The sequence below is a fragment of the Roseivirga spongicola genome, assembly GCF_001592965.1.
Lineage (GTDB): Bacteria > Bacteroidota > Bacteroidia > Cytophagales > Cyclobacteriaceae > Roseivirga > Roseivirga spongicola.
In genome coordinates this window covers 403,700-634,385 of the sequence record NZ_LRPC01000001.1, presented here as the reverse complement: position 1 = coordinate 634,385, position 230,686 = coordinate 403,700, and the positions used below count along the sequence as shown (strand labels likewise).

Genomic DNA, 230,686 nt, shown 5'->3' with positions numbered 1-230,686 from the left:
ATTATAAGTTCCTGGCCCAAGCGATCTGGTTCTGAAGGCACGAACACTAGACGGTCCACCAGAAAAGAATTGCCTAGCGAAAGGTAATGTTTCCGAGTTTCCATATGGCAAACCATAACCGCCAAATAGCCTAGCTACTATTCGCTGAGAGCTACTCAATCTATAATTATATACAAAGTTAAAATCGGCTTTAGCATATTGGGCGTATGCTGTACCAAAAAGAGTCTCCTTGCCCTCATCATTAGTTTTGTTGCTGAGCAGATCTAACCCAGAGCCTGCAATATCTACATTGGCCACTAGCAAAATAGGGTTTCGTTTATCTGCAAGAGCGAGCTGATTCCAAACAAAAGTATAAGTAACACCAGCTATCAGCTGTTTTTGAAAGCTGCTTTGGAGAAACCTATTCTGATCTAAGATCTCTTGAAATTCAGGAGAAACATTAGACGTATTCACATAGTCTACACTGATCGGGTTAACCTCGTGATATACTGCCCTGTTTTTTCTCCAGTTATAGCCAAATCGAAGATTCAGCGACCTAAGGCTATAAAGTTCACTTCTGTCGAAAAAGTCGAATCCGACACTCATGTTTGTTTTAGGGACAGAATATAAATACCTATCATTTATATTAAACGGTAATAAAAGTCTTGGAACGATAAGTCCGGCTTTGAAACCAAATTGTGTGCTGCTCAGGCCGGTTGTAGTTCCTCCAGAACCAAGCTGAACCTCGTAGCCCAAATTCCCCGTAAGGTTGAAGGTTTCTCCACCTTTAAATAGGTTCCTGTTACTGTAGACCAAAGCCATAGCTGGGCCAGCAAATCCGTTCGACTTAGTTACCGCCTGAAGCTCTGCTCGCACCGACCTCTTCTTTAGCGGAGACAGAAATATGTTTGCCTTAAGTTTTAACGTATCGCTGGTAGTGTCATTAGGGTTAATGCTTTCGTAGCGGATGTTTACAAAACGATAGGCACCAATGGAAGAAAGTCTGCTGCTGGTAAGTCTGGAGGTGTCAGGATTATAGGTTTGGCCCTTATGCAACAAAATATAAGGCTCCATTCTCTTTGGCTTAAAAAACACTGGGTTCTGAATAAAATTGATGCCGTTTAGAGTGATAGTGTCATTTTCTGTCTTTTCCTGATTCAGAGAGTAGTCGGGAAAAACATTGATTTCTTCTAAAGTGTAAGGTAAAAGTGATTTTCTAGGTACATCATTTTTCAGTCTTAGAAACAGATCGAATTTTCGGTTGTCATACTGGTTAGTATCTGCTTCAAAAATCAGAAAGTCTTCATTAAAGTTATAGTAGCCTCTAGACTTCAGTCGCTTATCAATTCTCTGCCTTTCCGCCTTTAACAGGTCTAGGTTAAACCTTGCTTCTTCAGGTAAAAGAGTCTCGCTTAAGGTTGAATCTATTTCAACGAAGACGCTGCCTTTGGTGCTGTCTAGCTGATATGTTGCTAGCTCGTAGGGCTTTCCTAACTCTGCTTTGAAGTTAACAGAGGCTAAATGCCTTTTAATCTTTGTTTTGGATGAAACGTTGGAGTGGAAGAAGCCATTATTTTCCAAGCGATTGTCTAGTAGCTCTATAATTCTGGCAGAATCCAGATCGGAAAGGTAAACGGGCTCTTCTCCAAACTTCTTATTCAGGTATCTGATGATGAACCCGGGTTTTTCGCGCTGTGCTTTATAATGGTAAAGTAGCCCTAATCTCATGCCTAGAAAAACGGAGTTGGGCTGAGGTTTGAGAACAGCATTTAGTTCACTTGATACCTCACCTAAATCGCCACGCTTTTCTTCTGACTCCATGCTAACACTGGCCGAGCGTAGCAAGTATTTGTCTTCTGGTACAAAGCGCCTAACACTACAAGAACTGATGAACGTAAGGGCAATAAGTAAACCAATGGTAGCTTTTAGTTTCATTTGTTACCTCCCTTTTCTACTTCTTCTTTTACCTGCTTGGCCCAAAGCTCTTTAAACTTATTGAACTCGCGAGTGAATATTATAGCAATGCCCGAAACAGTAAGTTGGCCATCTATTACGCCTTCATATTGGTTTTTACTAAAACCTTTTAGGCGGAGTCTTTTATCTTCAGTCAGCAGATATTCCAAGCTAATGTTTCCAATTATTGGTGTGCTCTGAGAAGCGTTTTGCGTTCCGGCCACATCTACTTCGCTACCTACCTGAACAATTAAGCGCTCATTGAATAGCTGTTTTCTGGCCGTTATTCCTAGCTGAGTTTGAGCTGGCGCTCCGGTACTATCACTTCTGCTGTTTAGGTCGAAGCCAACATCTACGGCACTTCCAAACACCTTGTCTGAATAGGTGTTGAGCTGGCTGCTCAGTACTTTGTTAACGTTGTCCATGGCTAAAGAGGCTGGCCCACCATTACTTCCATCACTTCCTGAACTTGGGAAAAACCGATTGAGCACCAGCAAGGAGAATACCTGTTTGTTCAACTCCTCTTCTTGGTTGTTAAGCTGTTGTACTTGCGAGTAAACCGAACCACTGAGGGCTCCTCGGTCGTCTTCAGGCATATCTAAACTGAAAGAAATCTGCGGACTTAGCAACTGCCCCTCTACATTGATGTATACCTGAAAAGGTAATCTTTCTTGATATGAACTTTCCAATGCGGTGCCTTCGGCAGAAGTTTTAACGGCCATTAATGGACCAGCGGAAGTTTCTACATCGTACATAGCACGAACATCTAAATCTGCATCGTATGGATCGCCACCCCAAGAAATGCTACTACCAGAAACAATCTGAAACTTTCTTTGAACTAGGTTGAAAAGGTTGGCTTCGTAATGTCCTCCACTTACCTCATACTTTCCAGAAAGGCTTGTTCGACCATTTGGCTCTAGCGATAGATTGAAGTCGCCATTGCCTTTTACCAACAAATTATCGCCTGTAGTTTCATCGATAATTATTTTGAACTCAGAGTTTTCTCCAATGGTAAAGTTGGTTTCTACATCGTATCCGGAAAGTGATGCCGCTAAGGCAGAAGATTCGGCTTGGCTAGTACGTGTAAGAATATTGTCTGGGTTCTTTTTATTCACAAACACCACTACGCCATCTCTTTCCTTTAACTCGGCCTGAGATTCTGGAATAATGAAGGTAAGGTTGGAGCCATCAATAATCTTTAGGGTACCACGCACGCGAGGCACTTCCAAATCGCCAGTAATATCTAAATCAGCATCTAGACTTACATCGCCATAAAATAGGTCACTATCTTCTGCAGTAGAGTTGACTACACCAAAATTGTTGGCTACCAGTTTTAGGTCGAAACTAGGGTTAGTCAGACTTTCCGTAAGAATATCACCATCTAGGCTAAAGTCATTACTTTCTCCGTCTGTAATCACAAAGTCGTTCAGGTACAGGCCAGCGTTATTTACTTCTAGCTGTTCATTGGCAATTCTGAAAGTTGAATTCAGCTCATTCACTAAAAACCCTACCTGATTAAAGGCCAGTGTTCCATTGTACTGAGGATCGGTTGTAGTGCCTGAAATTTCTACATTGGCAGATAACATTCCTTCAGACTCTGAAAGCGCATCATTAGAAAGGGCTTCTACGATAGACATATCTAGCTTGGATAGGTCTAAGTCTAAAGACAAATTACCGCCTTCTTCCGCAGCGGTATAGCTTCCCACCAAACCTAGTAGCATGTTTTCTCCCATTATAGTGAGTTTGGCTTCGTACTTATCTGAGCCAGCCGCTGAGGCATCTAAATTCATCTCACCAAGCGGAACATCCAAGGTGGCTAAGTCTGCAATATTTAGGTCTGCCGTTATACCATAGCTTCCGAATGGATTTTCCAAAATGACATCACCATTAAGAATTCCAGCTGCTAGCGGTTTTTCAGAGTTCAATAAGCTAGTAATAGTGGTTAGGTTGAAGTTGCTAAAAATGGCTCCTACATGTTCTCCTTCATGATTTGGTAGAGAAGTACCCAGTGTAATTTTCTGTTGGCCGTTAGATAGTTCAAAGTTTTCTACCCTCAGGTATTCGATAGCATAGCTAATTCGATTTCCATCTAAAATTTGCCACTCTTTACTATCGAAAACCAAGGTGTCGGGAGCAATAGTAAACTGAAGTGTATCTGAATTGATCCGTACTTCGGAGCCTACATTGAGCAGTGTGCTCTGATTCTCCTTTACCGTAAGCCGTGAGTCTACAAAACCATCGTCTATATAACCTTTGAGCATGGTTTCATCTATCTCAATTGAGCCAGCACTTACACCTGCCCAGCTCAGAAGAAAATCTAGTCGGTTGTTTTTGCCATTTAGCTTTAACTGAAGGCTATCTAAAGCACTTCCCTGATATTGGATATATGGAGCCAAAAGCTCGGCTGTAATGGTGTGGTCTTGTTCATTGAAGTTGAGGTCTAAAGAGATGGAATCCATCCGATCTAGCTTTTGTAAAAACACTTCCGAAATAATTGGTGTCTGCCTGATCACCATATCCATATTCAAAACGGTGTTGTTATCGATGGAGTCTGTAGAAACAGTTTCGGGCTGATTTAGGTAGTACTCTAGCTCACGCTGAAATACTGGAATAATCTCATTAAGGCTTCTATTGGCTGTAATTTTAGAGTCTATAGTATTACTCTGAATATATACATTCAGGGTGTCTTGAGCAGATTTAGCTTTCATGCTGAATCCACCAAAATTATAAGCTTCTTGATTGTAAATAGCCACTCCATCATTAAGGCCAGCTTCAATATCAAAGTTAGCCTCATTACCTACGTAGCTTGCTTTGAGCTCAAAAGCTGTACGAATATTGGCTTGCGTAAGGCCCATTCTAAATAAGTCGGCACCTTTAACTGTAAGCTTGGTGTTTACTTTAGGAGACACCGAATCTAGCGCCAACTGTGTGAGCATGGTCATGTCTAAATTCTCATCTTTGAATGCCAGTTTTACATCACCTTCTCCGTTTTCTAATGCTCCAGAAATTTCAAGGTTAGAGAAGTCATAGCCGTTGTAGGTAAGCCTTTCAAAGCTGGTAGAAAGTTTTGCATCTAAATCGGAGAGTTCGGTACCACTTCCTTCTATTTTCATTGCAAAAGAGAGTGTATCGAGTTGATCGTTTTGAAGTAGTGTTCTGAGCTGAAGGTTTTCCGCTGATAAATCAGCTTTGAAGGCCAGAGGTTCAGACTGCGAAAAATCTCCGTTGACTGAGATATTACCTAGCGATGTGTTCAATCGGAGGTCGGCATTGGCAGAATTTAGGCTGGCCGTGGCATTGCCTTGTAACCTTAACTGTTTCGGCAATTCAAGCCCAAGGCTATCTTCTTCAATGAACTGAACTATGTCTTTTCTGGCGGAACGAATATCGATGTTTTGTAGTGAAGCTTTGAGCAAGTCGGTATCCGTTAGGTGCTGAATGCGGCCAACAAAATTAATGTCTGTAGAATCACCCCAAACCAAACTAAACTTGTCAATGCTTAGGTCGCTTACCTTTCCCGCAATAGCTAGTGAACCAATAAGCTCCTTGTTCGAAAGCTTTTGTAGGTACTCGTTTTTGGCCAATGCGGGGCTAAAAGCAGAAAACTCTGTTGGGTCTAACTTCAACCGATTAAGGTATAAGTCTAGATTGGCCAATTCTGGTGAGTTGATGAGCTGGTTGATTGAGGTATAGCCCAGTACAATGTTTCCTGAGAGGCTATTCTTAGGGGTGACGAAAGCTAGATCTTCAAGCAACAGCTCACTTTCATCGACTGATAAATCGAAGGCAAAGCTTTGAAGCATTAGGCCGCTTCGTTCTTTAAAAGCTAGGTTGTTGAGCTCAAAATTAGCTTCGTCTGGTTTTAACGAAATGTCTCCCGCTTTAAATATGAGCCCTTGGAGATCAATCCATTCTGGGTTGAAAACTCCTGACTCCAAATAAGTATTTGCCGTTTGCAGGGTTAGCACATTATTGGCTAATGAGATATTTTTCGCTTCCACATTCCAATCAGGCCATTCAAATGCTGTAGGTTGTGTTGATGTTGCAGTTGCTTGGGCCTCAGATTGGTCTGCTTGCGCAGCTGTTTGTCTATAAACTACCTTCGAGTTATTCAGCGTCAGTTCATCGAGCACAATCTTCTGAGTATTTAAATCGGCTAAAGGAAGCTCTAAGATCAATTCTTCAAGGTCTAGTTCAGCTTCGGTAAAGTCTGCAAGCGATTTATAATTCAGCCTCACATTTTCCAGATTTAACAGCCCAACTGCTAATTGAGGAAGCTGCATTGCTTCGTTACTTTCTTCTGTGGCTTGAGTAACCTGAGCTTTTTTGTTGAGCTCGTAATTTACTCGGGTATTGGAAATTGAAAGTTCATCCACCTCAAAGATGAATTTATCTAGGTCTAGGGTTTCTACCTCAAGTGCTAAACTCCCCAGTTTAAGTTTTGCCAGCATTCCCTGCGGTTCATCTGCATAAATCAGATCGAAATTGTTGAAATAAACATTTCCGATGTTGATTTCAGGAGCTGTAGTAGGTGTAGTGTCTGTGACTGTCGAATTTGCAGGACTGGCAAAAGCATCTATGAGGAACTGATAGTTAAAACTTTCGCTTGCTTCAGGTCTAATTACTCGTGCTTTCAGTCCGTTCCAATCTACTTTTTTAATGTTGATTTCATCTCCCTTAATGAGAGGAAGCAAGCCTACAGCAACCTCTAATGCCTGAGAATAAAGTAAGGTATCTTGATTTTGGTCTTCGAGATAAAGGCCTTTTAGGGATAGATTTCCAGAAAAGGTGAGGTAGAGTTTGTCTATATCTACGTTTGTTCCGGTTTTGTCTTCCACAAAACTCACCGCCTTGTCTACAATAATGCCTTGCCCCCACGGGCTACGAATAAAGAGCACTAAAAGTGCGAAGAACAGGAGTAAACCAATGATTACTCTGATCAGAATTCTTAAGGCGCGGTATTTAATCAGTTTCTTCAAATGGAGTTTCAACTAAAAAGTAACCTTGCGGATGAGACAACCGGCAAAAGTCTTAAAACTATCAAAGTGGTGCTTAGGTTTGAGCAAACGCAGTTTTTCATTCTAACGGCAAATTTCAGAGATAATGTGCGATTTTACTACAGAATAGCATGGGTAGCTTAGAAAAAACAAAAGCCCCGTCAAAACTGACGAGGCTTCTGTACCAGAGGCGGGACTTGAACCCGCACGACCCGAAGGTCACAAGATTTTAAGTCTTGCGTGTCTACCAATTCCACCACTCCGGCTGCAACTACTAGGTAGTTGTAAATTCTTGAATTGGTTTAAAACTAAAAAAGCGTGAAAACACGCTTTTTAGCTTCTGAGCGAGAGACGGGATTCGAACCCGCGACCCCGACCTTGGCAAGGTCGTGCTCTACCAGCTGAGCTACTCTCGCTTATATTTTCAACCCTTTATTTCGCTCTTATTGCGAATGGGAGTGCAAATTTAATGAAGGGGTTTGAATTTGCAACGGCTGATCGAAAAAAAATTACTTTTTTAATTTCCCTTTGATCTCATTCAGCTTCAAAAGTGCTTCTACAGGCGAAATAGTATTAATATCTAGCGACTCTAGAAGCTCTTTTATTTCTTTAAAAGTTGGATCGGCTTCGAAAAGAGTCATCTGATAATTGTTTTTAGGGATAGATTTCATCTTCTCGCTTTCATTGTTCCGAATCTTATCTTTCTCTAAGTGCTGCATTATTTCTGCTGCGCGAATGACCACCTGATTTGGCATTCCGGCCATTTGCGCCACATGAATACCAAAACTATGCTCACTTCCTCCCTTCTTTAGCTTCCGCATAAAAATGACTTTGTCGGCCACTTCCTTAACGGAAACGTTGTAGTTTTTAATTGCAGGAAAATCTTCTTCCAGCTGATTCAACTCATGATAATGCGTAGCAAAAAGGGTTTTAGGCTTGAACTTCTCATGATTGTGTAGGTACTCTACAATAGACCAAGCAATGGAAATACCATCGTAAGTACTGGTTCCACGACCAATCTCGTCCATCAAAACTAGCGACCTGTTCGATAGATTGTTAAGAATGCTGGCGGTTTCAGTCATTTCTACCATAAAGGTAGATTCGCCCTTAGACAGGTTGTCGCTTGCTCCAACCCTGGTGAAAACCTTATCAGTTATGCCCAAATTGGCTTTAGAGGCAGGTACATAGCTTCCCATTTGTGCCATTAGTACAATGAGAGCAGTCTGCCTAAGCAAGGCCGACTTACCGGCCATGTTTGGTCCTGTAATAATGAGTATTTGATGGTTGTGATCGTCTAGCGAAACATCATTAGGTACGTAAGATTCACCAACTGGCAATTGCTGTTCAATAACAGGGTGGCGACCTTCATGAATGTCTACTACCATTTTATCACTCATCTGAGGTCGGCAGTAATTATTTTGCTTAGCCACCAAAGCGAAAGAAATGAGGCAATCTACCATGGCAATGTATCTGGCGTTCTGCTGAATTTTAGATACGTAATCAGTAGAGTATGCCACTAACTCTTGAAAAAGCCTGTACTCAATTACCTTATACTGATCTTCTGCACCAATAATTTTCTCCTCGTATGTTTTGAGCTCTTCGGTAATGTAGCGTTCGGCATTCACTAAGGTTTGCTTGCGAATCCAGTTTTCAGGCACCTTGTCCTTATGCGTGTTGCTTACCTCTAGGTAATAGCCAAATACTTTGTTGTAGGCAATTTTAAGCGAAGTAATACCAGTGTTTTTGATTTCTCTTTGCTGAATCTGGATGAGGTAGTCTTTGCCGCTAAAGGCAATTCCTCTCAATTCATCTAGCTCCTCATCTACTCCTTCTTTTATAATGCCACCTTGGTTAGCGTGCATTGGAGCATCATCCTTAAGCTCAGTGTTAATCCTTTCAACCAGTTTTTCGCAAGTGTCTAATTGATCGGCTAGGTGGGCTAGTGCTTTTACATTGGTGTTGGCTAAATAGGCTTTTACGGGGCCAATGTTCTCTAAAGACCTTCTAAGCTGCAATAGCTCTTTAGGGTTTATTCGGCCAACGGCCACTTTAGAAATTAATCGCTCTAAATCATTTATCTGCTCTAAATGTTCTGCCACCTGGTCTCTTAACTCAGGGTTTTCATAAAAAGCATCTACAACAGATAGTCTGTCTTCAATTCTGTTCAGCTCTTTAAGTGGAAGCACCATCCAACGCTTCATTAGTCTAGAGCCCATTGGTGTAAGCGTATGGTCTAGCACCTCTATGAGCGGAACTCCTCCTTGGTGCTGTGGATGAATTAGCTCAAGGTTTCTGATGGTGAATTTATCTAGCCAAACATATTTATCTTCTTCCAGACGGCTAATTGTAGAAATATGGTCTAGCTCTTTGTGCTCAGTGTCTTCTAAATAATGGAGCACACCACCAGCCGCTACTATAGCCAACTTCATGTCTTCTACTCCAAAACCTTTAAGGGAAGAGGTAGAAAAATGGTTGGTCAACTTTTCATAGGCAAAATCATAGGCATACACCCAGTCGTCTATGTGGTAAGTATTGAAGTTGTCTCTAAAATGCTGTTCGAAAGCATTGCGCTGTGCTTTTGAGAAGATGAATTCTGAAGGGTTCAACCCCTGAATTAATTTGTCTATGTAATTAGGGCTCCCCTCTGCGGCTAAAAACTCCCCAGTAGAAAGGTCTAAAAAGGCTACTCCAACGGTATCTTTGCCAAAGAATAATGAGCAGAGATAGTTATTGCTCTTCTGCTCAAGCACATTATCATTATATGAAAGTCCAGGAGTTACCAATTCGGTTACGCCTCTCTTTACAATGCCTTTTACAGATTTTGGGTCTTCCAGCTGATCGCAAATGGCTACCCGATTGCCAGCCCTGACTAATTTGGGTAAGTAAGAATCTAAAGAATGGTGCGGAAAACCTGCGAGTTCTATATGGCTAGCAGCTCCATTGGCTCTTTTTGTAAGAACAATGTCTAAAACTTTACTCGCCTTAATGGCATCTTCTCCAAAGGTTTCATAGAAATCGCCTACTCTGAAAAGTAAGAGAGCGCCAGGGTACTTTGCCTTAATGGCATTGTACTGTTTCATCAATGGAGTTTCGCTGGGAGATTTAGCTTTTGCCATGAACCGAAAAATGAAAATTAAGTATTAGTCTGATCGTCAAAAATAGGAAAATCCCTTCGCCTTACGAATGATGTGGGCTTCAATTCTTACAACTCCTAAAGCTTGTTCGCCATGGCAGGTAATTGTTTTCAAAATGAAAGAGAAATTCTCTCAATGATAGAAAAATACAACTCTGCTTACTTGTAAAACATTGGTTTTCAGTTTTTTAATTCAATGGCACTAGTTTGGGATAAATAGTGGCACAACAATTTGAAAACTAAATTCCATAACAATGAAAAATTTAAAAACATTAATGGCAGCGCTAGTGGTAACCACTGGTCTGATTTTTACTAGCTGTGATGACAACGATAACGAAATGGACGGACAAGGATCTGTTCGTGTAGAAGCAACCGATGCAGCAGTAGATGCTCAGAATATTTCTGGAGTGTATCTATCTGTTGAAGAAGTACAAGTTATTGCCAATGGCGAAGTAAAAAACACTATTACTTTCGATCAGCCTGAAGAGTTTAACCTAATGGCTTACCAAAATGGTCAAACCAAATTATTAGGTGAAGCTACAGTAGACGCTGGTACTTATGACGAGATTAGATTGATGCTTACTAGTAATGCTCAGGCATGGGTAGAGTTCACTGACAACACCACTCAAGAAATAAAAGTACCTAGTGGTTCATCTTCTGGTTATAAAATCATGGGTGACTTTGAGGTGTTAGCTAACGGAATGTCTGAAGTAGTTCTTGACGTTGACTTGAGAAAAGCTCTTGTGAAGAAAGGTAATGGTGAATTTAACCTTAGACCAACTGCAAGACTTGTATCTAAAGCAGAAGCTGGATCTATTCAGGGTAATGTAGATATGAGTGACTATTCAGATGCAGATAAGGTAGTTGTTTATGCTTACCTAAAAGGAACATATGATGATTCTGAAGCAGGCGAACCAGCTGATGGAAGTTCAAGATTTGAAGGGTCTATCAACAGTGCAGTAGCTACTTCTACAGGTAACTTTACTTTGGCTTTCATGCCAGAAGGTGAGTATGAAATTGTAGTTGCAGAGTATGACGAAGAAACTTTAAGCAACGAAACTAACTTTGAAGCTGCTACAAAAGTACAAGTAGAAATTGGAGGAGAATTGATGTCTGTATTCAATGTAGAGGCAAGAACTACCTTGAATCTTTTGATCGATATCTTCTAATACCAAACATAAATTGAAAGCTCTGTCTTAAATGACAGAGCTTTTTTTAAGATCAAAATAACAATCGTACAGGTTTCACGGTTAATTTTGGTGTAAGTGTCAATTTTTTAAAGTAACCACTACCATCAATTTTAACCTCATGAATATTATTAACAGAAGGACACTCGCTTGGACGATTAATTTGGCTCTGCCCATAACCACTATTATTATCATGATCATGGGGTACAAAGCATACTCCAAACTAGATCAGATGGTAGATGAACTGGGCGAGAGCGCTCAGCCAAACTACAACCTCATTGTGCTCAATGAAGTGTCCTTCTACATAGATGAAATGGAGAAAGATATTGACACTTACAGAACAGACCCAAAGCCAGGACTTCTAAAGTCCTTCAACAATGCCCTAGACGAGAGTCTTTTCCTTATAGATTCTCTAAAGCAGAACATTGAAGATGAAAGAGTAAAGAATCTATATGATTCACTCTCATCATTGGTGAATCAATGGGCTAAAGTGCAAACCCAAATAGGAGCTATTAATTCAGATATTCTAGAGAGCACACTAGACGATCTGGCTGAAAAAATTGAAAGCATTCCTCAAACCATTGAAGAAGATACTATAGAAGAAGAACCTAAAAAGGGCTTTTTTGGAAAGTTGCTGAGCAGAAAGAAAAAGGATACTACGCAAGTGCCAAAAGAATCTAGCCGAATTCGTCAAGAAATACTTGACGAGCTTGTACAAGCTAGAACTGCAAGTGAGAAACAAGACAAAGAAATTAAAAGAAAACTCAGTAGCCTTAACGAGGAGGCCGCAGAGTTACAAGATGAAATAGTTTATTTAATAAATGAGTTACAGCTTATAGAGTTAGATAACGATAACCAGAAAGTTGCTAAGGCCGAGGTAATGGCTAAAGACACTAACCAAGAGATTGTAGTATTCTCCACACTTACAAGCTTGCTCTTGGTAATTACCATAATCACTCAAGTCAATTATTTAGCTAGAAATAAGAAATATCAAAACGCTTTAAGATCGGCTAAAAGGAATGCCGAAGATTTAGCTCATGCTAAAGAAAGATTTTTGGCCAATATGAGTCATGAAATAAGAACTCCTATGAACGCCATAGCTGGTTTCACTAATCAGCTGCTTAAATCAGACATGTCTCCAGAGCAAAAAGATCAACTAGAGGTGGTTAAGAATTCTTCTGACCACTTAATTCATTTACTCAACGACATTCTGGACCTATCTAAGCTTCAGGCCAATAAGGTTACTTTAGAGAAAGAAATCTTTGATGTTAAGTCTACACTTTTTGAGGTGATAAGAATATTTGAAGATAAAGCTTCTGCTAAAGGCATTAAGTTAAAAACCGAGTTTGAGTCTGTGCCTAAGTATGTAAATGGAGATCCGCACAGGCTACGTCAAATGATGACTAATCTTGTCTCTAATGCCATAAAATATACAGATGAAGGCTCTATTACACTGAGTGCATCGATTCACGAAAAATCTGGCAAAGACGTTACGCTCAGACTAGCAGTAAAAGATACGGGTCTAGGAATAGCTAAAGAGAAGCAAAAGAAGATTTTTGAAGAGTTTGAACAGGCTAACTCTTCTGACCAACGACAAGGTACTGGCTTAGGTTTAGCCATTACCAATATGCTGACTAACCTGCACAAAGGAACCATAGAAATGGAAAGTGAAGAAGGTGTGGGTACGGAAATTTCCCTTTACATCCCATATCAAATTGGTAAGCTAGACAAGACGGTAGATAACAATAAGCCTGAGGAGGAAATTAAACTATCGGACTTGAAAATCCTTATTGCAGATGACGAGCCTTTCAACCTAAAGCTTTTAGAAGCAGTTTTCAAACACCATGAAGTAGAGCTTATAAGTGCTAATGATGGTACTCAAGCACTTGAGGCACTAAAGAATGAGAAGTTCGATATTGCAATTCTCGATGTAAAAATGCCGGGCTACAGTGGATTTGAAATTGTAGAGAAAATCAGAAACAATGGTTCCGTCAACAAGAAGAGTCCTATGATGGCACTTACCGCAACTATTTCTAACTATGAAAGAGAGCTGAGTAAGACATCTGGATTCAACCACATAATGAGAAAGCCATTCGATGAGCAAGAATTCTTAGAAGTAATTGAAACATTGACCAATCCAGAAGGAAGAGATAAGTCTATTCTCAACGGCAACAAATCAAAAAAGGTAAATGCTGAAAACCTATATGATTTAAACACTTTGAAATCTATAGGAGACCAAGATTTTGTAAATGAAATGGTGAGTACGTTTAAAACGAGTGCTACAAAAAGCCTTAAGAACTTACGGAAGGCAACCGATTTAGAAATTAGAACTGGCATTAGAGAAGAGGCACATAAAATGCTTCCTCCTGCTAGGCACCTAAGCGCATACGTATTGGTAGAAGCTATAGAGAAGCTTCAATCTATGGCCGAAAAATCTTCTTTTGAAGATATTGACAGGCAAATAAATAAAGTAGAAGAAATCTACTCCTTAATAAAAGATGACCTAGACTCTAAGGTATAATTGACCACTGTAGAACCTTTAATTTTTCACGAACATGACCAGTAATTCTTACACCATATTCGTTGTCGATGATGACGATTGGTATAGAAAACTTTTAGTATATACCCTAGAGCTGAACCCCGATTTCAATGTTAAGGCCTTTGAAGACGGGGCTTCGTTGTTAGAGGGCATTAAGAAAGAAAAGCCTCAGGTGCTTACTTTAGATTATCGCTTGCCTGACACCAATGGCGAAGAATTACTCAAGAAAGTATTGAGTGTTTCGCCTAATACCAAGGTAATTGTAATTAGCGACCAAAGCGAAATTGAAACAGCAGTAAACCTGCTTAAAATTGGTGCTTTCGATTACATTACTAAAACCAAAGACATCAAAGAGCGCCTACACAATGTAATTAGACACATTCGTGAGCGATCTGATCTAGAAGATAGAATTGAGGAGCTTCAGACAGAGGTTCAGGAAAAGTACGACTTTCAAAACTCCATAATAGGACAAAGTGAGCCGTTAAAGCGAGTCTTCCACCTAATCAAGAAAGCCACTACCACCAATATATCCGTTATAATTAACGGAGAAACGGGTACTGGTAAAGAAGTGGTGGCCAAGGCTATTCATTATAACTCCAATAGAAAGGACAATGCTTTTGTGGCCGTAAATATGAGTGCCATACCCAAGGAGTTAGCAGAAAGCGAACTTTTTGGTCATGAGAAAGGAGCCTTTACAGGAGCTGCCAGTCGGCACATTGGTAAGTTTGAACAAGCCAAAGGCGGAACCCTATTCTTAGATGAAATGGGAGAAATGGATAAGACGCTTCAGGCCAAAATACTCCGTGCGCTTCAAGAGAAAGAAATAGTAAGAGTAGGTGGAAAAGAGAACATAAAGATAGATTGTAGAATTGTTGCCGCTACTCACCGAGACCTTTTAAGTGAGGTAAAAGAAGGAAACTTCAGAGAAGACCTTTACTTCCGTCTCTTTGGTCTTACTATTGAGCTTCCGCCACTGAGGGAGCGCGGCAAAGATATTTTACTTCTAGCTAAGCACTTTATAAGCTCATTCTGTAAGGAGAATGGCATGCCTGCGAAAAAACTCAGCTCAGAGGCTAGTAAAAAGCTCATGGGTTACGGCTATCCTGGAAATATTAGAGAGCTAAAATCGGTGGTAGAACTAGCTGTAGTGATGAGCGAAGGCGATACTATCACTGACAATGACATATCCTTTGGTACTAAAGACATTGTGGCCGAATTCTCTGGAGAAGAGATGACTTTGAAGGAATATAACCAGCGCATTGTAAAGCATTATCTTAAAACGTATGACGATGACATTAAGCTGGTAGCCCAAAAGCTAGACATAGGACAATCCACTATATATCGAATGCTCAAGGAGATGTAGAACGGTAAAAAACCTTATCAATCTGAAAAAAAGCCTCTCAAAAAAAGAGGCTTTTTTGGTTTTCAAGAATTTATTCTTCTGAAAACCAGTCATTTACATATTGTTTTCAAACTGGTTTCATTTTGGCATTTAAAGCCAATCAGAATCGAAAACCTTAGAAAATGAAAAAATCAGCAATAACAATACTTGGAATATTCGTCATGGTAGTTGCCCTGATGAGTACAGCAAACAAATTGCAAGCTAGCACCGGAACTCCAGTTAACGATACTACAGGAGTACATGACCCAATGCTTCAGGTGGCCAACAATTATGGCATCAATGCTTTGGGTATAAGAGCCATTGGTACCACAGGTATCACTTACAAGCACTTTAACGCTCGAGGAAACGCCTTCGAGGCCATTCTTGGGTTCGGATACAACTCTTTTAGCATTACTGGTTTGTCAGAAAAATATGCTTCACCATTCGATACAGACATTGTAGACATGTACTACGGGTTTGGTGGTCACGTGGTGTTTCAGTCAGACTCTAACTTAGGAGTAGATAGAAACCGCTTTGACAATGACGATGATGAGTTTGGTGTGGGTGTAGACTTCATTCTTGGATTAGAAATGATGATTCCTGATACGCCTCTGGCTTTAAGCTTAGATATAAAACCATTCTTCGAAGTAGCAACAACAGGTAACGCATACTTTGGTATAGACCCTGGCTTCGGAGTAAAAGTATTCTTTTAGAAAAGACACTCTATAAATCATAAATCATGAAAAAGAGAACTTTAAACCGAATAAAACTGCCGGTAGCGCTGATGCTTGGAGCAACAGTTGTGCTAAGCAGTTGTAATCAGAAAGACGAACAGAAGATTGCAGAACAATCTGATGAAATAGAAAGAATTGAGCAGGCACTTGCCGAAAGAGATTCTACCTATAACAAATTAATTGCCATGCTCAACCAAGCAGAAAGCCAAGTGGCCGAAATTGCTGAGAGAGAGAACTTAGCAATCAATGCAACTAGCGAAGGTAACAAGAGCGAAGACCAGTTAGTTACTGAGCTTAAACTAATCGATGAACTAGTAAAGGAGTCTAACCTTTCTATTCAAAGATTGAAAGCCGAAGTGAAAGAGAGCAATATTGAAATCAGTGCGTTTAAAACACGCATAGATCAGCTTTCTGCTGCTTTAGATGAGCAGAGAAAAACCATTACTTCTCTGAAGGCAGAGTTAGCCGATAAAAATCAGGAACTACAAGTTTTTGCAGTAAAGTACGATTCAATCAAAATTGAAACTGTAAGTCAAAAACAACTTATTACAGAGAAAGAACAGGAAATTGACTTACTCACTGATTACAACAATAACCTTAACAAGGTGCACTATGCTGTTGGCAGCTACAGAGACCTTAAAGAGCAAGGTTTGGTAGATAAAGAAGGTGGTTTCTTGTGGATTGGTAGAACCATTGATTTAAAAGCTTCCGCTCAGGCAGAGAACTTTATAGAAACCGATATTAGAGAGTTTTCTGAGCTAAAAATTGAGGCAGACAGATTTGAGTTGGTTACCGAACACCCTGCAGAATCTTATACCGTAATTCAAGATGAGCTAGACCCTGAGGTAAAATACATCAAGGTGCTAGACGCGAAAAAATTCTGGGAACTTTCAAATTATCTCGTGGTCACTACCAAGGGATAATCCTAAACATAAATCGGTGTGGTCCGCCTTCGGGCGAGCCATACCACCAATCAATAACTAAACCTTATAATCATGAAGAAGAGAATAATTCTATTAGTGTTGCCAATGCTTATGCTAGCCGTTGGTACAGCTCAAGCACAAGGAGGACTCATCATTGGTGCTAACATGTCTAACCTCTACATTGATAATGTAGACGATGAAAATTCGAAAATTGGAATTAACGTAGGGCTCTATAACCGATGGGGTGCCGAAGAAGGAATTGGCTTAAGAACTGAGCTTCTTTACAGCCAAAAAGGTGCTGCAGCTCAATACAATAACTTTTTACAAGGCAGCGGTAAATACAGATTCAACCTTAATTACTTGAAAGTACCTGCCATGCTTTCTTTAAAAGCAGGTCCGTTAGATATTCACGCTGGTCCATACATTGGCATCTTGTTAGGCGCTAACGTTAAAGATGTAGACAGCGATGGTAACATCAACCAGATTTCAGAACTAGATAGAGACGACTTCAATACAATAGATTATGGTGCTGCAGTAGGCCTAGGGTTAGGCTTTTCAGGAGGGCACATTTCACTAAGATATAACTATGGTATGCGAGAGATTGGTAAAGACGGATCCTTTGCCGGTCAGGCTACCGAAGACGCCAAAAACTCAGCGCTAACCTTGAGTTTAGGTTTAGGTTTGAACTAGACGAAAAGTGGCCTCAACGCCACTTTTTTTATGCTTTTTCTTCAAAATCGGACAATAATAACTAAGTATTTCGTTATAAAGGTGTCGAAGGTCGAACCACAATCACCAACCAACCAATAACCAGAGTTTCATCACTTTTTCCGCAAGGGAATAGAGTCGAATTTTTTAACAACCCATAAACGTAAGTAAGATGAAACAATCAATGAAAGTAGGCATGGTATTGCTAGTTGCATTAACCGTTGCCATGTGGTTCGGAATATCTTCCGTATCCAAGAAGAAAGAAGTGCTCACAAGCCAGTACAATGAACTGGAAACGCAAATGTTTGAGAAAGAATCGGCATTTGAAGACATGCTGACACTCTACGATAAAGTAGAAGGCCAGATAAGCGATATCCTTGAAAAAGAAAACCTCATTCAACACCAAGGCAACGACCGAATTGACCGAAGAAACAATGAGAAAATTTTTAAGGAGATCAGTATGATAGATGATTTAATTTTTCGCAGTAAGCAAGATTTGAGGCAGTTGGAAGATGAAGCGAAAAGTGCCAATCTGAAGCTTGGCGTATTCGAAAAGAGAATCAATGGCCTACAGGCCGAATTGAATGAGAGAGCAACAGTTATCACTACGCTGAAAGCAGAGTTAAGTAAGAAAGACGAAACGCTAGCCTTGATGATTAGCCAGCAAGACTCGTTAAATCAGACCATTAATGCACAACTGACAGATTTGGAAGAAAAGGCCTTAAAGGTTCAGCAGCTTACCGCTCAAAACAGCGAGTTGAACAAGAGCTTTCTGGCAATCGGAACTTTTGAAGACTTGCAGTCTAAAGGAGTAGTAGCTAAAGAAGGTGGCTTTCTCGGAATCTTCGGCAAAAGGGTGGCTTTACAAGAAGAAGCAGATGAGAAATCATTTATGACGGTAGATCGCAGAAATGTTCAGAAGCTAAGAATTGAAGCCGCTTCATTAAGCTTAGTGAGCAGCCATCCACTGGGATCTTATCAGATTTTACCTGGTGATAGTGAAGCAGAACAAGTACTAGAGATTACAGATCCAGAATCTTTCTGGAAGGTATCTAAATACTTAGTAATCTCTAAAAAGATATGAGTTGTTGATTGGTGTTGAGGAGTCCCGAAGCCTTTTCGGGACGGAAGCCCGGCTGGAGAGTCGGGCTTCTTTTTTTACCTATTTCTAAGCCTAGTAACCTTGCAAATTTGGAATTGTATTCCGAATTTGCAAGGATGGTTTTGAGATCTGAACTTCAGAATGTAAAGGAACTGCTCTCCATTTTCCCCGCAGTAGCCATTCTTGGTCCTCGGCAAGTAGGGAAGACTACTTTGGCTTTTGAAATAACAAAGGAATATGATTCCATCTATTTGGATCTAGAATCACCCAGAGACATCGCCAAGCTTTCGGAACCAGAAGACTACCTTTCCAGACATTCCGATAAACTGGTTATACTAGATGAAATTCATCGAATTCCTGGCTTATTCAGTATTCTGAGAGGTCTAATCGATGAGAATCGTAGGAAAGGGAATAAATCTGGATCTTATCTTTTACTTGGGTCTGCTTCATTAGATCTCTTGAAACAAAGCGGAGAGAGCTTAGCTGGAAGAATTGGATATACCAATTTAAATCCTCTAAGTTTTACTGAGATAAAAGCTACTGACTTGGAAAAACTCTGGTTGAGAGGAGGATTCCCTGATAGCTTTTTAGCCAGTAGCGATAGCGTTAGTTTCAAATGGAGAGAAAACTTTATCAGAACTTACATTGAAAGGGATATTCCCCTTCTTGGAGCAAGAATTTCTTCTGAAACGCTTAGGCGATTTTGGACAATGCTGGCTCACGAGCAAAGCGGAATTGTGAATGCATCGAAACTTGCTCGGTCCTTAGGAGTTGACTCAAAAACGATAGCCAATTATATAGACCTGCTTGTAGAGCTATTACTTGTTCGAAGGTTGCCTCCTTGGCATAAAAATGAAGGTAAAAGGCTCGTTAAAAGCGCTAAAGTGTACATCAGGGACTCGGGGCTTATGCATACATTATTGCAAATCAAAAACATGGAGATGCTTCTCAGTAATCCCATTCTTGGCGCAAGTTGGGAAGGATTTGTGATTGAGAATTTAATCGAATCATTACCCGATAATGCCAGGTATTATTTCTATAGAGCTGCAGGCGGTGCGGAAATAGATTTTGTAATTGAATTCAATCCAAGCAAAGTCTGGGCAATAGAAGTAAAAAGGAGTTTGACTCCTAAAGTTGAAAAGGGCTTTTACTCTGGTGCCGAAGATGTAAAAGCAGAGCGGAAACTCATTATATACCCTGGAAACGACAATTATAAAATTACTAACGATATAGAAGTAGTGTCTTTAGGACATGCTTGTAATATTCTTAAGACCAACTAAAATGCGAAAAATTAGTAACGAAGAGCTTAACCGTCCAGACCTTGAAACCTTCAAGGAGCAAGAGAAAAACCCAATCATTCTGGTACTAGATAATTTAAGAAGCATGCACAATGTGGGCTCAGCCTTTCGCACAGCAGATGCGTTTGCAGTAGAAGCAGTTTACCTCTGCGGAATTACTGCCCAGCCTCCGCATCGCGAAATTCATAAAACAGCCCTAGGTGCCACAGATTCAGTTGAATGGAAATACTTTGAGAGCACTGCTAAGGCCTGTTCAGCATTGAAGGAAGCAGGCTATAAAATTGCGGCAGTAGAACAAGCAGATAAAAGCACCTCCTTAGAGACTTTTCAACCTAAAGCCGATGAAAAACTAGCTCTAGTATTCGGTAATGAAGTTTTTGGGGTTGAAGAAAATGTAGTGCAATCAGCCGATTTGTGCCTGGAAATCCCACAATTTGGCACCAAACATTCCATCAACGTAAGCGTTAGTATGGGTGTAGTTTTATGGGATATTTTAAGCAAGTTGAAATTTGATTCAAAAGCTTAGATTGATCGTCACTCCAGAATTTTATTCCCATTTTTAAGAAGGAATAATAAGGTCAGAAAACTCTCTAACAATAATTTAGAAAATGAAAGACATCAACAATAAAGGCAGGGTTAACAGGTTTAAGTATTTGCTCTATTTCTATGGAGTATTTGTAGTGTTTATGTTCGTCTACAAATTCATTATTGCTCCTGATTTACCTAACCTGATTCTGCTTGCTGCATTTGCTCCGCTTTTTGGGTTTATGTCTTCTTTTGTGAATTGGCCTTTATATGTTCATGCTGCCGAAGCCGATGGCGGTATGGTGATTAATACCCAAAAGCTTTTCTCTAAGAAGCAGAAATCACTGCTTATTACTAAATACAACTTCGACAGCTACTTCGAAACAGACCATCTGCATATTGGTCTCAACGTACTCGATGAAAACGATAAGCTGAAAAAGCACAAAATCAAAGTTAGCTGGATGCGCTTAAAAGACCTTCGCGCTTTAGAAGACAAGCTGAAGGAGATTAATCCGTATGCCCCGATGAAGTAGTAGGCTTATTTGGTAGTGGGTATTGCGAAGTAACACCGAGCTTCATTGATAAGTCATTTCGAAGGAGGTAAGACTGAGAAATCTTCTACATAGATAAGATTTCTCCCTATAGTCGAAATGACTTACTAAAGCCTCTTCTCCCCACAAGCATTGTCTCAATACTCAATACCTAGATCACAATTCTATTATTACTCTCCAAAAAGCTCCATCCATGCAGCATTAACTGCTCTGGTTTGCCCACCTTTCCACTGTGGTGCACCAGGGATTTCTGTAGCCTCTGCCAACTGTTCTTTAGTTTTACCAGCTGCCTGACCTTTCTTCACAAACTCCATCACCTTACCTAAGTAATTTTGGAAAGCTAGAAGGTCTTCTCTGTTGCCTTTTACTTCATATCCGTCTCCCGCATGGCCAAAGACAAAGAGCGTATTTGTATCGAAAGTATTGTAAGCTTTTTCTAGCACCACTTGCCAGTTGGTAATATTCGCTCCAGCAGATTTATCTATATAAGGTACTCTTCTGTTGAAGAGCAGATCGCCAGTATGCACAATGTTAGCATTCTCAAAATGCACGAAAGAATCACCATCTGTATGCCCAGGTCCAAAGTAATGAAGCGCTACTCGTTCACCACCAACCTTTTCCTTGATCATTCCATTGCTATAGGTGGTATCTGGTAAAAGCTGATTATCCAAAGAACCTTGCCCTTCAGCAGAACGCTTCTGATTTTTCAGCGAATTTTCATGAGCCATCACCTTATTCACCAAGCCTTTAAAAGCGATATTTCCAGCAGTATGGTCTCCATGGTGATGTGTATTAACCAGTAGGTCAATTTTTCTGTCCGACTTTTTCTGAATTTCTTCAATGAGATGATTGGCCTGAGCAGGAAACTGCGAGTCTACCACCACAATACCCTCTTTGGTAATCATGTAGGCTATGGTTCCACCGCGTTCAGTGAATATGCCCACATTGTTGCGAAGCATCTCCATTTGGTAGTCATTCTGAAAAAGTAGCTTTAAAAGAGGGTTCGAAATACTCAATCCGGCAGAGACTACCATTGAGTTCTGAATAAATTGACGTCTGTTTAGCATAAGGCTGGGCTTTCTTGAATTTAATTCTATATAAACATAGAACTAAACCACTTATGTAATTGAAAGTTTAGATTTCTCGCATTAAGGCGGTTTTTGGTATTTTCAACGCCTAAATCTCAATCAATGAAGAAAGTAATAGTACTATTTCTACTGACATTTTCACTTTATGTGCAAGGTCAGCAATGGCCGACCGAATTGCTGACACATCCGGAAAAAACAGGATTCCGAGAAACTTCCACTTATAAACAAGTAATGGGGGTGGTAAATGCAGCAATTAAAGATAGTCCATACGCACATTTAACCTCAATGGGGCAGTCAAAAGAGGGTAAAGAAATTCCAGTGGTGGTAATGGCGAATCCTAAGGTTACGAGCCCAGAGGAAGCTAAGGCTTCTGGGAAGCCAGTTATTTATGTGCAAGGCAATATTCACTCAGGAGAAGTAGAAGGCAAAGAGTCTTTACAGATACTTTTGAGAGAGATTTTGAAAGGGGATAAGACAAACCTATTAGATAATCAGATTCTATTGTTTGTACCAATTTACAACACTGATAGTAATGATAGACTGGAGCAAGGTAGAAGACCTTCTCAGGAAGATAGCCCAATAAAAGTTGGAATGAGACCCAATAGCCAAGGTTGGGATTTGAACAGAGATGGTATTAAGGCTGAAGCCCTAGAAACTAAAGCTCTTTTTCAAAACGTAATTGTGCCTTGGGACCCAACTCTTTTCGTAGACCTTCACACAACAAACGGTGTATGGCATGGCTATTCACTAACTTGGGCTCCTAGCTACCACACTGCAGGAGAGAAAGCACCATTCGATTATACTTGGGATAAGATTTTACCTACAGTTACTGACAATGTACTAGAAGAAGATGGCATTCACCTAGGGCCTTATGGCTACTTCTATGAAAGAAGAGAAGGTTGGCCAATTAAGTCTATTTATACTTACAATCACCACCCGAGGTACTTAGTAAACCAATTCGGTTTAAGAAACAGAATGGCGATTTTAAGTGAGGCTTTCGCCCATGAGAGATTGTATCAACGCATGGCAAGTACTTATGCCTTCGTTCGCGAAATCTTAGAATACACCAATGAAAATGGTCAAGAAATGATGGCTGTAAACCAAAAAGCCGAAGCAGACGCTATTAATTTGGTAAAAGAGCAAGCCGGAAAAATTCAGAAAGGAGTAAGGTTTGAAATGGTGCCAATGCCAGACCCTATTGAAAAGTATAGAGCCTATAACTATCTAAAAACAGTAAATGAGAACGGACAAGAAAGATATTTAAGGTCGAGAGAAATAGTGGAGTTAGAAAATGTGACTAACTACAGTGCTTTTAACCCTACTGTTAAGGCCACTTTGCCTAGAGGCTATGTTATTCCTCAAGAAATGGCTCATATTGCTGAACACCTTCAACTGCTAGGTGCAAAAGTGGACACTCTATCTAAAAACGCTAGAGCTAATGGAGAAGTTTTTACCGCAACCAAGTTAGAAAAGGGGCAGCGACCGTTTGAAGGGCATAATATGGCCACTATAGATGGAGAATTCTCTTCAGCATCTAACAAAAGATTTAAAAAGGGCGACTTCTATATAGATTTAGCTCAACCTTTAGCCAACCTGATTTTCTACATGTTAGAGCCACAGTCAGATGATGGTTTAGTTACCTGGAATTTCTTCGATACTTATTTTGAGGAGAATAAGATTGATGAAAAGCCAGTTGAATACCCAATTTTCAAATATTTTGAACTCAACTAACAATGAAGAACTCTAAATGGAAAATTTGGCTTGGCCTGGTTCTAATAACCGCCAATGCCTGCGCACAGAAAACTGATCTAGAAAAAACCGAAGCTACGGTAGACCAGCAGACAATTAAAGATCACATTTATTACTTGGCTTCAGACGACTTAAAAGGTAGAAATACTGGCTCTGAAGAAATACAGGTTGCAGCTAATTACTTAGCTAATCAATTAGAGTCTTATGGTGCTCAGAAAGTACCGGGCTTAGAGGGTTACTTTCAGCCGGTACCACTGAGAATAAAGACACCAGCTTCGGCTGGGAGCTTAGAATACAGCGGAAAATCATTCGATCTAAATGAAGACTTTATTGTATTGGATGGTAGCTCTGGAGACTTTGAGGGCGAAATAGTTTACCTCAACTACGCTTCAGAGGCAGACTTTGAAAATGCCGAAGTACAGGGTAAAATCATTTTTGCCAAAGCAGGCGATGGAGAAACCACCGACAGAAGATCCATCTTAGATCTAAGCCGTGAGAAAAATGAGCGAGCAAGAGCAAAAGGGGCTGCTGGATTAGTAGAGTTTTACAGCTCTCCTAGCATTCCATGGGGGCAGTTGGCTAGAAGCTTTAACAGAGCAAATATTAGCATAGACTCTTTTGAAGATAAAGGAGAGTTGATTCCACACCTTTGGTTGAAAGATATGGATAATGCCAATCAGCGTTTTATGATGACACGAAGTATCAAAAGGGCTAGTATCAACATTGAAGGCATGGTAAATGAAATCTCTAAAGACAAGAACGTGGTGGCTATGGTAGAGGGCACCGACCCTGAGTTGAAAGACGAGTTCATTATGTTCTCTGCCCACTACGACCATATTGGAGTTGGAGCACCAAATGCTGAAGGAGACTCTATCTATAACGGAACTAGAGACAATGCCATTGGAACAGTTACTGTACTTTCTGCCGCTGAAAATATTGCAAAATACCCAATGAGAAGGAGTGCTTTGTTTGTAATGTTTACCGCTGAGGAAAAAGGACTATTAGGCAGTAGATATTTGGCTGAAAACCCAGTGATTCCGAATAACGAAATTGTTTTCTGCTGGAACAGTGACAATGGTGGTTACAACGACACTACTATTTCTACCATTATAGGTTTAGAAAGAACTACCGCTTCTCAATACATTAAAGATGCTAATGTGGCTTTCGGGCTTACGGCTATTGATGATCCGGCCGGAGAGCAAGGTCTTTTTGATAGATCGGACAATGTGAGTTTTGCCAGAAAAGGTATTCCTGCGCCAACTTATAGTCTGGGTTTCCGTGCGTTCGATGCCGAAATTATGAAGTACTACCACCAGCAATCGGACAACCCAAACACAGTTGACTATGAGTATCTGGAAAAATTCTTCAAGAGTTATGTCTATGCTTCTCGAATGATTGGTAATGCCGATGAAACTCCTTTCTGGGTAGAAGGCGATAAGTACTATGAAACAGGAGTTGAGCTCTACAGAAAAGACAACTAATGTTGAATCGTGAATTTTAAATGGAGGCTGTCTAAAAAGCTTACTGTCATTCCCGACTCCGTCCCGATATATCGGGAGGGAATCTCCCTAAACTGGCATCATAGGCCGGAAGAGATTCCCAGTCAAGCTGGGAATGACGAAAATAGGAGCTTTTTTGATGTGCAATATTTTTTGATTCGTCCGACCACTTGGAGTGGTCGGACGAATACACACTACTTTATGCCCTGAGAAATAATAGTGATCAACCAGAGCTTTTAGTAGAATGTGTTACTGAATTCCAAAGCTGTAATCAGACGTGTATTTCGGTTAAAGTAAATCTGAAACGTACTGCTTACTGGAGAGAAATGAAATAGCATTCGATGTTGGTTATCCATATCTCTCAACTCAGGAGCTTTTAAGAGGTCAGGTAGAGAATCAATTGATTGTCCTACCTTTATCTTCTGTTCTTTTAATTTAAGTGTGTAGACAGGAGAGTTGAATAATATTTTCGTGTATTCGTAATGTCCCTTTTCAAAATCTGTGCTATGTCGATATGTCAATTCAAGACCCTTGAAGTGAACTTCAAACCCATAGCCGTGATCAGCACTAAATGGCTCTCTTTTTAGAAAGGTAGGCTTACCCAGAAACTCAAGGTTGTTCATCAAGGAGTCAGTCTGATACAATGATTTGAAACTGTCTATTCCAACAATAGAAAAGTCTGTGATAGCCTTCCAACCTAAGTCCATACTCTCAGTTTTCTGAGCGAAAGATTTAGAAGAAATGAAGAAAGTCAGTATGATCAGAAGGTTGTTTAAGGTTTTCATTGTGTTTATTGTTCAATATGAATAACTCTTAATTCTCCTTCCTCTTTTCAAGCTTCTCCTTTAAGAATTTATATCTGTACCAACCGAAAGCTACTCCTGCAGGAATGGCGATGATTAAGTTGATGATGTTTTTCTCTGGTTCCATCGGTTTGGTATCATCAAATAATGGAATGCCAATGTAGATGATCAGCCAGATGACGATCATGAAAATGATTCCCTTAATTGCCCAGTTGTATTTAGCCATTATTTACTATTTCATGTATTAATCTCAGTCCGTCTAAAGTCAAGTGTCTTTTAACTTCATCGAATCTTTTGTGTAGCGGATGCAGCACAGAAGAAAGTCCTCCAGTGGCAACCACTTTGGTTTTCTTGCCTAGTTCAGCATGAATTTTATCCAACATACCTTCTACCATACTTACATAGCCCCAAAGCACACCTGATTGAATAGCGTGAATGGTGTCTGCACCCAGAACTGATTCTGGCAGTTCCAAAGGCACTTCTGGTAATTGTGCAGTATTTCCAACCAAAGCCTTAATAGCAGTGCGCAGACCTGGCGCAATATTCACACCTTGAATCAATCCATCTTCACCAACAATGGTAAAAGTTAGTGCGGTACCAAAGTCTACAATGATAATATCTTCCTTGTATAGAGAATATCCTGCCACTGCATTGGAAACTAAATCTGTTCCAATTTGATACGGCCTCTTGGTGCGAACTGGCAACTTATCATAGATTTTCGGCCCTATAAACAAGGGTTCCTTATTTATCAGTGGTCTGGAAAAGTCAGACAGAATATCGTTGAGTTGAGGAACCACAGAAGAAATCACTATGCCATCCACATCTTCGAGCTTCAAGTTGGCTTCTAAGAAGTTCAACCTTAGGAACATCTCATACTCAACCTTGTCTTTAACAGGCAAAGTATTGAACCTCCACTCATGAATCCATTCTCCATCTTTGTACACCCCAAAGACAATGTTAGTATTTCCGGCATCTATGGCTAAAAGCATATGGCGAGTTTAATGCATAAAGTTCAAAGTTTAATAGAGCACACCATAAACTTTGAACAATGAATCTGGAACATAAAACTAGTTTAAGAACTTAGGCGGATGCTGCTCATCGAAATCTGTGGCCTCCTGATAAGTTCTAGCTACGCTTAAAATGGTGGCTTCATCGAATAAGTTTCCGATAAATGAAATACTGGTTGGACTTCCCTGATTATTGTAGCCATTCTTTAACACCACACACGGATGGCCAGTCAGGTTAGTAGTGAGCAACTGCGAGCCACCAAAGCTCGGAGTAACAATCACATCATATTCTTTCATCAGAGCATTGACCTTCTCAACAAGTTCATAGCGTGCTCTATTGGCATTAATGTAGTCTACTGCAGAGGTAAATCTGGCCGCTCGGAACAGGTTAGGCCAAGCTCCTGCATTTTGTCTAACGAGCAAAGTATCTTGATCGGAGCGAGTAAGCGCATCAAAAGCCGCAGAAGCTTCTGCAGTTAAAATGGCCTGCATAGCTCCAAAAGGCATATCTGAAACCCACTCTACAGGCTCCAGTGTAGCACCTAGGCTTTTCAGTACTTCTAAAGAAATAGAGTCATTGATTTTTTGCGAACCTCTTCCGCCATCGAAATAGTCTTTCAAATAACCGATTTTCAACTTCGACAAATCGGCTTTTCCCGTATAGTTGAAAGGGTGGTTTTGAACCGTCAAGTCTTTGTTGTCTTCACCTCTAATGGCATCGAGCACCAAGGCACAGTCTAGCGCAGAGCGTGTCATTGGGCCAATTTTATCCATTGTCCAGCTTAAAGCCATTGCACCTGCTCGGCTTACTCTTCCGAAAGTAGGTCTAAGTCCTGTCACTCCATTTCTGGTGGAAGGAGAAACAATGGACCCTAACGTTTCAGTACCCAAAGCAAAAGGCACTAAACCTGCTGCGGTGGAAGACCCTGAACCAGCACTCGATCCGCTTGAACCCTGCTCCAAGTTCCAAGGGTTTTTGGTGGTTCCGCCATACCAAACATCACCCATAGCCAATGCTCCTAAAGTAAGTTTTGCAACCAAAACCGCTCCGGCCTCATCTAACTTCTTCACCACAGTAGCCAATTCATTACCCCTGTTTTGGTCTTTATAAGGACCAGCTCCCCAGGTGGTTTTGTAATCTGGCACGGAAAATAAATCTTTCGCTCCATAAGGAATGCCGTGTAATGGCCCTAAGTAGGTTCCATTCTTCAATAGGTCATCGGCCTTTCTAGCTTGAGCCATTGCTCGCTCTTCAGTAATAGTGATTACAGACTCAAGCTCACTACCATACTGCTTCAATCTTTCAATGAAAAACTGAGTCAATTCTACCGAAGTGATTTTCCTTTCCCTAATTAAAACGGATAGTTCAGCAACCGTATAGAAGGCCAAATCATTTCTGTTGGCTGGCATTTCTACTTTAGTTGGAAGCTCCCACTGCTGCGACTTCTGACTCTCAGCAATGGGCTTTCCAGTATGCTGAGGCCTGAAAGTAAATGCTGGAGGAATGCTATTATCGATTTCGTAATTATGAAGCTCTTTCATTCCCGAAAGGGTCTGATTAACATTTCGGAGAAGCATATCTACCTCATTCTGGTCGAAGTTTAGATCAAGTATTTTCTGAGCCGCTTGCACATCTTCAGCAACAACTTGACTGTCTTGTACTAGTTTCGCGCCAGCAAGAAAACCAACACCCATTACAACTAGGGTAAAAAAGGCCTTGGAGTTAGATAGAAAAGCCAGTCTATTCTTCATCTTGGTTAAGGTTATAGTTTATTTTGTAGTTGTTAAGTTCTTTCAACAATAAGAATTCACATAAGTTATATAATCGATGGAGACACCGCAAAGTTTATTTCCTCAATGGATGAGAGGATTCCTTCTGGCCGCAACAGCCTACAATATATTATGGGGCGTTTTCATTGGCTGGTTTCCAGAAACCTTTTTTCAATGGGTTGCCGAAACAGAAGCTCAAGCACCAAGCCTAATTATATGGCAGGGAAGAGGCGTGTTACTCATGGCTGCTATCTACTTAATGTGTGCTATTCACCCAGGTAAGCTTTGGTTTCTGATTCTCTTTGGTGCTTTTACTAAAGTGGCTGGCGCTGCTTGGTTTTACTTTTCTATTCTGGAGACAAACGTTGGTAAGCGTGGTATTTTCCATCTTTTAATGAACGACCTCATTTGGGTTCCCATGCTATTATGGATTGCCTACAGGGGGTACAAGTATAAAAAACTGAAAGGATGAAAGAACATTATACGAGACTGTTTGAATATAATTTATGGGCGAATAAGGAGTTTTCGGAAGCTGTACGTGTGAACCCATTCGAGAATCAGCAAATACTGAAACTCATTTCCCATATAGCTAATGCACAGGTTATTTGGCTCAGCAGATTAAAGAAGGAAGAACCTTCTGTAGGTGTTTGGGACGAACACGAAGTTCATGAAGCACTAGATATGCTAGAAAGCTCTAGCCAAGACTGGTTGGATTATATTTATTCTGAAGAATTGGAAGAAAACGTGAGCTATAAAAACTCTAAGGGAGAAGAGTTTGAAAACATGGTTTCTGACATTCTCACTCACGTAGTGAACCACGGAACGCATACTCGAGGCCAAATTGCTTACTTACTCAGGGAAGAGGATATTGACCCGCCAGCCTCAGATTTTATCTTTTTTGTTAGATGAAGTTCAAAAATATTGCTTCTGCTGGTCACAATTTTTGTCATAGCTTTTTAAGCCTGATGAACTATAATAGCGATCAGGACACACACATTATTGATACAGTTATGAAAGTCAGAGGCAAGGGATATGTTATTGAAATAGATTTCCTCAGCGGTGAAGTTCAACCAGACGTTCTTAACTCAATTGCATTCCAAAGAAATCTAGGCTTCTATCTAAAATCCTTACCTGAGAGCTTTGAAAGTCAACATATCAATCTTGAAATGCTTAGTGAGTTCAAGTTGATTTGGCCTTTGAATGAGAAGCTCCCATTATATCATATTCAAGATTCTAGGGGTAAAGAGTATTCTGGATCAGTAAAAACTCACGGTAATTAAATTTAAAAGAATATAAACTTCTTCCTCTTGTAGAGCGGGGTTCTTTTAGTTCTCACCAGTGCTGAACCTGTTTTAGAGCTGCCAAAGCAGTATGGCTTTCTGGCGTTAGCTTTAAGCTGGTTCAAGTTAATGCTAAAGAAGAACCCAAGAGATTCTTTCTCGGACGCGAACAGAGTGCCTAAAGTATGAGTGCCCAAGGTCAAAGGGCCGTATCTGGCAGCTAACCCTACCTCCGTGTCTCCTTCAAAATTATAGAAAAAAGGCAAGTAAAGTCCGTAAAGACCAGTTTCGTACCGTGGTGCAATGGTGACACTGTTGGCGTAGCTAACTCGGTAGTCTGCGGGTAAAGCCCAGCTTAAATCTGCAACTGTGGCAACATTTAGAAACAGGTTATTGCCAAAGTTGTAGTCGTAATTTAACCTTAGAGCTGTGGGTAAGCTTACACTATATTCGCCCTGCACATCAGTCAATTGCAGGAAAGTATTTAAGGAATCTCTAAACTCTCTGAAGCTATTAATGCTGTTTAGCATAGATTCAAAGTTTAATGAATTGGCACTCGGATCTAAGCCCGATGCCATAAAAGCTGCACTGCCATGTTCAAAGTTAAACTTACCAATATCTGTTATAGAGGCACTCACCCTAAACTCATAGGTAATGTCTTTGTTGAGACTTGTTTGCGCTGAAGTTTTTGGATCTGGTCGGTAAGCCACTCTTTCGTAGAGTACTCCAATGTCAGCTCCTCCAAAGATTAACCCCGTGCCTTTTGGAGGAACTCTCATCTGCTCATTTCCATCAAATTGCTCGTAATCATTGAGGTTAGATGAATATCCAGCCGAAAAATCAAACCTATCTAAATTCAAGAGGCCATTTCCATCAATGGAGTAATCAGCATCGGCCAAATCTAGCCACAGGTGTGCTGTTGGGTTAGCAGCCTTTATTGTGAGCCCCATTTTCCAACGGTTATAACCATCGTCTTTCAATATGCCGCCATAGGTGAATGCTACTTCTTGCCAAGCCATTGATGACAACTTCATAGACTCATTGAAGTAAGATTGGTTTAAAAACTGAGGTGCATTGAATCGGTTGAGTTGATAAATAAAGTTAGGGGTAATGTCAGTGCCATTCGCTAACGTTCTAAAGTTGTATTGAATGCCAATACCTCGGTTTCTAGAAAGTGAAAGCAGAGCAGAAAGCCCTCCTAAAGATGCATTTGCTATAGCAAACCTGTCTTGAAAACCCTCTTGACGAATAAAGCCGCTTCCGCCCTCGTCATTCTTGGCTATTACGGCTATGTCATTAGTCAAATAGAAATTTCCGTTTACTAAACTGAAGTCGAATTTATAGGGTGAATTAGCAACACTTGCAGGCTGACTTCTGACTCCAATTACACCCGAGAAATCGGAATTTATAAAGCCATTGAACCGCTGGGCCTCTACTTTAAAGATGCCAAAAACAAGTAGAAAAATGAGTGCTAAAAGTCTTAAGTTCCTGATTATCATCTGCTTTTAGTGCTTTTTACATAAGAATTTTTGACTTTTTTTTCACTCATCTAAGATTGGGCATTTTGAGTCAAGTTCATTCAAATTAAACTGAACTCAAACACGGAAACGAAATAATGTTCTGATAATTAGAAATTCTCGAAATAATAACATTTGTACCTACTTATATTAATTGCTTCGAAAAACGTTTTATTGTATGTGAAAAACGTCATTAATTGTTCGAAATGCAATTTTCTGTATATTTGTAACACTTTCACATACACCAATAACTTAACACACCTCATCTTAAAACTTAATTCCTAGGCCACTTTACCAAACAACCTGTATCGAACTAGCAGCTACGTTTATGCGTGCGCTACATAGTATTTTCCTACGCCCTGCCTTCAGGGTGACATAGGTATTTTACCGTTGTTTTAAGTAAAATACCCAATGTGCAGAATCCGTTTATCTCTCTAACGAACTAAAGGAGTTCAACGGAATTTGAGGCTGTGAAATTAATGTCAAAACAGCCACTTGAACATCGCCCTGATGAACAAAAAACAGGGTTAACGATGTACAAGAAATTGCTTAGTAGTGCCTTCCTAACATTCCTCTTCAGCTTTCTGCTGATAGTAACCAATATCCTTTTTGCTAACGATAATCTAGACAGGCTACTTACTAAAAATGATGCCGCTGAAGATATTGAGCTTTATTTCGAGATTATAGATCAGCAACATGGCAACCCTTACCAGTTTATCTCTAGGTCTGAGTTCAGAGAGCTAATCGATCAGACTATTACAGAACTTCCAAATGTTATTACTTTTAAAGACTTCGATATTCTTCTTTCTAAGCTCAATAACAAAATCAGATGTGGCCATACCGTAGTTTCTTTAGACACTGAAACACTAAAGGCTGCCAACGATCAAGCTCAATTCTTTCCCTATCCTATCAGAATTATAGACGACTCCTATTTCATCGATTTTGAGGACGGGAACCTTCCATTGGGTGCAGAATTAATCAGCATTAATGGAAACCCCGTTCAATCTATGACCGAAGAGTTGAGTGAGCTAACAGTTACAGACGGCTTTAGTGCTACTAAACCAATTAGAGATATAGAGAGCCGCTTCGGGTACTATTACTTCTTGAAATATGGTGCCTCAAGAGTATTTGAGGTAGCCTTTAAAACACCTTCTGGCGAGAATTTAACCCAAACAATTGAAGGCATTGAAGGCAATAAAATGTTAGCCAATAACTACTATCGACCTGTTTACAAGTTAAACGAAAGATATTATCACTTTACGCACTTAGACGCTATAGACTCGCTGCAGACTTTAGTTTTAACACTCAATACGTTTCAGGCCAATCCCGACTGGTTTTTTAAGCAGTTAGCTTCAAGATACAATGAGGAGTCTAACGAGTTTGACTTCGAGAACCTGATTATAGATTTAAGATTGAATGAGGGAGGAGATCGTAGAATCTTAAATTTCCTCTATGAATTTATGGGAGGCGGTCAGTTAATAGACCCTTCCAAAACCTTTGTAAGAACACAAGACATTGAATTAGCAGATTACCTAGTGGCTATAAACGGAGCAAACAGCTCTACTGATGTTGTTGAAAATGCGGGTAGCTATCTAAAGGAGCATTTTAATTTGGCCGAAGCAAATGGCTATGCTGGAACAACTCAAAACTGGCACGATCAATTCGATCTTGGTATTCATTGGGAGGGAAAAGCCTTTAATGGCAATATTTATGTTTTGACTTCAGGAAAGACCTTCTCGGCTGCTGCAGACTTAGCCAGAATATTGAGCAGCATGGACAATGTTACTTTGGTTGGTGAAGAGACAGGTGGTGGACACAATGGAAGAACAGCCAACATGCTTCTGAATTACAGCCTTCCGAATACACAAACAATGCTTCAGGTTCCTGTTATTTATGAAGAGTTTATTAATGTGTCTAATAACTCTGAAGGTCGCGGTACTTTTCCAGATCATTTGGTAACTCAGTCTTATTCAGACTTATTGAATAAGAAAGATTCAGCATTCGAATTCACACTTCAGCTTATTTCCCAAAGCCCTTCATTCGGTAGCCACTAATTAGCATAGAAACCTTTTTCTGACTTTCCATGAAAGATTTACCTTTATGGAATGAGTAAACCCGAGAAAACCCTCTTTCTGCTAGACGCAATGGCGCTTATCTATAGAGCACATTTCGCCTTCAGTAAAAACCCAAGAATCAATTCAAAAGGCCTCAATACTGGAGCGCCTTTCGGTTTCACCAATAGTTTATATGAAATTATTGATAAGAGGAAGCCTACTCATATTGGTGTAGCTTTCGATACCAGCGCACCTACCTTCAGGCATGAAGAATACAGCGAATATAAAGCCAATCGAGAGGAAACTCCAGAAGATATAAAAATTGGCACTCCCATAGTTAAAGACATTGTCCGTGCTTTCAACATTCCTGTATTGGAATTAGACGGATACGAAGCTGATGATGTAATCGGTACTTTAGCCAAAAAGGCTGCTAGGGCAGGATTCGAGGTGTTTATGATGACTCCCGATAAAGATTATGGCCAACTAGTAGAAGAACATGTTTATCTCTACAAACCCGCTTTTATGGGTAATGGGGTAGACATTATGGGGGTTCAGCAAGTGCTAGATAAGTGGGACATTGAAAGAATCGATCAGGTAGTTGATATGCTCGGCTTGCAAGGAGATTCGGTAGATAACATTCCGGGTATTCCAGGAGTAGGGCCAAAAACTGCTTCTAAACTTCTGAAAGAGTATGGCTCTGTGGAAGCCATCATTGAAAATGCTGCGAGTATTAAAGGGAAGCTAGGCGAAAAGATTGCTGCCAATGCAGATCAAGGTTTACTCTCCAAGAAATTGGCAAAAATCAATACTGAAGTTCCTGTAACATTCGATGAAAAGGAACTGGAGTATTCTGGGCCGAACATAGAAAAGCTGACAACCGTTTTTGAAGACCTAGAATTTAGAACCACCCTCAAGAGAATTTTGGGTGAAAGTAGTCCTAGCGCTAGTGCGAGTCCTAGACCAAAGAAGGCTGCGTCAGATCAAATGGCACTTTTTGGTGACGCTCCAGCACTTATGGAGAAAGATGACACTCCAATGCCTGAGGAGAAGCTCAATGCTTCTAACACCAAACATAACTATCATCTTATTGACACTCCTGAGCTGAGGAAGCGATTGGTCAAGTACCTTTCAGCCCAAAAGGAGTTTTGCTTCGATACAGAAACAGATAGCCTTGAACCCATTGAAGCCAATATGGTTGGTTTGGCATTTAGCTACGTTGCTGGTGAAGCTTATTATGTACCAACACCTGAAAACAGAGAAGAAACTCAAGAAATTTTAGAAGAGTTTAGAGGGGTTTTTGAAAACCCTGAGATTGGAAAGATTGCGCAAAATGCCAAGTACGATGTTCAGGTACTCAAAAACTATGGTATTGATGTGAAGGGGCCAATCTTCGATACCATGATTGCCCATTACCTGATAGATCCAGACACAAGACATAACATGGATGTGCTTGCTGAGAACTATCTCAATTATACGCCTATCTCAATTACGGACTTGATTGGTAAAAAAGGAGCCAAGCAAGGCAATATGAAAGATGTTCCTGTACATAAAGTGGTTGAATATGCAGCCGAAGATGCCGACATCACCCTTCAATTGAAGAACATTTTTGCCTCTCAGATCAATGAAGGTCGAATTCAGAAGCTGTTCGATGAAGTTGAAATGCCATTAATGCACGTACTGGCAGATATAGAATACAATGGGGTAAAGATTGATACTGACACGCTCTCCAACATGTCTAAGGAGCTGGAAGAAGCTAGTGCTATAGCCGAAAAAGAGATTTACGAGCTGGCTGGAGAAGAGTTCAACGTAGCCTCGCCAAAACAACTTGGAGTCATTCTCTTCGACAAACTAAAGCTTGTAGACAAACCAAAGAAGACTAAAACCGGGCAATACGCTACTGGAGAAGATATTCTTTCCAAACTAGCCGTTGAACACGACATTGCTAAGCGCATACTGGAGTTCAGAGAATATCAGAAGTTGAAGTCTACTTACGTAGACGCTTTGCCGAATATGATCAGCCCAGCCGATGGGTTGGTTCACACAGATTACCGTCAGGCCGTGGCAGCCACCGGTAGACTCAGCTCGAACAATCCAAACCTGCAGAACATCCCAATTAGAACAGAGAAGGGAAGAGAAATTAGAAAAGCCTTTATTCCACGTTCTGAAGAATATACTCTAATGGCAGCTGACTACTCGCAAATTGAGTTGAGAATTGTGGCTGCTTTCGCGAAAGATGAAAGCATGATTGAAGCCTTCAAATCAGGCCGTGATATTCACTCTATCACAGCCAGTAAGGTTTTTGGTGTACCTATCGAGGAGGTAGATAGAGACATGAGGCGAAAAGCCAAGGAAGTAAACTTCGGTTTGATATATGGTATCTCGGCCTTCGGTTTATCTCAAAACATCGGTATTTCCCGGACGGAAGCGCAGCAAATCATTACCGCATATTTCAATGAGTTTCCGGGAGTAAAACAGTATATGGATGCTCAGGTAAATAATGCTCGAGAGCATACTTATGTGGAAACCATTTTGGGCAGAAGAAGATACCTGAGAGATATTCACTCTAAGAACATGACCGTTCGTGGCCATGCAGAGCGCAACGCCATCAACGCTCCAATTCAAGGTAGTGCTGCAGACATGATCAAAATAGCCATGATCAATATTCATTCATGGATGAAGGAAGAGAAGCTCAAGTCTAAAATGATTATGCAGGTACATGATGAATTGGTCTTCGATGTTCACAATTCAGAGTTAGAATTGATGAAGTCTAAAGTGCCTGAATTGATGTCTAATGCCATAGACTTAGATGTACCATTAGAGGTAGAAGTTGGAGTTGGCGAAAACTGGTTAATAGCGCATTAGATATGGCTTTTAAGGTAACACAATCTGATATTCAGGCTGCTCATGAAAAAATACAGCCGTTTATTCATAGAACTCCTGTTCTAACTTGCCAAAGCATCAATGAAATGGTAGGTGCCGAACTATTTTTCAAATGTGAAAACTTTCAGAAAATTGGTGCCTTTAAAGCACGAGGTGGAATAAATGCAGTGCTTTCACTTCCCGAAGAAGCTAGATCGAAAGGAGTTGTTACACATAGTTCTGGCAATCATGCTCAAGCCATTGCTTTGGCAGCCAAAATGGCTGGTGTTCCTGCTTATATCGTAATGCCAAAAACCGCCCCTGAAGTTAAGAAAAAGGCTGTTGCAGGGTATGGTGCTCAAATAACCCTATGTGAACCTACTCAGCAATCTAGAGAAGAAAACTCTGCGAGAATTCAAGAAGAAACTGGAGCCACTTTTATCTCTCCTTATAATGATTATGCCGTAATAACTGGTCAGGCTACTTGTGCGAAAGAACTGATTGAAGACCAACCTGACCTAGATATAATTATAGCTCCAGTTGGTGGCGGTGGACTTTTAGCTGGCAGTGCACTTTCTGCCCTTTACTATAATCCTGAAATGACTGTTTATGCAGGCGAACCTGAAGGAGCCAAAGACACCTACCTTTCTATGGAGGCTGGAACTATCACCAAAGTAGAAAAACCATCGAGTATAGCTGACGGCCTTTTGGCTAGCATGGGCGATAAAAACTTCGAAATTATTAAAGAGCTGGTGAAAGATATTTTTCTTGTATCCGATGAAGAAATCGTAGCAGCCATGCGCATTATTTGGGAACGAATGAAGATTATCATTGAACCTTCATGTGCCGTACCATTCGCTGCTATTTTGAAGAATAAGGATGTTTTCGCTGGTAAAAAAGTAGGGGTGATTTTGACAGGGGGAAATGTGGATTTGGCGAAGCTGCCTTTCTAACGCCTTCCAACTCCCCCTAAATAAGGGGGGGAGCTAGACTCGTCAAGAGATAAGTCTCTTCCTTATTGGTTCAAAGTAATGTGAATTTTTACTCTAAGTATCAAGCCAGTTTTACTGACTCCTCCCCTTACCAAGGGGAGGTGCCCTTTAGGGCGGAGGGGTTAAAGTACCTCAGCCAAATACTTAGCCGTATGGTTTTCGTCTTTTAGCACCACCATATCCTCAGGCGTTCCGGCATAGCAGACCTTACCTCCAGCATCACCACCTTCTGGACCTAAATCGATAATCCAATCAGCACATTTGATGACTTCGGTGTTATGCTCAATGATGAGTACAGAATTACCTTGTTCGATCAGCGCGTTGATGGAGTACATCAGCTTGCTGATATCATGGAAATGAAGCCCCGTGGTTGGCTCATCGAATATAAAGAGGATATGATCTTTGTTGCTACTTTTACCTTTACCTAAGAAGTAAGCCAGTTTCACTCTCTGAGCTTCACCACCACTAAGTGAATTAGAAGACTGCCCAAGTCTGATGTACCCGAGTCCAACCTCTTGCAGTGGCGCCAACTTATTGATGATGGACTTTTCTCCTTCGAAAAATTCCATAGCATCATCTATTGTCATGTCTAGTACATCAGCAATGTTCTTGTCGTTGTACTTCACTTCTAGGATCTCTTGCTTAAAGCGCTGGCCTTTACAGCTTTCGCATGTCAGATGAATATCTGCCATAAACTGCATTTCAATCTTCACGACACCTTCTCCCTGGCAGGTTTCGCATCGACCACCATCCACGTTAAAGGAGAAGAAAGCTGGCTTATAGTTTCTTTGCTTAGCTAATGGCTGATCCGTGAAAAGTGCTCTTATGGCATCATAAGCCTTTACATAAGTTACTGGATTGGACCTTGAAGATTTTCCGATCGGGTTCTGATCTACAAACTCAATCTGACTTACCTTTTTAAGGCTGCCTTCAAGGGCTTCCATCTTACCCGTTTGCTCACCAACTGTACCGAGCATTTTCCCCAAAGCCGGGTAAAGAATTCGCTTAATCAAAGTGGATTTTCCAGAACCACTTACCCCAGTAACCACAGATAGAACTCCTAAAGGGATTTCAGCATCAATATTTTTCAGGTTGTTCTCTCTGGCTCCTTTGATAATCAGTTTGTCATTCCACTTTCTTCTTTGCTTCGGAACTTCCATTCTGTCAGTTCCATTCAGAAAGCGAGCAGTATGCGTATTTCCTTGCCCAATCAGATCAGGTAATGTTCCCTGAAAAACCAATTCACCACCATTAGACCCTGCATCAGGACCAATATCAATAATTTCATCAGCGGCTTGCATCACTTTTTCTTCATGCTCAACCACAACTACCGTATTTCCTAAATCACGAAGTGATTTCAATACAGAAATCAATCGGTCGGTATCTCTCGGGTGAAGACCGATACTTGGTTCATCCAATATGTACATAGAACCAACCAAGGCACTTCCTAAAGACGTAGCCAACTTAATTCTCTGATATTCTCCTCCTGAAAGCGTATTGGTTAGTCTATTCAAAGTCAGGTAGCTCAAGCCAACTCGTTGCAGATAATCAATTCTATTTTTGATCTCTTTCAACAATCTTCCTGCTACTTTCTCCTCATGTGTTGTCAGCTCCAATTGCTCAAAGAAATCGGTAAGCCTTCCAATTGGCATCAACACCAAGTCTGTGATAGATTTCTTTTCAATCTTTACATAAGAGGCATCTTTTCGCAGCCTTGTACCCTTGCATTCAGGACAATCCGTTCTTCCTCGGTAACGAGAAAGCATTACTCTGTACTGAATCTTGTGAGTTTTCGACTCTAAGTATTCGAAGAACTTATTGAGACCTTTGAAGTACTTATTGCCTGTCCAAAGTACTTCTTGCTCTTCGTGGGTCAAGTCTGCATAAGCTCTATGAATTGGAAAGTCGAACTCAATACCATGCTTTAGTAATGGAGCCAGCCACTTTCTCATGGTTTCGCTTCTCCAAGGAGCAATGACTCCATCGTAAACTGAAAGTGATTTATCGGGAATCACCAAGTCAGGATCAATTCCTAAAATCTTGCCGAACCCTTCACACCTTTTACAAGCTCCGTAAGGATTATTGAAAGTAAACAGGTTTACGCTTGGCTCTTCAAAGAGCATTCCGTCTGCTTCGAATCTATCTGAGAAGCTAGTTCTACCTTCTCCTGGAATATCTATGATGCAATCGCCCTGGCCTTCGAACAAAGCGGTTTGAACCGAGTCGCTGAAGCGGAATTGAGTGTCTTCATCATGTTGAACAACTCCTCTGTCGATTAGGATTTCAATATCCTCTTCCTTTAGCTCATTTGGCTTTTCAAGCAACTCTTCAATAAAGTGTGGTTGGCCAGCATAAATGACTCTGGTATAGCCCTTCTGGAGAAGCACGTTTAATTCGTCTTCTAAGCTTCTGTCTTCTTTTGTGATCAAAGGGCAAAGAATCATAAGCTTAGTGCCTTCTTCTTTCGAAAGAATAAATTCTACTATGCTAGTGACACTATCACGCTGAACTTCCTTTCCACTGATTGGTGAATAGGTTTTGCCTATTCGGGCGAAAAGCAACTTTAGGTAATCATAAATTTCCGTTGTGGTTCCAACAGTAGATCGTGGGTTCCTTGTACTTACTTTTTGCTCAATGGCTATAGCCGGGGAAACGCCTTTAATATAGTCTACCTCAGGCTTTTCCATTCTACCCAGGAACTGACGGGCGTAACTGCTCAGACTTTCCACATACATTCGTTGACCTTCGGCAAATAATGTATCGAATGCCAATGATGATTTCCCCGAACCAGAAAGACCTGTAACTACCACGAGTTTGTTTCGGGGAATAGCCACACTTAGGTTTTTCAGGTTGTTAACTCGCGCCCCTTTAATGATGATAAACTCCTTAGGGTCAAGCTGATCGATAGGGGTATGTTCTAAAGCAGTTGTTTTTGACATGAGATTGCAAAGATAACAGAGCTGATTGCTAAATGTTCTAGTTCAATTAAGTCTTTTAAACAGAATTATTGAGGGCTTTTTGGCATAATCATTGCACTTTATTTGGAGTCGTTAAATGGATTAATCCAGAAAATAAAACGAAAGAAATAGTTAGCAAATTTGCTTTGTTTTCAACTTTTGATACATTTGAGATTATTCTAAAACAAAAGTTTGTCTTACCCTAACCAGCACAATATGATATAAACCTCTACGTTAACCTAACATTAAATAACATGAGGAAATATACTGTAAGCGATAGTCAGTTGATATCGCAGTATAAAAATGGTAACGAAGAGGCGTTCGCTACGCTGGTCAATCGTCATAAAAAGAAAATCTATACCACCATTTATATGATCGTAAAAGATCAGTATTTGGCAGAAGACTTAATGCAAGAGGTCTTTGTTAAAGTGGTAAAAACCGTGAAAAGCGGGAGATATAATGAAGAGGGTAAATTCCTTCCTTGGGCAAGCCGAATAGCGCACAACTTAGCCATAGACAATTTTAGAAAGGCAAAACGTTATCCGACCATAGTTATGGAAGACGGAAGTAGCGTTTTCAACACTTTGGAGTTTTCGGAAGACTCTATTGAGTCTAGACAAATAAAACAAGATACTCATGCTTTGCTTCGAGATTTGATTAAAGAATTGCCAGATGCACAGCGAGAGGTTCTTATGATGAGACACTATATGCAAATGAGCTTTCAGGAGATTGCCGACAACACAGGGGTCAGCATTAACACCGCCTTAGGCCGTATGCGATATGCGCTCATCAACCTTAGAAAGAAGATGGACAAAAAGAACATTGCCTATGATCAAAACCTTTACCCAAGATGATTTAGTACGTTACATTTACGAAGAAACCTCGGAAGAGGAAAATGCTGAAATTGCCAGCGCTATGTTGTTCGATGAAGAATTGGAGCAAAACTATGATGACTTGAAAGAAGTGATTTCTGGTCTTGAAGCCTCCATGAAAGAACCATCGGCTAAAACGATAGATGCCATACTCAGTTATTCCAAATCATATCACCTGCATTCCGTTGAATAACTTATTTTCGCGGTATGACTAGGAAAGAAAGGTACGATGCATTTGTAACCTACTTTAAAGAAAATCAGCCAGAGGCTGAAACAGAATTGAATTACAGCAACCCGTTTGAATTACTGGTTGCTGTTGTTTTATCTGCCCAATGCACCGATGTTCGAATCAATAAGGTTACTCCCAAACTGTTCGAAGACTTCCCCACTCCTGAGCATTTGGCTGCTTCGAATTTTGACGAATTATTCCCTTACATCAAGTCGGTTTCTTATCCCAACAATAAAACCAAACACCTTTTAGGCTTGGGAAGAATGTTGGTTGAAGATTTCAACTCTGAAATCCCTGAAACCATAGAAGAGCTACAAAAGCTACCTGGTGTCGGACGAAAAACAGCTAATGTCATTACCTCGGTTATTTGGAATCAACCCTCCATGGCCGTTGATACCCATGTCTATCGTGTTTCTAAGCGCCTAGGACTTGTCAACCAGAATGCTTCAACACCTCTAGCGGTTGAAAAACAATTGGTAAAACACTTGGACGAGGAAGTCATTCCAAAAGCACATCACTGGCTAATTCTACATGGCCGTTATGTTTGCCTTGCCAGAAAGCCTAAGTGTGAAGAATGCAAGCTCATTCACTTCTGCCGATACTTTGAGAAGCAAGAGAAAATCCTTCGCTAGTAATTTTTCGTAAGTTAGAACAGTATTTAGTGCTTCTGATCAAGCCTTTGGCGGACGAGGTTATTTTGACCCCTGCCCGAAAGGGTGAAGAATTTAGATTGAGTATCCCCTTAGGGAATTAAAGGGTTAAATAAGCTGGCTTGATCGAGAGCAAAATGAATTAGCATTTAGTGGCACAACACATTCTCTATATTCACCAATATTTCAAAACTCCTCAGGAAGGCGGAGCTATTCGCTCCTATTACCTTGCCAAAGGGCTGGTTGAAAAAGGGTTTGAAGTGGAAATGCTGACTACGCACAACGAATCGATCTACACGAAAGCTGAGATTGATGGTATTAAGGTCCACTATTTACCAGTAAGGTATTCTAATGAAATGGGCTTTTTCAAACGAATTTGGTCATTTTTCAAGTTCGTTCGCCTAGCAAAAAAGTATGCTAAGAACATTGCTAGTATTGATAAAGCCTACATCACTAGTACCCCATTAACTGTTGGTCTAATTGGGTTATGGTTAAAAAAGAAAAGACATATCCCATACATTTTTGAGGTCAGGGATTTATGGCCAACCGCACCTATAGAACTAGGTGCAATCAAAAGTGCTCCTCTTAAAAAGTATCTATATGCTCTCGAAAAGAAGATTTATCTGGGAGCAGATAAAATAGTAGCTCTTTCTCCAGGAATGCGAGATTGGATTAAAAAAGTGACTCCAGAAAAGGAGGTGTACATGATACCCAATATGGCCGATTGTCAGTTCTTTAAAAAGGAATTAAAGGACCCAAAGCTGACGGAGTTTTATAATGCTCAAAAGCCATTTGTAATTACTTACTTGGGTAGCATTGGCATTACAAATCATTTAGAATATTTGCTAGACTTAGCATCAGAATGCAAAAAGAGAAACCTGAACATTGATTTTAAAGTGGTTGGTCAAGGCTCTCAGTTAAGTAAAATTAAGCTCGAAGCCTATTTAAGAAAGCTTTCTAATGTTCAGTTTATTGGGCATCAGAATAAGGAAGGGGTTCGCAGGTTATTGAATGTTACCGATGCAACCTACGTTTCATTTGCGAAAATTCCGGTCTTAGCTACCAATAGCCCGAATAAGATGTTTGATAGCATGGCTTCTGGTAAACTGACAATTGTTAACTCCAATGGATGGACCAAAGACTTGGTGGAGCAATACAAATGCGGGTTCTATGCAGACCCTGAAAATCCACAAGAATTCATTGAGAAGCTGAAACCATTTTTGACTCAGAAGGACTTGTTGGAAAGTTATAAGAACAACTCAAGACAGATTGCTGAAAAGCTATATTCAAAAAGGCTACAAGTTGAGAAGCTTTCTAAACTTCTCAACAACGAGAACAAACTGAAGACTAACGAGAACGAGGTCTATATTTTGACTGCGTAAGAATCTTCTGCGCATCGGTTTCATCCATCAGGTCTACAAAATCTGTTTCGGTTTCTTCCTGATACGCTTTCACTATTTGCCAGCCAAGCCATTGACCAATTCTTCCGGGAGCCCTTCTGTCTATTTCTAGCACATTTGGCCTTTCATCTATGTAGCGAGTAATGTGAACTGGCTGCTCACTGTATAGTAGCTTTTCTTCCAGAAAGTGATTCCAAATTACCGCTTCACTAACCGTTGCATTTGCTAGATCTTGACTAGAATAACCGACAATTAAACTATCTGCAGTACATGGCAACATTTGCTTTGCGAAGGCGAAGGCCTTTCCGTAGTAAATCATTTCGTCCAAAACGGACCTTTGTCCTTCTGCGGTTTCGTTATACGGCAGTGACATGAATTGCATTATCTGTGGCACAAGGTGATCTGGCGTCAGTCTTTTAAGAATGTAATCATAAACGTTAGGTCTATAGCTAGCTTCTTCGCCCAAGTAATAATCTAGCCCAATTACAATTAGCGAATCAGACATGTAAACATCCTTTCCAAAAGCTGAGTAGACCGTCTGAACCTTTGGAGCTTCAAACTCAGGGTAAGTACTCTTTAGTCTAGCAAAGGCCTGATCTAATTCATAAGCTACTTCCTGAGCGCTAATAAGTCTTAAGGTTTCTTGGTAAAGGGTGTCAACATAAGGGTTCTGTAGCAGCCTATAGTTTTCGTCCATCAACCCTTCCTCTGTCTGAAAGTTGAAGACGAACTTAAAGTATTCGTACTCCTTCGGATTGGCCAAGAGGTAAGTATCTATAGCTTGAATTGTACTTAGGTCTTCTATAGCGGAATTTGCTAGAAGATTGTACACATCTTTAAGGTTCTTATCTCTATTAGCATTAAGATACTCGAAAGTAAGGTATTCTCGAATTTCCCTGTTCTGATCTAGCAATTCTTGAAAAGTCTCAAAGCTTCTAGCTTTAAAGATTGACTTTATCTTTGGCACTTGTGTAAACTTGAGTACTTCGTTTAAAAAGGCCTCTTTAGGTACTAACTCTCCAAAACCAAAGAAGTAATCACGGACAATAGGATTTGAGTCAAAAAATGCTTTCAGGTCTTCTTTTGAATCAATTTGATGTATGGTATGAGTCAGGTCTTCAAATTCCAGCTCTACATCAACCTTCGATAGATCTACCTCATTATTGCAGTCATCGCCAGAGCAGGCCACAAAAAAGACTACGATTAGTAAAAAAGACCAGCGTTTCAACATCCTCACTTTTTAAAAGACAAAACTATTCATTTATTTTATCCCACATGAAAAAACACGTTTTCTCTGCTCTTATTGCCCTATTTTTTGTGAGTACGGCAAAAGCTCAAATTGATGACTATAGGATAGGAATTACCTTAGGGCCAACTGTCTCTTACAACCGAATTCCTTCGAGTGGTGAAGATACCTCAGTAGACAAAGATGGATCTGCGGTTAAGTTTATGCTCGGTGCCTTTATAGATGTTCCTTTTCGAGAAAACTACTATTTCCATTCAGGAATTAATTATGCCACAAGGGTTACTAAATTAACTATTACAGACCCTCGGTTTAATGGTGGTCAACCTGAAAACGAGCGATACGACCATGAATATCTGCAAGTTCCATTACTCGTGAAGCTCTATACCAACGAGGTTCTCTTGGACACTAGGGTGTTCTTCAATTTTGGAATTGTACCTGAAATAAGGCTAACAACCAATCAGGAAAATGATCGGATAATGTCTATCAGTAAGTTTCAGAGTATTGATGTTGCTGGGAACTTCGGTGGCGGAGTGGAAAGAGCTATTGGAGTTAATACCAACCTTTTTGCTGCTCTTAATTTCAACATAGGATTTTTAAATCAGGTTAGCCAGCAAACCTCTGGTTATGATGAGTTCAAGGTGAAGAACAATATGTTCGCTCTTGAATTTGGGATCAAGTTCTAATAAACCACTATGGGATGAAAGCACCATAGTTTTAGAAGCAACTGAAGGTGGCTTGGAATGGCTGACTTAGAAAATGTGCGTCCCGAAAATTTTCGGGATTAGATTTACTATTGATGTCAATCAAAATTCGCACATCGTAAACTTCAGAAAGCTAAAGCGAAACGCACCAAAGCACGTAGTTTTAACTCCTTTTGTGACCAATAAAAAACCCCAACTCATTGCTGAATTGGGGCTTTCTTATTCCTTTGGTTCGCTACTAAGCTTTAAGCTCAATCTCTTCACCCATTTTGTTATAGAAAACATATTGGTTTAAACCGAGAGAGCTATCTTTCTCCAGTTTCACCCAAGTATGGAATCTTCTATACCATTGCCATCTTCTTGAAAACACCCCTTTGGTAAAGTAGGCATGTAAAAATGGATGCAATGTTACGGTTACATTCTTCTCATTCTGAGTAGTAAGAATATATTCTAGGTTCTTTTCGACTTGATCAGAAACTAAAATAGTTGCACTTACCTTTCCTGTTCCCTGACATGTAGGGCAAACTTCACGCGTAGTAATGTTCAACTCAGGCCTTACTCTCTGACGAGTAATTTGCATTAAGCCAAACTTACTTAGTGGAAGAATGGTATTCTTCGCACGATCAGTCTCCATAAAAGACCTCATTTCAGCATAAAGCTTCTTCTTATTGTCGGGCCTTCTCATATCAATGAAGTCGATGACAATAATTCCGCCCATATCTCGAAGTCTTAACTGGCGCGCAATCTCTTTAGCAGCCTCAAGGTTTACAGCTAAAGCTGTAGACTCTTGGTCTTCTCCTGCGTTAGATTTGTTACCACTGTTCACGTCAATTACGTGAAGCGCTTCAGTATGCTCAATAATCAGATAGCCACCACGAGGTAAGCTAACAGACTTTCCGAATAGAGATTTAAGCTGCTTTTCAATACCGAAGGCTTCGAAAATCTTAGCCTTTCCATTGTAGAGCTTAACAATCTTTTCTTTATCAGGAGCAATCTTTCTGATATACTCCTTAATCTCATCGTGTATTTCCTTATCGTCAGTAACTAAGCTATCGAAAGACTCATTCAGGATATCTCTGAGGAGCGAAGAAGCTCTGCTCATTTCTCCAATTACCTTTTCTCTTGGCTTTACAGAATGAAGTTTTTTCATTCCCTCTTTCCAAGTTTCTTCGAGGTTTCTTAAGTCTTTGTCTAGTTCGGTTACATTTTTTCCCTTGGCTACGGTGCGAATTATGCAGCCAAAGTTTTCTGGTTTAATAGATGAGATTAAACGCAACAAGCGTTTTCTTTCCTCACCATCAGTAATCTTTTTTGAGATGTTAATGGAATTGGAAAACGGCACTAAAACCATATAGCGCCCAGCTAACGACAACTCACAGGTCAGTCGTGGCCCTTTTGTAGAAATGGGTTCTTTGACAATTTGAACCAGAATCTGCTGCCCTTTTGTGAGCACCTGATTCATTTTACCAAGCTTATTAATATCAGGTTCATTTTTAAAATTGGCCAATGAGCCTGATGTATGCTTGTTCGAGAGCGCCTTTTTGGTGTACTTATTTAAAGACCTTATCTGCGGACCTAAGTCTAGGTAATGCAGAAAGGCGTCTTTCTCGTAGCCTATATCAATGAACGCGGCATTTAGACCGGGAACAATTTTTTTAACCGTTCCCAGATAAATGTCACCTACTTTAAACTTGTTCTCATCATTATCATGATGGAACTCCGTTAAATTTTTTTCCTTTAGAAGGGCTATACGACTACCATTTTGAGTTGAATTAATAATCAATTCATTACTCAACGTAGTAGAGGTTTAGATTTATAATAGAACAAAAAACGGGCTATAAAGCCCTAGAAGATTACTTCTTCTTGTGTCTGTTCTTTCTTAGCCTCTTCTTTCTCTTGTGAGTAGAAATCTTATGTCTTTTTCTTTTTTTACCGCAAGGCATAATCTTAATGTTTTAATGTTTTTAATTAATTCTTTCCAGATACTCATCGGCAGCGGTCAGAACCTGCTCATTGGCATCTAATGTTTTTACTTTCTCGAACTGCGACTTGGCCTTCACCATTTGTCCGGCTTCGAAGTAACACACGCCCAAGAAGAAGTTTCCTTCTATATGGTTTGGATAATATTCAACAAGAGACTGGAAACGCTCAATTCCATTTTCAAACTGACCGGTTTGAATGGACATTCTTCCCATGCTCATTAAAGCTTTCATGTTTTTAGGGTCTTCTTTAATAATATCCCTTAACATCATGATACCTTGCATTGGTGCCGGACCTGCTACATAGGTCATTGCAATGTTATGCTTTGCATCCAAATTGCTAGGTTGTGCTTCGAGCACTTTCTCGTAAGCTTCTCTTGCTTTACTACCCAGTAAACTAATTTTCTGCTCATCTAAGGCAAATGTAAAAGCCTCAAAATAAACATCACCAGCCTTTTGCCAGTGTTCAATTTTATTAAACCTTTCTGCGAACTGGCCGGCATAATATGCGGCACTGTCGTACTGGTTGATCTCCATGAACACCCTCATTAATGAATCAAGAGATTCATTTTCGGGCTGCATATTGCCATTCACGAATAATTGACTCTTCCAGTAGTCAATTTTAGGTTGAATTTCTTCAGGCACCTCAGAGCTATGATCTACTACCCCTCCCGGAACACTTTCATCCACAAACTCTGCAGCTTGCTCATTGTCATTATCCACAACTACCCGTGGCAGACTAAAAAGGCCTATCACAGCAGCGATGGCAACAACAAGGAGAATGACCTGATTTCTATTCATAAAGCCCAGGGGCTTTTATTAACTATTTGCAGCTTTAACTTTAGAGCTGGTTTTCACCTGCTCAACAAAAACCTTTGACGGTTTAAAACTTGGCACAAAGTGCTCATCGATAACAATAGCCGTGTTTTTAGAAATATTACGAGCAATCTTTTTTGCCCTCTTCTTATTCACAAAGCTTCCAAACCCTCTTACATAAATGTTCTCACCCTCAGCCATCGAATCCTTAACCACAGCAAAAAGAGTCTCAACAGTTGTAGTAACATCAGATCTATCGATACCTGTTTTGTCCGCGATCTGATTGATAACATCTGCTTTAGTCACTGTTTTCTTCTTTTAATTGATAAAACTTTACAAAAAACTTATTCTCAGTTATTTTGGCCTGCAAAATTAAGGGATCGGGTCTAATTATAAAACCTATTCCCAAAAAATTCTACCTGTGCCCGCCCAAAACGAAAGCTAAAGACTTGGATAGAGAAATATTTGTAAATCAATTAATTAGGTGGTACAGCCACCAAAAGCGTGATTTACCATGGAGAAGAACAAACAACCCGTATAAAATTTGGCTATCTGAGATTATTCTTCAACAAACTCGGGTAAACCAAGGAATGCCCTACTACCTAAATTTTGTTGATAAATATCCGACAGTAAATGATTTAGCTGCAGCTCAGGAGCAAGAAGTTTTGCGTTTATGGCAAGGATTAGGGTATTACTCGCGTGCCAGAAACCTTCATAGCTGTGCAAAAATGGTTGTTGGAGAGTATGATGGCCAATTTCCAAACAAATTTGAGGAGCTTTTAAAGCTAAAAGGAATTGGTAGGTATACTGCGGCTGCTATTGCTTCTATGGCGTTCAATCAAGTTAATGCTGTAGTAGACGGTAATGTATATAGAGTACTTTCTAGGGTTTTTGGGCTTTATGATGATATAGCCGAGACAAAATCTGCTAAGGTATTTGAAAAGTTGGCCAATGAACTCATTCCTAAAGATCAGCCAGGAGAGTTTAATCAAGCAATTATGGATTTTGGGGCTATTCAATGCACACCTAAAAGTCCTGCTTGTGCTATCTGCCCTCTTAGCGATAGCTGTTATGCTTTTAATAAAGGAGAGACTGAACAGTTGCCTGTAAAGACAAAGAAGGTAAAAGTGAAGAAGCTATTCTTTAACTACATCATCTTTGAATACAACGGTGAGCTGTTGTTGCATGAGCGTATTGGCAATGGTATCTGGAAAGGATTGTATCAGTTTCATTTAGAAGAGACATTAAAAAGAAGCTCAGAAGAATCTGTATTGAATAGTCTAAACTCTCCAGATCGCTTTACACTAATTGATGTTTCTGAAGAGGTAAAGCATGTATTAACACATAGACAGATTTTTGCCCGATTTTTTAGGCTTCGGGTTAATGAATTGAATACCTTTGCCAATATTCAGAAAGAATTGAATTTGAAGGCATATAGTCTCGAACAGATTCATGAGTTGCCAAAACCCATTCTCATTGAGAACTATTTGAAAAAAGCTTTCTATTAGTTAATTTCATTCAATTCAGTCTTAAAATATTCAATATCATGGCAGGTGTAAATAAGGTGATTCTCGTTGGAAACTTGGGCAAAGACCCAGAGGTTAGACATTTAGATAATGGTAGAGCAGTAGCTAACTTCCCTATTGCGACAAGCGAAACCTATAAAAACAAACAAGGCGAAAGAGTTACTAATACCGAATGGCACAACATTGTGTTGTGGACACCACTTGCTGAAATTGCCGAGAAGTTTTTGAAAAAGGGCGGCCAGGTGTATATTGAAGGAAAGTTAACTACACGTTCATGGGACGATCAGGATGGCAACAAGCGCTACACTACAGAAGTTGTGGGGCGTGAGTTGACCTTACTAGGAAGCCGACCTGAAGGTGGAAACTCTAGCGATGGTGGAAACAATATGAGCGAAAGCCCCGTATCTAGCATACCTGAAGATGATACGGACGATCTACCATTCTAATGTGGGACTAAACAAAAGATTTTGGAAATAACACCAGACGAACCTGAGCCGAGTTTGGCGCTACTTTTACAACTCACAGAGTTGAGCACTCCATATCTGGTTTTCAATGTGCTTGCTTTTGTATTGCTTATTATTTCTTCGGCCCTTATTTCAGGCTCAGAGGTAGCATTCTTTTCTTTAGATAGCAATCAGCTTAGCGAGTTAGAAAAAGAACAATCTGTAACAAGTAATTCAGTACTAAAGCTATTGAGCAGAAGGCGCTATTTATTAGCCACTATTCTTATACTCAATAATTTAGTAAACATCGCCATTGTTACCATTTCCACTTTTTTCACCTGGGCCATTGTGGGTACTAAAACTACTGAAGGTATTGTAGTTGTGGCTCTTTCGGCCGTTGTTACTTTCGTTATTCTGTTTTTCGGAGAAGTAGTTCCTAAGAACTTCGCCAACCAGCACAATGAGAAGTTCGCCCGATTCACCTCAAGAGCATTGGTATTTCTAGAAAAAATATTCCGCCCAGCTTCTTGGACACTCATCACAGTTACTAACATTATAGAGAGAAACGTAGAAAAAAAGGGAGTTGACCTGACAGTAGATGAGCTGAACCAAGCTTTGGAAATTACTACTGGCGATGACACCACAGAAGAAGAGAAGGGTATATTAAAGGGTATTGTAAACTTTAGTACGTTATCTGTTCGCCAGGTAATGAAATCTAGGCTAGATATTACAGCTGTAGATATTGAACTGGACTTTCATGAGTTAATGGATAGAATTAATAAAAGTGGTTTTTCCAGAATTCCGGTTTACAAAGAAACCATAGACAAAATTGAGGGAGTACTCTATATTAAGGATCTCATTGCTCACGTAGACAAGGATGATACCTTTGCTTGGCAAACGTTGCTTAGACCTGGCTTCTTTATTCCTGAAAATAAAAAGGTAGATTCTCTGCTCAAAGACTTTCAAGAACAACGCGTTCACATGGCGATTGTGGTAGACGAGTACGGTGGGACATCTGGATTAATTACCCTAGAGGACATCATTGAGGAAATTGTAGGTGAAATTAATGATGAGTATGACGATGAAGACATTGCCTTCAATAAACTAGATAACTCTACTTACATATTTGAAGGCAAAACCAGCCTAAACGACTTCTGCAAAATTATTGGTGTAGAGCCTGCTGAGTTCGACAGCGTAAAAGGCGAAAGCGAATCGCTTGGAGGTTTATTGCTCGAAATTGGCGGAAAGTTACCAAGAGCTGGAGAGAAAATAGAATTCGGTAGATTTTTGTTTACCATTGTGGCTGTAGACTTAAGGCGCATTAAACGCGTTAGGGTATTGATAAGACCACAAACTTCGTGAGGAAAACATTCAACTTAATTTTTGCTAGTACCATTATTCTTGGCGCCATATTAAGCTGCGAAGAAGTGTATTTGCCCAAGCCTAAAGGATTCAATCGCATTGACCTACCCGAACCGAGATACCAAATTCTGCCCGATACTTTCCCCTACAAATTTCAGTATTCAGACCACTCTGTATTAACAAGAGACGACTCTAAGAATGCTGAACGCTTTTGGGTAAACCTTACATACCCACAGTTCGATGCTATTGTACAAATCACTTACAAAAGCTTGGTCGACCCTAGAAACCAACCGCAGGTATTATTGAACGAAGCTTTTGAGCTCGCCATGAAGCACAATGTAAAAGCGTATGGTATTGAAGAAAGTCTGATTAAAATACCGAATGGACAAGTAGCCAGCGTTACCGAGCTAGAAGGTGAGGTACCTACTCAATTTCAGTTCTTTACTTCAGATAGCACCCATCATTTCTTTAGAGGTGCCCTTTATTTTAACACCGCTACCAAAAATGACTCACTCGCGCCTGTGATTGAGTACATCAAAACAGACATGATACACCTGTTGAACAGCTTTGAGTGGAAATACTGACCCCATCTAAATCTTCCCCTTGCGAAGGGGAAGACTTTGCAGCGTTCTAGAGTAAACCAATTCACCTCTCAAATACATTCTCAATAGGAAACTTACCCCGGTGAGCGATAAAGCCAAGTCCCCTTTAGGGGATTTAGGGGTATTTCTTATCCCGAGGGTAATCGAGGGATAAACCAAACTTAGATACTAGGTCTTGTACAGCATGGAAACAAAAAGCATGCATACCAGAATCGTTTAAAACACTAAAAATAAATCTCACAACCCTTAAAGCCACGGATTAATCCGTGGACTAAAAGCTTAAAAAATCCGATGATATAGAATTGGTATCAGCATTCTATATTAATTTCATCCGATGCCTGCGTTCTTCGATACAAGCATAGAGTTTCTTAAAGGAGTTGGTCCGCAAAAAGCTGCCCTTATCGGTAAGGAAATGGGGCTATTCACCTATGGGGACCTGATCCAGCATTATCCATTCCGGTATGAAGACCGTACCCAATTCCACACCATAGAAAGTGTTCATGCCGATATGCCTTTTGTGCAGATCAAAGGAAGAATCACCAAAATGGAAACAGTTGGCGAAGGCAGAAAGAAAAGGCTAGTCGCTCGTTTTGAAGATGATACCCAAGCCATGGAGCTCGTTTGGTTCAAGGGTATTCAGTGGGTGGTCAAGAAGTTGAAACTAGGAGTAGATTATGTAGCTTTCGGCAAACCAGCAGTATTCGGAAGGAAAGTAAATATTGCTCATCCAGAAATTGAGATATTAACCACCCAAAACAATAAAGCCGGATTTCTTCAGCCAGTGTATCACACTTCTGAGAAAATGAAGGCCAAGTTTATAGACTCGAAGGCCATTTCTAAGATGATTCGTCAGGTAATTGTGCAGGCCGAGGGGCACATATATGAAACGCTGCCTGAAAATCTACTTCAGCAATTCAGCCTTATTGAGAAGAAATACGCGCTCTGGCATATTCACTTTCCATCCAACCAAGAACTTTTGCAAAAGGCACAGTTCAGGTTGAAGTTTGAAGAGTTCTTCTTCATTCAGCTTAAGCTGCTGAAAATGAAGGTGACTCGAATCGATAAATTCAAGGGTCAAGTATTCAATGATTCGTCTTTACTCACGGAGTTCTATAATCAGCACCTTCCTTTCGACCTTACAAATGCACAGAAGCGAGTAATCCGAGAGATTTATCAGGATATGAAGTCTGGCAAGCAGATGAATCGCTTGCTGCAAGGTGATGTAGGTTCTGGTAAAACCATTGTGGCTTTTATCTGTATGTTGCTGGTGGTAAGTTCGGGAGCACAAGCTTCCATGATGGCTCCCACGGAAATTCTGGCCGATCAGCATTATGAAGGATTGAAGGAGTATGCCGATTTACTCGGTATTAAAATCGCTAAGCTGACGGGCTCCTCTAAAACTGCCGAAAGAAGAGTAATTCACGAGGCGCTAGAAGATGGCTCATTGCAGATTCTAGTGGGAACGCACGCTTTGATAGAAGACAAAGTGCAGTTCAAGAATTTGGGTCTGGCCATTATTGATGAGCAACATCGATTTGGGGTGGCTCAAAGGGCCAAGCTTTGGAAGAAAAATGCCACGCAGTTCCCACATATTCTGGTGATGACCGCCACACCAATTCCCCGCACTTTGGCCATGACGGTTTATGGCGACTTGGATGTATCTATCATTGATGAGTTGCCAGCAGGGCGAAAACCAATTCAAACCATTCATGAGTATGACGGAAAGAGACTTTCTGTTTTTGGCTTTATGAAGAAAGAAATTGCCAAGGGTCGGCAAATTTATGTGGTGTATCCGCTGATTGAAGAGTCGGAAAAGCTTGAGCTAAAAGATCTGATGGATGGTTACGAAAGTATAGCCAGAGCCTTCCCTGACAACCACATCAGCATTGTGCATGGTAAAATGAAGCCGCAAGACAAGGATTTTGAAATGCAGCGCTTTGTGAAGCATGAAACGCAGATTATGGTGGCTACCACGGTGATTGAAGTGGGTGTAAACGTGCCGAATGCTTCGGTAATGGTCATTGAAAATGCGGAGCGTTTCGGATTGGCACAGTTGCACCAGTTGCGCGGCCGAGTTGGCCGTGGAGCAGATCAATCGTATTGTGTGCTGATGACTGACTATAAGCTGAGCAAGGAAGCCCGCATTAGAATTGACACTATGGTAAAGACTAACAACGGTTTTGAAATTGCCGATGTTGACCTCAGACTACGAGGTCCGGGTGACATCACTGGAACGCAACAAAGCGGAGTTCTAGACCTACTCATTGCTGACATCTCTAAAGACACCAAACTACTTCAAGCTGCGCGAAATGCCGCCAGCGACATTCTAGAGGCCGATCCAGAACTAAGCGCTGACCAGAACCGTAACATTTTGAGACATATCAACTCACTGAAAAAAACTGCGGTGAATTGGGGGAGGATTTCTTAATGTTCAATTAAGAGTGGTCAATTAAGAATTACGAGATCTGCTCGTAATTCTTAATTCGTAATTGATTATTGACCTTTACCACCTCCACAAGTAGCTCGCTTTGAAGAAGAATCCTTGAGCAGTGTTGAGGTATTGGTCATTCGGCACATAATCGGTGCCATTCCAGCGAACTTTCTCGTAAACTGAGCCCCAACCAAGATGTACTACAGTGCCCGGAATATAGGTGAAGCTCACCAGGAAGTTCGGACTAAAAACCTTGCTTAGGCTATTGTATTGAGCAATTCCACGGAAAAACAGATACTTGTTCATTTGATACACTAAGCGTCCTCGAGCAATGTGGATGTCATAGTATTTGGCATCAGTAGCTTCGCTGTATAGTGAGGCAAACCGGTGAGTGAAATCCATGCTGAATTTATCCGAAGCCTGAATATTCAAAGTTGCACTAATTCGCTTTCCGTAACCTTGCTCTGCCGCTGGGTAGTAGATTCCATTATCCCAATCATAATTAAGCCTAAAAAAAGTTCTTTTTGTTATTTGGCTCGATGCATTTAAACTGATACTACCATCTTTAAATTCCTGGCCTAAGTAGATTTCGGAAGACCTATCGACACTAACCGCCAACCTTGTTTGCCTTGGCAAAGTAGCCGCTAACTGAACGAAAATTACATGTTCATTCAAGCCACTGGGTTTATCTTTAGTAAGAGAAGTGTATAATGTAGGGTCTATTCGCTTAATTAGACCATCTCCCTTAGGGAAAAACTTGGGGTTTAAACTCAGTGTAGCCCTGCTGATCCCCGTTCTGGTGACATAGCCAACTTCAGATTGAAAGTCTTGTCCAATATCTAAAATACTAAATGAGCCATTGAAGCTGCGAGTATTTTTAGATAACCCAAGGTACATTGAACCTGCATTACTAAGGTGGCCTCCATTCAATGCAGCATTGTTCTCCGAGTACAAATAATGACCTGAGACCTGATAAGCCTCTTTAAATCTGTACTGACCATCGAGTCCAAATACGTTATTACTTCCTCCATTTTGTCTTCTAGTAGTGCCGAGCAAACCAACATAACTATCTTGAGTCAGAGATCTCATATAGCGCATCACGGCAACGTCTGCCGTGTTATCAGAAAGCTCTGGAATAGCAGAGTCAATTCGGTCGTCTCTATCTAAGGCATAAATCGTTGAAATAATATTCTTATCTCCGACTTTACCAGTGAGCTTGGTGGCAAATTTAGGGGTAACTATAGACCTAGAGTTGACAGCCATTTGTATAGGTTGAAAACCTCCGGTTCCAGCAAAGTTGAAGTTCTCATTACCTTCCAAAAAGAAGGGTCTTCTCTCTGGGTAGTTGACAGGGAAACGTTGGTTTACTTCCACCTGCTGAGCATCAGACTCCACTTGGCTAAAATCTGGGTTTATGGTAGCATCGAAAACCAAATCGGAAGTAATACCAATCTTGGTTGTGAGGCTAGGTTCAAAATTCGATTCTCTCACAAATTCTCCATCAACATGAGTTTTATTGACGCCATAGGTTACAGCAGGGAGAATTTCTACCAGTTTTGACTTTTTGACTCCATCATATTGCAGAGGCATCATCTGAGTTAGAAAAGCAAATCCTTTATCTGGGTCTAAAGGAGGGAAAGTACCTTGAGTAGAAAAGCGACTGATTCTTCTTTCGAAAATCACTCCCATTTCTACCTGACCGTCATTAGACTTGTACCGAATACTTTTGAAGGGAATCTTGACCTCTACTACGTAACCATCATCAACTATTTGTGCGGCACTGTAGAAAATAAGGTCAAGCCCAATATCCTCATTACCTGCGGCAAATCGAGTGTCCATCTGAATCCCACTTGGATTAACGTAAATGCCATAAAGTGACTGGCCGCTATTGAAAGAGTCTAGGTTAATGCAAATCCAGTCGTCTGCTCCAATTCTGTCGCGGGCGGCTATGGAAGTCTTGATTTCTGTAGGATCGTCAAAACATTTGAAAGCGAAGTACAAATTATCCTCATCATGAGCCATATAGGCTATGGTCTTATAAGGCATGTCTTTAGCGAAGTCTGGAACAAAAGTCTTGTAGCCGGTTACTTGAGGACTGTTTTTCCAAACCTCGTCATCTAAAACCCCATCAATTTGGGGAGGTACTTCGGTCTTGTTAGAAACCACAGGGTTTTGTGCTTTCGATATAGACAAAACCAGACAAAAAGATAGTGCCAGTAAAAGTTTGAGATTCACCCTACTAAAAATTAAAGCTTAAAAAATTTTGCTACTAAAATAGGTAACCACTTTCATAATTATCATTTCAAAAATAAAAACGTTCAATGAGTGAGAAGAATGGATGGCCATAAGGTCAAAAGTTTATGATTTCTTAGTTTGCCCCGAAGTTTTTGAGCAGGAAGCTCCCTACGGAAGAGTCAGTAAATCTGGCTTTTTTTGAGAGTTAAAGAGCTTACCCTCACCTCTATTAATAAAGCAGACTGATTAGAGAACTAACTCTCCCTTTAGTTTGGAAGAAATATACGCCCCTGAGCTTCGGGGTGGAGGGGTTATCTGTATTGTGGAGGAGCTATTCCTTTCATTCTTAAATAAGTTACAATTTGCCCTCTATGGTGTGAGTTGTGATCTAAATAAGAAACCACACCTGCTGTTAAGCCATCATTAGACTCTTGTTCTAGTATGAACTTATTGATTTCATCGAACTTGGCATTTGCCCACTCTATTAGCTCCTTCTTAGACTTAGAGTTTTCATCGCCAGGAGCCCACTGAGCATTGCCACCATTGCTTAAGGCCCTGTGGAAATAGTCTATACTATAAACAATGTGATAGGCCTGAGCCGCAAAAGTTCTTTGGTCATCATTCGGTTTAAATGAATAGTCATCTTCTGGCATGGCCTCCAACACCGCAACCGTGTAAGCCTTAGAAGCATCTAGTCTCTGTTTTAGCCAATCGTAGCCACCTTCGTTTGCATTGGCAGTAGAAGCAATAAAAATCAGCGCTAAAAATGCGCTCATTAGTTTGTTTGAGTTTTTCATATTGTTGAGTTTTTGGGTACAAACTTAATATACGTAACAGCTTACCTATTTTGTTTCCCTAGCCTGAATCTGACCATTATTAATATGAAAGTACCTATGCTCCTGATCAATCTTCTCAAAAATTGAAATAGAGCGTTCTGGTCGGGCGTCTGTTACGAAAATTTGTCCAAAAGCATCTGAGGCCACCATTTGCATCAGTTTTTCAATGCGCTGATCATCTAGCTTATCGAAAATATCATCGAGTAGAAGGATTGGTTTTACACCTAACTGATTTTTTAGAAAGTCGAAGTTGGCTAGCTTCAGAGCTATGAGATAAGACTTTTGTTGGCCTTGCGACCCAAACTTTTTTACGGGCACATCATCCATAATGAATACGAATTCATCTTTGTGAATTCCCTTGTTGGTTCGTTTCAGTATTAAGTCCTTTTTTAAAGAACTTTGCATTTTGCCTTCAATTCCTTCAGCAAAGTCCGACTCATATTCAATTCCGATCAACTCTTTTTCACTACTTAGTTTGGAGTAATGCTCCATTAAAAGTGGCTTGAATGACTCTATGAAGCTACTTCTTACTTCATGAACTTTTGTTCCTAGCTCAACCAACTTTTCGGTAAAGGGCTCTAGTAAATCTGAATCAAACCGGTCTTGTTCTGCAAACTGTTTCAGTAAACTATTCCGCTGTTTCAGCACATGATTATATGCAATGAGGTTGTTGAGGTAACCCTGATCTACCTGAGAAATAATAGCATCGAAAAACTTTCTCCTGTCTTCACTTGCGCCTCTTATTACGTCTGTATCGTTAGGAGCAATCAACACAGTGGGAAATTTGCCAATATGCTCGCTTACCTTTTTGTAAGGTTTGTCATCTAGTTTTATTTGTTTCTTCTTTCCTTTCTGGTAAGCGCCTAGCACCACTCTTTTCTTTTCTTCCACTTTGAATTCACCCTTAATGGAAAAGAAGTCTTCATTGTGAAAAATGCATTGCATGTCTAGAGCCTGATCGGCACTCTTGGTAAAAGCGAGGTAAAAGATGGCATCGAGCAGGTTGGTTTTGCCGCTACCATTTTCACCCAGAAAACAATTCACCTGAGGTGAAAAGCTCACTTGGGCTTGTTTGTAATTCTTGTATTGTATTAGTCTGACTGATTCGAGATGCATTTTCTACCGTAAAGCGGAAGTTAATTTCAAAGTTGAACGTTTTTGTCTTATTTTCGCAGTCCCATTTAAACAATTGAAAATTAAAGGTTTTTACCTTTTAAAGAATAGTACATGGCAGCAGCAAAAGGAAGCACAAAAGCTAAGGCTAAGAAAGAATCTAAGTTTTCAAAAGAAACCTATATGTTCTGGTACGAGAACATGCTTTTGCAAAGAAGGTTTGAGGAGAAGGCTGGTCAGCTTTATGGTCAACAGAAAATCAGAGGTTTCTGTCACTTATATATTGGTCAGGAAGCTTGTTCAAGTGGTTCTGTTACCGCTTTGAAAGAAGGTGATAAATGGATAACCGCTTATAGAGACCACGGTCAACCATTGGCGTTGGGTTCTGATCCTAAGGCTGTAATGGCTGAATTAATGGCCAAAGCCACTGGTATCTCTAAGGGTAAAGGTGGCTCAATGCACATGTTCGACAGAGAGAAGGGTTTCTTTGGAGGTCATGGAATTGTTGGTGGCCAGGTGCCATTAGGTGCTGGAATTGCCTTCGCTGAGAAGTATAACAAAACCGACAACCTGTGTATCTGTATGATGGGAGACGGTGCTGTTCGTCAAGGTGCCTTCCACGAAGCACTTAACATGGCTATGTTGTGGAAACTACCAGTAATCTTTGTTATTGAGAACAATGGTTACGCCATGGGTACTTCAGTTCAGAGAACTTCAAACGTAACGGAGCTGCATACCTTAGGTGAGTCTTACGATATGCCTTCTGCTCCTGTAGATGCCATGAATCCTGAAAACGTTCACGTTGCAGTAGAAGAGGCAGCAGACAGAGCAAGAAGAGGTGATGGCCCTACTTTGTTGGAGTTCAGAACTTACAGATATAAAGGACACTCAATGTCCGATCCTGCAAAGTATAGAACTAAAGAAGAGCTTCAAGACTATAAAGATAGAGACCCTATTGAATACGTGAAGTCTAAGATTTTAGAAAATAAGTGGGCTACTGAAGAGGAATTGAAAGCTACAGATAAGAAAATTAAGGACGAAGTAATGGAGTGCGTGAAGTTCGCAGAAGAGTCTCCTTACCCTGATGCTTCTGAAGCTTACAAAGACGTTTATGTTCAGGAAGACTATCCATTTATCACTGAATAGGTTTTAACCCTTTGTTTTACAACAATTTCTTTATATTTGCGACCTAATTTTTGAGAGAGATGGCGGAGAATAATTCTTCAGAAGAAAGAAACAGCAAAGACAGCAGCGCGATTGAAAAGTTCAAGAACGAAGTTGGACCAATCGGTTTTATTGGTGCAATTGTAGGCCTTATTGTGCTTGTTGTTGCTAGTGGACTGTTCTTTTTAGACTACAGAAAAGACCAAAGAAACATAGATGCTCAGAACGAGATTTTTCAGGCTCAGTATTATTATGAGAATGATAGTCTTGAATTTGCATTGATGGGCGATGGTAGAAACCTTGGTTTTATTGACATTATCGATATTTATGGCGGAACTGAAGTAGCTAACTTAGCTAGCTTCTATGCTGGTGCTTCTTACTTAAAGCAAAGACAGTATGAGCAAGCCATTGATTACCTAGAAGATTTCTCAACTTCAGAAATTTTGGTTCAGGGTAGAGCTTACAGCCTTATTGGCGATGCATATTTGGAGCTAGGTAACTTCTCTGATGCTGCAGATAATTACGAGAAGGCTGCCAATACTGTAGATGATCAATATTTCTCTCCTGGTTACTTATTGAAAGCATCTTTGGCTTACGAGAAAGGTTCTGACCTTTCTTCAGCTATTGAATCATTAGATAAGATAATCAACGATTACGCTAAATCTACTCAGGTGAACGAGGCGCGAAAACAAAAAGCAAGATTAGAAGTCCTTGCCGGACGTTAATTTTATAAACAACATTAACGAAGAAGGTAAGGCGATAGTCTTACCTTTTTTTATACACAAAATATTATGGCCAGTAGCAACAAAAACTTAAGCGAGTACAGCGATAAGAATATTACACCCATCAGCGAAAGAAAATTTGCTGTTGTAGTTTCTGAGTGGAACGAAGAGGTAACAGAAGCATTATATCATGGTGCATATAGTACCTTAATTCAGCATGGTGCACAGAAAGAAAACATTATTAGAAAGAGTGTGCCAGGCAGTTTTGAATTGACTTTAGGAGCTCAATGGATGGCAGCACAAGACGATATTGATGCAGTAATCTGCATTGGATGTGTAGTACAAGGCGAAACCAAGCACTTCGATTTTATCTGCGATGCAGTTGCGCACGGCATCACCAATGTTGGTCTAAAATTCAATAAGCCGGTAATCTTTGGTGTACTTACCCCAAACACCCAAAAGCAAGCGCTCGATCGCGCTGGAGGAAAGCATGGCAACAAAGGTGATGAAGCAGCCATTACAGCCATTAAAATGTTAGGGTTCTAATTCCGTAAACAATGCAGGTATACAAATTCGGAGGAACTTCTGTAGGCAGGCCTGAGCGCATGCACTCCGTTGCCGATCTCATTACAAGAGACGATCAATCTAAAATAGTGGTACTCTCAGCCCTCTCTGGTACCACCAATAGCCTAGTGAGCATTGGTGAGTCTTTAGCGGCCGACAAAAAGGAAGAAGCACTTGAAAAGATAAATGCACTCCGATCTCATTACAATGATTTTATAGATAGCCTCTTTTCTACACAAGAGAAGAAAAATGAAGCTACAGAGGTAATCACCGAGCATTTTGAGTTTCTAAAAATCACACTCAAAATATCCTTTAATGAGGCCCTCAGTAGAGATATTTTGGCTCAAGGAGAGCTAATGTCTACCAAGCTATTCACTCTGCTCCTTCAAGAAAGAAGTATTCCTGCTCAATTGCTTCCTGCGCTTGAGTTTATGAAGACCAATGAAGACCATGAGCCAGACTTAGACTTTATTAGCGCAAAGCTTTCTGCTATTCTTGAGAAGAACAGAAACCAAGGTTTGTTCATTACCCAAGGATACATCTGTAAGAACCATAAGGGTGAAATTGACAACTTGCAAAGAGGTGGTAGCGATTACACGGCTTCTTTGATTGGGGCTGCCATTAAGGCTACCGATGTGCAAATTTGGACCGACATAGACGGTATGCACAATAACGACCCTCGTGTGGTAGATAAGACATATCCGATTGCAGAGCTTTCATTCGATGAGGCTGCCGAGCTCGCTTATTTTGGTGCAAAAATCTTACATCCGGCCTCTATTTGGCCCGCCCAGAAGTATGGTATCCCAGTAAAACTGCTGAATACTATGCAGCCAGAAGCTAAAGGAACGGTAATAAGTAAGGGTACCATTTCGGCAGACGTTAAAGCCATAGCCGCGAAAGATGGAATCACTGCCATCAAGATAAAATCTACCAGAATGCTTCTAGCCTATGGTTTCTTGAGAAAAATATTCGAAATCTTTGAGAAGTATAAAACGCCAATCGATATGATTACCACTTCTGAGGTGGCTGTTTCTGTAACTATCGATGAAGATGAGCACTTGGACAAAATTGTGAAAGAGCTGAGTCAATTCGGGCAGGTAGAAATTGATAAAGCTCAGACTATCATTTGTGTAGTGGGTAACTTTGTGGCAGAACAGAAGGGTATTGTAACCAAAATTTTCGATGCGCTTGAAGAAACTCCAATTCGCATGATTTCATACGGAGGTAGTAGACATAACATTTCGCTTTTAACAGATAGCTCCAATAAGGAGAATGCACTTAAAAAGCTAAATGAGCATATGTTTGGGCTTTAAATGCGTGAAAATAAGGCTGTCTCTGAAGCCATTATCTGTGTCATTCCCAGCTCGAATAACTTCATTTCCGATTTATCGGAAGAGTCTGGAATGACTGTCGGCTTTTGAGACAGCCTTATTGTATTGAGCTTATTTTCTACAGTTTTATCTGGCCAAGGCCGCGGCTTGGTTATTTACTTCAGCCGGAATGGTCTTCTCAATAGCAGTTCTCATGCTAGAGTCGTAAATTAGGAATAACCAATCTGAGTATTTCGGATCGTTGATGGCCATCAAGAATTTCTCTCCTTTAGCATTGATTAGATTTTGGCTTTTATTGTAAGTAACGTTTTCCTTCCCAAAGTTACTTTGAAGTACTGGTACCAAAAGCGGTGCGTAGCCTCTCAACTCATCAGTATTGAGTGGTAAGTCAAGCTCAAATCTATACTTAATTAGCGCGTACTTAGTGTCTTTAATAGTTTTTAGTCCTTGCTTATTAAGTACCTCTGTATTCTTGAATTTCAGTTCAATACCCGATTGCTCCAGCATTTCAAATATTTGGAACATATCCTTTTTTGAGGTATGCTCAAAGATTGGAGGATACATGAAATCCAACACTTTGGTGTAATCCTTTTTTTCCATCAGTTTTAAAAACTGATCAACTTTGGCGTCTATGGCTGCATTGTCTTTTGAGCTTAGACTTTGTGCATTGGCCGATAGTGTAATCAACGCCAGGGTAGCTATTAATAGAACTTGTTTCATTTTGTCTCTTTTAGTTTGTAATAATCTGAAGTGGGCAGAATTAGTTTTTATTAATAAACTCTGAAATTTCAGTCAAAATTGGGGTAGGAACTAACATGGCGTTTAGAGCCGGATTGTTTACATCGAACTCTATAGCCGACCATTGATCGTCATAAGCCTGATCTTTGATGGCCAAAAGCCTTTTGTTCCCTTTAACTATTAAGGAAGAGGTTTCTTCCACATAGTCTATAGATTCTACCCCTGCAGTATTTAATAACGATAACTTGAGTATATCTATTGACTCTTTCGTTTTCATTTCTTCCTTAGTGATCTTCATCACCATCTCAGAGTAATAATTCACTAAAGCATATTTTACCGAATCATTTTTTGCCACCAGTATGGGCTCCTGATTAGTAATAGAGTCGTAGGATACCTCAAACCCCATTCCGCTCAAGCCATTTAACAGGCTGAGCATTTGTTGTTTCGTTACTAAATCGAAAACCTTCGGGTAGGTCATGTCTACAATCCCTTCAAAATTCATGCTTTCTGTATGCTTCATGAATTGAGCTATGGTGCTATTGAGGTCAGCCTTGTCTGTAGGAGATAATTGCTGTGCCCGTAAGCTAAATGAGCCAACAGCAAGTAAAGCGACAAGTATTACTTTTTTAGTCATTCTTAGGTCCTTTATCCTTTGACGATGTAGTCTTTATTTTTGTGAACATTTGAAAGTTCTGAGTGGCAATCCAGAAGCCTCTTCCTTGTTTATATACATCTTTATAGTTTTGCCACTTTTTGTCGTAAAAGTAAACTCCGCAACCCAATTGAAGTGCATCTTGCGAATACATTGTTTTTCTATGTGGCGGAGAGTCTATCCAACTTTGCACAATGCTATCTGCTAGTTCAATATACGTGCCGAATTGTCTTCCGCCTGTGGCATGAATGTTTTCACCTATGTTCGGATTAGATATTCCAGCTAGTTTAGCCCGTTGAGAGGGGGTTTTTCTTTTTTTATCTTTTGGGTTATTATGGTCGAAGAAGTTGTCTTTGGCCATGGCTATAGAATGATTGTATGCCATAGTTTCTAAGCCAGAATGGTATTCTAAGGCTGTTAAGCCTTGCTCTAAGCGCGCTTCGTTGGTAACAAAGAACAGCGCAGCACTAAGCAGAGGGTAGTCAATTTTGTCGGTGTCTAACTGTTTTTTGAAAAGCTTGAAATCCCGAAAATTCTGATCGTTCAATTCTGAATAGTAATCATCTTTCCACTTTCTTTGGGCATAAACATTAGGTGCCGATGACAAGGCGAATAAAACTGTAACTAAGAATAAAATGACGGTTTTCATAGGCTTAGAAAGATAGTCAATACCAATTAGCACTCTTGGTAAAAGAAAAAATAAAATGAAAAATTTTAAATTTGAATACCGACACCCAACTACTCATGAAAAATAGAACACTGCTCAGAAATTCTGCGCTGATCTTTCTCCTCATTTTGATTTCTGGCTGTGGAGGGCATATGTCTCGTGCTAAGAAAGTAGACTTGGTAGTTCAGACAGCCAGATCATACACTGGTACACCCTATAAATATGGAGGCACTACACGAGTAGGAATGGACTGTTCAGCACTGCTTTTTCATTCCTTTCAAAGTGTAAGACTTACACTGCCTAGAACTTCAGCTGAGCAAGCTAAGAAAGGGAAGCGAGTTAATATCAAAGATCTTAAAGTCGGTGATATGGTGTTTTTTGCAACAGGCAAAAAGAAAAGGCAGATTAATCATGCAGGTATTGTAACGGCCATTAGAGGTAGAAATGATGTCCGATTTATCCATGCCTCCACCTCACTTGGAGTAACAGAAAGCAACCTCTACTCCAGCTATTATAAAGAAAGATTTAGAAGAGCACGTAGGGTGTTTTGATTTAATTAAAGACAAGTCTATATTTGCGCACCTTTTGGGGGTTTAGCTCTCCCGATAATTATCGAGAGGCTAGAGCAAAAAGGGGGTTTAGCTCAGCTGGCTAGAGCGCTACACTGGCAGTGTAGAGGTCACCGGTTCGAATCCGGTATCCTCCACAGAAATTAAGCCTTGCTTCTCGCAAGGCTTTTTCATTTCTTCTAATTACAACTCTTTCAAAATACACTTCAACAGTATTCGTTATCTTCACGACATGCAAAAAAGGGTTTTGCTTTTTGGTTTAATTGTTTTGCTCACCTCCTGTGGCGGGGTAGATCAGATTTTTGCTCCAGTTGAAAAGGAGAAAGATCCGACCAAGCCGGATATTACGTTAGAAGATGAAAAACCTCAAGAAGCCGATACCATTCCCGATGCTGAGGAAAGAGTAAAACGCAATGTCTTTTATGGAGAGAAGACTAAAAAGGCCTTTACTTCTTTCTCTGAAAGAGATACAGAAGATTTCCGTTTGTTCTACGTATTGCCAGAACCGGTAGCGGCAGCACCTTACGTAAGAAAAGTGTTTTATCACGATGCTAAGAATAACACCATTCGTTCTGCCGAAGGGAAAGGACAGATGCTAGATAGAGTTTTGCATGGGCCTTACGAGCGCATAGTTAACGATGTAGTTATTGAAAAAGGAGACTTCTATTACGGAACCAAACACGGTACTTGGCTGTATCAGCGAATGGATTCTACCCTATACGAGAAGGAGCATTATACCAAGGGTTGGTTCACAGATTCACAGATTACTTATTATGATGAAGACCAGAAAACCAAAATGAAGGAAGTGATTCCTTTTCAGTATGGAAAGAAGGAAGGAACCTACTACAGATTTTATGAAAGTGGCAATGTTGCAGTAACTGGAGAATACGTATTCGATAAAAAAGTAGGCGTTTGGATTGAATACCACGATGTACCAGGAGTAGTGGTTCAAAAGCGTTGGTTGCAGTACCCTAAAGTTTTTTACGATTGGGACTTTGAACCTTACATAGTTAGAGAGTGGAATAAAAACTCTCAAACCATTTATAATTCCTCCAAAACAGGTCAGTAGAAGGCATCTTTCAGGTGTTCTATTTGCATAGTGGTTTGTTTTACAATAATAGCCACAATATCAAACCGAATATCTCCTTTCCAGCCCTGTTCCTCCACATAGTAGTTAGCCGCTCTTATTATGGCTTCTTGCTGATTTTTAGAAACGAAATCTTCTGGAAAGCCAAAACTGTTAGAGCTTCTTGTTTTTACTTCTACAAAAATCATAAGCCCTTCACCTTGCATAATCAGGTCTATCTCTGATTTGCCGTGTCGGTAATTCCTTGCTAGAATTTTATAGCCTCTTTGCCTCATCTCTATTTCGGCCATGGCTTCTCCTCTTTTGCCAAACGTTTGCATGGATATGAATGTGGTTGATCTTAATTTAGGGAATAATTTGAAGTAAATTCAAAGCCTACAAAGAACTCACGATGCTACAGAACATTAACCCTACTGAAACTCAAGCCTGGAAAAAATTATCGGAGCATGCCGAAAAAATGAAGCAGGTTCATATGAAAGATCTTTTTCAGTCAGATGACAAAAGGTTTGAAAAGTACTCTCTTCGTTTTAACGACACGCTGGTAGATTACTCTAAAAACATTATTACTGAAGAAACCATAGAGCTACTGTTTAAGCTAGCAACAGAATGTGGTGTTAAAGAGGCCGTAAAGGCAATGTTTTCGGGAGAAAAGATAAACCAAACCGAAGACAGGTCTGTCCTCCATATTGCTCTTCGAAATATGGGTATTGAACCTATAATGGTTGATGGTGAAGATGTTATGCCCGATGTAAAGGCAGCGTTGGCTAAGATGAAAACCTTTGCCGACAAAGTAACAGCGGGTAATTGGAAGGGCTATTCTGGCAAATCCATAAAGTACATTGTAAACATTGGGATTGGAGGTTCAGACCTTGGACCTGTAATGGTTACTGAGGCCTTGAAGTCTTATGCTACATTCGGCATCAAACCATACTTTGTTTCTAATGTAGATGGCACGCACCTTTCTGAAGTGTTGAAAGAGGTGAATGCAGAGGAAACTCTTTTCATGATTGCTTCTAAGACTTTCACTACTCAAGAAACCATGACCAACGCGCATTCAGCGAAAGATTGGTTCTTGGCTAATGGAGGAACTGAGGCTGACGTAGCGAAACACTTTGTAGCACTTTCTACCAATGCTGAAGCTGTTGCTGCCTTTGGTATTGATACAGCCAATATGTTTGAGTTTTGGGATTGGGTAGGAGGCAGATACTCCCTTTGGTCTTCAATAGGGCTGTCCATTGCATGTACTATAGGTTACAACAACTTTGAGGAGCTGCTTACAGGTGCCTATGAAATGGATCAGCATTTTTTAAATACTCCGCTAGAAGAGAATATTCCTGTAACTCTGGCTTTAATCGGCTTGTGGTACGGAAATTTCTTCGGCAGTGAGTCTGAGGCTATTTTACCATACGACCAATACATGCACCGCTTTGCTGCCTATTTTCAGCAAGGGAACATGGAGAGTAATGGAAAGTATGTAGATAGAAATGGAAACACAGTTCAATATCAGACAGGACCAATTGTTTGGGGCGAACCTGGAACTAACGGACAACATGCCTTTTACCAATTGATTCATCAGGGTACTAAGCTAATTCCATGCGACTTTTTGGCGCCAGCAATCAGCCAGAATCCATTAGGAGACCACCATCCGAAATTGCTTTCGAACTTCTTTGCACAAACCGAGGCTTTAATGAACGGAAAAACCAAAGAAGAAGTAGAGGCTGAGCTTAAAGCTCAAGGTAAAAGTGATGAAGAAATTGCTGAACTAGCACCTTTCAAGGTATTTGAAGGTAATAAGCCAACAAACAGCATTCTTTTCAAAAAACTGACACCAAAAGTGTTGGGTAGTCTTGTGGCTATGTACGAACACAAGATTTTTACGCAAGGCGTTATTTGGAACATCTTTAGTTTCGATCAATGGGGAGTAGAATTGGGTAAAGTATTGGCCAAAAAGATTCTTCCAGAGCTAGAGAGTCAAGAAGATGTATCTTCTCACGATGCATCGACTAACGGATTGATCAACACTTATAAGGCAATGAGAAAAGGATGAGCAAAAGATACTTATACCCACTAAAATTCGATACCATATTTAAGGAGAAAATCTGGGGAGGCACTAAGATAAACGATGTGCTTGGTAAAGATTTTTCACCCCTTAAAAACTGTGGCGAAACTTGGGAGATCTCAGGTGTGCCAGGTAACCTTTCCAAAGTTTCAGAGGGGGTACTAAAAGGAAGTACGTTGCCTGAGCTTATTGAAGAGTTTAAGGAAGACTTGATTGGGAAGAAGGTATATGAGGCTTTCGGAAATGAATTTCCTCTTTTGGTAAAGTTTATCGATGCCGCTCAAGACTTATCCATTCAGGTGCATCCCGATGATAAATTGGCCAGAGAAAGACATAACTCTCTTGGTAAATCTGAAATGTGGTATGTCTTTCAGGCCGATGAAGGCGCCAAATTGATCAGTGGTTTCAATAGAGAAACCAGTAGAGAGGAGTATTTACAGTATTTGAATAGCGGAAAGCTGACCGAATTACTGAACGAGGAGGAAGTACAAGCTGGCGATTGCTTCTATCTGCCTGCTGGTAGAGTACACACTATAGGGAAGGGGCTTTTGTTGGCAGAAATTCAGCAGTCTTCAGATGTTACCTACCGTATATATGATTTCGATAGAACAGATGATGAAGGAAATAAAAGAGAGCTTCATACAGAACAAGCTCTAGATGCTTTAGATTATCATGCCTATTCGGAATACAAAACCAACTATAAAAGAGGGCTAAATGAGGTGGTGCCTTTGGTTAAATCACAGTACTTTCAAACCAATCTTTTAGAGTTTACAACAGGTATAATCCGTGAGCATTTCGATCAAGATTCCTTTATTATTTATACTTGCTTAGAAGGTTCGGCTAATCTCGCCTCAGAGGGACAAACTACAAAAATTTGCATGGGAGAAGCAGTTTTGTTGCCACGAAAATTCAAATCGGTTCATATAAAAGCCAATTCGGGCTTCAAAATGTTGGAAACATTCATGCCATAATCTATTTTTGGAACATGGCTGGTAAGAAGAATATGAAAAAGTTCTCGGCCACGTTCCTTAATATGAAAGACAATAGCGTGGTCAAGACAGAGTTTCTTGCGCGTAATCAAACCTCGGCTCAGCGTAAGGCCAACAGACAAGTAACGAAATATGTTCGTGTATTATCTGTGGAACTTATTGGAGACGTACCGAGGGAGGCCTAATTTAGCGTGCATGTGGCCGATTAAGCGTAAGTATGAGTATTCTTCAGAATAAGAGAGTTGAGGTAATTTATCTTGGAGAGGATGATTACCAAAAAGTGTGGGATTATCAAGAGTCGATCTTTAAAAAGACTGTTGATCGAAAAATTGATAATCGTAAATCAGTTGAGTCATCGGTGGTGCCCACCGATAACTATCTCATATTCTGTGAGCATCCTCATGTTTATACTCTAGGGAAGAGTGGTTCAATAGACAATCTGCTTCTGGATGAAGAAGGATTGCGGGAGAATTTTGCCCAATTTTATAAGATCAATAGAGGCGGTGATATCACTTATCACGGTCCAGGGCAAATTGTTGCCTATCCAATCTTAGATCTTGAGAATTTTTTCACAGATATACATAAGTATTTACGCTTTCTAGAAGAGGCTGTAATCTCTACTATGGCCGATTTCGGGCTGAAGGCAGGGCGTATTGATGGTCTAACGGGAGTATGGATAGACTTTGAAGAAGGTGCCGAAGACCCTAGAAAGATTTGCGCTATGGGAGTGAAGTCTAGCCGATGGGTGACTATGCATGGTTTGGCCTTAAACGTTAACACAGATTTATCGTATTTTGGACATATTGTTCCTTGTGGTATAGATGATAAAGCGGTTACTTCTATGCAGAAAGAGCTTGGTCATGAGGTAAATATGGACGAAGTAAGGGCTAGGCTAACACATCATCTGGCTACTATCTTTGAGATGGAGTTGATATAATGAAACCCAAAAAGCTATCGATTGTCATTTTTCCAATCACCTTAGTGTTGATTGGCTTTTTGGTGTTTGGTAGGCCTCAGAAACAATCCAGTATCAATATTTCTAATCATGCCAAGCACAGAGGTGTTTGTTGGGTGGCAAGTCATTATAAGCCAGATTCACTGGCCTTTCAACAGTTGGTTAATAATAATGTGAATTGGATTTCTCAGACTCCATTTGGATGGCAGAAAGAGCATAATTCACCATTAATTGGTAATCAGATTGGTAGAGATGATGGTTGGTATGGAGAAAGCGATAGAGGCCTGAGAGAAACTACTCGAATAGCTAGGTTGTACGGTATCAAAACCATACTTAAGCCTCACATCTGGCTCAGAGATAGCCAAGGCAAATGGAGAGGAGAAATAGCGATGGAGACTGAGGCCGACTGGAAAACTTGGTTTGCCAATTATGAAGAATTTATACTTCACTATGCCAAGTTAGCCGAAGAAGAGTCTATTGAAATGCTCTGCATAGGCACAGAACTTTACAGAACTTGCGTGGAGCGAGAGGCAGATTGGCGCAGTCTGATTGAGAAGATTCGTTCTGTCTACTCTGGAGAACTTACCTATGCAGCCAACTTTGCCGATGAGTATGAAGAGGTAGCATTCTGGGATGAGCTAGACTATATCGGAGTTCAAGGTTATTTCCCTGTGGTGCAAATAGAAGAGCCTTCAGTAGAAGACGTAAAAAAAGGTTGGAGTGAACACTTAAAGCAGTTGGGTAACTTTTCAGCCAAATATGATAAGCCTATTCTGTTTACAGAGATCGGATATAAAAGCACCAAGGATGCTGGTATTGAGCCTTGGCAATGGCCTCAACGCATGAGCAAGAGCGATAGAGAAAAGATTTTCAGCGAGAAGGCTCAGGCCAATCTCTATGAAGGAATGTTTCAAGCATTGGCAGATGAACCTTTTATTGCTGGATTTCATTTTTGGAAATGGTTTCCGCCAATTCCTGAGTCGGCAGAAAGGCGAAGAAGAAATTATACTGATGATGGGGCTTTCAATATTGATTTTACCCCTCAGAATAAATTGGCCGAAGGCGTTATGCGAGAGTGGTTTGAGAAAATGGCCAAACAATAATTTACTATGAGAAAAGACATTGAAATGCCTGAAGTAACAGGCGTGAAAGTTTGTGTGGGAAAGTCAATTAATAAGCTGGGGGAAAGCGAATGGCATGTTTATCTCATCAACGAAAACCTGATTGAGCTAACCAACGTGATGATTGTTTCTAAGGGCTATGAAGGTAAGTCTAAAGAGGCACGAAAGACTTCTACGCTAAGGCATATGATTGAGAAGGTGGATGAGCAATCTGTGGCTAAGGTGGAAAGTATTAGCCCAGAGGTTTTTGGTTTCTACAATGAGTTTTGGGTGAGTTATTACATTTTGAACGAACTCTTCGATAAGAAATTTGTGGTAGAACCATTCAATGAATTCGAGCTAGAAGAAATAGTAGAGCTAGAAATAAAAGGAAAGTACGCTTCTTAATCTGAACTGGTAAGTATTTCGCCTTCTACGAAGCTTAGGCTTCCTTTCTCGAAGCCATTATATCATTTCGCCAGGCTGTGGCTTCTATTTAATTCAAAAACATCAACTATGTTTACCGGCTACGGTTCGGAGCTCGGTAGGAGCAAAATGTCATAATATCCAGTTTGTTCCAACGCTTCTAAGCTCCAGAGGAGAGGTATGTAATGATACACGGTGCCTAGTTCATCCAAGTGGCACCTCTAGCATTTACGGCTAATTCCCACTAAATTATCCATGCTATGAACAAAGACACACTCAAGAATATCCTTTTCTTGGACATTGAAACTGTAGCTGAAACCAAAACTTTTAAAGAGCTATCCGAACGAAAACAAGAGCTTTGGAAAAAGAAATCTGCCTTCTTTCGCGAAGCAGAAGAAAAGTCGGCTGAAGAGCTTTACGAACGTGCCGGAATCTATGCGGAGTTCGGTAAGGTGGTTACCATTGCTGTAGGATACTTCTCGGATTTAGATCCTGAGCTAAAACTTAGAATTACTGCTTTCTCTGGTCATGATGAAAGGCAATTGCTTCAAGAATTTGCAGAATTGTTAAACAGTAAGCATTTCAGCTCTAAAGAAACTAGGCTATGTGCGCACAACGGTAAAGAGTTCGATTTTCCATATATCGCTAGGCGCATGTTGGTCAACGGCATTGAACTGCCAAAAGCGTTACAGCTTTCAGGTAAAAAGCCTTGGGAGATTCCGCACTTAGATACGCTTGAGTTGTGGAAGTTTGGAGACTATAAACATTATACTTCTTTAGACCTATTGGCTTCTATTTTTGGCATTGAGAGTAGCAAAGATGATATAGATGGCAGTCAGGTTAACGGCATCTATTACGAACAAAACGATCTCGATAGAGTTGTAAAATATTGCAAGAAGGATGTTTCGGTTTTGGTTCAGGTATTCCTTAGCCTAAGCCAATTGCCGAAGCTAAAAGCTGAAAATATCACCTTGCTTTAAAGGCTATTCAGCCAGAAATCCTTTTATTATACCTAATTTTAAAGCATTCCATCAAAAACCATTTATGGGTCGAAAGAGAAAAGGTACGCCTCCAGAAAATACATCAGTCACTAAAAGAGCTGCAAAGCAAATTGAGCCACTTATTGTGGAGTTTCTAAATCAAACTCCAGGCCGTGGATATCAGGTTAAGCAAATCTTGAAAGGCTTAGGTGTCAGAGATGCCAAGTCTAAAGGCGTTGTTTCTGAGGTTATCTTTGGCTTAGAAGCTAGAGGAGTAGTAAAGAAGCTTAGAAACGGTTCTTTTACTATTGAAGGAGAGCAGAAAACCATTACCGGAGTAGTAGACAGTGTGAATGCACGCTTTGCCTACGTAGTGCCTGATGGAGATACCGAACAAGACGATATATGGGTGTCTAAAGAAGACCTGCTAGGTGCCATGGACGATGACAAGGTAAAGGTTGTCTTGAAGCCTAAGAAGCATGGAAAGAGTCCTGAAGGAAAGGTAGTAGAAGTATTGACTCGTTACAGAGATGAGTTTGTTGGGCGAATAGAAATGAATACCCGTTATGCTTTCGTAGTTCCCGATTTCAAAAAGATGTTTCACGACATCTACGTGAAGTATGAAGATTTAAACGGAGCCAAGCATAACGATAAAGTGATTGTGAAAATCACGGAGTGGCCCGAAAGAGATAAAAAGCCAGAGGGTGTCGTACAGCGAGTGCTGGGCAAAGCTGGCGAGCATAATGCAGAAATTCACTCCATTATTGCTGAATTCGGCCTGCCATTGGAGTTTCCTGACAAGGTGAATGAAGATGCCGAGGCTATTCCAGCAAAAATCACTGCAAAGGAAATTAAGAAAAGGAAAGACTTCCGTGAGATTACCACCTTCACCATCGACCCGGATGATGCGAAAGACTTCGATGATGCCCTTTCTCTAAGGACCTTAGAAAATGGTAATGTTGAGGTGGGTGTACATATTGCTGATGTTACACATTATGTAGAGCCTAAATCGGCATTAGAAGAGGAGGCTGTAGATAGAGCAACTTCGGTCTATTTGGTAGATAGAACCATTCCTATGTTACCAGAGAGGCTTTCCAATGGCTTGTGTTCTCTTAGACCTCAGGAGGAAAAACTTACCTTCAGTGCGGTTTTTGAATTGGATGCTGAAGCAAAGATCAAGAACGAGTGGTTCGGCCGAACAATCATTTACTCAGACAGACGCTTTACTTATGAAGAAGCGCAAGAAAGAATAGATTCAGGCGAAGGAGATTTCAGTGAAGAGATTAGCCAGCTGAATGGCCTAGCCAGATTGCTAAGAAAGAAGCGCTTTCAGCAAGGGGCTGTGAACTTCGAAACTGTTGAGGTTAAATTTAAGCTCGATGAAAACGGTACGCCATTGGGTGTTGTGCCGAAAGTAAGAAAAGAGGCGCATATGCTCATTGAGGAGTTTATGCTGCTCGCTAATAAGAAGGTTGCTGAATTTATCTACAGCAAACATAAAGGGGCGAATCCGCTAACATTCGTTTATAGAACCCACGATTCTCCAGACCCAGAAAAGCTAGATACATTCGCCAAGTTTGCCAACCGCTTTGGTCATAATATGGACTTCGAAAAAGGCGGAGTTTCCAAAAATCTCAATGTCTTGATGGACAAAATTACCGGAAGGCCCGAGCAGAACGTCTTGGAACAACTAGCTATCCGCAGCATGGCGAAGGCCAAGTATACCACTGCAGAAAAGGGCCACTTTGGTTTGGCATTTCCTCATTATACGCACTTCACCTCTCCTATTCGTAGGTATCCAGATATGATGGTGCACAGGCTGCTTCAGCATTATTTAGATGGTGGAAAATCTGCCGATAAGGAAGAGTATGAAGAGCTCTGCTTGCACTCTTCTGAAAGAGAAAAGCGAGCAGCAGATGCTGAAAGGGCTTCCATCAAGTATAAGCAGGTAGAATACATGTCTTTGGTTGAGAAGAAAGATTTCCCTGGTATTGTAAGTGGTGTTACAGAATGGGGTGTTTTTGTAGAAATTTCAGAAACCAAATGTGAGGGAATGGTTCGCATTTCCGATATGACGGACGATTATTACGAGTTCGATGAACAAAATTACCGCATCTTAGGTAAAAGAAACAAGCGAATGATAAGCCTTGGTGATAAAGTAACTGTTCGAGTTAAAGCAACAGATGTTGACCGAAGGACTATCGACCTAATTTTTGTTGAAGATGACAAATGACTTGAAGGCTCTCATTGGCCTGATCAATAACCGACTTACTGAACATTCTTACGGAGAACAACCTAATGAGCTTTATGAGCCCATCAGGTATATTATGTCTTTGGGTGGAAAAAGACTGAGACCTGTTTTAGTGCTTTTAGCTTACAAGCTGTTTAAAGACGATCACGAGACAATTTTGGATCAGGCACTGGCGGTAGAGGTGTTTCACAACTTCACCCTCATGCATGACGACATCATGGATGATGCGCCACTTCGCAGGGGTAAGCAAACGGTACATGAAAAGTGGGATAGCAGTACAGCAATTCTCTCTGGAGATGTAATGTTGGTAAGGGCTTATGATTTGTTGCTTGATGCTCCTGGAGACTTAAGGGTCATTATTAAAGCCTTCAATGAGTGTGCGGCTGGAGTTTGTGAAGGTCAGCAATTCGATATGAATTTCGAGACCATGTCATCAGTCACTGAAGAAGACTACATCAATATGATCAGGTTGAAGACCGCTGTACTGTTGGGTTTCAGTCTTCAGTTTGGAGCCATGTTGGCAGGAGCTAGCGAAGCCTCTACCAAAGCGCTTTATAAGTTCGGAGTAGATATTGGCATTGGCTTTCAGCTAAAAGACGATTTGCTAGACGTATATGCAGATCAGGAGAAGTTTGGTAAGCAGGTTGGGGGAGACATCATTTCCAACAAAAAGACTTTCCTTTTACTTAAAGCGCTAGAGTTAGCCAATAAAGAGCAAAAGACTCAACTTACTCAGTGGATTGATAAAAAGGAGTTCGATTCTGCAGAAAAGGTTGAAGCAGTGACAGCCATTTACGATCAGATCGGAATTAAAGAACTGACATTAGGCAAAATGAACGAGTACTTCAATAAAGGTTTTGAGTCGTTAGATAAAATTGAAGTAGCCGAAGAGAGAAAAACAGGCCTTAAGTCATTTGCTCAATATCTGATTGAAAGGGATAAATAATGGAGTTCACTTACGGACTAATGATTGTGATTGGGTTGGTGACCTATGTGGCTTGGAAGCAGCCCGAGCTTCACGCAAAACTTATGCTCAATCCATATCAGACGGTTCAGCAGAAGCAGTACTGGAGATTATTGACCTCTGGTTTTGTGCACAATAACCCCATGCACCTGTTTCTAAACCTCTTTACGCTTTTCTTTTTTGGAGCTGCCATAGAACGCATTTTCAATGTCTATTTCCCTCAGGTGGGAGCTCTGCTTTTTATTCTACTCTTTGTTACGGCTGTTATAGTGGCCAATGTGCCCACTTTAATCAAGCATAGAAATAATCCTCATTACAACTCTTTAGGTGCTTCAGGTGGGGTTTCTGCGTTAGTATTGTCCTTTGTGCTTTTCGATCCACTAAGAGACCTCTGCCTCTACGCCATCATCTGCCTGCCTGGCTATATTCTCGGAGCCATCTTTATCGTCTACTCCATCATTATGGGCAAGCGAGGCCGAGACAACATCAATCACGATGCCCACCTTTGGGGGGCTATTTACGGAGTTGTCTTCGTATTACTTTTGAGGCCTTCGACTATTCAGACCTTCATAGATTCGGTTTTTTAGCGCAGTTACATTGATCAATGATTGCCGTAGGCAATGTGTCAGAGTGTTTTTGTCTACCGATTTTCTATACTATTACAGAAGTTGGGTGCTGTGAATAATCTCTTTTAAGTGTTTTAAAGAACTTCGGCTTAAAATCTATAATCAAACAAAAAACGGTAATTACCAGTACTCTGTCTAACTTAAGGGGGGGGGGGCTGCTAATGAGCGAAGTGAGTTTGGAGATTCAGGAGATGAATTAGTGGGAGTAGACCCATGCCCAAATCCGACAGATATTGGAAACAATAATAATAGCGGTTCTTCTGGGGGAGGTGGTAATAATAACTCTAATCAAAACAATTCAGATAATAGCAATGATAATAACACCTGTGATGTCTATGTATTAGAAACCGATTGGTATGCTTGTGTTTCAGTAGGTAATGAAGTGCCGGATTGTCATTATAGCTACACAGAATATGAGTTGGTTTATGAAAACTGTGGGCCTGACGACAGTCTCTCGGCAAATTTAGAGAATGATGATGCATGTTCAGATGATGATGACAATGTTCCGATTATTGAGCCCGAGGACTTTGGATACAAAGTTTGCAACAAGCATATAGCTTTTGATGAAATACCTGGAGATGGAAGTGAAACCAGTTTGACTGGAGAAGTAAGAAGGGTACAGGTACCTGCTGTTCACACGGAAACTGGCGAACATGTGGAGGCTTTTTTGGGGGGCTTGGTGCATTACATATGGAAGTAGTGCCGACTTAGTTAATAATGAATATCAAGCATCAGATATATTCAAGGAGGCTTGGCAAATGTCCACTTTAGAAATAGAATTATGGTTAAATGAATTTAAGGAAAACCCGGGAAAAGTAGCTTTCTCAAATCAATTTCTAGATATTTTTAGAGAGAATATACAGTTGCTATCTAGTACGAGTGGTGATGGTTATGTTTTTATTGCCTCGAGCACAACCTCCTGTCGAAATACTCGATCCACGTGGTTGGTATATTGTAAATAATTTTCGCAAGCCTCAGAGATGAATTTATTTAAGAAAAAGTATCATAGTCTCAGAAATGAAATTGAAAGTCTATTCTATATCAAAGCACTAGAAAGCAGCTCAGAAATTGACATCCAAACGCTTGAAAGCAAGGGCAGAACAAGAAATGACTTATTGGATAGGAATTACAATCGTAAAATATGGTCTAGTTTTTTTGAAGAGTTGAAAGATCGTTATCCTGGTTTAAAAATTAGAGATATCACTCATGGTCAACAGCCTGGCTTTAGCTTAGATGTGATCATTGAATCTCAGTTTTTGAATCACATTGGAACCTCCTTGAACATCTACCTCTATGTAAGTGCTTTGTTGCCCTACTACGCTCTATTAGCCAGTGATGGCATCAAAATAGACAGAAGTCTAAGCCCCTTTCCTTCAGAAAGAGCTAAAAGCAGTGGGTTCAAATCATACAATATCTACTGTTCTCCCAATGAGCTTTTCGAACCTCATTACAGCATAATAAGGAAGATTGTTCTAGACCATTTTTTAGATTTTAAACAAATTCCGATGGAGATACTTTTTGAAAAATTTCCTGGGCTAAGAACGGACGAGCAGGATGTTGATAAAAACATTTATGAAGCTCTATTTGCAGGGGAGATTGATAATTTTTTCTATTTAAAGGGAGACAAATCCTTTCCTAAAGAGGATTGGTATTAAAGACTTTCTTAGTACTGCTTTTTCCTATTCTATCTTTCAAGGAAAGAATGAACTAACACTGATTTATTCAGATTACACTTTTGATCAAATCAAGATAAGAGAAGAGGTGTTTTATTCCTCTCTTGGCGCCTACTTATAGTGAGTGTTGTTCTTTTTAGCGCTTTTGGTCTGGTCGTTATTTAGCGAAAGTATACTAAGCAAAAAACCCTGACACTTTTCAGTATCAGGGTTTTTAAATATCTATAAGCTCTTAATTAAGCCTCAGCTTTGCCTTCGCCTTCAAAAGGAAGAACAGAAACGTAAGATCTGTCTTTTCTACCTTTTTTGAATTCAACAACACCATCAGTTAATGCAAACAAGGTGTGGTCTTTTCCCATACCTACGTTATTACCAGGGTGATGCTGAGTTCCTCTTTGTCTTACAATGATGTTACCTGCAATTGCAGCCTGACCACCATAAATTTTAACGCCAAGTCGTTTACTTTCCGACTCTCTACCGTTTTTCGAACTACCGACTCCTTTTTTATGTGCCATGGTATTTTCTTATTTAGAGATTTTTTCGATCAATACTTTAGTGAACTGCTGACGGTGACCGTTTTTCACTTTGTAACCTTTTCTTCTTTTCTTCTTGAAGACGATTACTTTATCACCTTTTACATGTCCGATAATTTTACCGGAAACCTTTGCGCCCTTAATTGCTGGGGCACCAACTTCAACTTTACCTTCGTTGTCAAGTAATAATACTTTCTCGAACTCTACGGAAGCGCCTTCTTCGCCCTCCATCAATGGAGCGTAAACGAATTGGTCTTGCGTTACTTTGAACTGCTTTCCTGCTATGTCTACAATTGCGTACATTATGAATGATTTTTCAAAAATGGACTGCAAAGGTAACGGAATAATCGCGAATAACAAACCAAATGCGCGCGATAAATCCAAGCAATTTTCCAATATTAAATTTTCAATTTTTTTCGCCTTTCCATACGTCAAAAATAGAGATAAGTGATTGTGTAATGTTGTGTATGTAAACTACAATGTTTCAGTTGTTTAAACGAACACATGAAACGCCATTCATGCATTAAATCACTTCTGTTTTCGCGTTGATTTTTCAGCCCCTTTTTGTAATATTTGTTTCAGGTTACGACCCCAATAAACAACCTATTCCCTAGTTAGACTCCTACTCTCAAGAGTATCAAGGAATTAACTGAGGACCCTGAAAATTAAATAGGAAAATGCTTTTTGCCTTCGGGTAAATGGCACTTGTTTTTTGAAGAATGTTAATTCTTCAGCGTGGCCTTTTATTATCAACCCCAAATTGAACAAGTAACATGAGCGAACAAACTACTGCAGTAGAGGAACCATTATTGAAGGAGAACAAAGACCGCTTTGTACTGTTTCCGATAAAGCATGACGATATTTGGCAGTTCTATAAGAAAGCAGAAGCTAGCTTTTGGACCGCTGAAGAAATAGATCTTCATCAAGACCTTACCGATTGGAATGGCAAGCTTAATGATGATGAGCGTTACTTCATCAAACACGTGTTAGCGTTTTTTGCTGCATCCGATGGGATTGTAAATGAAAACCTGGCCGAAAACTTCGTTAATGAAGTGCAATACACAGAAGCAAAGTTCTTCTATGGTTTTCAGATTATGATGGAGAACATCCATTCAGAAACTTACTCTTTATTAATAGATACATACATTAAAGATCCGGTAGAGGCAGATCAGCTTTTCCATGCCATCGAAACATTCGATGCCATTAAGAAGAAAGCAGATTGGGCTTTGAAGTGGATCGAATCTCCTTCTTTCGCTGAAAGGCTAATTGCATTTGCTGCGGTAGAAGGTATCTTCTTCTCAGGAAGTTTTTGTTCCATATTTTGGCTTAAGAAGAGAGGCCTAATGCCGGGACTTACTTTCTCAAACGAGTTAATCTCTAGAGATGAAGGCTTGCACTGTGACTTTGCTGTTCACTTGCACAACAACCACCTAATTAACCAGGTGCCAGAAGAAAGAATTAGAGAAATCATTATTGATGCTTTAGATATTGAAAGAGAGTTTATCACAGAGTCGTTACCAGTTAGGCTAATTGGAATGAATTCTGATCTAATGGCTCAGTACCTTGAGTTTGTTACAGACAGACTTTTGGTTGAACTAGGCTGTGCTAAAGAGTATAACTCAACTAACCCATTCGACTTTATGGAAATGATTTCCTTACAAGGAAAAACTAATTTCTTTGAGAAGAGAGTGGGAGAATATCAGAAAGCTGGAGTTATGAAAGATAAAGATGACACAGGTAACTCACGAACCTTGTCATTTGATGATGACTTCTAAATGATGGCTCAATAAATTAACCCCCAAACCCCAAACCCCATAAATATGTTAGTAGTAAAAAGAGATGGCAGACGAGAGTCCGTCAAATTCGACAAAATCACCGCAAGGGTAGAAAAGCTATCCTATGGATTGGATTCTAACTTTGTTGAACCAATCGATGTAGCCAAAAAGGTAATTGAAGGCCTTTATGATGGCGTAAGCACGCAAGACTTAGATAACCTTGCTGCTGAAATTGCTGCTACTATGACAGTGAAGCACCCTGACTATGCTAAGCTGGCTGCTAGAATTGCAATTTCTAACCTTCACAAAACAACAAGTAAGTCTTTTTCAAACACCATGAAGAGACTTTACACATACGTAGACCCAAAGACTGGTCAAAATGCTCCATTAGTTTCTAAGGAAACTTACGGCATTATTAAAGCGAATGCCGCTTTACTAGATTCTACTATTATTTATGATAGAGACTTTAGCTACGATTACTTCGGGTTTAAAACTTTAGAGCGCTCTTACCTTATGAAGCTAGACGGTAAGATCGTTGAGCGTCCTCAGCATATGCTTATGAGGGTTTCTGTGGGTATCCACGGAGAAGACATGGAAAAGGCAATTGAAACTTATCACTTACTTTCGGAGAAGTGGTTTACTCATGCTACTCCAACGCTCTTTAATGCAGGTACGCCTAAGCCTCAGCTTTCATCTTGCTTCTTACTCACAATGAAAGATGATAGTATTGATGGTATTTATGATACTTTAAAGCAGTGTGCTAAGATTTCACAATCTGCAGGAGGTATTGGTCTTTCTATTCACAATGTAAGAGCTAAAGGTTCATACATTAAAGGAACAGGTGGAGTTTCTAACGGTATTGTACCAATGTTGAGAAATTTCGATATGACTGCCCGTTATGTAGACCAAGGTGGAGGAAAGCGTAAAGGCTCTTTCGCTATGTACCTTGAGCCATGGCATGCCGATATCTTCGACTTCCTTGATCTGAAAAAGAACCATGGTAAAGAAGAGTTGAGAGCTAGAGATTTGTTCTACGCCCTTTGGATCTCTGATTTATTTATGAAAAGAGTAGAGGCTAACGAAGAGTGGACGCTATTCTGTCCGAATGAGTGCCCAGGTTTGGCCGATGCTTACGGAGATGACTTCGAGAAGCTTTATGAAAAGTATGAGAAAGAAGGTAAAGGTCGTCAAACTGTAAAGGCGCAAGACCTTTGGTTTGAAATTCTTGAAGCACAAATTGAGACGGGTACGCCATACATGTTGTTCAAAGATGCGGCTAACAAAAAGTCCAATCAGAAAAACTTGGGTACCATTAAGTCTTCAAACCTTTGTACCGAAATTATTGAATACACGGCTCCTGATGAAGTAGCGGTTTGTAACCTTGCTTCTATTGCTCTGCCAATGTATGTCAATGAAGAAACTAAGGAGTACGACTTCCAAAAACTATATGATGTTACGTATGTAGCCACCAAAAACCTGAATAAGGTAATTGATGTAAACTACTACCCTGTAGAAGAAGCCAAGAACTCTAACATGCGCCATAGACCAATTGGTTTAGGTGTACAAGGTTTGGCCGATGCATTCTTGATGATGGGCTTTCCATTTGAGTCTGAGCAAGCACGTAAGCTAAACAGAGACATCTTTGAAACCATCTACTTCGCAGCAATGACAGCTTCTAAAGACATTGCCAAAGTAGAAGGTACTTATGAGACCTTTAAGGGTTCTCCAGTATCTAAAGGAATCTTCCAATACGATATGTGGGGAGTAACTCCAGATTCTGGTCTTTGGGATTGGGACAGCCTAAAGAAAGAGGTGAAGAAACACGGTGTGAGAAACTCATTGCTAGTAGCACCAATGCCAACCGCTTCTACTTCTCAAATTTTAGGTAACAACGAGTGTTTTGAGCCTTATACTTCGAACATCTATACCAGAAGAACCCTTTCTGGTGAGTTTGTGGTAGTGAACAAACACTTAATGAAAGACTTGATTGAGCTTGGTTTATGGAGTGCCGACATGAAGAATAAACTGATTGCGGCTAAGGGCTCTGTTCAGAACATCAAGGAAATTCCTGATAACATCAAGGAGCTTTATAAAACAGTTTGGGAGATTTCTCAGAAAGCAATTATTGATATGTCGGCCGATAGAGGTGCATACATCTGTCAGTCGCAAAGCTTGAACATACATATCCAAGATCCGAACTTCGGTAAAATGACTTCTATGCATTTCTATGCCTGGAAGAAAGGTCTGAAGACTGGTATGTATTACTTAAGATCTAGAGCAGCAACGGATGCAATTCAGTTCACTGTAGATAAAGCAGCAGCAGCTGCACCTACTGCAGCAGAAATGGAGCAAAAGGCAGCCGATATGGCCTGCTCGCTAGATAACCCGGATGCTTGTGAGGCATGCGGTAGTTAGTAAGTATGGGGTTGATTACTACTAACCTAGAACCCTGACTATCCAAGTCAGGGTTTTTTTTATGCCTATTCGTCAGACTACTCCAAGTGGTCAGACGAATTATTCAAACTTGATCAATTCTCTTGGGGCTTTCCATGGGAAAAGGTGTGCACCTTCTTTGATAGCTTCTCCCAAAGTAAATTGAATTTTATTATTAGCAGTTTTTGTCAAAGTTGCTTTGTAAACGGCTAAATCAAATTTTGAAATGAATATCAACTTCAAAGAATTTTCAGAATTATTATATTCCTTAAACTCTATGTTGTTTTCATCTTCGAAAGGCACATCAATTTGTTTTCCAGCATCAGCAGCTATGGAATAGGTGGCATCAATGGAGTTATTGGAAATACTATTAATTTCAATAATAAAGCTATAATTATCTGTTTCATATTTCCACTTTCCTAAAAATTCATTTACTGATTGCTGTTCAAAAGCATAAACATTTATAATAAAAATGAGTGTTATCAAGCAGCTAAGAATTGTAGTTAATCTTTTCATTATATACAATTTGCATTAAAGCTATTTTCAACTATTTTATCTATAAACTTATTAATTCTGTTTAAGAAGCCATTTTTATATTTTTCATAACCCCTAACTGGTCTTATCGTCTCGCTAGGGCCTATAATAAAAATGAAATCTATCAATCCTTTTTCATCTTCATAGTCACGAGCACTACTAAATACCCATTCTCTGGCATTATACACCACACCCCGCTTCAACAGGGTTGTTGTGAACATAATCCAACCGCTGTTGTGTAATTTCAATAGTTGAGAGTTCAATGGGGTGGTTGTGCTGCTGCCAAAACTGGAAGTCTTTATTGTTCGATTTGCTCTGCCCTGCAGTTTTGAATAGATCAATCATCCACTTTCTGCTCTCATAAGGGCTATTTTCAATAAACTTTCTAATGTGACGGGATGTGAAGGACTTTAGATCACGAATAATTTCTTCCAACTTTGGTTCTCTATCCCTTCCTAAAATAAGATGAATGTGACTCGGCATTATGCACCACGCCCCTACTAAGAGCCCTTTTTCTCGTTGACAGTATTTGATTGAATCGATAAATATGTTTTTGTATTCCTGCCGAATAAAAACATCTATCCAACCTACAACTGTGAAGGTGACAAAATAGAACTCTTCCTGATTTCTGATCGCGTATTTTCTTCCCATTAATGTGTGTTTGGAATCAAAATAATCAATTTGAGGTAGAAAGAAGTCTCAGCGAGTCCTCCTTTCTCTCACTATGAGTCTTAGCGAGACGCTAAGACTAGGCGAGGGTCTTTCGGTTCCATTCGTTAGGCCGCCTTTCATAACCTGATAAATTACCTCTTCATCATCCACGGTCATTTCTCCTTTCCATTTACCAGTGGTAAACAATTTTGCACTCTAATCGATTATGTATTGCAACTTAGTTGCAAATGTACTATTGTTGCAAAATAACAATCATTGACTAATAATTTTAAAATGAGAAACATGATCAAACAAAGCGCGAAGGGAATCTTGGGTATGTTCTTAATGCTTTCTGTTTTTACTGCTTGTGATTCTGACGATCCAGAACCAGTAAATGAGGAAGAGCTAATTACAACTGTTGAATTAACATTTACCAACGATAACGATGCTTCTGATGTAGTATCAGCAAGCTTCACAGATTTAGATGGTGAAGGTGGTAACGACCCAATCATCGATAACATTTCTTTAATGGCTAACGCCACTTATACTTTGACAGTGAGATTCTTGAATGAGGAGGAAACTCCTGCTGAAGATATCACCGAAGAGGTTGAAGAAGAAGATGAAGATCACCAAGTATTTTATGTTGCTACAGGAGCTGAGTTTACATATGCTTATGGCGATCAAGATTCAAACCAGAATCCATTAGGCCTTACTGGTACAGTAACAACCGGAGCAGCAAGCAATGGAACTTTACAAGTAATTCTTATTCATGAGCCTAATAAAACTGCCGCTGGTGTTCGCGATGGCGATCCAACCAACGCTGGAATTGAATCGGATATAGACGTGACGTTTAACTTATCTATACAGTAGTTTTTGGTTAGTTACTGACAAAGAGTTTAACCGTCATTTATAGTAGCCAGTAGTCCTTATTTGTACATGACCAATCAAGAAATTGAAGCAGTATTAAAGAAGTACAAATGCAGGGCTACTGCTATTAGAATTAAGGCATTAAGCCTTCTCGTTAATCATGGGAAGGCTTTTTCTATTTCTGAAATAGAAGAACATTTACGCGAAGCCGATAGGGTTACTATTTACAGAACATTCAATTCTTTTGTTGAGCTTGGCTTGGTGTCTAAGGTGTTCAATAATAAAGGCGTTACGTGCTTTTTCTACAACGGAAGTGAACACAAAGAAAAGTGTGTACATCCGCATTTGCACTGCACTTCTTGCAACAGAATAGTTTGTTTGCCGGAGTATCCTGAAAGCTATTTGAAGACACTAGATCAGTACAAGGCCGATCATATTCCTGTATTGATGGAGGGTGTTTGTGAAAACTGTCTCTAGTTTTTTATTTGCCCAATTTGTGTTTGCAACGTTGTTGCAAATAATAAAAGAACTACCTAAAATTGCACATGGTTAAAGCTGTTAAAGATTCTGTGGTACTAGATAACTGGGGCATTGGTGTTTCCATTCTTTGCTCCATTCATTGTGCTTTAATGCCCATATTAATTGTTACTTCTGCCATTGTTGGTTGGCAGGCAGAAACATTAGAAGAGATTGAGCTTCCCCTCTTTATTGTTGCTGCAATCATTGGTTCTGTATCCATTCTCAACGTTTATTTTCAGAAAAGAAGAACCAAGCCGGTTTACTTTTTACTGGCAGGCCTAGCACTAATTTTAGTAGGAGGCTTTGTTGAGTCTGAGTGGCTCGAACCGGCCTTTAGGGTGCTAGGCTCCCTATTTATAGTGGCTGCACATGTTGTGAACAAACGAACGCTAAAAAACGCTTGACATGAGATCCATACTAGTAGTCTCTCTGTTTGTTCTTAGTAGCCTGTTGGTAGATCAAGAGCCCAAAGGCTGGGAGCTTTTCGAAAAAGTAAAGTTCAGCCCTAAGTATTTTGAAGAGGCCGAAGCATATTTTGATGTGCCTACCTTCAACGAAGAATTAAAGGCCCTTGAAAAAACGGAAGTAACACTTACAGGCCATTACATTCCTTTAGAACTCGACTCCATTTTCATGCTTTCGGCTTTGCCTTTTAGTTCGTGTTTTTTCTGTGGTGGAGCGGGGCCAGAAACTGTTGCCGAAATACAAATGGAGAAAATTCCTGCCCTAGCTCCAGATCAGATTGTAAAGGTAAAAGGTAGGCTCAGGTTGAACGATTCAGATATCAACCACATGAATTTCATTTTAGAAGACTCAAAAATCATCAAGTAATGAGAGTAAAATCATTATTAACCCTTTGCATAGCATTAGTCATTTGCGCCTGTAGTGGAACAAGTAAAGAAGATCAGGCCCTGTATGACAAGGCCTACGAGAAGCAAAAAGAGATTATAGCTATTCTGGGCGAAATAGAGAGTGAGCTAGAAACATCCACTTTAGCGGAAAAAGATAGTATAGAAGAAGTGGTTGAAGAGTTAGAAGAAAGCCTCTTCGAAATTCCAGGTCACCACTTGGAATTACCTGGCCACGAAGGCCACGACCACAGCCATGGCAGAGTAGAGCTAAGCGCCCAAGCCATTTACGATGCTCATGCCGATATGCTCGAGCAGATAAAAGAAATTCAAAATACCCTTAAGAATTAATGACCAAATTACCGGTAACCGTACTTTCTGGCTTCTTAGGAGCTGGTAAAACCACTTTACTTAACCATGTGCTTCACAATAAAGAAGGGATGCGTGTGGCTGTTATTGTCAACGACATGAGTGAAGTAAACATAGATGCAGAATTGGTAAAGCAAGGCAATATGCTAAGCAGAACCGATGAAAAGCTTGTTGAAATGAGCAATGGTTGTATTTGCTGTACACTCAGGGAAGACCTGATTGAAGAAGTAGCCAAATTAGCGCTTGAGAATAAGTATGACTACCTGCTGATTGAAAGTACAGGTATTTCAGAGCCACTTCCAGTTGCCCAAACTTTCTGGTTTGAGAGTGATGAGCTGGAAGTAAACCTTTCAGATGTTTGCCAGCTAGATACCATGGTTACGGTGGTAGATGCTTTCAATTTCCTCAGAGATTTCAGCTCGCCAGATACCATTGCCGGTAGAGAGATGAATGATGATGAAGAAGATCAGCGCTCAATAGTCAACCTACTGACTGATCAGGTAGAGTTTGCTGATGTAATTCTAATCAACAAAGCCGACTTGGTGAGTCAAGAAGAATTGAATCTGTTAAAAGGAATAATTACTAAGCTTAACCCTAAAGCAAAGCTGATTAAAACGGAGTTCGGTAAAGTACCTTTGGAGACCATTCTCGGCACTAAGCAGTTCGATTATGAAACTACTTCACAGTCTGCCGGGTGGATTCAAGAGCTCGAAAATGAGCATCACCCAGAAACTGAAGAATATGGAATAAGCTCTTTTGTCTTTCGCGATAAGCGGCCTTTTCACCCTGAGCGTTTTTGGAACTATGTTTCAGTCATGTGGCCAGCCAATATAATTAGAAGTAAAGGTCTTTTTTGGCTTGCTTCTAGACAAGATGAAGCCTTAAGCTGGGGCCAAGCAGGTGGTTCATTAAGAGCAGATTTTGCAGGAGTTTGGTGGTGTTCTATGCCTTTTGAACAAAGAACGCAGTACGAGGCATTTGTGGAGAACAAGGAACATATTGAGTCTGACTGGAGCAAACTGTTTGGCGATAGAAAGAATGAATTGGTGATTATAGGGCAGAACATAGACGCAGAGCAAATCACCGAGGAATTGCGAGAGTGTCTATGCTCAGTAGATGAAATTGATGCTTGGCAAAAGAAGGAGAAATTTGCTGACCCTTGGCCAATCCACATGAATTAGGCCGATGAAAAAACTATATCTACAACTTTGCTTATTGTTTGTGTTGGCCTCTTGCGCTAGCACAAACAATCTGAACATTACTTCCAAAACTAGCCTTTGGAACCTATCTGAACTTTCGGAAACAGAACTGGCTATGGCCAATGAACTTTTGGCTTATGGTCTAGAACATGAGGCGCTTTATACTTTGCTCGATACGCTGAAGCCAATGAGTAGTATGGGGTTTCCTCTGTCTTACCCCATTGCAAAGGCTGGGGAAATGAAAGATGGAGATAAAAACGTTGTAGATCTTCGTTCTGACTCTACCCAAATGGCACTTGCCGAGCTTACTAAGTGGAATAATGTACTTGAAAGTCTATCGAATGAAGAGTTTTCGTTCCACCTAATTCCATATAGGTTTGCTTATCAAGGAAAGAGAAACCTTCAAATTCTTGTCGTCAGAAGAGATAAGTTAGCTGAATTGCTGAAAGATAAAGCGGCATTTTTCGCTCAGTGGGGTTTTACAGCCAATGCCGATCCAGCAACGGTTTTGACAGCTATGGAATTTGAAGAGCGAAATGATAGATACCGCGCTTATGGCTATCTTTTTGGTTACCCAGAGCATGCAGTAAACTTCTTTGTTGAAGCTTCAATTTCTGAGAAAGAAACAGGAGAGTTCGTAACCCGAGACTTCTTCAGTATACCTGTGGCGGTGGGTAAAACGGGCTACTTTACTTATGCCACTCCAAAGGGCTATACACCAATTGAGGTTGATTCTGCCATTTATAGGGCTGCCGTGTCTACTCTAGATCAATACATTTCATTGAAGCCAAAATATTCAGACATCGATGGCGAAGTAGATGCTGTTCGCCTCATTTCTGATTTTTGGAAGAGAAACACTGACCGATAGAATGGCTAACCGGCCACTCCTAAATTCATCAAAAATCATTTCTGCACTATTGTTGCAATTAATAATTAATCCATCATATTTGCATCATTGTTGCAAAATAGAAAGTCATGTTGCATGCCGTTAATTTAACCAAGAAGTATCAGGAAAATCTAGCTTTAGATAACCTGAACTTGGTCATTGAACCAGGAGACATTTACTGTCTATTGGGAGCTAATGGTGCGGGCAAGTCAACTACTATAAATCTATTTCTGAACTTTATAGCCCCAACAAGTGGCAAGGCGGTAATAGATCAGATTGAAGTATCTAAAGATCCGCAAGCCATTAAAAAGCTCATTGCTTATATACCAGAGAATTTGGTGCTGTATAACGAGTTGAGCGGTTTAGAAAATCTAGAATACTTTGTTGGCTTGGCAGGCATGAAGTATCAGCAAGACGAGTTGGTGAGTTTCTTACAAGAGGCGGGTCTTCAATCTGAGGCCTTCAAAAAAAGGGTGAAAACTTACTCAAAAGGTATGAGGCAGAAAATTGGAGTGGCTATGGCCATAGCCAAAAGAGCCAAGGTGCTTTTGCTAGACGAGCCTACTTCTGGGTTAGACCCTAAAGCAAGCAATGAGTTTTCAGAACTGTTGTTGCGTTTGAGCCAACAAAATGTGGCCACCTTAATGGCTACTCACGATTTATTTAGGGCTAAGGAAACAGGTACTGACATCGGAATTATGAAGTCAGGTAAATTGGTTGAGCAACTTTCTACAGAAGAGATCAACCATAGCGATTTGGAAAAACTATACCTCAACCACATGAACAATTGAGATGATGGTTTTCCGAGTAGCTAAAAAAGAAATTTTGGAGATGACCAGATCTGGTCAATTCAAATGGATGTTGGGTATTGTTGTGGCCCTAAGCGTTGTTGCCATTTATATTAGTCATGTTCATTGGCAAGAGAAAAACCTTCAGCGCGAATTGGCACAGGAAGATGCCAGATCACTTTGGTTAGCTCAGGGCGCAACCAACCCGCACAATGCTGCTCACTATGGCACTTATGCGTTTAAACCTCAATTTCCACTTTCTCTGATAGACCCAGGAGTAGAGAAGTTTACCGGGGTGTCTATTTTTCTAGAAGCACACTCTAGAAACGAAGCCGATAATGTGGCAGCTGCAGACCAGACCGGTTTATCGCGTTTTGGCGATTTAACACCAGATTTTATTCTGCTCTTTATTGTTCCACTTATGATCATAGCCTTGGGGCATCAGTCGGTTACAAAGGAAAAAGAGCAAGGCACACTAAGAATTATTAAGACTCAGGGAATAAGCAACCAGCAGTTAATCTTGGGTAAATGGTTGGGCAATTATGCTCCAGTAGCCATTCTCACAACAATTATATTTATTCTGGCTGCCTTATTCATAAGACAAATTGACTGGAAGTTCGTGGCAACAATGTGGCTAGTTTATCTAGCCTATTTTGCCATAGTCAACAGCATTACCCTTGTTATCTCCTCATTCTTAAATAACTCGGGTATTTCATTGGTTATATTATTAGCCATTTGGATTGTTAGTTGTCTGGCGGTTCCAAAGACCGCCAGCAGCTTTACCAATGAAAAACATCCTTATCCTACAAGGCAGGAGTTCGATGCTGCTGTGGCCGAAGATAAGAAGAAAGGTTTAGATGGTCATGACCCTTGGAGTGAAGCTTCTAAAAAATTGGAGCAAGAAACGCTTCAGGCTTATGAGGTGAGCAAATTAGAAGACTTGCCCTTCAACTTCGATGCGTTTAGAATGCAGAAGGGCGAAGAACACGAGACCGCTATTTACTTTAAGCACAACGAAAAGCTGAAAGAGGTACATCAAAAGCAGACTCAGGTATACCGTAGCTTGGCATTTCTTTCACCTTTTTTGCCTACTCGTTTTCTGTCCATGTCTCTAGCTAGTACCGATTACTCCACCCATTGGAATTTTGCAGATGCAGCAGAAAAACACAGAGTGGAAATGCAGAGAGTTTTAAATACCAATTTTGCCGAAAACTCTAAACTAGGTGAATGGAGCTACAAAGCCGATGCTTCTTTGCTTTCAGAAGTGCCAGAGTTCAATTTCGAAGCTCCTGATTTTGGCGAAGTAATGGATGCCAATAAGAGTAATCTCCTCATTCTTACTGCATGGTTACTGGGCTCGTTTGCTCTACTATTTTTTGCTTCAACCCGAGTTTAATATGGTCAGTCAGAATATCCGCCACGAGGTCAGACTTTTAAGCCGAAACTATTGGTTCGTTTCACTTAGTCTTGTTTTAGTCTTACTCTGTTTGTATGCTGGATACAACGGTTTAAGACATTTTGAAAGAAGGCAGGCAGACCAGCAACAAGCCATTGCTGCTCAACAAGAAAAGGAAGACCTAATACAAGAAGTGGCTTTAAACCTGAGCAAAGGAGAGGAACATCCTAGTGCTTTTCGCCTTTCTCCAATGAATGTGGCTATTTATACTGGCCAATTGGCTACTATGCCAGCTACAGAAATTAGTAAATTGGCCATAGGTCAGAGCGATTTATATACTCATCAGATTAAGATTTCTTCTAGTGAAGACTTGGCTACGCTTAGTTTCAATGAGCTGAATAACCCAGTTCAATTGCTATTCGGGAATTTCGACTTGGCTTTTGTGCTCACTTATTTGGTTCCACTAGTAATTATAGCTTTTACCTACAACTTAAGAACTCAAGAATTGGAGTCTGGTAGGCTGAGACTTTTGGCTTCTAACCCCATCAACACAAACTTGTGGTTACTTCAGCGTTTTATTATTCGCTATTGCTCTTTGGCCATAATTCTTACATTCATTCTGACTCTTACAGCAGTAATGGTTGGAATGGCGTTTAGCTTGAGCCTAGTTACTTTCTTTTTGCTGACCTATGCTTACTTAGCCTTTTGGTTTGCTGTTTCTTATCTGGTTAATATTTACGGGTATTCTTCGGCCAAGAATGCTGTTTCCCTGCTCTCCTTATGGATTTTGCTCGTGCTGATTCTTCCAACCGTTATTAATCAGGCTGCCAATACCGTGTACCCAATGCCTTCAAGGGTAACATTGCTTAATGAAATTAGGCAGACCAAGAAGGAATTGAGCCAAGAACAAGATAGGGTGTTGGATGAGTACTTGAGGAATCATCCAGAACTTATTCGTAATGAAGGACAGAATGCTTATGGCTACTGGCAAGGCTATTTTGCTAGCCAAGAGTTAATGGAAGAGGAGCTATCGCCTGTAATCAATAGGTTCGATGAACAACTAACTAAACAGCAGAAGTGGGTAGACTCATGGGGACTGTTAAGTCCGGCAGTTCTGTTTCAAGATGGTGCTACTGAGTTGGCGGGTACATCTTCAAAAAACTACAATGAATTTAAGGCTAATGTGAGGTCTTTCAGTTTGGATTGGCGAGCGCATTTTATGCCTTTTGTATTCGATAATACAATGCTCGAACACAGTGATCTGGAAGCACTACCAAAGTTTGAGTACCGATCGATTTTAGGCACCTCGGGTGTACTAGTTAATATTTCTGTCCTATTGATTTTGTCTGTGTTGATGGCTATTAGAGGCCTTGCTTTGGAAGGGAAGCAAGAGCTTTTATCATTTAGTAGAAGTTAACACCCATCGCAATGTTCATCCTTCAACTCAAACTCAAGGGTTGAATGCTCAATGCCTAATTCGTGAAGTAAGTATTTTGCCCGCTTTTTAATAGCAGCCTGAAGGCGTAGGTCGTAAGACTTATCCAGTACCAAATGAGCAGAGAACACATGGTATTCACCATCCATTGACCAGATATGGCAATCATGAATTTCAATCACTTCTGGGATGGTTCTGAGCTTCTTGTGTACTTTCTCGATATCTATTTCTTTAGGGGTTGCCTGAAGAATGATCTGAAAGCTCTTCTTGATGTTGACGAAGACATTGTATATAATGAAAAGAGCGATTAACACAGAAAGTAGCGGATCTATAAAGTACCAATCGAAGTACATAATGAGTAAACTACCTATAAGTACAGCTACCCAGCCGAGTACATCTTCCAGTAAATGCAGACTAATAACTCTTTCGTTGATAGAACTGCCTTTTCTAAGTCTTAAAACAGCTACACCATTCACTACAACTCCGAAAATGGCAATGTAGAGCATGCCTTTTTCGTCTACCTGACTTGGATTCATAATAGCAGGTGCCGCCTTGCTGATGATGATTACTGAACCTACTAAAAGTACCACAGCATTGATTATGGCTCCGAGTAAAGAGAATCGCTTATAGCCATAAGAAAAGGTGTTGTCTCTCTTCTTTTCTGAGAGGTTCTGAAAGTACCAACTCAAGCCTATGCTAATGCTGTCGCCAAGGTCATGCAGGGCATCAGACATGATAGCCATACTACCAGTTAGGAGCCCACCGATAAACTCAATAACCGTAAAAGAAAGGTTAAGAAAGAATGCAACCTTAAGGTTTTTGGTGCTTTGCCCGTGCCTGTGATGATTATGGTGATGACCCATGTCCAAATGTATTAAGAAAACCTACGCAACACAGTTTCAGATAAGTACCTGAGCTAAAACCGCAGACATCGCGCCAAATACTGATACCCCGAATCTTTGCCAATTGAGCTTGTGATTGGGATCTGTTTCTATAAAAATGGTTGTAGAGATTTGCAGAAAACTACCAGCAACTACTGCAAAAAATATAATCATGTACTTTTCTGGAAGAACATGCCCGTTACTAAGAAACTCACCAGTAAATAGTCCTAAAGGCGAAGCTAGCGCAAAGACTAGAATAAGCATATAAGCTTTGGCTTTACTAGACATTTTATAAAGCAGAAGGGCCATAAGCGCTATTGCCGCTGGAATTTTATGCATTATTATGCCAAGCAATATCTTCGGAGAGCTGCTTTGAGCGTGCTCTGCATCTGTTACATGGTGTGAGTGTAAAGAATCGGTAAGAATGCTTCCTTCTAAAAAAGAGTGAAGGCTTAGGGCTATCAATAGGTAAGTAACTGAGAAGTTGGCATGCTGATGTACGTGTCCGTGTTCTACACCACTGGTGAAATTCTCTATGATTTTCTGTAAGAAAAACCCCAATAGTATATAAAGCCCAAGACTAAACGGATCTTCTTTAGAATAGAAAAGATCTGGAATAAGGTGAATGATGGTCATTGCAAATAGATAAGCACCAGCAAAAACCAAAAAGAGCTGAAGGCGCTTAGTAGAAAAGCCTGAACTCTTAATGATAACAAGAGCCGGCAATGCAACAGCCAGAAAAAGTAAAATAGCTTTAATTAACAATTCTCAAATTTTGCATCTGCAACAGGATTGCAAAGATGAGAATAAAATCCATTTCTGGACTAAATAGTTCAGTTATTCGCCATTTTCTGTTTTTACCGTCTTCCCTTTTAGTCCAGAAGAGAGGTAGGTAGTAGTTTCGCCATTTTCATCTGCGAATATCAAATAGCACTCAAGGGTAGGGTCGGCTTCTATCAGTTCAATGCTTTTTTCTTTACCAAGCACCATACAGGCAGTAGCATAAGCATCGGCTAGCATACAAGAAGGGGCAAGAACTGTAGCGCTAAGTAAAGTCTGCATTTTTGGATAGCCTGTAGAAGGGTCTATTGTGTGAGCTACTTTTCGGCCATCTTCCAAGACTCGGAAATTTCGGTAATTGCCAGAAGTAGCCATTCCTTGGTTTTCCAAATGTAAGGCATCGAACAAGCCACCAATTCGCTTTTCATCAGGAACCTCAATACCAATAGTCCAGAATTCACCATCAATATTTTTGCCTCTAGTTCTTACTTCTCCACCAATTTCAACCATAAAATTTTCCATGCCCTGCTTAGTAAGCCAGTTGGCAATTACATCTATGGCTTGCCCTTTAGCAATGGCAGAAAAGTTCAGTTTCACACCAGGAATATCTAAAGCAGCATATTCAGAATTGTAAGAGATTTTGTCTAGCCCAACAAAGCCAAGCAAAGAGTCTACTTGAGCAGAATCTGGAGCAATTAGTTTACCATCACCAAAGCCCCATGCATCAATTAATTGTCCAATAGTTGGGTCAAAAGCCCCATTTGTTTCCTTATGCACTTTATTGCTGGCTTCTAACACTTCGTGGAAATAAGGTAGCTCAAATTCAACTCGGCCAGCATTATTTAAAGTTGAAATCTCCGATGAAGGAATGTAGGTAGAAAGCGCCTGATTGAAGTCTTTGAGCAGAGAATCGAACTGCATTTTAAAGTTTCGCTGCTTTTTGTCGAGGTATTTAATGTTATAGGCAATTGTGCCCATAGTAGTGCCTTGAATTAAAACCTCTTTGGGTTGATTTTCGCGATAGGTATACACCACAAAAATTGCAATGAGCAATACAATTAAGTAGATCCTTGAGCGCTTATTCCTGTCCATTCCCTTATTTTTGGCAAAGATAATTGAATTGAAAGCCGAGGGTGCTACTTTTCTGTTACATTTCTGTAATGTGCCTAAGGTTGATTATCTTTTGAATGAATTTCTGCTGAATGAGGGAAGATTATCTTGATCCTAATGCAGACGACTATAGCTCGTCTGAAAAAGACATAGAAAAGGCTTTACGCCCACTTTCTTTCGATGATTTTACTGGACAAGATAAAATCATTGAGAACATCAAAATATTTGTGTTGGCTGCCAAGCAAAGGTCGGAGCCTTTAGACCATGTGTTACTGCATGGCCCTCCTGGACTCGGGAAAACTACGCTCTCCAATATTATCGCCAACGAGCTTGGTGCCGAGATTAAAACTACCTCTGGTCCTGTTTTAGATAAGCCTAGCGATCTGGCTGGTCTTCTGACCAACCTTGATGAAGGCGATGTGCTTTTCATCGATGAAATTCACAGGCTTAACCCAATTGTGGAAGAGTACCTCTATTCAGCCATGGAAGATTATAAAATCGACATCATGTTGGATTCTGGGCCGAATGCCAGAACTGTGCAGATCGGGCTGAATCCATTCACTTTGGTTGGTGCAACTACTCGTTCTGGTTTGTTGACTTCTCCTTTGAGGGCTCGTTTCGGAATAAATGCTAGGTTGGAATATTACGACTCAAAGTTACTGACCAGCATTGTGCTTCGCTCTTGCGATATTCTGAATACTCCGGTAGACGAGGAGGCCGCTTATGAAATAGCTAGAAGGAGTAGGGGAACCCCTCGTATTGCCAACAACTTACTCAGAAGAACCCGCGATTTTGCTCAAATAAAGGGAACTGGAAGAATCACGAAAGAGATAAGCGAAATGGCGTTGAACGCGCTAGATGTGGATTCTCATGGTTTGGACGATATGGATAACCGTATTCTTACTACCATTATCGAGAAGTTTAAGGGTGGGCCAGTTGGTATTTCAACCATTGCCACTGCTGTGGGCGAAGAAGCAGAAACCATCGAAGAGGTTTATGAGCCGTTTCTAATTCAAGAAGGATTTCTGAAGAGAACTTCTAGAGGAAGGGAAGCCACTCATTTGGCCTATGATCACCTTAAACTGAAGAAGCCTGGCCAAACAGGTACTTTGTTTGGGTAGGGAATTTTCAAATCAACAAAATGCCTAATTAACCAATCGGTTATTACCTTTGTCTCATGGCCAACTTGTACATCAAGTCACTGCATATCATTTTTATAGTTACCTGGTTTGCAGGGCTTTTTTACATCGTTAGACTCTTTGTTTATCAGACAGAGGCACTGGAAAAACCTGAACCAGAACGCTCTATTCTAAGTAAGCAGTTGGCTCTTATGGCCAAAAAGCTTTGGCTCATTATCGCTTGGCCATCGGCAATTATCACACTGATTCTGGGCACAACTATGATAATCCAATATCCAGATATGCTCAAGCTGCCCTTTATGCACATTAAGCTCAGTTTTGTAGTGTTGCTGTATGTATATCAACTGTATTGCCACAAGATTTATAAGGAATTGCAGCAAGGTGTAGCAAGGCTAAGTTCTATAAGACTCAGAATTTTTAATGAAGTGGCCACCATTATTCTTATCTCGGTGGTGTTTTTAATAGTTCTAAAAAACCAGCTAGACTGGATAAAAGGCACACTTGGTTTTGTGGGTGTAACAGTTGTATTGATGATAGCCGTTCAGGCATACAAAAAAATTAGAGAGAGAAAAGAATGAAAAAGATTACTCTTCAAGTGATTTCAGCATTAGTTGTATTTGCAGCTGTGCTAAACGGATGTGGTAAAGGTTCATCAGGTCAACAATTACCTATTTTAGGCAGAACCGACTACAAAGAGGTTGGTGGAAAGGTAGATACCATATACCATACCATTCCTAGCTTTCAATTTGTAGATCAGGATAGCGCCCTTGTAACAGAGGCTACAGTTGACAATAAAATCTATGTAGCCGATTTCTTCTTCGGAACTTGCCCAACTATTTGCCCTGTAATGAAGCAGCAAATGCTGAGGGTTTATGAAGAGTTTAAAGACAATCCTAACTTTGCTATTCTGTCTCATACCATAGACCCAGACCATGACACCGTAGCTTACCTGAAAGATTTCTCTGAAAGACTCGGGGTGCCAGACAATAAGACTTGGCATTTTCTGACAGGTAATAAAGACGAGATTTATGAAATAGGAAGTGGCTCAGGTTACTTGGTTCCTGTTGGAGAAGATAAAGATGCTCCTGGTGGGTATATTCACAGTGGTGCTTTTATTCTAGTTGATGGCCAAAGAAGAATTCGCGGTATGTACGATGGAACCGATCCTAAGCAAGTGACAGCACTAATGAGTGATATTCCGAAACTATTGAAGGCATATGACGAGTAAAGCTAGAAGCTTGAAGCTGAATTTTATTGGCCTCATGGCTATCCCCTTTTTATCTCTCTTTGTTTCTTGCACTGGAGAAAAGTCTGAGGGGGCAAAAACCCAAGAGCGCTTATCAGATACCGAGATTAAGTACTTCACCAATGGCAAGAAGCTTTATACTCAGTATTGCGCGAATTGCCACGCAGAAAATGGTGAGGGTTTAGGTAGGCTCATTCCTCCTTTAAAGAATTCGGATTACTTGTTGAGTGACATTCCCAGAGCTGCTGGAATTATCCTTAATGGTATGAAGGGGCCAATACAAGTTAATGGGGTTGAGTATAATCAGCCTATGCCAGCTAACCCAAAATTGAATCAGACCGAGGTACTAGAGATTTTAACTTATATCACCAACTCATGGGGAAATGAATTCGGTGGAGTAGACCCTGAGTTGATTAAGAAATAAAACCATTGTTCAATTTGCTATAGGCCTGTTAGCTCTTTATAATTGGCTATGCTTAAGAACACACTCCTATTTATCTTCCTTGCTATTTCAGTTTCAGTCTACGGACAGAGAGTTAGAATTGACAGCACCTTTTATGAGGGGTCTGAGGTTCTTACTGAGTCAAATTCTGGCTATACTTCAGTTGAATTTTGTGAAGTTGATAGAAGAGGTCGAAAGATTGGAAGTTGTAATAGATACAGTCAAAATGGACAGTTACTTGAAGTTTCTTTTTTTGAAAAAGAAATTCAAACAGGCCCCTACTTTCTCTATTCAAACGAAGGCATTCCTGAGTTGGAAGGCAGTTTTTCAAATGGAAAAAAGAATGGTGTTTGGGTCAATTTTGATGATGAAGGTGAGCCCAAGGAGATAACAGTTTATAGCATGGACAACGAGGTAAGTTCTCGAGAGCTAGAGATTATCGATCCGCTTGAAGCAAAAGATTCAGAGGGGAATCCACTAGTAGACTCTCTCCCATCCTTTGAAGGGGGACAGCAGGGTTGGCTAAATCACCTTAAATACACACTTCGTTATCCAAGAGAAGCCAAACGAATGGGGCATCAAGGCGATGTTTTTGTAAAATTTGTCATCACCAGAGAAGGCTATGTTATAGCACCTGAGTTAGTTAGGAGTCCAGCGCGTTCATTAGGGTATGAGGCGATGAGAGTAGTTAGTCTTTCACCAGATTGGATTCCTGCTAAGAGCAGAGGTCAAGAGGTTGATACCTTTCTGGAATTGCGAATTGCATTTGCCTTAAGATAAAATTACTTCAAAGCCTCTTTGGCTTTGGCCATAGAGGTGTTAATTGCTTCTTTTACATCGATTACTCTTTCCATTTCAGCTGCTAGGTACTCCTTTTGAGCTTCCGTACCGTTTTTCATCTCCATGTACTGTTGAGAATTTTTGCTCCAGTCGCGCATCCAGCTCATCATTCCTTCCGAGGCCTCGTCTAATTCTTGCGCAATATTTTGTAGCTCAGAAGCATTTTCAGCGTTCACCTCAGAGGCTTTTTCAATGACTTTCCGCTTTAAGCTCATTAGCTCACCCATCTTCGGCATCACTTCATCATGTATATCAAAGATTTTATTCTTTTCGGCTTCAGCATCAAAACCGCTTCCACAAGAAACGAATAAAGTAAGTACGAATAGGAGTAAAGAGAGCTTCTTCATAACATTGAATTTTGCCACTAAGTTAAGCAGCTCTCTCTTGATTAGAGTTATAAAAGTTACAGAATAAGAGCTTAGTAGCTATCGTCAGATAGGCCCAAGAACTCACCATCTACCAGCTGATACATTAGCTTGTCTGGGTTGTCTGCATTGAGTTTAAGTTTACCTCTAAACTTCAATCTCTTGGTGTTGTACTTATACTTTTCTCCCTCTTTAAGGTGAACTTCCATTACGGTTTCTGGACCTCCTGAACCACAGAAGAAACATTCTGAAATTGGCAATAAGGAAAGAATTAGGTAATCGTAAACAAAAGTATAGTCAGATGGAATAATGTAGCCTTCAACCTCAACCACTTGGTCTCTTAGGTCTTCTATTTTTTCTCCGAATACAGGTACATACAAATCACCGTATTCGTCTTTTTGAATTTCGTATTTAACATCGGCCAATGTTCTCCAAACCTGAATCCCCCTCATTTTCACTCCATCTTTTTCATCAGGATTTTGAGCTTGAACAAAACCAGTGGCCGTTATGAACATCAAAATGATTAATATTTTTTTCATCTTATTCTTTTGCTAATACTTCTGAAATATCTGTCTTGTATGCATTGATTGCAGGAATCAGAGAGGCTATTATTCCTATGCCCACACTAATTAACATCACTGCCAGCTCTTGTTTGACAAAAATTAGGCCTGTTAACCCAATTTCATCAGATTTCTCATAAAGACCAGCTAAGAACTCTGTTAGTCCGTGGCCTATTAAGAAACCCAATAACCCTCCGAGCACGGTTATAATTACTCCCTCTAATACTACGTGAAAGAAGAGTTTTGTTTTAGATGCGCCTAAAGAACGCATAATGGCAAGGTCGTATTTTCTGTCTTTTAGTGCATTATATAGTGAAATGAATATGCTCAAGCCAGCAATGATAATAATGATTACAGCAAATGCTTTCAGCAGGTCTACGCCAATTCCAAGTAAGGAGAACAAACGCTGTGTTTCGAATGCTGGTGAGGCAGCCTGCATGTTGGTGTCCGCATTAATCATTCTAGGTAAAGTCACTGCTCCCATTGGAGAGCGGAACTTTATAAGCATAGAGGTGATTTCGGCATCTTCATCGCCTTCAGGAAATCCCGTTTCATAAGCAGATCCCAGTTGAGGTTCGCTGTGTTCTTCGTGATGCTCTTCATCGTGGTCATGAACAGCCCAGACACTCTCAATATTGGTGAGAATGAGCTTATCAATAACACTATTGTTTTCTTCCAAAATGCCCACAATGCGGTAAGACATTTCTTCATGTTCCATGTCGGCAACGGAAAGACCGTGAGCTCCGAAAAATGTATCTCCAACCTTTAAGCCTAAAGATTGAGCCACATTAGACCCTACAACAGCGTCTAAGTTGTTTTTCCATAACTCACCTTCGTCCACAGCTGCATCAAATAGCTTTACGTAATCGTGGTTTGTTCCCACAATTCGATAGCCCCTGTAGTTATCTCCTAATGCCAATGGTATGGCCGAGGCTATCAGCCTGTTCCTTGTGAGGTCTTTGGCCTCTTGAAGCTTTATGTTGCCTGTAGGGAAGTCTATATGGTAGACATTGGCAAGTATTAATTGAAGTGGGCTTCCTTTGGCTCCAACAACCAAATCTACTCCTTTTTTATTCTTAGCCAGATTATCTTCTAATTGGGAGCTTAGTAAAATGAGCACCAGAATGATGGCAATACCCAAGCCCATCAATAACATGTTGAGCACCATGTTTAGTGGCCTGGCTTTAATATAATTCCAACTTAATGATAGGAGGTTCATGCGGTAGCTAGGTTAAGTTGAAGTTCAAACTGATCTTTCACACGCTGATCATGTGTGGCAATTAATAGAGATGCTTTGTATTGCTCTGCCTGAGATTGGAGTAGCTGAATAACTTTCTGAGCGTTTTTATCATCAAGGCTGGCAGTAGGTTCATCTGCTAAAATTACTCTTGGCCTATTCAATAATGCTCTTGCAATGGTTACCCGTTGTTGCTCACCTTGGCTTAATTCGCGAACGCTTTTTTTGATTTTTTCTCCCAATCCAAGTTCACTCAGTACTTCTTTTACTCTTCCTTTGTCTTGCACCATGCCGGCCAAGTATTGAGCCAGAAGTAGGTTGTCTTGAACGGACAACGCACTGATTAAGTGTGCTTTTTGAAAAACCAAGCCAATGTTTTGCCCTCTATACTTGTCCCTTTGAGAACCAGACAGGCTGTATATATCTGTTTCACCTATAGTTACTTTGCCTTGCTTGGGAGCTAGCAGCCCGCCAAGAATGTGCAATAGTGTGGTTTTTCCACTTCCTGAAGAACCTAACACCATAAGGTGTTGCGACTCTTTTACCTCAAAATGAGGTATTGAAAGAATCTTATGGTCTGAATATCCGAAAGAGAGATTGTCAATGATAATCATAGTACTGCTCTGAGCCACAAATTAAGTGAAGGCTCGTCAAATTCAGAAACCGCCTAACAGATATACGGGAACCTCATCAGTATTTAAGCCGTATTGAAGGGATCGGAGAATTTGAAACACCAATTTTTCACAAATTAATAATACCTTTAAAGCCGACTATTTATACCTAGAATCATGCTCGATTTTCTGAAGAGAAAGAATAAGGAGGAGAAAAAGCCGAAACAGAAAAAAGGTTTCTTTCGAGAACTACTAAACGATATACTTTTTGCGCTTATAGCAGTAACCATAATCCGTGGACTTTTTGTGGAGGCCTTTGCCATACCCACAGGCTCAATGGAAAACTCAATGCTCATTGGAGATCACCTTTTTGTGAGTAAGTTTCATTATGGAGCCAGAACCCCTCAGACCCCCATCCAATTTCCTTTAGCGCACCAAACGTTTTGGGGCATTAAGCTTTTCGGAAAAGAGGTACCGTCTTACACAGATATTGTGCAGCTACCATCTTACAGGCTGCCAGGGCTGAGAAAGCCAAGAAGAGGCGAACCTGTGGTGTTTAATTATCCGCCAGATTATAAGCAGGGTTTTCCAACCGATATGAAAACCTTCTACGTAAAACGTTGCTTGGCTATTCCTGGAGACACTTTTGAAATCAGAAATAAGCAAGTATACATTAATGGTGAAGCGGTTGAAAATCCGCCAAAGAGTTTAACAAGCTATTTTGTAGAGGCAGATAAAGGTGTTCATCAAAGGTATTTGAGAGAAATAGGTATTACTGATTATGAGGATGAGAACCCTTACGATACTTATGCTACTAACGCCATTTCTAGAGAGTACAATGGCAAATTTGGCTTCAAAATACACACCACTCCAGAAAAAGCTCAGGCTTTAGAGCAGTTGCCATTCGTTCAAAATGTTGAAGAAATTGTTTATGAAAGTGGTTCGGAATCCATGTTTGAAGTTTTTCCTCACGATCAGCTTTTCAGTTGGAGTAGAGATTTCTTTGGGCCATTGGTAATGCCTGAAGAAGGAATGACTATCGAACTCACTCCTGAAAATGTAGCGCTTTATGGCGAGGTAATTCAGCAATATGAACACAACGAAGATGTAGTTATTAACGGCTACGAGGTCTCTATTGAAGGAGAAAATATTACTTCTTATACCTTTAAGCAAGGTTATTACTTCATGATTGGAGACAACAGGCATAATTCTCTGGACTCTAGATCTTGGGGCTTTGTGCCATACGATCATATTGTGGGTAAGCCACTATTCATCTTCTGGTCTGTAGATAGAACAGACCCTAATGCTGGCTTCTTCCAGCGCCTTAGGTTCAATAGAATGCTCGATTTAATTAAGTAATGCTCAAAAGAATAATACTTATACTTCTGGTTTTTTCAAGCTCAATGGCATTCTCCCAAAACGGAGAGAATACTTGGAATACCTTATCCAAAGTTGAGATTGAAAAACGATTCGATGAAACCCTAAACTTTGAAGTAGATTATCCCACCTTTAGTGAAGAGGTAAAAAAGTTAAATGGAAAAACCATTGAGTTGAAGGGCTGGATGATTCCCTTAGAAGAACTTCAAGGCGAAACTTACTTTGTTCTGTCTTCCCTCCCTTTTGCTAACTGCTTTTTCTGTGGAGGCGCAGGGCCAGAAACGGTGGCCGAAGTATTTTCTAAAGGGAAGTACAGGTTCACTGAAAAGAGAATTACGGTACGCGGAAAACTAGAAATTAACGCAGAAGACCCAATGAAGCTCATGTACATTCTTCATGACGCAGAAATTGTAGATTAACACATTATCATGAAAAAGACCATCATCCTTAGCCTGCTACTCTTAGTGTCATTTACAGTGTTTAGTCAGGATAAAGATGCTGCTTACATCAGAAAAATTTATGACGAAGCCTTAGAACGAGGCGAGAGCTATGAGATGCTTCGCTACCTCACCAAAAATATTGGTGGTAGACTGAGTGGTTCTCCACAAGCTGCAGCCGCAGTTGAATGGAGCAGGCAGCAAATGCTGTCTTATGGTTTCGATACCGTATACCTACAACCTGTTATGGTTCCTCATTGGGTAAGAGGCGAAGTAGAGATTGGTAGAATTGTCAACTCTAGAAAGCTCGGTTCAAAGGAAATAGCAGTTACATCTCTTGGCAATGCTGTGGGGACTGGTCCAGGTGGAACTGTTGCAGAATTGGTAGAGGTGCAAGACTTTCAGCAGTTGGCAGAGTTAGGCGAAGAGAAAATTAAAGGCAAAATTGTATTCTTCAATCGGCCTATGGATGCTAAGCTGATGGATACTTTTTCTGCCTACAGTGGAGCTTCAAATCAAAGGGGAAGTGGCCCAACCGAAGCCGCTAAGTATGGAGCCATTGGAGTAGTGGTTCGTTCTTTAAGCTCATTTAGAGATGATGTGCTACACACCGGCAGCACTAATTATGGACTGAATGTTCCTAAAATTCCGGCAGTGGCCATTACAGCAAAAGACGCTGACTTCTTGAGCGATTTGTTAAAAGATGACCCAAAGCTTCAATTTTACTTTGAGACACATGCTCAAATGCTAGAAGATGTTCTATCGTATAATGTTGTGGGCGAAATTAAAGGTTCAACACACCCCGATGAAATTATAGCCGTTGGTGGTCATTTAGATTCATGGGACTTGTCTGAAGGTGCTCATGACGATGGCGCGGGCTGTGTACAGTCTATTGAGGTGCTCAGACTTTTTAAAGCCTTAGATTATAAGCCAAAAAGAACGGTTCGTGCAGTTATGTTCATGAATGAAGAAAACGGACTGCGCGGTGGTAGAAAATATGCTGAGCTGGCGGCTAAAAACGGTGAAAACCATATTGCGGCTATGGAATCTGATAGGGGTGGTTTTTTACCTATTGGTTTTGGAATTACCGGTACTCAGGTAGAGCAAGATAAATTATTGAGTTGGGCTCCTTTATTCGAACCATACGGATTGTTTCAATTCAAAAGAGGCGGGGGCGGAGCAGATATTAGCCCACTTAGAACACAAGATGTACCAACTATTGGTTTTATTCCTGATAGCCAACGTTATTTCAAATACCATCATACTCCAATAGATAACTTTGAAGCTGTAAACCAAAGAGAATTGGAGTTAGGAGCAGCATCTATGGCTGCTGTTATTTACCTCATAGATCAACACGGGCTTAGGTAGAAGATACCTGCTTTTCCTTATTTATATGTTCGATTCCCTCAATAGCCAATCTGTGGTAAATCACTACCTTGTATAATAAGGTACTAAATATTACAACATATCAATCGTTATTACGTTATTGCAGTCACTAGGTCAAAAAAAACTCAAACTATGAATACTGTTAAGCAATTCTTTTGGTTCTGCTCAGGAGCCAATATTTCCCTATTAAAACGTTGCCCTACCGAAGCTTCTAAATTCACAGGAATTGGTGCTACGGTTTTCTTTACAGGTATTTTAGCAGCCCTTTCGGGTGGTTATGCCTTCTATACAATTTTCGAAAATGCATGGTGGTCTGCGGCTTTCGGTTTACTCTGGGGTTGCATTATTTTCAACCTAGACCGATTCATTGTTTCAACCATGAAGAAGTCTAGAAAGGGTAAGGGGCAAGAGTTGCTGATGGCTTCTCCACGAATTCTTTTGGCCGTTATGTTAGCCATTGTGATATCTAAACCGCTAGAACTTAAAATCTTTTCGAAAGAGATAGACAGGAAGCTTGTATTGTTAGAAGAGGACATTTATCAAAGAGAGATTGCTTCAATAGACCAACGGTTTATTGATCAAACTCAGCTTTTACAAGGACAGATTGCAGCCTTGAATGCGGACATTGAGGCCAAGCGGACTAAGCGCGATGAATTGGCCACAATAGCTAGGCAAGAGGCCGATGGTACTGGAGGTTCTATGAAACGTAATGCTGGCCCTATTTATCAGATCAAAAAGGCCGATGCTGATCAGGCTCAGGCAGAGTTGAATGCCTCAATGCAGAATAATCAGCCGCAGATTGAAAGGCTCCAGATGGAACTAGCCGACCTCAACAAGCAGAAAGCTACAGAGCTGAGCGCAATCAAAAGAAACCCTTGGGACGGAATGGCTGCTCAGTTAGAAGCTTTACGGCAGATTTCTTTAGAAAATAGAGCAATCTATTTTGCTAATATCTTCATTATCGCCCTGTTCATAATGTTGGAGTGTTCACCAGTAATTGTAAAGATAATGGCGGCTAGAGGGCCATACGATGAACTATTGGAAGTTAGGGAGCACTTCTTTAAGAATCACAACCTTGAGAAAATTGCGCAGATGGATTATGAAACTAGGGAGAGGCTAAAGCCCCTCCTTAGCTAAGTAATTACTTTAATGCTTCAAAAACTGGCTGACCAGTAGCACCATTTGGCAAACGCATATTCATGAGCATGCTAATGGTTGGTGCAATATCTGTGATATGAATTTCTCGAACTGACTGAGTGCCTTCGCTAATACCCCAGCCATAGAAAATCACCGGAATGTGAGTGTCGTAATTCCATGGGTTGCCATGGCCAGTTCCTTTTGAACCTCCGCTCTGCCAAGCCGGATCGAAGATTAACTTCACGTCTCCAGACTCTTTTGGATGATAGCCTTTTTGCATCAAAGACCTCATCTTTTCGCTGTAGCTATTTCTGGCCAAATCGGTTGCGGTAAGTGCTAAATAAACACCAGGGAATTCCATGGCTTTTTGGCTTACAAATAGTTGTAATTCATAAAGATCCTTACCCTGATCAGCAACAACATCATGGTTAAGGAATATGTCTGTTCCACGAGCTTCAATCCACTTAGCCTCTCCGAACTTTTGGTTCAGTTGTTCTTCCACATAAGTGCCAATATCTCTTGTACTAATATTATCTGCTCTAAAGCCTAAGTCTTTCATGCGAACACTATTTTCTGCCACTGCGTGGTCGGCACTAACAAACACGGTGTAGTTTCCTTTGCCAAGCTTTGCATCTAAGGCATCTAGCAAGCGCTTAATTTCTTTGTCTAGCCTCACATAAGTGTCTTGAACCTCTTTAGATTGTGGCCCGAAGTTATGGCCGATGTAGTCAGTGCTAGAGTAGCTTACCGCTAAAAAATCTGTAATTTCATCACCACCCAAATCTTCATTCTTCACAGCTTCTAATGCCAAATCTGTTAAGATGCTGTTTCCAAAAGGAGTGCTTGGTAGCATTCCAAAACCTCCATTTTCATCTTTTAGCTTGGCCAGATCGTAAGGGAAGGTTGGGGTATCTTTCCCCTTAAACCCACCTTCATATTTCGAGTTATCGTCACCGCTTTCTACATATGACTCAATAGGCTTAATGGTGTTCCATGTTTGGCTTAGGTACTTATCTGGATTTTTCTGCTCATTAAAAGTCTTCACCCAATTTGGCAGGTCTTCCATGTAGTAAGTAGAAGTCATGAAGTTACCTGTGCGGCTATCATACCAGTAAGACCCGTCAGATAGGTGGCCGCCCGGCAAGGCAGAACCGCGGTCTTTTATGGACATAGCAATTACTTTTCCACGCTGTTGAGTAGCCATTTTAAGCTCATCGGTAATGGTTGAGCTATACAGGTTGGCTGGTGAAATAAGTCCGCTTCGGTTAAATCCGCCTACCGCTCTTACACTAGTGTCTTCGGCACAATAAACACTTCTCTTTAGCTTTCGGCTATACCAGTTGTTGTTCACAATGCCATGAACAGAAGGCGTAGTGCCGGTGTAGATAGATGCGTGGCCCGGGCCAGTGCTGGTAGAGGCGTAGTTATAGTGCCCGTTTTTGGCCATAAAGCCACCTTCAATTAGCCTTTTGAAGCCACCTTCTTCAAAGTGATTGTAGAATCGCCAAACGTATTCTTGCTTCATTTGGTCTACAACAATACCAACTATCAGTTTTGGTTTCTCTGTTTGGGCTTGCAAGTTGAAAGCTATTGCAAGCGAAAAAATACTAAGTAAAAAACGCGTCATGTTCTAATTCAATTTGCTGGGCAAGCTATTTTAAAATACTCCTCTTGCCTGAAGCTTTGTGTAAAAAGTTTATTACCTTTTTTGTCGTAGTAAATAACTACATAGATATTGGCTTCGGCCACTAGTTTTACAGCAAAATAGATAGGGTCCTTAGGAGTGCCAAGCACTCTAATGTAAGTGTAAGTAGGTTCAATAATCTGGCCCATAGATTCACTATAAATACCTTGTCCTGTCTCTGTGGTAATGAATAAGGTCTTGTCTTCTTCTCCTACTTCAATAATTTCCCAATCGGTAATTCGCTCGTAGAGTATGTCTTCATTTTTGATGTTTTCAAGTAACCACTCGTCTTCAATTCTTACTAAAGCAATGGAATCGTTGAAATAGGCCACCTCGTCAAACTCAAAAGCGGTTAAAGCCTTGTTTTTGGTATTAATAAAGCCTTTGTACTTGTCTTTTACCGCCACCATTACGGTATCAGTGTACGGCTCTATTAGCTTTTCATATACAGGTGGAATATTAATCTGCTTGGCTGGGTTAATAACCCCAAACTTTCCTTTATCTAGGGTGCTTACATAGCCATCTTCGTTGGAGCCAATACCATCATAAACAAAGTTGAGCAAATAGTGGCCTGTGCTATCGGCTAGTGCGGCATTTCTTTTCTGAAGACGTAGCATATTATCTTCAAGAGCCACTACCTCATTGAAGGTGGCCGAAAGAATTTCTCTGCCAAACTCGTTATACACCTTTCTATAGTTTTTGAAATTGCTCAACATGAAATAATCATGGACTGCTGGCTCTCCTGTTTTTACATATGACTGAGGTATTAAGAGCTTGTAGCTCCAGTCTTTTTCCATGGTTAGCTGTTTGCCATTTTTGAACTGTGCCAATAGCTTGTTGCCAACTTGTAGCATTACCATATTTTCGCCAAGAGTGGCTACAGAATCAATTTCTTGCTGAATGGATGACGAACCGAGTTGGTCATATAGCGTCCACTTTTCTTCCTCTTGTAAAGCCAGCCATTGCTGGTTGCTTTTTACTTGGGAGAAGGTTTTGCCGCTTAATTCTGGATATCGATCGTGAAGTACTCTAAACTTACCTTTTTCCTTCAACAGCCAACCATAAGCTTCTTCATAAATCTGATGTTGCCCAAAGGGAATAACCATTCTGAGTTCATCATCTAGTATAGCTTCTTGGCCGTTTCGGCTTACCCAGATTCTACCATTTCCGAGCAATTCTACCTCATCATAAGCAAACTCAATAGGAGGAGTTTGGCCATCTAATGCCGGAAAAAGTACCTCTGGAGACACTAGTGCAATTCCGTCTTCCTTTTCTAGCCAAAGAAAGCGGCCCAATGTGTCTATTAAGGTAAACTCATTCTCTAGATAACGCAGTCCATTAATGCTTTCCAATCCAAAAAATCCATTTTTTGCAGTTCTGATCATCGATTCATTCAGTACTTCAATGGCCTCTTTGCGCTCGTTAATAATCATCTCTCCCGATTTATGGAATAGGCGCTCCCCATCTTCCGCTTCTAAAATGATGAAGCCGAAACCCGCATCTCTGGCATTTGCGAAATTTCCAGAATAAAGTAAGTGCCCGTCTCTACTGATAATAGCGCTTTCTTCGAAATAGCTTCCTACAACAAAGTCTGCAATAGTAGGCTCACAAAGACAGTTTTGAGGCACCGTTGTAAGCTTGGTTTTCAGCATAGAAGTACCGTTGGAGTTAACAAACTCAATGGTGTTGTCCGTAAGTTTGGGTACCCAATAGTCTTTTTCTAACTGTTGAACATTTCTGATAGAATCGTTCCAATTCAGAGAAGGGAAGTATTTCAAAAATTCATCTGTTCCGTATTTCTCTTTAAAAACATGGTAAATTCTTTTATACGCTATTTGCTGAAATTCTTCTGAAGGATACTCCTTTAAGAATGCCTCGTAATCTGCTATTCTGTTAGTGGCGGTCCTTATTTTGAATATTTCAGGAATAATTTCATCTCGGTAAGGAGTACCTGGAAACTCATCTAAAAACGACTGGTAAGAAGCCAGCGTTCCGTCTTCTGTTCGTTCTTCATAAATCAAAAGTTGATACAGTGAATCTGCTTCATTATATTCTTTAGCCGAAGGAAAGGCATCGATAAAGTTTTTGTAGGCTTGCCAAGTATGGTCTGCTTGAGCTGCTTTGAAAGTTAGGCTGTGAATTCCTGCACGAGCCTGAGGAATTTGCTCGGCATCTGAGTGTTTTTCAATGAAAGCTTCATATTCAGCAATAGTATGTACCTGAGCCACCAGGTCGAACTTTAGAGCATCAACCTTATCTTTTTGAACTTCCAGATTGGCCGAGTCAACTTGCACATCCTTTAGGTCTTCTAAATCCTTTGGATCGGAAAGTGATTTAAACTGAGCAATAGCTCTAGTAATGTAGCTGAACGCCTCGTCTACATCGTAGCCATGGTAGAGCGAATCGGTGTGTAAAACCGAATATAAGTAATAAGCAGCTGGATTGAGGGTGTCTTTTTCAATCGACTTATCGAGTGCCTCAACGGTCTTTTCAATATCCCTTTTTTCGTACATTCTGAAGGCTCTCTTAGGCACTTCTATACTGAAAAAGGTGATGAACAGAATCAGTGAACTCGCAAATACTTGTTGGCCTCTGGTTTTCATTTCAATCGGATGACGGCAAAAATAACAAACGCTTTGGCAATCGGCTTGTTTGTAAGGCACTGATCGTAAAGGAATTTTATTGGAAACGCTTTATTTTGCCTTTGTCATGTCAATCAACAAACGAATAGCTGAGGTTATTAAGTCTTTCGGAGATAGTGAAAGTGCTTTTGCCAAGCGTTTAGGGGTAAGTTCTTCCGTTATGTTCAACATAGTAAACCCAAAAGGAAGAATGAGTTATCCGAGTGGCCCAGTGCTTGAAAAACTACTAGCGCTAGAGTTAGATGGCAAACAAATTTCAGCCGAATGGCTTATGAGAGGAAATGGTGAAATGTTTTCAGAAGGAGCTGCCATTGCAACTCCAGAAGAAGCTTTGGAGTTTTTAAAACAGTCGATAGCCGAGTTGAGGAAAAGTCACTAGTGCTAATGAAATTTTGCCCTTCTTTAGTCTGAGATACAACTTGTTATTAAATTCGCATCAAAACTTGAAAGAAATGAAGAAAGTATTTTTAGCAGCCCTAATGGTGATGGCGGTTTGGGCTTGTCAAGCAAAAAAAGAAGAAGCTACTAAAGAAGCATCTGCAGATGTTGTTGGTACTTATGGTGCAGAAATTAGTGAAGAAGGAGCAATTTCTGTTAACGATATGATGGCTCAACTGAATGATTCAGACTCTGTAATGGTGAAAGTAAAAGGAGAAATTACCGCTACTTGTGCCATGAAGGGTTGCTGGATGAATTTGGTGCTGCCTAATGGTGAGGAGATGAGAGTAACTTTTAAAGACTACGCTTTTTTTGTGCCTAAAGAAGGAATGGAAGGTAACGTAGCCCTTATTGAAGGTGTTGTTACTAGAACCCTTACCGATGTTGAAACTTTGAAGCACTATGCAGCAGATGCTGGCAAGCCTGAAGAAGAAATTTTAGCTATTACTGAAGATAAAGAAGAGTTGGCTTTTGAGGCAACTGGAGTAATTATCTACAAAGGAGAGGAAGAAAAAACAGCTTCTCTTTAAATTATAGCAGACACTTAAGACTGTCTTGTAAAGCTTTTTACTAATCGTCACCCTGAACTAGTTTCAGGATCTAAGTTCAAAGAACAGATGCTGATATAATTTCAGGATGACGATGGGGAAGCTTTGCGAGACAGTTTTTTTATGCCTTTACGCAACCTATCACTCGGTTTTTTCATCATTATGCTAGTGCTTGTGTAACGTTTTGCTCGTTAGCAAGTCTTTAAAAAACCAAAAACGTTAAAGGTCATGCAAATTCAAAAACTCTTAAAAACAACAACACTAGCTTTACTTCTTTGCCTCTTTGCAGGTCAACTCCATGCTCAAACTGTGGTTAAAGCCTCAGAAATTATGGAGGCATTAAAGAGGGGCGAAGAAGTAAGCTATACTAATGCTACCATTCAAGGAGTGCTCGATTTCACTTTTATGGAAGAGAAGCTTCCCGATTTACCCACCAAAAGAAGGTGGTGGAGAGATGGTGGAGACAACACCGTAAATGAAGGCATAGAATCGAAGGTCTCTTTTGTTAACTGTACTTTCGAAGATCATGTAATTGCTTATTACCATGATAAGCGAACCGAATACACCTTCACTGCAGATTTTGAGAAAGATGTGAAGTTTGAAAAATGTCAATTCAAACGCGATGCCATGTTTAAGTACTCCAACTTTGAAGGCGATGCGGTTTTCGCAGGTTCAACTTTCGATGAAGAAACAACCTTCAAATATGCTGAATTCGACTATGCCGCAGATTTTTCAAGCACTCGCTTCGATGAAGATGCTATTTTCAAATACACTAAATTCCGCGATGGTGCCAGCTTTAATGCTGCCAAATTCGAAAGGTCTTTGGATATGAAATACACTAAGGTACGTGGTGATTTCGATGTGAAAGATATGGATGTTCGCTGGGACATCATCACCAAATATGCCGAAGTAAATGGAAGAAGCTTTTCTAGATACTTATTAGACAACTAAGTTACCTATAAATAAAACCGAGAGGCCGTTCTAAGTTATTGGAATGGCCTTTCTTGTTTTATGGTTCTCTAGTTATAAAGAATCTCCTATTTGCTGTTTTTCACGAATTGTTTGGCCAGAATATTAAGCCTTGTTCTGTAAGGTACTACGGTTCCAATTCTTTTATAGAGTCTCGGGAAGAAGCCCGGAATAACTACTTGCTTGCCTTGCAGCATTTTGTCTAAGGTGTAACTAGCCACTTGCTTTGGTGTTCTGCTAGAAAGTCGAGCCATTAAACCTAGCTCTTTCTCCCTTTGCATTACATCTGGGTTGGTTGGCACAGAAGCTGGGCAGAGCACGGTAATTTTCACTGAAGAGCCTTCTAACTCCTTATTCAGCGATCTTGAAAATGAAAGAACAAACTTCTTGCTGGCAGAATAAATTCCCTTGAAAGGAATATCATAAAAAGCGGCCATACTGGCTACGTTAATGATGTTGGCTTTTTCTTGAGCCATCATCATAGGAAGAAACAAATGCGTGAGGCCTACCAACGAAACCATATTCAACTGCATTTGTCCTTGATAAAACTCCGCAGGTCTACTGACAAAGGGACCTGAATTGCCTAGGCCAGCATTGTTGATCAGCAGATTTACCGTAAAGCCATTATCATTACACCATTTCAATATTTGCTGTGGAGCACCTTGATCCATCAGGTTAATACCTAACAAGTGAAAAGACTGCTCTGGATATTGACTGCTAAGCTGGTTGGTTACTTCTTCTAACTTTGGCTCGGGCAAGGCTACGAGTAGTACATTGTCCCCACGTTCGGCACATTCTTCGGCAAAGGCTCTACCTATTCCATTGCTGGCTCCGGTAACTAGGGTATATGTGGGTTTACTCATTTGAATAGCCAATTTACAGTTTCTTCAATTCCATTTTTAAGTGGAGTTATTTCGTAGCCCAATTCCTTCTTCGCCTTTTCGCTAGAAACCCTCCATTCGTAGTTGTACTTTCTTACCCAACCTGGAGTAATCATTGGCTGACGGCCAAACTTCTCTGCCATAAACAGTTGAATCTTTCCAAAGGCAAGCATAGCACCAAGAGGCATATTGTACAACTTGTGTTTCTTTCCTCCAATTTCTGCAATGGTATCAAAGAGCTCGTAGTAGGTGGCATCTTCTCCGCCCAGTAAATACCTTTCGCCTGCACGACCATTTTGCATGGCCAGTTTGTGTCCGTTGATTACATCTTCAACATAAACATAGTTTCCTGTGCTCATGCCATCGCCAGGAATAAACTTCCACTTACCTTCAATGTACTGTTTTACCAGTTTGGTGACAGAGTTGCTGACATTCAATGGTCCTGGGCCATAAACCCTAGTTGGGTTTACAATAACCACATGCTGGCCATTCTGAACATACTCTTTAATCTTTAGCTCAGACTCGTACTTTGAGCTTTCATAAGGAGTAAAGAAATCTACCTTTCTCGGGGTATCTTCATTTACCGGGCCATCTACCGCAGGACCAATTACTCCAGCAGTGGAAGTGACCAAGGTTTTCTTTACCCCCCTTTCTTTAGCAATGTCCAGAATGTTGAGTGTCCCATTAATATTAACTCTCTCGAAGGTATCGTCTTTGGCCCAAACGCTGGCAAAAGCCGCCAAGTGATATACTTCATTACAGCCTTCCATACCTTCGTGCAAAGCTTCTTTAGAGAAAAGGTCTCCTTCTACAAATGAGATTCTTTCATGCTGAAGGTCTTTGGCTTTACTTTTCGACCTGATGAGGGCGACTACTTCGTGACCTTCGTTGGCCAAACTTTTGGCTAGTTTCTGGCCAATAAAACCAGTGCCTCCGGTAATGAATATTCTTTTCGACATTAAATGACTTTCATTTCAGGGTGATGCTTCAACGAGAAGAAGAAGTTGGACAAGGCCAATGTTATATGGACGAAGAAAGCGACCCAAATGGTACCCGTAGTAAGGGTAATTAAACACAAAACCACTCCGAGAGGAATGGCTCCAATAGTTTCTTCAAGGTTTTTAGGTACGTGTACCAAGGCATAAATTGCCGCATTTAAAATTATGGCAGGCCATTCACCTAAAAGAGGAACTGTAGCAAAAAGCAGTAGCCCTCTGAACATTAATTCGTACCCGAATAAGTATGATACCCAGGTAAGTGCATTGGTGAATACCATCTTTTTAGTCCATTCTTTCTCCCGAACATTTGGGTAGAAAGCCAGATTCTTCTCCTTTTTTGAGTTGAAGAAATTCATGGGGATGATGATACAAGCTAAACCGCCAATCCACGCTAGACTGGTGGTGTGATTTTTAAAAGCGAAGCCATAATCTTCTAGGCCTTTTCCTGTTATAATCAGCAGTACAATGGCTGGAATAATTCCGATAGTGGTAGCGCCAAGGTAGCGGGTCATCCAAAGGAATTTGGTATTTCCTCTTTCTGAGCCATACTTTGCAGTGTACTTAGCTTTAACTTTGTCGGAGATAGACACGAAGTGATAAACACTGAAACCAATGGTTACTAAAGCAAAAGCTAAAATGGGTTCCAGATAAGTTGAGTTCCAGGCCGGAATATTCATTGAGTCAGTGTGAAGATAGTGCGCAAAAATAAGAACATCTGCTAGAAATAGGCAGCAACCTTCCTAAATTCAACCATGAGAAATTGCTTATTCATACTTTTTAACATGCTGCTGGCTCTAAATGTCAGTGCTCAGGAGATAACAGGGCAAGAGTTGCTGAATAGAGCCATAGCTTTTCATAATCCCTCAGGCAACTGGAATACTGCCAAAATTGACCTGATTATAGATATGGAAACACAAGGCAATTCTGCAAGAAGAAGCCAAATGACTATAGATAATAAGAAGGGTAGTTTCTATCTGAAAATGCTAAGTAGCGGAAGTCTTTATGAGTATTGGGTAGATAAAAATGATTCTACCGAACTCCTCTACAATTTTATGGCTCCTGATTCGCTCCAAGTAGATTCGCTGAATCTTACCAAAGAAAGAGCACTTAGGTGGAGAGATTACTATACTTACCTCTACGGTTTACCTATGAAGTTGAAGGATCCGGGCACTCAGGTTGATCCGACCGTTCAGAGAATGCAGTTTATGAACCAAGAGGTGCTGGCACTAAAGGTGACTTATGATGCTGCGGTAGGCGAAGATATCTGGTATTTCTACTTCAACCCAGAAACCTATGCCATGGTGGGTTACAGATTCTATCACGATGAAGCAGCCAACGATGGAGAATACATTGTGCTAGAAGGCATGGAAATTCAAAATGGCCTGCGTATTCCTAAAAACCGCACCTGGTATACCAATGCCGATAATAGGTTATTGGGAACTGATTATTTGATTGAGATGAAGGTGAACCGCTAATCTCTAGTTCACACTTGCAGTGCGAACTCATCTTTTACAAGTCGAATGACTCTACAAAGCCGCCTTTGTTGGTCTTGTGACCGACAAACTGATGATTGGTTGCTCGTTGGTGACAACATCAACGAGGAACCACTAATCTTACTTCTTCTTTTTCAGGGAGTTGATAAACTGCGCCCAGGCAAATGGGTTAAGCAGTGGGTTGGTTCTTGGACCAGTACTATTTTGCAGGTTTTGGAACTGCTGGTTCATCATATACCGGTAGTTCATGCTTGGTGAGCCTTCAAGTGGCATAGTTCTTACCAATTCCTGAATAATACCTGGTTCATAGCTGTTCAGTACATTCTCTTGTTCTTGACTAAGGTTCATGGCGAGAATTGCTTCTTTAAATAGCTCTTCAGAAGGGAAAGGATTCACCTCAACATCGGCCAGTTGGGTGACTTCTTCTTCCAAAGCAAAAATAACCGTAGCTCTATCTCCAAGAGAATCTGGAACAACTACTTTCTCATTCTTAAAACCTATGGCACTAATGGTAAGGGTGTCGCCAGCTATAAATGCTTTGCTAAACCAACCTTTGAAGTCGGTAGGGATACCACGGCCTCGCTGATCGTATATATGAACTCCTGGAATAGACATTGTGCTATCTGAGTTCATTACTAAACCAGACACTTGAACCACATGAAGTTTTTCCTGCTCCTGGGCTTGTGCCTTGGCCGATAAAATAGCCGCAAACACAATGGTGAGAAGTGAAATTTTAACAAATGTACTTTTTAGGTTCAATCGCATATTGGTGTTACAAACGTAAAGAAAATCAAATAGATATGCCTGTTTGATGAACTGAACGACACAAACTTAACCAACAGTTAAGGAAAATTGATTGGTGTATTCGATTAATTCTCCCCAAATTAACAAGAATTAACCCGTCATGAGACTTAAGAATTTCAGCCTCACATTTGGTAGCCAAATCTTTAAATCGGTCTCTGAAGAGTCTAGAGTGAGAATCTTACACCTGCTCTACAGAAACGGAGAACTCACCATATCTGATCTGGAGCATATTTTAGAATTTACGCAGACTAAAACTTCAAGGCATGTCACTTACCTAAAGAACTCTGGAATTATTAGTGCCAGAAAAGTAGACCAGTGGGTGTTTTATAGCATTCGAGAAGAGGTGGAGGAGATTATTCACCGCATCTTCGAGTTTTTAGTGAAGGACGGAACTTTGCAGAAAGATCAGCAGACCTATGAAATTTTGGCTTCAAATAGAGAGCTAGCGCAAAATAGATTTAACAATCGGGAGTTCTACAAATAATCTTGGCTTACTACAAACATATTTTCTTCGACCTAGATCATACCCTTTGGGACTATGATGCTAATGCATCGGCTGCCCTTTTCGAGCTGTACGATCATTACAAATTTTCAGATTTAGCCATCTTTACTAAAGAAGAGTTGGTACGGACATTCTTTGAAGTTAATTACGAACTCTGGGGTTTATACAATAACCATAGAATCGGAAGGGGAGATATTCGCAAGAGAAGGTTTCCTCAAATCTTTCAGAAGCTAAGGGCTGATATTAAGCACTTGCCAGAAAACTTGGAGTCTGAGTACATAGGTTTAGCACCAACCAAGCCTGCTGTATTCCCTGATGCCTTTGAGGTGTTAGATTATTTGGCCGGAAAGTACAAGCTGCACCTCATCACCAATGGCTTTAATGATATTCAGCAGACTAAGCTTAAGTATTCCAAACTGGAGCCATACTTTGGTCATGTGGTAACCTCTGAATCGTCTAAGGCCAGAAAGCCAAACAAGAGAATTTTCGAAGTAGCTTTTGAGCTTACAGGAGCTTCAGTTTTTGACTCTATCATGATTGGCGATAATATAGATGCCGATATTGCCGGGGCGCAAGGCATAGACATGGATCACGTTTGGTTTAACCCCAAAAGGGAAGTGCCGAAATTCAAAGTTCAGCATGATATTTCGAACCTTCTACAACTCAAATCCATTCTATAAACAGGGATTGGTTTCCGATCCTTAGGCGAACTCTTATCTTTGCCGCAATAGAAATGTTTAACCATTAAAAGTAAACTATGGCAACAGGTTTTTTTAATGTACCGGTAGCGAAAAATGAACCTATTAACAGCTATGCGCCCGGCACAAAAGAAAGAGCCAGTCTTCAGGCAGCCATTGCCGAGGCTCGTTCTAAACAAATTGACGTTCCAATGTACATCAATGGAGAAGAAGTAAGAACCGATAAAAAGGTGCCTATGTCTCCTCCGCATGATCATCAACATATTTTAGGATATTTTTCTGAAGGAGACGCTTCTCACGTTCAAGCTTCAATAGATGCTGCTTTGGCGGCTAAGAAAGATTGGGCTGCTATGAGTTGGGAAAATAGAGCATCTATTTTCTTGAAAGCTGCCGAGCTAATTGCTGGTCCTTACAGAGATAAAATCAATGCTGCTACCATGTTGGGGCAGTCTAAAAATGCTTTTCAGGCAGAAATTGATTCAGCATGTGAAATCGTTGACTTCTTAAGATTCAACGTTCAGTACATGACTGAGATTTACAAGCAGCAGCCAGACTCTGCAGCAGGAATTTGGAACAGAGTTGAGCAGAGACCATTAGAAGGTTTTGTGTTCGCTTTAACTCCTTTCAACTTTACTGCCATTGCAGGAAACTTGCCAACTGCACCAGCCATGATGGGTAACACTGTAGTTTGGAAACCTGCGTACACTCAGATTTATTCTGCCAATGTATTAATGGAAGTATTCAACGAAGCAGGTGTTCCTCCAGGGGTAATCAACCTATTCTACGTTGATGGTCCAACTGCTGGAGACATCATCTTCAAGCACAAAGATTTTGGTGGAATCCACTTTACAGGTAGTACTGCAGTATTCCAACATATTTGGAAGACCATCGGTGAGAATATTTACAACTACAGATCTTACCCAAGAATTGTAGGTGAAACTGGTGGAAAAGATTTCATTATGGTGCATGAGTCGGCTAAAGCTAAGCAAGTAGCTACTGCCATCACCAGAGGTGCTTTCGAATTCCAAGGCCAGAAATGTTCTGCAGCTTCTAGAGCTTACATTCCGTCTAACCTTTGGGAAGATGTGAAGAAGTACGTTCAGGAAGACCTGAAGACTTTCAAAATGGGTGGAACTGAAGACTTCTCTAACTTCATCAACGCGGTAATCGATGAGAAAGCTTTTGACAGAATTGCTAAATACATCGATGAAGCTAAGGCAAGCGATAAAGTAGAAGTAATTGCTGGTGGAAACCACGATAAGTCGAAAGGTTACTTTGTAGAGCCAACTGTGTTGTTGACTACTGATCCGAAGTACACGACTATGTGCGAAGAAATCTTCGGCCCGGTGATCACCATCTATGTATATGAGCCAAATGACTACGAAGCTACATTGAAGTTGGTTGACGAGACTTCTCCATACGCATTGACAGGTGCTATCTTCTCACAAGACAGATATGCATTAGAAGTAGCAGTAAAAGCGCTAGAGCAATCTGCTGGTAACTTCTACATCAATGACAAACCAACAGGAGCAGTTGTAGGTCAGCAGCCGTTTGGTGGAGCAAGAGGTTCTGGAACTAATGATAAAGCTGGTTCAATGATTAACTTATTGAGATGGGTGTCTCCAAGATTGATCAAAGAAACATTCGTTACACCAGAAGATTACAGATATCCTTTCTTAGGAGAAGATTAAGATTGATAAATGAAGCCAGCTTAACCGCTGGCTTTTCTTTTTGTATCTTTCGGTATGCATTTGAGCGAAAATCTTTTTTGGGATGTAGATAAAAGTGACCTGTCCTATGAAAAACATAGTGGGTTCATTATTGCTCGTGTTTTCACAAAAGGAGATTGGAGTGATTTTAAGCAGGTGCTCAATTACTACGGAAGGGATAAGTGCCTCAGCGCACTCAAGAATACACGCTACCTCGATCCAAAAACGCTTTCGTTTTGCTCACATTATTTTGGAATAGACAAATCTGAATTTAGATGCTTCAGAGAAAGACAGTTGAGTCCGGCACCCTGGAATTATTGAATGCTTTAATGCAATTGGAATCACTGTCTGATTTTGCTCTAGGTGGAGGGACTGCCTTAGCTCTTAAGTTTGGGCATAGAGTTTCGATCGATTTGGATTTGTTTTCAGTCAATGAGTTTGATTATGAGTCTACATTAAACTCAATTCGAAATGGGTTAGAAAGTGAAGTTTTAGTTCAGGGAAAAGCAAAAAACACTTTGAACCTGACCATCAATGGAATTAAAGTAGACTGTTTATCTCACAGATATCCTAGTTTAGGTGAAAACTCAACTACTGAAGGTGTTAGGTTTTTGAGTATTGAAGACATCGCTGCAATGAAACTGTCAGCTGTAGCTCAAAGAGGTTCCAAGAAAGATTTTTACGATTTAGCGGAATTATTAAAGCATTACGCTCTTAAAGAATTGACCCAGTTCTATTTTTCAAAATACGGGGAAGAAAATCAGTTTTACTTACTCAAGTCATTGAGTTATTTTGACGATGCTGAAGAAGAGCCGTTACCAAGACCTTTGAATGCTATGACGTGGGACGATGTGAAGTCTCATATTATAGAAGCAATTCAAAAAATGAAATAAGATAAGCATGGAAATAACATCAGCAGAACAGTATTTGCAAGAAGACGCAACTGGTAGTTTGGCCGAATTGACAACGGATCACTCAGCAGCTTGGGGTAAAATGACGCCTCAGCATATGGTGGAGCATTTGATCATTACTTTCAAGATGTCAATAGGTAAAATCAATATTCCGATTATCACTAAAGAAGAAGATTGGCCAAAGACAAAAGCTTATCTGATGAAGGATAGCCCAATGAGAAGGAATGTGCCTTCCCCTGTTGGTAATAATGACCTGCTGCCATTACGTTTTCCTGATTTGGAGTCGGCCAAGGCTAAGTTGTTGCAAGAGCGAGATTCCTTTCTTCAGTTTGTAAAAGAAAAGCCTGACTTTTTGGCTAACCATCCTTTTGGTGGTCCTATGAATGCAGAAGAATGGCTACTTTTCCATCGTAAACACTTCAAACATCACTTTATCCAATTCGGACTTATCCCTGATTATGAACAAAACTGAGCATTACGACTTTCTGGTTAAGCTTTTTCATTCTGCACCTATTAACAAAACCATTTTTGTTGGTTCAGATATGTCATTGTCAGATGGAGAAGCCAAGTATGAGCTAACAGTAAAGGAGGAGTTTTTTCATGGTGGAGAAGCCATGCATGGTGCCATTTACTTTAAGCTCTTAGATGATGCCGCCTACTTTGCCTGTGCCACAGAAGTAGACGACTATTTTCTGGTGACCAAGTCTTATCAGATTGAATTCGTTCGGCCAGTAATGGGAGGAAAACTAACAGCTAAAGGGAAACTACTTAAAGCCGATGAAAATGGTTTCCTGGCTTCTTCTGAAATATTGAATGAAGAAGGAAAGGTGGTAGGAAAAGGTGAAGGAATCTTTGTGAAGAGTAGAAAACCTATGCCTAAGCTGAAAGATTAATTCAGTCTTGTCGGCTAAAAGTTAAACTTCTGATCATCGGCCTTTAATTTCATTAGCAATCGATTAAATTGCGCTGAAACGGAGGAAATATGAGCGGAACACAAGATTTTATCAATCAGAATAAAGATAGATTTCTAGAGGAGCTTTTAGACTTATTGAGGATACCTTCAGTAAGTGCAGATAGCCGACATAAGGCTGATGTAAAAAGGGCAGCTGAGTTTATTCAGACAAAATTGACCGAAGCTGGAGCAGATAGAGCTGAAATCTATGAAACTAAAGGCCATCCAATTGTTTATGGCGAAAAGATAGTGGGTTCAAATGTGCCAACCGTACTGGTGTATGGGCACTATGACGTTCAGCCGCCAGATCCATTAGATTTATGGGATTCTCCTCCCTTCGAACCAGTAATTAAGAAAACAGATATTCACCCAGAAGGGGCCATTTTTGCACGTGGTTCATGTGACGATAAGGGGCAAATGTACATGCATGTAAAGGCTTTTGAGGCTATGATGGCAGGAGGCGAACTAGCATGTAACATTAAATTTATTATTGAAGGAGAAGAAGAGGTGGGCTCAGATAACCTCGAGATTTTCCTAGAGGAGCATAAAGAGATGCTGGCTAATGACATTGTGCTGGTTTCAGATACTGGAATTATTGCCAATGATGTGCCTTCAATAACCGTTGGTTTGAGAGGTCTTAGCTACCTAGAAATTGAAGTAACGGGTCCGAACAGAGATCTTCACTCTGGTCTTTATGGTGGAGCGGTGCCAAACCCAATCAATGTGCTTTCAGAAATGATTGCTTCATTGAAAGATGAGAAAAAACGAATCAATATTCCGGGCTTCTACAACGATGTGCTCGAACTGACAGCAGAAGAAAGAGCCGCTATGGCTAGAGCTCCTTTCAGTTTAGAAGCATATAAAAAATCTATCGGCTTAAGTGATGTAGAAGGTGAAGAAGGCTACTCTACTATGGAACGCGCTTCAATTCGCCCGACATTAGATGTTAACGGAATTTGGGGTGGCTACACTGGCGAAGGTGCCAAAACGGTAATCGCTTCTAAAGCTTACGCGAAAATTTCCATGCGCTTGGTGCCACATCAAGACCCAGATAAAATTACGGAGTTATTCCAAAATCATTTCGAGTCAATTGCGCCACCATCAGTAAAGGTTAAAGTGACTCCTCACCACGGAGCATTACCTGCTGTTACTCCTACTGATTCTCCGGCATATTTGGCAGCTGCCAAAGCTATGAAGGAGACTTTCGGAAAAGAGCCTGTTCCTTTCAGGGGAGGTGGATCTATTCCTATAGTTGCTTTGTTCGAACAAATACTGGACAGCAAAACGGTGTTAATGGGCTTTGGTTTGGATTCGGATGCTATTCACTCGCCCAATGAGCACTATGGTTTGTTCAATTATTACAAGGGAATTGAAACTATTCCTCTGTTCTACAAGTACTTTGCAGAGATGAAGTAATAATCATACAGAATGAAAAGATCAGGAATTTTACTCTTCGCCATTTGGCTGATAACAAGTTTTCAGGTATTTGCTCAGTTCAAAACAACCACAAATTGGTCGTTCGATGCTTCTAAAACAGAAGTTCAGACTGGCGATGAAATAGAGCTCATCTTCAAGGTGAAGATTATTCCTGATTGGTATCTGTACTCCAGCGATATCGATCCTGATGTTGGCCCAATGGTCACCGAAGCTGAATATGAAACAAATGACAGCTTCGAGGTTATTGGAGGGTTAATTCCTGTAGACGCCAAGGAAAAGTATGATGAAATCTGGGGAACTGATGTCACTTATTTTGAAGGAAAGGGAGAGTTCAGGCAGAAGATTAGGGTACTGAAGAAAGACTTGGATATCAGAGGTTCTCTGACTTTCCAGACTTGTACGGATATCGATGGTCAGTGTATTCCTGGAGGTGCAGATTTCGACTTTAACTTTATCAAAGTCACAGGGGGCGAAGACCAAAAGGCACAAAATGATTATAGTGATTTATTAGAGGCTGAAGGAGGAGAATCGCTTTGGGGCTTCTTTCTCGCTGCATTTCTATTTGGCTTAGCTGCATTGCTAACGCCTTGCGTTTTCCCGATGATCCCTATGACGGTGGCTTTCTTCACTAATAGCTCTCAGTCGAAAAAACAGGCTAGGGTAAAAGCAACCACTTATGGGCTCTCCATCATCTTAATCTACATTTTGGTGGGCCTAATCTTCACAAGTTTCTTTGGTGTAGGGTTGGCCAACGATCTGGCTACTGGAGCGATAGCGAATATTATCTTCTTTGCTGTGTTCCTCATTTTTGCCATTTCATTCTTCGGTTATTTCGAGATCAACCTGCCGACAGGCTTTGTGAACAAAATGGATAAGAATGCCAATAAGGGCGGATTCCTTGGAGTGTTCTTTATGGCTTTCACTTTGGTGCTGGTTTCATTCTCATGTACTGGCCCGATTGTCGGAACTGTATTGATTGAGTCTTTTCAAGGGGCGAAAATCAAGCCCTTGGTAGGGATGCTAGGCTTCTCATCGGCCTTTGCTATTCCTTTTACCGTGTTCGCTTTCTTCCCAGGTATGTTAAAGGATTTACCGAAATCTGGAGGCTGGTTAAATTCAGTTAAAGTGGTTCTCGGATTCATAGAATTGGCTTTAGGTTTCAAGTTCTTAAGCGTAGCTGACCAGGCCTACCACTGGGGATTATTAGATAGAGAGATATACATCGCCATCTGGTTTGTACTAGCGCTTGGTTTGGCACTTTATCTCTTCGGTGTAATCAAATTCCCTCATGATTATAAAAAGACAAAGCTTCAACCGCTTAGATTGGGTGTAGCTGTTGCTTCGCTAGCTTTTGCGGTTTATTTGTTCACTGGCTTTACTGGCGCACCACTCAATGGCTTGGCAGGTTACCTTCCGCCAGATAAAAAAGCAGACTTTTCGTTTGCGGTAGCCATGGGCTTAGAAGAAGCTCCTGAAGAATTTCAAGTGGCACCAGTGGGTTATGACGGTGAAGTAAAGCATGCCGATTTCCTTGAGCTGCCTCACAACTTGAGAGGCTTCTTTGATTATGAGCAAGCTATGGATTATGCTCAAGAACAAGGTAAACCCGTGTTTATCGATTTCACGGGGCATGGCTGTGTAAACTGTCGAAAAATGGAGCAGTATGTTTGGTCGGCTCCTGAAGTGCTCAATATTCTCAGAAATGATTATGTGGTTTTAGCGCTTTATGTAGATGATAAAACTGAGCTGCCTGAGTCAGAATGGTACACATCTAGCTTCGATGGTAAAGTGAAGAAAACAGTTGGTAAGCAGAATTTCGATTTTCAAATTACCCAGTTCAACGGGAACGCACAACCCTATTATGTGTTGTTAGATACAAATGAGCAACCTTTGGTGGCACCACTCTCATACGACCCAAGTGTTGAGAATTTTGTTGAGTTTCTTGAAAATGGCAAAGCCGAATTTGAAAGAAGAACGAGTGCCACAGCGTTGTCTAACTAGACAAAAGCCATGGCAGACAAAATAAGCTTGAAAAAGCAACTCCCCGTAGAAGGAATGACCTGCGCAGCTTGCGCAAGCACAGTAGAGAAAACTCTTCAAAAAGCACCTCATGTGGTTTCGGCCAGTGTTAACTACGCTACTCACAAGGTAACTCTAGAAGTAGATGATCAGGCAAACCTGAAAGAGCTGAAGAAACTAGTAAAGAATGCTGGCTATAGCCTGATTCTGGAAGATGAAGTGGCCAAATCGGCAGATGAAAAACTAAAAGATATCAGAAGAAAGCTTGTTGTAGCCTTGCCCTTATCACTGATAGTTATGGTCCTATCCATGTTTGTTGGTGACTTTGCTTACAAGAACTTCATTCTTTTAGCACTTACTCTCCCCGTACTTTTCTATTCTGGTTTGCATTTCTTTTTGGGTGCTTTCAAACTGGCATCAAAGCTCCAAACCAATATGGATACGCTGATCGCTAGTGGTACTGGAGCAGCTTTCACCTATAGTTTGATCAATACCCTGGCCCCAGGCTGGATTGAAAGCTTGGGCCTTCAAGTTCATGTTTATTATGAATCTGCAGCGGTAATTATCGCCTTTATTCTCTTAGGTAAATTCCTCGAAGAGCGAGCAAAGTCAAAATCTTCGGCAGCTATTGAGCAACTCTACAAGCTTCAGGCTAAAAGTGCTATCAGGCTTGAAAACGGCAAAGAAAGAGAGGTTCCTTTAGACGAAGTTGAAATTGGAGATTTACTAATTATCAAAGCTGGAGACCGAGTTCCAGTAGATGGAAGCATAGACAACGGTTCAGGCGTGCTGGATGAAAGCATGCTTACTGGAGAATCAGTTCCTGTAGAAAAACAGAAGGATGATCTGGTGAAGGCTGGTACTTTGCTTAAAAATGGAACGCTTACCATTAAGGCTGAAAACCTGGGTTCTGATACTGCTTTAGGCCAGATCATTCAAATGGTGTCTGATGCTATGGGTTCTAAAGCTCCTGCTCAGAAACTGGCAGATAAGATTTCTTCCATTTTCGTACCTGTGGTTTTGGTTTTGGCTGTCGCCACTTTCATTATCTGGTACAGCCTAGGTAGTGAAAACGCTTTCGCAATGGCCTTCGTGAATACCTTTAGTGTGCTAATTATTGCTTGTCCTTGTGCTCTCGGTTTGGCTACGCCAACAGCTATTATGGTTGGAGTTGGTAAAGCGGCTTCAAAAGGAATACTAATCAAGAATGCTGAAACACTCGAGAAACCAAAGTCTATTAAGGCCTTGCTGTTTGATAAAACTGGTACAATATCTAAAGGTAAGCTAGAGGTAGTTTTGGAAAAGCTCTTTTTTGAAGATGGTGATAGACTTCACCTCTTAAGCATTTTGAATGGAATGGAGTCGCAATCTCACCACCCAATGGCCGATGCTGTGACTCAATATCTGAACGGAAAGTATTCTCTTCTTCCATTTATGATCAATAAGGTCGATACTGTTTCCGGTGTCGGTCTGAAAGCACAAATCGATAATGAGGAATATAGAATTACTGGTTTAAGTGAGCTTGAGAATTTAGATGAGGAGAAGTCTAAGCTTGTCAAGGAGTTAAAAACTGAAGGCAGGTCGGTTGTAGCGTTTTGGAGGAATGAAGAGTTGTTAGCGCTTTATGGCTTGCATGACAATATTAAGCCAGAAACGAAAAGCGCTGTAGAGGCATTGAAGAAAAAGGGTTTACACTTAGAGGTACTCTCTGGAGACCATGAAGCAGCTGTTGCCGCTGTAGCACATGATTCCGGTATTTCAGAATTCAAAGGGGGCTTGCTTCCAGAAGATAAGTTGAAGTACTTAAAAGAGGTGCAGCAAAAATACGGACCGACCGCTTTTGTAGGTGACGGTATAAATGATGCCCCTGCCCTTGCTCTAGCCGATTTAGGAATAGCTATGAGTACAGGAACGGATGTAGCTATTGAAAGTGCAGATGTAACTCTCATGTCGGGAGATATTAGTAAGATCAGTGAATTCTTTAGGCTTTCTAATCTCATCAGCTCCACTATGAAGCAAAATCTGTTTTGGGCCTTTGTTTACAATGTCATTGCCATACCTATTGCTGCTGGAGTGCTTTATCCTGTTAATGGGTTCTTGCTAAACCCTATGATTGCTGGGGCAGCCATGGCCTTTTCTTCTCTAAGTGTGGTACTTAACAGTTTGAGACTCAAGGTGCGGAAGTAAGCCTTCCTTCACTTTTTTCATCTTTTTTCGCAGAAATCCTTTACTTTGTCGTTAAGCTCAAAAATAAGGTTAATGAATAAAAAAATTGCGGGTATCGCGGGGACAGCATTAGTAGCAGTCGCAGTAACATTTTTCATCTTTAAATCACAGAATAATGAGGTAGCAGACCCAGAGTTCTTCGATGAACTTCCGGAAGCTTCGATTGAAGAGCCAGTTGAGCCACAGTTTAAGTTTGGTATTCCATTAGACCTCTATGAGGTAGAAGAAGGAAAGATTAAAAGAAATCAGACTTTCGCAGATATTCTGTTACCATTCAACTTAAGTCATCAAGACATTTATTCTATCGATAGAATATCTAAAGATGTTCATAGCGCTAGAAACTTGGTTGTAGGAAAGCCATACAGCATTTTCTATACTAACGATTCCATTAAAACAGCCTCCTATTTTGTCTATGAGCCTAACAATACGGAGTATGTTATTTACCAGCTATCTGATTCGCTAGCAGTTTACAAAGAGACCAGAGAAATTGAAGTGGTAGAAAAAACTATGGCAGGCTTGATCACGGTTTCGCTAGATCACTCAATTCGAGAGCAAGGTGGCTCTGCAGCTTTAGTCAATGCAGTGGCAGATCTTTACGGCTGGCAAATAGACATGAAAACCCTCTTTAAAGGAGATTGGTTTAAGGTGGTTTACGAAGAAAAACTGGTAGATGGTAAGTCAGTAGGTATTGGTAATATCATTGGTGCTGAATTCAACCACCGTAATAATGATTACAAGGCTTATGCCTTTGATCAAGGTGATGGACTCAATTACTTTGATGAATTGGGTATGAGTAACCAAAAGGCGTTTTTACGTTACCCAGTTGAGTTTTCAAGAATATCTTCTCGATATAATCCGAATAGGTTTCACCCAGTGTTGAAGAGAAGAACTCCTCACTTAGGAACTGATTTTGCTGCAGGAAGAGGAACTCCAATTAAAGCAGCAGGTGACGGAATCATCACTGAAAGAGGTTATACCAAAGGGAATGGAAACTACGTAAAGATTAAGCATAACTCTACTTACACTACTGGTTATTTGCATATGAGTAAGTTCAGCAACCTGAAAAAAGGTCAAAGAGTGAAAAAGGGAGATGTAATAGGCTATGTAGGAAAAACGGGTCTAGCCACAGGCTACCACCTTTGTTTCAGGTTCTGGAAAAGAGGTCAGCAAGTTGATTTCTTGGCAGAAGACCTTCCTTCAGAAACTCACTTAAAAGAAGATCAGATGATTAAGTTTGAAACTGTAGTTCAACTTACAGACAAAAAACTTAATGACATTGTCGCTCCTTGGGCCGAATCTGGCATAACGGCCAGTAACGAGTAGTTTGTTAAAGATTTCTTATACAGAAGCAGGGTTTTGCCCTGCTTTTTTCGTTTATCTTGGTGCTATGAAAAGGGTGCTGCTGCTATCTCTATTGTTTATGCCTTTAATGTCCTTAGGTCAGCAAAAGGTAGGTCTTGTTTTGAGTGGTGGTGGAGCCAAAGGCCTGGCACATATTGGCGTTATCAAAGCGCTTGAAGAGAATGATATTCCCATAGACTACGTGGTTGGCACATCTATGGGGGCGGTTGTTGGAGCATTCTATGCGGCAGGTTATAGCCCAGAAGAACTACAGATGATTGTAGAAGAGCCCTCTTTTCAACACTGGATTGACGGCACCTCTACAGAACGCTACCAATACAATTACACCAAAAGAGAAGATAATGCCTCTTGGTTGTCACTAGACCTTATCATAGATCCAAGAACTGGTGCTCAGCTAAACTCTCCCTTAGCTAATGACCTGATCATTAATTTCGTCTTAAACGAATACCTTACTCAAGCTGCACAGGCTTCTAATTTTGATTTCACAAAAATGATGGTGCCTTATAAGGCTATTGCTGCTGACGTGTTCACCCAGCAAACATTGGCATTAGACTCGGGTTCGATAATGAAAGCGGTAAGGTCATCTATGGCGGTGCCATTTTTTTACAGACCTATTAAAAACAACGATCAATATCTCTTTGATGGGGGGATATATGACAACTTTCCAGTAGACATTATGAAACGGGATTTTAGTCCCGATGTAGTCATAGGCTCCAATGTGGCTACCAAGCTTAGTGAGACATACCCTTTCGATACTGACGACCAAATTATCAATGATGCTTTGCTCTTTATGTTTTTGGATAAAACAAACCCGAATGTTTTGGGTGAAGGCGATGTATACGTAGAGCCAGACATACAGTCTAACTTTAGTGCCGTAGACTTCGACCAGGTTGAGGCGCTGATAGATTCTGGCTATACTGCTGCGCTGAGAAAGATACCTGAGCTTAGAGAAAAGATTCAGGGTAGAAGAAACAAGGCTCAGGTTGAGCTGACCAGAAGAGATTTTCATCAAAAATTCAGTCCGTACTCTTTTTATGATCTCCATCTATTCGGGTTCTCTAGCGATCAGGAAAAATTCGTTAGAAAGCTCATCAATTTTAAAGATGGACGTAAAACTGTAACTCAAATTAGTAGGGCTTACTTTCAGCTTGTATCGGAGCCATACTTTAAGAATGTCTATCCTAATTTTACATATAATGAAGAGGAACAGGCGTATGTTTTAGAACTTTACTTGAAGTCTACAGCTCAAAACGCTCTTACTGTGCAGTTTGGAGGTAATATATCTACAAGAGAAGTATCTACTTTACAACTCGGTGCTGAACTTAACTCTTTCAAGCGAAAGCTCAATACCTACAAAGTAATGCTTTCTACAGGCAGGTTTTATGAAGCTGTCAACCTTTCAACTCGATTCAATATTAACCCAAAAACAAGGTTTTTTATTCAACCTGACTACCAGTATAATCACTGGGACTACTTAAGTACCGAAGACATTTTTGATGAGCAGAGTGATCCACTGATTCTCGATAGAATAGATAGGAGAGTGGGTGGAATAATAGGTATTGGCACTGAAGGTAGAAGTGTGCTGACCTTGGAGAATGGATTGATCAGGAACAGAGATGAGTTTAGTAATACCATCGATCTTTCGTCAGATGATAAGCTAGATGTATTCAAGCTGAGAGGCTTTAGGTCTAAGCTCGCTTTTGAAAGAAATAGTCTGAACAAAAAGCAGTTCCCAACAGTGGGTACGCGTTTCTATACTGGAGTTAAATTCATTGGCAGCTCCATAGACTACACTGCCGGAACAACTTCTGCTGAATACAACACGAATAACCCTATAACACTTTCGAGTAATGAAAACTGGTTTGAGTTTTCCATGAGTTTCGATGAGTACAGCAAAGTAACCGAACGCTATTCTTTTGGTTGGTTGTTCGAGGCAACTTACTCTACCATGTCGCCATTGGATAACTACCGAAGCACACTCATTTACACTCCGTCATTTGAGCCAATGTTCGATTCGGAAACATACTTCTTAGATAATTTCAGAGCTCCTGGCTATGTTGGGGCTGGCATGAAGCACCTTTGGCATTTGGGAGGAAGCTTTGATTTTCGCCTAGAACTTTATGGCTTTTTACCATTCAGAACCTTTAATGAGGGTATAACACAAGAGGCTGAAATAGAGATGGGCTTTCAAACGCCACAGTTCAAAGGTATGGGGGCGCTCATTTACGATACGGTGGTTGGTCCGCTAAGTGCCAGAATTAATTACATTCAAGGAAATAGTGCTCCAATAGGACTGATGTTGTCATTTGGTTATCTTATTTTTAATGAGAAATCACACGAATAGCTATTAATACGCTGTTTGAAGAATGATAATCGCTACTAATCGTTAAAATTGGCTATTTTTAGATCACGTTCAGACGTGTATCTCACCATGAAACACTTACTAAGTATACTATTCATAGTATGCACTTATTTTTCATTAAGTGCTCAAACAACAGTGCAGTGGGCAACACAGGTAGAAGAAGTCTCTTCTGAATTCACGGAGCTGGAAAATTCTTCCAGACAAGCACTACTTAAGCCAAATATTTTACCTGCTGGAGGGAGCAATCCAAATGCTTGGAGGCCTTTTAAGCCTAATACTACTGAGTATATAAAAGTGGGATTTGAATTGCCCATGCCCATAGAGCAGATTGCCATTGGAGAAACCTACAATCCAGGGGCTATTAGTCAGGTGTTTCTTTATGACCCTGAAGGAAACGAATATAAAGTGTACGATCAGCCTGCGGGTCCTGTTCGCGAGCGCTGGAGAATGTTTCGCATATTTTTAGAGAAGACTTCTTACAATGTTTCAGCAGTAAAAGTTGTGCTCGATGGTGCCAAGGTAGATGGATTTAGCGATATAGATTGTATTGGCGTTTCAAACTCAAAAACACCCATCGAGGCTAGAATTAATCTGATGCCGAATATTAACACAAAGCTTCAGGTGTATAGGTTGAACGATCTGGTAAATAGTGATAAGCGTGAGATAAAACCTTTGCTTACCAAAGATGAACAAACACTTTATTTCAGTAGAAGGGGGCACGAAGGCAATGTTGGTGGTCTAGATGATCTGGAAGATATCTGGTATTCTGACTTTGATAAAAAAACTAATGACTGGGGCTTAGCTTACAATATAGGAGAGCCTTTGAATAACCTCGACCCTAACTTTATAAGTGCTTTTCTTCAAGAAGATGAGGAGCTCATCATTCTAGGTAATGAATACCTGAAGGGTGGAATGAATTATGGTTTGTCTAAGAGTAGAAGGTTAGATAAAACTACCTGGACTTACCCACAAAACCTTAAGATTTACAATGACTTAAACGTGCATGAAAACGTTAACTTCTGGCTTACTCCAGATAGTGAGGTGCTGATAATTTCAGAAGAAGGAAGAGGTACAGAAGGGCAAAGAGATCTCTATGTGAGTTTTCAGCAGAAAGATGGCGTATGGACAGAGCCAGTGCACATGGGGCCAGTAATTAACACAGCTGGTGAAGAGGAAGGACCGTTCTTGATGCCAGATAAGAAAACCCTGATTTTTACCTCAAATGGCCACAGTGGGTATGGAAAGAAAGATCTTTTTATGACTCGTAGGCTGGATAATTCTTGGCAAAGTTGGACAGAGCCCGAAAATCTTGGTCCAGTGGTCAATTCTGAGGTAGACGATATGTTCTTGTTCATTCCAAAGAATGGAGGCTTCGGTTACTTCTGTAGAGAGGTTGAAGGGAATGATTTAGACATTCATTCATTCACTCTTCCGTTGGTTTCTCGTCAAATACGCTTGGTGTCTTTATGTGGCAGAATAGTAGATCCTGAAACTCAAGAGCCGTTAGATGCAGAAGTGGTTTTTTCTAGGCTTAGAGATGGTGTTGAGGTAGGACGAGTGAGAACAGATGCAGGAGGAAATTATTGTATTGAACTGCCAGCAGATGAAATTTATAGTTACAGAGCAGAAATACCAGGCTATGTGCCAGTGGGTTCAACCATAGACTTGTTAGATGTTTCTGATCTGAATGTTTATGCGGTTTCGCTTGACAGACTAGATTTGGACAGTGCTAGAGTAGCTTTGGGTGAGCCTATTGAAGTACCCCAAGACGTTGCGAAGGCGGTGGCAATTACTTTGGCCTTACCAGAAATTGAGCGAGATACCTTTGCAGTATTAAACGCGCAAAGAAGAGAGCTGGGTTTACCAGAACTTAGCCAAAATACAATCATTTCTAATGCAGCTACACCAACTGTTTATGCCACTCCACAAATTGTGAAAGCCGCAGCAGGTACATCGTTTATTATCAGAAATGTGTTCTTCGATTTCGATAAAGATTTACTCAAGGAGCAATCATGGATTGAAATGCGTAACCTAGCGAAGTTCATGAATGACTACCCTAACTCCATTGTAGAGTTGGGAGGGCATACCGATAGCTATGGAACAGATGCCTACAATGTAGATTTATCTTTCAGAAGGGTAGAAGCTGTTAGAAAGGGGCTGGCTACCTTGGGAATCGATGAAGAGAGGTTGCGCTTTGTTTGGTATGGAGAAACAATTCCTATTGCTTCAAATAGAACTAGAATGGGGCGCGCTTTAAATAGAAGGGTAGAGTTTAAAATTTTAAAGCTAGACTAGAAGTCTAGCTTTATTTGGTTTGCGATAGCTTTTTCCCCTTAACAGAGGTTACATACTTGTCTAAGTATTCGCTTTTCAATTCCTGTTTTATCAGGTCGTATCTCAATATTTTATTAATAATCAGTTGCATAATTTTTTCATTTCTTTCCGAAGGATATAGCGCGTAGGCTTCTAGTGCTAAATCCATCGCTGTTTTATAATCTTTGTTTAAGTAGAATTTTGCTGCTTCGTTGAAATATTGAAGCCCAGCAAGTTGATTCAGGTCTATGGTTTTGTAGTTGCCTGGCACAATCTTGAAATCTTGGAACCAATCTCCAACTGTGCTCAACTCACTTATTCTACGATAATTAACCCATGGTTGTTCTAGAAGTTTTTCCATTTCGGCAGTAGTTTTCATAAATCCACCAAAAGGAAGGGTAGACTCAAAAACAAAAGAGTCATCATTTACAGATAAATGGAGAAAGACATGGTTTGGCAGTTCAATAATGCGGTATTCATATCCGAAGTAATCTAGCAGAATAGCATACAGGGCTGTTCCAGTTAAACAGCCAAACTTGCCACTGGCCAGAGTTTGATCCATAGTGGCCAGCCTGTCATACTCATGCAGTAGGCTAGTATGAGTTTTGTAGAAAACCGCTTTAAGAAAAGCGTAATCAGATTTCTTTCTGCTCTTAAGTCGTTCTAGCTTATGAATTAGCCTTTCAAACTTTTCAGTAAAGAAGGTGTCTTGCTCTAAATTATGAAGTGCTAAATAAGGTTTTAGATTTTGTATTGCAGAGGTTTGATTAGATGGTATGGATGTACTTTTTAGTTCCTGACCTTTTGTGCTAGTCAGTGTAAACGCAAGTATCCATATAATAATCCATCTCTTCATTTCGCTCCCAATACATGTGAAATAACATGGTGTTGTAAATTTCGGTTAATACAAAGTTAACATTAAATTAATATTAACCAAGAATAGACAATAATACGTTACAAATTAGCTGTGTGTTACGTTATTGTAAATGTTTACGTAATATTATGGTAACATAAAATTACCCTTGCGTTAATTCCCCTTTTTACAGTTATTGCGCCCATTTGATATGAGTACCAAGGGCATAGTAAATTCGGTTAGAAGTTTTAGAAAGTTTCACAAGTGGATGGGTATAGTGCTGGCCATTTTCTTGTTACTCAGTGCCCTAACCGGTGTTTTGCTAGGCTGGAAGAAGAACGTAGATCTACTTCAACCTCCTACTCAATCAGGGGTAGATAAAGCGCTCACTTCTTACAAGCCAGTAGAAGAGTTGGCTCGAGCCTCACTTTTAGCCGTTGATTCATTAGGTCTGACGGCAGATAATTTCGATAGAATAGAGTACAGGCCTACCAAAGGGATTGCTAAAGTTATTTTTGATACTGGAAGCTGGGAGGTTCAGGTAGATGCTACCAGCCTTGAGATACTTTCAGTAGCCAAAAGACATTCTGATTGGATTGAAACAATACATGATGGGTCAATCATTTCTGATGCCTTCAAGCTCGTTTCCATGAACATATTGGGCTTGGGCCTTGTTTTCCTCACTGTAACAGGACTGTGGCTTTGGTACGGGCCAAAGCGAATCAGAAGCTTAAAATCCAAGGGGTAGCTCTTCACTCTACCTGCCTTTTTTCTTGGAGCCCGCCTCTTCATAAATTATTTAATCTTGAAGAATGTAAGCTTTATGGTTGCCGAGTCCTTTATTCTTTAAATTTGAATAGAATTAAACTGAATTATGAAAAAGGTTCTCAAAATTTTTGTTGGCTTCTTATTTGTCATTTTTATAGCCATTCTGCTGATACCAGTATTTTTCAAGGGAAAAATAAAGGAGCTAATTATGAGCGAGTTTGCCAAGAATACTGAGGCTTCACTCTATTTTGACGACTTTAACCTGTCTTTAATTAGGAACTTCCCAAACTTCACGCTCTCCTTAGATAATATGGGGATAATTGGTACAGGGGTATTTGAACAAGATACGTTATTCAAAGTAGGAGAGCTATCGGCTACTGTTAACATGAAGGAGGTGCTTTTTGGGGATGAAATTAGCCTGAAATCGGTTTCGGCTGATGGGGCAGATATCACCATCATTGTGCTGCAAGATGGTACCGCTAACTACGATATTGCCAAGGCTTCTGAAGCTATTGAAGAGCAGGTGGAGGATGAAGAATCGGCCTCGGTAAGCCTTGGGCTAGAGTCTATTTCAATAACGAATAGCGAGTTCGTTTACTTCGACCAAGGGCTGGGTTATTTTATGCAGCTCGGTGGTATGAATGTAAAGGGAGAGGGTGATTTTGCTAATGACATTTTCGACCTTAAAACTACTGGAAGAATTGATGATGTTGAAGTTACTTACCAAGAAGTAGACTACCTCCATAATAAATCTATCGATTTAGATGTGGTGCTTTCCATGGACCTCACCAACTCTAAGTACACCTTTAAAGACAATGTTATTAAGGTCAATGACTTTCCGCTGTCTGCAGATGGTTCTTTTACTATGCTAGAAGATGGTTACGGCATGGATCTTTCTTTCTCTTCTCCAGGTGCCGAGTTCAAGCAATTGCTATCGTTAGTTCCACCAGCGTATTTAGCGTCATTCGATGAGTTGCAGGCCACTGGAAACTTGAGTTTTGCAGGAGCGCTAAATGGCATCTATAATGACGATAACATGCCTGCCTTCAACTTCGGTCTCAATATTAAGGATGGAAACTTCAAGTATCCGGACTTGCCAGATGCTATTAAGAATGTTCAACTCAATGTGGCAATAGATAACAAAACAGGAGTAATTGAAGACACGCGCATAGACCTTCAAAACCTGCACCTTGAAATGGGTTCTAACCCTTTAGATGCCAAGTTGCTTATTGAGAATCTTAGGGATTATAGAATGTCTGCGGCTATAAATGGCCAGCTTAATCTTTCAGAGGTCGGTAATTATTACCCTATGGATGGTTATGCAATGAGAGGCTTGATTAACATAAAGGCTGATGCTATCGGTGTTTATGACAGCGTTAGAAATATTGTGCCAAAAATGGATATTGGGTTGAGTTTAGAAAACGGCTATATAAAAACACCTGATGTTCCGTCTGCTATCGAAAATCTAACACTTGCTTCAGGAGTAATCAATAAGTCTGGCCAAATGGCAGACACTGAAATTAATATAGATAACCTTTCTCTTAACCTCGATGGTCAAGAGTTTGTAGCTCAAATTAAGCTGGTAAACCCCGATAATTTTTCTTGGAACGTAAAGTCAAGTGGTTCTTTAGACTTAGAGAAGCTGATGGCTATGTATCCTATGGAAGGAATGCAGCTCAAAGGCAAGGTGAATACCAACCTGCAAAGCAGTGGTAATATGAAGGATTTAGAGGCCAAGCGCTACAGTAGACTTCCAACATCTGGAGATTTGGTTTTGACGGACTTTAGCTATAAGGGAGATGCTGTTGAGCAAGAAATTACTATATCAAATGCCGAAGCTAGGTTTGATAATAATGCAATTACCCTAGCGAACTATTCAGGAAAGGCCGGTTCTACACCTTACAAAATGAACGGTAAGATAGAAAACTACTTAGGTTTTGCTCTTAACGATGAGGTTTTAACAGGAGCCTTAAGTGTGGAGGCAGATCAACTGAATGTGAATGAGTGGATGACAGATTCCGATGAGCTTGAGGAAACTACCGAATCTGGAGAGCCTCTAGAGGTAGTGCGAATACCGGAGAATGTAGTGTTCAACTTAACCACAAGAGTGAATCAAGTGAAGTATAACAGCCTTACGCTAAATAATATGGCTGGGCGCATAGAGGTTAAAAATGGAGCTGTTGCACTAAATAATGCTGGTTTTGATGCACTAAATGGAAAAGTATCGGCTACTGGTGAATATGATAGTAAGCCTGAAAAACCAACCTTCGATTTCAAGTTCGGAGCCCAAGAAATCTCAATCCCTGCTTCATTCCAATCTATAGATATGGTACAAAAAATGGCTCCAGTCACTCAAAACATGACAGGGCTTTTCTCCACTGACTTTAATATTAAGGGGGCATTGGGTTCTGACATGATGCCTGACTATAGTAGTCTTACTGGTGGAGGGCTTATACAAATTCTACAGGCTAGCTTGGGTCAGTCTAATCTACTCTCTGGTTTAGCCAGTGTTACAAAATTGAGCGATGTGGGGGCAGCCACCCTAGATAAAGTAAAGATGACTGCTGAAATAAAAGATGGGAGACTCTTTGTTAAGCCATTCGACCTGAACTTGGGAGACTACAAAACTACTATTGCTGGGAGTACTGGAATAGACGGTTCTATAGATTATACTTTGGCTATGAATGTGCCTGCTGGCCAAGTGGGAGCTCAACTGAATAGTCTGGTTTCGTCTTTAACAGGGACTAGCAATAAACTTACTGGAGATAACCTCATCTTGAATATTGGTATGGGTGGAGTTTTCTCTGATCCTAAATTCTCTTTGAAGAGCATTGCTTCTGCCGATGGTAGTGGAATTAAGCAAACTGTTCAGGCAAGTGTAGAGGCCAAAGTAGAGGAGAAAAAGGAAGAGGTAAAGCAAGAAGTTCAGGAGAAAGTAGATGTTGCAAAAGATTCGGCCAGACAGGTTATTCAGGCTAAAACAGATACCGCCAAGGCGAAAATAGATAGTCTTCTTCAGTCTAGAAAAGATAGTATTGCTGCTGTTGCTGCTGGCAAATTAGGGGTAGAGAAAGACTCTGTAGATAAAAAATTGGAAGAAGTAAAAGAAAAGGCAAAAGGGGTATTAGAAGGGCTTCTAAAGAAGAAAAAGAAGCAGGCCAAGAAAGAAGATGAAGATGATGGTGGCAGGCCATAAGACGACTTGAGCCTGCCCTTTGTTACAGGTTAAAAGTAGAGTTCATTTAACCTTAACAAAGGAATTCATCTAATTAACAAAATCTTAAATAGCTCTTTATCAATTGCTTTCGGAAAATATGTTATGCTTGCATAATAATGTCGAAAGTAAGTCCACACATAGATTTAGGCACTGGATATGTGCAAATATCTAGGCTCCCTTTTGATCAGGCGATCAAGATAAGGGAGTTTATTCCTCAGTCGAGCATTTTGAGCTTCAATACCTCAGAAGGCTTTATAGCCGATGTATTGGAGTATAGCCAGTACGAATACTGGTTCGATTTCCACCATGAATCTTACGAAGCAGACTTTAGTATTTAGGCTTTCCAACCACTTTTGGCAACGGCCTCAATACTGTCTTCTACTTTTGTTCTGAGGTTTTCTTTGTATTCGGTTAAGTTATTGGCAACTGCTTCATCTGAAGTGCCAACAATTTGAGCCGCAAGAATACCTGCATTTTTTGCTCCGTCTAGTGCTACTGTAGCTACAGGAACACCACCAGGCATTTGTAGAATGGAAAGAACAGAATCCCAACCATCTATAGAGTTGCTAGATTTTACGGGTACGCCAATTACTGGCAGAGTAGTTAAACTAGCCACCATTCCAGGTAAGTGAGCAGCACCACCAGCACCAGCAATAATCACCTTCAAGCCACGGTCTTTGGCCGACTTGGCATAATCGAACATTCTATCTGGTGTTCTGTGGGCAGAAACAATGGTAAGGTCGAATTCAACGCCTAAGTCTTCTAAAACTTGAGCAGCTTCTCTCATTACCCTTAGGTCTGACTGACTACCCATTATAATTCCTACTACTGCCTTACTCATGCTTTTACTTTTAAGGTGGATTTAACGAAATTAACTTTTTCTCTTAGTTCATTCATGTCTTGGTCAGACACGGTTATGTGTCCCATTTTTCGGAACGGTTTGGTGAGTTTCTTACCATATAAGTGCACGTGAACTCCAGATTTGGCAATTACTTCAGACATGCCTTCATATTTGGCGTCTCCAGTAAAACCATCTTCTCCTAAAACATTCACCATAGCCGATGGCCATAGCGTTGTGGTGTCACCCAAAGGCCAATTTAAGATTGCTCGCAAGTGTTGCTCAAACTGAGAGGTAACATTGCCCTCAATAGTTTGGTGGCCACTGTTGTGGGTTCTTGGAGCCACTTCATTCACTAATAATTTGCCCTCTTTGGTAAGGAACATTTCAATGGCTAAAAGGCCTACCATATCGAGCTTTTCGATAACTTCTTTGGCAAGCTTTTGAGCTTGCTCTTCAATGCCTGAATTGATTTCTGCTGGTGAGAAAAGATATTCAACTAAGTTGTGCTCTGGGTGGAAAACCATTTCAACCGTAGGGAAGGTCTTCATTTCTCCTGCCTCATTTCGAGCTACAATTACTGCTAGCTCTTTCTCGAAATCGACCATTTCTTCCACAAAGCCAGGGGCATCGAAAGCTTTGTCCATGGCTTCTTCATTTCTGATTGCCTGCACTCCTCGTCCGTCATAACCTCCGGTTGCCAGCTTATTTACGAATGGAAGGAAGTCTTTCTTAGCTTTCACTTCCTCTGCATTGGCCACCTCGTGAAATGGAGCGGTTGGAATTCCATGCTTTGCATAGAATTGCTTCTGATGCAGTTTATTCTGAATTAGTTCGATTACTTCTGGCTGAGGGAATACCTTCTTGCCTTGTTTTTGGAGTTCTTTTAATGCTTCAGTATTTACATTTTCTATCTCAATAGTAAGTAGCTCTTTATCTGCCCCAAAAGCCATTACAGTATCAAAATCGGTAAGTGAGCCATTGGTGAAACTGGTAGAGATGTTTTTACACGGAGCATTTGGGTCTGGGTCTAGCACATGAACATCGAGATTGAAGTCGATCGCAGACTGAATCATCATTCTGCCTAGCTGACCACCGCCAAGTACACCAATTTTTACATTAGAATCGAACGCCATAGATTTTTCAAAAATGAGCCCAAAAATAAGTAATTCCGTAGAACTGATGGCGCATTATTCAACTTCAATACCCATGAGCTGCATTAGCTTAGTGGCGTTGAAGCTTTTACATAAACCTGGCGTTAGTTTGTAGTTGAAATGAATTTCGTTTCCGGTAATGGTACTGTTGAAACTGTAGTTCTTTACTCCTGCCAATTCATTGGTCATGTTGCCCAGCACAATGTCGTGTGTAGAAACAAAGCCAAAGGCATTGGTTTTGTTGAGCTGTTTAATAAGTGCTGTGGCACCTTTATGCCTGTCATCTGAGTTTGTGCCTTTCAAGACCTCATCGATCATGAATAGTGTTGGTCGTACTTCATCAATCTGACCGATAAGTTGCTTCAGTCTTTTAAGTTCAGCATAGAAGGATGAAACGCTCTCTTCCAAGTCGTCTTGGGTTCGCATACTAGTAAATACTTTCAGCTCTCCCACTTGCATTGATTTGGCGCAGACGGGTGCTCCCATAAGTCCAAGAACGCAGTTGATTCCTACTGTTCTGAGAAAAGTACTTTTCCCGCTCATATTTGAACCAGTGATTAAACAAACTCCGCCCTTACCAGAGAAATCAAAATTGTTACTCACCCTTTTGTTTGAGTTGATAAGCGGGTGTCCGAGTTCTTCTGCGCGGATAGTATGAGGTGTGTCGGCAATTTCTGAATACTGATAATCAGGGTTAGAGAATGCAAAGCCAGCAATGCTCATAAGAGTATCTATGGTTCCTATTACTTCAAACCACTCTTCTAGGTTTGCTTCGTTCTCTTCCTTCCACTTATTAATCTTTAGATACCAAAATATGTCTAAAAGCAAGATCGCATTGAGTAATTGGTAAAGCACATTAGCTCTGTTCTGAAGGTTATCCAAGATGCCCGATAACTCCTGCAGTAACTTAGAGGCCTTTTTGTTTCCGTTACTTAATGGGGATTTCAGTTCTTGAAGTACTGTGCTTTTTACCTCTGCATTTTCTATTAACTCAATTTGTGCTTTTAATGAACGAAGAGACTTATAGCCGTTTTCTGTTTGTCTAGTGATGGCCAAGAGCTTTTGGAAAAGAGTGCTCAATACTCCAATGTTTATGAAAATCAGTAAAATGGGTAAGCCTATTGCCACAACAGAGAAATACGCTAAGACAATGCTTGTTATAGTGGCTACTGAAAGCAATGCCATGAGCACTTTATAAACGGACCGGTTTTTAGTGGATTGCTCTTCTTTTAACCAATTGAAAAGAGTTTTAATACTGTCCTTATTAGGCTTTTCTTCAGCCATTCCCTGTGCCTGAAACTCTTGTCTTAAATCTAACTGAGAAGTGAGCTCTTTAATAGCCTCCTGTCTTTTTAGTATCTCATTTTTAGGAGCGTGATTACTTAGCCAGTTAGCAAGAATTTGTTTTCCGAATACTGATGAAGTTCTATTGATAAGTTGATATAGCGAGTGCTTTCCAAAAATATCTAAGTCCATATGGTAGGGGTGGCTCGGGACAAAGAACTCCATACCATCTTCAAATCCACTTAGATTAAATTGCCCTCTCAGAATTTCATCAGAGTTTATCTGAGAAAGGTTGTTCATAACCTTTAGTCGTCTTTTTATAGATTGGTGTTTTTTCAATAGCACCAAATAGCCAATTAGAAAGACAACAACTGATGACAGAAGCAAGACACTATTCCCAGCATTGGCAGCATAAACAAAGGTGATTGTGAAAACTATAAACAGAATAACTCGTAATGTTGAGAATGTATTAGAGTCAGACTTCAATGACTTGGCAGATTGCTTGAATTCATCGAATCTTTTTTGATAGGTCTCTTGGGCTGTTTCTTTCAAGTTTTCTTTAGTTTAAGCTTTAGCATACGGGTTTACAAAACTAGGGTTAGCCCTTTATTTTCTACCTCTATGCAATTAGTAAAATCTTTATAACTTCAACCCATCGAGAAACAACTAAGTGTGGTAATAGACGAAGTGCAGTTGTTAAAGGCATTTGCCAAAGGCGACAAAAAAGCTTTTGAAAAACTCTTTAAGGAATATTATGATCCTGCTTGTAGGTATGTGATCAGAATTATTAGAGATCAAGATACAACTGAAGAGATTGTTCAGGCTACTTTTGTGAACCTTTGGGAAAAAAGGGAAATGATTCGGTCCGATATCAGCTTCAGGTCCTATTTGTTTAGGGCTGCCTATAATACCGCACTCAACTACATAAAGCATAGAAAAGTAGTGGCTCGGCATGTGGCCAGCAAGCAAGATAGAATTGAAGAGGTAAGAAGAAACTTTGTAAGTCATCAGCCAGATTTCGAGCTTCAGAAGAGAATAAAAAATGCAGTTGAGGAATTGCCACCACAATGTCAGCGAGTGTTTAGGTTAAGCAGAGAAGAAGGGCTGAAGTATCATGAAATTGCTGATGAGCTGGGCATCTCTAAAAAGACCGTAGAAGTACATATGGGTAAGGCTCTGAAGATGCTTAGAGAAAGTTTAGGAGATTATTTAACTATTTTTTTACCTCTTATCTTTTTTTGGTAGGGGTATCTATGCATAAAATTGTCTGAATATTGTAGATCAAGAAATACAATGGAAACGCGAATAGCCAAATATCTGGCTGATGAGATGGGAAAGGCAGAAAGAGCGCAGTTTGAAGCCGAATTGCTTTCTGATGAACAGCTTAGCAATGAGCTGCAAAAATGTGCTGCCTCGTGGGAAGTAAGTTCCGTCTACACAAATGATAGCTTCGATTCAGATGCTGCATGGAATAAAATAGCTCCTGAGCTTACCATAGAACGTCAACTTAAGCCAGAAAAAAACAATTTTTCATTCTTAAAAATTGCTGCAAGCATTGTTATTGTAGCAGCGGCAGGGTTCTTTCTAGCTAAAAATGGTGGGTTTACGATAGGTTCGGATAATGAGCCCCTTCTCGTAGAAACAGCCAATCAAGTTGAAGAAGTTACATTGCCAGATGGTTCTGTAGTTAGACTAAACGCTAACTCTTCTATTAGTTATGACGAGTCCTTTGGAGAATCAAATAGAAACGTGACGCTAATGGGCGGAGCTAATTTTGATGTTCAAAGAAACGAGAACCTACCATTCGTTATATCTACTGTTAATAGCGAAGTAGAGGTGCTTGGTACTAGCTTTGAAGTTAGGGCCTATGAAAATGAATCTGTAGAGGTGAATGTAACCTCTGGTAAGGTTGGCTTTAAATCTACTAAAGCTAAAGGAGAGCCAGCAGTTCTAGAAGCGGGAGAGAAGGCAGTTCTTTCTGCTGATGGTACTCAAATGCAGAAAGGTAAGTTGAAGAACAACAATTTTTCCGCTTGGTGGACAAAGCAGCTTGAATTTGAAAACGTTAGTTTAGCTGATATAGCAAAAGACCTCCAAAAGACTTACTGGGTAGAAATTGAAGTAGCTGAATCTATAGCAAAATGTGAGGCAACTTTGTATGTCAATGACCAAACTATTGACGGAGCCTTAGATATCTTACAAGCGACTTTTCCTGCCATCACTATAACCAAGGATAAAGAAAATCACATAAAATTAGACGGAATTGCATGTAACGATTAAATTGGTGCATGCATCGAACGCTTGTCGTCTCATTTTTCTTCTTCGTTGCCATTAAATTATTTGCTCAGGACACTCAGAATTCTGTCCTTAATAATGAGGTGTCCATTCAGTTCGATGATGTGAGCTTGCCAACGGTTTTACGACAGCTCAACAGAGAAGCGAATCTTAGCTTTTCCTACAATAGTAATATCATTCCCAGAGACACTCGAATAAATGAGTCTTATAACAATGTGTCTATCAAATATCTACTCGATGACTTGCTCTCCAAAGGCAATCTCTACTATAGAGAGGTAAATGGTACCATTGTTATCTTAAAAAGAATATATAGCGAAAGGACAATTACGGGAGTTGTTTTAGATAAGGAGACCCAAGAGCCCTTACCCTTTGCTAATGTGTTTATAGACAATAGTACTTTAGGAGTGCCAACAGATCTAGAGGGAAGGTTCAAAATTGATAATATACCAGATATTGGCTTCAACTTGGTAGTCTCTTATGTTGGATATAAGTCTAAATCTATCTCTTTTAATTATAAGCAGGAGGTGAAGGACAGAAACTTCATCATTGAAATGGAGATAGACCCTATTGCCTTGGAGGGTATTCAAGTTATAGGCAGATCTAGGAAGAAAAATAGTGGTGAAAACAGACGGCTCTACAAGCGGTTTGAGCAGGAATTCTTAGGCCGATCTGAAAATGCCAAAGACTGTGAAATTATCAATCCCGATGTGCTGGATTTTGAGGTTATAGATAGCCTTGATAATTACAAGGTTACTGCTGAAGACATACTTTACATAGAAAATAGGGCATTAGGCTTTAGAATAGGTTATTTATTAGAGGAATTTAAATTTGAGAATGGGACTAAAGTAAATATAGGCTCTGCGCAGTTTAAGGAATTAGAGCCAAAATCTAGAAGGCAATATAGAAGATGGGAGGAGGCTAGAGAGCAAGCTTACAACGGTTCTGTACTTCATTTTTTGAATGCCTTGATTATGGGGAGGTTGGAAGCAGAAGGTTTTAGGGTTAATATTATTCAATACGATTCAGTAACTTCAGAATATACCACACCACTTAATCCGCAACCGCTCGATCAAATACTACAGATTGAGAAAACCGAAAAGGAATACTTATATAGGCTTAAAACAGTAGGTGATATAGAGGTTACCTATAGAGGAGAATTTGAAGATGATGACTATAAGAAACTGTATAGAAGTACCTCTAAAAGCGGTAATTATAAGTATACGGATAAGAAAGCAAGATCCTCTATTTCATTGTCGGACAATCAAAGCCTAACAAGCTATCAGGTTTTCGGTCTGGAGTTGGATGAGCTAGAGCTCTTCCAAAAGTCAATTATCTTTTTTGACAAGAAGGAAACCCCTGTGAGCTTTCCAGGGCAGTTTCTAAGCCCGCGTGACGTTACTTTTGGTGGTTGGTGGAGGTGGGGAGCTTTCTCAGATGTTCTCCCCCTAAATTATAGGCCTACTAACTAAATATATTGTAGGTTACAAAGGCAGCCAAGTATGCTACAGCAGACATGTAAATGGTTTGAAGCAAAGGCCATTTCCAACCCTTGGTTTCTCTATATACTACTGCTAAAGTACTCATACATTGCATGGCAAAAGCATAGAAAACCATAAGCGAAAAACCTAAGGCTGGTGTATACATCTTCTCTCCGGTTCTTGGATCAACTTCCTTGCTGAGCTTTTCTTTGATGGTGAGTTCATCCTCTTCGTCAGCTCCTATACTATAAATGGTAGAAATAGTGCCTACAAATACTTCTCTGGCAGCAAAAGATGTGATAAGTGCTATTCCAATCTTCCAGTCATAGCCTAGAGGCCTTATGGCAGGCTCAATGAATTTACCAAAAACCCCAGCGTAAGAGTGCTCTAGTTCGTAGGCGCTAATGGCATTTTCAATCTCCTCTTCTGTTCCAGATGGCATTTCTGATCTAACAATCTGCTCAGCATTATCAAAGTCTTCACCAGGCCCATAAGAGGCGAGTACCCATAATATAATCGAGATGGCCACAATCACCTTACCTGCTTCAAAAACAAAGGTTGTAGACTTTTCATAGATAGTAAGAAGCACGTTCTTCCACTGTGGTACTTTATAGGTAGGTAATTCCATAATGAAATAGCCTCTCTGCTTAGTTTTGAGGATGAATTTCATTACCCAAGCAGATAAAACCGCGGCAATAATTCCCAATAGATACAAAGCGGTAAGTACTAGTCCTTGTAGGTTCAAAAAGCCCAAAACCTCTTGCTCTGGCACAACTAAGGCAATTAGTAAGGTATAAACGGGCAGTCTTGCCGAGCAACTCATGAAAGGCGTAACAAAAATAGTGATGATTCTATCCTTCCAGCTGTCTATACTTCTAGTGGCCATAATGGCGGGAATGGCGCATGCCATACCAGAAACTAGGGGCACTACACTTTTGCCATTTAAACCAAAGGCTCGCATAACTCTATCCATTAAAAATACAGCGCGAGACATATAGCCAGACTCTTCTAAAAGACTAATGAAACCAAAAAGAAGGGCTATTTGAGGAATAAAAACCACTACACCTGCTAAGCCTGCGATTATTCCATCTGTCAGTAAATCTCTCACAACTCCCTCTGGGAGTGCTTCACTGACAAGAGAAGAGAAGCCAGCCATTATTTCTTCGATAAAGGTCATTGGCCATTCTGACCAAGCGAATATGGCTTGGAAAATGAGTAGGAGAATGGCTGCAAATATGGCATAACCAAAGAATTTATGAGTTATGATTTTATCTGCTTTTTGAGATAGACTTAATTCTTTGACATCGTTGGTTTTAATGTTTCTATCTACTGTCTCTGAAATAAGCGTATAGCGGCCAAGAACCTCTTGCGATTGAGTAGGGACGTCATAAAAACCCGTATCGCTTTTTATTTGCTCTATTTGCTTGCGTTGTTCTTCACTTAAGAAGTTCAACTTTACATTTTGCTGGGCATATTGGTATGCTCTATAGTCTTCAGCTATGTCGAAAGAAGACATTATTTTGTCTATAGTGTCTTCAGCCAAAGACCGAACCGGGTAAAAAGGTTTTTTTGGAACCCTAAGTTCTTGAGTTAAAATGTTCTTTAAGGTTTCTACTCCTAAACCAGAATGCGAGTTTGTTGCTACTATTTTAACCCCTAGGTCTATTGAAAGGGATCTTAAGTCGAACTTGAGTTTTTTGCGCTCCGCTAAATCCATCATGTTCAACACTAGAACACAAGGAATATTTAAGTCCCGAATTTGAGTAAAGAGTAATAAGTTTCTCTTTAGGTTGGTGGCATCGGCTACTACAATTAGTGCGTCTGGGTGTTGCGGATGCTCTTGATTTAGAAGTACCTCTTGAACTATCTGCTCATCGAGCGTTTTTGGATAAATACTGTATGTGCCAGGCAGATCCGTCAGTTCAGCAATTCTTCCGTCAGGAAGCTTGAAAGAACCGGATTTCTTATCTACAGTTACTCCAGGAAAGTTTCCGGTTTTTTGCTTAAGTCCTGTAAGTAAATTGAACAAGGTTGACTTACCAGAATTTGGATTTCCAACCAGTGCTATTTTTAAATCTGCCTTAGATGCCATTAATTCTAGTCTTCGATAAGAATGCTTGAAGCTTCTGATTTTCTCAATGAAAGCTGATAGCCAGCAACTTCAATAGCTATTGGGTCGCCCCAAGGTGCTATAAGTTCTAGCGATATCTCTGTACCTGGTAAGCAGCCCATTTCCATTAATTTCACAGAAAGAACTTCGTCCGTGAAACCCTTAATCACGGCTTTTTCGTGCAGCTTTAAATGGGTGACGTTCTTCAAGACTTATTTAGATTAATTATAAAGAGCGGCAATTTAGCAGACAGGTTGGTCTAAACAAAACCGTTGGAACTAATTATTGGGGCTTAGTATCCAAGGAGAGTGTTTTAAGGGTTGCCATCTTACTTGGCTCAGGTCAACCTCTGGGTCTATGAGCCTTACCATCGGGTCTCTATTGAGGCGTACAAATGCTTCTACTTTTATTTCTACATCCTCAATGCCTTGCTCTTGATATTCGCGCTCTAAATACTGGGCGAACTGCCAGATCATGTCTGGATGGCCAGATAGTGATGATGATTGTTTCGGAGTAAGGAACTCAATTGGTTTTACCGTCCAAGTAGAGTCTGTAGCTAAGTCTCTAATCATATAGTTAGTATAACCCGACTTGTATCTTAGCATCATTCTCCAAGAAAGTCTATGCCCTTCTTCTGTATAAAAAACGTCTCCTTTATAAAGGTGATTTCTAAGTGGAAGATAAATCTGTAACGCAAAATAAAGTCCAAATATGCCTACCAAGACTAGGCAACTAGGGGTAAGGTTTGGAAGGTTCTTCTGCAGCTGAACTATTGGCTTTTTTCTAAAGAAAGTGCGTCTGATTGTTTCTGGTTCGAAGAAGAAAACCATTAGGGCTATCATTAGATATGGGAAAATACCAATGTGAAATACCGCTGAATTAAATAGGTGAAAAAATGCGGCTATGATAAATGCAGCTTTTCGTGTTTTCTTCCAGAGCAGGAAATAGACTATTAGACCGTCAAAGAAAATGCCACCATAAATTACCATCTGTTGAAGCCAATCTTTTTGTAGCAACTCGCCAATGAGCCAATAGTCTGACTTTGCTTTGAAGTTCATTCCAATAAAATCTCCATTGAGCCAGCCAGGGTAAATTTTATGCAATGCGGCAAACGTAAAAACTATCCACATTTGTAAAATGAAGATATTAATGCACCATTTTGGGCAAGTAGTGGAGACTACAGAGTTCCAGCGTTTTGAGTCGTAAGATGCATAGGCGTGTGCAGGTACTATGAGCATAAATACACACAAGAGAATGAGTAGGTAATAGTGATTGTTGTAGTGAGATTTCTGCATCCAATAGACTAGGGTCCAAAGAATGGTGAAGCCCGCCATACCTGCCTTATAATAAAAGCCAAACATCACCATTAGTCCACATAAGGCCATAGCATAGAAGTAAATATACATCCATGGGCCATCCAGTGGTTGTAGCCATTCTAAACCAATTAGGGTGAAGTTGAATGTGGGCTCAATTAGTGCTGTATTTACCCAGCCTGTAAGTGTAGCACCAAAGCTTTCTAGAAAAATGAGTAGCCCGAAACAGATTCTAAAAAGAATAAGTGGTGAGTTATCTACAGGTTGGAATTGAGTTTTTAACCAGTTCAATTCAATTGAATTAATTAATGCAATTTACAGTTATATGTCTATGGCTAAAAGCAAAAAGAAAGCTTTAAAAAAAGAGCAAAATACCAAGAAGCCTCAAGTAGTGAAAAACGATAAAGAAGAGGATGATACTGGTTTTGATTTTGGTGGTTTTCCTAAGGATGTAGATTTGAAAAGAAACATAGGTTGTGGAGGTTGACTATTCAGCATAGAACACTCTTTGTACCCTTCCACTTACATTAGTTAGTATTTCATACGGAATGGTGTTGGCCCATCTTGCAAGTTCCGATACTGTAGGGCTATTTCCAAAAACAGTAACCTCATCTCCCTCTTTTACTGAAAGACCAGTTATGTCAATCATGGTCATGTCCATGCACACATTGCCAATTGTTTTTACTTTCTGCTGGTTGATGGAAACATAGGCATTGCCATTGCCAAACACTCTTAGGTAACCATCGGCATAACCAATGGCCATCACAGCAATAGTCATGTCTTGTACGGCCTTTCCTTTTCTGCCATAACCAATACTCTCTCCCGCTTTTACCTCTCTAGTTTGTGAAATGATGGTCTTCAGTTGTGCCGGTCTCATCAACTGACTCTGAAGCCTTTCATTAACTTCTACTCCATGGAGCCCTATGCCTAGTCTTACCATGTCTAACTGATGTTCAGCAAAACGAGTAATTCCTCCAGAGTTCAGGATATGTAATAAAGGCTGATTAGCTAGTATAGAGGTTATATCAGTAGCTATTTGCTTAAAGCTTTCTATTTGTGTGAGGGAAAACCCTTCGTGTTCAGCTTCGTCAGATGCGGCTAGGTGAGAAAAAATACTTTTCACTTCTAGGTCAGGCATCAGGCTTAATACTTCTTTTAGCTGTTTGATTTGGCCTTCGTTAAAGCCTAGCCGGTTCATCCCAGTATTAATCACAAGGTGCACGGGTAGCGTTCGGCCTAGCGATTTAAAAGCATCGTAATAGTGCTTTAATTGGCTTACTCCATGTACTTCTGGCTCAAGATTATTCCTAGCCATGGCGTAGACATCATCTTCAGATGGATTCATTACCATAATTGGCGTGTCGATGCCATCTTTTCTTAGGGCTACCCCTTCATCAGCATAGGCAACTGCCAGATAATCTATCTTATTGTATTCTAATAGTTTAGCAATTTCGGTGCTTCCTGAGCCGTAAGCCATGGCCTTTATTACAGCCATCACCTTAGTGCTCGACTTTAATAGGGACTTATAAAAATGAAGATTATGTCTTACCGCGTCTAGGTTGACTTCTAGCCGGGTTTTATGAACTTTTTCTGTAAGAAGCAGTGATACTCGCTCAAGAGCGAACTTCCTAGAGCCCTTAATTAATACCAACTGGTTGTTGAGTTGATCTAGTATGTCTGAGTTGATTAACGCCTCGGTCGATTCAAAGAAACGAGATTTAATTGTAAAGCATGAGCTTGCTTCGGATAGTTGGGGGCCAACGCCAATCAGCTGATCTACTCCTTTAGAAATGAGAAGATCGTTGAGTTTGGCAAAGTCTTCGAGAGTCACTTTGGACTGTATAAAGTCTGAAAGTATGAGCGTTTTTTGCTCATGAGACCGCTGTTGCTCCATAAAGTTGAGCGCCTTATTCAGTCCCGCTAAATCATTATTGTAGGTGTCATCAATTACAAAATTGCCCTCAATGCCTCTTTTTAGTTCCAACCTCATATTAACAGGTTTTATCCTATCAATACGTTCTTGAATTGAGTTGTCTTCAATGCCTAAAAATAGGCTACATACAATTACATGGGTCAGGTTTTGAATAGAAGCCTCATCTTCAAAAGAGGTATTGAAGTAATGTGTTTTGTCTCCCCATTTTACTGTCAAGCCGTTACTTGCTTTCTGAGCGAAAATTGAACCATTGCTCTTTCTGGACCACCCAATTTTATCACCATTAAAATGTTTGTCAATTAATGTGCTAACAAGTTGGTCGTCCTTGTCATAAATTAAGGTTTTGGCTCTTTTAAAGAGCTTGAGTTTCTCTTTTACTTTCTGTTCTAGGTTAATGAAGTTCTCCTCATGTGCCGGTCCAATATTGGTGAATATTCCTATATCGGGAGAAAGTATTTCTTGAAGCGGCTCCATTTCATTAGGTTTTGAAATGCCAGCTTCAAAAATGGCTAAGTCATACTTGTTGCTAATTGGCCAAACGGAAAGAGGTACCCCAAGTTGGGAGTTAAAGCTCTTAGGGCTAGCAAGTACAGCATGTGATGTAGTCAGTACAGAGGTGAGCCATTCTTTGACAATAGTTTTACCGTTGCTTCCTGTTATTCCAATTACACGCCCTTCGAATTGGTTTCTCTTATAACTTGCTATTTGTTGCAAGGCCAAAAGGCAAGACTTTACTTTTATAAATGTGCCTCCACTAGCCACAGGTATGTCTTTTTCAACCAAAAAGAACTTCGATCCATTCCTCAGCAATTCAGGAATGTAATCGTGGCCATCTTGAGTAGCACCTTTAAGCGCTACAAATAGTTCATTGGGTAAATGTGTGGCCTGCCGGCTGTCATAACACAGCGTTAATATTTCCGTTTCACTTTTTTGGTGAGCGGAAACTTCGGCATGAGTAACCTTGGCTAGTTGGTCTATATTCAAAGCTATCGATTAAAAGAGTTTAGATCCGTTGGGAACTTTAAAGTCTGGAGAGCAAAGAACCACTTTGCCGTCTTCACTTGGAAATCCGGTAACCAAAACTTCAGACATTACCTTGCCAATTTGCTTTGGTGGAAAGTTGACAACAGCAATTATTTGTTTGCCTACAAGATCCTCCTCCTTATAATAATCTGTTATTTGAGCACTAGTTTTTTTTGTGCCTATTTCAGAACCAAAATCTATCTGCAATGTGTAGGCTTTTTTTCTTGCAGATTCGTTGATTTTGGCCGAAAGAACGGTTCCTACGCGCAATTCTACCTTCTCAAAATCTTTCCATTCAATTAGCTCCATGACGGTTTATCACAAAAAAGGTTTGACATTTATTACGAATTAGTAAACAAAATTATCTACCGAACGTTAAGCCCAATACAAATTTTAATTAAATTAGGCGTTCATTTGGACAGTATGATTCGCAAGGTCACAATTTTTTCTCTTACTATGGTAGCCCTGCTACTTGTTGAGCAAAATGTATTTGCTCAAGAGGAGGGCGGTGTCGATGATAAAACATCAGATGAAATTATTACTCAAAAAGACTCGGCTCTGATTTTTGAAAGTGGCGAGATGGAACAGATTGTTCAGCCAACGGCCACTCCATTTAATATCCCTGTTAAGGAGCCTAAGCGAAACGCTTCTCCAATGCTTGAAAACACTATCAATAGGCCAATTCAAGAGGGAGAAATTAAACCGAAAGAGAATAAGCAAGACTTCTCATTTAACATTATCTACTACCTTCTCTACAAGTTCAAGCAGGTAGACAATTAATTCCTTTTAACCATTCCTGTAAATACTAATGATGCTTTTGCAATAGAGTTGCAAGAGTCATTACCTTTGCCTCATGAATCGGGTGTGGATTGCGGTAATATTTTTAGGCTGTTTCTTTTTTCAAGGAGCTATTGCTCAGCAAGATTGTGACTTTAACCTGAGAGGCCAAGTGTTTTCTACAGAGGATGGCGAGCCAATTCCTTTTGCAACTATCATACTGAATAATGAAGGAGAGAAAGCTACTGTTTCCGATGAAAGAGGAGAGTTTCTTTTCGAAAACCTTTGTGATAAGGAGGCAATTATTTCCATTCGTTTTGTTGGCTTCATTACTTTGACAGATACACTGTTGTTAGATGTAGGTGCAAATGAATTCGAGTTTCAGTTAGAGGTGAATGTCCAAGATTTATCTGAAGTTACTGTAGAGGAAGAGGCCGTAGAAGAAGTTGCCACAATTAGCAGGGTCGAAATCAACACGAAGGCCTTAGAAAAAACAGCGGGGGAGTCCTTAGGTAAAAGTCTGTCAGGTCTTACAGGGGTAAATATGCTTCAGACAGGTCCAACCATTGCTAAACCAGTAATTCATGGGCTGCACAGCAATCGTATTCTTATTCTTAATAACGGCATTAGACAAGAAGGTCAGCAATGGGGGCAAGAGCATGCACCAGAAATAGACCCCTTTGTGGCTAACAACCTAAGGCTTATTAAAGGAGCGGCAGCAGTTAAATATGGCTCCGATGCAATTGGTGGGGTTATACTTGTTAATCCAGCAGAATTGCCAAAAACGCCTGGTATAGCTGGTAAGGCGAGTTGGATTGGAGCGGAGAATAATAGAATGTACGCTGGTTCATTATTGCTAGAAGGTGGTCTTAAAGGCTTAGAAGGTTTTGGGTGGAGAGTTCAGGGTACTTATAAAAGGGCTGGAGATGCTAGAGCATCAGATTATAGGCTAACCAATACTGGAACATTCGAGAACAACTATTCTATAGGCGTTGGTTATCATGAAGATAATTTAGGTGCTGAGTTGTTCTTCAGTAGCTTCGATGCCGAAATAGCCATATTAAGAAGTGCACATATTGGCAACCTAACAGATTTAGAAAGAGCAATTGGCAGTGAGCAGCCTCTGTTCATAGAAGATTTTAGCTACGACATTAATAACCCTTATCAGGCAGTTAACCACAAACTCCTAAAAGCAAATGGCCATATAGAGGTTTCTGACTTGGGTCAGTTTTCAGTGCAATATGGAATGCAAGTGAACTCTAGGCAGGAGTATGACATTAGGAGAGCAGGCAGATCGACTATACCAGCACTTTCGTTGGACCTTTACACTCATACCTTGGACCTAGATTTTGATATGAGGCACAGAGGTAACTGGAAGTGGGATGTTGGAGCTAGTTTCATGTATCAGAATAATGAAAACGACTCCGAAACTGGTATTCGGCCGTTAATTCCTGATTTTGAAAACTGGGTGGCTGGTGCTCATTTAATTGCTAGATTCATTAAGCCGAGTTATGAATTGGAGGCTGGAGCGCGTTATGATTTTAGGCATTATTTAATAAAGAGATTCGATCGGCAGAATAACTTACTCAAACCGGAGTTCGATTTCAATAATCTTACTGGTTCTGTTGGTGCTCTTTTCTTCTTACCAAATGACTTTCAGTTAAGAACCAATATTGGAACTGCTTGGAGAGCACCTCACGTAAATGAGCTGTATAGCGAGGGGCTACATCATGGCTCTGCAGCTATTGAAGAAGGAAATGACCAGTTAAAGAGTGAAAAGTCTGTAAAGTGGATTACAAGCATAGAAAAGTCCGTAGACAGGTATAGTTTGACTTTGTCTGGCTATATCAATTACATAACGGACTACATTTATTTAAGGCCAGAAGATGTGAGCTTGACAATTAGAGGGGCGTTTCCTGTATTTAGGTACCGACAGACTGATGCTCTTCTTTCAGGTTTAGATTTCGACTTAAAGTATAAATTGTCCGAGAGGTTAGAAAGTGAGAGCAAAGTGTCGTTTATCTATGCCCAAGACAGGGTGTCTAAAAGTCCTTTAATTAATATTCCTGCTAATTCAATATCAAGCGGAATTGAATACGATTTGAAGATAAAAGGACTTGAGAATTCATACTTTGGTTTAGATGCAAGTTATACTGATAGGCAAAGGAATGATCCTAGAGTAGTTTCTATAGCTGAAATTCGTGATTCGAATGATCAGGGCTCAGATTTGTTTGAAGGAGACCAGTCAGTTTTTGACATACTGGAGGTGCCAGATGCTTACTTGCTGATAGATGTTTCTGCTGGTTTTGAAAAGCAGATATGGTCCAATACACTTAAGGTTAACCTTTCAGTTAATAACCTATTCAACACAGAATACAGAGATTATCTGAATAGGTTTAGGTACTACGCTGATGAAATGGGTATAAATGTAACCCTGAGGCTAATTTTAGAATTCTAACTACTTAGTTAGAGATTCTATGTCCTTCAGGGTCAGGTTGCCTTCGTAATACGCTCTTCCGAAAATAACTCCCTTAACTCCAAGGTCCGCAAGTTTCTTAATGTCATCCACAGATCTCACACCGCCACTGGCCAAGAAATTAATATGAGGGAAAAGAGCCACTACCTTTTTGTATAGGTCGAAGTTCGGGCCTTCAAGAATTCCGTCTTTCTCAACATCAGAGCATTTTACATACTTGATGCCTCGCATATAGAAGTAATCAATATGTTCTTCTAGGTCGAAGTTAGTAGCATCTTGCCAGCCACGAATGGTTATTTTGCCGTTTTTAGCATCGGCACCAAGTGTGATTTTCTCTCTTCCGTAAGACATTAGCCATGAAGAGAAAAGCTCTCTTTTGTTAATTGCAATAGAAGAGGCTGTAATAGAGGTGGCGCCATGCTCATAGGCTTTGCTTATATCGCCATCCGTTCTGATACCACCACTGAAATCTATCTTTAGATTGGTATAACCAGCTATGCTCTCCAAAATATGATAGTTCACTGGGCTTCCCTTTCGGGCACCGTCCAAGTCTACTATATGGATTTTACGGATGCCATAGTCTTCAAATTGTTTAGCAATGTCTATCGGGCTGTCTTTATATACAGTTTCTCGGGAATAATCACCCTGTTTTAGTCGGGTCAACTTACCGTTGATGATAGAAATTGAAGGTATAATCTGAATCATATGTTGATGAGCACTTTTAAGGCGGCTAAAATTAGTAATTTATTAAGCAGAAAAATGAAGCGCTGCTTTATTAATTTATTAACAGCGTGTTGAATAAAGTACTAAACTTTCGGACACTTTCCAAGCACAATTTATATGCTTATTCAGTAATCTGAGCGTCAGTTATCAACTTAAAGCCTGAGCCATGCAGAGTCATAATTTGAACGGTTGGGTCTGGTTTTAGGTGTTTCCTCAGTTTAGCAATGTACACATCCATACTTCTAGCATTAAAGTACGAGTCGTCTCTCCAAATAATTTTTAGTGCTGTAGACCTGTCTAAAGGTTGATTTACGTGTAAGCAAAGTAACCTTAGTAACTCAGATTCTTTAGAAGTAAGTTTGGTTTGGTCGTTTCCATGTATGAGCAATTGCTTGTCATAATCGAAGTGAAAAGAACCAAAATCGAATTCTTTCTGATCAGATACCTGAGGGTTTTTTTCTGCTGTTCTACGCAGAATAGCCTGAATACGTAATAAAAGCTCTTCCATACTGAAGGGCTTGGTGATGTAATCATCGCCACCAATTTTAAAGCCTTCAATAGTGTCTTCCTTCATCGATTTAGCGGTGAGAAAGATTATTGGAGTAACAGAGTCTGTTCTGCGTATTTCCTTGGCCATGGAAAAGCCATCCTTTTTAGGAAGCATTACATCGAAGAGGCACAGGTCGTACTGTTCTTTTTTAAAGGCCGAAACTCCTTCTTCGCCATCTCTGCAAAGAGTGGTTTCATATCCTTTTAAGGTGAGGTATTCATTCAAAATCTGTCCTAGATTGGGATCATCCTCAACCAATAATAACTTAAAACTAGCCATGAGTAAACGGTAAAAAAACTTTAAATGTACTTCCTTTGCCCAGCTCACTTTTTACAGAAACCGAACCTTGGTGCATGTCTACAATGTTTTTAACATAGGAGAGGCCAAGACCAAAACCTTTAATGTCGTGAACATTTCCTGTAGAAACACGATAGAATTTATCAAATATTTTTTGGGTAGCTTCCTTAGACATACCAATGCCTTTGTCGGTAATTTTGATAATTACTCCGGTAGATATGCTTTCGGTGCGAATATGTATTTCAGGTGCATCTGGAGAGTACTTATTGGCATTATCTAAGAGGTTGTAGATAATATTAGTTAAGTGAACTTTGTCTGCTTCTATTTCTGGATTAGAAGCCAAAAGCTGACTAGAAATTACGCCACCTCGTTGCCCAACCATTATCGTTATATTAACCAAGGCCTTTTGAATGATGTCGTGCACATCGGCCTTTTCAAACTTAAGTATAAAGTCTTTTTTATCTAGACTAGCAATCTGCAATACCTTTTCTACTTGCATACCTAGCCTTTTATTTTCATCTCTTATAACCTGAACATACCTGTCCATAATGATTTTGTTCCCCTTTATGTCATCGTCTTGAAGGGCTTCCGTTGCTAAAGAAACTGTAGCTATAGGGGTTTTAAACTCATGTGTCATGTTATTTATGAAATCATTTTTGATCTCAGAGATTTTCTTCTGCTTTAGAATAACCATAATGGCGTAGGTAAAGCATCCAATAACAATAAACATAAGCACACCAGAAGCAGATAGCGGTAAGAGTGCCTGTTTCATTAGGTAGTTCTTTTCTTGAGGAAAGTCTACGGAAAGAAAATACTCCTTTTCTGTTAAGTCCATAGGGAAAAGGTTAGCCTTAAGGCTGGAGTTTTTCACTCCTTCAGCATCTTCTTTAGTGTTGGCATTGAGTATTTTTAGGTTGTTGTTAGTGGCGTCAATCACTCCGTAATTGTACTCTAGCTCAATACCTTTGCCTTCTAGCTCTTTTCTAAGTAGGGTATCTAAATCTGCTGGATTGATGCGCTCAAAAAGGTTGTTGCTTCCTACCAAATGGTTGAGCCAAGTCTCCTTAAGCATGTCTAACCTTCTATTAAGCTGATCTTCCATGAAGGCTTCGCGATTTACACTGCGATTAGAAGGTCCAAAAGAAGGGACCTGATTTACAAAGGTGGTGAAGTCTACATTAAAGAGTAACTCCCCGGTTTGTTCGTTTACCTGAATTTTGACCATGCTTCTCAATATCTCTCCATCCTGATCGAAACTCTCAGGGTTTTGAGGGCTAAATTGGCCAGGGTTAGAGATTCGCTTCAAGGTGTCGCGAAGTATTTCTAAGTTTCTCTGCGGAGAACGAACACCGCTATTCATGGTCTGCTGAAGAAAGTCACGATCGTTCTGAATGGCTAATTTGTAGGCCACTTCATTCAGTGCATCATTTACCGCTTTATTGAAGCGCTCTCTATTAACGGTATTTACCTCATCTATCCAGTAGAACTGGAATCCGATGAGCCCGAGTAGCGCTACACTTAGCAAACCTATCAACCAACGTATCTTATTCTGCGTCACGCTTTAAAATTACGGCTAATTAAATCGTGTCATCACAAGCTTAACAATTATTAACATCGTTTAACCGGCATTTAACAACGATTTGCAAGTTCTCAGAGTACTTTTGAATGAATAAGGAGGTAAAAAATGAAAAGGTCAGTTTTCTATCAATTTATGAGACTTAGAAGTGCAATGGTTGCATTTCTGATGGTACTAAGTGTGGCCGTTTTGGCTCAAGATGAAAAGATAAGGGAAAGTCAATCTGTGTCTATTTCTACAACCCATGAAGGCAAGGTCAAGCTAAAGGTGGTTCAAAAGAAAGGCAATGATGAAACCACTTTCGAAAAAACTTACGAGTCTCGTGAGGAAATGCAGAACGATCCGGACTTGGAGAAGTATGGCATAGATAAAAATGCATTGGGCTTTTCTTTCGGAGGCAATAAGCCACAGTTCTTTTTCCATAATGGACCAGCCCAAGGTTTTTGGGATGATGAAGATTTCGACATGTCTCCATTCTTAGATATGCAGGAAAGAATGCAGGAAATGATGAGAGGCTTTGGTGGCAACTTTGCTTTTGACTTTGATAATAATTCTTTCATGGATATGGATTCGCTAGTGAAGCGATTCGATTTTAGAAATGACAATGGCAGATTCTTTTTTAATGGTGAAGAGATTATGGATGTAGACTCTTTGCGAGATGCAATGAAAGACCGGTTTCAAGGTTTTCGCTTCAATTTTGATTTCGATGACTGGGGAGATAGAGGGAATTTTGGATCATGGAGTTATGGAGACGAAGACGATAGAGATGATGTGAGGGTAATTACTAGAGCCAAAGTAATGGTTAGATCTGCTAATGAAGATGATAAAAAGGCCGTGGGAACCAATGAGATGGAGAGCCTAGAGTTAAGAGACATTGACTTTTACCCTAACCCAAGTGATGGAAGGTTTGATGTAGAACTTGAAACTAAAAGCGATGCTCCAGTGCAGGTGATCATTGTAGATGATGATGGAAACGAAGTGTTTAATAGAGTGGGTAAGCCAAGTGATGGACAATATGTTTTAAAAGTAGACCTCTCCTCTCAAGGAAAAGGAATTTATATAATGAAGTTAGTTCAAAACGGCAAAGCGCTTACCAAACGCTTGGTAATCGAGTAATAATTAGTTTTAGTTGAGTAATTCGAAGAGGAAGTCGGTCAAACTTCCTCTTTTTGTTTTATTGGCTATATATTTGGCGCTCAATTTGAAACAGATGGAATTGGTTAACGATAAATTCAGCATTCAAGGAGTTGTTTTAGAAGATCTCGCTGCAGAGTACGGAACTCCACTTTACGTTTATGACGCTGCTAAAATAAAGTCGCAGTTCGATAGATTGAATTCGGCATTTAGCACCGTAGATATGAAGGTTAAGTTTGCCTGTAAATCTTTAACCAACCTTTCTATCCTTAAGCTACTCAAAAGTTATGGGTCTGAATTAGACTGTGTATCAATTCAAGAGGTAAGAATGGGGCTCAAAGCAGGTTTTAGCCCAGAGCAGATTCTATATACCCCCAATTGTGTTTCCTTCGCTGAAATTCAAGAAGCCGTGAAAATCGGTGTAATGATCAACTTAGATAATATCTCCATCTTGGAGCAGTTTGGAAATGAATACCATGACTCGGTTCCGGTGTGTATTCGACTGAACCCGCACATTATGGCCGGAGGAAATAAAAAGATTTCTACAGGTCATGCCGATTCGAAGTTTGGTATTTCCATATATCAAATGGCTCACATACTTAAAGTGGTTTCAACTTACAACTTAAATGTTGTTGGGCTTCATATGCATACCGGATCTGACATATTGGATGCGGAGGTGTTTTTAAGGGCTGCAGAAATACTTTTCGATGCTGCTAAGAATTTCACCAACCTAGACTTTATAGATTTTGGAAGTGGCTTTAAAGTGGCTTATAAAGAAGGAGATATTACCACCGATATTGAGGAAGTAGGTCAAAAACTCTCAGCAGCTTTTAATGAGTTTTGCGAGGCTTATGGTAGGAAATTACAAATGTGGTTTGAACCTGGAAAGTTTCTGGTAAGTGAGTCTGGTGTATTTCTTACTAAAACTAATGTGGTGAAAACAACACCGGCAACTGTGTTTGCTGGGGTAGATTCAGGAATGAATCACCTAATAAGACCAATGATGTACGATGCCTACCATGAGATTGTCAATGTTTCAAATACCTCTGGCACGAAACGTGTTTATACGGTGGTTGGCTATATCTGTGAAACCGATACGTTCGGTTTAGACAGAAAGCTTAGTGAAGTAAAGGAAGGTGATATTCTGGCTTTTAAAAATGCTGGAGCATACTCTTTTAGCATGGCTTCTAATTATAACTCTAGGCTAAGACCTGCCGAGGTGCTTATTTATGAAGGAAAGGCGCATCTTATAAGAAAGAGAGAGGAGTTTGAAGACCTTTTGAAAAACCAGGTGGAGCTAGATATTTAGCAATCGATAAACTAATAAAGCCTTAATTAAGTAAATTATCTTAAGTACTTTAGACGATACGAAACGCAAGACTATGAATACTAAGAAACTTACCCTTTTAACTCTTTTTTGTGGCCTATTGCTGGCTTCATTTTCATTTAAATCTGCTGAAGATCAGAGTGATGCTCTGAAAAAAAGCATGGAAGCCGGAAAAAATACTTACAACCAAGTTTGTATGGCCTGTCATATGGATAAAGGTCAGGGTATTCCTAATGTTTTTCCTCCATTAGCTAAGTCAGACTATTTGATGAAAGATGTTACTAGAAACATCAAAAACTTAATTGAAGGGCTTCAGGGAGAGATTACCGTAAATGGAAAGAAATATAATCAGGTGATGCCGGCTTCTGGCCTAGACGACACTGATATTGCCAATGTATTGAATTACGTGATGAATTCTTTCGGGAATAAGGCGGAAAAAATGGTAACTAAAGAGCAGGTGGCTAAAGTAAGAGCTAGCCTCAAATAGTTTCCAAAACAAAATAAAAGCAGAAAAGAGCAGTTACATTTTCAAGTTCCAACATGGATTTAGAACTACTTAAAAGAGTTATGAGAAACCTAACCGCTATTTTCTGCTTGTTCTTACTTTGTGCCAATGGCTGTAAGTCTCCGCAGAGTGACGAGAACCCTCAAGATGATGACCAAGAGATTTCATCACTTTTCTCTGCTCCACAGGCTACTGGCGAACTCCAATTTTCAGATCTAGATGAGGCTTCTGGGCTAGTGAATAGTCGTTCTAATCCTGAATACTTATGGTCTCACAATGATAGTGGAGGTGACCCCGTACTTTACCTGTTCACCCTTCAGGGGGCAGACTCTGGTAGATATGAATTAAGTGGGGCTCAGAATAGGGATTGGGAAGACTTGGCTATCGGAGCTGGCCCTGACGACAACCTTAACTACCTATATGCAGCCGATATTGGAGATAATAACGCTGTAAGAGAGAGCTTAAATATATATAGAGTGCCAGAGCCAGATGTTTCTGAGCAATTTGGTGTTGGAGGAGCTAGAGTAGACTTGCCTGCTACTGCTACGCTCAACGATGTGGAAACCATCAATTATATTTATGAAGATGGTGCAAGAGATGCAGAGTCGATTTTTGTAGATCCTGAAACCAGAGATATTTACATAATCACTAAGAGAGAACCTAGCGTAATACTCTACAAACTGTCTTATCCACAAAGCACTACTGAACAAAACACAGCAGAAAGGGTAATGGTACTGCCATTCACTTTTGTAGTAGCAGCAGATATATCGCCTTCAGGCAATGAGGTGCTAATAAAAAACTACTCCAACGTATATCATTGGGCTAAAAGTGGTAACGAAAGTATTCAAGAGCTTTTGGCTACCCAGCCTAGTCGTCTGAATTACAGGCAAGAGCCCCAAGGAGAGGCTATTGCCTGGGCAACAGATGAATCTGGTTACTTCACTTTAAGTGAATCTAACGGAGATACTCCAGTTATTTACAGCTATTCGAGAAACTGATTAGCTAGCGCTAATTGTATTTAGAGTTGCTGTAAAGGCATTGTAGTAAGACCTTCCTATCGGAATTTTCTTTTGGCCTAGATAAACAAAGTTGGTGTCTATGGCTGTTACCGAATCTACTAATACTACAAATGATTTGTGAACCCTCAAGAATCTATCTTTTGGCAGTCTGTCCGTAATCTCTTTAAGAGATTTTCTAATAGTAAAATCACGGCCATCACTGGCATGAATGGTAATGTGGTTACCATCTGCTTCAATCCACTCAAGATCACTGTATTTCACTTTCTCCAACATGCTCTTCTTCTTAATAAAGATAGAGTCGTTGTTGTAGGTGGTAGGGTTGTTTTCTGGTAGTCTTTCTCCAGAAATTACTGCCTGTCTGTTCTTATTAAATAGCGCTACTTCAATAGCCGCATATACATCATCTTTTGTAAAAGGCTTAACTATAAAGCCTAAAGGCTGAGTTTGCTTAGCTCTATTAACAGTGTCTTTGTCTGAATAAGAGGTGATGTACACAAACGGTACTTTGTACTGCTCTTTAATAATGCCGCCTAGCTCAATTCCATCTTGGTCTCCTTTTATCTTTACGTCTAACAGTATAAGGTCCGGTCTGGAAGCTTTTATGGCTTTAATAGCCTGGTTGGCAGAGTTGGCTATCTCTGTATTTTCATAGCCGAAAATGCCTAACATTTCTTGAAGATTTTCTGCTATGAAAGGCTCATCTTCAACAATTAATATTTTAGGGCTGTTTTGATAGTCGTTGTCCATGGCTAATCTGCTTTGGTCATTTAGGTGAATATGCTAAAAAATGAGGTTAATTGGCGGAAAACTACTAAAATAGTATCTTAAAATTATCCAAAAAACACGCTTCTTACGCTCTCAGGTGATGGAAAACATTTTAAAAGGTGCTACAGACGATTTACTGGATGTCAAAAATAGGACGGTCCAATTACGCTCTGTGGTAGATAATCTTACCGAGGTTGTATGGTCAATTGATTTGACTAGTGAACCTTACGAAATTTTATATCATAATAATCCAATTGCTCGATTTGGTAATCCAGAAGACTTAGACCCTCTTCCTAAAACCATGGAAGAGTGGCAACAGAGAATTCACCCAGACGATAGAGAAAGAGTGCTTGAAGAGGTAGTTAATGCACTGAGTTCGGGCAAAGCTAGTTATGCTTACAAGTCGCTAAGAAAAAAGGATACTTACAGATATTATAGAGATAGAATTAGTGTGCTCTATGAAGACGATAAGCCCATTAGGTTAGATGGCATAACTGAAGATATTGATAACATCAGGCGGTCTCGATTAAATTTGGAGCTAAGCCAACAGAGATTAAAGGCAATAGTAGATGCTCTTCCTGACCCTGTTTTTATTTCCACCAAAGAAGATGGTAAAGTAATTTTTGCCAATGAGGTTCTTTTTAAGGTATATGAAATGTCTCCCGTAGACTTTCTGGGGAAAAAAGTGATTCACTTTTACCAGAATTTTGAAGGTAGAAAGTCATACATAGACAGGCTCCAAACCGATGGGCATATCCAAAGTCACGAGCTGGTTTTAAAGAACAAAAAAGGAGAGTCTTTTTGGGTAAGTGCTTCAAGTATGCCCCTCGACTTTCAGAATCAGGAGTGCTTTATCACCATTCTGCAAGATGTCACGGATAGAAAGAATCTAGAGCGCCAGCTACAAGAAAGTAATGAAAGATATCAGTTAGCTGTAGAAGGTACCAACGATGCCATTTGGGAGTATGACTTCAATACGAAGCGATCCTATCTTTCCCCTCAATTTTGGTAAGGAATGGGTATTCCTCCTGAAGAAAATCCTTTAGACGACTTGCTAATAGCTAAATATTTGCACGATGTAGATAAGAAGGAGTTCATTTCTATTCTTCAGCAGGCTATTGAAAGTAAACGCGATAAAATCACTTTAGAATTTAGATTAGCGGCTGCCAACGACCGTATAATTTGGGCACTTTTTAAAGCCGGAATTATTTACGGAAAAGAAGATAAACCAGTACGGGCTGTAGGTTCTCTCTCTAACATAACTACCCTAAAGGAGGCACAAACAAAGCTTCGGGAAAGTGAAGCTAAGTATAAGCTCATTTCAGAAAATTCGAGTGATTGTATCTGCTTGCACGAGCTGAATGGCCGATTTGTATTTGCCTCTCCTTCTTCAAAAGAAGTATTGGGGTATACGCCAATGGAACTTCAGAAGCTAAGGTTGCGAGAGATTATTGCGCCTGAATACTTGTACAAGGTTTCGGATACCATGCTTAGCGTAATTGAGGGTAAGCTGAAAACTGTAAGCATTACTTTTCAGGCTAAAAATAAAGAGGGCGAATTGGAGTGGTTAGAAACTGTGGGTGGCGCTATTTTGGACGATAATGGAGAAGCCATTTTCTTACAAACTTCTACAAGAAATGTAACGGATAGAGTGGAGGCTCAGCAGAAGCTAAAAGAGAGTGAAGAACGCTACAAGCTTATTACTGAAAACTCCAACGACATTGTTACGCTCATGGATTTAGAAGGTAACTATCTATTTGTTACCCCATCGGTGAAAGAGTCTATGGGCTATGAAGTGGAGGAGATGCTGGGTAGGAATGCCTTAGAGTTTGTACACCCCGAAGATGTTTCTGCTATAGAAAAAGATTTTACGGAGAGTCTGGAGAAAAGAATCAAGGAGAAAACAAGCTACTTCAGGTATAAGCATAAGAATGGCGAGTGGAGATGGATTCAGGCTACTGGTGGCTTAATTTTCGATGAAGAAGACAAGCCGATTTACTGGAGGGCTAATAAAATTGACATTACCGAAAAGAAGATTACTGAAGAGAAGCTTCGTGCCAAGGAAGAACAGTATAAACTGGTGTCCGAAAACTCTGCCGATGTAATTTGCCTTCATAAGCTAGACGGTTCTTATACGTTTGTTTCACCTTCTTGCGAAAGGCTAGAAGGGTATTCTGTAGAAGAAAAGATGGAAATGACGCTGGAGGAGTTCATTCATCCTGATGACAGCAAGCGTGCATTGGAAGTTTTTAGAGACACCATTGCCAATAAGAGCACCAATGTGATGACCCAGTATCGAATTCAAAAGAAGGATGGTGAGTATTTCTGGGCAGGTGTTTCTATGAGCGCTGTTATGAATCAAGAAAATAAAGTACAGTTTGTGCTTACTTCAACTAGAGATATTAGTGAGATTGTTAAGGTTATTGAAAAAGAACGACAGCTTAATAAGCTTAAGTCTAGCTTTATTTCAATGGCATCGCATGAGTTCAGAACACCATTGACCACCATACAATCAAGTAACGAACTTATCAGCATGTATCTGGATAACAGACCAGAAATGCCAGATAATAAGCTTGTTAAGCACGTAACTAGAATCAGAACTGAATTAGATCGCCTAAATTCATTGCTAAAAGACGTATTCACCTTGGGGCGTCTAGATGTAGGAAAAACTCACCTAAAGAAAGAGATAACGTCTTTAACAGGTATAGTAAAGCAGGTAATTCAAGAGTGCCAAGTTCAGTATAAAGACCGATCAGTTGGTTTAACCGTAGAAGGTAAGGAACGCCAGCTACTTTTGGATAGTCAGTTAATTTCTCACGCTATTTCTAACCTAATAAGCAATGCGCTCAAGTACTCAGGAGCTAAGAAAGATCCAGATGTAGTACTCAAGTTTTCTGATAACGGTATTTCTGTTGTGGTAAACGATTACGGAATTGGTATACCAGAGAGGGATCAGCCGAACCTTTTTGAATCTTTTTCCAGAGCCTCTAATGTTGGTGATATAGAAGGCACGGGCTTAGGTTTAGTTATTGTAAAGCAGTTCATAGAAATGCATGGAGGCACCATTACCTTCAGCTCGGAAGTGGGTAAAGGCACCTCTTTTTATGTAGATATTCCTAATGTATAATTAGAAATAGAAGCCTAGCTTGAATAGCGGAAGGAAGTTTTCTTCAGATCGGGCTAATAAAATGTTCACAGCAAACTGCCCAAATGGGGTGAGGTAAACGCCTCCACCATAACCATGGTGCAGTTTGTTGGAGTCTTCTCCATCTACCCAAACTCGGCCAATGTCGTTGAATAGAATAAGGCCAACTCTTGCTGGCAAGAAGTAATTTCTCCACTCAAACAAGTCTACTCTTAGGTCTACTTGATGGTAGAAACTGCTCTCGCCCGCAAATCTATACCTTCTATAACCCCTTAGAGTATTGAAACCATCTAATCTGCTGGCCTGATAAAACTCGTAATCACCGAAAGACTTATTGTATCCTACTCTGGTAGCCATTGATGTACGGCCAAAACCATCGAGCACCCATCTAAAAGTTAAGTCAGTAGTCCATCTTGCACTGTTTTTAGCTAGGTTTCCAATGCCATTGTCATAGATAACATCAGTGTTAAATGTAACTCCCCTTTTTGGGAAAATTTCATCGTCTTTAGTTTCAAAATGAAAGCCTACGTTTCCTCCAACGTAGGTTCTGTGCTCCTCTATGATATTCGGATTCAGACCATTATTAGGGAAGTCAGAAATAAAGCGGTCATTGTTTTCTTCAATTTCAACTCCCCACACACGGCCGCCAATTACAAAATTGGCGCTGGCCCCCACTGGGAAGCTCAGGCTAGGGTTTATCAAGTAAGACTGGTAGCGAGTTCTGTAATAGGTAAGGTCTAAATCTTTATTGTATTCTGTTTCATTTCCTAAGCCAAAGAAGTTGTTTACAAAGTTTGGAGCTTTTACATCCAAGTCTAAAAGTAGATTTGCTCTGCCTAATATGTCTACAAACTCTGCTTCGTAGCTCAGATTGTACGAGCTTGTGGCCACTGCATAATTGGCTAGTACTTTGTGTTTGCTGGCGTAAGGTTCTTTTCTAAAACCATCATTCTTTCTCATAAACCCACCACCAATGAAAATCCCATCATCGGGGTTGTAGTTGAAGCTTACAAGTGGCATAGTTACATCAAAGTCGAACTCTTCCATATCATACTGATTGATGTCCGGATCATCGTCAGATGTCTTGTCTTTGGTTTCTAGGCCAGCTTCAATGGTTGTGCTCTTGGTTTTGTCGTAAACAATAGTGTGTTTCTTAGCGCCTTGCACATTACTAGAGTCTTTTATTAAGTCTTTGTCGCCACCACCAATTATTCTTACAACAATTCCTTCATTTACATCGCCAGAGATAATAAACTCATCTTCCTGATCGAAGCCGTATAGTCTTATTTCTTCAGTGATGGAGGTTTTGAAGGTTCTCTCGTACTTCTTTTCAAGGTTGCCCTTGTCTGAGATTTTGAACATGGTAACCTTAGTATGCTCATCATCTAGTCTTTCTACAACAAAACGTTCACGCTTATCGCTTCCAAGAACGTTCACGGTTTTAGAGAGAAAGCGGAAATAGTCTCGAGCGTAAGTATCTAGATTATCCCTTCTGTTCTTGAGTTTGCGGATAATTTCTTCGCCTGAAAGGTTATAGATTTCTTGTGGCCAAACTTTAAAGGCCGACTCTATTACTTCATCAGTTAAGGCAGCTTTTAGCTCATTCGCTTGTTGCACCCAAGAAACCTCGTCTGGTTCGGTCATAAAGTACCTATCGAACCAACGAATTCTGTAGAAACCATAAGAAGGAGTGTAACTGATTTCGTCATGGAAACCTTTTAGGGCTGGTTGCGCCCATTTAGATGCTGAGAGCTTTTTAAAAGCACCTTCTCCAGCAAAAAAGGCTACGTCTCTGTCTCTAGGTATTGGTCGGTAGAGCTTTTTATCATCTTTTTGGTCAAACTCAACCCATCTCCACTGGTCGTCATGACGATCCCAATCGCCTAACCACATATCGAACAAGCGATTTCTGACAACAAAAGCCTCATCAACCTTTTCATCATTATCGTCTTGAAGCTTTTCATATAGTTCAATGCTAGAATGAACATCGTCTCCAGCGCCAAAAAATGGCTCTGATATATGCTCTTTGTTCGCTCTTTCTTCGAACAGCGCCAAGGTGTTGGCAAAGTCTTTTCTGTAAATACCAAATCGAGGATCGTCTGGAATGTAGTAAATCTCAGGGTTAGCGTGGTAAATTCCAGCAGCATCAGCCAATGGAGGAATTACAGTGGGAGCGTAAGGATGAGAAGATGAAATGCCATCTTGAACAATGCCTTTAATAAATGTTCTACGCAGGTTTGGTGGAAGTGTGAGTGCTGGATTCTTGTCTATAGATCTCAAAACATACTGCTTACCATCTTCGGCTTCTAGCCTTAGTGAAATGGTTTGATGCCCTCCGCCTTTTTTCAAAATTTTGAGTCCGCCTTTTACAGAGCCAATGTCAAAAACTGGATGCTCTACTTCTGCAGCCCATTCTTCTCGGTAATTGGCTCCAAATAAGCTTTTGTGGAGGTTGCTCTTATTGTTGTATTTGAGTGATGCAGGAAATTCAACGGTTTTATCCTTAAACTCGTTAGTGTTGAATTTAGCAATCAGGTCTTCCGGATTTGGGGGGAACGGATTTTCAGACAAAACGGCTGAATAGAGCTCTTTCGCCTGGCCTCCTTCTGGAGTGATAAACGTAAGGGTTACTTTTCCATCATTGTAGTAGTCTAGCCTGCCGTAGCCCATAGTATTTTGTGCAAAAAGAGCATCTCCTTTCTGCTTTACATGGGCATTGTTTTTGGCGCCAGACCCACTGACAACAAAGTGCATGTCTTCTTTTTCTATATGTTCTAGCGCATGCTCATGGCCTGCCGTATGAATTACGTCAGGGTGGGTTTTCATTAATTGAACCATGCCATCTCTGAACTGCTTGTAAACGGGGTGCGTATTGTCTTGAATGTTTCCGAAGATCTTTCTGTACATCGGGTAAATGGAGCCAATAACCGGGAGTGGTATGTACAGGTTCTTGAGCTTTTTTGAAGCCGTAAGTGGGAAAATATGATCTTTCAGCCCAAAAACACCTCCATGAATTCCATATGTGTACATAGGGTGGTGTGAGCTAACTATCACTTTTTTGTGGGCATTTCTCTTTAGAATGTCTTGCAAGAGTGCTCCCACTTCTACCAAAGAAGTTACTCCGCAATTATTCCCTTCTTCTGGCTTTCTGCCTTTGTGCAAAAACCACTGGGTGTCTATTACAACAAGGGTGATTTTCTCGTTAAGATCAATTTCAACAGGCCCAGGACAACCTCTGGTAGGAATCCATACGTCAAGATTGTTCAAAGCATTTTCTACATAATCTTCTTGGTTGCGCAGCCAGTCTACTCCATAGCTTCTTCCCTGAGCCCAGTCGTGGTTGCCAGGTATAAACACTTTTTTGCCGGCAAAGTCTTTAACAGCATTGATTTGGCCATCAATAGCTAATTCAGCTTCTGCCCTTAGCGGATGATCTTCCGGAGGCATTCCCTTAGGGTAAATGTTATCTCCCAAAAAAATGACTGCTGCATTTTCTCCAGCCATATCTAGCTCTTTCTTGAGCAATGTGAGCACAGGGTTTTCGTAAGGTTCACCAGCATCTCCAATCAGATAAACTGAGTAAATAGGTGGATTCGCCTGAAAGGCTATACTGCTAAATGGTAGAATGGTTAGAAGAAAAAAGAGTAGTCTTTTCATATTATGACAATTGCAGGTTCAAACAGCGGTTTTCAATTAATGGTTCTACTGCTTCATTTTAAACCAAAGTAGTGTTCCCCCTTCGCCCTCCATTTCATTACTTATATAGAGGTCTCCTTCGGGGCTAAAAGCTATTCCTTCAGGTTGAGGAAATAAGCTCCTCTTTAGGTCGGTCAGGTTTTTGGGCTTACCGTCTTTTCCAAATACCATAAGTGCTCTTTTGTGTGCCGAAAGAACATATACCTCTTCAGTTAAAGGGTGAACAGCCACTGCAGAAGGGTGAAATTTATAGTCTTTTCCCAGCACTCTTTCCATGTCTTTATGGCTTACAGAAAAATGTGGGAGTTTATCGAAAGTCTTTTCATTGAGGTTGTACCCATAAATGGCCTTGCCAGCAACTTTTACATCGGGGGTGTCTCCATCATCTTTTAGGGCTATTAGCAAATGGTTGGTTTTTGGGTTATACCCAAGGCCTTCTACATTGTTTTTAGAATCGAATGGAGTTTCAATTTTCTCTACAACACCTTCAATGTTTACATTAAAACGATATAGATTACCATTGCTTTTTACAATGTATATGTATTCTCCCACTCGTTCAATGCCCTCATAGTCTCCATCTCCATCAAACCTTACCCTTTGTACAACGGCTCTTTTTTTTAGGTCGAATACATACATTCTCCCTTTTTCATCGTTGTGCATTGCGAGTTGATTGGTATTGAAATAAGTAAGGCCAGAAACTTCTTCCAAATAGTCAGGAAGCGTATAGATTATCTTTGGCGATTCTAGATCGTACGGAGGTCTATCTTGCGCTTGTATATGGAGCGACAAAGAGGTTAAAATAAATAAGATGAATATCTTGGCCGAATGGATCATTTTCATGCTAGGGAACAAAAATAAATTTAATATCATTCCTTATAGGCACTGAGATTCAAGTAATTTGGGTCCCGGGTCCTATATTTAAGATTAGAACAAAGCGCAGTGGCAGATTTACTTGTTTCGAAGGTTCAGGCCTATTGTAAAGAACTTTTTACCGAGAAACTCTCGGAGAGTTTCGTTTATCATAACTATCAACATACCGAAAGGGTTGTGGATGCGGCTCGTATTATTGGACGAGAAAGTGATTTAAACGAAGATGAGTTGGAGCTGATCACCATTGCAGCTTGGTTTCACGATGTTGGTTATACTGAGGGATGTACTAACCATGAAGATACTAGTGTAAGGATTGCCAAAGAGTTTTTGCAAAAGGAAGGTCTAGCCCAAGATAAAATAGAGACCATCTGTAATTGCATCTCGGCCACAAAGATGCCTCAAGCTCCTAAAACGCTAATGGAAGAAATTTTGTGCGATGCGGACATGCACCATTTAGCATGTACTGATTACCATAAAATGTCTGACCGCATGCATCGGGAAATTGAGTTAACCAAAGACAAGCAAATCAGTGATGAGGAGTGGGATGAACTGAACTATAGCTTCTTTAATGACCATGAGTACTTCACTGAGTTCGGCAAGAAATACTTGCAACCCATTAAGGATGATAACCTTAAAAGGATAGGGAAAGGAGAGCCTAAGAAGAAAAACAAAGCCGAGTCTAAAAAGATAAAAAAGCTGGAGAAGCAACTGGCGAAAATGGAAGAGAAGGCCAGGCTGAAGCCAGATAGAGGGGTTGAAACCATGTTCAGAACTACCTCTAAAAACCACTTAGAACTCAGTGCTATGGCCGATAATAAGGCCAATATCATGATTTCAGTGAATACCATTATTCTTTCGGTAGTGGTTTCGGTGCTTATCCGCAAGTTATACGAGTATCCCAACTTAGTTATACCCACCATTGTACTCATTATTGTTTCTTTAACCACTATCGTATTGGCCATTTTGGCTACTCGGCCTAATGTATCATCTGGGGTGTTTACAGATCAAGATGTATTGAGTAAGAAAACGAACCTGCTCTTTTTTGGAAACTTCCATAAGATGAAGCTAGACAGATACGAATGGGGCATGAAAGAAATGATGAAAGATGGCGACTACCTTTACAGTAGCCTTGTAAAAGACATCTATTATTTGGGTGTAGTGCTTGGTAAAAAATACAAATTACTAAGGGCTTGTTACACCTTCTTTATGATAGGTTTTGTCATTTCCATATTAGCTTTTGTATGTGCTATGTTACTGTTTCCACCAGTAGAACAAACAGGTTTCTACACTTTTTAGCTTGATTTTCTGCGAACCTCTGGCTAAATAGGTTCATGTTAAAGAGTTATTTTTTAGTTGCCCTACGCACAATCAGGAAAAATCCTGGCTACGCTGGAGTCAATATTTTCGGTCTTACCTTAGGTATTTCGGCCTTTTTGGTCATACTTCTTGTCATAAGGTTTGAATTAAGTTTCGATAAATTTCATTCAGATTCTGAGAAGATTTTTAGAATCAATAATGAGTTGAGATTAAGTAGTGGAAACTATAAATATCCAACTAGCACTTCTGCCTTAGCTCCTGCCCTTAGCAATCAACTACCAGAAGTTACAGATTATACCCGAATGAGTGGTGGTGGCCAACAGCTGGTAATAGAAGTAGAGACGGAGCTTTACAAAGAGAATAATTCCTTTTTTGTGGATCCTAACTTCCTAGAGTTTTTCAATTTCTCTTTGCTTCAAGGCCAGAAAGAACAGGTGCTGTCTGCTCCCAATACGGTTGTGCTAACAGAAACTGCGGCCGTTAGATATTTCGGAAACACCAATGTAATTGGCAAAACGCTAAAAGTGAAGGGGCAGCAGGATACCAACTATGAGGTTACGGGTCTGTTAGAGAATTTGCCAAAAAACACCCATATCGCCTTCGATCTGCTTTTTTCTAATCAGACATTTCGTAGCCAAAATGCCAATTTCCTTAATTCTTGGGCTAATGATGGCTTCTATAACTACATTAAGTTAACAGATGAACAGCATGCTAATTTGGTGACAGCTAAAATGGTTGAGCTGAAGGCAGCCAATATTGAGGAGGGGCGTTTGCATATGTTTAATCCTGATTTAATAGCCTTAGAAGACATTCATTTAAAATCGAATTTGAGAAACGAAATATCTGTAAATGGCAGCATGGATTTCGTCTACATTTTTACGGCTGTAGGCGTGTTTGTTCTACTTATTGCGGGTATCAACTACATGAATTTGGCTACGGCCAGATCGGCCAAAAGAGCTAAAGAGGTGGGTATGAGGAAAGTGCTTGGAGCCTACAGAAAACAACTGATAAATCAGTTTTTGGGAGAGTCTTTGGTATTGGCATCAATTTCAGCTCTTCTGTCATTAATTATGGTCTACTTGCTCATAGGCCCCTTTTCTAGCTTCATCAATAAGCCTTTGTCCTCGGCAATGCTATTTGAGCCTGAGGTTTTGGGAGCGTTGGCCCTCATAGTAGTTGTTATTGGGTTGGGCTCTGGAGTATATCCTGCTCTCTTTCTCTCGGCTTTTAAACCTGTAGTGGTGTTAAAAGGCAAGCTTGCAGCGGGTATGGGAGGCTCTGGTATTTTTAGAAAAGCGCTGGTTGTTTTCCAGTTTGTAATATCCATTGTGATGATCATCGGAACAGTTATAGTTTATAATCAGCTTAGCTTTCTACAGAATAAACCTTTGGGCTTCGAGCGTGAAAATATTTTGATGGTTTCTAATACCAATCAGGCGATTACTCCAAGAATGGAGGCTTTCAAAAATGAGCTTGAGAAGAACCCTAGTATTGAAGGGGTTACAGCTACTTTTTCTAAACCAGGCGGACTCAGGCCAATTATTTTTGTGAAGTCAGAATCTGTTTCTGAAGAAGTTGATGGATTGAATTTAGCCGGCATAAATATTTATCTGAACTACCTAGATGTCATGAATATAGAGGTACAAGATGGTAGAAATTTTGACCCAACAATTCCAACCGATTCCACAGAAGCAATTATTATTAATAGGAGGGCCGAAGCAGAGCTTAACCTAAAAGGCGAGGCCGTTGGCAAGTTTATAGATGTCCAAGGTTTTGGAGGTGACTGGCAAAGAAAACAGATCATAGGTGTTATCGATGATATCAATTTTGAACCCCTTCAGAGAAGAACTGAATCATGCTTCTATGCCTACTTCTTCCCGAACTTTCAAGAGATCTTCATAAAGGTAAATCCAGAGAGTCAAAGTGAGGTGGTGAGCTACGTTCGAGATAAGTGGACGGAATTTGCTCCATCGCAACCTTTTGAATATTCTTTCTTAGAAGAAGACTTAGCTGCACACTACGATAATGAAAAAGCCTTAAGTCAATTGGTGGTTTTCTTCGCAATACTGGCTGTGGGGATTGCGTGCTTGGGCTTGTTTGGTCTTGCATCATATTCAACAGAACAACGAATAAAAGAGGTAGGCGTGAGGAAAGTGTTAGGCGCCTCTATATGGCAAGTTTTATATCTGCTATCTAAAGATTTTGCTATTCTAATAGCTATTGCCTTTGTTATTGCGGCACCTGTTGCGTTCTACTTGTCTGGTTGGTGGTTGCAAAACTTCGCTTTTTCCATTACTCCATCAGTTTTAACGTTCTTGCTTGCAGGCTTTGTAGCGCTATTCATAGCATTGCTAACAGTGAGTCAGAAAACTTATGCTGCTGCCAAATCTAATCCGGTTAAGGCACTGCGGTCTGAATAACGTGTCAATAGTGAACAAAAGTGATCGAATCTGTACAGTTTTGATTTGCGTAATAACTGCTTAATGCTGAAAATCAATATATTCGCTATTGGCATATAAATTGGTAAAACGAAAAGGTCAAAACTTAAACAAGTCAAATGATTAAACTACGCGACATCGACAAATTTGTCGACTCAAAATACCAGAGAACATTCATTCTAAAAGGAATTGATTTAGACATAGAGCAAGGTGAGTTTGTAACTATTATGGGGCCATCGGGTGCAGGAAAGTCTACTTTAATGAACATTATTGGAATGCTAGACGAACCTTCTCAGGGAGAGTATTACTTCTTTGATGAGCCTATTCATAGAATGAAAGAACGTAAGCGCTCCGATTTACACAAACATCACATTGGCTTTGTTTTTCAGGCCTATCATTTGATCGATGAATTGACAGTTTATGAAAACATTGAGACGCCTTTGCTATACAAAGGCGTAAAGTCGAAAGAGAGAAAAAGTATGGTGGCCGAAATGTTGGATAGGTTCCAAATGGTGGCGAAGAAAGACCTTTTTCCAGAGCAGCTTTCAGGTGGCCAGCAGCAGTTGGTTGGTGTAGCTAGGGCTTTAATAGGTGAGCCAAAACTACTCTTGGCCGATGAGCCTACGGGTAACCTGCACTCAGATCAAGCAGAAGAAATAATGAAGTTGTTCCAGAAATTAAATAGTGAAGGGATGACCATTGTTCAGGTAACCCACTCAAAGGAGAATGCAGCCTACGGAAATAGAACAATTAACATTGTGGATGGTGCTGTAGAAAAAGACGATAGACATTAAGAAAAACAGATAGAAAACACCTTAAAGGCTACTTGTAGAAATGCGAGTAGCCTTTTTATTTACTGGTTTCGTATTTCTCTTTAACCTTCCAGAGTTGCCACCATGGCGTGCCTGGAGAGGCATGGTGTTCGTAGTGGTAGCCAAAGAAATAGCAGCTTAAAAATGCCCAAACATGATTAAGCTTCTGACTATTAGACTTATGAATGTTGTCTTGTTTGTGTTCTCCTCTATGGGGTAGGTAAGTGCCAAAATAGAACAACTGTAAAGTAGAAAGTACCGCTGGCAGCATCCAAAATACAATAAGGTTTTCCGTGGGTAAGAAAAGCTTTAGAATGTTGAAGCTTATGGCCATGAGTAGAATTTGCCAAATATTTAGGTACTGCTTCAAAAAGCTTAGATACCAAGAAAAGAAGTTGCCTCTGTGGTAGTCTGGGTCTTTGTCTGTAGCTACATACCTATGATGTTCATGATGTTTTGGAAACAACCTTCTGTAAAAGTTAAAGCTGAATAATAACGAGGTGAAATGGCCAATAGCATGGTTGAGTTTAAGGCTTTTGGCCACTGTTCCGTGCATTGCGTCATGAGCAGTTATAAATAGCCCAGTATATAAATGGGTCAGCAAAAGAATAAGCAAATAGGTAACTGGCGAGTCAAACTCTAGTTGCCATTGCAAGGCAAAGGCTAAAGTGGCAAACCATAAAATAATTATGGCAAGGGCAACATAAACTCCAGTATTTGACTTGGCTCCGGCCATGCCTAAAATTAACGATTATAGCTTTTGAAGGTGTGATTTAATTTCTTCCATCAACCACATTGGAGTAGAAGTAGCTCCGCAAATACCAACACTTTCGTTTTTCCCGAACCACTCAGATTTTACATCTGCAAGCGATGAGACAAAATGTGTTCTTGGATTCTGATCGGCACATATTCTGTACAGCACTTTACCGTTAGAAGATTTTGTGCCGCTTACAAAAACGACTACATCAAACTTTCTGGCAAAATCTCTTAACTCTTTATCGCGATTCGATACCTGTCGACAAATGGTATCATTGGTTTTTACAGTGATTCCGTTTTCCTCAAGTATTCTATTGATCTCGTAAAATTTGTCTGTGCTTTTGGTGGTTTGAGAATAGAGGGTGAGCTCTCGTGGTAATGTTGGAATATCTAGTTCTGCTATATCTTGAAAGACAACGGCTTCATTATTGGTTTGGCCTAAAAGACCTACTACTTCTGCGTGGCCATGTTTACCGTAAATGTATATCTGCTCTTCTTTATCGAAGCTGTTTTTGATTCTATTCTGAAGCTTTAAAACCACTGGGCAAGATGCATCAATTAACTCTAAGTTGTTTTGAAGTGCCATTTGATATGTGGCAGGTGGCTCGCCATGGGCTCTAATGAGCACTTTAGCATTTGTAAGCAGCTTAAGCTGCTCATGGTTGATGATTTTCAACCCTTTCTTTTCTAGGCGCTTAACCTCCTCATCATTGTGTACTATATCTCCTAGACAATAGAGATTTCCCTCTTCTTCCAGAATGTCTTCAGCCATTTCTATGGCGTATACCACACCAAAGCAGAAGCCAGAATTGTTGTCGATATCTACACTGAGATTAAACATAATAGCATAACCTAGAATGAATATTTATGTTTGAGATTTAGTTTCTGTAGCACTAATTAATCAGTCAAAATCAAATTGTGTGGATTCTGTGCTTAAAGTAAATGCCTACTAAAATGCCAAACTTTCTAGCATCGGGAATTCGAATTCTCTCTTCCTTAATTCTAGAAGGAGGACATTTTTTAATTTTATTAAAGAGCTTCAGGTAATACTTGTAGGCTAAATACACGCCTAACCTTGCTTCTTTCGGAAGCTTCTTAATGCCTATTAATGCATCGTCAAAGTCTTTCTGAATATCGGCTTCAATGGCTTCTTTGGCTGTTAGACTAAAATCGTTAAAGTCTACACCAGGAAAATAAACCCTTCCTCTTTCTTCATAATCACTTTTAATGTCCCTGATGAAGTTTACTTTCTGAAACGCTGCTCCTAACTTTTTGGCAGGAGGTAATAGCTCTTCATACTGGGTATTGTCTCCGTTGCAAAAGACCTTCAAGCACATTAGGCCAACTACTTCTGCCGAACCATATATATATTCTTCATACCCGTCTTGATTATAAACGGTTTCACTGAGGTCTAACCTCATAGAGTGTAAGAAAGACCGAATAAGCTCATGGTCTATCTCGTATTTGTTTACTATAAGTTGAAAAGCATGAAGTACTGGGTTGAGACTCACTTGTTGTGCAATTGCCTTGAACGTATTCTCTTCAAATTCATCCAGTAGCCTTGCTTTGTCTTTATCATGGAAGGTATCTACAATTTCATCTGCATAGCGAACAAAGCCATAAATGGCGTAGATCGGGAAGTGCAGCTTCTTGTGCAGGGTTTTTATACCTAAAGTGAACGAAGTGCTGTACCGTTGAGTGATAAGCTTGCTACATTCCAATGTGGTTTGATCGAACAGATCCATGAGTTAAGATAACTAAATTATGTGTAAGAGGTTTAAGCCAAGTCTTTTACAATTTCATTGGCCACCACAATTCCCGATATTAAACTCGGAGGAACCCCTGGCCCGGGAACAGTTAATTGACCTGTGTAGTACAGGTTTTTTACATGCTTATTTTTAAGGCTAGGCTTCAGAATGGCGGTTTGTTTCAATGTATTGGCCAAGCCATAAGCGTTGCCCTTAAATGAATGGTAATCGCTAACAAAGTCTTTGTGCGCAAAGCTTCTCTTGTATACCACGTGTTCCAAAATGGATTGTCCGCAGTATTCCTCCATTCTTTTTACTATAAGCTTAAAGTAATGATCTCTTATTTCTTCATTGTCTTCTAGTCCTGGTGCTACAGGTATTAGCAAGAATAAATTCTCATGACCTTCAGGGGCTACTGTGTCATCAGTTTTTGAAGTTAGTGATGCGTAGAATAACGGATTATCAGGCCACTTAGGATCGGTATAAATATTATGGGCATGCGGGGTAAAGTCCGTATCAAAAAACAAATTGTGATGGAGTAGGCCGTCCAGTTTTTTATTTAGTCCCACGTAATAAAGTAAAGAAGATGGGGCAAGTACTCGCTTGTCCCAGTATTTCTCTGAGTAGTTTCTATCGGCTTTGCTCAATAATTTATCATCTACATGATGATAATCCGCTCCTGCCACCACAACATCTGCAGAATAGGAGCCTCGCACTGTTTCTACTGAAGAAACCTTGCCGCTTTTGGTTTCTATAGATGTTACTTCATGGTCTGTAAGTATTTCCACGCCTAGCTCTTCGGCCAAAGATGCCATTGCCTCAACAATTTTGAACATGCCACCCTTTGGGTACCAAGTACCTAAAGCCATATCTGCATAGTTCATTAAACTATAAAGCGCAGGGGTATTTTCAGGAAGGGCACCAAGAAACAACACCGGAAACTCCATGAGCTGAATTAGCTTGGGGTGCTTAAAGTATTTTCTTACATGCTTAGCCATAGATTGGAAGATATCCATTCTAACTACATCAATTAGTAGTTTAGGGTCAGCAAATTCTGTGAGGGTCCTGCCTGGCTTATACACCAGTTGGTTAATGCCTACTTCATATTTGTAAGCAGCCTGTTTTAGAAATTCATCCAATTGAACACCAGAGCCCGGCTCAATAGAGTCGAATAGCTTTTTAAGCTCGGCCATTTGGGCTGGAATTGGCATAGCATCTCCATTTTCATAAACTACCTGATATGAAGGGTCTAGCCTGACTAAATCGTAATAATCGGTAACCGATTTTCCGAATTTGTTGAAGAAACTTTCAAAAACATCGGGCATCCAGTACCAACTAGGCCCCATATCAAAAGTAAAGCCCGACTCGCTAAACTGTCGGGCTCTTCCTCCAATGGAGTTATTCTTTTCCAGAATTTTTACCTCAAAACCTTTGTGAGCCAAGTTGATGGCGGCAGAAAGGCCTGAAAAACCGGAACCAATAACTAGTGCTGTTTTCTTATTCATTAAAGCTAAACTAGCACTAGCTTCTGTATGTTCTTAATTTTTCTTTGAGTTGCTTTCTGGCAATGTGAATTCTATTTTTCACTGTACCAATAGGAATTTCAAGTCTATCGGCAATCTCATGATATTTAAAACCTCTGAAATACATCATAAATGGAGTTTTATAAACATCATCTAACGACTCAATTGCCGCTGTAATGTCTTTCATGGCAAAGTTGCCATACGCTCCATTCTCGATGTTTACATCGCTAGAATTGATAAAGTGTAAATTATCTGTAGTATCAATGAAGGTTCCTCTTCTTACCATTCTCTGATAATTGGTAATAAAAGTGTTCTTCATTATAGTATATAACCACGCTTTCAGATTTGTGCCTTCAGAGAATTTCTCTCTGTTTCTATAGGCCTTCATTAATGTCTCCTGAAGTAAATCATTAGCGTCTTCGGTATCCTTTGTCAACTTCAAAGCAAATGGCTTCAGAGATTTAGTCATTTGTGTAATTGTGTAACTGTATTCTAGAGCTGTCATAACTTTTGCTTTTATGTTGAACAAATATCAATAATGATTAAACAAAAGTCAAGAGCTTTTTGTGGAAAGTTTAAATAATAAGGTTAAACAAAAAATGAGATAATGATCAGACTGTTTAAAATATGGAAGAGATAGTTGACAAATGATTCAACAAAATGATTATACGGGTATGTACATGTAACTATATATATACGAGGCAAATTGGCTAATGGATTCAACCAATCGCAAAAAAGTGTCTAGATATAGGTTTTGAGTAGCTCTAAAAGGAGGAAAAGCTGAAAAACGGCACTTCTTACGCCTTAATCTCAGGGGTTGAGCTAATTGATGAATAGGAATGACTGTAGCTCGCGAAGCAGGTACATCGCGAGCTCAATAAATTCAAAAAAAAATTATTTTGAAACCGACTCAGACTGGTGAGCGCTGATGAATTCTAGTATTCTGTTCGGATTGGCTACCTCTATTACATTATCTGGTAGGCCTAAATCTTCTCCAATAATTTGGCTACCACTTACCAAGATTTCTGTATTAGGGAACAGTTCAGAAAGATTGGCCAAGTATTCCTTCGGGTCAAATGCTCTACTGTTATTTGTAAGTATAGTAAAGAGGTAGTCTGGTTGATAGGTGTCGTACACCATTGACAGATCATCGAACGGCATATTCTGACCCAGATAAATTACCTTATTACCTTTTGCTCTTATTAGATAGTTAGCGAAGAGCAAACCAAGTTCGTGAAGTTCGCCTTCGGGAAGGAAGAGCATGTACTTTTTTGCCTTTTCGTCAAAGGTCTCGTATTGTCCATCTATGGCTACAATAACCTTCTGCCTTATCAAATTAGTGATAAAATGCTCCTGTGCAGGATTTACAGCGTCAGTAAGCCACATTATTCCAATCTTTGAAAGGAAAGGATATATAATGTTGAGCATGGTGCGCTCAAAGCCTACTTTTAGGGTGCTAGACGAAATGATTTTCTCAAAACGCTGTTCGTCTAAGTCTATCATTGCCAAAGTGAGACCGTAGATCTGATCTACAAAACTTGTTGTTTTGTCAGATACTTCTACTACAGCTTCCTGCAGCTCTTTCTTAGACATCTCCGCTATTTTGGAGATCTTAAAACCGTTGTCTTTTAATAAAGAAACATTGAGTACGAGCTTCAAATCATCCTGATCGTAATACCGTATGTTGGTATCAGTTCTTTTAGGATTAATCAATCCGTATCTCTGTTCCCAGATTCTTAGGGTGTGAGCTTTAATCCCCGAAAGGTGCTCTAAATCTTTAATTGAATAATTTGCCAAACCTTTACTCCTTTATTCCTTGCTTCTTCCAAAACTCTCTCGGTACAACAAATAGTCCGAACGACACTGAGTTGTTTTTTTGAGTGCTATGATGAGCCTTATGAGCCTCGGTTATGGCTTTTAGGTATTTACTTTTTGGTCTGTTAAACCAACTCAGCCTTTTGTGTATGAGTACATCGTGTAAAATAAAGTAAGACATACCATACAGACTAATACCGCAGCCTATCCAGAACCTGTAATCGAAGGTCTCTGCGCCTAGTAGTATTAATGCTATGGCCGTTCCACCAAAAATTACAGTAAAGAGATCATTTAGCTCAAAGAAACCTTTTGTGTGAGTGTGATGGGTTTTGTGAATGTTCCACAAAATACCATGCATTAGGTATTTGTGAATGGCCCAAGAAAAGACCTCCATCAAAACAAATCCCAAAAACGTCCACAAAATTGCCTCTAACATTTCCTCACAAACAGTACGTTCATTGAATTGTTTTTAACTGCTTCAAATAAAATTCAAAGCCATAAAAAAGCCGATCAATATATATAAAAGTCTAGGTGCCAACGAATTGTTTGACTTCGGCATTAAATAATAAAATAAAGTGTGAAGTATTATGCTGGTAATAAACCAACCTAAGTAGTTGCGCAGAGGAATATGGTTTCCTTCCCAAGTCCAAAAATCGAGCTTAACTGCAACAGGTTCAATTAGAATGTCAATGGCCGTCATTAAAACAGCACCAACTAGTATGGTTGGAACCTTGCTATGGGCAACACTTCTGGCAAATAAGCCAGTGCAATAAATCATAATTACCCAGTTTATACCTATTGCCAGAGGTACATCCCAAAGTTTAAATCCAAGAGTTGGCCCGTAGCTATACTCACCAAAAATAACTCCCGAATGAACCCCGGCTACTTCAACAAAAAAGCCAATGATTATGGTGAGTAGAATAAATAAGAAGTATTGACCAGACTTAATCTTTTCAAAATGAAGAAGAATAGCGGCAGTGGCCACAAGGTTGAATGGGGTGAGCATCTGAAAGAGTTCTCTCGATGCGTCTATACTCATGCCTACTACTCCAGCAACGTGCATGGCTAAGAGCAGATAGAAGGCATTGTTCTCGTTTACGAAGGGTAGGTTGTCAACCTTAGATAGCATATGCTTCAAAACTCAACGACTATTGAAATGTTTAGCACAAAAATAAGCCTTAATTTTGTGCCAAACAGCAGTAGAATGATTCTTTATAACGTAACGGTAGCAATAGACAAAAGAGTTGAAAAAGAGTGGTTAAAGTGGATGAAAGAAACTCACATTCCAGAGGTGCTCGAAACAAATCAGTTCGTAGATCATAAAATTTTCAAGGTATTGAATACAGAAGACCCTGAGTCGTCATCTTATAGCATTCAGTATTTTGCTGAAAGTATGGATAACATAACCATGTACCTTAATGCATTCTCTCAAGAATTGAGATTAAAGGTTAATCAGAAGTTTCCAAACCAGTTTGCAGCCTTTAGAACATTGTTGGAAGAGGCTTAGTAAGATTGAATTTGTTGGGAGGTAAGTGTACAATTTATCCACTCCCCATCTAGATCAGCTCCAAGTTTCTTGTAGAATTCAATGGCGGGTTCATTCCAATCGAGTACTTGCCATCTTACCTGCTTGGAGTTGGTTCGTTTTGCTTCTTTAATTATTGAATCTAAAAGAAGTTGTCCGTAGCCTTTTCCTCTTTCAGAGCCTTTTACTACCAAATCTTCTAGGTAAACGGCTTTTCCTTTCCAGGTGGAGTACCTGAAGTAATAAAGAGCAATGCCAACAATTTCACTTTCGTTTTCAGCCACAAAAAACTCATAGACTGGGTTTTCCCCAAACCCATCTTCTTCCAATTGTGTAAGAGTTATTTCTACTTCATGAGCGGCTTTTTCATAATCGGCTAACTCCTGAATAAGTTCTAGTACTTGTGATAGGTCAGATTTGATCCCTTTTCTGATGTTCATGGCTGGTTTATCTTATTAATTTAAACTCTCCTCTAACTTCTTCTGTAGAAGTGATATTGTTGGCTTCAATAACCCAAGAGGCAAAGTAAGAGTATTTTCCTTCTGGAGCATCACTTCCGTTGAAAGTACCGTCCCAACCTAGGCTGATGTCATTGGTATGGAAAATGACATTTCCCCATCTGTTGTAAATAGTCAGCTGGTATTCTACTGGACATGAGTTTGAAGGACGGAATGTTTCGTTACTTCCATCGCCATTTGGGCTGAAGGCATTTGGAAGAACTATTTTTGGGGTTGCTTCTTCAACAATTTGTGAGCCAGTTGTGGTACAGCCATTGGCATCCGTAACAGTAACACTATAGGTGCCTTGTTTAAAGCCGGTTGCATAAGCTCCAGTTTCTGAATTCATTTCCCAACTGAAAGTATAAGGGCTTGTTCCTCCCGAAATAACAGCTTCCAAAGAGCCATCTGTACCACCTGGGCATGAAACTTTATAGGTATATATTTCTTCTATCACCAATGGGGCAGGTTGGCCAATGGAGAAGCTGTCACTCCAAATACAGCCATTAGCATCTGTTATGGTCACTGAGTGATTGCCTTCGGGTAAATTGCTAACCGAGAAGCTGGTCTCTCTTGAGCTATGGCTCCACTGGTAAGTGTATGGGGTAGTTCCGCCAGTGGCATTCACTTGAATGGTTCCATTGGCATCTCCATGGCATAAGGTGTTATTTTGATCAGAAAATGTAGCTGTTAGTTCAGTAGGTTCTGTTATAGTAAAAGGTATGTTTACAGTACAATTATCTACTGTGACATCGACAGAGTAATCTCCCTGTGGTAGGTTAGAAATACTATTTCCACTGGTAGTGCCAAGCCCTCCAGTTTGCCAAATAAAGCTATTTGTGGTGCCGCTGCCAGAGGTAATAGTTGCCGTTGCAGTTCCGTTACTTCCCTGATAGCAACTTACATGAGTTAAATCCATGTTTACCGCAATTTCATCACGGAGATCAACTATTAATATTGGAGAATCTCCATCGCAAATATCTGTGGCTGTTCTGGTCGACTCAGTAAAATAGAGTTCTCCTGTGCCAGAGCCATTCCAGAGAACAGTTACTTCGTTGGTGCCATCTCCACTTGTAATTGTTCCGTTTGTAATATGCCAGAAATAGTCGGAGCCAGGTGTTCTTGGGGTCGAATAAGTTTGCTCAGAAGCAAGGTCTGAATAACAAACAAATTCAGGGCCTTCTGGTGTAGATGGCTCTAGCTTCTGATTGATTTTAACAGAATATGTTATTTCAGTGGTACAGGCAAAGTCAGACACGACCTCTAAAACTACTGAGGCATTATCATTTGTGTTGCCCCAGTTCACTGTTATTTCGTTTGTTCCCTGTCCAGAAGCTATTGTGCCACCATTTACAGTCCAGTTATATGAGTAGCCATTTAAAAGTGTGGCTGAGTAGGGCAAACCGTTAATGTTGGGGCATACAGAAATTGGTCCAGTAATCTGAATATCTCTTTTCGGATCCAATATGGTTGTTCCAGAAATAGAAGAAAGCACATCTGGATCGCCTGTTTGGCCACCGTATTCAACAATATAGCCTGTAGGTTCAAAGTCTCCCGAGCCGCCAGCATTGGGTAGATCATTCCACCGGCCAGGGGGAGAGGTCCAATCCATCATGTGTGCATAATGCTCGTTACCTCCATTGTTATTAGGCTCTGCGGTATTCCAATTTTCGTATCCAGAAGTCAGAAGTGTGCCTAGGCCTCCATTTGCTTCTCCTTCTGGGCCAGTAACCCAGCGCCAAGTGCCTTCTTGATTTTCATCGCTTGCACCAATCCATGCCGTGCCGCTTACTCTCTCAAGAATAAAGGCATTTTCTTCTTGAGATGTAATGGTGGTTAAATAGCCCTTAAGACCAAAAATCTCTTTTGTTTCTGCCTGAGCTTTGGCTTGGCTCCAAGAAACTCTAGATGCAGCGAAAAACTGGTAGAAATGACCAGTTGAGACCAAGAAGTCTACTCCAGATAGTGTAAAGTTGATAGACTTTTGCCTGGTCATATCACTGCTAGTGAAAGTGACTTCCGATATGATTTGTCGATACTGACTCAGTGTGGCTTGACCATTTAAAGTGAGTATGCCATTTGAGCTATCGAAGTTGCTATTTACTGCAGTGCCATTGTAGGCTAGTAAATCTGTAGAAGCATCATAGTTTTCTATGGTTACCTGAATGCCTTCTAGCTGTTCGTTACTGTCTCCGCTGATTACTACGAATTGGGAGATGGGTAATGGTTGTCCCGCTATATAGCAGTAAGAGGCTTGAGCTTGTACCTCTAGTGTTTGGGCAAAGCTGAAAATATTGGTGCACAGTAAAATACACACCAAAAAATGGAGTCTAGTAAAAGTCAATAGCAGCGCGTTCTATTCTCTTCGTAATAACGAAAGCTCGCAATATAAGTATGTAGAACGCCTGCTACAAGGTGGGTTCTATATTCTGTTAAACCCAGTATACGAATGTAATACCTCTGGAATGTTGATTCCGCTTTCGTCTTGGTTGTTCTCCAAAATTGCAGCGATTATTCTAGGTAAGGCCATGGCGCTACCGTTAAGGGTATGAAGTAAAATGGACTTCTTGTTTTCGTCTTTATACCTAAGCTTTAAGCGGTTTGCTTGGTAGGTTTCAAAGTTAGAAACAGAACTTACTTCTAGCCACTTGCCTTGTGCGGCAGAATATACTTCAAAATCGAAGGTTAGGGCAGAAGTAAAACCTAGGTCTCCACCGCAAAGCCTCAAAATTCGGTATGGCAGATTTAAGCTAGAGAGCAGGTGTTCTACATGAGCACACATCTCTTCAAGTGCCTGATAAGACTCTTCTGGCTTTCTTACTTGCACAATTTCTACCTTATCGAACTGATGAAGTCTGTTGAGACCCCTCACGTGAGCTCCCCAGCTCCCAGCTTCTCTTCTAAAGCAAGGGGTAAAACCAGCATGCTTTACAGGAAGATCCTGCTCATTCAGTATCACATCTCTATAAAGGTTAGTGATTGGAACTTCTGCGGTTGGAATAAGGAATAGGTTCTCTTCTCCAATATGATACATCTGTCCTTCCTTGTCTGGAAGCTGACCAGTGCCATAGCCGCTAGCTTCATTAACTACAATAGGTGGCTGAACTTCAGAGTACCCTGCTTTTACCGCTTCATCTAAGAAATAGTTTACTAAGGCTCTTTGAAGCCTAGCACCTTTTCCTTTATAAACTGGGAATCCTGCCCCTGTGATTTTTATCCCTAAGTCGAAATCTATGATGTCGTGCTTTTTTATGAGATCCCAATGCGCCATAGCGCCATCATTAAGGGTTGGAACTTCGCCCACTTTCTTAATTTCTACATTGTCTTCATCTGTATTTCCTGCAGGTACAGATTCATTAGGAACGTTGGGGATATTGTAAAGCTTTTGGGTCAAATCGTCTTGAATGCCATTTAGCTTTTCGCCTAGCTCTTTATTTAGTTGCTTTAATTCAGAGGTTCTGGCCTTTATTTTTTCAGCCTCATCTTTTTTGCCCTCCTTCATTAAGGCACCAATTTGCTTGGCAATACTGTTTGCTTCGGCCAAGTTGGAGTCTAACTCTTGCTGTGTACTCTTTCTAGATTCGTCCAATTGAATTACCTCATTCAGCAATTCTTCCGCATTAGAAATGTTTCTTTTCTTTAATCCGGTTATGTATCGGTCTTTTTCAGCAATAATGTTGTTTACCTGAAGCATCAGTCATTTAATTTAGGCCGCTAAATTATTTAATTCCGCTGGAATAGAAGCCTTAAATGGCATGGAAAAGAGGGATAAGTAAGAAAAACAAGGTCTAAATTTTGAGAGTTTAAATGTTTGCTCTAATATTGTATATCCTTTGATGATCGGATGCTTTCCAATAGTCATCACTAACTACAATTCATTTAACTGAAATCATTTTTAAAATCGTCCTCCCAGAGGAGATTTTCCCAATAAATTTATTATGTATAACATCGAAGAACTGAAGCTCAGACTTCTTTCAGAATTGAAGGAAATTGCTGAGAATCTTGGTGTAAAAAACTTCAAAAAGCTGAACAAGCAAGATCTCATCTACGCTATCCTCGATCAGCAAGCCATTACACCAGACGAGAAACTACCTAAGAAAGCCGATTCAGAAAAAACTGAAGAAAAAGCTCCTGAAGCCAAGAAAGAAGCTCCTCAAGCAAGAGAGTCGAAAGAAAAGAAAAGAGCTCCAAGAGAGAATAAGTCTGCCAGAAGACCTCGAAGAGAGAATGTTACTGACTCTGCAGAAAGTACAGACGCTTCTTCAAACGAAAACACACCACAAGAAAAACCTGAAAAGTCTAAAGCCCCGAATAAAGAGGCTAAGAAAGAAGACAATAACAATCAGGAAAGCGGTGACAAGCCGGAGAAGCCTGAGAATAATAGAAAAGATAACAGAAGAAATAAAAAGCAGGAGTACAACCAAAACATCAAAGATTTTGATGGCCTAATTGAAAATGAAGGCGTTTTGGAGATGATGCAAGATGGCTACGGCTTCCTTCGCTCATCTGACTATAACTACTTAGCTAGCCCTGACGATATTTATGTTTCTCCATCTCAGATCAAACTTTTTGGTTTAAAGACTGGAGATACTGTAAAAGGTCAGATCAGACCTCCGAAAGAGGGAGAGAAATATTTTGCTCTATTAAGAGTTGAATCGGTAAACGGAAAGACTACCGAAGAAATTAGAGATAGAGTGGCATTCGAATATTTAACGCCACTTTTCCCTGAAGAAAAATTGAAGCTTAGCACAAGACCATCTCAGATGTCTACCAGAATTTTGGACATGTTTGCTCCAATTGGTAAAGGACAAAGAGGTATGATTGTGGCTCAGCCAAAGACTGGTAAAACGGTTCTTTTGAAAGAAATTGCAAATGCAATTGCTGAAAACCACCCTGAGTGTTACCTGATCATTCTTTTGATTGATGAGCGTCCAGAAGAAGTTACCGACATGGCTAGAAGTGTGAAGGCCGAGGTGATTTCATCGACCTTCGATGAGCAAGCTGAGCGTCACGTAAAGGTTTCTAACATTGTGTTAGAAAAAGCCAAGAGAATGGTAGAGTGTGGTCACGATGTGGTGATTCTTCTAGACTCGATCACTCGTTTAGCCAGAGCTTACAATACTGTAGTGCCATCTTCTGGAAAAATTCTTTCTGGTGGTGTAGATGCCAACGCTCTTCACAAACCAAAGCGTTTCTTTGGTGCTGCCCGTAATGTAGAAAATGGCGGATCACTTTCAATCATTGCTACTGCTCTTATAGAAACTGGTTCTAAGATGGACGAAGTAATCTTTGAAGAATTCAAAGGTACGGGTAACATGGAGCTTCAGTTAGACAGAAAGCTTTCGAACAAGCGTGTTTACCCTGCTATCGATGTACCTGCGTCTGGAACAAGAAGAGAAGATTTGCTAATGAGCAAAGAAGAACTTCAGAGAGTGTGGATTCTACGCAAGTTTATGGCAGATATGAACTCTGTAGAGGCTATGGAATTCTTGCTAGACAGAATGAAAGGAACCAGAGACAACAACGAGTTCTTGGTTTCTATGAACGGTTAATACTGACTAACTATATACAAGAGGCCTCTTCAGCAATGAAGAGGCTTTTTTATTTTTTGCCGTTGGCTGCAAAAAGCCTTCGTTATGAGTATATTCATTTTTAAGATTGCTGACTAAATACTAGGCTCCTACTAATGAAAACCAAGGTTCTTGTTGTTGAAAATGAGATTCTGATCGCAGACGATCTTTGCGCTACCTTGGAGGAGCTCAATTACCACGTATTAGAGCCAGCTCTGGATTATTATTCGGCCATTGAGGTACTACAGACCGAGTCAGTAGACATAGTAATACTAGATATTCAGCTAGGTGGGAAAAAGACTGGGATGGACGTAGCTGAGTATATTAGAAAACATCTAAATGTGCCTTTTATTTATCTCTCTTCTCATTCAGACCAAAAAACACTTGAGTTGGTCAAAGATACCATGCCCTATGGTTATTTGGTAAAGCCCTTCAATGCTCCAGATGTACAGACAACATTGGCAATTGCCTTGAGCAACCATTCTCGGTATACCAATAAGCGAGCTAGCTATGAAAAGGAAGAGAAGGTAGACCTTACACCGATGGAAAAAGTTGTGCTTAGGCTGGTGGCCGATAATAAAACTACCAAAGAAATAGCTGAGTGGCTCTCAATTAGTCTGAGTACGGTTAAAAACCATCGACACAATATTTGTGTAAAATTAGATCTGCCTCAAGGTACACACTCTCTATTGAAATGGGCTATTGAAAATAAACACACCTTTTATTAGAATGAAAACACATCGCGCCATTGGCTTTTTTCTCTTTTGTCTTTTACGTTTTGCTTACGTATCTGTGGCTAACGGCCAAGATAGATTAGCTGAGAAAATGGACAGTCTGCAGAGCATAGTAGACCAAACCAAAGCGCAAGATTCTTTAAAGCTGCTCTATGCCGAACAATTAAGTATTGCTCAACAACAAGGCGATTTGAAGAAGGAAGCACTATTGGAGCTTAAGCTTGGAGCAAGTTCAGATTATACCGGGGTAGAAATGGAGCGGCATTATGCCAAGGCCTTGGCTATTTACACTCAGACCAATGATACGCTGGGAATGACAAGGGCAAACTATGAAATTGCCAATGCCAAGCAGCTTCAGAACGATTACGACAGCACTCGAATTTACGCAGAACGATCCGTTGCTTTGGCCGAGCAACAGGCCGATACAGTTGGCATCATCAAAGGCCGATTGTTGCTCTCTTCCATGTATTCGCATTTGGCGCTCTATACACAGTCTCTGCAAGAGCTGAATAAAGGAAGGATGTTGGCCGAAAGAATGGAAGATAATCAGGCTATGGTTCAAGACATTCTGAACAAGGAATCTTTTGCACTTTACTCTTTGGAAGAATACGATAAAAGTGCAGAGAAAATAAGTCAGATAATAGAAATGCTCAAGCCATCGGGCAATGCAAGGCGTCTCAATGTTTGGTCTAATAATCTTGCTAGCGTATACTCTTTGTGTCAGGGCTGCGTCTCGTTCGAAAGAAGGAAATCTATACTAAGAGAAGCCATTGCTTATGCAGAAGAGGCCAACTTTGCTTATGGCAAGGCATACTCATACAAACACATGGCCGATACCTATCGCGATGAGGGCATCTTGGATAGCACGCGTTACTACTTAGATCAAATAGAAAGGCTTTTACCCGAGATTGATAAAAAGGATTTTACGGGTTTGGTGAGTTCTTCTCAAGCAGCATACTGGAGTAAGGCTGGCAATAATAAGAAGGCCATTATTTATTTTGAAAAAGCCTTTAATATTTGGAAGGAGATTGGAAGCAAGAGTGATCAGATGTACGTGGCATCACACCTTCAAAAACACTATAGGGCCGAGCAAGACTTTAGAAATGCTTATAAATACTTAAATGAGTATGTGAACTTAAAGGATAGTTTGTTTAGTCAGGAAAATGTAGAGAAAGTAAAGGAGTTACAATTAAGCTACGAGTTTCAGAAGCAACAGATTGCGGATAGTCTGAAAAACGAAGAACGACTGAACCTTTTAAAAGTAAGTTATGAGTACGAAGCTTCGATAGAAAAGCGTTCGAGAATCATTCTGATTATCTCTATGTTGGCTGTCGCCATTATTGCGGTATTGATTTTTACCAACTACAAAAAACAGAAAAGGCTGGCTGGCTTACTTCAGATAAGAACTAATGAAGTAACAGATGAGCTAAAACAAAAAGAGTTACTGCTTACGGAGATACATCACAGGGTAAAAAACAACTTTCAAATTCTATCTAGCTTACTAGAACTACAGGCCAAAGGAACCACCGACCCTAACACTAAGAGCCTCATTAGCGAGGGTAAAAGCAGGGTAAAGTCTATGGCGCTTATTCATAATCAGCTTTATAATACAGACAGTCTTAAAGTTTCGGTACTAAGCTATTTGCAGAATTTATTTGCAGAGATTCAGAGATCGTTCGAGAATATTTCTTCTGACGCCAAATTTGCTATCGATTCAGATATTGAGATAGATGTAGACACCATGGTGCCTTTGGGGCTTATTGCTAATGAGCTGATAACGAATAGCTTCAAGTATGCTTCTGCCAATGGGCTGCAGCTAACAATCTCTTTGTCTCGAATGGAAGATTCTTTGCTTCTAACCGTCAAAGACAATGGGCCGGGCATACCCGATGGTTTCGATATACAAAGAGCAAAAAGTACTGGGTTGTGGCTGGTGAGCAGGCTGGCACTTCAAATACATGGAAGGTATGAGTATGCTTATGATGCTGGTGCTGTCTTCAAAATTTATTTCAATCAGAGTCAATATATCAACTCATAATAGATTCAGCTGAAATTAGTCCTTAAGGTCTATTTACTGGAAGAGTTTTCACGGGTTACTTTGTTTTTTATCGTGTACTAAACATTTCCTTTGGATAGAAAAACCGTACTCATTGTTGAAAACGAGATAATTGTTGCCGATGATATTTCGAGGCTAGTTAACGATTTGGGGCACGATTGTGTGGTTCCCGTTTTTAGTTATGCTCAGGCCGTTGAGTGTTGTGAGAGACAGCGTTTAGACCTTGTTATTTTAGATATTAAGCTCAATGGAGTAGAGTCGGGAGTAGATTTTGCCACATGGCTCAGAAAAAACAACTGTTCCATACCTATTATTTATCTGTCAGTTTCTGACGATGTTGCCACAAAAAGAACCTGCGAACTTACTGAGGCTCATGCCTATCTAGAAAAGCCATTTGTAGAAAATGAGCTTAAAGAGCTTATCAGCTCGGCATTGCAAATACAAAATGAACCTTAAGGTCTATTTACCACCAAGTATAGCAGGCTTAATTTCACCAAGAAGTTATTTGAATAATCCATGCTGAAAAAGATTCTGATAGTTGAAGATCATATTGGGGTGGCAGAGAACCTTGCTGATCTGATAGATTTTATGGGGTATGAACCATGCGCCATAGCAAGTAACTATGATGATGCCATAGAAAAATTCCTTCACCATGAACCCGACCTTACTATTCTAGATATCAATTTGAAAGGAAGTTTTAATGGGGTAGAGGTAGCGGAGTTTATTAGAAAGGGTTCGTCCAAACCTTTTATTTTCTACTCTGCTTGCCAAGAGGAAGGCCTACTGAAAAAGGCACAAGCTACTGAGCCTTTTGCCATTATCACAAAATTGCAAGGTTTAGATTATTTGGAGGCAACCATAAGTGGTGCAATTGGAGCAGGTTCTCCAACTACAGAGCTTGTCTGAAGGCATTGAAGTAAGAAACAGTTGATGGACTATTTGGTTGAGGTCCTATTTTAATATAGTCCGGAGAAAGGCTACCGTACGGGTGGCCTTTTTCATTTAATGCAGACCTGAGATGCTTGGTTCTGGTTAAACTATGCCTCACTGGAAATGGATCGGCCACTAGTCTTGTACAATGAAATTCATTCCTTAAAACTATTGAGAGGAAAGTAAACTTTGAGCTTATGGTAGTTCAATGAAATCCATTATCCTTATTTTTGAGTTTCAATTTTGCCTATGAACTTAAAACTCTTCTTCAAAGCCGCTGAACAAATCGAAGGCCTTCCGCAGTCTGCTATTGGCAATAGCATTAAGCAGCTGAACGATGAAAGCCTCGATATTTCAAAAACCGATTTGGCATTAGTAGGGGTTACCGACAACAGAGGTACGTCTGTAAATGTTGGTGTTCAGGGAGCGGCAGATGCTTTCCGAAAGAAATTTTATCGCTTAAAAAAGGGGAGTTTAACCTACAGAATTGCCGACTTGGGTAATATTCAGAATGGTGCCGATTATCAAGATACCATGGATAGGCTCAAGGAGGTGTGTGAGCACCTTATGGCTACAAAGGTTACCCCGATAATTATTGGAGGCACGCATGACATAGCCTTGCCTCAATATTTGGCTTATGAATCAAAGAAAGATCTAATATCTGTCTTGAATGTAGATGCCAAATTGGATGTAGAAGATGAAGGCGATGAAAACGAAACATTTCTTTCTAAGCTAATTACACACCGGCCAAACTTTATGTTTAGCTATAATCACCTAGGGCACCAGAGTTATTTAGTGGAGGCAGGTGCACTATCGGCACTAGATAAGCTCTATTTTGAAGCTTTAAGGCTCGGTGAATTAAGAGAGAATTTTCATAATGCAGAGCCAGTAGTGCGTATGGCCAATATGTTGAGTTTTGATATTTCTGCTATTAGAAACGCGGACGCAACTGCTAATGCAAATGCTCAGCCCTTCGGCCTTTCAGGAGAGGAGGCTTGCCAACTTATGTGGTATGCTGGTATGAATGAAAAAATGAGTTCAGTTAGCATCTGTGAGTATAATCCAGACATGGACGATCAGCACTTTTCTACGGCTTCTGTAGTGGCAACAATGGTGTGGTACTTCATTGAGGGTTATTACAATAGAAAAGACACTGGCCAATTTAACTCAGATCAGTATACTAAATACACAGTTAGCTTTGAAGGTACCGATGATACCATGACTTTTTATAAGAGCAGACTTTCCGAAAAGTGGTGGATGCTAGTGAACTATGGAGATAAGATGATGGATAGGGCTTATATACCTTGTTCATATGAAGATTATACCACAGCCACACATGGAGATTTCCCTGAAAGGTGGATAAAAGCACAAGGGAAGCTTATTTAGGCTTGTCTATTACTTTAGTAGATATCTTTTGCCGCTTTCTTTAAGGATCAGCGTTTAGTTGTAAGTGATTGATGTGAAAGTGATTTATTGAGTTAGACTGCCTGTAAAATAAAGCGGCCCCTCCACCATCTATGGAGAGGCCTGGTTTAGATTACTAGTAATCCAAACACCTCAACTAATAACACACTACCAAAGATCAAAGTGAGTTATAAGCCTTCTTTATTATTCAGACTAACCTACTTTGAGCTAAACAGCTTCTCCGACAAAGCTGTTGCTCGCACATTCTATTATGAAGATGCAAAACCCTTAAAGTCCGCGTTTTGAAATGTAAGCGAATGGCTAAAATTTGTAAGCGAATGTCAGTTTGCTGTCGTTTAACTGCAAACAACTTATATTAATAATTGAGGGTGGAATATTTAAAAATGGTCAGTTCTTATGTGCTGATTGTTAAAAAATGGCATTTAAAGTCCATTAAAGAGTGTACCTGCTTTATTGACTGCTGAGTTAAACGAAATAATGTAGCGAAAAGTAGTACTAGCGCTAACAGCGCCTCATCTGACTGTAGAGTTCTTCTTTATAAGTTCTTCCAATAGGAACTTCACAACCATTAATTATTACTAGCTGCTCTTTTTCATGAATACTATCAATACGCTCTCTGTTTACCACGTAAGCTCTGTGAGTCTGTATAAAGTAGTCGGAATTAAGCTCCTTTACCATGCCCTTAACCGTATGTCTAGAGATAAGTTGATGTGTTTTGGTAACTACTTTACAGTAATTGTCTCCTGCGGCCTCTATCTAGAGAATGTCCTTTAAGAGTACTTTCTGAAGTTTGTTTCCAGACTTAATATATACCGACCTTCCGTTGAGTGGTGCTCTGCTGCTTTGGGGGGCGGCTTGCGTTTTCTTAGCTAAAGCAAGTGCTACAGCAGCTTTCAGATTATCTAGTTGAATAGGTTTAATTAAGTATGAAGCTGGAAATGATGCTGCTGCTTGTTCAATTACTTCTGGGTCGGTAAATGAAGTGGTGAAAATTACCGGAGGTCCTTTTTTCTCATAAAGGCACTTCGCTAAACCGATACCATTAATCTTTCCAGGAATGGAAATATCCATGAGAACAACATCAGGAGCTGCCTTTTCAATGGCGTCTAGTGCTTCATTAGCATTATCGCATTCTCCAACCACTTCATATCCAGCATTTTGGACTGAAATCCTTGTGATTTTAGCATGAATTTTCTCATCCTCTACGACAAATACTTTTACATCAGGCATAATCTAAATATATCAAAAAAGTTGTTTGAGCCACTATGATTCTATTTCACATGGCTGTTTTATGCTATTTACAGCAGAAAATGAAAAGGCCCTGATCACCGTGTGTGTTAGGGCCTTCTGCTGGGTCATTAAAATAAATGGTTTCTTAATGCTTTATATAATATAAATAGCTATAAATTTTCTTCACTTATAATTAGTACTCTTTATAGAGATTATACCCTATTCTCTCTGAAAATCTTTTTCCAGATTTAGCGGCTAGGCGGTTAAAACATGTTTTAAAACCTTTCATGTTGATGCTCAGTCTTTTAGCAAAATCAGAGCGATAATGGGTGTGCTTTCTGACCTGTCCTTCCAGTTATCTCTCCCAAAAGAAAGGTGGCTGAATGCCTAGCGATCTAAGGTAAACATAGCCTTGAGCCCTATGGTGAATCTCATTGTCAACAAAATAGAGCAGTGAAGCATAATTAGGGTATTCGTATTGTCCGAATGCAGATTCGACCTTTTGAAATCTTTCTGAGCTAATTTTTGGCCAAACGCTATCTATAGTAACTGTGACTTTATCCCATAATTCGAGTAAACCCTCTTTAGTTTTGGGCATTGTCTTCGTGTGATCGAATTCCTCAATCTTTTCCCATTTTCCAGTAGCTAAGCCTTCAACACCTGGTGCAGCAATGTCTATCAGTTCCATGGCTAGCTCCGCAAACGGGCGCATTCCACCAATAGAGTGATTGAAAAGTTTATCTTCAGGAAAGGCTTCAATTACTCGTCTGGTCAAGTTTCTATGCCCTTGCCAATGAGCAAGCATAGCATCGGTTGAAATGAAAAGTTGGTCAGTTGTGGTTGCAGTTTGTGTTTCCATTGTCTTGAATTAAAAAGTTTCAAATGATTTATAATTCAAAGAAAATGGCCACTAGTGACAGCCCTATGTCAGTAGGTTTTGAAAGAGAGGAAATTAGATTTATCACTACCGCCCCTAACCCCTCCTGAGAGGAGGGAAATTGGAATTTATGCGGCTCATGATTTTTTTGAATATCAAATCTCCCCCTCCCAGGGGGAGTCAGAGAGAGGGCTTTCGATATAGATTTTCTCTAACCTGTGTTGGCTTTCGGCCCTCGGTCGTGTTGTCACCAACGAGTATCAATTAATGCCTGAAAGGATACTTTTTCAAGGAAACCAAACCCGAAGGGTTTTTCTCATATCTGGCAACTACATCATCATTGAACGACTCGGAGAAGTAAGGTTTGGTTCCACTCACTTTAGTTGGAAAAGGACTTCCTTCTAGGAAGAAAAAGACCTCTGTAGTTCCTAGTTTATTATGAGGCTGAAAATTGCCATAAGCTTCTAATTCTGACCAAACCGTGTCATTGACAGTGACAATGTAGACTCGTTTTACCGGCCCAGTGTTGTTCTCGTTTCTGTAGAAGGTAACCTGCTCAAATTGGGTTTCAAGATCATTCACCCCTTTCTGATTGAAGGCGTTCCAAAGCATAACGCCAAGGATAAGCACTGTAATTGCCAATATAATTTGCTTGGGTTTCATGAGGCTTGTTGTTTTAGGAGATTCCCGTTTTCACGGGAATGACGTTCTAAATGAATTCTAAACCAACCCCCTTGACTTTAGTTCCAAATACTTGTTGATCGTATTTACCGTCAGGTCTTGCGGAGGGGTAAGCACCGAATAAATGCCATGCTTTCTGAGCTCCTTTACTATGAGTCGCTTCTCGTGATCGTATTTCTCAGCAATAGTTTTGTAATAGATGTCTTTCACAGACTTTGGTCTGCTTTCCAGTAGGTCTTTCAACTCCGTATTTTCGAAGAACACGACTACTAATACATGGTTCTTTGCCAGATTAGAGAAATAAGGCAATTGCCTTTCCAAAGCAGCCATCGACTCAAAATTGGTAAAGAGAATCAACAAGCTTCTTTGCGTGAGCTTCCTCTTTACGGTAACAAATAACCTTGAGTAGTCCGCTTCTTTGTACAGTGTCTTTTGGTTGTAAAGCGACTCCTGAATCAGCTGCATCTGCTTGTTTCGCTTGCTAGCAGGAAGCACCGTACTCACTTTGTGCTGAAAGGTAATCATCCCGGCACGATCGCCTTTTTTGATGATGATATTGGAAAGTGCCAGTGTAGCGTTGATAGCGTAATCGAGCAAACTGAGCCCTTCAAAAGGCATTTGCATCACCCTACTCTTATCTATCAGACAGTAAACCTGCTGAGACCTTTCATCCTGATAGTTGTTCACCATCAGCTGGTCTCTTCTGGCAGTAGCCTTCCAGTTGATAGTTCTAAAATCATCTCCCGGAACGTATTCCTTAATCTGCTCAAACTCCTGATTATGGCCCAGTCTTCTAATCTTCTTCACTCCCTGAAGCGTCAGCTGATTAGAGATAGCTAACAGTTCATACTTCCTCATTTGAATGTAAGAAGGGTAGACAGGAACCATGGTAGATTCACCAAACTGAAACCTTCTGGAGATTAATCCAAGTGGTGATTTTACAAAGACATTGGTTTTACCGAAGTGATATTCGCCTCGCTTTACTGGTCTGAGTTCGTAGTTAATGGCTTTCGAACCGGCCGCTGGAATTTCAATATCAAAGCTTGCCTTCCGCATTTGGAATTGATCAGGCACCTCATCAATTACCATTAGCTTCGCCTTAAACTGATACATATTCTGAATGAATATGCGCATAGGATTCTGATCACCGTTAGAGAATTTCTCTGGAGCAAACCTGCTGGCGGTTACTCCTTTCTTCACCCTAAAGAGGAGAAGAATATCAATAATCGCCAAGCTTAATAGTAAGTAGAGCAAGGCGCGGGCAAAACTTTCCAAGCCTCCAATAGCATAGCCCAACAGGGCACTGGCTACAATTATACCAATGGCCGCAAAAAGCCTATTGCTGAGATATATTGCCCGAATTACTTTCACTAACGTGGCACTTCTACTTTATCAATGATCTCTTTGATTATTTCATCAGAAGAAATGCCTTCCATTTCGCTTTCTGGCGTAAGAATTACCCTGTGTCGCATTACAGGAACAGCGATAAACTTCACATCTTCAGGAGTTACAAAGTCTCTCCCATTCATGGCGGCAAATGCTTTAGAAGCCGCCAAAATAGACACTGAAGCCCTTGGTGATGCCCCAAGAATTAGCGAAACGTGTTTTCTGGTAGCGGCTACAATCTCTGCGATGTACTTCAACACTTCTTGCTCTACATGCACTTCGCCAACTACTTTCTTGAACTCCGCAATATCACTTGGAGAAAGAACAGGTTGAACAGTCTCTAAATCTACCGCCACTTTTTGCTCATGGTGGTTTATCAGAATGTCCATTTCCTGATCTATTGAAGGATAACCAACCGTGAGCTTAAAGAGGAATCTATCGAGTTGAGCCTCTGGTAATCGGTAAGTTCCTTCTTGCTCAATCGGGTTTTGAGTGGCCACCACAAAGTAGGGTTCAGTCATTTTTCGAGTCTCGCCATCAACTGTAACCTGACGCTCTTCCATCACCTCAAAAAGGGCTGCTTGCGTTTTGGCTGGAGCACGATTTATCTCATCGATGAGGATGATGTTCGAGAAGATTGGCCCAGGTTTGAATTCAAATTCGGTCTTCTTTTGGTTGAAGATTGAAGTACCTAAAACATCTGATGGCATCAGGTCTGGTGTAAACTGAATTCTGGAAAAGTCGGCTTTAATTACTTTGGCTAAAAGTTTAGCCGTGAGCGTTTTGGCCACACCTGGCACACCTTCTAACAGCACATGCCCGTTGGAAAGTATGCTCACCAAAAGCATGTCTACCATCTCTTGTTGGCCGACCAACACTTTGCCTATCTCTGCTCGCATAGCGTCTAGCTTGCCTTGAAGCACAGAAAGGTCTAATCTTGATTCGAACTCTGGTTTATCTTCCATCTGTTCCATAAATATTCTCGAGTTGAGTGTTTAACATTTTCAATTCCTGAACACTGACTTCCGACTGATTTTTGATCTTCTCCATCATGTCGAATAACTTCTTCAGCTGCACCACATCTTTGCCCGATTTAGCACTCAGCTTCTCGAAGAAATCTTTGTCGAATTTTTGAAAGTTCAGGTAGTATTTAGTGCGAATGAACTCCAGAAAATACTGAATCTTCTTTTCTGCAATGTCTTTGTGATTTCCGCTCTTTAGGTAAAGTTTGCCAATGGTCTTTACGAATTCAAGGCTTGTGTTCTTGAGCGGTTCTATTATCGGTATGATTCGCTGTTTTCTCTTGGCTTCAAACACCATAAAAAGGAGTAGCGAAATGATGGTTACACCGTAGGCAAATTTTAGGGCTGGGGTGGTAAGAATTACCCTCAAAGGTGTTTGTGCTTCTATTCTTCCTAATTGATAATATTCGCTCCAAATAGTGGTTCTTTGAGGTAATTCGCTCAATAAAGTTGAGGCATATTGAGCATTGTCTTCAAAAAAGAGGTAGTTATTGGTGAAAGCTAAAGGTGTACTATTGAACACTATTTTGCCGCTACCGAAAGGCACGCTAATAGCCACGGGGTCATCATTTTCATTAACAGCCAAAACCGTATGATCTACACTGTCTAATTCAGAATAGTAGGTGGCCACAGCATCGCGCTTGAAGCGGTAGATATCTCTGTTAATTCTAGCTTCAACTGTATCTTGATTGGCATTGATGACATAATACAGCTCGTCCAGATCGGTGCCGATTTTGAGTGTGTCGAGCAAAGGCCCTCCCATTTTTTCGGCAGAAATAAAGGCTGTCATACCTTGGTTCACCGCATTAAGTAGTATGTACGTATCCTCTTGATCCATCAATAGCTGATCGGCAAAGATGATCAGGTTTTTATCTGCTAAAACCGAGTCTTTAATTTCATAAAGCGTGCGGTTTAGCGACTGTACTTCGCTGCCTCCCATAAACTCTGGCAGCAGGTCTTTCAGTACATAGCCACCATAAGGGTTCTTATCTAAATGAGAATAAGTTCGTGCATAGCTGGTTGGTTCTTTCTGGAAATATTGAATGAGGAACAATACTAGAAAGACAAAGATGATGATGGCGTAATACTTTTTATCTCCTCTCATGCTGCTGCCACCTCCTTTCTACTAGCTATATCAGCAAGAGTTTTGGCTTTGGTGTGCGCTTTCTCATAGATACTTTTTTCTACTTCGAAATCTCCATACCAAGCGTAGTCAAAGTAGTAGCACAAATCTTTGAATGGCTGCTTTAGCTTTTCATCGTTCAGCTGATAAAGGTATTCGTAATTGGTTCGCCCTTGTTCCCAATCAATAATCTGGGCTTCGCTTAAGGCCTTGAGGGTTTTAAGGTATTCTACACGAATAGCTAATCGATAATCTTTGTTGGCTAATGCATCATTCAGCAGCTGATCAAAGTCTAGCTCATGAATATTTTCCTCCATGTATTCGAAGCTCGTTTTTCCCTTATCGGCCGAACCATAAAACACATCTTTTATGTCTATGCTGAATATTTTAATGATGGCCACAAGCAATAGAATAAAAAGCGCTACATAGAGCAAAATTCTACCAATTGGGGTGCCTGTTGCTGCTTGGAAGATTGAGCCAATGAACTTTTGAATGAAATTCATAATCCGCTGAAGAAGCGATGGCGTTTCTTCTTGTCTCTCAACATAGTCGAAATCTCCGCTGTCTTTCAACTCATCAATTCTCGACTTATCGAATTCTCGATTCTCCTGTACAGGCTCTTGCATGCCGATAGAAGAGGCAAAAGTAGGCTGAAAAGATGAACCAATAATCAGCAATAATATGGTAATGAGCTTTTTAATGGTACTCTTCCTCGTCTTCTTCGTTGCTCTCTTCTTCTGCTCCAAAAGCATCAATCTTCTTCATCAATGCCGTGGCATCTTTCTCCTCCGACATGCTAAAGTACTGAACCGTCATACCTACCAGTGGAATACTGTAGGTAAGAAACGAGCCGATGAGCAAAATAGCTCCAAACAGATAATTTAGTAATGACATATAGGCTGGAGTCTCTTCCATCAAATCCATTTCTGCAGTGGAGAAAAAGCTGAAAATCATGCTGCCATAGAATGGTAGGGCGAATATTACAATGACTGCATTGTAAATGAGCAGGAATAAAAGCAACAAACCGATGGAAGACCACCAATTGCCCTTGAGCAGGCGGAAAGCCTGACTGAGTCCGCTCCCAATCCCTTTGCCTTCAAATATTTGTGCAGGTATGGCGGTGAACATAATCACCATATAGAAACCCATAAACAGGTAAATAACAGGGATAATGAGTACCGAAAGCACGGCTGCAAATAGGGCCAGTGGGAAGATCAAAATCATATAGGCCACAAAGAATACTATGCCGTAGAGTAGGGTAGTTCCAAATATGGTCCAATAGATTTTCTTCACCCTATCCCATACTTCAGAAGTGGTGTAATCTGCACTTTGGTATTGTTCGTAGCACCTTACGCAGGCATAAATTGTAGAGACAATCATGGTTCCTGCAAAGGCCATTAAGAACATAAAGCCTATGGCTGAAAAGCCAATCGACATCAATTCTGATACACTAGGCTCGGCACCAGCATTACTGTTAATACCAGCATTGAACGATGAACTCAGAATATTGGAAACTAGGAAAGTTCCTAGCAACACAAATGGGCTAGAGAAAAAGAATAAGCTTTTAAATAGCGGTTTCGCATTTATGCGAATGAACTCAAAGGTGCCTTCTAGTTTCTGGCCGAAGGTCCTGGTTTTTCTAAGCTCGAATATTCTTGCGGTTGGCATTGGCTAGTTTAATTGGGTAAACAACGTAGTAGTAAATAATAAAGAAGGCCGAACCAAAAATGATGGTTCCGCTCAAAATCCAAGGCATGCTGGTGTAGCGAGTGAAAAAGCCTTCTATAAAACCTGCTAGAATAAAGACAGGCATTAGACCCATCACTATTTTGAGGCCTTTAATAGCTCCCTTTTTAAACGAAGCCATTCGGGAATAAGTACCGGGAAATAGGATACTATTGCCCATCACAAAGCCTGCTGCTCCTGCAATGACAATGGCAGAAAGTTCTAAGGTTCCATGAAGCATCACTACTTTAAATGACTCATTCAGAAAACCCTGCTGTGCTAAAAAGGTAAAGAAGCACCCCACCATTACACCGTTTTGCAAAAGCATGAAGCCCGTGCCCAGTGAGAGCAAAAGGCCAGCAGCAAAAGCAAAAAATGAAACGCGAACATTATTAAAAGTGATGGCAAAAAAGGAATCCATTTGGCTGCCTCGGCCATAAACGGCTAAAGCATCTCCCTCTTTTATGTTTTCTAAAGTCATGTTTACATAGCCATCGCCAAGAATAGTACGCACAAAACTGTCATCTGCTTTTTGCGAGACTATACCGATTAGAATGGATACCGCGAAAACAACGAAAGCATAAAGCAATTTTTTTCTGGCTTCGAACATAATCATCGGTACCTCATATTTCCAGAACTCAACAAAGCGCTTGCGGTCTTCCGCCTTGTTCTTGTAAATCTTGCCATGAATTTTGGAGGCTAAGTCATTGAGGTAGATGTAGGTTCTACTTTCTGGGTATTGAGTTCTGGCAAAAGCCAAATCGTCAGTGACCTGAATAAATAGATCAGATAGCTTGTCTGGGTCTGAGCTGTCTGACCTTAGCAGATTCTCAAACTCTTCCCATTTCTTAACATTCCGCTTAACAAAAGCAGATTCTCGCATCTATCTATCTTTTTGTAGTGCAGCCAATATACAAAGCCATTCGAAAAAGATTGAGCTTTTAGATCAGTTCTATATCTGCGGTAAGCAAAATTTCTTGTTATAATTACACTTCCTTAAAAATGGCTCTCAGGCTTCAGAAATAGATTTATGCAAATCAGTATTCAAACCACACAGAATGTCACCATCGAACACGATAAAGCAGGAGTTGGCAACCGTGTGCTGGCTTTTATGATAGACCTAGCCATTCTTATTCTGGCGGGTATGGCAATTGGCTATACCATGGACCAAATAGGATGGTCGGATAAGCAGTGGATTAACATTCTCTTCTACTTTCCAGTGTTCTTTTACGATCTGTACATGGAGATTCTAAACAACGGTCAGTCGGTGGGTAAAATGATCATGAACCTGCGCGTAGTCAGATTAGATGGAACCGCACCAACCATAGGTGGTTTTATTTTACGGTGGATTCTCAAGCCTATTGATGTTATGCTGAGTGGCTCTATTGCCATTATCTCCATTGCTCTTACCCAAAATGGCCAACGATTGGGCGATTTGGCTGCAGGCACTACAGTGGTGAAGCTGAGAAAGACGGAAAAAGTGAATAGGCTTCAATTGGTTGAAAAAATGGAAGAAGATTATGAACCTCAGTTTCCTGAAGTAAAAGCCCTTACCGACAAAGAGGTAAACCTAATTAAAGACTGCCTCCGCATGCAGGCCGACCATACCAACTCCAAACCAGTATTGATGATGTCGGAAAAGGTGAAGCAAAAATTGGATATTGAATCAGACATGAGGCCTACACAATTTCTCTATACCATTTTGAGAGATCATACCTATTACACTACCAGAGAACAATAGCGGTGAAAACATATACCAAATCACAATTGGCCTTAAGAAACGGGCAAGACCGAGATGAGGTCTGGGTGGCCTATCAAGGTAAAATCTACGATGTAACTAAATCCAGGCTCTGGAAAACCGGCAAGCATTACGAGCACTGGGCAGGCCAAGATTTAACTGACGAACTCCCTGACGCACCTCACACCGAGAAGGTATTTGAGAAGTTTGAGGTAATTGGGGGACTGGAGAATCAGTGATCAGTCGATCAGAAATCAGTCAATCAGTTTGACTGATTCCTGTTTTCTGATATCCTGAGTACTATTTACCCCCATTTGCAGCTAGGTCAGCTAGACAATTGGCGTCTAATTCTGGTGGGCTACTCATGCCGAAGAGGTCACTGATTCCGCCAGCGCTCTCTACCGCATAGTACATTAGGCAGTTTTCATTGTCGCAATGCGCTCCATTGGCCTCATCTTGATGATCGGTCTGCATATCTGATCCCAAATTGACTAGCCCGAGAATGTGTCCGAATTCATGAGCCATAACCGTAGAAGTTAACATTTGGGTCGACACTTGCCCTGGACCTCCAGAGAGTTCCTCAATTCTGTTCTGGAACAGCACCATCGAAGTATTTCGGTGGGCAATGCCCAAAACGTTTTCATTCTCACTATAGTTACCATCGGCAAAATAGAAGTAAACGGCTAGGGTAGAGCCATTAGTGAATTGAGTTCTCGAGTTGTCTTCTATTCCACGTAAATCGGAAAGGCTGTAGTTGCCTTGGTCTGGTGCTGTTACTTCAGTTGTAGTAATAGTAATGCCTCCAGGCTTGTTCAGCCTTTGGTTCAAGAAATTTCTCAAGTAGTTTACACTTCCTTGTGGAGGCTCAAAGCCAGCAGCATACTGAATTTCTACCCTCAGAGAATTATAGCTTGAAGAAGAAAGTAAATCATTGGCTGAACTACCTACCGCTCCACGGTTCAAATTGTTATTGCTATTGCTTCCGGGCTCAGGGTCGTCACCGCTACACGTAGTAATCAAAAGAGCTACTATAGAGAAAAGTGCTAGCTGTTGAAGTTTTCTTGAAAAAGTCATGTTCATATAACTCATGGCGGTTTGCAATGTTGCAAAAGACATTTTGAATACAACAGCTTGAAAGATTCGTAATATGTTAATAATTGTATTTGTGGGTGTTTAATTTTAGTTTTATCGTATTTTAATTTAATAAAATGACAAAGGACATACATAAAAATGAATTTGATTTTGGCACTAAGATCAAGCTGGAAATTTTCAGGGAGTATTTAAAAGCTTGGCTTCCAACATTTACAAAAGCAAGAAAAATCTACTGGAGGGATATCTATGTATATGACTTTTTTTCTGGTGAGGGAAAGGATTCAGAGGGGAATTCAGGTAGTCCCTTGATAATTATCGAAGAGCTTCTGTCTCATCATGAAGCAATTGAAAGTAATAAATTGAACTTAACAATTGTCTTGAATGAAAAGGTAAAAAGAAAGTTTAATATCCTTAAAGAAGTTATAGATTCTAACAAGCCAAAGGAAGCACCATATAAAGTAGAGTTACATCAAAGAGCTTTCAAGGAGTTTTTCAATGATCAATATTCTAGAATAAAATCGGATCACTGTCCTAGACTCATCTTTCTTGATCAATACGGTATTAAAGAGATTACCAAAGATATTTTTAGCATGTTGGTTTCTCTAAAAAGAACTGACTTTATATTTTTTATTTCCTCTTCTTTTGTCAGAAGGTTTTATGAACAAGAAGAGTTTAAAAATTACATAACTCTAACAAAGAGCGACTTTGATCAATCAAGGCCCGTTCATAGCCATAGGGTTGTCTTCGAATATTATAAATCTCTACTTGGAAAGGAGTATCATTTAGCACCATTTTCTATAAAGAAAGGGTCTAATATTTATGGGCTAATTTTTGGATCAAATCATTCGTTAGGATTAGAAAAGTTTCTGAATATTGCATGGCGAATAAATCCGCACTCTGGAGATGCGAATTTTAATATAGATGAAGAAGGGTATTTAACTACTGGCCAATGGTCTCTATTCCCAACCGAGAATCTTCCCAAGAAGCTTAATGTTTTTGAGAGAGATTTAAAGGCCAGAATTTTATCTAGAGAACTTTCGAGCGATTCTGATGTATATAAGTACAGTCTGGATCAGGGGTTCTTGCCGAGACATGCTAATGTGGTTCTCAAGGAATTGATAATTAACCAACAGATAGAAGAGATAAGGACTACGAGCTCTAACATACACAGGCTTGAACCACCCCAAAAAATTGTTATTTATGAGTAAGTCGAGCATAGAATGGACAGAAATGACTTGGAATCCTACTACTGGCTGTACGAAGATTTCGGCTGGTTGTAAATTCTGCTATGCAGAAGGCATGGCCAAAAGGTTACAGGCAATGGGTGTAGAAAAATACAAAGATGCTTTTAAGGTTAGGATGCATCCATCAGAGCTCGATACTCCTTACAAATGGAAAAAGCCAAAGGTAGTTTTTGTAAACTCCATGAGTGACCTTTTCCATCCAGATGTGCCTTTAACCTTCATTAAGAAGGTTTTTAAAGTAATGCGCGACAACCCTCAACATGTATTTCAAGTCTTGACTAAAAGGTCTGAAAGACTACTTGAGCTTAGTTCTCAACTAAAATGGACTCATAATATTTGGATGGGAGTTTCTGTTGAGGATGAAAGAGTTATGAAGAGGATAGACGATTTGAGCCAGACAAAGGCAAGAGTCAAATTTCTAAGCTGCGAACCTTTGATTGGCCCATTGCCTAATTTAAGCCTTGAAGGCATTGATTGGGTAATTGTAGGTGGTGAAAGTGGCCACAAACCACGGCCTATGGATGTTAACTGGGTCTTAGATATTCAAGAACAATGTGAAAATGCGCAAGTTGCCTTCTTTTTTAAGCAGTGGGGAGGAAGAAACAAAAAGGCTGCAGGACGAATTTTGAATGGCAGAACTTATGATGAGATGCCAGAGGTGTTTTAACCAAATATCTTTTTCGCCTTTCGGTTAATAAGCACCATACCCACCATGGCGGTTCCAAACGAAGCTAACGCTACTACCCACCAAAAATGCTGGCCTTGGAGTAACCTTGTTCCTGTTTCGGCCCAAAAGGCACAGTATAGCCCTACAACCGACCAATTCATGGAGAAGAAGTGAGCTTTAAACCAACCCTTGCTTTTCTTTAGAATAGGAATCATTCCTCCCATAAGTGCCGCCAAACTGACGAGTGCAAAGCCATGGAACAAAGAAAAGCCTCCAAAATTATATATGGCAAAAGCAGTTCCGTTGAGCCCCAACATGCAGACTACATAAATGTAACCCAGCACTTTATGGGTTTTATCTCCTTTGATCTTGAGCAGTACTATGCCACCAAATATCATGGCTAGTACTGCAAAAACGGTATGAATTAGGCCTATTGTTGAATGAATCATGATTTAGTTTTTTTACTGATGCTAGTATTTAAGAATTGATGTTGAAAATCTCTTGGCCGATGCTTCTCGCGATAGCTATCGGGATCGCTCAGAATGGGAAAATCTACTTTCCATCCCGAGTTTATCGAGAGATCGGCCAATTTCTAAATCCTTAGGCGGCTATTTCACCCTAGTTAGTTTCATCTCCATAAAAGGATACCAAGAATTGCCATCCATGCTATATGCACCTGACTCTATCCATGTATCATTCTCAATTTTGATAGTGTATTGAATTTCACCTTTTTGAACCTTAAAGCCCCAAACAAACTCTCCTTTATCATTAAACTCTCCCTTGGCTAAAGTTGACTGGCCTCTGGCCACTAAAGAATGAAAATCATACTGTTTCTTATCGGCATTATAATAGATCATACCTAAGGCATGGTGCCCTAATGTTTCTCCAGACATACCTTTGCCTTCAACAATAAGTGACATTCCATTAAGGCGCGACTCCACCTTTTCTTCTACCGTGAATGACATTTTGTTTTGAAACTGGTCGTCCATTTGCCAGCCTTCACCTTTCCACTCACCAACCCAAGTAGATAGCTTATTCATTTCGTCTTTAGAGATGTTAGCATATTGAGCTTGAGCTTGTTGGCTAATGAGTAGAGCGGCTGCCAAGATTATACCGAGATATAAATGTTGAGCCATGCTGAGTAATTGATTTGCTTTCATAATTGTATTTTTAAACTGGTTTATTTTATAAACTATAAATAGAAATTTTTTTAAGGCTTCAGGTATTGTTGAATATTCTTCACGTAGCTTTCAAAGGCATCAATACCTTGTTTGGTGATTTTACAGGTAGTTTTGGGCTTCTTGCCCTCAAACTTCTTTTCAACAGAAATATAACCTGCGGTAGAAAGCTTATCTATTTGCACGCTCAAATTGCCAGCGGTTGCTCCCGTCTGTTCCTTGATGTACACAAAGTCTGCACTTTCCACACTAATCAGCAGTGACATTACCGCAAGCCGCAGTTGTGAGTGTAATAATGGATCGAGTGCTTCAAACGGCATTCTTCTTAGCGTTAGATTTCATAATATAGCCCGGAACCAAGTAGCCAAAAGCCACACCAGAGGCCATCAAAAGCATCTGCTTGGTTGGGTCTACTCTAAAAGCTGCCAAAGCTAACAACCAAAAGATAATTGAACCGATTCTTAAGGGCTGAAAATTCATCATGGCACCAGAAACTGATGTGCCAACACCCGCTAAGAGCAGAATAAACGGAATGGTGTTCCAGCCAATTGATTCCCCATTGAAAATGATGGTAAACATGGCAATACCCAAGCTCGCCCAAAGCCATCCGTACAACTTGTCGGTGTAATTACGCACCTGTGCCTGTCTGCTTTTCTTGCTGCCTTTAATCATGGAGAGTACAGCTCCAATAATGGTTAGGCTCCACCCAGCATATGGATATTCGAAAGAAGTATATGCCGCAGTGATGTAGTGAAATAAACTAGCGAACATCACTATCCAGCCCCAAAGCAGAAAGAAATAACTATTGTCTGTATAGCGCTTTCTGGCTTTGCCAATCATCTGTTGTATCAAATCCAGACTTTCTTGAGGAGATAATTCTTTGTCTTCCATGATTCAATTTTATACAAAAATAAAGTAGTTTATAATATAAACCAAATGAAATGAGATAAAGTCCCTCTCTGCTAGTAATCGGTTGGTAGAGAACGACTTTTCAGGTAAGCCGTTACTTCATCTCGTTGACACAATGCGACTTACTATATGCTGTCCTTTTTTTGGGGATGAATGGTTTAAAAGCTTTTAAATTGGGTATAAGTGAACATCATTAGATGATAAACTGAGTACATCAGTTATTTGACATGAATTTTCACAATTACGCCTGATGAATTTTTCAACTTACTCTCGAGTGCATTTACCGTAGCTTCATGAATTTGCAACTGGGGGTTTGATGCAATTCTCTCCTTAACCACCTCTAGTTCGTAACTGACTTGTTCAATATCTTTTGCTGAAAATATGTTCTGACCATCTAGGAGAAAATAGTTAATCGGAAGTTGTAAGACAGTCCTGTCTTGAATCATGGAAGAATAAATGTAGTGTACAGAGTCTTGCTTATTAGCCATGTACAAAAACCTTTTCGATTTATATGAGAAGCTAAAGGTTTCGACAAGCTCATTATTTAAGTAGTTGCCCAAAAAATAGGCTTTATCTGAATTTGCTATATCTCTGCTCGTAATTCCAGGTTCAGCAATTAAATCATCGATTTCAAGCCGAATATCCTGGAAGTCAATAATGCGATGAGTGGAAAGTTCACCATTTTCCACATTGTAGATAGTGTCATTGAATGCCTCAATAAAGTAGTTATCTCCTTTATTGGTATAAAACGGATCCTCTTGTGAGAATGTAAAGCCCTTTATATTCGATTTGATTAACGAACCCTGATAAGTAATGTCATCATTTTTGTAGTTATAGATAGTTACATTAAAGGGCGAATCGTCCATAGGGCTATTCAGCTGATAATTAAGTATATGCTCATCATTTGTAACATAAGTTTTAAAACCCATGTGGTTTTTCCTAACAGTTTTAACAGGGGCAAAATCGTCCAGACTATAGTACTCAACTTTCATTAAGTCGTTAATTACTATGTAGTTATCTATAAATGAGAAGTTTAATATCTCATTGTACTCGTTGGGGCCTGCTCCTAATGAAAATAGTGTTTTTTCGAACTCCCAATTCTTATTGAACTCATGTATCTTTTGAGTTCCCATATCAAGGACATAATAATTGTTCCGATACATTTGAATGTCCGCAATTGATCCCATCAATTCGTTCTTCGGAAGATTTAGTGGGATAAAGATCACGGAATCAAATACCTGTGACTCGCTGATTTTATCTAGAAAATCTTTTTTATCAATTACTATTGTCTTGGAAGATACAACTCCTAGTTCAGTGCTTCTATCAACACTACAACTAACAGATAATACTATTAAGAAAACGATTAGGCTTCGGTGGTTTATTGACATCTTATTAATTGTGGATAGGTAAGTATAACTAAAAAGACCTTCATATTTAAATGTCACTTTTGATTCAATACATTTGTGTCTACACGATTAAATATGAGCCCAATTCTTATTGCCGACAGCGGCTTTACAAAAACCGATTGGAGACTTATTTCCTCCGATGGAAAAATTAAACAAGCGCGTACCCTTGGCATTAACCCCTATTATCAAACTGAAGAAGAAATACTGGAGGTGATTGAAGATCTCTATCGTCAGCTGCCCGAAAGTATAGACCAAATCTATTTCTATGGTACTGGCTGCTCTTCTGGAACCAATCGAGAAAAAATCGCTCGACTGATTGCCAAATATTATCCAGTAGCCAAAATTGATGTAAACCATGACTTGCTGGCCGCAGCTCGTTCGCTGTGCGGAGATGAAGCTGGTATTGCCTGTATCATCGGTACAGGAACTAACTCCTGCTTATATGACGGCACTAAGATCACTCACAATGTACCTTCTCTAGGTTGGGCTATTGCCGATGAAGGTGGAGGGACATACCTAGGTAAAATGCTAGTCACTGATTATTACCGAAAGGATATGCCAGTTCACTTAAGAGAAATTTTTAAAGAGACTTTCGGCCTGACAAAAGACAAATTCCTGACTCACATTTATCAGGAACCTATGCCAGGGCGTTTTTTAGCCAGCTTCGCGAAGTTTATTGGTCAGCATATAAATGAGCCTTATATGCATAAATTGGTAGCCACTGGTTTCGATACTTTCATAACCAAAAATGTGATGAAGTACGAAGGTTATGATAAACTTCCCGTTCACTTTACCGGCTCAGTAGCGTATTACTTCAGCAATGTGTTAAGGCAAGTTGCTCAAGACAAAGGCATTTATGTAAAGCACATTTCAGAGTACCCAATTGCGGGTTTGACTTTGTTTCATAAGTGAGTATTGGGTATTTGGTAGGGAGTATTGAGGCGCTAACCACCCCCTAAATGGTATTGGCTGTTTGGTTTACAGACTCTGTGGCTTCCGTTCAAAACTTCAAGGCGACCACCCCTAGCCCCTCCTGGCCAGGAGGGGAATTAGATCTGTTACTTCATTACGAAAAGTACTTCGGTGTATTCAATTCCAAGGCTGACTACGTTTCATAAGTATGTATTGGCTATTGAAAAGGGAGTATTGAGATACTGACCATCTCTAAATAGTACTGACCGTTATGGTGGTGTATAGAAGCTCAATAGTTTCCGATCAAAACCTCTAGGCTTGCAGATACTTACTCCCCTCCTGGCCAGGAGGGGTATGGGGGTGGTCGCTTTCAAGTCGGTTGAATTCAAAGAATAGGTTCAGATATTCAATGGCAAGTCTTAAGTTTGAACCGCAAAACCCATTAGCCCATGAACGTTACCGAGTCGGAATCAAATCATAATCATCTGGAGCAAATGTCAGTGAAGGAATTGCTGACCAATATTAACCGAGAAGATCAATCTGTGCCGTTAGCGGTTGAGAAGGTAATTCCTCAGATTGAAGCACTTGTGAAAGAGATTGTACCAAGAATGGAAAAGGGCGGAAGACTCTTCTACATTGGAGCGGGTACTAGCGGCCGACTTGGTGTGGTAGACGCATCTGAATGTCCTCCAACTTACGGGGTTGAGCATGGAATGGTAGTAGGGATTATAGCCGGAGGCGATGGCGCCATTCGCAAGGCGGTTGAGTTTGCCGAAGACGATGAAAATCAGGCCTGGAAAGATCTTCAGGAATATATGATCAATCATAAAGATACTGTGATTGGTATAGCTGCTTCTGGAGGGACTCCATACGTAATTGGCGGGGTGAAAAAGGCTAAACAGAATGGCATTCTTACAGGCTGTATTACTTGTAATCCAGACTCTGCTTTGGCTTGGGAGGTTGATTATCCTATCGAACCGATTGTAGGGCCTGAGTTTGTAACAGGAAGCACCAGAATGAAGGCCGGAACGGCACAAAAGCTTGTGCTGAACATGCTTTCAACTGCCGTAATGATTCAACTAGGAAGAGTAGAAGGCAACAGAATGGTTGATATGCAGCTTTCAAACAACAAACTGGTAGACCGTGGCGCCAAGATGGTTATGGAAATGTTGCAAGTTGATTACAAAACTGCGGAACAGTTGCTTAGGAAACATGGTTCAGTTAGGAAAGTGATTGACCATATCAAAAATTCCTAATCAGTTTGCATCAAATAGAACCCTATTATTCTTGGCTTAAATATTACAACGTAGCGAATGACCCAAACTCTCCTTATGATGGTAAGGAGTACAACTACGAATTATATTCCGAAACCATTTATGGCTATTACATAGACCCAGCTTGGGATTTTATGGGTTCGGAAACCTTGTTCATTAAAATCCTGTATGTCGATTACAACAAAGGTTTCATCATCATAGAGTTTATTGGTGAATGGAACGATGCGCTGAATAATGACATCATGCATTTTAAACGCAATATCATCGATCACTTCAACAGTTTTGGGATAGACAAGTACATCTTAATTGGTGAGAATATTCTCAACTTCCATGGCTCAGACGATAGTTACTACGAAGAGTGGTTCGATGATATGGAAGACGGGTGGATTACCGCCATTGGGTTCCGAGATTTCGTTATCGAGGAAATGAAGAACTACGAAATCGATAGCTACATCAACTTTGGAGGCGATTTAGATGTGATTGAATGGAGAACACTCAAACCTTCCGTTCTTTTCGATCGAATCAACTCAATTATCAGTAGAAGAATTGGGTTGGTGTAATTGTAGACACGATTTAACAGTAATTATTCAATCTCTACCATTAATGGGACAAGGTATCGCTTCTGATCCTTGAGGTCGAGGCATAGGGCTCTTGTTCTTTTTACTTCTAGTTTACGAAAAGATCTGCCTCTGAAGCTAAACTCTTCGTTGATGGCTAGCTGAGCCAAGGTAATTCCTCCAGAATCATCATCGAATTTCCTGAGGGCGTTTATTAAAGTAATGTCTGCAGCAGCGCTAGCCTTTGGGTTTTTCATGTGTTTGGCCAAAGCCCTCAGTACTGGCTCTGGAAAAACCTCAGGTCGAAGCATGGGTAACATCAACCTCCTAAATTCATTCTTCCAATGAGGGCCGTGTGGGGCTTGTTTTCGATGTTGCTCATGAACCCTTCTGTGTGCAACTTCATGTATATATGTTATCAGAAATTGAAAAGGGTGGAGGTCTTCATTTACCGTAATGGTGTGCGACTTCGCTCTCGGATCAAATCGGTAGTCGCCTAGTTTAGTAGCTCTCTTTTTGGAGATTTTAAAATGAAACGGAGCTTCTTCAAAGAGTTGAATGCAATAAGCTAAGGCACTCTCTGGCACTTTTCTTGATATTAATCGGACAAAAAACTGCTTCTCCATGTGTCGATTTCTCCTGCTTCCCTTCCTTTTTATCAGTATTTCTGCAAACGCCCAATGGTTCAGTCGCCTTACCCTAGAAACAGATGCCTATGGTATAGGAAATATTGATCGCTCGAAAATAACGCAAATCTATGTAGATGAAACTGGCTTGAACGAAAACCTTGCCTTGTTGCCATATATTCAAAAAATCAGACTCAGGTTGTACGACCTGGGATTCTCTATTTCCAGAACGAAGTCATCGGCCAAATTCATTCTTAAGTTCGATGTGTTTACGAGCGAGCCAATCATAAAGGCAAGAGAGAGTTCTTATACCTTAAGAGGGGAGGAGCAAACCATTGAAAGAAAGAATAGCGAGGGGAAAACAGAAACGATTACAATAAAGGGTGAGGATAGGTCAATCCCGATTATTGAAGAAGATATTTACTTCGAAAAGGTTATGAGGATGAAGCTATATCAGCGGAATAACAATAGGCTAATCTGGCAGGCCGAAAGCGGTATCGAAAATAAAATAGATTCACATGCTAATTACGCACACCTTTTAGTTTACGAACCTCTGAGGTATTTTCTGAAGACAACTCCGACACATCCAGTCAAGAATGCTTATGGAAGAAGGCACAGAAGAATCATTGCGGAAATGTTCTCTGTGCCTAAATACTAAACTTTAAGTGTCTCTATTTTTTTCTGAAGACAAGCTTTATTGGCGTTCCTTCGAAATCGAAGTGCTCTCTGATTTTATTCTCCAAGTAAGCCTCATAAGGAGCCTTAATGTACTGCGGTAAATTACAGAAGAAGGCAATGGTAGGAGATGCTGTTGGCAACTGAGTGATGTACTTAATTTTTACATATTTACCCTTAATTGCTGGTGGCGGATACCTTTCGATCTCTGGTAAAATAGCATCGTTCAGTTGAGAAGTAGTTACCTTGCGATGTCTATTTTCGTGTACTTTCACAGCCAATTCAATGGCTTGGAAAATACGTTTCTTCTCAGTTACAGAAGTAAACATTTTCGGAATCCAAGTGAGCTGACCTAGCTTCTCGTCTATCTCTTCTACAAACTGCTTCATGGTATTGGTTTCCTTTTCAATAAGGTCCCATTTATTCACCATAAGCATAATTCCCTTCTTGTACTTCAGCGCCAAGCTTATGAGGTTCATGTCTTGAGCTTCTAGCCCTCTGGTGGCATCAATCATAATGATGCAGACATCTGAGTCTTGCAGCGATTGTAGTGCCCGCATTACTGAGTAGAACTCAATATCTTCATGCACCTTAGATTTCTTGCGAATTCCTGCGGTATCAGTAAGAATAAAATCCTTTCCGAAAAGCTTATAATGCGTGTTGATGGAGTCTCGGGTAGTACCAGCAACATCGGTAACAATGGTTCTTTCTTTTCCTAAAAGCGCATTGACGAAGGAAGACTTACCAGCATTCGGTCTACCGAGGATGGCAATTCTTGGAATGTCTCCATCAGGATCTTCAATGCCGTCATCTTCAAAATGCTTAACTACTTCGTCTAGAATTTCTCCCGTTCCCGATCCATTAGAAGCAGACATAGGAAATACATCTCCAATGCCTAAGCCATAAAACTCATGAGATTGGTAAGACCATTCAGCGGTATCCGCTTTATTGGCCACTATGTAAACAGGCTTTTTTAGTCCTCTAACTACTTTGGCAAAATCTTTATCTAAGTCAGTAAGCCCATCATGACAGTCGGTCATAAATAGTATAACCGAAGCCTCATTCATGGCTTCTACAACTTGGCTCCTGATAGCGCCTTCAAACACATCGTCCGACCCAGTGACATACCCTCCAGTATCTATTACCGTAAAGTGTTTGCCTGTCCACTGACCGTAGCCGTAATGTCTGTCGCGGGTTACCCCACTTTCATTATCCATGATGGCCTGTCTTTTCTCTACCAAACGGTTAAAGAATGTCGATTTACCCACATTTGGGCGGCCTACTATCGCTATTATATTTGCCATATCTTAATTCAATTAGAAATTAGGAATTACGAATTTTCAATGTCTTCGTAATAGCACCTAAAATCTTTAGTACTTCTTCTGAGTCGTTAAGAAGTTCATCGAGGGTTTGCACATCCATCATTTCTGCTGCTTTCATTACTTTCAACCAGTATTTTGTTTCCCTGGCTTCTTTGTATGAAAGGTTAACCTTAAATTGGAAATCATTGGGAGAATATCCTCCGATAGCCTCTTCAATGTTAGCTCCAATAGATGTTGCACTTCTTAGTAACTGCCCTGTAATTTCAAATTCTTTTTCTTGCTTTCGAAAGGCCCTAACTGCCTTCACAACTTTTACCGCAAGCTCAAAGCTCTTTTCCTGAATGATATTGGTGTGTGCCATATTGATAATTATTAATTCGTAATTTCTAATTACTATACCCAAACCCTTTCAGTTTCAGCTCTTTCTTTCTCCAATCTTGCTCAACTTTTACAAAGGTCTCTAAATGCACCTGTTTTCCGAAGAACTTCTCTAATTCTTCACGTGCTTGAATACCTACTTTCTTAATGGCTTCTCCTCTGTGGCCAATCACAATGCCTTTCTGGCTCTTGCGCTCTACATAAATGTCTGACATAATGCGGATAATCTTCTCGTCTTCCTTAAAAGTATGGGTGACTACCTCGCAGCTGTAAGGAATCTCTTTTTTGTAGTTGAGGAAAATTTTCTCTCGGATGATCTCATTCACGAAGAACCTTTCTGGTTTATCCGTAAGTTCATCTTTTGGGAAATAAGCTTCATGCTCTGGCAGCAGGTCTATAATTTTTGAGAAGAGCTCTTGAATGTTTAGCTTTTCTAATGCCGAAACCATTATTTCAGCATCGAAATCGAACATTTCTTTCCAGTAAGCTATTTTATCTTCAGCCTGAGAGCCTTTGGCCAAGTCTACCTTGTTCATAACAAGGATTGTTGGAATTTTAATGTCTTTTAAAAAGTCTAGCTGTTTTTCACCATCGTACTTTTCATAGAGATCGGTAACGAATAGAAGAACGTCAGCATCTTCGAATGAGCTGTTCACAAAGCTCATCATGGTCTCGTGAAGTTTGTATTCAGGCTTTAAAATTCCGGGGGTATCAGAATAAATTACCTGAAAATTTTCTCCGCTCAAAATTCCCATAATTCTGTGTCGGGTAGTCTGTGCTTTGGAAGTGATGATGCTAAGTCGCTCACCCACAAGGGCATTCATAAGCGTTGACTTTCCGACATTCGGTTTTCCGATAATGCTGATGAATCCGGCTTTATGTGATTTTTCTGACATTCTTAAAATTATGTAGCAAAGGTACTTGTTTAGAATGAAAATGTCACTACATTTGTAGCCCAGTTCGGAAATCGTCTGAACTTGTACACATCGCGGGATGGAGCAGTTGGTAGCTCGTTGGGCTCATAACCCAAAGGTCGCAGGTTCGAGTCCTGCTCCCGCTACTTAATAATCAAGGGGTTACATTAGAAATGTAACCCTTTTTTGTTTGTCACTAAAACATACCTAAAACAAATAGGTGCGTTAAGTACTTAAAATGTACTTTCGCTTTGATTAATAGCCTAGTAGTTGATGGCCGTACGCTTCCAAAATAACGTAACTTCCGCAAGAAAATCAGCTTAATTTGTCCTTGGGCTATATCATCATTTCAAATATTTAAAATGTCGGATCACGTTGAACAAGGAGGGCGAGCGTTTTGTCCTGCCGATCTAGAGTGGGAGTTTTCTGATTTTCCTGTTAAGCTTTCTGAGTTGGAATTTGAAAAGTCGGATTGGGGATATAACTCAGGTGCTTGGATAGAAATATCAAGAACTCAAAATTTCCGATTTAGCGCGAGAATTTTTGGAAATGTACAGGATGTTCAAAAACTCAATGAAGCTGATTTTGTTGGAAGTAGTAATGTCATCAATGGCCAAAGGTTATTCGGAAAGGATGAAGAAGGAAATGGATTTCACCTGAGCCAGTGTTGTCTGACCAACTTCACAATCTCATCAGTAAACTTGCATACTGAGGGTGCTTTTGTCCAAAGTGAATTGGAGATAAAATCTGTTGAGATAGATTTTGTTCGTCCAAGCAAAATCACCAAGGAAAAGAATCAAATCAGGCTTGATTGGTTTATTTGCTCAAGTATTCCAGCCAATTTTTCTGGGCAAACGATTCGCAGTCTACTTCTAGAAAATAAAAAGATACGAATTGGAGTTGACAGCTTTGAGGACACTCCTAGAAATTACATTAATAGCAGTATCTCTAAAGACTTTATCAAATACTCACAGAATGACCTAGAATTTCTCGTTGCCAAAGTACCTCGGGACATATTGAAATCAACCTGGTCAGGGATTTGCTTGGAATTCAGGGGGGACATTGGCAATGTTTCAAGTAACTTGATTATAGGGGTAGAGAATTTAATATCTTTCCTTTTGGGAAACAGAGTTCACTATCTCGGGCACAGTATTCTTGAAGATAATAAACTCTTGAATGCTCGGTTGATTAGTGTCTCAGGGATTACAAGTGAGTGCTCAATTGAATCGATGCCTCCTATACGGTTTAATCTTCAATATGATTGGGGCAACTTCGGGATACTTCTGAATCAGTTACTTCCTGAGTATTTGCTAAAAAGAGATATTCTGGCATTGGATGCTGTATTAGAAAGATATTGGACCTTCTTTGATTTACCGCTTGGAGCTAATTTACCAGTTCTATCAAGTGCCTTAGAAATACTTGCAGAAAAGTATTTAAAAACAATCGATCATGTTAAAACTGAATATATCAATCGGGCTTTGTATCAAGAACTTATTGAGGAAGGCCTCAGTTTGATCGCGGATAAAATTGTGAGTTTTGAAGGCGCTGACATTGTATTGAGTAAAATAAAAAATGCCCACAGGAAAGGGCCTAATGAAAAAATGACACTCTTTTATTCTTTGATTGGTATCACTCTGAAAGGAATGGAGAAGAAAGCATTGCAGCTTCGAAATCAGATGGCTCATGGGATTCCTGATTACTCACTGGATAAAAAAGTCCAAGAACACCTTATCCTCACTAGAGTTTACCAAGTGTTATTCAACAAGACCATTCTACAAATTTTAGGCTACCGAGATTATTATATTGACTATAGTATTCAGAAAAGCCCTGTGAAGAATATGTCAGTAAGTGTAGGAGAGAAATCAGGAGCTAAGATTTAAAGTAACCTTCAAGTTAATTTTGAGAAGGCTATTTTAAACGACTATTTATGCTTGTCAAGATTGTCTTCTTCATTAATTATGGGTGTAATTTCCCCAAACTGATCATCTAATCTTCCAAATAGAGCTACAAAATACCCTGTTAATCCGTTAACACTCCATATGAGAAGAGGTATACAGGCAAGGCCTATGGCACTTACATTGATTACCCCGAAGTCTTTGAAATACTCAATTTCAAAGAATAATTGGCTAAATAAGCCTCTAATCAATCTGAGCACCGAAGCAATCACAATTCCATAAGACAATGTATTAAGAGGTGGGTCAATTAGAGGTCCAAAAACCTTCATAAAAAAATTAAGGTCTTTAGGCTGTTTGTTTTTGGCGAAGTAAAATGAATAGAACAAGCCAATAATCAATGAACAAGCCATGACAATATAATACGTCCCCTCGTAATCCAGCCCATTCTTTATCATATTTAGAAAGTAAGACTGTATATCATTATCCACGATAAGAATAATGGTTGAACCTAAAACCATTAAAAATAAAAGCCCTCGTTTAGTCTGTGAGTTAAGCTTCATCCCTAGATGCTATGGTTAAAAAAATTCACCTTCTTAATTTCTTCCCTGTCTGACGAGCTTCCAATTGCTGCTCCTATGCTCCCACCTATCAAGATACCTGCAGGACCTCCCAATATGCCAATCAAACCACCTACTATACCTCCAGCAACAGAAGAGATAGCTTCAGACTCAGCCTTGACTTCATTAACGGAAAATACTCCTGTAACACCACATTGAGCACAACTCAGATGAAACCTGTCGCTACCCAATAATCTCCTTAACTCACTTCTATTCTCAGCAGATTTATTTAGATATATTTTCTGGCCACAGCTTGCACAAGGTTCAACGTATAATTTCATAGCCCTTTCAAATCACGGTATATACCTTCCAAAACCTGATCTTCATTAACTTCATTTTTCCCCCAGGTAATAATCTGAGAAGGGCTCGAAGATTGAACAACAACAGATGTTTTGTTCCCTAAATCTTTAAAGATTAAAGAAACATCTTCACCCCAGCCAAAAAACGAAGTTTTTGTAGAGGCTATAATCGTACCCCGTTTTTCATCCACTTCTTCAATGGTCATAGACAGCTTATTTAATGCTCTTTTTGCAGAGTGGAATACTCTATTGTAGATGTATTCAAAATCCTTAGATTTCAATTTAATATTGCTTTATTTCTTAAATATATGGGATTGGCAGGAAAAAATGAGACTGATGATCTAGTCTAATTCAATATAAATTAACTAATAATGCCTACATATTGCCTACAGCATTTTTAAAGCTGTTTATTATCAATGAGTTATTTTGAGAATTTGTCCAATCCATCATAGGGGCAACGGAAATATGCTTGTGCTTTGGATTTCCTTCTAAAGTGCAGGAATACTGGAGTTTTTGAGCTTTTTCGTTCTTATCCGTTTTCATACATTTTCACACATTTTAGTACATTTTCTTGACAATTTGCCTACATATTGCCTACAGTAGGCAATGTAATAACCGCTAATTGAGGAAGGAAAATTAGCTAGTGCCGTACTTTAGTGTTTCTCCTCGAAATGGTAAATATTGTTGTCAGGTTAGATGGGTTCAACCAGAAAGTGATGAGCGCAAATCCAAAAACAAGACCTTTAAAAATAAAGCATCCGCAAAAGCATGGGGGAAGCTTCAGGTTGATCTGATTGAAAGGAGCATTTCCCAAGGTCAAGACTTCTCAAACAATCATACATCATTATTACTTCTTAGAGACTTATTGGAAAAATATCTATCTGATGAACACATTGGTATGGGTCGTTCTAAAAGATACTCTTTAGAAGCAATCAAAGAATTTGATATAGCGAACACAAAGCTTTCAAATCTTAAACCAAAGCATATCGTGGATTTTTGTAAGGAAAGAAAATCGGGTGGTGCATCTCCAGCAACTATTGCATGTGACATAAGCCATATAAGAGCGGTTTTGCGATCTGCAAAGGCGCTATATGAGATTGACGTTAGTACCTCATCAATCGTTGAGGCAATGCCAACACTACGAATTCTTGGATTAATTGGGAAGTCAAACATTAGAACAAGAAGGCCGTCAAACAACGAGCTTAAAAAGCTCAGAAAAGGATTAGCCGCAAGGCAGGGTCACACTTATTCAACTATACCCTTCACAGACATTCTGGACTTCTCAATTCTCTCATGTATGAGAATATCTGAGGTGTGTTCGATTGTATGGGAAGATTTGAATGTTGAAGAAAGCTGGGTTTGGGTGCGCAATAGAAAAGACCCCAGGAAGAAAATTGGCAATCACATGAAAGTGCCTCTCTTAGGAGATGCGCTTAAAATCGTACTAAGACAGAAAAGAAATAAAAAGGACAATAGAATCTTCCCATACAATCCCCGTTCTGTAACGGCTGGATTTCAGAGAGTAAGGAATGATCTGAAAATTTCAGACTTACGTTATCATGATTTGAGAAGAGAGGGGGCTTCTAGGCTATTTGAATTAGGCTATTCTGTTGATCAGGTAGCGCAAGTAACCGGCCATAAAGATTTGAACACCTTATGGCGAATTTACACTGACTTAAATCCCGATCGCCTCATTCTGAAATAACTCCAACCCATTCTTTCTTTGCCTCAATTGAGTTTGTCTCAATGAATCTAGCCAAGTCTTGGATGTTTATCATCCAAGGTAACTTTTGTGATGAACCAAGTCTAAAGGCTGGAATGGGTAGGGTTCCAGACTTGGCCTTTTGCTTTGCCGTGTTCTTGCTGCAGCCAAAATATTCTTGGCATATTCTGTCTAGAGGAATTATTGGTGATTCAAACTTCATCAACAACATTAGTTCCAATTTATTCATCTCAAGACCTCCATATTTGTTGTAGGACTATAATCCTAATTGAGGGTAATGTCAATGAAGTGTCCTTTGTTTGTTCTAAATAGGCTTATCCATGGGCTTAAAGGTGAAAGCACCCTTGATTTAACCAACCCTCTGATTGGTACATTGTCTAGTGTCCTGATCAGGCAATAATCATGTTATGGGTGTTTAATTTAATGATTCTATGCTTAGTATGAGTTTTTGAAATACGTACAATATTGGTGTATAATTAGAAATAAACTGAATTCATTTCTAATTAGGGAGAGTTTGAATATTCAACATTTTTAATCGAAAGGCTCGTTTATCGAAAAGTGACCGTCTTTGTCTTTTTGAAGAAGGAAGTTGGCATAGTGTTATTTATGAGAAGAGAATGAATGAGCTGACTCTTGAAGAGTTTAATAAAATACAGGGCCTAGTTACTCGCCTTTCCTTTCCCATCAAAAGGCTAGATAAAAACAGAAATTCTGGCGATCAAATCTATATATTGAAGGTGGCTGGTCGAGACAAACCAAATCATGAAGGAAGAGAAATTTATACTTCTTCCGCTTTTTCACCCATGCCCAAAGCCTTGATGGAACTAATAAACATCATGGGTTAAATGACTTTCTGATCGTTGAAAACAAAAGTACCATAACATCTATGTTTATAAAGGTGGCGTTGCCTTAAACTTTTGGATGCAATTATCCTTCCTTCCTCTGAAGTTTGTCTGACCTTTGCCCGATCCTCTAAATCAAACTGAATATCCAGGTTCAATCTATCCCAGGCTTTCATAACATTTTGGGCTGAGAAAAACATTGTATCTGCAAGTTTCTGCCTGTCCTTGACTAAAAAGTGATGCCCAATATGATTTATCAAGTGGTCCAATATATAGATAAACCGGTGGAGCGGAGACATATGTAGCTGATTTCTAGCACGGCTAACATGCTGAAGATGGAAGATCGCTATAATGCAGGTAGAAACAAGCGAGGCTTTATGGTAAATATTATCAAAGTCAAGATCACACATCTCTACATAGTCTCTATTGACTTCAGTGAAGATGTCTTCGATGAGTAAACTGGAAGCCAGTATATCAGCCTCATATTCCCATATTTTATGCATGGTCAATGGATCCTTTTTCATAGCAAGACTCAACCTTAAATCTTTGAAAATCTTACTTATGCTAAAAGATGTATCCGTGTCTAAGTGATCTGAGGTCAAGTGACAAAGTTCATGATAACCAATAAATGGTAAAGCGAATGACGCTGAGTGAAATGCAATATTTCTTTGTATCTCGTTTTTGGGTAACGTATCATATATTAAGCTTGGGATTTCTAAAGAAAAGCTTCTTTTGCCTGGGAATTTGATTAGAAGGCCTTGTGATTTGATTCGCTCCAAAACATCATTATCGATACCCTCATCTACTCCTGATATCAAATAATCTTGCACAAGGTGATTAAAGTAGTAATGAAGTGCAACGGGATAGCAGGGACTTATTCCAATATCAATTTCTTTGCTTTTTTTACGATGAACAATTTGTGCGTGTAGATCCGTTCTATCCGAATAGAAAGCGTTCACTTTTATTGAAAATGAGGGGTTTTCCTTGCCTATATAAAACAGCTTTTGATTTATGGCTGCCAATTGGTCTTCATAATACTCTTTGACCTCTGCGGGCAGTTCGGCCAAGACAAAGGGACGGTTAGCCATAATTAGTTTTCAATTTCATCCCCATGATAGATGTAAGGAACAATGACAACCCATGTGGCTATCATTAGAGACCCCAGCCATTTTTCCTGAAGACCGGCAATTTCGAAAAGAGAACCAATAGAGTATACCCAAATGCAAAATGAGATCATGGATATCACAATAACTGGCCACTGAGGTTCATTAGAATTTATCTCTTTAGTCCATTGGTATCGTGAAACGGCAACAAGCATTAAGCAGATGATAGCGAAAATTACCCGTGCAGTCATGATTTCTTCTGGAATAACATTCTCTCCGAAGACATAGAGTGCGAGTATATCTGAAGGGATTAATTTTATGAGTCTAGAAAGATAAAAATCAATCTTTTTGTCATCGTTGTTGTCTGAGAAGTGGAGGCCTTTTGGGGCTTTCCTTATTCTTAAAAAACCTTTCATTCTTATAATAAATATAAGGAGTTAACACTCCTGGCCATTGTCTATAATTTGATTTTTTTGAGCATGTTGAATGGTGTATTGAATAATCACATTTTCTCAATCCTGCGTATATCCCGGAAACCAAATAGATAGACATTGAAATAGGCATTGATATAGAATTAAACTTACTCCTATGTCTTATTGGAACAATTAATAGGAGTCATGACATTATTCAGTTCCTTAAAAAATACTTTCTCAAACTTAATAGGTCTTGCTCTGTAAAGATAAGCAAGGTGGGAGGTTTCACTGGAGGTAATCTTGTTGAGCCAAAGGTAGTTAATCTGTCAAAACTTAATGATGGCCAGTATGTTCGAATGACTGAGCTAATCGATGAAATAAAGCAATCCCGTTCTAATGGAGAGTGTATTCAAGGTGATTTTTTTTATGAAATCAGTATAGCTTTTAACTCATCATCCAGATTTTTTACAGTGTATAAAGGGAAGTCCTTTACACCCCATCCCAAATGTATTCTAGAAATTGAGGAAATGGCTGAGCAACAAGATTTAAGGTTTTAGTTTATCCATTCGGTCTTAGGCAGCCACGACCATGGTTGACTCAATGATCTGTTTTTGAAAGCAAGTTCCTGAATACGAGCCAGGTCATTCTTAACCTTTTCAGGTGTAGAATCTTTAAATAGAAATGAATTGATCATACCATTGTAGGCAAAAATATCCTGTATGCTAATTTGCATTTGCTCGTAAAATGTATCGAATAAATCTAAGTCAAAATCCCAACGTTCAGATAGGGTTTGTACTATGCCATTCACTACATTTCTGATTCTTGTCAGAGGGTGGTGGTGGGCAGTATATCGAAAGTCTCTCACGGTATTGGGTCCAAACATATATAGGAACATCGCGTAAATTGCAGAGGTAGATAATGCTGTTAGAAGTTCAAGCATCCGATCTGATTCATGTATTTTTCTAAACGCCAATTGATACCTGTTATCTTCTAGAATTTTAGTGTGAAGCTGTTCAATATATTGAGGGATCAGTCTAGCTGCTATCATATCGGCATCATGTTCCATGGCCTGTCGGTTTTCCGCTTCTCTCAACCTTCTTTTCTTGAAGCTAAATATTTCTAAAAGCTGGTCATCACCAAATTCAGCTTTGGTAAAATCCACGTGCCCAAGTACAATGTGGCCTATTTCATGTAATGCTATGAATGTTCCTGTAAGGTCAGTGAGTACAGATGAAACCAGAGTACGGTTAGAGTCTTTCGTTATAAGGACTTCTTTCTGATTGTAGATATTTCGAACATCATTAATCAGTCGAAAAGGAAATGTCACATTATTAGAAAGCTCTCCAGTTATATAACCACCATACTTATCGTCTGTCACCAAAACATCGAAGAGTGTTCTAGATAATAAAATTGTGGGTGAATGAATCCCAATATTAAAACTGTCTATCTTTGACCTATAGGCCTCTGCCTGAAAATGAGTAGAGTGCAGGTAACCAATAACCAGCTCTTTATTTTTAGAGCCAGGGAAATAAACATCCCTAAATACTTCAAAAATGTGGGTGGCTCTATGAAGTATATAATCATATAGTTTTTTTAAGGATTCATCTTTTAATTGCTTGGTATCGAATGAACGGCTCATGTGTTAAAATTAAAAATTTGACCCAGAAAGAGTTTCACTGCTTCTATTCTTAAATAAGGAACTTTGATCGCCTTAGACGTGATGTCTGTAAGTAAACTGAAGCGGGATTATATTCCTATCAATAGGTGCATTATGAGGTCAATGAACTTTGGATTTTGAGCTTGAACCAAGACCAATCACTAGACAAATTGAGGTTAGCTATTCAATATTTAAACAGCAATATTATCTGACCCCTTGGACAAAAAAATTGCCATGAAGATTTGTTCTCCATGGCAACTTCAGGTGGTGGGAGCCTGAATAAACTCAGGCTGATGTTAGATTAATCTGATGGTTTCTATTGTCAAGAATGGGAAGGGCTATGGTATGTGTCCCTCATTCGCCATAGAGTAATAGCCTTCTTCACTGATGATCAAATGATCAGCCAGAGTGATCTCCAATAGCCGACCGGCTTCATGGAATTTTCTAGTCAGAGAAATATCGGCATGGCTGGGCTTTAGATTTCCCGAAGGGTGGTTGTGGGACAAGATGATAGCTGAACACCGTCTTTTGAGGGCCATTGCAAACACTATTCTGGGATCAATGACCGTTCCAGATAAGCCGCCTTTGGATACGGTTGAAATCGACATGAGCCTAAAGCGTGTGTCGAGAAACATGACTTTGGCTTCCTCAACAAGGGAAATCTGATCATTATCCCAATGGGCTCTCAATATCTTGTAGGCGCTCTCAGCACAATCAATCTTGGGTCGGTCATTGGCTCTTGTTTTGTTTCTGTAAATGAGACTCACCTCTTCAAACATATCAAACGGACCTCCTTTATTCCTCTTCGACATTATAAATCTCCCAGCTTCCTGTCCCTTCGATTTCGGTGAATTCGCTGCCGCATAGCACCTTTGCTTTTTGATAGGCTTCCTCTTCCGAATTGGCTGTGATTTTGACCTGTAGATAGGTGCGCATTTCGGCTTTGGCGATATAGGTTTTCATTCATTTTCCTTTCGTTTGATTTAGAAAAGTGTGAGTTGATGGGCTGGCTCTGTGGACTTGCCCCGAGCTTGTTTGTCAAATTCAGATGTCTTGATTTTCGGGGCTTCAAACCAGAGTTGAGATTGCTCCCTTTCAATGGGTGTAATGCCAAGCCCATCCATGTTGATGTGCCAGCCTCCAAACCACTCCATGCTTAAAGAGTTCATCAAAGCGATTTCCCCCTTTAGGCCATTGAGAAAGAAATTGAGGGTTGCCATTTTTGCGCAGGTGCTTGAACTGTCAGCACCGTAGAAGTAATTCCGATAGTTGATCTTGGCTGCACTCAAAAGCATGCGCCCTGATCCGCAGGCTGGGTCTTGAATCCTTTTGCCTTCGCCTTCAATGCCTGCCTAGTTCATTCTTGCCATCATGTCGCACACAGGCTCAGGCGTGAAATACTGCCCGTTCTGGCCTCTGGTGATCTGCTGCATAAAGAATTCGCCCAGAATGTCGGAATAAGGATTTTCATAGACATTCAATTGTATGAGCCCCAAGGCCTTGCTGAATTCTTCAAGCTCTTCCTTTTTGTAGGGTTTGATCGTTTCAAGGTAGTGTCTTTCATTCACTTCGTCCTTTTCCTGCAACCAGCTTTTGATATTGGTGGAATGGTATGAGCAAATCCCCATGGTCAAAAGGTCGTTGAATACACGGGCTAAATCATGCCTTCTGCCCAATTGGTTCATTTGCTTGGTAAGCTCATTGAAATAATCGGTCATGGCTGGGTTTCTCCCATGACCAATTGATCTAGATAATCAACCGCTTTGGCTGCCTGAGCAGATGCTTTGAAGATGAAGGTTTTGTCATCCTTCAAGGCTTTCAACCAACTCTTGATATAAAGGGCATGATTAGGCGGGTGGTTTTGAGCAATGCCATGATGCGCACATAGGAATGCTGCGCCAAGTTCTGCAACCAGTTCTTCAAACGCATATTTCTCGCGCTCCTTTTGGTTGTGGGCCAAGTCGCGCTCAAGTCTATGCTTTGCTCCTGTCCAATGGGTCAGTTCGTGGAGGAGGGTGGAATAGTAGTTTTCTGTGGCGGTGGATTGTTCGCTATCCAGAAAAAGCCGTGTTTCAGGCATCTGGATATAATCTCCCATAGGGCTGAAATAAGCTTCATCCCCACCATGGCGAATGTCTGCCCCTGTACCTTTGCAAAACTCATCGACCAAAGATATGCGCTCAACATTGTCTGTCTGGATATCTGCTGGAGTCGTTTCCGGCTCAAAATTCTCGACCTGATTGGCATTGAAAACAGTGTAGAGCCTGAGCATCGGGATTTTATGGGTCTCAGTTTCGCCTTTGCTGTTCTCTTCAGTTTTGATCAGGCTTTTGTAGAAAATGATCTGTGTGCCTTTCTCGCCTTTCTTGACATTCGCGCCTTTGTCTTTCCATTGCTTGAAGCTCGCCCAATGGTTCGAGTTGAACTGCTTGGCTTGTTGGTTAAACCAAAGGTTTAGAATGTTGATCCCTTGGTAGCGGTTTTTCGTGGTTGGGTTTACCGGCAGGCCTTTGGCTGCAAGGCTCGCAAATGGTGGCTGGTAATTGTTCAAGTCAACCTGATCGAGCAGGCTTATGATCTGATCTGTGACCTGCTGGTGGATATCTGTTTTGTTCTTTACATAAGACATGAATGCGCTCCATCAAAAAAAGAGGGAAAGCCATTGAAATGACTTTCCCTTTTAGGTTTAGGCAGGTTGGGAATTTGCTTCCAAGGCTTGGCCTTCTTCAGGCACTTGCTCGGTTTTCTCTTTCTTCAAAACCACTTTGTAGGCGAATGTGGTGACTGCTGTATCCTTGTATCCTTCGACTGTGTCGATGGAACGAGAGCTGTCTTCACCTTTGATATAGACCCAATCGCCCTTCTTAAGGTTCTGGGCTATGGCAAAAGCATCTTTAAGATTGCTTGAGACGATGATGTTGAAATAGTTGGCCATGTTCTGGACCTGGCCTTGTGAATCCAGAAATTCCTTGTTTGTGGCAATTCTGAATTTGGCAAATTTTCCATCACCGATCAGCTCGGCATCCTTCACAAGATGGCCTGATTTCATGCTGATATTGGTATCAGCAAAAAGGTTTTCAGTTGGTTGTGTTTCGTTGGTTTCAGTGTTTGACATATTTTATCTCCTTTATGTCGTTGGTAAAAAAATCCCTTTGGAAAAGGGTTATGGGGTCGCCATAACCCCTGCCATGTGGCGAACAGGGGGTGAGCAAGGGACAAGGCCTGGACAAACCGAGGGGGATCACCCGCTTTGCACAAACCCAAAGGGTGCGGAAAAGCGGGGATACGGTTTGAACAGCTCGTATTAGCCTTGCCCGCGCGAGGGGGAACGCCCTAAAGCATTCAATGGATAGTCTTCTTCAAGGAAATTTGACTTTGGGTCTTCTTTGGCTGCTCTACTTTCCTGAATGGATGAGGAGGCTAGAGCTATGAGATCGGCCATGCTGGGTGCTGTGCCGTTTAATAGAATGTCCCGCAATTTGTCGGAATAGATATCGAGTGCTTTGTGCCAGTCGATATAGTGCTCACCAGAGAGATCCTCGATTTTATCAAACACCTGGGCTGCATCGGCACAGATCGTCCAGAGGGTGTTTTTATCAGGCATTTCACCGCTCATTCTCAGCTTGTTTTCGAGCCTTGAGAGTGTGATCGGGTCATGGTGTATAAAACCTGAAATCCGGGCTACCATTTCTCCATAGTACAGTGTATTGTTCATCCTTTGTTCCTTTCTTGAATGTTATGGGATTAAATTCCTATTGCTAGGTCAGGAACAAGTCATTAGTAGACTGCCAAGAGGGAGTCAAGGAGAAAAAGGAATAAATTCCTACTATGGTGTGGGGAGGGCTAGAGCTTGTACAGGAAATTCATGCGACCATGAAGGACACGCACAACATATATGGTGTCTTCTTCTACGCGGTAAACCATCACATGCTCCCCGACATTCCAGGAAAGATAGGGTTCAGGTACGTCTCTGCGCTTATGGCCAGAGTAGGGGTTCTGAATAAGATGCTCGAAAGCACCGTTCAATAACCCCTCATATTTCTTCCATTGGGCTTCACCGAATTCCGAATAGGTATAGGCCTGAATGTCGATCAAATCGTCATAGGCCTCATAGGAGAGTTCCAGATTGAATTTAGCCTTTGACTTCACGCTTCACGGACTTTCCGGATAGGGCAGCTTCCTTGCCCTTTTTTGAGATTTCAGAAATAAGGCCGGGTGAATAGGAAAAAGTGCGGCCATTGGCAATGTCTTCCTCGCCTTTTGCCAAAGCGGCCTGAATGCCCGATAAACGAAGTTTTTCTTCTTCCTTCATCTGGTTCAGGATAGCATGTTCTACAGCGGCTGTGATAGACCTGAATAGCCCGGCATCAACCTGACTTTTTAGATAGCGCTCATAAGGATCGCTCAAATCAATACGTGCCATAAGTAACTCCTTTCTTCTTTCATTATACACAAATAGTGTACTAATAGTACAGTATTACTGTAGTAAAACTACAGATATTCTGTATAGGTTCAAATATTCTGTGCTTGATGCACACAGATTATGTGCCCTTAAAGAAGTCTTCGAGTGTGATTTTATGGACATCCAGGACACGAAGAAGTGTTTTGATTGTAAAGTTGGCTGTGCCTGCCTCCAACTTCCAATATTGTTTGGGTTGCATGTTTACATGATGGATTGCGAAACCGACATAACCGCCCTCAAAGCCGCCTGCTTCTCGCAATTGCTTCAGCCGGTCTCCTATGGCTTTTAATGTGGTTTCTATCGTTTCCTCTTCCTTCATACAATGGGTCAAAAGAGGTTAAAAGCGTCTTTAAAATCAGCGTCTTATAAAACGTAGTTCAGAATTTATATTTATATTGCGTCATATAAGTCGCAATCCATTGTTAAACATAAACGCAAAGCCGTGAAAAAAGTGAAATGTGTCATGTGTTCTGGTACGGGAAGCGTCATCAGCACAAACAGCCCAGGAATGAGGACTTGCACCGACTGCGGTGGCAAGGGCTATAACTACGTTTGAGCCAAGCCTGAAAAATTAGGGGGGCTGTAAAAACAGCCCTCCCGGCTCTCAATTGCACACACGCGAATTCTTAAAATCTTAAATAGTTAGCAGGAACTGATTGTAGTGAGGGTGCAAAAGGTGATATAAATGAAGTGTATTAATAGGATAAAAACCATGAATCCAACCAAAAAGATAGCAGCAGGGATCGCCACATTAGGCCTCATATTCAGCTTGAGCGCCAAGGCGCAGAGCAATGATAACGGCAATGTGATTGCCTTTAACAATGCTGTAAAAACGGAAAAACCTGCAGCTACTCCTGTGATCAAAGCAGGTGGTGCTGGAGATGCCAGTGGATATTCAGGTAAGAATTCTGCCCTTGTGATTTACATTTCAGGTGGGCAAAAAGATGATCGTTACACAGCCGAGCAATACGCCCGTATGCTTCAGGTGATGTTCAAGGACTCAAAGCGCACCGACTATCCAACAGACATTTCTGTTTTCTTTGATGAAGAAGGTGGAGACCGTAGTACTTTTGGTAAAATATATATTAATGGCCGCACCTACGATAAGAATGGCGGAAAATATGAGGATGGGGATGGTATCTTCCACCCGACTCAGATGGTGAAGCTGATCCCTGTCGTCACAAAGCTCTATGCT

The 230,686-nt window shown here is 40.3% G+C and carries 222 protein-coding genes and 4 tRNA genes (2 of these 226 cut by a window edge); 122 read left to right on the top strand and 104 right to left on the bottom strand.

Annotated features, from left to right (window positions below):
* The 5 genes from tamL to mutS all read right to left on the bottom strand — a co-directional run.
* Window positions 1-1,914, bottom strand: partial view of a translocation and assembly module lipoprotein TamL gene (tamL, locus tag AWW68_RS02865; RefSeq protein ID WP_068216376.1) — the 5' portion only. The gene continues 357 nt to the left of window position 1, outside the view; only the first 1,914 of its 2,271 coding nucleotides appear in the window; it begins with the start codon at window positions 1,912-1,914; its stop codon lies beyond the left edge, outside the window.
* Window positions 1,911-6,911 carry a translocation/assembly module TamB domain-containing protein gene (locus AWW68_RS02860; RefSeq protein WP_068216374.1) on the bottom strand — a complete coding sequence of 1,667 codons (5,001 nt, stop codon included), beginning with the start codon at window positions 6,909-6,911 and terminating at the stop codon, window positions 1,911-1,913. Before AWW68_RS02860 ends, tamL begins: the two co-directional genes overlap by 4 nt.
* Before the next feature lie 200 nt (window positions 6,912-7,111).
* Window positions 7,112-7,195 (bottom strand) — tRNA-Leu (locus tag AWW68_RS02855).
* A 77-nt stretch (window positions 7,196-7,272) separates the two neighbouring features.
* Window positions 7,273-7,345: transfer RNA gene (locus AWW68_RS02850), tRNA-Gly, on the bottom strand.
* Between the two features lie 93 nt (window positions 7,346-7,438).
* On the bottom strand, window positions 7,439-10,045 hold the full coding sequence (gene mutS, locus AWW68_RS02845; RefSeq protein ID WP_068216372.1) for a DNA mismatch repair protein MutS: 2,607 nt from the start codon (window positions 10,043-10,045) through the stop codon (window positions 7,439-7,441).
* Window positions 10,046-10,316: 271 nt separating this feature from the next.
* Here mutS and AWW68_RS02840 point away from each other — a divergent pair, with 271 nt between their 5' ends.
* The 10 genes from AWW68_RS02840 (at window position 10,317) to AWW68_RS02795 (ending at window position 20,992) form a co-directional block, all read left to right on the top strand.
* On the top strand, window positions 10,317-11,231 hold the full coding sequence (locus tag AWW68_RS02840) for a DUF4382 domain-containing protein (RefSeq protein WP_068216370.1): 915 nt from the start codon (window positions 10,317-10,319) through the stop codon (window positions 11,229-11,231).
* Between the two features lie 139 nt (window positions 11,232-11,370).
* A complete protein-coding gene (locus AWW68_RS02835; protein ID WP_084375552.1) occupies window positions 11,371-13,770 on the top strand; it encodes a hybrid sensor histidine kinase/response regulator in 2,400 nt (799 codons plus the stop codon).
* A 34-nt stretch (window positions 13,771-13,804) separates the two neighbouring features.
* On the top strand, window positions 13,805-15,151 hold the full coding sequence (locus AWW68_RS02830) for a sigma-54-dependent transcriptional regulator (RefSeq protein WP_068216366.1): 1,347 nt from the start codon (window positions 13,805-13,807) through the stop codon (window positions 15,149-15,151).
* Window positions 15,152-15,312: 161 nt separating this feature from the next.
* Complete coding sequence (locus tag AWW68_RS02825) at window positions 15,313-15,882, top strand: hypothetical protein (protein ID WP_068216364.1); 570 nt, start codon at window positions 15,313-15,315, stop codon at window positions 15,880-15,882.
* Window positions 15,883-15,908: 26 nt separating this feature from the next.
* Entirely contained in the window at window positions 15,909-16,826 is a 918-nt protein-coding gene (locus AWW68_RS02820; RefSeq protein WP_068216361.1) for a Cbp1 family collagen-binding glycoprotein adhesin, read from the top strand.
* Between the two features lie 72 nt (window positions 16,827-16,898).
* On the top strand, window positions 16,899-17,516 hold the full coding sequence (locus AWW68_RS02815) for a porin family protein (protein ID WP_068216359.1): 618 nt from the start codon (window positions 16,899-16,901) through the stop codon (window positions 17,514-17,516).
* A gap of 190 nt (window positions 17,517-17,706) precedes the next feature.
* On the top strand, window positions 17,707-18,618 hold the full coding sequence (locus AWW68_RS02810; protein ID WP_157717501.1) for a Cbp1 family collagen-binding glycoprotein adhesin: 912 nt from the start codon (window positions 17,707-17,709) through the stop codon (window positions 18,616-18,618).
* Between the two features lie 134 nt (window positions 18,619-18,752).
* Entirely contained in the window at window positions 18,753-19,916 is a 1,164-nt protein-coding gene (locus tag AWW68_RS02805; protein WP_068216356.1) for an ATP-binding protein, read from the top strand.
* Between the two features lies 1 nt (window position 19,917).
* A complete protein-coding gene (locus AWW68_RS02800; RefSeq protein WP_068216354.1) occupies window positions 19,918-20,460 on the top strand; it encodes an RNA methyltransferase in 543 nt (180 codons plus the stop codon).
* Window positions 20,461-20,542: 82 nt separating this feature from the next.
* Window positions 20,543-20,992 carry a hypothetical protein gene (locus AWW68_RS02795; RefSeq protein WP_068216352.1) on the top strand — a complete coding sequence of 150 codons (450 nt, stop codon included), beginning with the start codon at window positions 20,543-20,545 and terminating at the stop codon, window positions 20,990-20,992.
* A gap of 188 nt (window positions 20,993-21,180) precedes the next feature.
* Here the strand turns inward: AWW68_RS02795 and AWW68_RS02790 are convergent, their stop codons facing one another.
* Window positions 21,181-22,077: an MBL fold metallo-hydrolase gene (locus AWW68_RS02790; RefSeq protein WP_068216350.1), complete on the bottom strand. Its 897-nt coding sequence runs from the start codon at window positions 22,075-22,077 to the stop codon at window positions 21,181-21,183.
* Between the two features lie 123 nt (window positions 22,078-22,200).
* Here AWW68_RS02790 and AWW68_RS02785 point away from each other — a divergent pair, with 123 nt between their 5' ends.
* Window positions 22,201-23,829: a M14 family metallopeptidase gene (locus tag AWW68_RS02785; RefSeq protein ID WP_068216348.1), complete on the top strand. Its 1,629-nt coding sequence runs from the start codon at window positions 22,201-22,203 to the stop codon at window positions 23,827-23,829.
* A 2-nt stretch (window positions 23,830-23,831) separates the two neighbouring features.
* On the top strand, window positions 23,832-25,328 hold the full coding sequence (locus tag AWW68_RS02780) for a M28 family peptidase (RefSeq protein WP_068216346.1): 1,497 nt from the start codon (window positions 23,832-23,834) through the stop codon (window positions 25,326-25,328).
* A gap of 254 nt (window positions 25,329-25,582) precedes the next feature.
* On the opposite strand, the gene AWW68_RS02775 is transcribed toward AWW68_RS02780, so the two are convergent.
* The 4 genes from AWW68_RS02775 to AWW68_RS02760 all read right to left on the bottom strand — a co-directional run bounded on the left by AWW68_RS02775 (window position 25,583) and on the right by AWW68_RS02760 (window position 28,908).
* Window positions 25,583-26,131: a hypothetical protein gene (locus AWW68_RS02775; protein ID WP_068216344.1), complete on the bottom strand. Its 549-nt coding sequence runs from the start codon at window positions 26,129-26,131 to the stop codon at window positions 25,583-25,585.
* A gap of 28 nt (window positions 26,132-26,159) precedes the next feature.
* Window positions 26,160-26,375, bottom strand: coding sequence for a hypothetical protein (locus AWW68_RS02770; protein WP_068216342.1), 216 nt, complete (start codon window positions 26,373-26,375; stop codon window positions 26,160-26,162).
* Window positions 26,368-27,138 (bottom strand): type III pantothenate kinase, encoded by a 771-nt coding sequence (locus AWW68_RS02765; protein WP_068216340.1) that lies wholly within the window; start codon window positions 27,136-27,138, stop codon window positions 26,368-26,370. The genes AWW68_RS02770 and AWW68_RS02765 overlap by 8 nt, the downstream gene beginning before the upstream one ends.
* A 78-nt stretch (window positions 27,139-27,216) precedes the next feature.
* On the bottom strand, window positions 27,217-28,908 hold the full coding sequence (locus AWW68_RS02760) for an amidase (protein ID WP_068216338.1): 1,692 nt from the start codon (window positions 28,906-28,908) through the stop codon (window positions 27,217-27,219).
* Between the two features lie 76 nt (window positions 28,909-28,984).
* Here AWW68_RS02760 and AWW68_RS02755 point away from each other — a divergent pair, with 76 nt between their 5' ends.
* Genes AWW68_RS02755 through AWW68_RS02745 form a run of 3 tightly spaced genes read left to right on the top strand, consistent with a single transcriptional unit; the run spans window position 28,985 to window position 30,206 of the window.
* On the top strand, window positions 28,985-29,398 hold the full coding sequence (locus tag AWW68_RS02755; RefSeq protein ID WP_068216336.1) for a hypothetical protein: 414 nt from the start codon (window positions 28,985-28,987) through the stop codon (window positions 29,396-29,398).
* Window positions 29,395-29,835 carry a DinB family protein gene (locus tag AWW68_RS02750; protein ID WP_068216334.1) on the top strand — a complete coding sequence of 147 codons (441 nt, stop codon included), beginning with the start codon at window positions 29,395-29,397 and terminating at the stop codon, window positions 29,833-29,835. Before AWW68_RS02755 ends, AWW68_RS02750 begins: the two co-directional genes overlap by 4 nt.
* Complete coding sequence (locus tag AWW68_RS02745) at window positions 29,832-30,206, top strand: hypothetical protein (protein WP_068216332.1); 375 nt, start codon at window positions 29,832-29,834, stop codon at window positions 30,204-30,206. Before AWW68_RS02750 ends, AWW68_RS02745 begins: the two co-directional genes overlap by 4 nt.
* 2 nt (window positions 30,207-30,208) lie before the next feature.
* Here AWW68_RS02745 and AWW68_RS02740 read toward each other — a convergent pair whose 3' ends face one another.
* On the bottom strand, window positions 30,209-31,705 hold the full coding sequence (locus AWW68_RS02740; protein ID WP_068216330.1) for a DUF5723 family protein: 1,497 nt from the start codon (window positions 31,703-31,705) through the stop codon (window positions 30,209-30,211).
* 497 nt (window positions 31,706-32,202) lie between these two features.
* Here AWW68_RS02740 and AWW68_RS02735 point away from each other — a divergent pair, with 497 nt between their 5' ends.
* Genes AWW68_RS02735 through AWW68_RS02725 form a run of 3 tightly spaced genes read left to right on the top strand, consistent with a single transcriptional unit; the run spans window position 32,203 to window position 37,589 of the window.
* On the top strand, window positions 32,203-33,777 hold the full coding sequence (locus AWW68_RS02735; RefSeq protein ID WP_068216328.1) for a S41 family peptidase: 1,575 nt from the start codon (window positions 32,203-32,205) through the stop codon (window positions 33,775-33,777).
* Between the two features lie 51 nt (window positions 33,778-33,828).
* Entirely contained in the window at window positions 33,829-36,639 is a 2,811-nt protein-coding gene (polA, locus tag AWW68_RS02730; RefSeq protein WP_068216325.1) for a DNA polymerase I, read from the top strand.
* A gap of 2 nt (window positions 36,640-36,641) precedes the next feature.
* Window positions 36,642-37,589: a pyridoxal-phosphate dependent enzyme gene (locus tag AWW68_RS02725; RefSeq protein ID WP_068216323.1), complete on the top strand. Its 948-nt coding sequence runs from the start codon at window positions 36,642-36,644 to the stop codon at window positions 37,587-37,589.
* Window positions 37,590-37,750: 161 nt separating this feature from the next.
* Here AWW68_RS02725 and uvrA read toward each other — a convergent pair whose 3' ends face one another.
* On the bottom strand, window positions 37,751-40,567 hold the full coding sequence (gene uvrA / locus AWW68_RS02720; RefSeq protein ID WP_068216320.1) for an excinuclease ABC subunit UvrA: 2,817 nt from the start codon (window positions 40,565-40,567) through the stop codon (window positions 37,751-37,753).
* A 272-nt stretch (window positions 40,568-40,839) separates the two neighbouring features.
* Between uvrA and AWW68_RS02715 the strand changes: the two genes are divergently transcribed.
* From AWW68_RS02715 to AWW68_RS02700, 4 genes are all read left to right on the top strand, one after another.
* Window positions 40,840-41,439 (top strand): RNA polymerase sigma factor, encoded by a 600-nt coding sequence (locus AWW68_RS02715; protein WP_068216318.1) that lies wholly within the window; start codon window positions 40,840-40,842, stop codon window positions 41,437-41,439.
* Entirely contained in the window at window positions 41,414-41,650 is a 237-nt protein-coding gene (locus tag AWW68_RS02710; protein ID WP_068216316.1) for a hypothetical protein, read from the top strand. The genes AWW68_RS02715 and AWW68_RS02710 overlap by 26 nt, the downstream gene beginning before the upstream one ends.
* Before the next feature lie 14 nt (window positions 41,651-41,664).
* Window positions 41,665-42,318, top strand: a complete 654-nt coding sequence (nth, locus tag AWW68_RS02705) for an endonuclease III (protein WP_068216314.1) — start codon at window positions 41,665-41,667, stop codon at window positions 42,316-42,318.
* 170 nt (window positions 42,319-42,488) lie between these two features.
* Entirely contained in the window at window positions 42,489-43,718 is a 1,230-nt protein-coding gene (locus AWW68_RS02700; protein ID WP_068216312.1) for a glycosyltransferase family 4 protein, read from the top strand.
* Here AWW68_RS02700 and AWW68_RS02695 read toward each other — a convergent pair.
* Complete coding sequence (locus AWW68_RS02695; RefSeq protein ID WP_068216310.1) at window positions 43,684-44,967, bottom strand: gliding motility protein GldB-related protein; 1,284 nt, start codon at window positions 44,965-44,967, stop codon at window positions 43,684-43,686. The two genes, AWW68_RS02700 and AWW68_RS02695, sit on opposite strands and share 35 nt — an antisense overlap.
* Window positions 44,968-45,011: 44 nt before the next feature.
* On the opposite strand from AWW68_RS02695, the gene AWW68_RS02690 reads away from it, so the two are divergent.
* Window positions 45,012-45,665: an outer membrane beta-barrel protein gene (locus tag AWW68_RS02690; RefSeq protein ID WP_068216308.1), complete on the top strand. Its 654-nt coding sequence runs from the start codon at window positions 45,012-45,014 to the stop codon at window positions 45,663-45,665.
* Window positions 45,666-45,921: 256 nt separating this feature from the next.
* On the opposite strand, the gene AWW68_RS02685 is transcribed toward AWW68_RS02690, so the two are convergent.
* The 3 genes from AWW68_RS02685 to AWW68_RS02675 form a co-directional block, all read right to left on the bottom strand.
* Window positions 45,922-47,478: an Rne/Rng family ribonuclease gene (locus AWW68_RS02685; protein ID WP_068216307.1), complete on the bottom strand. Its 1,557-nt coding sequence runs from the start codon at window positions 47,476-47,478 to the stop codon at window positions 45,922-45,924.
* A 169-nt stretch (window positions 47,479-47,647) separates the two neighbouring features.
* Window positions 47,648-48,463 (bottom strand): tetratricopeptide repeat protein, encoded by an 816-nt coding sequence (locus AWW68_RS02680; protein ID WP_068216305.1) that lies wholly within the window; start codon window positions 48,461-48,463, stop codon window positions 47,648-47,650.
* A gap of 18 nt (window positions 48,464-48,481) precedes the next feature.
* Window positions 48,482-48,784: an HU family DNA-binding protein gene (locus AWW68_RS02675; RefSeq protein WP_068216303.1), complete on the bottom strand. Its 303-nt coding sequence runs from the start codon at window positions 48,782-48,784 to the stop codon at window positions 48,482-48,484.
* A gap of 143 nt (window positions 48,785-48,927) precedes the next feature.
* On the opposite strand from AWW68_RS02675, the gene mutY reads away from it, so the two are divergent.
* The 5 genes from mutY to recG all read left to right on the top strand — a co-directional run bounded on the left by mutY (window position 48,928) and on the right by recG (window position 54,839).
* A complete protein-coding gene (gene mutY, locus AWW68_RS02670; protein ID WP_068218424.1) occupies window positions 48,928-49,986 on the top strand; it encodes an A/G-specific adenine glycosylase in 1,059 nt (352 codons plus the stop codon).
* A 38-nt stretch (window positions 49,987-50,024) separates the two neighbouring features.
* The gene (locus tag AWW68_RS02665) at window positions 50,025-50,450 is read left to right on the top strand and encodes a single-stranded DNA-binding protein (RefSeq protein ID WP_068216301.1); all 426 of its coding nucleotides are present in this window, start codon (window positions 50,025-50,027) and stop codon (window positions 50,448-50,450) included.
* Between the two features lie 27 nt (window positions 50,451-50,477).
* Complete coding sequence (gldE, locus tag AWW68_RS02660) at window positions 50,478-51,809, top strand: gliding motility-associated protein GldE (protein ID WP_068218418.1); 1,332 nt, start codon at window positions 50,478-50,480, stop codon at window positions 51,807-51,809.
* On the top strand, window positions 51,806-52,393 hold the full coding sequence (gene gldD / locus AWW68_RS02655; protein ID WP_245660197.1) for a gliding motility lipoprotein GldD: 588 nt from the start codon (window positions 51,806-51,808) through the stop codon (window positions 52,391-52,393). The genes gldE and gldD overlap by 4 nt, the downstream gene beginning before the upstream one ends.
* A gap of 352 nt (window positions 52,394-52,745) precedes the next feature.
* Window positions 52,746-54,839 carry an ATP-dependent DNA helicase RecG gene (gene recG, locus AWW68_RS02650; RefSeq protein WP_068216299.1) on the top strand — a complete coding sequence of 698 codons (2,094 nt, stop codon included), beginning with the start codon at window positions 52,746-52,748 and terminating at the stop codon, window positions 54,837-54,839.
* Between the two features lie 75 nt (window positions 54,840-54,914).
* Here the strand turns inward: recG and AWW68_RS02645 are convergent, their stop codons facing one another.
* The 3 genes from AWW68_RS02645 to recF all read right to left on the bottom strand — a co-directional run bounded on the left by AWW68_RS02645 (window position 54,915) and on the right by recF (window position 59,029).
* Complete coding sequence (locus tag AWW68_RS02645) at window positions 54,915-57,035, bottom strand: carbohydrate binding family 9 domain-containing protein (protein WP_068216297.1); 2,121 nt, start codon at window positions 57,033-57,035, stop codon at window positions 54,915-54,917.
* A gap of 353 nt (window positions 57,036-57,388) precedes the next feature.
* Entirely contained in the window at window positions 57,389-57,874 is a 486-nt protein-coding gene (locus AWW68_RS02640) for a DinB family protein (RefSeq protein WP_068216295.1), read from the bottom strand.
* Window positions 57,875-57,919: 45 nt separating this feature from the next.
* Complete coding sequence (gene recF / locus AWW68_RS02635) at window positions 57,920-59,029, bottom strand: DNA replication/repair protein RecF (protein WP_068216293.1); 1,110 nt, start codon at window positions 59,027-59,029, stop codon at window positions 57,920-57,922.
* Window positions 59,030-59,140: 111 nt separating this feature from the next.
* Here recF and pdhA point away from each other — a divergent pair, with 111 nt between their 5' ends.
* The 4 genes from pdhA to AWW68_RS02615 all read left to right on the top strand — a co-directional run bounded on the left by pdhA (window position 59,141) and on the right by AWW68_RS02615 (window position 62,789).
* Window positions 59,141-60,172 carry a pyruvate dehydrogenase (acetyl-transferring) E1 component subunit alpha gene (gene pdhA / locus AWW68_RS02630; RefSeq protein ID WP_068216291.1) on the top strand — a complete coding sequence of 344 codons (1,032 nt, stop codon included), beginning with the start codon at window positions 59,141-59,143 and terminating at the stop codon, window positions 60,170-60,172.
* 59 nt (window positions 60,173-60,231) lie between these two features.
* On the top strand, window positions 60,232-60,915 hold the full coding sequence (locus AWW68_RS02625; RefSeq protein ID WP_068216289.1) for a tetratricopeptide repeat protein: 684 nt from the start codon (window positions 60,232-60,234) through the stop codon (window positions 60,913-60,915).
* A 66-nt stretch (window positions 60,916-60,981) separates the two neighbouring features.
* Window positions 60,982-61,458 (top strand): 6,7-dimethyl-8-ribityllumazine synthase, encoded by a 477-nt coding sequence (gene ribH, locus AWW68_RS02620; protein ID WP_068216287.1) that lies wholly within the window; start codon window positions 60,982-60,984, stop codon window positions 61,456-61,458.
* An 11-nt stretch (window positions 61,459-61,469) separates the two neighbouring features.
* The gene (locus AWW68_RS02615; protein WP_068216284.1) at window positions 61,470-62,789 is read left to right on the top strand and encodes an aspartate kinase; all 1,320 of its coding nucleotides are present in this window, start codon (window positions 61,470-61,472) and stop codon (window positions 62,787-62,789) included.
* 144 nt (window positions 62,790-62,933) lie between these two features.
* On the opposite strand, the gene AWW68_RS02610 is transcribed toward AWW68_RS02615, so the two are convergent.
* From AWW68_RS02610 to AWW68_RS02600, 3 genes are read right to left on the bottom strand one after another with little or no spacing between them, the layout of a single operon-like run.
* Window positions 62,934-63,527 carry a hypothetical protein gene (locus AWW68_RS02610; RefSeq protein WP_068216282.1) on the bottom strand — a complete coding sequence of 198 codons (594 nt, stop codon included), beginning with the start codon at window positions 63,525-63,527 and terminating at the stop codon, window positions 62,934-62,936.
* A gap of 40 nt (window positions 63,528-63,567) precedes the next feature.
* Window positions 63,568-64,179: a hypothetical protein gene (locus AWW68_RS02605; RefSeq protein ID WP_068216279.1), complete on the bottom strand. Its 612-nt coding sequence runs from the start codon at window positions 64,177-64,179 to the stop codon at window positions 63,568-63,570.
* Entirely contained in the window at window positions 64,172-64,846 is a 675-nt protein-coding gene (locus tag AWW68_RS02600) for a CAP domain-containing protein (protein WP_157717498.1), read from the bottom strand. Before AWW68_RS02600 ends, AWW68_RS02605 begins: the two co-directional genes overlap by 8 nt.
* 95 nt (window positions 64,847-64,941) lie before the next feature.
* Here AWW68_RS02600 and AWW68_RS02595 point away from each other — a divergent pair, with 95 nt between their 5' ends.
* The 3 genes from AWW68_RS02595 (at window position 64,942) to AWW68_RS02585 (ending at window position 66,502) form a co-directional block, all read left to right on the top strand.
* Window positions 64,942-65,415 carry a C40 family peptidase gene (locus tag AWW68_RS02595; protein WP_068216275.1) on the top strand — a complete coding sequence of 158 codons (474 nt, stop codon included), beginning with the start codon at window positions 64,942-64,944 and terminating at the stop codon, window positions 65,413-65,415.
* 81 nt (window positions 65,416-65,496) lie between these two features.
* Window positions 65,497-65,570, top strand: a tRNA-Ala gene (locus AWW68_RS02590).
* A 95-nt stretch (window positions 65,571-65,665) separates the two neighbouring features.
* Entirely contained in the window at window positions 65,666-66,502 is an 837-nt protein-coding gene (locus AWW68_RS02585) for a toxin-antitoxin system YwqK family antitoxin (protein WP_068216273.1), read from the top strand.
* On the opposite strand, the gene AWW68_RS02580 is transcribed toward AWW68_RS02585, so the two are convergent.
* Window positions 66,496-66,840: a YraN family protein gene (locus tag AWW68_RS02580; RefSeq protein ID WP_068216271.1), complete on the bottom strand. Its 345-nt coding sequence runs from the start codon at window positions 66,838-66,840 to the stop codon at window positions 66,496-66,498. The genes AWW68_RS02585 and AWW68_RS02580 overlap by 7 nt on opposite strands.
* A 71-nt stretch (window positions 66,841-66,911) precedes the next feature.
* On the opposite strand from AWW68_RS02580, the gene pgi reads away from it, so the two are divergent.
* The 11 genes from pgi (at window position 66,912) to AWW68_RS02520 (ending at window position 78,525) form a co-directional block, all read left to right on the top strand.
* Window positions 66,912-68,567 (top strand): glucose-6-phosphate isomerase, encoded by a 1,656-nt coding sequence (gene pgi / locus AWW68_RS02575; protein WP_068216269.1) that lies wholly within the window; start codon window positions 66,912-66,914, stop codon window positions 68,565-68,567.
* A complete protein-coding gene (locus tag AWW68_RS02570) occupies window positions 68,564-69,550 on the top strand; it encodes a type I phosphomannose isomerase catalytic subunit (protein WP_068216267.1) in 987 nt (328 codons plus the stop codon). Before pgi ends, AWW68_RS02570 begins: the two co-directional genes overlap by 4 nt.
* Before the next feature lie 235 nt (window positions 69,551-69,785).
* On the top strand, window positions 69,786-70,505 hold the full coding sequence (gene lipB, locus AWW68_RS02560) for a lipoyl(octanoyl) transferase LipB (protein ID WP_068216263.1): 720 nt from the start codon (window positions 69,786-69,788) through the stop codon (window positions 70,503-70,505).
* On the top strand, window positions 70,505-71,626 hold the full coding sequence (locus AWW68_RS02555; RefSeq protein ID WP_068216261.1) for a glycoside hydrolase family 113: 1,122 nt from the start codon (window positions 70,505-70,507) through the stop codon (window positions 71,624-71,626). Before lipB ends, AWW68_RS02555 begins: the two co-directional genes overlap by 1 nt.
* Window positions 71,627-71,632: 6 nt before the next feature.
* The gene (locus AWW68_RS02550) at window positions 71,633-72,031 is read left to right on the top strand and encodes a hypothetical protein (protein ID WP_068216259.1); all 399 of its coding nucleotides are present in this window, start codon (window positions 71,633-71,635) and stop codon (window positions 72,029-72,031) included.
* 278 nt (window positions 72,032-72,309) lie between these two features.
* Window positions 72,310-73,029: a 3'-5' exonuclease gene (locus AWW68_RS02545; protein WP_068216257.1), complete on the top strand. Its 720-nt coding sequence runs from the start codon at window positions 72,310-72,312 to the stop codon at window positions 73,027-73,029.
* A gap of 64 nt (window positions 73,030-73,093) precedes the next feature.
* Window positions 73,094-75,262, top strand: a complete 2,169-nt coding sequence (gene rnr / locus AWW68_RS02540) for a ribonuclease R (protein ID WP_068216255.1) — start codon at window positions 73,094-73,096, stop codon at window positions 75,260-75,262.
* Complete coding sequence (locus AWW68_RS02535) at window positions 75,252-76,226, top strand: polyprenyl synthetase family protein (protein ID WP_185101183.1); 975 nt, start codon at window positions 75,252-75,254, stop codon at window positions 76,224-76,226. The genes rnr and AWW68_RS02535 overlap by 11 nt, the downstream gene beginning before the upstream one ends.
* Window positions 76,226-76,831: a rhomboid family intramembrane serine protease gene (locus AWW68_RS02530; RefSeq protein WP_068216251.1), complete on the top strand. Its 606-nt coding sequence runs from the start codon at window positions 76,226-76,228 to the stop codon at window positions 76,829-76,831. Before AWW68_RS02535 ends, AWW68_RS02530 begins: the two co-directional genes overlap by 1 nt.
* A 238-nt stretch (window positions 76,832-77,069) precedes the next feature.
* The gene (locus AWW68_RS02525) at window positions 77,070-77,570 is read left to right on the top strand and encodes a hypothetical protein (protein ID WP_068216249.1); all 501 of its coding nucleotides are present in this window, start codon (window positions 77,070-77,072) and stop codon (window positions 77,568-77,570) included.
* A gap of 280 nt (window positions 77,571-77,850) precedes the next feature.
* Window positions 77,851-78,525 (top strand): hypothetical protein, encoded by a 675-nt coding sequence (locus AWW68_RS02520; protein ID WP_068216247.1) that lies wholly within the window; start codon window positions 77,851-77,853, stop codon window positions 78,523-78,525.
* Between the two features lie 254 nt (window positions 78,526-78,779).
* Here AWW68_RS02520 and rpmA read toward each other — a convergent pair whose 3' ends face one another.
* Window positions 78,780-79,058, bottom strand: a complete 279-nt coding sequence (rpmA, locus tag AWW68_RS02515; protein WP_068216244.1) for a 50S ribosomal protein L27 — start codon at window positions 79,056-79,058, stop codon at window positions 78,780-78,782.
* Window positions 79,059-79,067: 9 nt separating this feature from the next.
* A complete protein-coding gene (rplU, locus tag AWW68_RS02510) occupies window positions 79,068-79,379 on the bottom strand; it encodes a 50S ribosomal protein L21 (protein ID WP_068216242.1) in 312 nt (103 codons plus the stop codon).
* Window positions 79,380-79,849: 470 nt separating this feature from the next.
* Between rplU and AWW68_RS02505 the strand changes: the two genes are divergently transcribed.
* Both AWW68_RS02505 and AWW68_RS02500 read left to right on the top strand, forming a co-directional pair.
* On the top strand, window positions 79,850-80,851 hold the full coding sequence (locus AWW68_RS02505) for a ribonucleotide-diphosphate reductase subunit beta (protein ID WP_068216240.1): 1,002 nt from the start codon (window positions 79,850-79,852) through the stop codon (window positions 80,849-80,851).
* A 45-nt stretch (window positions 80,852-80,896) separates the two neighbouring features.
* On the top strand, window positions 80,897-83,266 hold the full coding sequence (locus tag AWW68_RS02500) for a ribonucleoside-diphosphate reductase subunit alpha (protein WP_068216238.1): 2,370 nt from the start codon (window positions 80,897-80,899) through the stop codon (window positions 83,264-83,266).
* Window positions 83,267-83,365: 99 nt separating this feature from the next.
* Here the strand turns inward: AWW68_RS02500 and AWW68_RS02495 are convergent, their stop codons facing one another.
* Both AWW68_RS02495 and AWW68_RS02490 read right to left on the bottom strand, forming a co-directional pair.
* Window positions 83,366-83,800: a hypothetical protein gene (locus tag AWW68_RS02495; protein ID WP_068216236.1), complete on the bottom strand. Its 435-nt coding sequence runs from the start codon at window positions 83,798-83,800 to the stop codon at window positions 83,366-83,368.
* Window positions 83,801-83,998: 198 nt separating this feature from the next.
* Complete coding sequence (locus tag AWW68_RS02490) at window positions 83,999-84,469, bottom strand: REP-associated tyrosine transposase (protein ID WP_245660196.1); 471 nt, start codon at window positions 84,467-84,469, stop codon at window positions 83,999-84,001.
* A gap of 303 nt (window positions 84,470-84,772) precedes the next feature.
* Here AWW68_RS02490 and AWW68_RS02485 point away from each other — a divergent pair, with 303 nt between their 5' ends.
* The 10 genes from AWW68_RS02485 to AWW68_RS02440 all read left to right on the top strand — a co-directional run bounded on the left by AWW68_RS02485 (window position 84,773) and on the right by AWW68_RS02440 (window position 92,758).
* Window positions 84,773-85,339 carry a hypothetical protein gene (locus tag AWW68_RS02485; RefSeq protein ID WP_068218415.1) on the top strand — a complete coding sequence of 189 codons (567 nt, stop codon included), beginning with the start codon at window positions 84,773-84,775 and terminating at the stop codon, window positions 85,337-85,339.
* A gap of 66 nt (window positions 85,340-85,405) precedes the next feature.
* Window positions 85,406-85,813: a Fur family transcriptional regulator gene (locus tag AWW68_RS02480; RefSeq protein ID WP_068216234.1), complete on the top strand. Its 408-nt coding sequence runs from the start codon at window positions 85,406-85,408 to the stop codon at window positions 85,811-85,813.
* A gap of 68 nt (window positions 85,814-85,881) precedes the next feature.
* Window positions 85,882-86,259 (top strand): MerC domain-containing protein, encoded by a 378-nt coding sequence (locus tag AWW68_RS02475; RefSeq protein WP_068216232.1) that lies wholly within the window; start codon window positions 85,882-85,884, stop codon window positions 86,257-86,259.
* Between the two features lies 1 nt (window position 86,260).
* Window positions 86,261-86,686, top strand: a complete 426-nt coding sequence (locus AWW68_RS02470) for a hypothetical protein (RefSeq protein ID WP_157717497.1) — start codon at window positions 86,261-86,263, stop codon at window positions 86,684-86,686.
* Window positions 86,686-87,054 (top strand): hypothetical protein, encoded by a 369-nt coding sequence (locus AWW68_RS02465; protein ID WP_068216228.1) that lies wholly within the window; start codon window positions 86,686-86,688, stop codon window positions 87,052-87,054. Before AWW68_RS02470 ends, AWW68_RS02465 begins: the two co-directional genes overlap by 1 nt.
* On the top strand, window positions 87,054-88,253 hold the full coding sequence (locus AWW68_RS02460) for a GTP-binding protein (protein WP_068216226.1): 1,200 nt from the start codon (window positions 87,054-87,056) through the stop codon (window positions 88,251-88,253). The genes AWW68_RS02465 and AWW68_RS02460 overlap by 1 nt, the downstream gene beginning before the upstream one ends.
* A 4-nt stretch (window positions 88,254-88,257) precedes the next feature.
* Window positions 88,258-89,139, top strand: a complete 882-nt coding sequence (locus AWW68_RS02455) for a hypothetical protein (protein ID WP_068216224.1) — start codon at window positions 88,258-88,260, stop codon at window positions 89,137-89,139.
* Window positions 89,140-89,246: 107 nt separating this feature from the next.
* Window positions 89,247-89,948 carry an ABC transporter ATP-binding protein gene (locus AWW68_RS02450; RefSeq protein WP_068216222.1) on the top strand — a complete coding sequence of 234 codons (702 nt, stop codon included), beginning with the start codon at window positions 89,247-89,249 and terminating at the stop codon, window positions 89,946-89,948.
* A gap of 1 nt (window position 89,949) precedes the next feature.
* On the top strand, window positions 89,950-91,341 hold the full coding sequence (locus tag AWW68_RS02445; protein WP_221405963.1) for an ABC transporter permease: 1,392 nt from the start codon (window positions 89,950-89,952) through the stop codon (window positions 91,339-91,341).
* Between the two features lies 1 nt (window position 91,342).
* A complete protein-coding gene (locus tag AWW68_RS02440; RefSeq protein WP_157717496.1) occupies window positions 91,343-92,758 on the top strand; it encodes a DUF3526 domain-containing protein in 1,416 nt (471 codons plus the stop codon).
* Here the strand turns inward: AWW68_RS02440 and AWW68_RS02435 are convergent.
* The 3 genes from AWW68_RS02435 to AWW68_RS02425 form a co-directional block, all read right to left on the bottom strand.
* Window positions 92,755-93,639: a cation diffusion facilitator family transporter gene (locus AWW68_RS02435; RefSeq protein ID WP_068216217.1), complete on the bottom strand. Its 885-nt coding sequence runs from the start codon at window positions 93,637-93,639 to the stop codon at window positions 92,755-92,757. The genes AWW68_RS02440 and AWW68_RS02435 overlap by 4 nt on opposite strands.
* Window positions 93,640-93,675: 36 nt before the next feature.
* Window positions 93,676-94,422, bottom strand: coding sequence for a ZIP family metal transporter (locus tag AWW68_RS02430; protein WP_068216215.1), 747 nt, complete (start codon window positions 94,420-94,422; stop codon window positions 93,676-93,678).
* Between the two features lie 72 nt (window positions 94,423-94,494).
* Window positions 94,495-95,529 (bottom strand): FAD:protein FMN transferase, encoded by a 1,035-nt coding sequence (locus AWW68_RS02425; RefSeq protein WP_068216213.1) that lies wholly within the window; start codon window positions 95,527-95,529, stop codon window positions 94,495-94,497.
* Between the two features lie 110 nt (window positions 95,530-95,639).
* Here AWW68_RS02425 and ruvB point away from each other — a divergent pair, with 110 nt between their 5' ends.
* Genes ruvB through AWW68_RS02400 form a run of 5 tightly spaced genes read left to right on the top strand, consistent with a single transcriptional unit; the run spans window position 95,640 to window position 99,154 of the window.
* Entirely contained in the window at window positions 95,640-96,668 is a 1,029-nt protein-coding gene (ruvB, locus tag AWW68_RS02420; protein ID WP_068216211.1) for a Holliday junction branch migration DNA helicase RuvB, read from the top strand.
* A 56-nt stretch (window positions 96,669-96,724) separates the two neighbouring features.
* Window positions 96,725-97,264: a CopD family protein gene (locus tag AWW68_RS02415; protein ID WP_068216209.1), complete on the top strand. Its 540-nt coding sequence runs from the start codon at window positions 96,725-96,727 to the stop codon at window positions 97,262-97,264.
* The gene (locus tag AWW68_RS02410; protein WP_068216207.1) at window positions 97,261-97,914 is read left to right on the top strand and encodes an SCO family protein; all 654 of its coding nucleotides are present in this window, start codon (window positions 97,261-97,263) and stop codon (window positions 97,912-97,914) included. The genes AWW68_RS02415 and AWW68_RS02410 overlap by 4 nt, the downstream gene beginning before the upstream one ends.
* Before the next feature lie 10 nt (window positions 97,915-97,924).
* The gene (locus AWW68_RS02405) at window positions 97,925-98,356 is read left to right on the top strand and encodes a c-type cytochrome (RefSeq protein ID WP_245660195.1); all 432 of its coding nucleotides are present in this window, start codon (window positions 97,925-97,927) and stop codon (window positions 98,354-98,356) included.
* 48 nt (window positions 98,357-98,404) lie between these two features.
* A complete protein-coding gene (locus AWW68_RS02400) occupies window positions 98,405-99,154 on the top strand; it encodes an energy transducer TonB (RefSeq protein WP_068216205.1) in 750 nt (249 codons plus the stop codon).
* 2 nt (window positions 99,155-99,156) lie between these two features.
* On the opposite strand, the gene AWW68_RS02395 is transcribed toward AWW68_RS02400, so the two are convergent.
* From AWW68_RS02395 to AWW68_RS02380, 4 genes are all read right to left on the bottom strand, one after another.
* Window positions 99,157-99,561, bottom strand: a complete 405-nt coding sequence (locus tag AWW68_RS02395; RefSeq protein WP_157717495.1) for a hypothetical protein — start codon at window positions 99,559-99,561, stop codon at window positions 99,157-99,159.
* A 71-nt stretch (window positions 99,562-99,632) separates the two neighbouring features.
* Window positions 99,633-100,118: a hypothetical protein gene (locus AWW68_RS02390; RefSeq protein WP_068216201.1), complete on the bottom strand. Its 486-nt coding sequence runs from the start codon at window positions 100,116-100,118 to the stop codon at window positions 99,633-99,635.
* Between the two features lies 1 nt (window position 100,119).
* Entirely contained in the window at window positions 100,120-101,358 is a 1,239-nt protein-coding gene (locus tag AWW68_RS02385) for an ABC transporter permease (RefSeq protein ID WP_068216199.1), read from the bottom strand.
* Complete coding sequence (locus AWW68_RS02380; RefSeq protein WP_068216197.1) at window positions 101,355-101,990, bottom strand: ABC transporter ATP-binding protein; 636 nt, start codon at window positions 101,988-101,990, stop codon at window positions 101,355-101,357. Before AWW68_RS02380 ends, AWW68_RS02385 begins: the two co-directional genes overlap by 4 nt.
* 174 nt (window positions 101,991-102,164) lie before the next feature.
* Between AWW68_RS02380 and lepB the strand changes: the two genes are divergently transcribed.
* From lepB to AWW68_RS02360, 4 genes are all read left to right on the top strand, one after another.
* Window positions 102,165-103,346, top strand: a complete 1,182-nt coding sequence (gene lepB / locus AWW68_RS02375) for a signal peptidase I (RefSeq protein WP_068216195.1) — start codon at window positions 102,165-102,167, stop codon at window positions 103,344-103,346.
* Window positions 103,346-103,783 (top strand): hypothetical protein, encoded by a 438-nt coding sequence (locus tag AWW68_RS02370; protein WP_068216193.1) that lies wholly within the window; start codon window positions 103,346-103,348, stop codon window positions 103,781-103,783. The genes lepB and AWW68_RS02370 overlap by 1 nt, the downstream gene beginning before the upstream one ends.
* A 9-nt stretch (window positions 103,784-103,792) precedes the next feature.
* On the top strand, window positions 103,793-105,169 hold the full coding sequence (locus AWW68_RS02365; protein WP_185101182.1) for a M28 family peptidase: 1,377 nt from the start codon (window positions 103,793-103,795) through the stop codon (window positions 105,167-105,169).
* Between the two features lie 150 nt (window positions 105,170-105,319).
* Window positions 105,320-106,324, top strand: coding sequence for a DUF4407 domain-containing protein (locus AWW68_RS02360; RefSeq protein ID WP_068216189.1), 1,005 nt, complete (start codon window positions 105,320-105,322; stop codon window positions 106,322-106,324).
* Window positions 106,325-106,328: 4 nt separating this feature from the next.
* Here AWW68_RS02360 and pafA read toward each other — a convergent pair whose 3' ends face one another.
* Window positions 106,329-107,951 carry an alkaline phosphatase PafA gene (gene pafA / locus AWW68_RS02355; protein WP_068216187.1) on the bottom strand — a complete coding sequence of 541 codons (1,623 nt, stop codon included), beginning with the start codon at window positions 107,949-107,951 and terminating at the stop codon, window positions 106,329-106,331.
* Between the two features lie 8 nt (window positions 107,952-107,959).
* Window positions 107,960-110,611: a WG repeat-containing protein gene (locus tag AWW68_RS02350; protein WP_068216185.1), complete on the bottom strand. Its 2,652-nt coding sequence runs from the start codon at window positions 110,609-110,611 to the stop codon at window positions 107,960-107,962.
* Between the two features lie 106 nt (window positions 110,612-110,717).
* On the opposite strand from AWW68_RS02350, the gene AWW68_RS02345 reads away from it, so the two are divergent.
* The 3 genes from AWW68_RS02345 to AWW68_RS02335 all read left to right on the top strand — a co-directional run bounded on the left by AWW68_RS02345 (window position 110,718) and on the right by AWW68_RS02335 (window position 112,587).
* Complete coding sequence (locus AWW68_RS02345) at window positions 110,718-111,029, top strand: hypothetical protein (protein ID WP_068216183.1); 312 nt, start codon at window positions 110,718-110,720, stop codon at window positions 111,027-111,029.
* A gap of 73 nt (window positions 111,030-111,102) precedes the next feature.
* Window positions 111,103-111,618, top strand: coding sequence for a DUF4920 domain-containing protein (locus AWW68_RS02340; protein ID WP_068216181.1), 516 nt, complete (start codon window positions 111,103-111,105; stop codon window positions 111,616-111,618).
* 246 nt (window positions 111,619-111,864) lie between these two features.
* Window positions 111,865-112,587, top strand: a complete 723-nt coding sequence (locus tag AWW68_RS02335; RefSeq protein ID WP_068216179.1) for a pentapeptide repeat-containing protein — start codon at window positions 111,865-111,867, stop codon at window positions 112,585-112,587.
* 86 nt (window positions 112,588-112,673) lie between these two features.
* Here AWW68_RS02335 and AWW68_RS02330 read toward each other — a convergent pair whose 3' ends face one another.
* The 3 genes from AWW68_RS02330 to AWW68_RS02320 are packed head-to-tail and all read right to left on the bottom strand — an operon-like array spanning window position 112,674 to window position 115,161.
* Complete coding sequence (locus AWW68_RS02330; protein WP_068216177.1) at window positions 112,674-113,468, bottom strand: SDR family NAD(P)-dependent oxidoreductase; 795 nt, start codon at window positions 113,466-113,468, stop codon at window positions 112,674-112,676.
* Entirely contained in the window at window positions 113,465-114,445 is a 981-nt protein-coding gene (locus AWW68_RS02325) for an SDR family oxidoreductase (RefSeq protein ID WP_068216175.1), read from the bottom strand. Before AWW68_RS02325 ends, AWW68_RS02330 begins: the two co-directional genes overlap by 4 nt.
* Window positions 114,445-115,161, bottom strand: coding sequence for a CPBP family intramembrane glutamic endopeptidase (locus AWW68_RS02320; RefSeq protein WP_068216174.1), 717 nt, complete (start codon window positions 115,159-115,161; stop codon window positions 114,445-114,447). The genes AWW68_RS02325 and AWW68_RS02320 overlap by 1 nt, the downstream gene beginning before the upstream one ends.
* Before the next feature lie 75 nt (window positions 115,162-115,236).
* Here AWW68_RS02320 and AWW68_RS02315 point away from each other — a divergent pair, with 75 nt between their 5' ends.
* Entirely contained in the window at window positions 115,237-115,959 is a 723-nt protein-coding gene (locus tag AWW68_RS02315; protein ID WP_157717494.1) for a DUF6503 family protein, read from the top strand.
* A 138-nt stretch (window positions 115,960-116,097) separates the two neighbouring features.
* Here the strand turns inward: AWW68_RS02315 and AWW68_RS02310 are convergent, their stop codons facing one another.
* Window positions 116,098-116,742, bottom strand: coding sequence for a peptidase associated/transthyretin-like domain-containing protein (locus tag AWW68_RS02310; RefSeq protein WP_068216171.1), 645 nt, complete (start codon window positions 116,740-116,742; stop codon window positions 116,098-116,100).
* Between the two features lie 139 nt (window positions 116,743-116,881).
* Between AWW68_RS02310 and AWW68_RS02305 the strand changes: the two genes are divergently transcribed.
* The 13 genes from AWW68_RS02305 (at window position 116,882) to AWW68_RS02250 (ending at window position 133,254) form a co-directional block, all read left to right on the top strand.
* Window positions 116,882-117,265 (top strand): metalloregulator ArsR/SmtB family transcription factor, encoded by a 384-nt coding sequence (locus AWW68_RS02305; RefSeq protein ID WP_068216169.1) that lies wholly within the window; start codon window positions 116,882-116,884, stop codon window positions 117,263-117,265.
* 2 nt (window positions 117,266-117,267) lie between these two features.
* Window positions 117,268-117,963: a YjjG family noncanonical pyrimidine nucleotidase gene (locus AWW68_RS02300; RefSeq protein ID WP_068216167.1), complete on the top strand. Its 696-nt coding sequence runs from the start codon at window positions 117,268-117,270 to the stop codon at window positions 117,961-117,963.
* A 77-nt stretch (window positions 117,964-118,040) separates the two neighbouring features.
* A complete protein-coding gene (pruA, locus tag AWW68_RS02295) occupies window positions 118,041-119,672 on the top strand; it encodes an L-glutamate gamma-semialdehyde dehydrogenase (RefSeq protein ID WP_068216165.1) in 1,632 nt (543 codons plus the stop codon).
* A gap of 54 nt (window positions 119,673-119,726) precedes the next feature.
* Window positions 119,727-120,011 carry a DUF6922 domain-containing protein gene (locus AWW68_RS20420; protein ID WP_394364961.1) on the top strand — a complete coding sequence of 95 codons (285 nt, stop codon included), beginning with the start codon at window positions 119,727-119,729 and terminating at the stop codon, window positions 120,009-120,011.
* Window positions 119,966-120,583: a nucleotidyl transferase AbiEii/AbiGii toxin family protein gene (locus AWW68_RS02290; protein ID WP_068216163.1), complete on the top strand. Its 618-nt coding sequence runs from the start codon at window positions 119,966-119,968 to the stop codon at window positions 120,581-120,583. The genes AWW68_RS20420 and AWW68_RS02290 overlap by 46 nt, the downstream gene beginning before the upstream one ends.
* Window positions 120,584-120,590: 7 nt before the next feature.
* Complete coding sequence (locus AWW68_RS02285) at window positions 120,591-121,073, top strand: DinB family protein (protein ID WP_068216161.1); 483 nt, start codon at window positions 120,591-120,593, stop codon at window positions 121,071-121,073.
* A complete protein-coding gene (locus AWW68_RS02280) occupies window positions 121,060-121,494 on the top strand; it encodes a PaaI family thioesterase (protein ID WP_068216159.1) in 435 nt (144 codons plus the stop codon). The genes AWW68_RS02285 and AWW68_RS02280 overlap by 14 nt, the downstream gene beginning before the upstream one ends.
* 89 nt (window positions 121,495-121,583) lie before the next feature.
* A complete protein-coding gene (locus AWW68_RS02275) occupies window positions 121,584-122,969 on the top strand; it encodes a dipeptidase (protein ID WP_068216157.1) in 1,386 nt (461 codons plus the stop codon).
* Window positions 122,970-122,981: 12 nt separating this feature from the next.
* Entirely contained in the window at window positions 122,982-124,991 is a 2,010-nt protein-coding gene (locus AWW68_RS02270) for a protein-disulfide reductase DsbD family protein (protein WP_068216155.1), read from the top strand.
* A 9-nt stretch (window positions 124,992-125,000) separates the two neighbouring features.
* A complete protein-coding gene (locus AWW68_RS02265) occupies window positions 125,001-127,196 on the top strand; it encodes a heavy metal translocating P-type ATPase (protein ID WP_068216153.1) in 2,196 nt (731 codons plus the stop codon).
* 72 nt (window positions 127,197-127,268) lie between these two features.
* Complete coding sequence (locus tag AWW68_RS02260; RefSeq protein WP_068216146.1) at window positions 127,269-128,558, top strand: peptidoglycan DD-metalloendopeptidase family protein; 1,290 nt, start codon at window positions 127,269-127,271, stop codon at window positions 128,556-128,558.
* Between the two features lie 64 nt (window positions 128,559-128,622).
* Complete coding sequence (locus AWW68_RS02255) at window positions 128,623-130,941, top strand: patatin-like phospholipase family protein (protein ID WP_157717493.1); 2,319 nt, start codon at window positions 128,623-128,625, stop codon at window positions 130,939-130,941.
* An 87-nt stretch (window positions 130,942-131,028) separates the two neighbouring features.
* The gene (locus AWW68_RS02250) at window positions 131,029-133,254 is read left to right on the top strand and encodes an OmpA family protein (RefSeq protein ID WP_084375544.1); all 2,226 of its coding nucleotides are present in this window, start codon (window positions 131,029-131,031) and stop codon (window positions 133,252-133,254) included.
* A gap of 10 nt (window positions 133,255-133,264) precedes the next feature.
* On the opposite strand, the gene AWW68_RS02245 is transcribed toward AWW68_RS02250, so the two are convergent.
* Window positions 133,265-134,128 (bottom strand): hypothetical protein, encoded by an 864-nt coding sequence (locus AWW68_RS02245; RefSeq protein ID WP_068216141.1) that lies wholly within the window; start codon window positions 134,126-134,128, stop codon window positions 133,265-133,267.
* Between the two features lie 208 nt (window positions 134,129-134,336).
* On the opposite strand from AWW68_RS02245, the gene AWW68_RS02240 reads away from it, so the two are divergent.
* The 3 genes from AWW68_RS02240 to AWW68_RS02230 all read left to right on the top strand — a co-directional run bounded on the left by AWW68_RS02240 (window position 134,337) and on the right by AWW68_RS02230 (window position 138,448).
* Window positions 134,337-134,873: a PepSY-associated TM helix domain-containing protein gene (locus tag AWW68_RS02240; protein ID WP_068216139.1), complete on the top strand. Its 537-nt coding sequence runs from the start codon at window positions 134,337-134,339 to the stop codon at window positions 134,871-134,873.
* Between the two features lie 126 nt (window positions 134,874-134,999).
* A complete protein-coding gene (locus AWW68_RS02235; RefSeq protein ID WP_068216137.1) occupies window positions 135,000-138,089 on the top strand; it encodes an AsmA family protein in 3,090 nt (1,029 codons plus the stop codon).
* Between the two features lie 137 nt (window positions 138,090-138,226).
* On the top strand, window positions 138,227-138,448 hold the full coding sequence (locus AWW68_RS02230; RefSeq protein ID WP_068216135.1) for a hypothetical protein: 222 nt from the start codon (window positions 138,227-138,229) through the stop codon (window positions 138,446-138,448).
* Here the strand turns inward: AWW68_RS02230 and purE are convergent.
* The 3 genes from purE to AWW68_RS02215 are packed head-to-tail and all read right to left on the bottom strand — an operon-like array spanning window position 138,445 to window position 141,938.
* The gene (gene purE / locus AWW68_RS02225; protein WP_068216134.1) at window positions 138,445-138,951 is read right to left on the bottom strand and encodes a 5-(carboxyamino)imidazole ribonucleotide mutase; all 507 of its coding nucleotides are present in this window, start codon (window positions 138,949-138,951) and stop codon (window positions 138,445-138,447) included. The two genes, AWW68_RS02230 and purE, sit on opposite strands and share 4 nt — an antisense overlap.
* Entirely contained in the window at window positions 138,948-140,084 is a 1,137-nt protein-coding gene (locus tag AWW68_RS02220) for a 5-(carboxyamino)imidazole ribonucleotide synthase (protein ID WP_068216132.1), read from the bottom strand. The genes purE and AWW68_RS02220 overlap by 4 nt, the downstream gene beginning before the upstream one ends.
* 54 nt (window positions 140,085-140,138) lie before the next feature.
* A complete protein-coding gene (locus AWW68_RS02215) occupies window positions 140,139-141,938 on the bottom strand; it encodes a MutS-related protein (RefSeq protein WP_068216129.1) in 1,800 nt (599 codons plus the stop codon).
* A gap of 120 nt (window positions 141,939-142,058) precedes the next feature.
* Here AWW68_RS02215 and AWW68_RS02210 point away from each other — a divergent pair, with 120 nt between their 5' ends.
* The 3 genes from AWW68_RS02210 to AWW68_RS02200 are packed head-to-tail and all read left to right on the top strand — an operon-like array spanning window position 142,059 to window position 145,150.
* The gene (locus AWW68_RS02210; RefSeq protein WP_068216127.1) at window positions 142,059-142,631 is read left to right on the top strand and encodes an RNA polymerase sigma-70 factor; all 573 of its coding nucleotides are present in this window, start codon (window positions 142,059-142,061) and stop codon (window positions 142,629-142,631) included.
* A 48-nt stretch (window positions 142,632-142,679) separates the two neighbouring features.
* A complete protein-coding gene (locus AWW68_RS02205; RefSeq protein WP_068216125.1) occupies window positions 142,680-143,666 on the top strand; it encodes a FecR family protein in 987 nt (328 codons plus the stop codon).
* An 8-nt stretch (window positions 143,667-143,674) separates the two neighbouring features.
* The gene (locus AWW68_RS02200; protein ID WP_068216119.1) at window positions 143,675-145,150 is read left to right on the top strand and encodes a carboxypeptidase-like regulatory domain-containing protein; all 1,476 of its coding nucleotides are present in this window, start codon (window positions 143,675-143,677) and stop codon (window positions 145,148-145,150) included.
* Here the strand turns inward: AWW68_RS02200 and feoB are convergent.
* From feoB to AWW68_RS02185, 3 genes are all read right to left on the bottom strand, one after another.
* Window positions 145,143-147,251, bottom strand: a complete 2,109-nt coding sequence (gene feoB / locus AWW68_RS02195) for a ferrous iron transport protein B (RefSeq protein ID WP_068216117.1) — start codon at window positions 147,249-147,251, stop codon at window positions 145,143-145,145. The genes AWW68_RS02200 and feoB overlap by 8 nt on opposite strands.
* 5 nt (window positions 147,252-147,256) lie before the next feature.
* Window positions 147,257-147,478 (bottom strand): FeoA family protein, encoded by a 222-nt coding sequence (locus AWW68_RS02190; protein WP_068216114.1) that lies wholly within the window; start codon window positions 147,476-147,478, stop codon window positions 147,257-147,259.
* Window positions 147,479-147,547: 69 nt separating this feature from the next.
* Window positions 147,548-148,873 carry an HTTM domain-containing protein gene (locus AWW68_RS02185; RefSeq protein WP_068216112.1) on the bottom strand — a complete coding sequence of 442 codons (1,326 nt, stop codon included), beginning with the start codon at window positions 148,871-148,873 and terminating at the stop codon, window positions 147,548-147,550.
* A 40-nt stretch (window positions 148,874-148,913) separates the two neighbouring features.
* On the opposite strand from AWW68_RS02185, the gene AWW68_RS20215 reads away from it, so the two are divergent.
* Entirely contained in the window at window positions 148,914-149,069 is a 156-nt protein-coding gene (locus tag AWW68_RS20215) for a hypothetical protein (protein ID WP_185101180.1), read from the top strand.
* On the opposite strand, the gene AWW68_RS02180 is transcribed toward AWW68_RS20215, so the two are convergent.
* The gene (locus AWW68_RS02180; RefSeq protein ID WP_068216110.1) at window positions 149,070-151,499 is read right to left on the bottom strand and encodes a bifunctional UDP-N-acetylmuramoyl-tripeptide:D-alanyl-D-alanine ligase/alanine racemase; all 2,430 of its coding nucleotides are present in this window, start codon (window positions 151,497-151,499) and stop codon (window positions 149,070-149,072) included. It lies immediately after the preceding gene.
* Between the two features lie 9 nt (window positions 151,500-151,508).
* A complete protein-coding gene (locus AWW68_RS02175) occupies window positions 151,509-151,847 on the bottom strand; it encodes a tRNA-binding protein (RefSeq protein WP_068216108.1) in 339 nt (112 codons plus the stop codon).
* A gap of 114 nt (window positions 151,848-151,961) precedes the next feature.
* Between AWW68_RS02175 and AWW68_RS02170 the strand changes: the two genes are divergently transcribed.
* Window positions 151,962-152,318, top strand: a complete 357-nt coding sequence (locus AWW68_RS02170) for a hypothetical protein (protein WP_068216106.1) — start codon at window positions 151,962-151,964, stop codon at window positions 152,316-152,318.
* Between the two features lie 73 nt (window positions 152,319-152,391).
* Complete coding sequence (locus AWW68_RS02165) at window positions 152,392-154,773, top strand: TonB-dependent receptor (RefSeq protein ID WP_068216105.1); 2,382 nt, start codon at window positions 152,392-152,394, stop codon at window positions 154,771-154,773.
* Here AWW68_RS02165 and AWW68_RS02160 read toward each other — a convergent pair whose 3' ends face one another.
* The 3 genes from AWW68_RS02160 to AWW68_RS02150 form a co-directional block, all read right to left on the bottom strand.
* Window positions 154,774-155,496, bottom strand: a complete 723-nt coding sequence (locus tag AWW68_RS02160; RefSeq protein ID WP_068216103.1) for a 1-(5-phosphoribosyl)-5-[(5-phosphoribosylamino)methylideneamino]imidazole-4-carboxamide isomerase — start codon at window positions 155,494-155,496, stop codon at window positions 154,774-154,776.
* A 139-nt stretch (window positions 155,497-155,635) separates the two neighbouring features.
* Window positions 155,636-156,343, bottom strand: a complete 708-nt coding sequence (locus tag AWW68_RS02155; protein ID WP_068216101.1) for a response regulator transcription factor — start codon at window positions 156,341-156,343, stop codon at window positions 155,636-155,638.
* Window positions 156,336-157,919 (bottom strand): sensor histidine kinase, encoded by a 1,584-nt coding sequence (locus tag AWW68_RS02150; RefSeq protein WP_157717492.1) that lies wholly within the window; start codon window positions 157,917-157,919, stop codon window positions 156,336-156,338. Before AWW68_RS02150 ends, AWW68_RS02155 begins: the two co-directional genes overlap by 8 nt.
* Window positions 157,920-158,045: 126 nt before the next feature.
* Here AWW68_RS02150 and AWW68_RS02145 point away from each other — a divergent pair, with 126 nt between their 5' ends.
* From AWW68_RS02145 to AWW68_RS02130, 4 genes are all read left to right on the top strand, one after another.
* Window positions 158,046-159,053: a T9SS type A sorting domain-containing protein gene (locus AWW68_RS02145; protein WP_068216098.1), complete on the top strand. Its 1,008-nt coding sequence runs from the start codon at window positions 158,046-158,048 to the stop codon at window positions 159,051-159,053.
* A gap of 94 nt (window positions 159,054-159,147) precedes the next feature.
* Window positions 159,148-160,380, top strand: a complete 1,233-nt coding sequence (lysA, locus tag AWW68_RS02140; protein WP_068216095.1) for a diaminopimelate decarboxylase — start codon at window positions 159,148-159,150, stop codon at window positions 160,378-160,380.
* Between the two features lie 73 nt (window positions 160,381-160,453).
* On the top strand, window positions 160,454-160,885 hold the full coding sequence (locus AWW68_RS02135) for a c-type cytochrome (RefSeq protein WP_084375541.1): 432 nt from the start codon (window positions 160,454-160,456) through the stop codon (window positions 160,883-160,885).
* 53 nt (window positions 160,886-160,938) lie between these two features.
* Window positions 160,939-161,901, top strand: coding sequence for a hypothetical protein (locus AWW68_RS02130; protein WP_089082259.1), 963 nt, complete (start codon window positions 160,939-160,941; stop codon window positions 161,899-161,901).
* Here AWW68_RS02130 and AWW68_RS02125 read toward each other — a convergent pair whose 3' ends face one another.
* Window positions 161,902-162,669 carry a response regulator gene (locus tag AWW68_RS02125; protein ID WP_068216093.1) on the bottom strand — a complete coding sequence of 256 codons (768 nt, stop codon included), beginning with the start codon at window positions 162,667-162,669 and terminating at the stop codon, window positions 161,902-161,904.
* 118 nt (window positions 162,670-162,787) lie between these two features.
* Here AWW68_RS02125 and AWW68_RS02120 point away from each other — a divergent pair, with 118 nt between their 5' ends.
* A complete protein-coding gene (locus AWW68_RS02120; protein ID WP_068216091.1) occupies window positions 162,788-163,699 on the top strand; it encodes a PAS domain-containing protein in 912 nt (303 codons plus the stop codon).
* Between the two features lie 3 nt (window positions 163,700-163,702).
* Window positions 163,703-165,814, top strand: a complete 2,112-nt coding sequence (locus tag AWW68_RS02115) for a PAS domain-containing protein (protein WP_068216089.1) — start codon at window positions 163,703-163,705, stop codon at window positions 165,812-165,814.
* On the opposite strand, the gene AWW68_RS02110 is transcribed toward AWW68_RS02115, so the two are convergent.
* On the bottom strand, window positions 165,815-169,489 hold the full coding sequence (locus AWW68_RS02110) for a metallophosphoesterase (RefSeq protein ID WP_068216087.1): 3,675 nt from the start codon (window positions 169,487-169,489) through the stop codon (window positions 165,815-165,817).
* Window positions 169,490-169,534: 45 nt separating this feature from the next.
* The gene (locus AWW68_RS02105; protein WP_157717491.1) at window positions 169,535-170,317 is read right to left on the bottom strand and encodes an SdiA-regulated domain-containing protein; all 783 of its coding nucleotides are present in this window, start codon (window positions 170,315-170,317) and stop codon (window positions 169,535-169,537) included.
* 150 nt (window positions 170,318-170,467) lie between these two features.
* Here AWW68_RS02105 and AWW68_RS02100 point away from each other — a divergent pair, with 150 nt between their 5' ends.
* The 3 genes from AWW68_RS02100 (at window position 170,468) to AWW68_RS02090 (ending at window position 174,947) form a co-directional block, all read left to right on the top strand.
* Entirely contained in the window at window positions 170,468-171,694 is a 1,227-nt protein-coding gene (locus AWW68_RS02100) for a Pycsar system effector family protein (RefSeq protein ID WP_068216084.1), read from the top strand.
* Between the two features lie 35 nt (window positions 171,695-171,729).
* Complete coding sequence (locus AWW68_RS02095; protein ID WP_068216081.1) at window positions 171,730-174,135, top strand: ABC transporter permease; 2,406 nt, start codon at window positions 171,730-171,732, stop codon at window positions 174,133-174,135.
* Between the two features lie 137 nt (window positions 174,136-174,272).
* Entirely contained in the window at window positions 174,273-174,947 is a 675-nt protein-coding gene (locus AWW68_RS02090; protein ID WP_068216080.1) for an ABC transporter ATP-binding protein, read from the top strand.
* Window positions 174,948-175,002: 55 nt separating this feature from the next.
* Here AWW68_RS02090 and AWW68_RS02085 read toward each other — a convergent pair whose 3' ends face one another.
* From AWW68_RS02085 to AWW68_RS02050, 8 genes are all read right to left on the bottom strand, one after another.
* Window positions 175,003-175,701 carry a fatty acid desaturase gene (locus tag AWW68_RS02085; protein ID WP_068216078.1) on the bottom strand — a complete coding sequence of 233 codons (699 nt, stop codon included), beginning with the start codon at window positions 175,699-175,701 and terminating at the stop codon, window positions 175,003-175,005.
* 15 nt (window positions 175,702-175,716) lie between these two features.
* Complete coding sequence (locus AWW68_RS02080; protein WP_068216076.1) at window positions 175,717-176,562, bottom strand: 4-hydroxy-3-methylbut-2-enyl diphosphate reductase; 846 nt, start codon at window positions 176,560-176,562, stop codon at window positions 175,717-175,719.
* Window positions 176,563-176,632: 70 nt separating this feature from the next.
* Window positions 176,633-177,466, bottom strand: coding sequence for a phytoene/squalene synthase family protein (locus tag AWW68_RS02075; protein WP_068216074.1), 834 nt, complete (start codon window positions 177,464-177,466; stop codon window positions 176,633-176,635).
* A 32-nt stretch (window positions 177,467-177,498) separates the two neighbouring features.
* Complete coding sequence (locus AWW68_RS02070; RefSeq protein ID WP_068216072.1) at window positions 177,499-178,974, bottom strand: phytoene desaturase family protein; 1,476 nt, start codon at window positions 178,972-178,974, stop codon at window positions 177,499-177,501.
* Window positions 178,975-178,990: 16 nt separating this feature from the next.
* Window positions 178,991-179,497, bottom strand: a complete 507-nt coding sequence (locus AWW68_RS02065) for an RNA polymerase sigma factor (protein WP_068216070.1) — start codon at window positions 179,495-179,497, stop codon at window positions 178,991-178,993.
* 389 nt (window positions 179,498-179,886) lie between these two features.
* Window positions 179,887-180,789, bottom strand: a complete 903-nt coding sequence (locus AWW68_RS02060; RefSeq protein WP_068216069.1) for a MerR family transcriptional regulator — start codon at window positions 180,787-180,789, stop codon at window positions 179,887-179,889.
* Between the two features lie 4 nt (window positions 180,790-180,793).
* Window positions 180,794-181,243, bottom strand: a complete 450-nt coding sequence (locus tag AWW68_RS02055) for a sterol desaturase family protein (protein WP_068216067.1) — start codon at window positions 181,241-181,243, stop codon at window positions 180,794-180,796.
* A 42-nt stretch (window positions 181,244-181,285) separates the two neighbouring features.
* A complete protein-coding gene (locus AWW68_RS02050) occupies window positions 181,286-181,936 on the bottom strand; it encodes a carotenoid biosynthesis protein (protein WP_068216065.1) in 651 nt (216 codons plus the stop codon).
* On the opposite strand from AWW68_RS02050, the gene AWW68_RS02045 reads away from it, so the two are divergent.
* A complete protein-coding gene (locus AWW68_RS02045) occupies window positions 181,937-182,314 on the top strand; it encodes a DUF4286 family protein (protein WP_245660194.1) in 378 nt (125 codons plus the stop codon).
* On the opposite strand, the gene AWW68_RS02040 is transcribed toward AWW68_RS02045, so the two are convergent.
* The 3 genes from AWW68_RS02040 to serS all read right to left on the bottom strand — a co-directional run bounded on the left by AWW68_RS02040 (window position 182,311) and on the right by serS (window position 186,523).
* The gene (locus AWW68_RS02040) at window positions 182,311-182,772 is read right to left on the bottom strand and encodes a GNAT family N-acetyltransferase (RefSeq protein ID WP_068216063.1); all 462 of its coding nucleotides are present in this window, start codon (window positions 182,770-182,772) and stop codon (window positions 182,311-182,313) included. The two genes, AWW68_RS02045 and AWW68_RS02040, sit on opposite strands and share 4 nt — an antisense overlap.
* Window positions 182,773-182,779: 7 nt before the next feature.
* Window positions 182,780-185,146, bottom strand: coding sequence for a T9SS type B sorting domain-containing protein (locus tag AWW68_RS02035; protein WP_068216061.1), 2,367 nt, complete (start codon window positions 185,144-185,146; stop codon window positions 182,780-182,782).
* A 105-nt stretch (window positions 185,147-185,251) separates the two neighbouring features.
* Complete coding sequence (gene serS / locus AWW68_RS02030; protein WP_068216058.1) at window positions 185,252-186,523, bottom strand: serine--tRNA ligase; 1,272 nt, start codon at window positions 186,521-186,523, stop codon at window positions 185,252-185,254.
* A 244-nt stretch (window positions 186,524-186,767) separates the two neighbouring features.
* On the opposite strand from serS, the gene rho reads away from it, so the two are divergent.
* The 6 genes from rho to AWW68_RS02000 all read left to right on the top strand — a co-directional run bounded on the left by rho (window position 186,768) and on the right by AWW68_RS02000 (window position 193,505).
* Window positions 186,768-188,381 (top strand): transcription termination factor Rho, encoded by a 1,614-nt coding sequence (gene rho / locus AWW68_RS02025; RefSeq protein ID WP_068216057.1) that lies wholly within the window; start codon window positions 186,768-186,770, stop codon window positions 188,379-188,381.
* Window positions 188,382-188,515: 134 nt separating this feature from the next.
* A complete protein-coding gene (locus AWW68_RS20245) occupies window positions 188,516-189,127 on the top strand; it encodes a response regulator transcription factor (protein ID WP_068216055.1) in 612 nt (203 codons plus the stop codon).
* Window position 189,128: 1 nt separating this feature from the next.
* Window positions 189,129-191,171, top strand: a complete 2,043-nt coding sequence (locus AWW68_RS02015; RefSeq protein WP_068216053.1) for a sensor histidine kinase — start codon at window positions 189,129-189,131, stop codon at window positions 191,169-191,171.
* 90 nt (window positions 191,172-191,261) lie between these two features.
* Window positions 191,262-191,645, top strand: coding sequence for a response regulator (locus AWW68_RS02010; protein ID WP_068216050.1), 384 nt, complete (start codon window positions 191,262-191,264; stop codon window positions 191,643-191,645).
* A gap of 60 nt (window positions 191,646-191,705) precedes the next feature.
* The gene (locus AWW68_RS02005) at window positions 191,706-192,095 is read left to right on the top strand and encodes a response regulator (RefSeq protein WP_068216048.1); all 390 of its coding nucleotides are present in this window, start codon (window positions 191,706-191,708) and stop codon (window positions 192,093-192,095) included.
* Window positions 192,096-192,368: 273 nt separating this feature from the next.
* Window positions 192,369-193,505: a formimidoylglutamase gene (locus AWW68_RS02000; RefSeq protein ID WP_068216046.1), complete on the top strand. Its 1,137-nt coding sequence runs from the start codon at window positions 192,369-192,371 to the stop codon at window positions 193,503-193,505.
* 540 nt (window positions 193,506-194,045) lie between these two features.
* On the opposite strand, the gene AWW68_RS19750 is transcribed toward AWW68_RS02000, so the two are convergent.
* The 10 genes from AWW68_RS19750 to AWW68_RS01955 all read right to left on the bottom strand — a co-directional run bounded on the left by AWW68_RS19750 (window position 194,046) and on the right by AWW68_RS01955 (window position 202,471).
* Window positions 194,046-194,300 carry a LytR/AlgR family response regulator transcription factor gene (locus AWW68_RS19750; RefSeq protein WP_084375539.1) on the bottom strand — a complete coding sequence of 85 codons (255 nt, stop codon included), beginning with the start codon at window positions 194,298-194,300 and terminating at the stop codon, window positions 194,046-194,048.
* Entirely contained in the window at window positions 194,301-194,774 is a 474-nt protein-coding gene (locus AWW68_RS01995; RefSeq protein ID WP_068216043.1) for a response regulator, read from the bottom strand.
* Window positions 194,775-195,129: 355 nt separating this feature from the next.
* Window positions 195,130-195,633, bottom strand: a complete 504-nt coding sequence (locus tag AWW68_RS01990; RefSeq protein ID WP_068216041.1) for a DinB family protein — start codon at window positions 195,631-195,633, stop codon at window positions 195,130-195,132.
* Between the two features lie 282 nt (window positions 195,634-195,915).
* Window positions 195,916-196,314 carry a hypothetical protein gene (locus tag AWW68_RS01985; RefSeq protein WP_068216039.1) on the bottom strand — a complete coding sequence of 133 codons (399 nt, stop codon included), beginning with the start codon at window positions 196,312-196,314 and terminating at the stop codon, window positions 195,916-195,918.
* Between the two features lie 57 nt (window positions 196,315-196,371).
* Window positions 196,372-197,703 (bottom strand): DUF58 domain-containing protein, encoded by a 1,332-nt coding sequence (locus AWW68_RS01980; protein WP_068216037.1) that lies wholly within the window; start codon window positions 197,701-197,703, stop codon window positions 196,372-196,374.
* Complete coding sequence (locus tag AWW68_RS01975; protein WP_068216035.1) at window positions 197,703-198,692, bottom strand: AAA family ATPase; 990 nt, start codon at window positions 198,690-198,692, stop codon at window positions 197,703-197,705. The genes AWW68_RS01980 and AWW68_RS01975 overlap by 1 nt, the downstream gene beginning before the upstream one ends.
* Window positions 198,673-199,845 (bottom strand): DUF4350 domain-containing protein, encoded by a 1,173-nt coding sequence (locus AWW68_RS01970; protein WP_068216033.1) that lies wholly within the window; start codon window positions 199,843-199,845, stop codon window positions 198,673-198,675. Before AWW68_RS01970 ends, AWW68_RS01975 begins: the two co-directional genes overlap by 20 nt.
* A complete protein-coding gene (locus AWW68_RS01965; RefSeq protein WP_157717490.1) occupies window positions 199,842-200,609 on the bottom strand; it encodes a DUF4129 domain-containing protein in 768 nt (255 codons plus the stop codon). Before AWW68_RS01965 ends, AWW68_RS01970 begins: the two co-directional genes overlap by 4 nt.
* The gene (locus tag AWW68_RS01960) at window positions 200,560-201,531 is read right to left on the bottom strand and encodes a hypothetical protein (protein ID WP_068216028.1); all 972 of its coding nucleotides are present in this window, start codon (window positions 201,529-201,531) and stop codon (window positions 200,560-200,562) included. The genes AWW68_RS01965 and AWW68_RS01960 overlap by 50 nt, the downstream gene beginning before the upstream one ends.
* Window positions 201,503-202,471, bottom strand: coding sequence for a stage II sporulation protein M (locus AWW68_RS01955; RefSeq protein ID WP_068216026.1), 969 nt, complete (start codon window positions 202,469-202,471; stop codon window positions 201,503-201,505). The genes AWW68_RS01960 and AWW68_RS01955 overlap by 29 nt, the downstream gene beginning before the upstream one ends.
* A 147-nt stretch (window positions 202,472-202,618) precedes the next feature.
* Between AWW68_RS01955 and AWW68_RS01950 the strand changes: the two genes are divergently transcribed.
* Window positions 202,619-203,329, top strand: a complete 711-nt coding sequence (locus AWW68_RS01950) for an RDD family protein (protein ID WP_068216024.1) — start codon at window positions 202,619-202,621, stop codon at window positions 203,327-203,329.
* A 2-nt stretch (window positions 203,330-203,331) separates the two neighbouring features.
* Window positions 203,332-203,565, top strand: coding sequence for a cytochrome b5 domain-containing protein (locus AWW68_RS01945; RefSeq protein ID WP_068216022.1), 234 nt, complete (start codon window positions 203,332-203,334; stop codon window positions 203,563-203,565).
* Between the two features lie 61 nt (window positions 203,566-203,626).
* Here the strand turns inward: AWW68_RS01945 and AWW68_RS01940 are convergent, their stop codons facing one another.
* Window positions 203,627-204,442, bottom strand: a complete 816-nt coding sequence (locus tag AWW68_RS01940; RefSeq protein WP_221405962.1) for a peptidase — start codon at window positions 204,440-204,442, stop codon at window positions 203,627-203,629.
* Between the two features lie 92 nt (window positions 204,443-204,534).
* On the opposite strand from AWW68_RS01940, the gene tcmP reads away from it, so the two are divergent.
* Window positions 204,535-205,626 (top strand): three-Cys-motif partner protein TcmP, encoded by a 1,092-nt coding sequence (gene tcmP, locus AWW68_RS01935; RefSeq protein ID WP_068216017.1) that lies wholly within the window; start codon window positions 204,535-204,537, stop codon window positions 205,624-205,626.
* Window positions 205,619-206,329 (top strand): DUF5131 family protein, encoded by a 711-nt coding sequence (locus tag AWW68_RS01930; protein WP_068216015.1) that lies wholly within the window; start codon window positions 205,619-205,621, stop codon window positions 206,327-206,329. Before tcmP ends, AWW68_RS01930 begins: the two co-directional genes overlap by 8 nt.
* Here AWW68_RS01930 and AWW68_RS01925 read toward each other — a convergent pair.
* The 5 genes from AWW68_RS01925 to AWW68_RS01905 form a co-directional block, all read right to left on the bottom strand.
* On the bottom strand, window positions 206,326-206,778 hold the full coding sequence (locus tag AWW68_RS01925) for a DUF2306 domain-containing protein (protein ID WP_068216013.1): 453 nt from the start codon (window positions 206,776-206,778) through the stop codon (window positions 206,326-206,328). The two genes, AWW68_RS01930 and AWW68_RS01925, sit on opposite strands and share 4 nt — an antisense overlap.
* A gap of 159 nt (window positions 206,779-206,937) precedes the next feature.
* Window positions 206,938-207,489: a DUF1579 domain-containing protein gene (locus AWW68_RS01920; protein WP_068216011.1), complete on the bottom strand. Its 552-nt coding sequence runs from the start codon at window positions 207,487-207,489 to the stop codon at window positions 206,938-206,940.
* 50 nt (window positions 207,490-207,539) lie between these two features.
* Window positions 207,540-207,827 carry a winged helix-turn-helix domain-containing protein gene (locus tag AWW68_RS01915; protein ID WP_068216009.1) on the bottom strand — a complete coding sequence of 96 codons (288 nt, stop codon included), beginning with the start codon at window positions 207,825-207,827 and terminating at the stop codon, window positions 207,540-207,542.
* Window positions 207,817-208,398 carry a hypothetical protein gene (locus tag AWW68_RS01910; RefSeq protein WP_068216007.1) on the bottom strand — a complete coding sequence of 194 codons (582 nt, stop codon included), beginning with the start codon at window positions 208,396-208,398 and terminating at the stop codon, window positions 207,817-207,819. The genes AWW68_RS01915 and AWW68_RS01910 overlap by 11 nt, the downstream gene beginning before the upstream one ends.
* A gap of 236 nt (window positions 208,399-208,634) precedes the next feature.
* On the bottom strand, window positions 208,635-209,804 hold the full coding sequence (locus AWW68_RS01905) for a 6-bladed beta-propeller (RefSeq protein WP_068216005.1): 1,170 nt from the start codon (window positions 209,802-209,804) through the stop codon (window positions 208,635-208,637).
* Between the two features lie 93 nt (window positions 209,805-209,897).
* Between AWW68_RS01905 and AWW68_RS01900 the strand changes: the two genes are divergently transcribed.
* The 3 genes from AWW68_RS01900 (at window position 209,898) to AWW68_RS01890 (ending at window position 212,568) form a co-directional block, all read left to right on the top strand.
* Entirely contained in the window at window positions 209,898-210,734 is an 837-nt protein-coding gene (locus AWW68_RS01900) for an N-acetylglucosamine kinase (RefSeq protein WP_068216003.1), read from the top strand.
* A 449-nt stretch (window positions 210,735-211,183) separates the two neighbouring features.
* Complete coding sequence (murQ, locus tag AWW68_RS01895) at window positions 211,184-211,990, top strand: N-acetylmuramic acid 6-phosphate etherase (RefSeq protein ID WP_068216001.1); 807 nt, start codon at window positions 211,184-211,186, stop codon at window positions 211,988-211,990.
* Between the two features lie 5 nt (window positions 211,991-211,995).
* On the top strand, window positions 211,996-212,568 hold the full coding sequence (locus tag AWW68_RS01890) for a hypothetical protein (RefSeq protein WP_068215999.1): 573 nt from the start codon (window positions 211,996-211,998) through the stop codon (window positions 212,566-212,568).
* A 23-nt stretch (window positions 212,569-212,591) separates the two neighbouring features.
* On the opposite strand, the gene AWW68_RS01885 is transcribed toward AWW68_RS01890, so the two are convergent.
* Window positions 212,592-213,191 (bottom strand): SprT-like domain-containing protein, encoded by a 600-nt coding sequence (locus tag AWW68_RS01885; RefSeq protein ID WP_068215997.1) that lies wholly within the window; start codon window positions 213,189-213,191, stop codon window positions 212,592-212,594.
* On the opposite strand from AWW68_RS01885, the gene AWW68_RS01880 reads away from it, so the two are divergent.
* Window positions 213,190-213,849: a hypothetical protein gene (locus tag AWW68_RS01880; RefSeq protein WP_068215995.1), complete on the top strand. Its 660-nt coding sequence runs from the start codon at window positions 213,190-213,192 to the stop codon at window positions 213,847-213,849. The two genes, AWW68_RS01885 and AWW68_RS01880, sit on opposite strands and share 2 nt — an antisense overlap.
* 13 nt (window positions 213,850-213,862) lie before the next feature.
* Here AWW68_RS01880 and der read toward each other — a convergent pair whose 3' ends face one another.
* Genes der through era form a run of 3 tightly spaced genes read right to left on the bottom strand, consistent with a single transcriptional unit; the run spans window position 213,863 to window position 216,462 of the window.
* Window positions 213,863-215,170: a ribosome biogenesis GTPase Der gene (gene der / locus AWW68_RS01875; RefSeq protein ID WP_068215994.1), complete on the bottom strand. Its 1,308-nt coding sequence runs from the start codon at window positions 215,168-215,170 to the stop codon at window positions 213,863-213,865.
* Window positions 215,171-215,189: 19 nt separating this feature from the next.
* Window positions 215,190-215,549, bottom strand: coding sequence for a four helix bundle protein (locus AWW68_RS01870; protein WP_068218396.1), 360 nt, complete (start codon window positions 215,547-215,549; stop codon window positions 215,190-215,192).
* 25 nt (window positions 215,550-215,574) lie between these two features.
* Window positions 215,575-216,462: a GTPase Era gene (gene era / locus AWW68_RS01865; RefSeq protein ID WP_068215992.1), complete on the bottom strand. Its 888-nt coding sequence runs from the start codon at window positions 216,460-216,462 to the stop codon at window positions 215,575-215,577.
* Window positions 216,463-216,553: 91 nt separating this feature from the next.
* Here era and AWW68_RS01860 point away from each other — a divergent pair.
* Together AWW68_RS01860 and AWW68_RS01855 are read left to right on the top strand one after the other, a co-directional pair.
* A tRNA-Met gene (locus tag AWW68_RS01860) sits at window positions 216,554-216,626 on the top strand.
* 306 nt (window positions 216,627-216,932) lie between these two features.
* Window positions 216,933-218,360 (top strand): hypothetical protein, encoded by a 1,428-nt coding sequence (locus AWW68_RS01855; RefSeq protein ID WP_157717489.1) that lies wholly within the window; start codon window positions 216,933-216,935, stop codon window positions 218,358-218,360.
* A 41-nt stretch (window positions 218,361-218,401) separates the two neighbouring features.
* Here AWW68_RS01855 and AWW68_RS01850 read toward each other — a convergent pair whose 3' ends face one another.
* The 4 genes from AWW68_RS01850 to AWW68_RS20030 all read right to left on the bottom strand — a co-directional run bounded on the left by AWW68_RS01850 (window position 218,402) and on the right by AWW68_RS20030 (window position 219,834).
* Window positions 218,402-218,935 (bottom strand): hypothetical protein, encoded by a 534-nt coding sequence (locus AWW68_RS01850; RefSeq protein WP_068215989.1) that lies wholly within the window; start codon window positions 218,933-218,935, stop codon window positions 218,402-218,404.
* Between the two features lie 2 nt (window positions 218,936-218,937).
* Window positions 218,938-219,273, bottom strand: coding sequence for a hypothetical protein (locus AWW68_RS01845; RefSeq protein ID WP_068215987.1), 336 nt, complete (start codon window positions 219,271-219,273; stop codon window positions 218,938-218,940).
* Window positions 219,270-219,497 carry a hypothetical protein gene (locus AWW68_RS01840; protein WP_157717488.1) on the bottom strand — a complete coding sequence of 76 codons (228 nt, stop codon included), beginning with the start codon at window positions 219,495-219,497 and terminating at the stop codon, window positions 219,270-219,272. Before AWW68_RS01840 ends, AWW68_RS01845 begins: the two co-directional genes overlap by 4 nt.
* A 169-nt stretch (window positions 219,498-219,666) precedes the next feature.
* Window positions 219,667-219,834 (bottom strand): hypothetical protein, encoded by a 168-nt coding sequence (locus AWW68_RS20030; RefSeq protein ID WP_157717487.1) that lies wholly within the window; start codon window positions 219,832-219,834, stop codon window positions 219,667-219,669.
* Window positions 219,835-219,934: 100 nt separating this feature from the next.
* Here AWW68_RS20030 and AWW68_RS01835 point away from each other — a divergent pair, with 100 nt between their 5' ends.
* Window positions 219,935-220,996 carry a tyrosine-type recombinase/integrase gene (locus AWW68_RS01835; protein WP_068215984.1) on the top strand — a complete coding sequence of 354 codons (1,062 nt, stop codon included), beginning with the start codon at window positions 219,935-219,937 and terminating at the stop codon, window positions 220,994-220,996.
* Here the strand turns inward: AWW68_RS01835 and AWW68_RS01830 are convergent.
* Entirely contained in the window at window positions 220,983-221,243 is a 261-nt protein-coding gene (locus AWW68_RS01830) for a pyocin activator PrtN family protein (RefSeq protein WP_068215982.1), read from the bottom strand. The two genes, AWW68_RS01835 and AWW68_RS01830, sit on opposite strands and share 14 nt — an antisense overlap.
* Before the next feature lie 388 nt (window positions 221,244-221,631).
* Between AWW68_RS01830 and AWW68_RS20240 the strand changes: the two genes are divergently transcribed.
* Window positions 221,632-221,859, top strand: coding sequence for a hypothetical protein (locus AWW68_RS20240; protein ID WP_068215980.1), 228 nt, complete (start codon window positions 221,632-221,634; stop codon window positions 221,857-221,859).
* Here AWW68_RS20240 and AWW68_RS01820 read toward each other — a convergent pair.
* The 13 genes from AWW68_RS01820 to AWW68_RS01760 all read right to left on the bottom strand — a co-directional run bounded on the left by AWW68_RS01820 (window position 221,856) and on the right by AWW68_RS01760 (window position 229,810).
* A complete protein-coding gene (locus AWW68_RS01820) occupies window positions 221,856-222,944 on the bottom strand; it encodes a hypothetical protein (RefSeq protein ID WP_068215970.1) in 1,089 nt (362 codons plus the stop codon). The two genes, AWW68_RS20240 and AWW68_RS01820, sit on opposite strands and share 4 nt — an antisense overlap.
* A gap of 2 nt (window positions 222,945-222,946) precedes the next feature.
* A complete protein-coding gene (locus tag AWW68_RS01815; protein WP_068215968.1) occupies window positions 222,947-223,375 on the bottom strand; it encodes a hypothetical protein in 429 nt (142 codons plus the stop codon).
* A gap of 550 nt (window positions 223,376-223,925) precedes the next feature.
* Window positions 223,926-225,011, bottom strand: coding sequence for a hypothetical protein (locus AWW68_RS01805; protein ID WP_068215965.1), 1,086 nt, complete (start codon window positions 225,009-225,011; stop codon window positions 223,926-223,928).
* A gap of 356 nt (window positions 225,012-225,367) precedes the next feature.
* Complete coding sequence (locus AWW68_RS01800; RefSeq protein ID WP_068215963.1) at window positions 225,368-225,841, bottom strand: JAB domain-containing protein; 474 nt, start codon at window positions 225,839-225,841, stop codon at window positions 225,368-225,370.
* Window positions 225,825-225,992: a hypothetical protein gene (locus AWW68_RS20025; RefSeq protein ID WP_157717486.1), complete on the bottom strand. Its 168-nt coding sequence runs from the start codon at window positions 225,990-225,992 to the stop codon at window positions 225,825-225,827. Before AWW68_RS20025 ends, AWW68_RS01800 begins: the two co-directional genes overlap by 17 nt.
* 20 nt (window positions 225,993-226,012) lie before the next feature.
* Window positions 226,013-226,354, bottom strand: a complete 342-nt coding sequence (locus tag AWW68_RS01795) for an N-6 DNA methylase (protein ID WP_262501395.1) — start codon at window positions 226,352-226,354, stop codon at window positions 226,013-226,015.
* Between the two features lie 27 nt (window positions 226,355-226,381).
* Window positions 226,382-226,747, bottom strand: a complete 366-nt coding sequence (locus tag AWW68_RS01790; RefSeq protein ID WP_068215959.1) for a hypothetical protein — start codon at window positions 226,745-226,747, stop codon at window positions 226,382-226,384.
* A complete protein-coding gene (locus tag AWW68_RS01785; RefSeq protein ID WP_068215954.1) occupies window positions 226,744-227,658 on the bottom strand; it encodes an ArdC family protein in 915 nt (304 codons plus the stop codon). Before AWW68_RS01785 ends, AWW68_RS01790 begins: the two co-directional genes overlap by 4 nt.
* A 57-nt stretch (window positions 227,659-227,715) precedes the next feature.
* Window positions 227,716-228,144 (bottom strand): single-stranded DNA-binding protein, encoded by a 429-nt coding sequence (locus AWW68_RS01780; protein WP_068215952.1) that lies wholly within the window; start codon window positions 228,142-228,144, stop codon window positions 227,716-227,718.
* Window positions 228,145-228,333: 189 nt separating this feature from the next.
* Window positions 228,334-228,744 carry a hypothetical protein gene (locus tag AWW68_RS01775; protein WP_068215950.1) on the bottom strand — a complete coding sequence of 137 codons (411 nt, stop codon included), beginning with the start codon at window positions 228,742-228,744 and terminating at the stop codon, window positions 228,334-228,336.
* A gap of 128 nt (window positions 228,745-228,872) precedes the next feature.
* Window positions 228,873-229,178 (bottom strand): type II toxin-antitoxin system RelE/ParE family toxin, encoded by a 306-nt coding sequence (locus AWW68_RS01770; protein WP_068215948.1) that lies wholly within the window; start codon window positions 229,176-229,178, stop codon window positions 228,873-228,875.
* On the bottom strand, window positions 229,162-229,452 hold the full coding sequence (locus AWW68_RS01765; protein ID WP_068215946.1) for a hypothetical protein: 291 nt from the start codon (window positions 229,450-229,452) through the stop codon (window positions 229,162-229,164). The genes AWW68_RS01770 and AWW68_RS01765 overlap by 17 nt, the downstream gene beginning before the upstream one ends.
* Window positions 229,453-229,570: 118 nt before the next feature.
* Entirely contained in the window at window positions 229,571-229,810 is a 240-nt protein-coding gene (locus AWW68_RS01760) for a helix-turn-helix domain-containing protein (protein WP_068215944.1), read from the bottom strand.
* 393 nt (window positions 229,811-230,203) lie between these two features.
* Here AWW68_RS01760 and AWW68_RS01755 point away from each other — a divergent pair, with 393 nt between their 5' ends.
* A protein-coding gene (locus AWW68_RS01755) for a hypothetical protein (protein WP_068215942.1) crosses the window boundary here: on the top strand, window positions 230,204-230,686 show its 5' portion. Its footprint extends 93 nt past the window's final position; only the first 483 of its 576 coding nucleotides appear in the window; the start codon lies at window positions 230,204-230,206; its stop codon lies off the right edge, out of view.

Coding starts and splice junctions, on each gene's coding strand:
- AWW68_RS02390 (WP_068216201.1), bottom strand. CDS start 100,118: ATGAAAAAAATATTAATCATTTTGATGTTCATAACGGCCACTGGTTTT.
- AWW68_RS02155 (WP_068216101.1), bottom strand. CDS start 156,343: ATGGCTAGTTTTAAGTTATTATTGGTTGAGGATGATCCCAATCTAGGA.
- AWW68_RS02600 (WP_157717498.1), bottom strand. CDS start 64,846: ATGAAAACCGTCATTTTATTCTTAGTTACAGTTTTATTCGCCTTGTCA.
- AWW68_RS02275 (WP_068216157.1), top strand. CDS start 121,584: ATGAGCGGAACACAAGATTTTATCAATCAGAATAAAGATAGATTTCTA.
- AWW68_RS02070 (WP_068216072.1), bottom strand. CDS start 178,974: ATGAATAAGAAAACAGCACTAGTTATTGGTTCCGGTTTTTCAGGCCTT.
- AWW68_RS02465 (WP_068216228.1), top strand. CDS start 86,686: ATGAGAGTAAAATCATTATTAACCCTTTGCATAGCATTAGTCATTTGC.
- AWW68_RS01880 (WP_068215995.1), top strand. CDS start 213,190: ATGTGTCGATTTCTCCTGCTTCCCTTCCTTTTTATCAGTATTTCTGCA.
- AWW68_RS02750 (WP_068216334.1), top strand. CDS start 29,395: ATGAAAGAACATTATACGAGACTGTTTGAATATAATTTATGGGCGAAT.
- AWW68_RS02170 (WP_068216106.1), top strand. CDS start 151,962: ATGATTCGCAAGGTCACAATTTTTTCTCTTACTATGGTAGCCCTGCTA.
- AWW68_RS02425 (WP_068216213.1), bottom strand. CDS start 95,529: ATGGACAGGAATAAGCGCTCAAGGATCTACTTAATTGTATTGCTCATT.
- AWW68_RS02160 (WP_068216103.1), bottom strand. CDS start 155,496: ATGATTCAGATTATACCTTCAATTTCTATCATCAACGGTAAGTTGACC.
- mutS (WP_068216372.1), bottom strand. CDS start 10,045: ATGGCAAAAGCTAAATCTCCCAGCGAAACTCCATTGATGAAACAGTAC.
- AWW68_RS02255 (WP_157717493.1), top strand. CDS start 128,623: ATGAAAAGGGTGCTGCTGCTATCTCTATTGTTTATGCCTTTAATGTCC.
- AWW68_RS02745 (WP_068216332.1), top strand. CDS start 29,832: ATGAAGTTCAAAAATATTGCTTCTGCTGGTCACAATTTTTGTCATAGC.
- AWW68_RS02535 (WP_185101183.1), top strand. CDS start 75,252: ATGACAAATGACTTGAAGGCTCTCATTGGCCTGATCAATAACCGACTT.
- AWW68_RS01985 (WP_068216039.1), bottom strand. CDS start 196,314: ATGAAACCCAAGCAAATTATATTGGCAATTACAGTGCTTATCCTTGGC.
- AWW68_RS02770 (WP_068216342.1), bottom strand. CDS start 26,375: ATGGCTAAATACAACTGGGCAATTAAGGGAATCATTTTCATGATCGTC.
- AWW68_RS02240 (WP_068216139.1), top strand. CDS start 134,337: ATGAGTACCAAGGGCATAGTAAATTCGGTTAGAAGTTTTAGAAAGTTT.
- AWW68_RS02810 (WP_157717501.1), top strand. CDS start 17,707: ATGAAACAATCAATGAAAGTAGGCATGGTATTGCTAGTTGCATTAACC.
- AWW68_RS02370 (WP_068216193.1), top strand. CDS start 103,346: ATGCTCAAAAGAATAATACTTATACTTCTGGTTTTTTCAAGCTCAATG.
- AWW68_RS01955 (WP_068216026.1), bottom strand. CDS start 202,471: ATGCGAGAATCTGCTTTTGTTAAGCGGAATGTTAAGAAATGGGAAGAG.
- AWW68_RS02710 (WP_068216316.1), top strand. CDS start 41,414: ATGATCAAAACCTTTACCCAAGATGATTTAGTACGTTACATTTACGAA.
- AWW68_RS02175 (WP_068216108.1), bottom strand. CDS start 151,847: ATGGAGCTAATTGAATGGAAAGATTTTGAGAAGGTAGAATTGCGCGTA.
- rplU (WP_068216242.1), bottom strand. CDS start 79,379: ATGTACGCAATTGTAGACATAGCAGGAAAGCAGTTCAAAGTAACGCAA.
- murQ (WP_068216001.1), top strand. CDS start 211,184: ATGAACGTTACCGAGTCGGAATCAAATCATAATCATCTGGAGCAAATG.
- AWW68_RS01990 (WP_068216041.1), bottom strand. CDS start 195,633: ATGGAAACACAAACTGCAACCACAACTGACCAACTTTTCATTTCAACC.
- AWW68_RS02765 (WP_068216340.1), bottom strand. CDS start 27,138: ATGCTTTTAGCCATAGATGCCGGAAATACTAACATTGTCTTTGGGGTG.
- AWW68_RS20030 (WP_157717487.1), bottom strand. CDS start 219,834: ATGAAAACGGATAAGAACGAAAAAGCTCAAAAACTCCAGTATTCCTGC.
- AWW68_RS01775 (WP_068215950.1), bottom strand. CDS start 228,744: ATGAACAATACACTGTACTATGGAGAAATGGTAGCCCGGATTTCAGGT.
- AWW68_RS02550 (WP_068216259.1), top strand. CDS start 71,633: ATGAGAAAAGACATTGAAATGCCTGAAGTAACAGGCGTGAAAGTTTGT.
- AWW68_RS02695 (WP_068216310.1), bottom strand. CDS start 44,967: ATGTTGAAACGCTGGTCTTTTTTACTAATCGTAGTCTTTTTTGTGGCC.
- AWW68_RS02835 (WP_084375552.1), top strand. CDS start 11,371: ATGAATATTATTAACAGAAGGACACTCGCTTGGACGATTAATTTGGCT.
- ribH (WP_068216287.1), top strand. CDS start 60,982: ATGGCCAGTAGCAACAAAAACTTAAGCGAGTACAGCGATAAGAATATT.
- AWW68_RS01840 (WP_157717488.1), bottom strand. CDS start 219,497: ATGACCATTGAAGAAGTGGATGAAAAACGGGGTACGATTATAGCCTCT.
- AWW68_RS02680 (WP_068216305.1), bottom strand. CDS start 48,463: ATGAATAGAAATCAGGTCATTCTCCTTGTTGTTGCCATCGCTGCTGTG.
- feoB (WP_068216117.1), bottom strand. CDS start 147,251: ATGGCATCTAAGGCAGATTTAAAAATAGCACTGGTTGGAAATCCAAAT.
- AWW68_RS02395 (WP_157717495.1), bottom strand. CDS start 99,561: ATGAAGAAGCTCTCTTTACTCCTATTCGTACTTACTTTATTCGTTTCT.
- AWW68_RS02760 (WP_068216338.1), bottom strand. CDS start 28,908: ATGAAGAATAGACTGGCTTTTCTATCTAACTCCAAGGCCTTTTTTACC.
- AWW68_RS01830 (WP_068215982.1), bottom strand. CDS start 221,243: ATGAATAAATTGGAACTAATGTTGTTGATGAAGTTTGAATCACCAATA.
- AWW68_RS02805 (WP_068216356.1), top strand. CDS start 18,753: ATGGTTTTGAGATCTGAACTTCAGAATGTAAAGGAACTGCTCTCCATT.
- AWW68_RS02335 (WP_068216179.1), top strand. CDS start 111,865: ATGCAAATTCAAAAACTCTTAAAAACAACAACACTAGCTTTACTTCTT.
- pafA (WP_068216187.1), bottom strand. CDS start 107,951: ATGACGCGTTTTTTACTTAGTATTTTTTCGCTTGCAATAGCTTTCAAC.
- AWW68_RS02340 (WP_068216181.1), top strand. CDS start 111,103: ATGAAGAAAGTATTTTTAGCAGCCCTAATGGTGATGGCGGTTTGGGCT.
- AWW68_RS02725 (WP_068216323.1), top strand. CDS start 36,642: ATGGCTTTTAAGGTAACACAATCTGATATTCAGGCTGCTCATGAAAAA.
- AWW68_RS02000 (WP_068216046.1), top strand. CDS start 192,369: ATGAACTTAAAACTCTTCTTCAAAGCCGCTGAACAAATCGAAGGCCTT.
- AWW68_RS02205 (WP_068216125.1), top strand. CDS start 142,680: ATGGAAACGCGAATAGCCAAATATCTGGCTGATGAGATGGGAAAGGCA.
- rpmA (WP_068216244.1), bottom strand. CDS start 79,058: ATGGCACATAAAAAAGGAGTCGGTAGTTCGAAAAACGGTAGAGAGTCG.
- AWW68_RS02200 (WP_068216119.1), top strand. CDS start 143,675: ATGCATCGAACGCTTGTCGTCTCATTTTTCTTCTTCGTTGCCATTAAA.
- AWW68_RS02625 (WP_068216289.1), top strand. CDS start 60,232: ATGGCGGAGAATAATTCTTCAGAAGAAAGAAACAGCAAAGACAGCAGC.
- AWW68_RS02005 (WP_068216048.1), top strand. CDS start 191,706: ATGCTGAAAAAGATTCTGATAGTTGAAGATCATATTGGGGTGGCAGAG.
- AWW68_RS02410 (WP_068216207.1), top strand. CDS start 97,261: ATGAAAAAGATTACTCTTCAAGTGATTTCAGCATTAGTTGTATTTGCA.
- AWW68_RS02475 (WP_068216232.1), top strand. CDS start 85,882: ATGGTTAAAGCTGTTAAAGATTCTGTGGTACTAGATAACTGGGGCATT.
- purE (WP_068216134.1), bottom strand. CDS start 138,951: ATGAGTAAGGCAGTAGTAGGAATTATAATGGGTAGTCAGTCAGACCTA.
- AWW68_RS02795 (WP_068216352.1), top strand. CDS start 20,543: ATGAAAGACATCAACAATAAAGGCAGGGTTAACAGGTTTAAGTATTTG.
- AWW68_RS02015 (WP_068216053.1), top strand. CDS start 189,129: ATGAAAACACATCGCGCCATTGGCTTTTTTCTCTTTTGTCTTTTACGT.
- AWW68_RS02480 (WP_068216234.1), top strand. CDS start 85,406: ATGACCAATCAAGAAATTGAAGCAGTATTAAAGAAGTACAAATGCAGG.
- AWW68_RS20025 (WP_157717486.1), bottom strand. CDS start 225,992: ATGAAAACCTATATCGCCAAAGCCGAAATGCGCACCTATCTACAGGTC.
- AWW68_RS02095 (WP_068216081.1), top strand. CDS start 171,730: ATGTTAAAGAGTTATTTTTTAGTTGCCCTACGCACAATCAGGAAAAAT.
- AWW68_RS02320 (WP_068216174.1), bottom strand. CDS start 115,161: ATGAATATTCCGGCCTGGAACTCAACTTATCTGGAACCCATTTTAGCT.
- tcmP (WP_068216017.1), top strand. CDS start 204,535: ATGACAAAGGACATACATAAAAATGAATTTGATTTTGGCACTAAGATC.
- AWW68_RS02440 (WP_157717496.1), top strand. CDS start 91,343: ATGGTCAGTCAGAATATCCGCCACGAGGTCAGACTTTTAAGCCGAAAC.
- AWW68_RS02555 (WP_068216261.1), top strand. CDS start 70,505: ATGAAACCCAAAAAGCTATCGATTGTCATTTTTCCAATCACCTTAGTG.
- recG (WP_068216299.1), top strand. CDS start 52,746: ATGCCTGCGTTCTTCGATACAAGCATAGAGTTTCTTAAAGGAGTTGGT.
- AWW68_RS02640 (WP_068216295.1), bottom strand. CDS start 57,874: ATGAAAAACTCAAACAAACTAATGAGCGCATTTTTAGCGCTGATTTTT.
- rho (WP_068216057.1), top strand. CDS start 186,768: ATGTATAACATCGAAGAACTGAAGCTCAGACTTCTTTCAGAATTGAAG.
- AWW68_RS02615 (WP_068216284.1), top strand. CDS start 61,470: ATGCAGGTATACAAATTCGGAGGAACTTCTGTAGGCAGGCCTGAGCGC.
- rnr (WP_068216255.1), top strand. CDS start 73,094: ATGGGTCGAAAGAGAAAAGGTACGCCTCCAGAAAATACATCAGTCACT.
- uvrA (WP_068216320.1), bottom strand. CDS start 40,567: ATGTCAAAAACAACTGCTTTAGAACATACCCCTATCGATCAGCTTGAC.
- AWW68_RS02715 (WP_068216318.1), top strand. CDS start 40,840: ATGAGGAAATATACTGTAAGCGATAGTCAGTTGATATCGCAGTATAAA.
- AWW68_RS01925 (WP_068216013.1), bottom strand. CDS start 206,778: ATGATTCATTCAACAATAGGCCTAATTCATACCGTTTTTGCAGTACTA.
- AWW68_RS02755 (WP_068216336.1), top strand. CDS start 28,985: ATGGAGACACCGCAAAGTTTATTTCCTCAATGGATGAGAGGATTCCTT.
- AWW68_RS01815 (WP_068215968.1), bottom strand. CDS start 223,375: ATGAAAGGTTTTTTAAGAATAAGGAAAGCCCCAAAAGGCCTCCACTTC.
- AWW68_RS02740 (WP_068216330.1), bottom strand. CDS start 31,705: ATGATAATCAGGAACTTAAGACTTTTAGCACTCATTTTTCTACTTGTT.
- AWW68_RS01805 (WP_068215965.1), bottom strand. CDS start 225,011: ATGAGCCGTTCATTCGATACCAAGCAATTAAAAGATGAATCCTTAAAA.
- AWW68_RS02120 (WP_068216091.1), top strand. CDS start 162,788: ATGGAAAACATTTTAAAAGGTGCTACAGACGATTTACTGGATGTCAAA.
- AWW68_RS02260 (WP_068216146.1), top strand. CDS start 127,269: ATGAATAAAAAAATTGCGGGTATCGCGGGGACAGCATTAGTAGCAGTC.
- ruvB (WP_068216211.1), top strand. CDS start 95,640: ATGAGGGAAGATTATCTTGATCCTAATGCAGACGACTATAGCTCGTCT.
- AWW68_RS02775 (WP_068216344.1), bottom strand. CDS start 26,131: ATGAAAACCTTAAACAACCTTCTGATCATACTGACTTTCTTCATTTCT.
- AWW68_RS02485 (WP_068218415.1), top strand. CDS start 84,773: ATGATCAAACAAAGCGCGAAGGGAATCTTGGGTATGTTCTTAATGCTT.
- AWW68_RS02520 (WP_068216247.1), top strand. CDS start 77,851: ATGAATTTATTTAAGAAAAAGTATCATAGTCTCAGAAATGAAATTGAA.
- AWW68_RS01870 (WP_068218396.1), bottom strand. CDS start 215,549: ATGGCACACACCAATATCATTCAGGAAAAGAGCTTTGAGCTTGCGGTA.
- AWW68_RS02490 (WP_245660196.1), bottom strand. CDS start 84,469: ATGGGAAGAAAATACGCGATCAGAAATCAGGAAGAGTTCTATTTTGTC.
- AWW68_RS01970 (WP_068216033.1), bottom strand. CDS start 199,845: ATGAGAGGAGATAAAAAGTATTACGCCATCATCATCTTTGTCTTTCTA.
- AWW68_RS02230 (WP_068216135.1), top strand. CDS start 138,227: ATGTCGAAAGTAAGTCCACACATAGATTTAGGCACTGGATATGTGCAA.
- AWW68_RS02690 (WP_068216308.1), top strand. CDS start 45,012: ATGAAAAAACACGTTTTCTCTGCTCTTATTGCCCTATTTTTTGTGAGT.
- AWW68_RS02115 (WP_068216089.1), top strand. CDS start 163,703: ATGGGTATTCCTCCTGAAGAAAATCCTTTAGACGACTTGCTAATAGCT.
- AWW68_RS02400 (WP_068216205.1), top strand. CDS start 98,405: ATGCTTAAGAACACACTCCTATTTATCTTCCTTGCTATTTCAGTTTCA.
- AWW68_RS02345 (WP_068216183.1), top strand. CDS start 110,718: ATGTCAATCAACAAACGAATAGCTGAGGTTATTAAGTCTTTCGGAGAT.
- AWW68_RS02380 (WP_068216197.1), bottom strand. CDS start 101,990: ATGATTATCATTGACAATCTCTCTTTCGGATATTCAGACCATAAGATT.
- AWW68_RS02245 (WP_068216141.1), bottom strand. CDS start 134,128: ATGAAGAGATGGATTATTATATGGATACTTGCGTTTACACTGACTAGC.
- AWW68_RS02665 (WP_068216301.1), top strand. CDS start 50,025: ATGGCAGGTGTAAATAAGGTGATTCTCGTTGGAAACTTGGGCAAAGAC.
- AWW68_RS02220 (WP_068216132.1), bottom strand. CDS start 140,084: ATGGCGTTCGATTCTAATGTAAAAATTGGTGTACTTGGCGGTGGTCAG.
- AWW68_RS02165 (WP_068216105.1), top strand. CDS start 152,392: ATGAATCGGGTGTGGATTGCGGTAATATTTTTAGGCTGTTTCTTTTTT.
- AWW68_RS01905 (WP_068216005.1), bottom strand. CDS start 209,804: ATGTCAATAAACCACCGAAGCCTAATCGTTTTCTTAATAGTATTATCT.
- AWW68_RS02080 (WP_068216076.1), bottom strand. CDS start 176,562: ATGTTTAATCTCAGTGTAGATATCGACAACAATTCTGGCTTCTGCTTT.
- AWW68_RS02045 (WP_245660194.1), top strand. CDS start 181,937: ATGCTTCAAAACTCAACGACTATTGAAATGTTTAGCACAAAAATAAGC.
- AWW68_RS01950 (WP_068216024.1), top strand. CDS start 202,619: ATGCAAATCAGTATTCAAACCACACAGAATGTCACCATCGAACACGAT.
- pdhA (WP_068216291.1), top strand. CDS start 59,141: ATGGCAGCAGCAAAAGGAAGCACAAAAGCTAAGGCTAAGAAAGAATCT.
- AWW68_RS02280 (WP_068216159.1), top strand. CDS start 121,060: ATGAACAAAACTGAGCATTACGACTTTCTGGTTAAGCTTTTTCATTCT.
- AWW68_RS01780 (WP_068215952.1), bottom strand. CDS start 228,144: ATGTCAAACACTGAAACCAACGAAACACAACCAACTGAAAACCTTTTT.
- AWW68_RS02130 (WP_089082259.1), top strand. CDS start 160,939: ATGGATTTAGAACTACTTAAAAGAGTTATGAGAAACCTAACCGCTATT.
- AWW68_RS02815 (WP_068216359.1), top strand. CDS start 16,899: ATGAAGAAGAGAATAATTCTATTAGTGTTGCCAATGCTTATGCTAGCC.
- AWW68_RS01910 (WP_068216007.1), bottom strand. CDS start 208,398: ATGGAAGACAAAGAATTATCTCCTCAAGAAAGTCTGGATTTGATACAA.
- AWW68_RS02460 (WP_068216226.1), top strand. CDS start 87,054: ATGACCAAATTACCGGTAACCGTACTTTCTGGCTTCTTAGGAGCTGGT.
- AWW68_RS02585 (WP_068216273.1), top strand. CDS start 65,666: ATGCAAAAAAGGGTTTTGCTTTTTGGTTTAATTGTTTTGCTCACCTCC.
- AWW68_RS01900 (WP_068216003.1), top strand. CDS start 209,898: ATGAGCCCAATTCTTATTGCCGACAGCGGCTTTACAAAAACCGATTGG.
- AWW68_RS02595 (WP_068216275.1), top strand. CDS start 64,942: ATGAAAAATAGAACACTGCTCAGAAATTCTGCGCTGATCTTTCTCCTC.
- AWW68_RS02270 (WP_068216155.1), top strand. CDS start 122,982: ATGAAAAGATCAGGAATTTTACTCTTCGCCATTTGGCTGATAACAAGT.
- AWW68_RS02055 (WP_068216067.1), bottom strand. CDS start 181,243: ATGTTAGAGGCAATTTTGTGGACGTTTTTGGGATTTGTTTTGATGGAG.
- AWW68_RS01915 (WP_068216009.1), bottom strand. CDS start 207,827: ATGCCGTTTGAAGCACTCGATCCATTATTACACTCACAACTGCGGCTT.
- AWW68_RS02365 (WP_185101182.1), top strand. CDS start 103,793: ATGAAAAAGACCATCATCCTTAGCCTGCTACTCTTAGTGTCATTTACA.
- AWW68_RS01765 (WP_068215946.1), bottom strand. CDS start 229,452: ATGGCACGTATTGATTTGAGCGATCCTTATGAGCGCTATCTAAAAAGT.
- AWW68_RS01850 (WP_068215989.1), bottom strand. CDS start 218,935: ATGAAGCTTAACTCACAGACTAAACGAGGGCTTTTATTTTTAATGGTT.
- AWW68_RS02840 (WP_068216370.1), top strand. CDS start 10,317: ATGAAAAATTTAAAAACATTAATGGCAGCGCTAGTGGTAACCACTGGT.
- AWW68_RS02090 (WP_068216080.1), top strand. CDS start 174,273: ATGATTAAACTACGCGACATCGACAAATTTGTCGACTCAAAATACCAG.
- AWW68_RS02800 (WP_068216354.1), top strand. CDS start 19,918: ATGCGAAAAATTAGTAACGAAGAGCTTAACCGTCCAGACCTTGAAACC.
- AWW68_RS02085 (WP_068216078.1), bottom strand. CDS start 175,701: ATGGCCGGAGCCAAGTCAAATACTGGAGTTTATGTTGCCCTTGCCATA.
- AWW68_RS02125 (WP_068216093.1), bottom strand. CDS start 162,669: ATGGACAACGACTATCAAAACAGCCCTAAAATATTAATTGTTGAAGAT.
- AWW68_RS20240 (WP_068215980.1), top strand. CDS start 221,632: ATGAATGAGCTGACTCTTGAAGAGTTTAATAAAATACAGGGCCTAGTT.
- AWW68_RS02310 (WP_068216171.1), bottom strand. CDS start 116,742: ATGCGATTGAACCTAAAAAGTACATTTGTTAAAATTTCACTTCTCACC.
- AWW68_RS02450 (WP_068216222.1), top strand. CDS start 89,247: ATGTTGCATGCCGTTAATTTAACCAAGAAGTATCAGGAAAATCTAGCT.
- AWW68_RS02145 (WP_068216098.1), top strand. CDS start 158,046: ATGAAAAGGTCAGTTTTCTATCAATTTATGAGACTTAGAAGTGCAATG.
- era (WP_068215992.1), bottom strand. CDS start 216,462: ATGTCAGAAAAATCACATAAAGCCGGATTCATCAGCATTATCGGAAAA.
- AWW68_RS02455 (WP_068216224.1), top strand. CDS start 88,258: ATGAAAAAACTATATCTACAACTTTGCTTATTGTTTGTGTTGGCCTCT.
- AWW68_RS02470 (WP_157717497.1), top strand. CDS start 86,261: ATGAGATCCATACTAGTAGTCTCTCTGTTTGTTCTTAGTAGCCTGTTG.
- AWW68_RS02135 (WP_084375541.1), top strand. CDS start 160,454: ATGAATACTAAGAAACTTACCCTTTTAACTCTTTTTTGTGGCCTATTG.
- AWW68_RS02785 (WP_068216348.1), top strand. CDS start 22,201: ATGAAGAAAGTAATAGTACTATTTCTACTGACATTTTCACTTTATGTG.
- AWW68_RS02385 (WP_068216199.1), bottom strand. CDS start 101,358: ATGAACCTCCTATCATTAAGTTGGAATTATATTAAAGCCAGGCCACTA.
- AWW68_RS01785 (WP_068215954.1), bottom strand. CDS start 227,658: ATGTCTTATGTAAAGAACAAAACAGATATCCACCAGCAGGTCACAGAT.
- AWW68_RS02780 (WP_068216346.1), top strand. CDS start 23,832: ATGAAGAACTCTAAATGGAAAATTTGGCTTGGCCTGGTTCTAATAACC.
- AWW68_RS01960 (WP_068216028.1), bottom strand. CDS start 201,531: ATGCCAACCGCAAGAATATTCGAGCTTAGAAAAACCAGGACCTTCGGC.
- AWW68_RS01790 (WP_068215959.1), bottom strand. CDS start 226,747: ATGACCGATTATTTCAATGAGCTTACCAAGCAAATGAACCAATTGGGC.
- AWW68_RS02285 (WP_068216161.1), top strand. CDS start 120,591: ATGGAAATAACATCAGCAGAACAGTATTTGCAAGAAGACGCAACTGGT.
- AWW68_RS02235 (WP_068216137.1), top strand. CDS start 135,000: ATGAAAAAGGTTCTCAAAATTTTTGTTGGCTTCTTATTTGTCATTTTT.
- AWW68_RS02435 (WP_068216217.1), bottom strand. CDS start 93,639: ATGGGTCATCACCATAATCATCACAGGCACGGGCAAAGCACCAAAAAC.
- AWW68_RS02545 (WP_068216257.1), top strand. CDS start 72,310: ATGAACAAAGACACACTCAAGAATATCCTTTTCTTGGACATTGAAACT.
- lipB (WP_068216263.1), top strand. CDS start 69,786: ATGAGTATTCTTCAGAATAAGAGAGTTGAGGTAATTTATCTTGGAGAG.
- AWW68_RS02325 (WP_068216175.1), bottom strand. CDS start 114,445: ATGTCGAAAAGAATATTCATTACCGGAGGCACTGGTTTTATTGGCCAG.
- AWW68_RS02065 (WP_068216070.1), bottom strand. CDS start 179,497: ATGACAGCTCTAGAATACAGTTACACAATTACACAAATGACTAAATCT.
- AWW68_RS02250 (WP_084375544.1), top strand. CDS start 131,029: ATGAAACACTTACTAAGTATACTATTCATAGTATGCACTTATTTTTCA.
- AWW68_RS02290 (WP_068216163.1), top strand. CDS start 119,966: ATGCTTCAGAGAAAGACAGTTGAGTCCGGCACCCTGGAATTATTGAAT.
- AWW68_RS02305 (WP_068216169.1), top strand. CDS start 116,882: ATGAGACTTAAGAATTTCAGCCTCACATTTGGTAGCCAAATCTTTAAA.
- AWW68_RS01995 (WP_068216043.1), bottom strand. CDS start 194,774: ATGCCTGATGTAAAAGTATTTGTCGTAGAGGATGAGAAAATTCATGCT.
- AWW68_RS01930 (WP_068216015.1), top strand. CDS start 205,619: ATGAGTAAGTCGAGCATAGAATGGACAGAAATGACTTGGAATCCTACT.
- AWW68_RS02830 (WP_068216366.1), top strand. CDS start 13,805: ATGACCAGTAATTCTTACACCATATTCGTTGTCGATGATGACGATTGG.
- AWW68_RS01820 (WP_068215970.1), bottom strand. CDS start 222,944: ATGGCTAACCGTCCCTTTGTCTTGGCCGAACTGCCCGCAGAGGTCAAA.
- AWW68_RS20420 (WP_394364961.1), top strand. CDS start 119,727: ATGCATTTGAGCGAAAATCTTTTTTGGGATGTAGATAAAAGTGACCTG.
- AWW68_RS02735 (WP_068216328.1), top strand. CDS start 32,203: ATGTCAAAACAGCCACTTGAACATCGCCCTGATGAACAAAAAACAGGG.
- pruA (WP_068216165.1), top strand. CDS start 118,041: ATGGCAACAGGTTTTTTTAATGTACCGGTAGCGAAAAATGAACCTATT.
- lepB (WP_068216195.1), top strand. CDS start 102,165: ATGCTCGATTTTCTGAAGAGAAAGAATAAGGAGGAGAAAAAGCCGAAA.
- AWW68_RS02530 (WP_068216251.1), top strand. CDS start 76,226: ATGGAGTTCACTTACGGACTAATGATTGTGATTGGGTTGGTGACCTAT.
- AWW68_RS02415 (WP_068216209.1), top strand. CDS start 96,725: ATGGCCAACTTGTACATCAAGTCACTGCATATCATTTTTATAGTTACC.
- AWW68_RS02360 (WP_068216189.1), top strand. CDS start 105,320: ATGAATACTGTTAAGCAATTCTTTTGGTTCTGCTCAGGAGCCAATATT.
- AWW68_RS02110 (WP_068216087.1), bottom strand. CDS start 169,489: ATGAAAAGACTACTCTTTTTTCTTCTAACCATTCTACCATTTAGCAGT.
- serS (WP_068216058.1), bottom strand. CDS start 186,523: ATGCTTCAGGTAAACAACATTATTGCTGAAAAAGACCGATACATAACC.
- AWW68_RS02330 (WP_068216177.1), bottom strand. CDS start 113,468: ATGAGTAAACCCACATATACCCTAGTTACCGGAGCCAGCAATGGAATA.
- AWW68_RS01800 (WP_068215963.1), bottom strand. CDS start 225,841: ATGTCGAAGAGGAATAAAGGAGGTCCGTTTGATATGTTTGAAGAGGTG.
- AWW68_RS02610 (WP_068216282.1), bottom strand. CDS start 63,527: ATGAAACAAGTTCTATTAATAGCTACCCTGGCGTTGATTACACTATCG.
- AWW68_RS02570 (WP_068216267.1), top strand. CDS start 68,564: ATGAGCAAAAGATACTTATACCCACTAAAATTCGATACCATATTTAAG.
- AWW68_RS02350 (WP_068216185.1), bottom strand. CDS start 110,611: ATGAAAACCAGAGGCCAACAAGTATTTGCGAGTTCACTGATTCTGTTC.
- AWW68_RS20245 (WP_068216055.1), top strand. CDS start 188,516: ATGAAAACCAAGGTTCTTGTTGTTGAAAATGAGATTCTGATCGCAGAC.
- AWW68_RS02580 (WP_068216271.1), bottom strand. CDS start 66,840: ATGCAAACGTTTGGCAAAAGAGGAGAAGCCATGGCCGAAATAGAGATG.
- AWW68_RS01920 (WP_068216011.1), bottom strand. CDS start 207,489: ATGAAAGCAAATCAATTACTCAGCATGGCTCAACATTTATATCTCGGT.
- recF (WP_068216293.1), bottom strand. CDS start 59,029: ATGCATCTCGAATCAGTCAGACTAATACAATACAAGAATTACAAACAA.
- AWW68_RS02445 (WP_221405963.1), top strand. CDS start 89,950: ATGATGGTTTTCCGAGTAGCTAAAAAAGAAATTTTGGAGATGACCAGA.
- polA (WP_068216325.1), top strand. CDS start 33,829: ATGAGTAAACCCGAGAAAACCCTCTTTCTGCTAGACGCAATGGCGCTT.
- AWW68_RS01885 (WP_068215997.1), bottom strand. CDS start 213,191: ATGGAGAAGCAGTTTTTTGTCCGATTAATATCAAGAAAAGTGCCAGAG.
- lysA (WP_068216095.1), top strand. CDS start 159,148: ATGGAATTGGTTAACGATAAATTCAGCATTCAAGGAGTTGTTTTAGAA.
- AWW68_RS02315 (WP_157717494.1), top strand. CDS start 115,237: ATGAGAAATTGCTTATTCATACTTTTTAACATGCTGCTGGCTCTAAAT.
- AWW68_RS02050 (WP_068216065.1), bottom strand. CDS start 181,936: ATGCTATCTAAGGTTGACAACCTACCCTTCGTAAACGAGAACAATGCC.
- AWW68_RS01940 (WP_221405962.1), bottom strand. CDS start 204,442: ATGTCTTTTGCAACATTGCAAACCGCCATGAGTTATATGAACATGACT.
- AWW68_RS02500 (WP_068216238.1), top strand. CDS start 80,897: ATGTTAGTAGTAAAAAGAGATGGCAGACGAGAGTCCGTCAAATTCGAC.
- AWW68_RS02505 (WP_068216240.1), top strand. CDS start 79,850: ATGAGCGAACAAACTACTGCAGTAGAGGAACCATTATTGAAGGAGAAC.
- AWW68_RS02040 (WP_068216063.1), bottom strand. CDS start 182,772: ATGAACATCAGAAAAGGGATCAAATCTGACCTATCACAAGTACTAGAA.
- der (WP_068215994.1), bottom strand. CDS start 215,170: ATGGCAAATATAATAGCGATAGTAGGCCGCCCAAATGTGGGTAAATCG.
- AWW68_RS02495 (WP_068216236.1), bottom strand. CDS start 83,800: ATGAAAAGATTAACTACAATTCTTAGCTGCTTGATAACACTCATTTTT.
- nth (WP_068216314.1), top strand. CDS start 41,665: ATGACTAGGAAAGAAAGGTACGATGCATTTGTAACCTACTTTAAAGAA.
- AWW68_RS02075 (WP_068216074.1), bottom strand. CDS start 177,466: ATGGATCTGTTCGATCAAACCACATTGGAATGTAGCAAGCTTATCACT.
- AWW68_RS20215 (WP_185101180.1), top strand. CDS start 148,914: ATGGCTAAAAGCAAAAAGAAAGCTTTAAAAAAAGAGCAAAATACCAAG.
- AWW68_RS02825 (WP_068216364.1), top strand. CDS start 15,313: ATGAAAAAATCAGCAATAACAATACTTGGAATATTCGTCATGGTAGTT.
- AWW68_RS01760 (WP_068215944.1), bottom strand. CDS start 229,810: ATGAAGGAAGAGGAAACGATAGAAACCACATTAAAAGCCATAGGAGAC.
- AWW68_RS02820 (WP_068216361.1), top strand. CDS start 15,909: ATGAAAAAGAGAACTTTAAACCGAATAAAACTGCCGGTAGCGCTGATG.
- AWW68_RS01975 (WP_068216035.1), bottom strand. CDS start 198,692: ATGGAACAGATGGAAGATAAACCAGAGTTCGAATCAAGATTAGACCTT.
- pgi (WP_068216269.1), top strand. CDS start 66,912: ATGCTACAGAACATTAACCCTACTGAAACTCAAGCCTGGAAAAAATTA.
- AWW68_RS02605 (WP_068216279.1), bottom strand. CDS start 64,179: ATGACTAAAAAAGTAATACTTGTCGCTTTACTTGCTGTTGGCTCATTT.
- AWW68_RS01845 (WP_068215987.1), bottom strand. CDS start 219,273: ATGAAATTATACGTTGAACCTTGTGCAAGCTGTGGCCAGAAAATATAT.
- AWW68_RS02790 (WP_068216350.1), bottom strand. CDS start 22,077: ATGCTAAACAGACGTCAATTTATTCAGAACTCAATGGTAGTCTCTGCC.
- AWW68_RS02265 (WP_068216153.1), top strand. CDS start 125,001: ATGGCAGACAAAATAAGCTTGAAAAAGCAACTCCCCGTAGAAGGAATG.